Annotated in this window: 210 protein-coding genes and 1 riboswitch (1 of these 211 running past the window's edge); of the genes, 115 read left to right on the forward strand and 95 right to left on the reverse strand. The window is 49.5% G+C overall.

Translation table 11 applies throughout. The features are described from left to right. The first annotated feature begins 26 nt into the window (after positions 1–26). Both METBU_RS0101365 and wecB read left to right on the forward strand, forming a co-directional pair. Positions 27–3,503 (forward strand): SbcC/MukB-like Walker B domain-containing protein, encoded by a 3,477-nt coding sequence (locus METBU_RS0101365; RefSeq protein WP_017838914.1) that lies wholly within the window; start codon positions 27–29, stop codon positions 3,501–3,503. 54 nt (positions 3,504–3,557) lie between these two features. Next, entirely contained in the window at positions 3,558–4,697 is a 1,140-nt protein-coding gene (wecB, locus tag METBU_RS0101370; protein ID WP_017838915.1) for a non-hydrolyzing UDP-N-acetylglucosamine 2-epimerase, read from the forward strand. A gap of 228 nt (positions 4,698–4,925) precedes the next feature. Here the strand turns inward: wecB and METBU_RS28540 are convergent, their stop codons facing one another. From METBU_RS28540 to METBU_RS0101380, 3 genes are all read right to left on the reverse strand, one after another. Next, complete coding sequence (locus METBU_RS28540) at positions 4,926–5,075, reverse strand: hypothetical protein (RefSeq protein WP_208976554.1); 150 nt, start codon at positions 5,073–5,075, stop codon at positions 4,926–4,928. Between the two features lie 114 nt (positions 5,076–5,189). Further along, positions 5,190–6,740 carry a flagellar hook-length control protein FliK gene (gene fliK, locus METBU_RS0101375; protein ID WP_017838916.1) on the reverse strand — a complete coding sequence of 517 codons (1,551 nt, stop codon included), beginning with the start codon at positions 6,738–6,740 and terminating at the stop codon, positions 5,190–5,192. Next, positions 6,692–7,903: an alpha/beta fold hydrolase gene (locus tag METBU_RS0101380; protein ID WP_017838917.1), complete on the reverse strand. Its 1,212-nt coding sequence runs from the start codon at positions 7,901–7,903 to the stop codon at positions 6,692–6,694. Before METBU_RS0101380 ends, fliK begins: the two co-directional genes overlap by 49 nt. Before the next feature lie 652 nt (positions 7,904–8,555). On the opposite strand from METBU_RS0101380, the gene METBU_RS0101385 reads away from it, so the two are divergent. Together METBU_RS0101385 and METBU_RS0101390 are read left to right on the forward strand one after the other, a co-directional pair. After that, positions 8,556–9,293, forward strand: coding sequence for a protein-L-isoaspartate(D-aspartate) O-methyltransferase (locus METBU_RS0101385; RefSeq protein WP_017838918.1), 738 nt, complete (start codon positions 8,556–8,558; stop codon positions 9,291–9,293). Positions 9,294–9,296: 3 nt separating this feature from the next. Next, complete coding sequence (locus tag METBU_RS0101390; protein WP_017838919.1) at positions 9,297–11,741, forward strand: spermine/spermidine synthase domain-containing protein; 2,445 nt, start codon at positions 9,297–9,299, stop codon at positions 11,739–11,741. A 1-nt stretch (position 11,742) separates the two neighbouring features. Here METBU_RS0101390 and METBU_RS0101395 read toward each other — a convergent pair whose 3' ends face one another. Both METBU_RS0101395 and METBU_RS0101400 read right to left on the reverse strand, forming a co-directional pair. Next, positions 11,743–12,801: a PA0069 family radical SAM protein gene (locus METBU_RS0101395; RefSeq protein WP_017838920.1), complete on the reverse strand. Its 1,059-nt coding sequence runs from the start codon at positions 12,799–12,801 to the stop codon at positions 11,743–11,745. Positions 12,802–12,873: 72 nt separating this feature from the next. Then, positions 12,874–13,293 carry a hypothetical protein gene (locus METBU_RS0101400; RefSeq protein ID WP_014148200.1) on the reverse strand — a complete coding sequence of 140 codons (420 nt, stop codon included), beginning with the start codon at positions 13,291–13,293 and terminating at the stop codon, positions 12,874–12,876. Positions 13,294–13,720: 427 nt separating this feature from the next. On the opposite strand from METBU_RS0101400, the gene METBU_RS0101405 reads away from it, so the two are divergent. Continuing rightward, positions 13,721–15,238, forward strand: coding sequence for a sodium-dependent transporter (locus tag METBU_RS0101405; RefSeq protein ID WP_014148201.1), 1,518 nt, complete (start codon positions 13,721–13,723; stop codon positions 15,236–15,238). Positions 15,239–15,307: 69 nt separating this feature from the next. On the opposite strand, the gene grxC is transcribed toward METBU_RS0101405, so the two are convergent. The 5 genes from grxC to putA all read right to left on the reverse strand — a co-directional run bounded on the left by grxC (position 15,308) and on the right by putA (position 20,774). Beyond that, the gene (gene grxC, locus METBU_RS0101410; RefSeq protein WP_017838921.1) at positions 15,308–15,565 is read right to left on the reverse strand and encodes a glutaredoxin 3; all 258 of its coding nucleotides are present in this window, start codon (positions 15,563–15,565) and stop codon (positions 15,308–15,310) included. Positions 15,566–15,598: 33 nt separating this feature from the next. Next, positions 15,599–16,249, reverse strand: coding sequence for a class II aldolase/adducin family protein (locus METBU_RS0101415; RefSeq protein ID WP_017838922.1), 651 nt, complete (start codon positions 16,247–16,249; stop codon positions 15,599–15,601). A 129-nt stretch (positions 16,250–16,378) separates the two neighbouring features. After that, entirely contained in the window at positions 16,379–16,843 is a 465-nt protein-coding gene (bfr, locus tag METBU_RS0101420) for a bacterioferritin (RefSeq protein WP_017838923.1), read from the reverse strand. A gap of 355 nt (positions 16,844–17,198) precedes the next feature. Then, a complete protein-coding gene (locus METBU_RS25630) occupies positions 17,199–17,396 on the reverse strand; it encodes a (2Fe-2S)-binding protein (RefSeq protein ID WP_014148205.1) in 198 nt (65 codons plus the stop codon). Positions 17,397–17,663: 267 nt separating this feature from the next. Further along, positions 17,664–20,774: a bifunctional proline dehydrogenase/L-glutamate gamma-semialdehyde dehydrogenase PutA gene (putA, locus tag METBU_RS0101430; RefSeq protein WP_017838925.1), complete on the reverse strand. Its 3,111-nt coding sequence runs from the start codon at positions 20,772–20,774 to the stop codon at positions 17,664–17,666. A gap of 160 nt (positions 20,775–20,934) precedes the next feature. Between putA and METBU_RS0101435 the strand changes: the two genes are divergently transcribed. After that, complete coding sequence (locus METBU_RS0101435) at positions 20,935–21,900, forward strand: alpha/beta hydrolase (RefSeq protein ID WP_328285798.1); 966 nt, start codon at positions 20,935–20,937, stop codon at positions 21,898–21,900. A gap of 566 nt (positions 21,901–22,466) precedes the next feature. Here METBU_RS0101435 and METBU_RS23065 read toward each other — a convergent pair. The 7 genes from METBU_RS23065 to METBU_RS0101475 all read right to left on the reverse strand — a co-directional run bounded on the left by METBU_RS23065 (position 22,467) and on the right by METBU_RS0101475 (position 30,529). Next, entirely contained in the window at positions 22,467–23,789 is a 1,323-nt protein-coding gene (locus METBU_RS23065; RefSeq protein ID WP_017838927.1) for an erythromycin esterase family protein, read from the reverse strand. A gap of 1 nt (position 23,790) precedes the next feature. Beyond that, positions 23,791–24,366, reverse strand: a complete 576-nt coding sequence (locus tag METBU_RS0101445) for a hypothetical protein (RefSeq protein ID WP_014148209.1) — start codon at positions 24,364–24,366, stop codon at positions 23,791–23,793. A 243-nt stretch (positions 24,367–24,609) separates the two neighbouring features. Then, entirely contained in the window at positions 24,610–24,879 is a 270-nt protein-coding gene (locus METBU_RS0101450) for a hypothetical protein (protein WP_017838928.1), read from the reverse strand. Between the two features lie 588 nt (positions 24,880–25,467). After that, complete coding sequence (gene mtaB / locus METBU_RS0101455; RefSeq protein WP_017838929.1) at positions 25,468–26,754, reverse strand: tRNA (N(6)-L-threonylcarbamoyladenosine(37)-C(2))-methylthiotransferase MtaB; 1,287 nt, start codon at positions 26,752–26,754, stop codon at positions 25,468–25,470. Continuing rightward, a complete protein-coding gene (locus METBU_RS0101460) occupies positions 26,754–27,983 on the reverse strand; it encodes a nucleoside recognition domain-containing protein (RefSeq protein ID WP_017838930.1) in 1,230 nt (409 codons plus the stop codon). The genes mtaB and METBU_RS0101460 overlap by 1 nt, the downstream gene beginning before the upstream one ends. 601 nt (positions 27,984–28,584) lie before the next feature. After that, positions 28,585–29,133, reverse strand: a complete 549-nt coding sequence (locus METBU_RS0101470; RefSeq protein ID WP_017838932.1) for a response regulator transcription factor — start codon at positions 29,131–29,133, stop codon at positions 28,585–28,587. Beyond that, on the reverse strand, positions 29,111–30,529 hold the full coding sequence (locus tag METBU_RS0101475; RefSeq protein ID WP_017838933.1) for an ATP-binding protein: 1,419 nt from the start codon (positions 30,527–30,529) through the stop codon (positions 29,111–29,113). The genes METBU_RS0101470 and METBU_RS0101475 overlap by 23 nt, the downstream gene beginning before the upstream one ends. Positions 30,530–31,868: 1,339 nt before the next feature. Here METBU_RS0101475 and METBU_RS0101480 point away from each other — a divergent pair. Beyond that, positions 31,869–32,453: a PilZ domain-containing protein gene (locus tag METBU_RS0101480; protein ID WP_017838934.1), complete on the forward strand. Its 585-nt coding sequence runs from the start codon at positions 31,869–31,871 to the stop codon at positions 32,451–32,453. Between the two features lie 34 nt (positions 32,454–32,487). On the opposite strand, the gene METBU_RS0101485 is transcribed toward METBU_RS0101480, so the two are convergent. The 3 genes from METBU_RS0101485 to METBU_RS0101495 all read right to left on the reverse strand — a co-directional run bounded on the left by METBU_RS0101485 (position 32,488) and on the right by METBU_RS0101495 (position 34,876). Beyond that, positions 32,488–33,162 (reverse strand): response regulator, encoded by a 675-nt coding sequence (locus METBU_RS0101485; protein WP_017838935.1) that lies wholly within the window; start codon positions 33,160–33,162, stop codon positions 32,488–32,490. 78 nt (positions 33,163–33,240) lie between these two features. Further along, positions 33,241–33,741 (reverse strand): hypothetical protein, encoded by a 501-nt coding sequence (locus METBU_RS27885; protein ID WP_017838936.1) that lies wholly within the window; start codon positions 33,739–33,741, stop codon positions 33,241–33,243. Positions 33,742–34,489: 748 nt separating this feature from the next. Then, on the reverse strand, positions 34,490–34,876 hold the full coding sequence (locus METBU_RS0101495; protein WP_017838937.1) for a 4a-hydroxytetrahydrobiopterin dehydratase: 387 nt from the start codon (positions 34,874–34,876) through the stop codon (positions 34,490–34,492). A gap of 170 nt (positions 34,877–35,046) precedes the next feature. Here METBU_RS0101495 and METBU_RS27890 point away from each other — a divergent pair, with 170 nt between their 5' ends. Then, positions 35,047–35,211: a hypothetical protein gene (locus tag METBU_RS27890; RefSeq protein ID WP_175421644.1), complete on the forward strand. Its 165-nt coding sequence runs from the start codon at positions 35,047–35,049 to the stop codon at positions 35,209–35,211. Here METBU_RS27890 and METBU_RS0101500 read toward each other — a convergent pair. Further along, complete coding sequence (locus tag METBU_RS0101500; protein WP_017838938.1) at positions 35,192–35,698, reverse strand: hypothetical protein; 507 nt, start codon at positions 35,696–35,698, stop codon at positions 35,192–35,194. The two genes, METBU_RS27890 and METBU_RS0101500, sit on opposite strands and share 20 nt — an antisense overlap. A 163-nt stretch (positions 35,699–35,861) precedes the next feature. Between METBU_RS0101500 and ppsA the strand changes: the two genes are divergently transcribed. Continuing rightward, positions 35,862–38,273 carry a phosphoenolpyruvate synthase gene (gene ppsA, locus METBU_RS0101510; protein WP_017838940.1) on the forward strand — a complete coding sequence of 804 codons (2,412 nt, stop codon included), beginning with the start codon at positions 35,862–35,864 and terminating at the stop codon, positions 38,271–38,273. A 208-nt stretch (positions 38,274–38,481) separates the two neighbouring features. Here ppsA and METBU_RS0101515 read toward each other — a convergent pair whose 3' ends face one another. The 6 genes from METBU_RS0101515 to METBU_RS0101540 all read right to left on the reverse strand — a co-directional run bounded on the left by METBU_RS0101515 (position 38,482) and on the right by METBU_RS0101540 (position 43,377). Further along, positions 38,482–39,960, reverse strand: a complete 1,479-nt coding sequence (locus METBU_RS0101515; RefSeq protein ID WP_017838941.1) for a protein adenylyltransferase SelO — start codon at positions 39,958–39,960, stop codon at positions 38,482–38,484. Between the two features lie 952 nt (positions 39,961–40,912). Next, positions 40,913–41,887: a peptidylprolyl isomerase gene (locus tag METBU_RS0101520; RefSeq protein ID WP_017838942.1), complete on the reverse strand. Its 975-nt coding sequence runs from the start codon at positions 41,885–41,887 to the stop codon at positions 40,913–40,915. A 20-nt stretch (positions 41,888–41,907) separates the two neighbouring features. Next, positions 41,908–42,180 carry a BolA family protein gene (locus tag METBU_RS0101525; protein WP_017838943.1) on the reverse strand — a complete coding sequence of 91 codons (273 nt, stop codon included), beginning with the start codon at positions 42,178–42,180 and terminating at the stop codon, positions 41,908–41,910. Next, entirely contained in the window at positions 42,177–42,479 is a 303-nt protein-coding gene (locus tag METBU_RS0101530) for a YciI family protein (protein ID WP_017838944.1), read from the reverse strand. The genes METBU_RS0101525 and METBU_RS0101530 overlap by 4 nt, the downstream gene beginning before the upstream one ends. A gap of 3 nt (positions 42,480–42,482) precedes the next feature. Next, positions 42,483–43,019, reverse strand: coding sequence for a septation protein A (locus METBU_RS0101535; protein WP_017838945.1), 537 nt, complete (start codon positions 43,017–43,019; stop codon positions 42,483–42,485). A gap of 19 nt (positions 43,020–43,038) precedes the next feature. Next, a complete protein-coding gene (locus METBU_RS0101540; protein ID WP_017838946.1) occupies positions 43,039–43,377 on the reverse strand; it encodes a hypothetical protein in 339 nt (112 codons plus the stop codon). Between the two features lie 114 nt (positions 43,378–43,491). Here METBU_RS0101540 and METBU_RS0101545 point away from each other — a divergent pair, with 114 nt between their 5' ends. Genes METBU_RS0101545 through METBU_RS0101575 form a run of 7 tightly spaced genes read left to right on the forward strand, consistent with a single transcriptional unit; the run spans position 43,492 to position 47,592 of the window. After that, positions 43,492–43,797, forward strand: a complete 306-nt coding sequence (locus METBU_RS0101545; RefSeq protein ID WP_014148322.1) for a DUF1244 domain-containing protein — start codon at positions 43,492–43,494, stop codon at positions 43,795–43,797. Next, entirely contained in the window at positions 43,790–44,527 is a 738-nt protein-coding gene (locus tag METBU_RS0101550) for a class I SAM-dependent methyltransferase (protein ID WP_017838947.1), read from the forward strand. Before METBU_RS0101545 ends, METBU_RS0101550 begins: the two co-directional genes overlap by 8 nt. Positions 44,528–44,545: 18 nt before the next feature. Then, positions 44,546–45,802 carry a glutamate-5-semialdehyde dehydrogenase gene (locus tag METBU_RS0101555; protein ID WP_017838948.1) on the forward strand — a complete coding sequence of 419 codons (1,257 nt, stop codon included), beginning with the start codon at positions 44,546–44,548 and terminating at the stop codon, positions 45,800–45,802. Beyond that, positions 45,803–46,417 carry a nicotinate-nucleotide adenylyltransferase gene (gene nadD / locus METBU_RS0101560; protein WP_017838949.1) on the forward strand — a complete coding sequence of 205 codons (615 nt, stop codon included), beginning with the start codon at positions 45,803–45,805 and terminating at the stop codon, positions 46,415–46,417. Between the two features lie 33 nt (positions 46,418–46,450). Next, on the forward strand, positions 46,451–46,807 hold the full coding sequence (rsfS, locus tag METBU_RS0101565) for a ribosome silencing factor (RefSeq protein WP_014148326.1): 357 nt from the start codon (positions 46,451–46,453) through the stop codon (positions 46,805–46,807). Between the two features lie 30 nt (positions 46,808–46,837). Further along, on the forward strand, positions 46,838–47,335 hold the full coding sequence (locus METBU_RS0101570) for an aminoacyl-tRNA deacylase (protein ID WP_017838950.1): 498 nt from the start codon (positions 46,838–46,840) through the stop codon (positions 47,333–47,335). A gap of 41 nt (positions 47,336–47,376) precedes the next feature. After that, positions 47,377–47,592: a GDCCVxC domain-containing (seleno)protein gene (locus tag METBU_RS0101575; protein ID WP_017838951.1), complete on the forward strand. Its 216-nt coding sequence runs from the start codon at positions 47,377–47,379 to the stop codon at positions 47,590–47,592. A gap of 61 nt (positions 47,593–47,653) precedes the next feature. Here METBU_RS0101575 and vapC read toward each other — a convergent pair whose 3' ends face one another. After that, positions 47,654–48,043, reverse strand: a complete 390-nt coding sequence (gene vapC, locus METBU_RS0101580; protein WP_017838952.1) for a type II toxin-antitoxin system VapC family toxin — start codon at positions 48,041–48,043, stop codon at positions 47,654–47,656. Next, entirely contained in the window at positions 48,040–48,234 is a 195-nt protein-coding gene (locus METBU_RS0101585; protein ID WP_014148330.1) for a type II toxin-antitoxin system VapB family antitoxin, read from the reverse strand. Before METBU_RS0101585 ends, vapC begins: the two co-directional genes overlap by 4 nt. A gap of 90 nt (positions 48,235–48,324) precedes the next feature. On the opposite strand from METBU_RS0101585, the gene METBU_RS0101590 reads away from it, so the two are divergent. The 5 genes from METBU_RS0101590 (at position 48,325) to arsA (ending at position 52,793) form a co-directional block, all read left to right on the forward strand. Further along, complete coding sequence (locus METBU_RS0101590; protein ID WP_026129967.1) at positions 48,325–48,675, forward strand: metalloregulator ArsR/SmtB family transcription factor; 351 nt, start codon at positions 48,325–48,327, stop codon at positions 48,673–48,675. A gap of 67 nt (positions 48,676–48,742) precedes the next feature. Further along, a complete protein-coding gene (locus METBU_RS0101595) occupies positions 48,743–49,222 on the forward strand; it encodes an arsenate reductase ArsC (protein WP_017838954.1) in 480 nt (159 codons plus the stop codon). An 18-nt stretch (positions 49,223–49,240) separates the two neighbouring features. Continuing rightward, positions 49,241–50,431, forward strand: a complete 1,191-nt coding sequence (gene arsB, locus METBU_RS0101600; RefSeq protein WP_014148333.1) for an ACR3 family arsenite efflux transporter — start codon at positions 49,241–49,243, stop codon at positions 50,429–50,431. A 235-nt stretch (positions 50,432–50,666) separates the two neighbouring features. Continuing rightward, on the forward strand, positions 50,667–51,029 hold the full coding sequence (gene arsD, locus METBU_RS0101605; protein WP_017838955.1) for an arsenite efflux transporter metallochaperone ArsD: 363 nt from the start codon (positions 50,667–50,669) through the stop codon (positions 51,027–51,029). Between the two features lie 9 nt (positions 51,030–51,038). Further along, the gene (gene arsA / locus METBU_RS0101610) at positions 51,039–52,793 is read left to right on the forward strand and encodes an arsenical pump-driving ATPase (RefSeq protein WP_017838956.1); all 1,755 of its coding nucleotides are present in this window, start codon (positions 51,039–51,041) and stop codon (positions 52,791–52,793) included. Between the two features lie 44 nt (positions 52,794–52,837). Here arsA and METBU_RS0101615 read toward each other — a convergent pair whose 3' ends face one another. The 4 genes from METBU_RS0101615 to METBU_RS0101630 form a co-directional block, all read right to left on the reverse strand. After that, positions 52,838–53,914, reverse strand: a complete 1,077-nt coding sequence (locus tag METBU_RS0101615) for an AI-2E family transporter (RefSeq protein ID WP_017838957.1) — start codon at positions 53,912–53,914, stop codon at positions 52,838–52,840. Positions 53,915–54,110: 196 nt separating this feature from the next. Then, positions 54,111–55,235: a S1C family serine protease gene (locus tag METBU_RS0101620; protein WP_017838958.1), complete on the reverse strand. Its 1,125-nt coding sequence runs from the start codon at positions 55,233–55,235 to the stop codon at positions 54,111–54,113. A gap of 310 nt (positions 55,236–55,545) precedes the next feature. Then, on the reverse strand, positions 55,546–56,319 hold the full coding sequence (locus METBU_RS0101625) for a hypothetical protein (protein WP_014148338.1): 774 nt from the start codon (positions 56,317–56,319) through the stop codon (positions 55,546–55,548). A gap of 458 nt (positions 56,320–56,777) precedes the next feature. Continuing rightward, a complete protein-coding gene (locus tag METBU_RS0101630) occupies positions 56,778–58,685 on the reverse strand; it encodes a pyruvate kinase (protein ID WP_017838959.1) in 1,908 nt (635 codons plus the stop codon). Positions 58,686–58,867: 182 nt separating this feature from the next. Between METBU_RS0101630 and METBU_RS0101640 the strand changes: the two genes are divergently transcribed. From METBU_RS0101640 to phoU, 5 genes are all read left to right on the forward strand, one after another. After that, positions 58,868–59,914 carry a PstS family phosphate ABC transporter substrate-binding protein gene (locus METBU_RS0101640; RefSeq protein ID WP_017838961.1) on the forward strand — a complete coding sequence of 349 codons (1,047 nt, stop codon included), beginning with the start codon at positions 58,868–58,870 and terminating at the stop codon, positions 59,912–59,914. Positions 59,915–60,350: 436 nt separating this feature from the next. Beyond that, entirely contained in the window at positions 60,351–61,733 is a 1,383-nt protein-coding gene (gene pstC, locus METBU_RS0101645; protein WP_017838962.1) for a phosphate ABC transporter permease subunit PstC, read from the forward strand. Between the two features lie 22 nt (positions 61,734–61,755). Beyond that, entirely contained in the window at positions 61,756–63,021 is a 1,266-nt protein-coding gene (gene pstA / locus METBU_RS0101650; RefSeq protein ID WP_235726367.1) for a phosphate ABC transporter permease PstA, read from the forward strand. A 174-nt stretch (positions 63,022–63,195) separates the two neighbouring features. Further along, positions 63,196–64,041 (forward strand): phosphate ABC transporter ATP-binding protein PstB, encoded by an 846-nt coding sequence (gene pstB, locus METBU_RS0101655; RefSeq protein WP_040575408.1) that lies wholly within the window; start codon positions 63,196–63,198, stop codon positions 64,039–64,041. A 42-nt stretch (positions 64,042–64,083) separates the two neighbouring features. Continuing rightward, positions 64,084–64,761, forward strand: coding sequence for a phosphate signaling complex protein PhoU (gene phoU / locus METBU_RS0101660; protein WP_017838965.1), 678 nt, complete (start codon positions 64,084–64,086; stop codon positions 64,759–64,761). A 617-nt stretch (positions 64,762–65,378) separates the two neighbouring features. On the opposite strand, the gene METBU_RS0101670 is transcribed toward phoU, so the two are convergent. Beyond that, positions 65,379–65,636 (reverse strand): hypothetical protein, encoded by a 258-nt coding sequence (locus METBU_RS0101670; RefSeq protein ID WP_014148346.1) that lies wholly within the window; start codon positions 65,634–65,636, stop codon positions 65,379–65,381. 293 nt (positions 65,637–65,929) lie between these two features. Next, positions 65,930–66,823 (reverse strand): hypothetical protein, encoded by an 894-nt coding sequence (locus METBU_RS0101675; RefSeq protein WP_017838967.1) that lies wholly within the window; start codon positions 66,821–66,823, stop codon positions 65,930–65,932. Between the two features lie 776 nt (positions 66,824–67,599). Between METBU_RS0101675 and METBU_RS0101685 the strand changes: the two genes are divergently transcribed. Both METBU_RS0101685 and METBU_RS25670 read left to right on the forward strand, forming a co-directional pair. Further along, positions 67,600–69,150: a fused MFS/spermidine synthase gene (locus METBU_RS0101685; RefSeq protein ID WP_017838969.1), complete on the forward strand. Its 1,551-nt coding sequence runs from the start codon at positions 67,600–67,602 to the stop codon at positions 69,148–69,150. 494 nt (positions 69,151–69,644) lie between these two features. Then, complete coding sequence (locus METBU_RS25670) at positions 69,645–70,094, forward strand: methyltransferase family protein (protein WP_083877592.1); 450 nt, start codon at positions 69,645–69,647, stop codon at positions 70,092–70,094. 52 nt (positions 70,095–70,146) lie between these two features. Here the strand turns inward: METBU_RS25670 and METBU_RS27895 are convergent, their stop codons facing one another. The 5 genes from METBU_RS27895 to METBU_RS0101710 all read right to left on the reverse strand — a co-directional run bounded on the left by METBU_RS27895 (position 70,147) and on the right by METBU_RS0101710 (position 75,668). Continuing rightward, positions 70,147–70,395 (reverse strand): hypothetical protein, encoded by a 249-nt coding sequence (locus METBU_RS27895; RefSeq protein WP_175421687.1) that lies wholly within the window; start codon positions 70,393–70,395, stop codon positions 70,147–70,149. A 379-nt stretch (positions 70,396–70,774) separates the two neighbouring features. After that, complete coding sequence (locus METBU_RS0101695) at positions 70,775–71,185, reverse strand: BLUF domain-containing protein (protein ID WP_017838971.1); 411 nt, start codon at positions 71,183–71,185, stop codon at positions 70,775–70,777. A 638-nt stretch (positions 71,186–71,823) separates the two neighbouring features. Then, a complete protein-coding gene (gene glcF, locus METBU_RS0101700) occupies positions 71,824–73,092 on the reverse strand; it encodes a glycolate oxidase subunit GlcF (RefSeq protein ID WP_017838972.1) in 1,269 nt (422 codons plus the stop codon). A 3-nt stretch (positions 73,093–73,095) separates the two neighbouring features. After that, complete coding sequence (gene glcE, locus METBU_RS0101705; RefSeq protein WP_017838973.1) at positions 73,096–74,166, reverse strand: glycolate oxidase subunit GlcE; 1,071 nt, start codon at positions 74,164–74,166, stop codon at positions 73,096–73,098. 2 nt (positions 74,167–74,168) lie between these two features. Continuing rightward, positions 74,169–75,668 (reverse strand): FAD-linked oxidase C-terminal domain-containing protein, encoded by a 1,500-nt coding sequence (locus tag METBU_RS0101710; protein ID WP_235726368.1) that lies wholly within the window; start codon positions 75,666–75,668, stop codon positions 74,169–74,171. A gap of 332 nt (positions 75,669–76,000) precedes the next feature. Here METBU_RS0101710 and METBU_RS0101715 point away from each other — a divergent pair, with 332 nt between their 5' ends. The 4 genes from METBU_RS0101715 to METBU_RS0101735 all read left to right on the forward strand — a co-directional run bounded on the left by METBU_RS0101715 (position 76,001) and on the right by METBU_RS0101735 (position 82,058). Continuing rightward, positions 76,001–76,387: a cupin domain-containing protein gene (locus tag METBU_RS0101715; protein ID WP_017838975.1), complete on the forward strand. Its 387-nt coding sequence runs from the start codon at positions 76,001–76,003 to the stop codon at positions 76,385–76,387. Positions 76,388–76,745: 358 nt separating this feature from the next. Beyond that, a complete protein-coding gene (locus METBU_RS25680) occupies positions 76,746–77,630 on the forward strand; it encodes a phosphate-starvation-inducible PsiE family protein (RefSeq protein WP_017838976.1) in 885 nt (294 codons plus the stop codon). 748 nt (positions 77,631–78,378) lie between these two features. Beyond that, the gene (locus tag METBU_RS0101725; protein WP_026129972.1) at positions 78,379–79,191 is read left to right on the forward strand and encodes an OmpA family protein; all 813 of its coding nucleotides are present in this window, start codon (positions 78,379–78,381) and stop codon (positions 79,189–79,191) included. A 239-nt stretch (positions 79,192–79,430) separates the two neighbouring features. Beyond that, positions 79,431–82,058: an MMPL family transporter gene (locus METBU_RS0101735; RefSeq protein WP_017838979.1), complete on the forward strand. Its 2,628-nt coding sequence runs from the start codon at positions 79,431–79,433 to the stop codon at positions 82,056–82,058. A 152-nt stretch (positions 82,059–82,210) separates the two neighbouring features. On the opposite strand, the gene METBU_RS0101740 is transcribed toward METBU_RS0101735, so the two are convergent. The 3 genes from METBU_RS0101740 to METBU_RS0101750 form a co-directional block, all read right to left on the reverse strand. Continuing rightward, a complete protein-coding gene (locus tag METBU_RS0101740) occupies positions 82,211–84,139 on the reverse strand; it encodes a DUF389 domain-containing protein (RefSeq protein WP_017838980.1) in 1,929 nt (642 codons plus the stop codon). Between the two features lie 129 nt (positions 84,140–84,268). After that, positions 84,269–85,024: a mechanosensitive ion channel family protein gene (locus METBU_RS0101745; protein ID WP_208976555.1), complete on the reverse strand. Its 756-nt coding sequence runs from the start codon at positions 85,022–85,024 to the stop codon at positions 84,269–84,271. 69 nt (positions 85,025–85,093) lie between these two features. After that, positions 85,094–86,296, reverse strand: coding sequence for a hypothetical protein (locus METBU_RS0101750; RefSeq protein WP_017838982.1), 1,203 nt, complete (start codon positions 86,294–86,296; stop codon positions 85,094–85,096). A 505-nt stretch (positions 86,297–86,801) separates the two neighbouring features. Here METBU_RS0101750 and METBU_RS0101755 point away from each other — a divergent pair. The 15 genes from METBU_RS0101755 to METBU_RS0101825 all read left to right on the forward strand — a co-directional run bounded on the left by METBU_RS0101755 (position 86,802) and on the right by METBU_RS0101825 (position 104,751). Next, entirely contained in the window at positions 86,802–87,089 is a 288-nt protein-coding gene (locus METBU_RS0101755; RefSeq protein ID WP_017838983.1) for a sll1863 family stress response protein, read from the forward strand. A gap of 239 nt (positions 87,090–87,328) precedes the next feature. Then, the gene (locus METBU_RS23075) at positions 87,329–89,467 is read left to right on the forward strand and encodes a VTT domain-containing protein (RefSeq protein WP_017838984.1); all 2,139 of its coding nucleotides are present in this window, start codon (positions 87,329–87,331) and stop codon (positions 89,465–89,467) included. Further along, positions 89,464–90,150, forward strand: coding sequence for an endonuclease/exonuclease/phosphatase family protein (locus tag METBU_RS0101765; protein ID WP_017838985.1), 687 nt, complete (start codon positions 89,464–89,466; stop codon positions 90,148–90,150). Before METBU_RS23075 ends, METBU_RS0101765 begins: the two co-directional genes overlap by 4 nt. A 125-nt stretch (positions 90,151–90,275) precedes the next feature. Further along, positions 90,276–91,676 carry a mechanosensitive ion channel domain-containing protein gene (locus METBU_RS0101770; RefSeq protein WP_017838986.1) on the forward strand — a complete coding sequence of 467 codons (1,401 nt, stop codon included), beginning with the start codon at positions 90,276–90,278 and terminating at the stop codon, positions 91,674–91,676. A gap of 183 nt (positions 91,677–91,859) precedes the next feature. Next, positions 91,860–94,544, forward strand: coding sequence for an MGH1-like glycoside hydrolase domain-containing protein (locus tag METBU_RS0101775; protein ID WP_017838987.1), 2,685 nt, complete (start codon positions 91,860–91,862; stop codon positions 94,542–94,544). Positions 94,545–94,557: 13 nt separating this feature from the next. Continuing rightward, on the forward strand, positions 94,558–96,021 hold the full coding sequence (locus tag METBU_RS0101780) for an alpha-amylase family glycosyl hydrolase (RefSeq protein ID WP_017838988.1): 1,464 nt from the start codon (positions 94,558–94,560) through the stop codon (positions 96,019–96,021). Between the two features lie 10 nt (positions 96,022–96,031). Continuing rightward, on the forward strand, positions 96,032–96,577 hold the full coding sequence (locus METBU_RS0101785) for a gluconokinase (protein ID WP_017838989.1): 546 nt from the start codon (positions 96,032–96,034) through the stop codon (positions 96,575–96,577). After that, a complete protein-coding gene (locus tag METBU_RS0101790) occupies positions 96,567–97,412 on the forward strand; it encodes an SMP-30/gluconolactonase/LRE family protein (protein ID WP_017838990.1) in 846 nt (281 codons plus the stop codon). The genes METBU_RS0101785 and METBU_RS0101790 overlap by 11 nt, the downstream gene beginning before the upstream one ends. Positions 97,413–97,645: 233 nt before the next feature. Then, complete coding sequence (locus METBU_RS0101795) at positions 97,646–97,918, forward strand: BrnT family toxin (RefSeq protein WP_017838991.1); 273 nt, start codon at positions 97,646–97,648, stop codon at positions 97,916–97,918. Position 97,919: 1 nt separating this feature from the next. Continuing rightward, the gene (locus METBU_RS0101800) at positions 97,920–98,222 is read left to right on the forward strand and encodes a CopG family antitoxin (protein ID WP_014148174.1); all 303 of its coding nucleotides are present in this window, start codon (positions 97,920–97,922) and stop codon (positions 98,220–98,222) included. A gap of 161 nt (positions 98,223–98,383) precedes the next feature. Further along, positions 98,384–98,665 carry a type II toxin-antitoxin system RelE/ParE family toxin gene (locus tag METBU_RS0101805; RefSeq protein WP_017838992.1) on the forward strand — a complete coding sequence of 94 codons (282 nt, stop codon included), beginning with the start codon at positions 98,384–98,386 and terminating at the stop codon, positions 98,663–98,665. A 447-nt stretch (positions 98,666–99,112) separates the two neighbouring features. Further along, entirely contained in the window at positions 99,113–100,366 is a 1,254-nt protein-coding gene (locus tag METBU_RS0101810; RefSeq protein WP_017838993.1) for an ATPase domain-containing protein, read from the forward strand. Then, positions 100,366–100,716, forward strand: a complete 351-nt coding sequence (locus METBU_RS23080; RefSeq protein ID WP_017838994.1) for a circadian clock KaiB family protein — start codon at positions 100,366–100,368, stop codon at positions 100,714–100,716. The genes METBU_RS0101810 and METBU_RS23080 overlap by 1 nt, the downstream gene beginning before the upstream one ends. Before the next feature lie 130 nt (positions 100,717–100,846). Then, positions 100,847–103,627: a bifunctional diguanylate cyclase/phosphodiesterase gene (locus tag METBU_RS0101820; RefSeq protein WP_017838995.1), complete on the forward strand. Its 2,781-nt coding sequence runs from the start codon at positions 100,847–100,849 to the stop codon at positions 103,625–103,627. Positions 103,628–103,935: 308 nt separating this feature from the next. Further along, positions 103,936–104,751 (forward strand): glucose 1-dehydrogenase, encoded by an 816-nt coding sequence (locus tag METBU_RS0101825; protein WP_017838996.1) that lies wholly within the window; start codon positions 103,936–103,938, stop codon positions 104,749–104,751. A 169-nt stretch (positions 104,752–104,920) separates the two neighbouring features. Here METBU_RS0101825 and METBU_RS0101830 read toward each other — a convergent pair whose 3' ends face one another. Then, on the reverse strand, positions 104,921–105,814 hold the full coding sequence (locus METBU_RS0101830) for a hypothetical protein (protein WP_017838997.1): 894 nt from the start codon (positions 105,812–105,814) through the stop codon (positions 104,921–104,923). Positions 105,815–106,287: 473 nt separating this feature from the next. Here METBU_RS0101830 and METBU_RS0101840 point away from each other — a divergent pair, with 473 nt between their 5' ends. Then, positions 106,288–106,974 (forward strand): response regulator transcription factor, encoded by a 687-nt coding sequence (locus METBU_RS0101840; RefSeq protein WP_014148181.1) that lies wholly within the window; start codon positions 106,288–106,290, stop codon positions 106,972–106,974. After that, positions 106,967–108,364 (forward strand): ATP-binding protein, encoded by a 1,398-nt coding sequence (locus METBU_RS0101845; protein ID WP_017838999.1) that lies wholly within the window; start codon positions 106,967–106,969, stop codon positions 108,362–108,364. Before METBU_RS0101840 ends, METBU_RS0101845 begins: the two co-directional genes overlap by 8 nt. 162 nt (positions 108,365–108,526) lie before the next feature. On the opposite strand, the gene METBU_RS0101850 is transcribed toward METBU_RS0101845, so the two are convergent. From METBU_RS0101850 to METBU_RS25685, 9 genes are all read right to left on the reverse strand, one after another. After that, on the reverse strand, positions 108,527–109,732 hold the full coding sequence (locus METBU_RS0101850; RefSeq protein WP_017839000.1) for a DUF21 domain-containing protein: 1,206 nt from the start codon (positions 109,730–109,732) through the stop codon (positions 108,527–108,529). Between the two features lie 11 nt (positions 109,733–109,743). Beyond that, on the reverse strand, positions 109,744–111,066 hold the full coding sequence (locus METBU_RS0101855) for a ferredoxin reductase family protein (protein WP_017839001.1): 1,323 nt from the start codon (positions 111,064–111,066) through the stop codon (positions 109,744–109,746). A gap of 310 nt (positions 111,067–111,376) precedes the next feature. Continuing rightward, positions 111,377–112,279 carry an XdhC family protein gene (locus METBU_RS0101860; RefSeq protein WP_017839002.1) on the reverse strand — a complete coding sequence of 301 codons (903 nt, stop codon included), beginning with the start codon at positions 112,277–112,279 and terminating at the stop codon, positions 111,377–111,379. A gap of 55 nt (positions 112,280–112,334) precedes the next feature. After that, a complete protein-coding gene (locus tag METBU_RS0101865) occupies positions 112,335–112,817 on the reverse strand; it encodes a hypothetical protein (protein ID WP_017839003.1) in 483 nt (160 codons plus the stop codon). Positions 112,818–112,900: 83 nt separating this feature from the next. Next, a complete protein-coding gene (locus METBU_RS0101870) occupies positions 112,901–113,230 on the reverse strand; it encodes a hypothetical protein (protein WP_017839004.1) in 330 nt (109 codons plus the stop codon). Beyond that, a complete protein-coding gene (locus tag METBU_RS0101875) occupies positions 113,227–115,482 on the reverse strand; it encodes a molybdopterin cofactor-binding domain-containing protein (protein WP_017839005.1) in 2,256 nt (751 codons plus the stop codon). The genes METBU_RS0101870 and METBU_RS0101875 overlap by 4 nt, the downstream gene beginning before the upstream one ends. Further along, a complete protein-coding gene (locus METBU_RS0101880) occupies positions 115,472–116,878 on the reverse strand; it encodes a 2Fe-2S iron-sulfur cluster-binding protein (RefSeq protein WP_017839006.1) in 1,407 nt (468 codons plus the stop codon). The genes METBU_RS0101875 and METBU_RS0101880 overlap by 11 nt, the downstream gene beginning before the upstream one ends. Next, positions 116,875–118,524 carry an adenine deaminase gene (ade, locus tag METBU_RS0101885; protein WP_040575416.1) on the reverse strand — a complete coding sequence of 550 codons (1,650 nt, stop codon included), beginning with the start codon at positions 118,522–118,524 and terminating at the stop codon, positions 116,875–116,877. Before ade ends, METBU_RS0101880 begins: the two co-directional genes overlap by 4 nt. A gap of 33 nt (positions 118,525–118,557) precedes the next feature. Beyond that, the gene (locus METBU_RS25685) at positions 118,558–120,987 is read right to left on the reverse strand and encodes a mechanosensitive ion channel domain-containing protein (RefSeq protein ID WP_017839008.1); all 2,430 of its coding nucleotides are present in this window, start codon (positions 120,985–120,987) and stop codon (positions 118,558–118,560) included. Positions 120,988–121,478: 491 nt separating this feature from the next. Between METBU_RS25685 and METBU_RS0101900 the strand changes: the two genes are divergently transcribed. After that, positions 121,479–122,012: a septal ring lytic transglycosylase RlpA family protein gene (locus METBU_RS0101900; protein ID WP_138767178.1), complete on the forward strand. Its 534-nt coding sequence runs from the start codon at positions 121,479–121,481 to the stop codon at positions 122,010–122,012. A 199-nt stretch (positions 122,013–122,211) separates the two neighbouring features. On the opposite strand, the gene METBU_RS0101905 is transcribed toward METBU_RS0101900, so the two are convergent. Next, on the reverse strand, positions 122,212–123,486 hold the full coding sequence (locus tag METBU_RS0101905) for a sensor histidine kinase (protein ID WP_017839011.1): 1,275 nt from the start codon (positions 123,484–123,486) through the stop codon (positions 122,212–122,214). A 198-nt stretch (positions 123,487–123,684) separates the two neighbouring features. Between METBU_RS0101905 and METBU_RS0101915 the strand changes: the two genes are divergently transcribed. The 7 genes from METBU_RS0101915 to METBU_RS28895 all read left to right on the forward strand — a co-directional run bounded on the left by METBU_RS0101915 (position 123,685) and on the right by METBU_RS28895 (position 132,235). Next, entirely contained in the window at positions 123,685–125,322 is a 1,638-nt protein-coding gene (locus tag METBU_RS0101915; protein WP_017839013.1) for an ASKHA domain-containing protein, read from the forward strand. A gap of 12 nt (positions 125,323–125,334) precedes the next feature. After that, a complete protein-coding gene (locus METBU_RS0101920; RefSeq protein WP_014147926.1) occupies positions 125,335–126,000 on the forward strand; it encodes a cobalamin B12-binding domain-containing protein in 666 nt (221 codons plus the stop codon). Then, positions 125,997–127,025, forward strand: a complete 1,029-nt coding sequence (locus tag METBU_RS0101925) for a uroporphyrinogen decarboxylase family protein (RefSeq protein WP_017839014.1) — start codon at positions 125,997–125,999, stop codon at positions 127,023–127,025. The genes METBU_RS0101920 and METBU_RS0101925 overlap by 4 nt, the downstream gene beginning before the upstream one ends. Next, complete coding sequence (locus tag METBU_RS0101930) at positions 127,022–127,645, forward strand: DUF1638 domain-containing protein (RefSeq protein WP_017839015.1); 624 nt, start codon at positions 127,022–127,024, stop codon at positions 127,643–127,645. Before METBU_RS0101925 ends, METBU_RS0101930 begins: the two co-directional genes overlap by 4 nt. A 9-nt stretch (positions 127,646–127,654) precedes the next feature. Continuing rightward, positions 127,655–129,643, forward strand: a complete 1,989-nt coding sequence (locus METBU_RS0101935) for a sensor histidine kinase (protein ID WP_208976556.1) — start codon at positions 127,655–127,657, stop codon at positions 129,641–129,643. After that, positions 129,633–131,759: an EAL domain-containing response regulator gene (locus METBU_RS0101940; protein WP_017839017.1), complete on the forward strand. Its 2,127-nt coding sequence runs from the start codon at positions 129,633–129,635 to the stop codon at positions 131,757–131,759. The genes METBU_RS0101935 and METBU_RS0101940 overlap by 11 nt, the downstream gene beginning before the upstream one ends. 353 nt (positions 131,760–132,112) lie before the next feature. After that, positions 132,113–132,235, forward strand: coding sequence for a hypothetical protein (locus METBU_RS28895; RefSeq protein ID WP_017839019.1), 123 nt, complete (start codon positions 132,113–132,115; stop codon positions 132,233–132,235). A gap of 54 nt (positions 132,236–132,289) precedes the next feature. Here the strand turns inward: METBU_RS28895 and bioA are convergent, their stop codons facing one another. Then, complete coding sequence (gene bioA, locus METBU_RS0101955; RefSeq protein WP_026129975.1) at positions 132,290–133,567, reverse strand: adenosylmethionine--8-amino-7-oxononanoate transaminase; 1,278 nt, start codon at positions 133,565–133,567, stop codon at positions 132,290–132,292. 182 nt (positions 133,568–133,749) lie between these two features. Continuing rightward, entirely contained in the window at positions 133,750–135,231 is a 1,482-nt protein-coding gene (locus METBU_RS0101960) for a DegQ family serine endoprotease (RefSeq protein ID WP_017839021.1), read from the reverse strand. A gap of 878 nt (positions 135,232–136,109) precedes the next feature. On the opposite strand from METBU_RS0101960, the gene METBU_RS0101965 reads away from it, so the two are divergent. From METBU_RS0101965 to METBU_RS0101985, 5 genes are all read left to right on the forward strand, one after another. After that, positions 136,110–136,556: a YeeE/YedE family protein gene (locus METBU_RS0101965; protein WP_083877594.1), complete on the forward strand. Its 447-nt coding sequence runs from the start codon at positions 136,110–136,112 to the stop codon at positions 136,554–136,556. Further along, positions 136,553–136,996: a YeeE/YedE family protein gene (locus tag METBU_RS0101970; RefSeq protein ID WP_017839023.1), complete on the forward strand. Its 444-nt coding sequence runs from the start codon at positions 136,553–136,555 to the stop codon at positions 136,994–136,996. The genes METBU_RS0101965 and METBU_RS0101970 overlap by 4 nt, the downstream gene beginning before the upstream one ends. Beyond that, on the forward strand, positions 136,989–138,278 hold the full coding sequence (gene soxC, locus METBU_RS0101975) for a sulfite dehydrogenase (protein ID WP_017839024.1): 1,290 nt from the start codon (positions 136,989–136,991) through the stop codon (positions 138,276–138,278). The genes METBU_RS0101970 and soxC overlap by 8 nt, the downstream gene beginning before the upstream one ends. After that, entirely contained in the window at positions 138,265–138,795 is a 531-nt protein-coding gene (locus METBU_RS0101980; RefSeq protein ID WP_235726369.1) for a c-type cytochrome, read from the forward strand. Before soxC ends, METBU_RS0101980 begins: the two co-directional genes overlap by 14 nt. 106 nt (positions 138,796–138,901) lie before the next feature. Then, positions 138,902–139,708, forward strand: coding sequence for a response regulator (locus tag METBU_RS0101985; RefSeq protein WP_017839026.1), 807 nt, complete (start codon positions 138,902–138,904; stop codon positions 139,706–139,708). Between the two features lie 99 nt (positions 139,709–139,807). On the opposite strand, the gene fae is transcribed toward METBU_RS0101985, so the two are convergent. Continuing rightward, the gene (gene fae / locus METBU_RS0101990) at positions 139,808–140,356 is read right to left on the reverse strand and encodes a formaldehyde-activating enzyme (protein ID WP_017839027.1); all 549 of its coding nucleotides are present in this window, start codon (positions 140,354–140,356) and stop codon (positions 139,808–139,810) included. Between the two features lie 80 nt (positions 140,357–140,436). Between fae and METBU_RS0101995 the strand changes: the two genes are divergently transcribed. Continuing rightward, on the forward strand, positions 140,437–141,297 hold the full coding sequence (locus METBU_RS0101995) for a radical SAM protein (RefSeq protein ID WP_026129977.1): 861 nt from the start codon (positions 140,437–140,439) through the stop codon (positions 141,295–141,297). A 195-nt stretch (positions 141,298–141,492) separates the two neighbouring features. On the opposite strand, the gene METBU_RS0102000 is transcribed toward METBU_RS0101995, so the two are convergent. After that, positions 141,493–141,744 (reverse strand): hypothetical protein, encoded by a 252-nt coding sequence (locus METBU_RS0102000; protein WP_017839029.1) that lies wholly within the window; start codon positions 141,742–141,744, stop codon positions 141,493–141,495. A gap of 328 nt (positions 141,745–142,072) precedes the next feature. Here METBU_RS0102000 and tilS point away from each other — a divergent pair, with 328 nt between their 5' ends. From tilS to METBU_RS0102045, 9 genes are all read left to right on the forward strand, one after another. Beyond that, entirely contained in the window at positions 142,073–143,434 is a 1,362-nt protein-coding gene (gene tilS, locus METBU_RS0102005; protein ID WP_017839030.1) for a tRNA lysidine(34) synthetase TilS, read from the forward strand. Positions 143,435–143,494: 60 nt separating this feature from the next. After that, entirely contained in the window at positions 143,495–145,129 is a 1,635-nt protein-coding gene (locus METBU_RS0102010) for a CTP synthase (protein WP_017839031.1), read from the forward strand. Next, the gene (kdsA, locus tag METBU_RS0102015; protein ID WP_017839032.1) at positions 145,126–145,959 is read left to right on the forward strand and encodes a 3-deoxy-8-phosphooctulonate synthase; all 834 of its coding nucleotides are present in this window, start codon (positions 145,126–145,128) and stop codon (positions 145,957–145,959) included. The genes METBU_RS0102010 and kdsA overlap by 4 nt, the downstream gene beginning before the upstream one ends. A 10-nt stretch (positions 145,960–145,969) precedes the next feature. Next, positions 145,970–147,250: a phosphopyruvate hydratase gene (eno, locus tag METBU_RS0102020; RefSeq protein ID WP_017839033.1), complete on the forward strand. Its 1,281-nt coding sequence runs from the start codon at positions 145,970–145,972 to the stop codon at positions 147,248–147,250. Between the two features lie 54 nt (positions 147,251–147,304). Continuing rightward, positions 147,305–147,583, forward strand: a complete 279-nt coding sequence (gene ftsB / locus METBU_RS0102025) for a cell division protein FtsB (RefSeq protein ID WP_014147946.1) — start codon at positions 147,305–147,307, stop codon at positions 147,581–147,583. A 205-nt stretch (positions 147,584–147,788) separates the two neighbouring features. Continuing rightward, a complete protein-coding gene (ispD, locus tag METBU_RS0102030) occupies positions 147,789–148,484 on the forward strand; it encodes a 2-C-methyl-D-erythritol 4-phosphate cytidylyltransferase (protein ID WP_026129978.1) in 696 nt (231 codons plus the stop codon). After that, positions 148,481–148,954 carry a 2-C-methyl-D-erythritol 2,4-cyclodiphosphate synthase gene (gene ispF / locus METBU_RS0102035; RefSeq protein WP_017839036.1) on the forward strand — a complete coding sequence of 158 codons (474 nt, stop codon included), beginning with the start codon at positions 148,481–148,483 and terminating at the stop codon, positions 148,952–148,954. The genes ispD and ispF overlap by 4 nt, the downstream gene beginning before the upstream one ends. 417 nt (positions 148,955–149,371) lie before the next feature. Then, positions 149,372–150,394, forward strand: a complete 1,023-nt coding sequence (gene truD / locus METBU_RS0102040) for a tRNA pseudouridine(13) synthase TruD (protein WP_026129980.1) — start codon at positions 149,372–149,374, stop codon at positions 150,392–150,394. Positions 150,395–150,397: 3 nt separating this feature from the next. Beyond that, positions 150,398–151,192, forward strand: coding sequence for an undecaprenyl-diphosphate phosphatase (locus METBU_RS0102045; RefSeq protein WP_017839038.1), 795 nt, complete (start codon positions 150,398–150,400; stop codon positions 151,190–151,192). Here METBU_RS0102045 and METBU_RS0102050 read toward each other — a convergent pair. Continuing rightward, positions 151,151–151,717: a Smr/MutS family protein gene (locus METBU_RS0102050; protein WP_017839039.1), complete on the reverse strand. Its 567-nt coding sequence runs from the start codon at positions 151,715–151,717 to the stop codon at positions 151,151–151,153. The two genes, METBU_RS0102045 and METBU_RS0102050, sit on opposite strands and share 42 nt — an antisense overlap. A gap of 74 nt (positions 151,718–151,791) precedes the next feature. Here METBU_RS0102050 and surE point away from each other — a divergent pair, with 74 nt between their 5' ends. From surE to METBU_RS0102075, 5 genes are all read left to right on the forward strand, one after another. Continuing rightward, positions 151,792–152,532, forward strand: coding sequence for a 5'/3'-nucleotidase SurE (gene surE / locus METBU_RS0102055; protein WP_017839040.1), 741 nt, complete (start codon positions 151,792–151,794; stop codon positions 152,530–152,532). Between the two features lie 16 nt (positions 152,533–152,548). Next, entirely contained in the window at positions 152,549–153,208 is a 660-nt protein-coding gene (locus METBU_RS0102060; protein ID WP_026129981.1) for a protein-L-isoaspartate(D-aspartate) O-methyltransferase, read from the forward strand. A gap of 2 nt (positions 153,209–153,210) precedes the next feature. Beyond that, positions 153,211–153,795, forward strand: coding sequence for a YqaA family protein (locus METBU_RS0102065; RefSeq protein WP_017839042.1), 585 nt, complete (start codon positions 153,211–153,213; stop codon positions 153,793–153,795). Positions 153,796–153,861: 66 nt separating this feature from the next. Then, positions 153,862–154,608, forward strand: coding sequence for a ribose-5-phosphate isomerase RpiA (gene rpiA, locus METBU_RS0102070; protein ID WP_017839043.1), 747 nt, complete (start codon positions 153,862–153,864; stop codon positions 154,606–154,608). Positions 154,609–154,941: 333 nt separating this feature from the next. Next, positions 154,942–155,250 carry a (2Fe-2S) ferredoxin domain-containing protein gene (locus METBU_RS0102075; RefSeq protein WP_017839044.1) on the forward strand — a complete coding sequence of 103 codons (309 nt, stop codon included), beginning with the start codon at positions 154,942–154,944 and terminating at the stop codon, positions 155,248–155,250. Between the two features lie 90 nt (positions 155,251–155,340). Here METBU_RS0102075 and METBU_RS28545 read toward each other — a convergent pair whose 3' ends face one another. After that, complete coding sequence (locus METBU_RS28545; RefSeq protein WP_017839045.1) at positions 155,341–155,514, reverse strand: hypothetical protein; 174 nt, start codon at positions 155,512–155,514, stop codon at positions 155,341–155,343. Positions 155,515–155,692: 178 nt separating this feature from the next. Continuing rightward, a complete protein-coding gene (locus METBU_RS0102085) occupies positions 155,693–157,015 on the reverse strand; it encodes a DEAD/DEAH box helicase (RefSeq protein WP_017839046.1) in 1,323 nt (440 codons plus the stop codon). A 267-nt stretch (positions 157,016–157,282) separates the two neighbouring features. Here METBU_RS0102085 and METBU_RS0102090 point away from each other — a divergent pair, with 267 nt between their 5' ends. The 3 genes from METBU_RS0102090 to METBU_RS0102100 all read left to right on the forward strand — a co-directional run bounded on the left by METBU_RS0102090 (position 157,283) and on the right by METBU_RS0102100 (position 159,304). Then, complete coding sequence (locus tag METBU_RS0102090) at positions 157,283–158,179, forward strand: hypothetical protein (protein WP_017839047.1); 897 nt, start codon at positions 157,283–157,285, stop codon at positions 158,177–158,179. Beyond that, positions 158,166–158,852 (forward strand): rhomboid family intramembrane serine protease, encoded by a 687-nt coding sequence (locus METBU_RS0102095; protein WP_026129983.1) that lies wholly within the window; start codon positions 158,166–158,168, stop codon positions 158,850–158,852. Before METBU_RS0102090 ends, METBU_RS0102095 begins: the two co-directional genes overlap by 14 nt. 125 nt (positions 158,853–158,977) lie before the next feature. Then, a complete protein-coding gene (locus METBU_RS0102100; protein ID WP_017839049.1) occupies positions 158,978–159,304 on the forward strand; it encodes a hypothetical protein in 327 nt (108 codons plus the stop codon). Positions 159,305–159,732: 428 nt separating this feature from the next. On the opposite strand, the gene uvrA is transcribed toward METBU_RS0102100, so the two are convergent. Further along, complete coding sequence (gene uvrA, locus METBU_RS0102105) at positions 159,733–162,549, reverse strand: excinuclease ABC subunit UvrA (protein ID WP_017839050.1); 2,817 nt, start codon at positions 162,547–162,549, stop codon at positions 159,733–159,735. 173 nt (positions 162,550–162,722) lie between these two features. On the opposite strand from uvrA, the gene METBU_RS0102110 reads away from it, so the two are divergent. From METBU_RS0102110 to METBU_RS0102165, 12 genes are all read left to right on the forward strand, one after another. Continuing rightward, positions 162,723–163,481 carry a DUF2231 domain-containing protein gene (locus METBU_RS0102110; RefSeq protein ID WP_017839051.1) on the forward strand — a complete coding sequence of 253 codons (759 nt, stop codon included), beginning with the start codon at positions 162,723–162,725 and terminating at the stop codon, positions 163,479–163,481. A 756-nt stretch (positions 163,482–164,237) separates the two neighbouring features. Beyond that, positions 164,238–164,864, forward strand: a complete 627-nt coding sequence (locus METBU_RS0102115; protein ID WP_017839052.1) for a phosphoribosylanthranilate isomerase — start codon at positions 164,238–164,240, stop codon at positions 164,862–164,864. Positions 164,865–164,868: 4 nt separating this feature from the next. Then, positions 164,869–166,071 carry a tryptophan synthase subunit beta gene (trpB, locus tag METBU_RS0102120; protein ID WP_017839053.1) on the forward strand — a complete coding sequence of 401 codons (1,203 nt, stop codon included), beginning with the start codon at positions 164,869–164,871 and terminating at the stop codon, positions 166,069–166,071. Next, complete coding sequence (trpA, locus tag METBU_RS0102125; protein ID WP_017839054.1) at positions 166,068–166,871, forward strand: tryptophan synthase subunit alpha; 804 nt, start codon at positions 166,068–166,070, stop codon at positions 166,869–166,871. Before trpB ends, trpA begins: the two co-directional genes overlap by 4 nt. Positions 166,872–166,907: 36 nt before the next feature. After that, on the forward strand, positions 166,908–167,846 hold the full coding sequence (accD, locus tag METBU_RS0102130) for an acetyl-CoA carboxylase, carboxyltransferase subunit beta (RefSeq protein ID WP_017839055.1): 939 nt from the start codon (positions 166,908–166,910) through the stop codon (positions 167,844–167,846). 206 nt (positions 167,847–168,052) lie between these two features. After that, on the forward strand, positions 168,053–169,321 hold the full coding sequence (gene folC / locus METBU_RS0102135) for a bifunctional tetrahydrofolate synthase/dihydrofolate synthase (protein ID WP_017839056.1): 1,269 nt from the start codon (positions 168,053–168,055) through the stop codon (positions 169,319–169,321). Between the two features lie 9 nt (positions 169,322–169,330). Continuing rightward, positions 169,331–170,341 (forward strand): SPOR domain-containing protein, encoded by a 1,011-nt coding sequence (locus METBU_RS0102140; RefSeq protein ID WP_017839057.1) that lies wholly within the window; start codon positions 169,331–169,333, stop codon positions 170,339–170,341. Then, positions 170,338–170,853 carry a CvpA family protein gene (locus METBU_RS0102145; RefSeq protein WP_040575265.1) on the forward strand — a complete coding sequence of 172 codons (516 nt, stop codon included), beginning with the start codon at positions 170,338–170,340 and terminating at the stop codon, positions 170,851–170,853. The genes METBU_RS0102140 and METBU_RS0102145 overlap by 4 nt, the downstream gene beginning before the upstream one ends. 21 nt (positions 170,854–170,874) lie before the next feature. Further along, a complete protein-coding gene (gene purF / locus METBU_RS0102150; RefSeq protein WP_017839059.1) occupies positions 170,875–172,383 on the forward strand; it encodes an amidophosphoribosyltransferase in 1,509 nt (502 codons plus the stop codon). Between the two features lie 56 nt (positions 172,384–172,439). Continuing rightward, positions 172,440–173,630 (forward strand): O-succinylhomoserine sulfhydrylase, encoded by a 1,191-nt coding sequence (locus tag METBU_RS0102155; protein WP_017839060.1) that lies wholly within the window; start codon positions 172,440–172,442, stop codon positions 173,628–173,630. A 619-nt stretch (positions 173,631–174,249) separates the two neighbouring features. Further along, complete coding sequence (locus METBU_RS0102160) at positions 174,250–174,810, forward strand: SRPBCC family protein (RefSeq protein ID WP_017839061.1); 561 nt, start codon at positions 174,250–174,252, stop codon at positions 174,808–174,810. 11 nt (positions 174,811–174,821) lie between these two features. Further along, complete coding sequence (locus METBU_RS0102165; RefSeq protein WP_026129984.1) at positions 174,822–175,784, forward strand: cytochrome D1 domain-containing protein; 963 nt, start codon at positions 174,822–174,824, stop codon at positions 175,782–175,784. A gap of 974 nt (positions 175,785–176,758) precedes the next feature. Here the strand turns inward: METBU_RS0102165 and METBU_RS0102175 are convergent. From METBU_RS0102175 to METBU_RS0102200, 6 genes are all read right to left on the reverse strand, one after another. Continuing rightward, positions 176,759–178,396 carry a cation:proton antiporter gene (locus METBU_RS0102175; RefSeq protein ID WP_017839064.1) on the reverse strand — a complete coding sequence of 546 codons (1,638 nt, stop codon included), beginning with the start codon at positions 178,394–178,396 and terminating at the stop codon, positions 176,759–176,761. Positions 178,397–178,496: 100 nt separating this feature from the next. After that, positions 178,497–178,583, reverse strand: a riboswitch (Fluoride riboswitch). 718 nt (positions 178,584–179,301) lie between these two features. After that, complete coding sequence (gene sufT / locus METBU_RS0102180; RefSeq protein ID WP_017839065.1) at positions 179,302–179,850, reverse strand: putative Fe-S cluster assembly protein SufT; 549 nt, start codon at positions 179,848–179,850, stop codon at positions 179,302–179,304. Continuing rightward, a complete protein-coding gene (locus METBU_RS0102185) occupies positions 179,843–180,592 on the reverse strand; it encodes an SDR family NAD(P)-dependent oxidoreductase (RefSeq protein ID WP_017839066.1) in 750 nt (249 codons plus the stop codon). The genes sufT and METBU_RS0102185 overlap by 8 nt, the downstream gene beginning before the upstream one ends. Next, positions 180,583–181,263 carry an HAD family hydrolase gene (locus METBU_RS0102190; protein ID WP_017839067.1) on the reverse strand — a complete coding sequence of 227 codons (681 nt, stop codon included), beginning with the start codon at positions 181,261–181,263 and terminating at the stop codon, positions 180,583–180,585. The genes METBU_RS0102185 and METBU_RS0102190 overlap by 10 nt, the downstream gene beginning before the upstream one ends. Before the next feature lie 2 nt (positions 181,264–181,265). After that, complete coding sequence (gene ubiG / locus METBU_RS0102195) at positions 181,266–181,973, reverse strand: bifunctional 2-polyprenyl-6-hydroxyphenol methylase/3-demethylubiquinol 3-O-methyltransferase UbiG (RefSeq protein ID WP_017839068.1); 708 nt, start codon at positions 181,971–181,973, stop codon at positions 181,266–181,268. A gap of 80 nt (positions 181,974–182,053) precedes the next feature. Beyond that, positions 182,054–183,364 (reverse strand): TRZ/ATZ family hydrolase, encoded by a 1,311-nt coding sequence (locus METBU_RS0102200; RefSeq protein WP_017839069.1) that lies wholly within the window; start codon positions 183,362–183,364, stop codon positions 182,054–182,056. A 112-nt stretch (positions 183,365–183,476) separates the two neighbouring features. On the opposite strand from METBU_RS0102200, the gene mtnA reads away from it, so the two are divergent. From mtnA to METBU_RS0102235, 6 genes are all read left to right on the forward strand, one after another. After that, on the forward strand, positions 183,477–184,511 hold the full coding sequence (gene mtnA, locus METBU_RS0102205) for an S-methyl-5-thioribose-1-phosphate isomerase (protein ID WP_017839070.1): 1,035 nt from the start codon (positions 183,477–183,479) through the stop codon (positions 184,509–184,511). Then, entirely contained in the window at positions 184,508–185,239 is a 732-nt protein-coding gene (cysZ, locus tag METBU_RS0102210; protein WP_017839071.1) for a sulfate transporter CysZ, read from the forward strand. The genes mtnA and cysZ overlap by 4 nt, the downstream gene beginning before the upstream one ends. A 571-nt stretch (positions 185,240–185,810) precedes the next feature. After that, positions 185,811–186,536: a glutathione S-transferase family protein gene (locus METBU_RS0102220; RefSeq protein WP_017839072.1), complete on the forward strand. Its 726-nt coding sequence runs from the start codon at positions 185,811–185,813 to the stop codon at positions 186,534–186,536. A gap of 760 nt (positions 186,537–187,296) precedes the next feature. Next, the gene (locus METBU_RS0102225) at positions 187,297–187,527 is read left to right on the forward strand and encodes a DUF433 domain-containing protein (RefSeq protein WP_017839073.1); all 231 of its coding nucleotides are present in this window, start codon (positions 187,297–187,299) and stop codon (positions 187,525–187,527) included. After that, entirely contained in the window at positions 187,524–187,910 is a 387-nt protein-coding gene (locus METBU_RS0102230; RefSeq protein ID WP_017839074.1) for a DUF5615 family PIN-like protein, read from the forward strand. The genes METBU_RS0102225 and METBU_RS0102230 overlap by 4 nt, the downstream gene beginning before the upstream one ends. A gap of 566 nt (positions 187,911–188,476) precedes the next feature. Beyond that, entirely contained in the window at positions 188,477–188,833 is a 357-nt protein-coding gene (locus METBU_RS0102235; protein WP_017839075.1) for a type II toxin-antitoxin system PemK/MazF family toxin, read from the forward strand. 117 nt (positions 188,834–188,950) lie between these two features. Here the strand turns inward: METBU_RS0102235 and METBU_RS0102240 are convergent, their stop codons facing one another. From METBU_RS0102240 to METBU_RS0102260, 4 genes are all read right to left on the reverse strand, one after another. Then, positions 188,951–189,919: an MBL fold metallo-hydrolase gene (locus METBU_RS0102240; RefSeq protein ID WP_017839076.1), complete on the reverse strand. Its 969-nt coding sequence runs from the start codon at positions 189,917–189,919 to the stop codon at positions 188,951–188,953. A gap of 193 nt (positions 189,920–190,112) precedes the next feature. Continuing rightward, complete coding sequence (locus METBU_RS0102250; RefSeq protein WP_138767176.1) at positions 190,113–191,003, reverse strand: alpha/beta hydrolase family protein; 891 nt, start codon at positions 191,001–191,003, stop codon at positions 190,113–190,115. Between the two features lie 43 nt (positions 191,004–191,046). Continuing rightward, complete coding sequence (locus tag METBU_RS23090) at positions 191,047–191,667, reverse strand: hypothetical protein (RefSeq protein WP_017839079.1); 621 nt, start codon at positions 191,665–191,667, stop codon at positions 191,047–191,049. Between the two features lie 22 nt (positions 191,668–191,689). Beyond that, positions 191,690–192,016, reverse strand: a complete 327-nt coding sequence (locus tag METBU_RS0102260; RefSeq protein ID WP_017839080.1) for an EthD family reductase — start codon at positions 192,014–192,016, stop codon at positions 191,690–191,692. Positions 192,017–192,133: 117 nt separating this feature from the next. Between METBU_RS0102260 and METBU_RS0102265 the strand changes: the two genes are divergently transcribed. From METBU_RS0102265 to METBU_RS23095, 3 genes are all read left to right on the forward strand, one after another. Next, positions 192,134–193,009 (forward strand): LysR family transcriptional regulator, encoded by an 876-nt coding sequence (locus METBU_RS0102265; protein WP_017839081.1) that lies wholly within the window; start codon positions 192,134–192,136, stop codon positions 193,007–193,009. A 54-nt stretch (positions 193,010–193,063) separates the two neighbouring features. Then, the gene (gene def / locus METBU_RS0102270; protein WP_017839082.1) at positions 193,064–193,615 is read left to right on the forward strand and encodes a peptide deformylase; all 552 of its coding nucleotides are present in this window, start codon (positions 193,064–193,066) and stop codon (positions 193,613–193,615) included. 663 nt (positions 193,616–194,278) lie between these two features. Next, entirely contained in the window at positions 194,279–194,881 is a 603-nt protein-coding gene (locus tag METBU_RS23095; RefSeq protein ID WP_017839083.1) for a DUF1353 domain-containing protein, read from the forward strand. Positions 194,882–194,994: 113 nt separating this feature from the next. On the opposite strand, the gene METBU_RS0102280 is transcribed toward METBU_RS23095, so the two are convergent. From METBU_RS0102280 to METBU_RS0102300, 5 genes are all read right to left on the reverse strand, one after another. After that, positions 194,995–196,281, reverse strand: coding sequence for a hypothetical protein (locus METBU_RS0102280; protein WP_040575424.1), 1,287 nt, complete (start codon positions 196,279–196,281; stop codon positions 194,995–194,997). Between the two features lie 758 nt (positions 196,282–197,039). Continuing rightward, positions 197,040–197,762 (reverse strand): monofunctional biosynthetic peptidoglycan transglycosylase, encoded by a 723-nt coding sequence (gene mtgA / locus METBU_RS0102285; RefSeq protein ID WP_017839085.1) that lies wholly within the window; start codon positions 197,760–197,762, stop codon positions 197,040–197,042. A 79-nt stretch (positions 197,763–197,841) separates the two neighbouring features. After that, the gene (locus METBU_RS27180) at positions 197,842–198,441 is read right to left on the reverse strand and encodes a c-type cytochrome (protein WP_017839086.1); all 600 of its coding nucleotides are present in this window, start codon (positions 198,439–198,441) and stop codon (positions 197,842–197,844) included. A gap of 501 nt (positions 198,442–198,942) precedes the next feature. Further along, positions 198,943–199,569 carry a class I SAM-dependent DNA methyltransferase gene (locus tag METBU_RS0102295; protein ID WP_017839087.1) on the reverse strand — a complete coding sequence of 209 codons (627 nt, stop codon included), beginning with the start codon at positions 199,567–199,569 and terminating at the stop codon, positions 198,943–198,945. Positions 199,570–199,729: 160 nt separating this feature from the next. Beyond that, the gene (locus METBU_RS0102300; protein ID WP_051056230.1) at positions 199,730–200,407 is read right to left on the reverse strand and encodes a DsbA family protein; all 678 of its coding nucleotides are present in this window, start codon (positions 200,405–200,407) and stop codon (positions 199,730–199,732) included. 339 nt (positions 200,408–200,746) lie between these two features. Between METBU_RS0102300 and METBU_RS0102305 the strand changes: the two genes are divergently transcribed. Next, entirely contained in the window at positions 200,747–201,559 is an 813-nt protein-coding gene (locus METBU_RS0102305; RefSeq protein WP_017839089.1) for a L,D-transpeptidase family protein, read from the forward strand. Between the two features lie 842 nt (positions 201,560–202,401). On the opposite strand, the gene METBU_RS23100 is transcribed toward METBU_RS0102305, so the two are convergent. After that, complete coding sequence (locus METBU_RS23100; protein ID WP_017839090.1) at positions 202,402–203,580, reverse strand: D-alanyl-D-alanine carboxypeptidase/D-alanyl-D-alanine-endopeptidase; 1,179 nt, start codon at positions 203,578–203,580, stop codon at positions 202,402–202,404. A 405-nt stretch (positions 203,581–203,985) separates the two neighbouring features. On the opposite strand from METBU_RS23100, the gene METBU_RS0102315 reads away from it, so the two are divergent. Then, positions 203,986–205,365: an L-serine ammonia-lyase gene (locus tag METBU_RS0102315; RefSeq protein WP_017839091.1), complete on the forward strand. Its 1,380-nt coding sequence runs from the start codon at positions 203,986–203,988 to the stop codon at positions 205,363–205,365. Between the two features lie 103 nt (positions 205,366–205,468). Here METBU_RS0102315 and METBU_RS0102320 read toward each other — a convergent pair whose 3' ends face one another. Then, positions 205,469–206,305: an outer membrane protein assembly factor BamD gene (locus tag METBU_RS0102320; protein ID WP_017839092.1), complete on the reverse strand. Its 837-nt coding sequence runs from the start codon at positions 206,303–206,305 to the stop codon at positions 205,469–205,471. A gap of 134 nt (positions 206,306–206,439) precedes the next feature. Here METBU_RS0102320 and rluD point away from each other — a divergent pair, with 134 nt between their 5' ends. Genes rluD through METBU_RS0102335 form a run of 3 tightly spaced genes read left to right on the forward strand, consistent with a single transcriptional unit; the run spans position 206,440 to position 208,937 of the window. Then, positions 206,440–207,384 (forward strand): 23S rRNA pseudouridine(1911/1915/1917) synthase RluD, encoded by a 945-nt coding sequence (gene rluD, locus METBU_RS0102325; protein WP_017839093.1) that lies wholly within the window; start codon positions 206,440–206,442, stop codon positions 207,382–207,384. After that, positions 207,371–208,105: a peptidoglycan editing factor PgeF gene (gene pgeF, locus METBU_RS0102330; protein ID WP_017839094.1), complete on the forward strand. Its 735-nt coding sequence runs from the start codon at positions 207,371–207,373 to the stop codon at positions 208,103–208,105. The genes rluD and pgeF overlap by 14 nt, the downstream gene beginning before the upstream one ends. Positions 208,106–208,112: 7 nt before the next feature. Beyond that, complete coding sequence (locus METBU_RS0102335; protein WP_017839095.1) at positions 208,113–208,937, forward strand: ZIP family metal transporter; 825 nt, start codon at positions 208,113–208,115, stop codon at positions 208,935–208,937. A gap of 238 nt (positions 208,938–209,175) precedes the next feature. Here the strand turns inward: METBU_RS0102335 and METBU_RS0102340 are convergent, their stop codons facing one another. Continuing rightward, a complete protein-coding gene (locus tag METBU_RS0102340) occupies positions 209,176–210,810 on the reverse strand; it encodes an alpha-D-glucose phosphate-specific phosphoglucomutase (protein ID WP_017839096.1) in 1,635 nt (544 codons plus the stop codon). A gap of 13 nt (positions 210,811–210,823) precedes the next feature. Here METBU_RS0102340 and METBU_RS0102345 point away from each other — a divergent pair, with 13 nt between their 5' ends. Both METBU_RS0102345 and METBU_RS0102350 read left to right on the forward strand, forming a co-directional pair. Continuing rightward, entirely contained in the window at positions 210,824–211,426 is a 603-nt protein-coding gene (locus METBU_RS0102345; RefSeq protein WP_138767174.1) for a L,D-transpeptidase family protein, read from the forward strand. 98 nt (positions 211,427–211,524) lie between these two features. Next, positions 211,525–211,803 carry an Lpp/OprI family alanine-zipper lipoprotein gene (locus tag METBU_RS0102350; protein WP_017839098.1) on the forward strand — a complete coding sequence of 93 codons (279 nt, stop codon included), beginning with the start codon at positions 211,525–211,527 and terminating at the stop codon, positions 211,801–211,803. Positions 211,804–212,308: 505 nt separating this feature from the next. Here the strand turns inward: METBU_RS0102350 and METBU_RS0102355 are convergent. Both METBU_RS0102355 and rdgC read right to left on the reverse strand, forming a co-directional pair. Next, positions 212,309–213,298: a L,D-transpeptidase family protein gene (locus METBU_RS0102355; protein ID WP_017839099.1), complete on the reverse strand. Its 990-nt coding sequence runs from the start codon at positions 213,296–213,298 to the stop codon at positions 212,309–212,311. Then, on the reverse strand, positions 213,295–214,203 hold the full coding sequence (rdgC, locus tag METBU_RS0102360; RefSeq protein WP_017839100.1) for a recombination-associated protein RdgC: 909 nt from the start codon (positions 214,201–214,203) through the stop codon (positions 213,295–213,297). Before rdgC ends, METBU_RS0102355 begins: the two co-directional genes overlap by 4 nt. A gap of 164 nt (positions 214,204–214,367) precedes the next feature. On the opposite strand from rdgC, the gene METBU_RS0102365 reads away from it, so the two are divergent. The 3 genes from METBU_RS0102365 to yjgA all read left to right on the forward strand — a co-directional run bounded on the left by METBU_RS0102365 (position 214,368) and on the right by yjgA (position 215,890). Beyond that, positions 214,368–214,892, forward strand: a complete 525-nt coding sequence (locus METBU_RS0102365) for a DNA-deoxyinosine glycosylase (RefSeq protein ID WP_017839101.1) — start codon at positions 214,368–214,370, stop codon at positions 214,890–214,892. 256 nt (positions 214,893–215,148) lie between these two features. Next, on the forward strand, positions 215,149–215,337 hold the full coding sequence (locus METBU_RS0102370; RefSeq protein ID WP_017839102.1) for a hypothetical protein: 189 nt from the start codon (positions 215,149–215,151) through the stop codon (positions 215,335–215,337). Between the two features lies 1 nt (position 215,338). Continuing rightward, complete coding sequence (gene yjgA, locus METBU_RS0102375) at positions 215,339–215,890, forward strand: ribosome biogenesis factor YjgA (RefSeq protein WP_017839103.1); 552 nt, start codon at positions 215,339–215,341, stop codon at positions 215,888–215,890. Between the two features lie 34 nt (positions 215,891–215,924). Here yjgA and dinB read toward each other — a convergent pair whose 3' ends face one another. The 10 genes from dinB to METBU_RS0102425 form a co-directional block, all read right to left on the reverse strand. Further along, positions 215,925–217,004, reverse strand: coding sequence for a DNA polymerase IV (gene dinB / locus METBU_RS0102380; RefSeq protein WP_017839104.1), 1,080 nt, complete (start codon positions 217,002–217,004; stop codon positions 215,925–215,927). A gap of 21 nt (positions 217,005–217,025) precedes the next feature. Continuing rightward, the gene (locus tag METBU_RS0102385; RefSeq protein ID WP_017839105.1) at positions 217,026–217,334 is read right to left on the reverse strand and encodes a DUF4389 domain-containing protein; all 309 of its coding nucleotides are present in this window, start codon (positions 217,332–217,334) and stop codon (positions 217,026–217,028) included. Positions 217,335–217,342: 8 nt separating this feature from the next. Continuing rightward, positions 217,343–218,383, reverse strand: coding sequence for a DUF2333 family protein (locus METBU_RS0102390; protein WP_017839106.1), 1,041 nt, complete (start codon positions 218,381–218,383; stop codon positions 217,343–217,345). A 451-nt stretch (positions 218,384–218,834) separates the two neighbouring features. After that, positions 218,835–219,743 (reverse strand): tyrosine recombinase XerC, encoded by a 909-nt coding sequence (gene xerC, locus METBU_RS0102395; RefSeq protein ID WP_017839107.1) that lies wholly within the window; start codon positions 219,741–219,743, stop codon positions 218,835–218,837. Continuing rightward, entirely contained in the window at positions 219,736–220,431 is a 696-nt protein-coding gene (locus tag METBU_RS0102400; protein ID WP_017839108.1) for a DUF484 family protein, read from the reverse strand. The genes xerC and METBU_RS0102400 overlap by 8 nt, the downstream gene beginning before the upstream one ends. Further along, on the reverse strand, positions 220,428–221,255 hold the full coding sequence (dapF, locus tag METBU_RS0102405; RefSeq protein ID WP_017839109.1) for a diaminopimelate epimerase: 828 nt from the start codon (positions 221,253–221,255) through the stop codon (positions 220,428–220,430). Before dapF ends, METBU_RS0102400 begins: the two co-directional genes overlap by 4 nt. Before the next feature lie 16 nt (positions 221,256–221,271). Next, positions 221,272–222,531 (reverse strand): diaminopimelate decarboxylase, encoded by a 1,260-nt coding sequence (gene lysA, locus METBU_RS0102410; RefSeq protein ID WP_017839110.1) that lies wholly within the window; start codon positions 222,529–222,531, stop codon positions 221,272–221,274. A gap of 3 nt (positions 222,532–222,534) precedes the next feature. Next, positions 222,535–222,687 carry an LPS translocon maturation chaperone LptM gene (lptM, locus tag METBU_RS25730; RefSeq protein WP_017839111.1) on the reverse strand — a complete coding sequence of 51 codons (153 nt, stop codon included), beginning with the start codon at positions 222,685–222,687 and terminating at the stop codon, positions 222,535–222,537. Then, positions 222,684–224,069 (reverse strand): TRAP transporter large permease, encoded by a 1,386-nt coding sequence (locus METBU_RS0102420; RefSeq protein ID WP_017839112.1) that lies wholly within the window; start codon positions 224,067–224,069, stop codon positions 222,684–222,686. Before METBU_RS0102420 ends, lptM begins: the two co-directional genes overlap by 4 nt. Next, positions 224,070–224,624 carry a TRAP transporter small permease subunit gene (locus METBU_RS0102425; protein ID WP_017839113.1) on the reverse strand — a complete coding sequence of 185 codons (555 nt, stop codon included), beginning with the start codon at positions 224,622–224,624 and terminating at the stop codon, positions 224,070–224,072. Positions 224,625–225,769: 1,145 nt separating this feature from the next. Here METBU_RS0102425 and METBU_RS0102435 point away from each other — a divergent pair. The 4 genes from METBU_RS0102435 to METBU_RS0102450 all read left to right on the forward strand — a co-directional run bounded on the left by METBU_RS0102435 (position 225,770) and on the right by METBU_RS0102450 (position 228,766). Continuing rightward, a complete protein-coding gene (locus tag METBU_RS0102435) occupies positions 225,770–226,849 on the forward strand; it encodes a lytic transglycosylase domain-containing protein (RefSeq protein WP_017839115.1) in 1,080 nt (359 codons plus the stop codon). Positions 226,850–227,268: 419 nt separating this feature from the next. Next, a complete protein-coding gene (locus METBU_RS0102440; protein ID WP_017839116.1) occupies positions 227,269–227,982 on the forward strand; it encodes a DUF5765 domain-containing protein in 714 nt (237 codons plus the stop codon). A gap of 48 nt (positions 227,983–228,030) precedes the next feature. Beyond that, positions 228,031–228,465 carry a HEPN domain-containing protein gene (locus tag METBU_RS0102445; protein ID WP_017839117.1) on the forward strand — a complete coding sequence of 145 codons (435 nt, stop codon included), beginning with the start codon at positions 228,031–228,033 and terminating at the stop codon, positions 228,463–228,465. Then, positions 228,452–228,766: a nucleotidyltransferase family protein gene (locus tag METBU_RS0102450; protein WP_017839118.1), complete on the forward strand. Its 315-nt coding sequence runs from the start codon at positions 228,452–228,454 to the stop codon at positions 228,764–228,766. Before METBU_RS0102445 ends, METBU_RS0102450 begins: the two co-directional genes overlap by 14 nt. A gap of 478 nt (positions 228,767–229,244) precedes the next feature. On the opposite strand, the gene METBU_RS0102455 is transcribed toward METBU_RS0102450, so the two are convergent. From METBU_RS0102455 to METBU_RS0102465, 3 genes are all read right to left on the reverse strand, one after another. Then, the gene (locus METBU_RS0102455; protein ID WP_017839119.1) at positions 229,245–230,297 is read right to left on the reverse strand and encodes a M23 family metallopeptidase; all 1,053 of its coding nucleotides are present in this window, start codon (positions 230,295–230,297) and stop codon (positions 229,245–229,247) included. Between the two features lie 104 nt (positions 230,298–230,401). Then, the gene (locus tag METBU_RS0102460; RefSeq protein WP_017839120.1) at positions 230,402–230,584 is read right to left on the reverse strand and encodes a hypothetical protein; all 183 of its coding nucleotides are present in this window, start codon (positions 230,582–230,584) and stop codon (positions 230,402–230,404) included. Positions 230,585–230,661: 77 nt separating this feature from the next. After that, a protein-coding gene (locus tag METBU_RS0102465) for a hypothetical protein (RefSeq protein WP_017839121.1) crosses the window boundary here: on the reverse strand, positions 230,662–230,686 show its final stretch. 2,309 nt of this gene lie beyond the right edge of the window; only the last 25 of its 2,334 coding nucleotides appear in the window; its start codon lies beyond the right edge, outside the window — the gene reads right to left on this strand; the stop codon is at positions 230,662–230,664.

Genomic DNA, 230,686 nt, shown 5'->3' on the forward strand with positions numbered 1-230,686 from the left:
CATTTGCCGGTCCCAGTCTTTCGTTAATGAAAATACTCAAAATAAAATTTAGAAATATCAATTCGTTGGAAGGCGATAATCAGGTCGATTTCAGGGAGGCGCCATTCAGCGATTCCGGTTTATTCGCGATCACAGGGCCGAACGGGTCGGGTAAATCCAGTATTCTCGATGCCATCACCTTAGGTCTCTACGGGGAGACTTTTCGTTTCGATCGGCCGGCTGTGCATGTCATGACCAAACGCACGGCGGAAAGCTTTTCCGAAGTCGATTTTGCGGTCGGCGACAACCTGTACCGCGCAACTTGGAAAGTACAACGCGAACGGCAAGATCCGAACGGCCGTTTGCAATCGCCGCAAATGCTATTGATAAAAATCGAAGACGACCGCGAACAATTGCTGGCCGAAACGCCCAATGCGGTATGTCAAAAAATCGCAGAAATCACCGGCATGAATTTCCGCAATTTCACCCGCTCTATCATGCTCGCGCAAGGCGACTTTGCAGCGTTTTTGAATGCGTTGGATAACGAGCGCCTGGATATACTCGAAAAAATCATCAGTAGCGACATCTACGCCGATTACAAAAACGCAGTAATCGCCAAAGCCGATGAAGAACAAGCGTTACTGGCTTCGCTCAAACAAGACATCGATGCATTGGATATGCTCGAGCCGGCCAAACAAGAGGCCTTCGAACACGACTTGGCGGATTTCAAAGATCAAATAAGCGAGTTTCGCGGACAGCGCGACGAACTCAAGCAGCAGCAAGTTTGGTTGCAAAATATCGAAACGCTGGAAAAACGGATTATCGCGTTAACCCAACAGCAAGAAAAAGCGCAGACCCAAGCCGAACAAACCCAGCAACAATTAACCCGAATTGCCGAAAATCCGGAAGCCCTGTTTTTTAAAGAGGCCGCGGACGAACTCGAGGCGCTTGAAAAAGAAATCGAACAAGGCAAGCAAACCTTAAATGCTTACCGGAGCGAACTCAAGCGACTGCAGGACAAACTGGCGCTATCGGGCGTAGCTCCCGAATCGCTTGGTGCCGCGCCGACTAAATCGATTGAAGACCAGCAGCGGGCCATAGAAACGCAAAAAGCCAGGATTTCGCAGCACACGCAAGAAAAGCATCTGGAAACCGATGTCACGCGAGGACTGGAAATCCAACGCGAACAAAAGCAGAGTGTTCTGGCTACGGTCGATGAATGGCTGGAACTGAACGCGCGCGATGAAAATTTGCTCGAAAACTTTCCCGAAACGGCAAAATTAAAAAAATTACGAGCCGAACTGGCGTCTTTGACCGAACAACATAAGCGTTCCGCCAAATCGGTACAAGCGACCGGCGCCTCGCTTAGCGGTCATCAGGCTAGAATTCAGAAATCCCAAAAAACCATCGGACGTCTTAAGCTTAAGCTGCAAATCAATGAGCAAAAACTCGAAGGCGTGGCGCTGGGTAGGGATGCGGCTGAAATCGACGAGCTTTTAAAAGATCAAAAAGAGCGTTTGGCCGACTTTCAGTCTCTCTACAACCTAAGCCGCGAACATGCGCGCCTAACCGGCGGACGTTTTAGTTTCTTCGGCTTCGGCAAGGCGAAGGAAGAAAAAACGCTGGACGACTTACAAGCTGAATTGGCGCAGTACAAAGACGATATCATGCGCGAAGACAATATCAGACTGACGCTCGAAAAAGCGGTAGCGAACGAGACGATACTTGCCAGATTGGCGGACGAGCGAGTCCATCTTGAAGACGGCAAGCCTTGTCCGTTATGCGGCGCGCTGAATCACCCGTATGTCATTCGGCCGCCGAAGATCGGCGACTCCAAACGCGCATTGGCCGACCAGCGCGCAAAAATCCAAGCCTTGGTCGCGGCGTCCGAGCGTATCGAACAAGAAGCCAAATTGACCGAGAAACGGCTTGAAGGCAGCAAGGCCAAACGTCAACGCATCGAGTTACTCCGCTCGCAATGGTTGACCTTGTGTAATCGGCTGAATGCGGTCAACGACGATATGGAAATCAACAATTCGCGGGCGATCAAGCGCTTTTTGAAGACTGAAACGATCGAATTGAAAAACATCACCAAGCTGGCGCAAGAATACCGCGTGCAAGCCAAGCGTATCGATAAAATCAAAGAATTGATGGTCCGGCACGAAGCGATGATCGGCCGCTTACAGGAAAATACTAAGCAACTCGATCAAGAGTGGCAAAGCCGTCCTCAAGAACTGAAAGAACTGGAACAAACCCTCGAAAAATGCCGCAAGGACGAGCAGGAATTAACTGCGAAGGTGTTGCATCAATTGGACTTGGTCGGCGAAAAAATGCCCGGCAAAGGAAAGGAAGATGCCTTTTACGATCGCTTGAATCAACGCCGTCAGGAATATCAAACCTATCAATTGCGCCGCAAGGGGCTGACCGATGAAATCGCCGCGATTACCGAAAAGATCGATGTCAGCAATCGAAAAATTGCGCAACTATCCGAAAAAATTGCCGCCGCCGGCACGCAACTGCAGCAAGAAGAAACCGCCGGCTTGCATCTGGCATTGATCGAAAAACAAAAACTAATTGCAGACAAGGAAAAACTGATCGGCCAACAGACCGCCGAAGCGGCGCGAATGCGCGAAGTTTTCCGGGAAAGGCTCGTCGGCACAAAATACGAGTCCTGGCGAGTTGATGAAGTCATCGAATTGCTGCATTTGATAGCGCGCGGAACGGAACTTGAGCAGCGCATGTCGGTATTGCAAAGCGAATTGGCTGATCTTGCAACCCGGCTTGAAAATACCCAGGCCGAAATAGCGGCCGAACAAGCGTTGGCATTGACCACCCAGACCGTCGAAGATATCGTCCTTCGCATACGAGGTATCGACGAAAAAATCGACATTAGCCGACAAGAAGCCGCCCGCTTGGAAGCGATGCTTGGCAAAAATCTGGCGATGCGGCAACAATTCGACGTATTGTCGACTAAACTGACTGCACAGCAAGAAATCGTCGACGAATGCTTGCTGGAAGTCAAACGCATCGACGAAGAAAACGGCGCCGTATTCCGTCGGCGCGTACAAATTAAAATGGCCGATAAATTATTGGCCCAGGCCAATCAAGTACTCGAAAAAATCAGCGGCCGCTATTATTTACGGCAAATGCCGAGCGAGCATGGCTTGGCGCTCGAAATCGAAGATACGTATCAAAACAACATTCGACGACTGCCGAAATCTTTGTCCGGCGGCGAAAGTTTTGTCGTGAGCTTAGCCTTGGCGCTGGGACTTTCCGAACTGGCCGGTAACGGGCGTTCGGTCGACTCGCTATTTCTCGACGAAGGCTTCGGTACCTTGGATGCCGAAACCCTGTATGTCGTGATCTCGACCCTGGAAAGTTTGCAGAAGCACGGTAAAAAGGTCGGCGTGATCTCGCATGTCGAAGCGGTGCAAAAGCGCATCAAAGCCCAATTGCAAATGGTCAAAAAACCGAATGGCATGAGTATTTTGAAAAGCGTACCCGATCAAGAAGTCGCCTTTTAAAACAAAAATGCGTGTTCTCAATCAATTACCGCTAACCCATCACATAAACATTTTATGACCAAAAAGATCCTGACCGTTTTCGGTACCCGGCCGGAAGCGATTAAAATGGCGCCCGTCGTATTGGCTCTACAACAAGCCGAAGGTCTTGAATCCCTCGTATGCGTAACCGCCCAGCATCGGCAGATGCTCGACCAAGTGCTCAACTTGTTTGACATTAAACCCGATTACGATTTGGACCTGATGGCGCCGAATCAAGACCTTTTCGACATCACCTCGAAAGTGCTGTTAGGCTTACGCGACGTATTACGCGAAGCGCAGCCGGACATCGTGCTGGTACACGGCGACACCACCACCTGTTTCGCCGCGGGACTTGCCGCGTTCTACCAAAACATCAAACTGGGCCACGTCGAAGCGGGGCTGAGAACCGGCAACCTTAGGGCGCCGTTTCCCGAAGAAGCGAATCGGACTTTGGTCGGACGCATAACCGATTATCACTTCGCGCCGACGCAATCCTCGAAAAACAACCTACTCGCTGAAGGCGTTACAGAGCAAAACATCGTCGTGACCGGCAATACCGTTATCGACGCATTATTGATCGTCCGGGACAAAGTCATCGGCGAACCGGATAGCGTATGGCAGGAAAAATTCGGCAAAACATTGTTTAAGACCATTTGCGATTCCAGCCGAAAACTCATTCTGATTACCGGACACCGACGCGAAAATTTCGGCCAAGGCTTCATCGACCTTTGCAATGCGATCAAAGAACTGGCACAAAAACATCCGGATTGGGACTTGATCTATCCCGTTCATCTAAATCCGAACGTGCAGAAACCCGTCTACGAAATTCTCGACCGACTCGATAATGTGTACCTGATCGCTCCGCTTGACTACGAACCGTTCGTCTGGATTATGAACCAAAGCGATTTGATTCTGACCGATTCCGGCGGCATTCAAGAAGAAGGCCCCTCGCTGGGTAAGCCAGTATTGGTGATGCGCGAAGTGACCGAAAGACCCGAAGCGGTCGATGCCGGCACCGTGTTATTGGTCGGCACCGATAAAGAAAAAATCGTCAGCGGCGTCGAAAAGGTACTACTGGACAGCGATGTCTACGCGCGTATGTCCAAAGCCCATAACCCCTACGGCGACGGCCATGCTTGCGAAAAAATCATTCAAACATTACTTAAAGCCTCTTAAACTTAGATGGCTCCCTAAGGTATTGAAAGTTAACTATTATTTCTGGTTCTCACGGTCCTCCGTTCATCGTTATACATAAGTCAAAAATTACCCTTTTGCAATTTTAGCCAATGAGACCTCGATACCATTTATTGTCACTTAATACACTCGGCTATCCCTCACCTAACGTTCATGAAAGCCCGGCAATCACCCCGGCAAATGAAAGTACGAGACGTGGGGAGGGCGCGGTCACTCGCCCGACAGGACGCCGTGAATACGTCCATGTAGGCTCGATGCCAGCTCCATGCTGGCAAAGCCTTTATGAGCGCCATGGATGGCGTGAATGTCGATTTTGCAGGAGCGAAAATCGACCGGACACCCAGGCTCCTCCTCAGGCACTGCCGAAATTTGAAGTGCGAAAGGTATAAACCATTAAATTCTTCTTATTCTTCATGATGAAATGTATTTTCGAGGATGGTTGATAGCTAGCTAATCCAAACCACTTTTTTGTGGTCATGCCTTTTCGTTAATCAAGCCCATCTCGATCGTTGGGGCTGTTTCCTTTCTGGGCGGCGTGCCGTCCAAAGCATCGATAAAGCCGGGATTGAGTCCTTCGGCTTCGAATTGTTTTTTTAAATGTTCGATATTTTGTTTGATAAGGCCGGTTATTGTCTCTTGTTCGCTCCAAAAATGCGCATTGATTTTGTCGTCCAAATAAGACAATTTGCAGTGCAGCGTTCCTAAATTTGGCGGCGTTATCGTAAGATATACCGACCATTTGGTTTGTTCGTCCTGTTCGGAACCGTTACGTTTATCGCGCTCGATTTCTATTTTGACCGATTGCGCCTTGCTTTCGCCGAGAAACGGTATTTCCAGAAGCCAGACTTGTTTCGGCGAGTCGTCCTTGGGTAATGATGCGAGTTGATCCAGAGTCAACTTGGCGACACTGTTTTCGGTTTTTTGCAGCAAATATTTGAGTTGTTCCAGTTCCGACACGCTAAGCGGTTTTTCCGGCAGGGGTGTCGTTTCCGGTTTGAGAATCTGTATCAATTTGAGCAATAAGCCTTTGAAATCCGATTTGAGGAGTTCCGGTTGCTGCTTGGTCAATTCGAGCAATCGGGCTTCGAGGAACAAACCGGAACGTTCGACCGCCGTTTTGAGTTGTTTACCGTCGGTCAACTGTTCCGGCGTTCGGAGGTTTTGCAGGATTTCTTGAGCCAACTGTTTCAATGTTTCGGAAACGGTTTTATTGGCATGAAGAGACGGCAGGTCGGCAATGAGTTGATTGAGTAGTACGGTTGGCGTTTCGTGTCTCGGTAAAATGTCACGGACAATTGTCGGAATGTCACGGTGCACTATCGGTAAGGTTTCGATTTCGTGACCAAGGGTAGTCGGAATATTTCGGAGAGTTGCCGGTACGATTTTAATTTCCCGGGTTTGTCCGTGTCGGGCGATCTCCAAGATAACGTTTTGTCCAGGCTTCAGATTTTGAAAGGAATTTTTGTCGGCCGTTAACTCGAATGTTTGCCGAGACGTGCCCGCAGTTGATTTATCCGGCAAAATCGAGAATTGAATTTTATCCGGGCCTACCGATACGACTTTAGCCTGTATCGTTTCATTGGACGGTGGCGGTAAGCGGATAAACGAGGTCTTGTCGGGCGTGGCGGTATCGAACTTGTTTGCGGGAACCGTCGCTTGTTCCGTTAGGGTAACCGGAGCGTTTTTGGTCTGTGACGGATTGGAATCTATTTTAAATTCGAGCGTCGGTATCAGTCGGGTAACGATGAGTTTTAAGGGTTGGCCTTTTTCCAATGGTAAAGGCTGGTTGCTTTGAACCTCTACGATATGATCGTTTATTTTTAAAGTGATGCCGGTTTGTTTGTCGTCGATTCGAATCACTGCAGCATCGAGCGCTTGGCCGATTTTTGGTGTCAGCGGCTGATCTTTTACCTTGGCTAATCCGGTAAACGTTTGAGTATTGACCGGTAATTTGATGTCCACCGCGACGGCCTCAATTAGTATTCGTTCGGTTGTTTGTGTTCCGCAATCAGCGATTCGAGCCATCGATCAATTTTATCTAAGACTTCTCGGCGCAATCTCGGTTCGGAAAACAGTTGTTCATGATGGCTTTTTCCGATGAGCGGCATGACTTCATTTAGCGGATGTTTTTCGAGCGTCACGGCAGCGAAGTCGATGTTGCCCCACGCTGCGGTAATCGGGTCGTATTCGGAATAAATCAACAAATAGGGCGTGTCGAAATCGGCCATGTTTCGTCTGAATCGGATGATTTCTTTTTGCACGCCTTGCACATAACGCAGTATCGATCGATGCATGATGTAGCGATCGTGTTTATGGCGTAAACGTTCAACTTCCCAATCGCTGAGATAGGCAGCGACCCAGTCCGGGTTACTGGGTGAAAATATATTTCGCATGCCGGGCAATGATAAAAATTCAATGATACTGTTTTGCAACGGGACGGTCAGTAAAGCCGTGAATTGATTGAACAGCATCAGCGGGAACGCTTCGTCATGCGGATGAAGGAAATGCTCCTGGGTGTGGTAGGTAAAGCGGATCAAAGGATTCTGAAACCAACCGCGCCAGCCCGGTACTTCGGTCACCGCGAACGCGGGGCCTGTGAAAATGATGCCGTCGACCGTATCTTGCAGTTTGGCTTCGAGTAAGTAAGAAGCGCTGACCAATGATCCGAGGCTATGCGATAGAATGACCAGCGGCTTGTCGTCTCCCGCACTTTTGTCACAGCGTTGTCTCAGGTGCCGGATTGCCAAATGTAGATCCGCGCGCATCGCATCGAGGTTTCTAAGTTGGGCTTGCTCCAAAAACGCCGAGCCGACGTCGAACTCATCGGCACCGGCTTTGAGGCTTTCATGCGCGTCCAAATAGACCGGATTGCTCAAACCATGTGCGGTCATATCGATGCCGGCGACCAGGTGGCTTTGTGCGAAATGCCGGGCGATTTCAGCATAGCGGCCTGTATGTTCGTTCATGCCGTGTACGATCAAAATACAAGCTTGGATGTCGTCGGCCGATTGCGAGAGTTCCCGGATTTGCATATGACGCCGTGATTCGCCGTTTTCCACCGGCAAAAAAATCGACTCTCCCCAAATCGGGTAAGGTTCCGTTGCGACTTGCGAATGCGAGCAGCCGCTCCCGATAAGCGGCAGGGCTAAACAGCACGAAAAAGCGATCAGTTTGAATAAGTTTGTCATGAAGTAAACAGTGCTACTCAATTAAAATTTTAGCAATAATTTTTTAAACCTAGAAAAAGCAATTCACCATGAAGATCATGAAGAATAAGAAGTTAATTCAATTACTTATTATACGTTTGTATCGAACTTTCGCTCACCAAAAAGGTTAGCGAGAATGTTTAGGTAATTTCTTGAAATCCTTCATAAACTTCATGTGCTTCATGGTTAAACTGCCTAATCTAGATTAAAAGATTTATACAAATTACGATTAACGAAGGTTTCAATTCACAATAAACCGAACTTTTAACGCTGACAAGTTTCGTAAATGAATGAGTGCGGCATGACTTATGCCGCACTACGAGACTGTTCTACAATAACGTACATGAAGGCCTGGTCATCGCCCCGGCAAATGAAAGTTCTCTGGTGGGGAGGGTACGGTCACTCGCCCGACAGGACGCCGTGAATACGTCCCTGTAGGCTCGACGGCAGCTATCCCTGCCGCCGACGCCCGTCGGTCGAGCAACCGCACCCTCTCCGGAACCGGCATTTTTGTTGCTGAGCTTTTTCATATCGAAAAATTAGATAATGAATCCAAATTTACGATCTTTCACAGTAACTAAGCCTAGATCTTTTCGGCGAATACTGAAATGATGGGTGGGGAGGGGGTAAAACAATGAATAAACAATTCCGATTATTAATTTTCGCAATCATGTTGTTTGGTGTTGCCAATTATGCAATGGCCGGCGAGACGGCCTATGAACGGCAACGCAATAGATTGATCGATATGATTCAGGCGGATGTCAGGTCGACGAGCTATTTTCTCGGTAAAGACGCATTAGACGAGAAAGTTTTGCAGGCATTGCGTAAAGTGCCCCGTCATGAATTCGTGCCGGAGGCGCAGCGGCCCAATGCCTATTTAAACAGGCCCTTGCCGATCGGGCACGGGCAAACAATCTCTCAGCCTTATATCGTGGCGATCATGACCGATTTGCTGGAGCTTGATGAAAATAGCCGCGTATTGGAAATCGGTACCGGTTCGGCTTACCAGGCGGCTGTTTTGGCAGAAGTGGCCGGTAGCGTGTATACGATAGAAATTATCGAGGCTTTGGCGGATCAGGCCGCGCGCGATCTTAAACGTCTAGGCTACGATAAAGTGCAATCGCGCGCGGGCGACGGATATTACGGTTGGGAAGAGGCCGCGCCGTTCGATGCGATCATGGTGACCGCAGCCGCCAGTCATATTCCTCCGCCGCTGATCAAACAATTGAAACCGGGCGGGCGCATGATCATTCCGGTCGGCGGCCGTTTTACTGTACAGCATCTCGTGCTGGTGAACAAGGACCAAGAAAACCGCATTACGAGCCGCCAGTTATTGCCGGTTAGATTTGTGCCTTTAACGGGAGATCGTTAAGCCATGACAAGAAGACCGGCTTTTCCTTTGTTATTGGCGATAGCTGCCACTTCGTCCGGTTCGCTGGCCTATGAAGTGCTGTTGATGCGCTTGTTTTCGATCATACAATGGCATCATTTTGCCTATTTGATCATCAGTTTGGCCTTGCTCGGTTATGGCGTGAGTGGGGTATTTTTGGCATTCAATCGGGAGCGTTTGATCGGTGTCTACGGGCTGGCCGTCACGATCAATCTGCTGTTATTCGGTATTGCCGCGCCTGCTTGTTTTCTAATCGCGCAACAAATTCCGTTTAACCCGGCCGAACTGTTATGGGCGCCAGAACAGCTTGGCTATTTAAGCGGTCTGTATTTATTACTGGCATTGCCGTTTTTTTTCGCCGCGAATGTGATTGGCTTGTCTTTTTTCCGCTATCGCCGCGATGTTTCGTCGATTTATGCGGCCGATTTATGCGGAGCGGGCATCGGCAGCTTGAGCATCATTGTCTTGTTGTTCGTCTTATTCCCGGAAAAAATATTGCCGGCCATCGGCGGTTTGAGCATTGTCGCCAGCTTGCTAGTGCAGAGTTTGTTCTTCCGGCGCTGGCGGGCCGGGGTGAGGTTCACCGTCGGTGCGGCAACCGTGGCCGCGGTTTTCGTATTGACCCTGCAGGACTGGACTCTAAGCATCTCGCCTTATAAAGGCTTGAGCCAACAATTGAGAATTCCGGGAACTGAAGTCGTCGAAAATTATTCCAGCCCGCTGGGTCTCTTGAGCGTCATCGAAAGCACGCAAATGCCGCTACGCCATGCGCCCGGCTTGAGTCTGAATGCCGACGCCGAGCCGCCCGAGCAGTTGGGCGTTTTCACCGATGCCGACAATTTGTCGGCGATTTCGCGTTATGACGGTAATTCGAATAATCTGGCGTATTTGGATCAAAGCACATCGGCCTTGCCTTATCATTTGCAAGCCCAAGAAAAAGTGTTGATTTTGGGGGCGGGAACCGGCAGCGATGTGTTACAGGCACTTTATCACAAGATACCGGCTATCGATGCGGTCGAGCTGAATCCTCAAACGATCGCTTTAGTCAAGGATAAGCATGCCGATTTCGCCGGCCATATTTACAGCGATCCTCGGGTCCGGTTGCATACCGCCGAAGCGCGCGGTTTTGTCGCGACTTCGCGTGATCGCTATGACTTGATCAATCTTTCACTGCTCGACGCGTTTGGCGCTTCGTCTGCCGGACTTTACGCGTTGGCGGAAACCTATCTGTATACCGAGGAAGCGCTTAAGGCTTATTTGGAACATTTGACGCCGGGCGGTTATGTGAGCATGACGCGCTGGGTCAAGATGCCGCCGCGCGATACGCTTAAATTACTCGCGACCGCCAGTGCTGCCTTAAAAACGTTGGGCAGCGAGAACCCTGAACAAAACATCGTGTTGATTCGCAGTTGGCAAACCGCGACGATGCTGATCAAAAACGGGGCGTTTTCTGAAGCGGAGCTCGCCGCTTTACGGCGATTTTGCGATGAACGAGGCTTCGATACCGATTATTATCCGGGCGTTGCACAGTCTGAAGTCAATCGCTTCAATATTTTACAGGAGCCGTATTATTATCAAGCGGCAACGGCATTGCTAGGCGAGGAGCGCGAAGCGTTTATCGCCGATTACAAATTCAATATCAAACCTGCCACCGACGATCGGCCGTATTTTTTCCATTTTTTCAAATGGCGAACCTTACCTGAAATCTGGTCGCTGCTGGGCCAAGGCGGCATGTCCCTATTGGAAAGCGGCTATTTATTGTTGATTGCCGGTTTGGTGCAGGCGGTCGGTGTCAGCTTTTTGTTGATCATCGTGCCGCTTTGGTTTTGGAAACGAAAACTGGGTATCGAAGCCGGCTCGGCGTTGCATTGGCGTATCTTCTTTTATTTTTCATGTCTCGGCTTGGCTTTTTTGTTCGTGGAAATTGCGTTCATCCAAAAATTTATCCTAATTCTGCACCATCCGCTGTATGCCATTACCGTCGTGGTCAGTACTTTTCTGTTGAGTGCGGGTATTGGTAGCCGTTTTTCCAAAAAACTGTCCGACAAGAACAACCGGTTATGGATTACCATGCCGATTGCCGCGATAGTTCTGTTGAGCGCAGTATATATCTTGGAATTTCAATATATTACCGGCTTTTTATTGCAACGTAGCGAATTCAGTAAGGTACTCGGTTCGATAGCCTTGATCGCACCGCTAGGATTTTTCATGGGCATGCCGTTTCCGATGGGCATGGCTAGCCTTGGGCGTAGCGTTCCGGCATTGATTCCTTGGGCTTGGGGCGTAAACGGCTGTGCTTCGGTTATAAGTGCGATATTGGCGGCGCTGATAGCGACCGAATTCGGCTTTACCGTCTTGGTGTTTTCGGCATTGTGGCTCTATGCCTTGGCAGCCTTCAGTTTTCCTGCCGCTGAGAACAGAGTTCGTTGATTCAGAATAAATCCATTTGAATCGGGCCGGATTTAAAACGGGAACAATCGAGTGCCGGCATGCCGGTATCGAGTCCGAGCCGGCGCGTAGCAATACGAAAGCGTTGCGCTATCAGATCGGCATAGACGCCCTCTCCGCGTAGCCGGGTACCGAAACGCGGATCATTAGCGCGCCCGCTTCGGCAGTCTCGAATACGATTGAGTACATGCTTGGCTTGATTTGGAACGTGCGTATTCAGCCATTCTTCGAATAATTCCGATACTTCAAGCGGTAGCCGGATCAGGATATATTCGGCGGATTGCGCACCGGTTTCGGATGCTGCTTTGAGAATGCTTTCCAGTTCCGAATCGGTGAGTACCGGAATCACCGGGGCGACCATGACATTGACCGGTATTTTATTCTCATGCAGTCGTGCAATGGTTTGCAGTCGGCGCTGCGGCGAGCTTGCGCGAGGTTCCAGTGTTCGGGAAAGTTCGGGCTTTAATGTGGTGAGCGAAAGATTAACCTGAACTAAATTGCTTTCGGCCATCGGCGCCAATAAATCAATGTCGCGTTCAACCATGGCTGATTTGGTCGTAATCGTGCAGGGATGGCGAAATTCGCTCAGTACTTCGAGTATTTCCCGGGTGATACGGTATCGGCGTTCGATGGGTTGATAGGGGTCGGTGTTGGCGCCTAGTGCAATCGGCGTACAGCGGTATTTGCGGCTTTGAAGTGCTTTGCGCAGTAATTCTGCGGCTTCGGGTTTTGCCGTGAGTTTGGTTTCGAAATCCAGTCCAGGCGACAAGCCTAAATAAGCATGAGTCGGGTGTGCGAAACAGTAAATGCAGCCGTGTTCGCAGCCTCGATACGGGTTGAGCGATTGTTCGAAGGGGATGTCGGGCGACTGGTTCCGGCTGATGATCGTTCGTGCATTTTCCAGAGAAACTTCGGTGCGTAGCGGGGTTTCGTCGTCGAAATAATCCCAGCCGTCGTCAAACGCCTCACGGCTTTCTAGGTTATAACGGCCGTTAGGGTTACCGGTCGCGCCTCGGCCTTTATGCGGAGGGTTGGAAATCATTAATCGAGTTGGGCTTTAGTTTGAAATCGCGGCCATGCCGGCCGCGACTTGAAAACGATCTTGAGATCGGTTTTACATTTTATGGCCTTTCATCATTTTATGCATTTTCATCATTTGCATGTGATGTTGTTCCATTAGTTTTAATTGTTCGTCTTTGAGCGCTTGTTGTTTCGCAGGGTCTTTCTCGGCCAGAATTTTATTCGTTAGCGCATGCAGTTTCAGTTGGTATTCTTGTTTCATTTTTAAATGCTCTCGCATTTTTTCATGATCCATACCGCCCATGTCACCCATGCCGCCCATTCCTCCCATTTTTCCCTCACCCTTGCCTTGCATCTTTCCTTGGCCCATATCTCCCATTTTCCCTTTGCCGCCCATGTCATGATCCATTTTCATTTCATGTTTCGGTTTTGCAGGAGTGTCTTCCGCTGCAACGGATACTTGGGTTAATGCGGATAATGCAATGATTGAAGCTAAACTGATTATTTTTTTCATCGGGATTTTCCTCGGTTTTGTGATTATTTTTGGTGTTCACATTCAAAACTGGAAACATTCCTCGAACAAAGCATAGCCAATTCTAAAATGCGCCAAGTTTAAATGGAACGCTGATAAATCCTGACATAAAAGTCCGCGAATCGCTAGCGATAATAATGCCCGTGTTAAGAACTGTCCGGTTTAATCATTTACGCGCATCGTTAGTCGGGGGATTAAAAATGCTAAACTCGTAATCGAGAGAGTGATTCGATCGTTAATTTATACCTTTCGCACTTCAAATTTCGGCAGTGCTTGAGGAGGCACCGGGGTGGGCGACAAAGGCTTTGCCAGGATGGAGCTGGCATAGAGCCTACAGGAATGTATTCACGGCGTCCTTTGACGGACACCCCGGTGCCGAATTTTGATCTACGGGGTATAGGAGGCAATCATGGCGCGTGAAAGGTGGAACTCGCAGCTTGGTTTTTTGATGGCTGCGGTCGGCTCGGCGATCGGATTGGGTAATATCTGGCGGTTTAGTTATCTGGCTTACCAGCACGGTGGCGGGGCTTTCCTGATTCCTTATTTGACGGCGTTACTAACGGCCGGCATTCCGCTGTTGATACTGGAAAACGGCATCGGTCATGAACGCGTCGGTTCCGCGCCGCTGGCTTATCATAAAATAAGCCCACGCTGGGAATGGCTCGGTTGGTGGTCGGTGATTTTCGTCATGTTCGGCATCGAATTATACTATTCGGCGATTATCTCGTGGTGTTTGAATTACTTCGCACTGTCGTTTAATCTGGCTTGGGGAGACGATCCTAACGCCTATTTTTTCAAGCATTTTTTACGAGTAAGCGATAGTCCTTTTCGATTAGGCGAAATTCGAACGCCTATCTTATTCGGTCTTATCCTTACATGGCTCGCGATTTGGTTAGTGGTCTATCGCGGTATCCAAAAAGGCATCGAACTGGCCAATAAAATCATGATGCCTGTTTTGTTGTTACTGACCGTTGTCTTAGTGGCTTGGTCTCTTCAATTGGATGGGGCGTGGCACGGCATTCAAGTGTATATCACGCCGGATTTTGCCAAGCTCAACGATCCGCAAGTCTGGATCGATGCCTACAGCCAGATTTTTTTCACGCTGAGCCTCGGTTTCGGAATCATGATCGCTTATGCCAGTTATTTGCCGGACAAAACCGACATCACTCGAAATGCGGTTTTGATTGCATTGATCAATAGCGCGTATTCGTTGCTGACCGGTTTCGGCGTGTTCGCTGTGTTAGGCTTCATGGCGCAAAGTGAAGGCAAGGAAATTGCCGATGTTGTGACGCAAAGCATCGGTTTGGCGTTTGTCGCTTATCCGAAAGCCATCGGTCTAATGCCGGGCGGTAATCTGTTCGGTGCGTTATTTTTCTTGAGTTTGACAGTCGCCGGATTATCATCGGCGGTATCGATCGTCGAGGCTTTCGTTTCGGCGGTGATCGATAAATTCAACTTCGATCGTAAGTTGCTGGTGACCTTCGTTAGCGTATTCGGTTGTCTCGGCGGCATCGTCTTCACGACGCAAAGCGGTTTACTTTGGCTGGATATCGTCGACCGATTTATCACGCATTACGGATTGGTGACAGTAGGTATTTTGGAATGCATCGTGATCGGTTGGGCGTTCGATTTGTTCAAGCTGCGTCAGCATATCAACCGGATATCCAGTTTGAAATTAGGAATGGGCTGGATATTGTTAATCAAAGTATTCGTTCCGTTGATGCTCGGCATCATCTTTTTCGGCGACATTTACAACGAACTGCAAAGGCCCTACGGCGGTTACAGTTGGGCGGCCTTAATTCTGATCGGAAGGGATTGGTTGATTCTGACTTTGATTGCGGCCTTTATCGTTGCAGGCAGACCTTGGCGAAGCGATCGCCCAAGTAAACCGGGGCGATCGGTCAAGAGCAAAATAGATGTTTCATAGCCACGCCTTGGTCATCGAAGCTATTGCCGCTCAAATCGATGAAAAGTGAAATTTTTGGCTGGTACTTGTTTATGAGGCCGCCAGCAACGAGTCCAATCGGCTTTGTTGCTCCAGCGCATACAAATCGTCGAAACCGCCGACATGGAAATCGCCGATATAGATTTGCGGCACCGTTCTGCGCTTGGTTTTAAGCACCATTTCCTGTCGCAAGCCGGGTTCGGCATCGACATTGATTTCACTGTAAACAGCGCCCTTTTTATCGAGCAGGCGCTTGGCCATTGTGCAGTAAGGGCAGAAAGTAGAGGTATAAATAATGATATTCGACATAATATTAATAGTTTCTAATATAGCCTAGATATTCTACTGTTTATCGATCATGTCTTCAATGCGTAATGCATCGCCCAGCGCTTTTATCAACAGCCATGCCGCGTGTTCGATCGAATCGCCGAAGGCGACGATGCCGTCTTGGTGGCCGAGCATACTGAATACCGGCCTATCGTCGAGTCGTCCGGATTGAAAGAGCTCGGCAACGGCTCGAGCCATTTGCGGAGTTCCGTAAGCGGCATCGGCCGGCGTATGGGGGAGGGCGAGTTCGGCGGTTTTTTGCCAAATTTCGGGGCTATGAATATGAATGACCGAACGAATCGAGACGTCTTGACTATAAACGCAGGCATGAGTAATCGCTTCCGAAGACGGCTTGGTCAAACCTTTAGATTGTAGAAAATAGCGCTCGATATCGATATTCGACACTTCGCAGTAATGCTCGCGGCTCAATTCTTCGATGTGACCGGTTTGCGTTCCGCTGATAATAAACTTATTGCTATTGAGGTCAGGCTTCAAGCTGATGTTGCCGTATCCGAGCCCACCGTAACGTGCGGGATCTTTGCCAATCAAGCCAAGCTTGAATAAGATCGAACGCCATGCGTTGAGCGAGCTTAAGGAAATCGCTTGATCGATAGGCCGGTTTTGATGATCGAAGCGGAATTTAATGACGCCTTCTTGTTCTTGCATATAAATGAGGGCGGGCTTAACTAGGGAAGGCCTGGTGCAGAGTCGACTCAGTAGCCAATATAGAGTCCTGGACTGAAAAAACAGAAATCGTTTGAATGCAAAGGCGCTGCCGAAACAGCGCCGGTAGCGTTACATTTGAGATTGCAAATAATTTTGCAGGCCGATTTTTCCGATCAATTCCAATTGCGTTTCCAACCAATCGATATGATCTTCCTCGCTGTCGAGAATATGCTCAAAAATTTCTCTGGAGACAAAGTCTTGTACCGTTTCGCAATAAGCGATCGCTTCTCTGAGTACCGGAACCGCTTGTTGTTCGAGTTTTAAATCGCAAGCCAGCATTTCCTCCGGGTTTTCACCGACCAATAATTTACCGAGGTTTTGAAGATTCGGAAGGCCTTCGAGAAACAGTATTCTTTCGATCACTAGATCGGCGTGCTTCATTTCATCGATCGATTCGTGATATTCCTTCTCGTTGAGTTTGGCAAAACCCCAGTTTTTATACATCCTGGCATGCAAAAAATATTGATTGATTGCGGTTAGTTCGTTTTCCAAAACTTGGTTGAGGTATTCGATGACTTTTGTGTCTCCTTTCATGGCGGCTCCGATAATGATAATGAGATGGTTGATGTTCGGAAAAGAGTAGCGCGATTGGCTCAAGGCTTCAAGGAAATTAAGGGGCAAGCATAAAATGACTTCCCTGAATGGTTCCCTTACTCTGCATCACTGCCATTAAGTTAAGCTGTCATAAAAATAAGTAATTCTTGCATTTAGGCTCTAATGTACCTTAAAAGCTTGCCATCCATGGCACTGGATTCCGCCAGTCCATGGCGGAATGACGGTTACCCTTAACTTAATGGCACTGGCGCAGAGCCTGGGAACGATGAAAGCAAAAAACGGGCAAACCGATGGAGGTCAAGCATCGGTTTGCCCGGTAACAGCAAGTAATCGATCAGGCGAAAGCAGCTTGCGGCATCAACTGTTGTTCGGCATGGCTTTCGTCGAGAATTTGTTTGACGTGGCGGCTGCATTTGCCGCATACACTGCCGACGCCTAGACACTGATTCAGGTGTTTGCGTGAACAGTGGCCGTTTTCAATAGCGGATTTGATTTGCTTATCGGTAACCGCCTTACAGACACAAACATACATAAGTCATGCTCCAATAAATGTTGGTTATGTAAATAATAACAATTCTCATTAGAATGTAAAGCGGTTTTTTTGGATTTGAGTAATTGATCGCAAATCGAAGGTTAGGGGAAAGGTTAAAGGTTAAAGGTTAAAGGTTAAAGGTTAAAGGTTAAAGGTTAAAGGTTAAAGGTTAAAGGTTAAAGGTGAAAGAGGAAAGAGGAAAGAGGAAAGAGGAAAGAGGAAAGAGGAAAGAGGAAAGGTGTAAGGTGTAAGGTGGCTATTTGGTGTTTAGCGTAAGTCTTGGTTCAGTAGACTGGCATTGCCGCCGATTGCGGCGGTATTGATTGTGACGGTTTGTTCGACTGAAAAGCGTTTTAGATAATCGGGTCCGCCGGCTTTCGGGCCGGTTCCGGACAGGCCCATGCCTCCGAAGGGTTGTACGCCTACCGTCGCGCCGATCATGTTGCGGTTGATATAGAGATTACCGACTTTGGCTTGTTGTTGAATCTTGCGTGCCGTTGCGTTGATTCGGCTGTGAATGCCCAGCGTCAAGCCGTAACCGGTGGCATTGATGTCGTCGATTACTTGCTCAAGGGTATTGCTAGAATAGCGGACGATGTGCAGTATCGGGCCGAACACTTCTTCGGTCAGTTGCGCAAGCGAGTCGATTTCGATCAATGTTGGGGGAAAATAAGTCCCATCCGGCAATTCGTGCGGTAACGGCGATTGAAATAAAATGCCGGCATGTTGACGCATGGCTTCAACATGCGTATTTAATTTGTCTAAGGCCTTTCGGTCGATGACCGGGCCGATATCGGTTGCATAATGGCCCGGATCGCCGATCGTCAACTGCTGCATCGCGCCGATCAGAAGTTCGATGACTTTATCGGCGGTTTCGTGGGGCAAGAATAATACACGCAAGGCCGAGCATCGCTGGCCGGCGCTGTTGAAAGCGGATTGCACCGCATCCAGTACCAGTTGTTCCTTATGTGCCGACGTGTCGGCGATCATCGCATTTTGACCGCCGGTCTCGGCGATCAACGGCACGATATCGGCGTGTTCGGCGAGCTGTCGATTGATCGAACGCGCCGTTTCGGTAGAACCGGTAAACGCGACGCCGGCAATACGCGGATCCCGAAGTAACAGGGGCCCTATTTCAGAACCGATGCCCGGCACGAAATTCAATACCGGGCCCGGAATGCCGGCTTGATGCAGAAGTTTGACGCATGCTGCCGCGGTGAGCGAAGTCGCTTCGGCCGGTTTAGCCACGACCGTATTGCCGGCCGCTAGCGCCGCTGCGATTTGGCCGGTAAAAATGGCAATCGGAAAATTCCACGGGCTGATGCATAAAAATACGCCGCGGCCGTAATAAGCCAAAAAATTATCCTCGCCGCATGGCCCGGGTAAAGCCATCGGTCGGTCGAACAACTCAAGGGTGCGTGCGGCATAGTAGCGGCAAAAATCGACCGCTTCTCTGACGTCGGCCAAAGCGTCTTTGATTGTTCTGCTGCCTTCGCTGACGCATAAAGAGACCAGTTCGGTACGGTTATACTCCAACAAATCGGCAGCATTGTTAAGATAGCGCGCTCGTTTTTGCACGTTAGTCGAACGCCATGCATCAAAAGCCTCTGAAGCTGTGTCGAGAGCGTCGGCAACGGTATCGGCACCGCAAAATGCAACGGTACCGACTTTATGCGAATGATTGGCGGGATTTACGATAACCCGTTCGCTACCCGACAGACATTTTCCGTTAATCAACGGGCCGGCATGATGAGAGAGGCCGGATAATTCGTCGAGACTTTTTTGCAACGAGTACAACTGTTCGGTATCGGCCAGATTGAAGCCTTCCGAATTGCGCCTTTCCTTACCGAATAGATCGACCGGCAGCGGTACGCTGGTTTTCTCGAAATCATTGAGTCCAAGCCAGAAAGTGACTGGATTTTGCACGATGCGTTCAATGTCGATATCGGGGTTTTCGATTTGATTGACGAAAGAGGTATTCGCGCCGTTTTCCAGCAAACGCCTAACCAGATAAGGCAATAGTTCTTGATAATGGCCGATCGGCGCATAAATCCGGCACGGAATAGACCAATTCGGGTGCGTCGCCAAATTTTGATAAAGCGCTTCGCCCATGCCGTGCAGGCGCTGAAATTCGTAATCTTTACGATTGCCAGCCATTTGCCTGATCGCGGCGACGGTATGGGCATTATGTGTCGCGAATTGTGGATAAAATATGTCGGGTTCTATCAATAATCGCGTTGCGCAAGCCAGATAAGAAATGTCGGTCGCCGATTTTCGCGTGAACACAGGATAAGCGGAGAGTCCTAATTCCTGAGCGCGTTTAATTTCTGTGTCCCAGTACGCGCCTTTGACTAATCGGACCGGAATCTTCTTATGCTCTGTTTTGGCCAGAGCCGAAAGCCAAGCGATGACATGCGGAGCCCGTTTTTGATAGGCTTGTACCGCAAGGCCTAGTCCAGGCCATCCTTTTAAACTCGGATGAGTGAAGACCGCCTCGAAAATCGTCAGCGATAGACTCAAGCGTTCCGATTCTTCGGCATCGATCGTCAATGTTAATCCGCCTTGCCGCGCGTATTGAGCCAACGTGAGTAGTTTTGCAGTCAATTCCGGGGTAGCCCGTTGGTGTTGCAACGCTTCATAGCGGGGACAAAGTGCCGATAGTTTGACCGAAACGCCCGGTTTTTCGAACAACGATTCACCGTCGGATTCTTGAGACAGTTGCCGGATCGCATCGAGATAGGCCGAGAAATAACGCTCCGCGTCCGAGACGGTGACCGCCGCTTCGCCGAGCATATCGAAGGAATAACGGTATTCGGGATACTTTTGGCTGGCATGCAGCGCCTCGAAAATCGTTTCAGCCATGACGAATTGCGAGCCTAAAAAATGCATTGCTTTTTGCAACGCCAGACGGATGACAGGTTGACCTAAACGCCCGAGCAAATACTCGAATACTTGTGCCTCGTCAGCCTTGATATAGCGTTCGAATAAACCGGTCACTAGTAAAGCGCCGGTCGATAAGTTAACCAGCATCGAGTCGCTATGATGGAGATGCGTTTGCCAATCGGCCGAAGATAATTTATCGGCGAGAAAACGGTCTTGTGTCGCGCTATCCGGTATGCGTAATAGGGCTTCGGCAATGCTCATCAATACCACGCCTTCTTCGCTATTGAGCCGGTATTCATGCATAAAGGCATCGACAACGGATTGCTTGTCTTTATCGGCCCGGATCTGTTCAACCAGTATACGAGCCAGCGCTTCGGCTTCGGCGGGATTATAATCGGTCAAGCCAACCATTAATTCGATTACGCTAGCAGTTTCATCGTTCAAGTAGGCTTGATCGATAGCTTTGCGCAAGGTTGATAAAGAAAGACTAACCATAGAAAGTTTACGTTATTGTGCGAACGAATTAACTATTTTAAGAAAAAGATCTGCCGATAACATATTAAGTTGAATCCTTGGTATTTTTTATACTCCAAAAAATGTTTGTCCACAAATAACTGTTGTATTGATGATTAGATTTTCGAGAATTTTGTTTGTTGTGCTTTTAAGTTGGCTCGTCGGGTGCGCGCCGGCCGTTTATAAGCCAGGTCAACCCGTCATAGAAGCGCTATTGCTGGAAGATCGCTATATCACACCGGACGGCTCCTGGTTGCCGGTCAGAAAATGGCTGCCGGAACCGGGCCAAACGAAGGCTGTATTGATCGCTTTACACGGTTTCAACGATTACAGCCGCTTTTTCGAGGAGCCTGGGGCATTTCTAAAACAAAAAGGAATCGCCAGTTATGCCTACGATCAACGCGGTTTCGGTCAAAGCCCGCGTCGGGGCTTGTGGAGCGGTATCGATGCGTATACTGAGGATCTGGATTTGTTTGTCAGACTGATAAAAAGCAAGCATCCGGGGCTGCCGGTTTATCTTTTGGGCGAAAGCATGGGAGGAGCCGTCATCATCGCGGCTATGTCCCGCGAGAAGGCGACGCCGGTTAGTGGTTTAATTTTATCGGCGCCTGCCGTTTGGTCTCGCGAAACGATGCCGTGGTATCAACGCAGTTTGTTGTGGTTTATGTCCCACACGATGCCCTGGATGACGTTGACCGGGCGGGGTTTGAAAATACAAGCCTCGGATAATATTGAAATGCTTCGGGAGTTGGGTAAAGATCCGCTGGTGATTAAGGAAACTCGCGTCGAAACGATTCATGGGTTAACCGATCTGATGGATTCGGCATTCAATAATGCTCAGAATATTCATGTCGATACTTTGATGCTGTATGGTGAAAAGGACGAAGTCATACCAAAGCAGCCGACGCTGCGTTTTTTGCGGGATTTTCTCGACACCGAAGGCGCCGATAGAACCGTTGCTTTCTACGAGAACGGCTATCACATGCTGTTGCGCGATTTGCAAGCTAAAGTGATTTGGCGGGATATCGCTGCATGGGTCAAGGCATCGCACAAGCCTTTGCCATCAGGAGCCGATCAGCGCGATTGGCGAATGTTGGCGAAAAGATAAACCTAGAAAAAGTATTTTGCCATGAAGATCATGAAGAAAAAAACGGTAAATCAATGATTTATTTTGCCTACGCAAATTATTTTTGCTCTCCAAATGCTTATGAAGGACTGGCAGTAGCTCTCACTGCCATTAAGTTAAGGATTTTTCCGTTCGCCCTGAGTCTGTCGAAGGGTGAATGGAAAAATCCTGGGTCGATAAGTTAAGTCGTCCATGGTTCGACAGGCTCACCATGAACGGCTTAACTTAATGGCAATGGGCAGTAGCCCTGCAAATGAAAGTACGAGGGGTGGGTGAGAGTGCGGTCACTCGCCCGACAGGGCGCCGTGAATACGTCCATGTAGGTTCGACGGCGGCTCCCTGCCGCCGACGCCTGTCGGTCGAGCAACCACACTCTCTTCGGAGCCGGCATTTTCTCTGCTGAGCTTCGTATATCGAAAAATTAGAAAAGGAGTCCGAATCTGTGAGCTTTCGCAGTAAAAGGTTGTTAAAATTTTAGAGTAGGCCGTTAAAAGACTTCATGAACTTCATGGTTAAACTGCCGAATTTAGGTTTATACGCCCGGGGAACTATCGAACCGGCGTCAATTCCCGAGTGTTTTTGATGAAAACAAAACTGTCGTAACGCCGCGCGACGCGCGATCCGACATACTGGCCGTAGTCCCGTCTTGGATCGTAAATCACCCCGATCGCACGGTTTCCAATCAGTTGACCGAGCGCTTCGTGGCGCCGTTCTTCGTCGCCGAACATCAAATAAAACGCTTCCGGTTCGAGCCTTGCCAAGACTTCCTCGATGCTGCCTGGCTGCGCTTTGGGTATGGTCATGATCGACATCGGCGCGCCCCAATTAGCCCCGGCATTTACCTTGCCTTGATCGGTTCCGAAACCCACGATATATACCTGCTCCGCGCCGAGCGATTGCCGGCTCAATTGACCGATATTCAAGGTTTCTCGCAGAATCATCGTGGTTTTGCTGGCATCGCCGACATGCGTGTTGTGCGCCCAAACGATGCCTTTTGCTTCGGGACCATGACGTTCGAGCAAGCCCTCGACCGATACCCACATGTGTTTGGCACGGCTATTCCAGGCATCGGGTCCTTCGCGGATCGCCAAGCGGAAAAAATCCTCGGCATTCTTGATGACCAGGGCTTTTTGCCTGGCTCGAAAACGGATTTTAGGGTCGTTATCAGCGGCTTCGGGCTTTAGATCTTGAATGATTTTAAGGACTTCTGCCAACTCTTTTTCGCATGAAAAACCGCCTCGCGCCGTGGCTCTCGCGTACATCCATTCATCACGGTCGTACTCCTTGAAACAGTTCAGCCGGCGTTCGATTTCGGGAAGCTGCTCGGGAAAATACGCGCCGGTTAGTGCTAGTAGGTCGTCTATCGCTTCCCATTGCCCGTAGACATCCATGCCGAACAAGCCGATTTTATCCGATTCCGGACGGGTTTTGTTGAATTCGCGAAGCCATTCGGCCAAGGCCTCAATGTCCCGGTTCGCCCACATCCATTGCGGCCAGCGGGCGAAGGTTTTGAGCACATCGACAGCCGTCGTGCCCGGCTTGGATCGGCCTTTGACATAGTCGTTGAGTCGATAGAGCGAAGGCCAATCGCCTTCGACGGCAATGAATGAAAAGCCTTTTTCGGTAATCAAGCGCTTGGAAATTTCGCTGCGCCAATGGTAGAACTCATGCGTACCGTGCGTCGATTCGCCGAGTAAGACCAATTTTTTATCGCCGGCGGTTTCGATTAAACGGTTGAGGTCCGAATTTTGCTTGAGAGTAATGGCTTTCGGCGCTAAATAAGCCGACAAAGACTCGGATTCGGCATGCGCGAGCGTTACGCAGAACAATAAAAAGACCGGAAAAAACAAAAAATGCGTGATGATTTTCATATTATCTAAGAGATTTGAGATGCCGAATGAAAGCAAGTCGGAATCGGTTTATCGATAAGAATAACGATGATTTCTTAAGGGCTTGAACCCAATTTTTCGGTAATAGTTTCTCAAATTTTTGTTTCAAATTGACGATTTGGCCAACGATGCGTTGATGCATCGCGCTTGCCTTGATTGAATCGATAATCCGCATTAAAAATTCATAGGATATCTTGAACCAAACAAATGTTAAGAGCTTGGCTTTGGCAATGCGAAAAAGCCAGAAAGTAAATGCAGCAATTGGAATTTTACCGATATAAAGGGTAATGCCAAAAGCTAGACTACCTTTGGCAAGCAAGCCGATTGCGATAAAGCCGAGTAGCTCGACCTGAATGAATAAAAACAGAAAAACGCACAGAAGCGCGTAGCGATTCAAGTCGACAACCGAGGATTCTATTCGTTGCAAAACCTTCAGGCTATGGACAAACCTAAAAACCGGAATAGCAATCGTATCCCAGATCAGCTCTTCCAGTAGAATATAAATAAAAACCCAAAAGCCTAAGAATAAATTGCTGATTTTCTTTATAAGTTTTGCCATAGAAAAGCCGGTGTGCAAAAGTAATCAAGCGTTGGGTGAAAAAATTAGAAAAGCGTATGTTTTTTGGCTTCCCACTTAAAACGGGATAAAAGTACTAAGGATTAACCGTTCGCCCTGAGCTTGTCGTAGGGTGGATGGTTAATCCGCCTATGGTTCGACAGGGCTCTCCTGAGCGCAGCCGAAGGGCTCACCACAAACGGATTAACTTTAAACTGTCCCGCGTTAAGTGAGTAGCCGATTTTTTTAAACAGTGCAAGCCGAGACGATTTCGCCTTTGTTGTTCAATATCAGTTTTAAACGGCCATAGCAAGATTTTTGATCGCATTGGCATCCTGAACCTTCCATGATGCTTTCAAGGAATGTGACATAAATCAACAATTCGCCGGGTTGCCGGTCCAAAACCTCATACTGTATCGATTCGTTTATAATCCACCCGTTTTGGCTGCAAAAATCAGTCAAGACATGGGTGTTTTCCAAAAATTTTTTTATCGGGTCGTCTTTCGTATTAATCATCGCTGCCGCTCCCAGTGATTCGTTGTCGATTAAGATAAACAACCGGAACGACTAAAGCAATTGACTGAATGGAATAAAGTCGAATCGGGTTTCAAGTATTGTTGACTCCTATCCGGTCGAAGAAACGGGCTGTTTCCAGAAGGTGCGAAAGGTATATACCCATCGCACTTCAAATTTCGGCATTGACGCGTGGAGGTGCCGGGGTGTTCGGCAAAGGCTTTGACAGCAGGGATGCTGTCACAGAGCCTACATGGACGTATTCACGGCGTCCTTTGACGGACACCCCGGCGCCGAAATTTGACCAGCAAAGGGTATAAATGCTTTTTTACTGTGAAAGTTCGTAAATTTGGATTCATTATCTAATTTTTCGATATACAAATCTCTGTTCTGGCAATGCCGGTTCCGGAGAGGGTGCGGTTGCTCGATCGACAGGCGTTGGCGGCAGGATAGCCGCCATCGAGCCTACATGGACGTATTCACGGCGTCCTGTCGGGCGAGTGACCGCGCCCTCCCCACGTCTCGTACTTTCATTTGCCGGGGTGATTGCCGGGCTTTCATGAACGTTAGGTTTAACGCTGAAGAAATTTCCTAAACCAGTGTCGCAACTAAATGATTGTTATCGGTCGCCATTAGCTTGGCATCGATAATTCGGTTTTCTATCGCTTCTGGTTCGTCGACCTCACAGCCGACGCGCAGATAATTCGGCGTATAACCGAAAATCCGATGTTTACCGTTGTCGAGGGGCTCGGTTTGGCTTTCCCAGAGCACCGGCGTTGTTCGCCCGATGTTTTCCGATTGAAATTGCCGCTTCATTGTTTCGGTCAATTCATGTAGCTCTCGACTGCGTTGTTTCTTGACCGCTTCCGGGATTTGATTCGGTAGCGTAGAGGCTTTCGTACCTTCGCGTCGCGAATAGGCGAAAATATGAATATGCCCGAAACCGGTGTTTTCGATGAAATCGAAGCTTTCATGCCATTCTTGCTCGGTTTCGCCCGGGAAACCGACGATGATGTCGGTCGTGATGTTGAAGTGCGGAACCGCGGTTCTCAAGCCGGTCACGATTTCATTGAACTCTTCGGTTTTGCAGCGTCTGGCCATGCGTCGCAGCACCGAATCCGAACCGCTTTGCAACGGCAGATGCAGATGCGGCATCAGGCGAGGATTATCGAAAAGCTCGACAAAATCGTTCGGCAACTCCCAAGGCTCCAGAGAACCCAGCCTAAGTCTCGGAATTTCGGTATCGCTAAGAATCGCTTTGATCAAGTCGGACAGACTTTGATCGGAATCGGAGCCGTAACCGCCGAGATGCACGCCGGTGATGACGGCTTCATTGATGCCTTGACTATAAAGCGTATTGATTTCGTCGACGATTTCTCGTATCGGTCGGCTTTTTTCCTCGCCACGAGCAACCGTCACGATACAAAACGTGCAACGGTAACGGCAGCCGTCTTGCACTTTGATAAACGCACGTTGACGGCCGCGGCTGAATAATGAGACTTCGCCGGGTTCGGTCGACATGGCCGGCATGCTGTCCATGTTCAGTTCGGTCAGGGTTTTGGCGACCAGACTTTCTTTGTCTTGATTTCCGATGACGAGATCGACGCCCATCAACTGCTCGGCTTCTTCGCGGTTGAGTGTGGCGTAACAGCCGCTGACGACCAGTTTGGCAGCCGGATTGGCCCTGTGTATGCGCCGAATTAATTGACGCGATTTACGTGCCGCATCTTGCGTGACCGCGCATGAATTGATCACGATCAGATTCGCGTTCTCGGCCTGGCGCGTGATTTGATGGCCTTTTTGTTGAAAGGCCTGGGCCCAAGTTTCGAGCTCGGCTTCATTGAGACGGCAGCCCAATGTTTTAAGATGTACGTACATTATCCAAAAAACCAATAGGTAATGAGTATGGCAGCTAAGATGCCGAAAAAGTCGGCTATTATCCCACAAGCAGCCGCATGGCGAATATTTTTGATGCCGACCGCGCCGAAATATACGGCTAAAACATAAAAGGTCGTTTCGGTGCTGCCCTGTACGATAGAAGCCAGACGCCCCGCGAATGAGTCGGCGCCGAGCGTTTGCATCGTATCGATCATCATCGCCCGCGCGCCGCTGCCGCTGAACGGTTTGATCAACGCGGTCGGCAATGCGTCGATGAAACGGTCGTCCCAAGACAGCATTTTGACCAGTGCTCTAACCCCTTCAGCCACCAAATCCAACGCGCCGCTCGCGCGAAACACGCCAATGCCGACCAGCATCGCGACCAGGTATGGAATAATGCCGATTGCGGTCTGAAAGCCTTCCTTCGCGCCTTCGATGAAGGCTTCATAAGCGTCGATGCGTCGATAAACGGCGCCGCTGATAAACACAACGACCAACGTGAACAGAATGATGTTGCTGATAAGTGCGGACTGTTCGAGCATTTGTTCCTTAGGTAGCCGGTAAAAATATCCGACCACGATAGCAATCATTAAACTGAAACCGCCCAGATATAATGCAACGACTCGATCGAACAAGTTGATTTTCTGAGCCGCCGCGACAGCAATCAAGCCTGCCACGGTTGAAAAATAAGTGGCAATCAGTATAGGAATGAAGACATCGGTCGGATTAGCGGCACCCAATTGCGCTCGGTACGTGAAAATCGTCACCGGAAACAAAGTGACCGCCGAAGTGTTAATGACTAGGAACAAAATTTGTGCGTTACTCGCGCTATTCGGGTTAGGATTCAAGGTCTGCAGTTCCTTCATTGCCTTGATGCCGAGCGGTGTAGCGGCATTGTCGAGACCGAGCATGTTCGCGGCGATATTCATGACCATTGCGCCCAAAGCCGGATGGTTTTTCGGAACTTCGGGCATCAGGCGCGTGAAAAGCGGCGTCAAGCCGCGCGTTAAGAGAAGTATGAAGCCGCTACGTTCGCCGATGCGCATGATACCGAGCCATAAGCTCAAAACGCCGGTCAAACCTAACGATATTTCAAAAGCTGTTTTAGAAAGCGCGAACATCGAAGACATGATGCGCTCGAAAACCTGATGGTCGCCCAAAACGATCAGTTTGATGACGGCCGTCATGAAGGCGCTCAAAAAAAAGAAAATCCAGATGATGTTCAGCATGATCGGCGATGGAGTTATCGCGAGGTCCGGAGGACATGACAATTGTCGAAGTATAGCATGTACCGGCTAGCGATGAAGCGAAGGGTGCGTTCAACCAGCAATTCCCAATTGGGGGATCAAAAAGGCTATGTTCGCGTTAATAGTTGATACTTTTGAACTTAAAGCCAACATGAAACTCAAGGATACAACTCTGAATAACTTTCCTTTTTTCAATATGACGCTAATGGTTGAAAGGAGGGTACGGTTGCTCGATTGACAGGTGTCGGCGGTAGGGAAAGCCGCCGTCAAGCCTACACGGACGTATTCACGGCGTCCTGTCAAGCGAGTAATCGTACCCTCTTCCACGCTCAGTGTATTGGAAAGCAATCATTGACTAGTTCCTAAATGGTTTATTTAGTAGGAAGGAAAACCGTTTCAACTGCTAACGCGAACATAGCCATCAAAAAGGGTTTGGGGTGTGCTTGGCGTGAATGCAGATTTTGCATGGAGCAAAAATCTGCCCTGCTGCCGGCTTATTCGCCAAGCGCACCCCGCACCCTTTTTTTATCCTCAAATTGGAAATTGTTGGCGAAAGAGGTGGCTTAGGAATAAAGTGGCGATATTAATCTCTAACGGGCCGCTTATCGAGTTTACGTTGTAAAGTTCTGCGGTGCATGTTTAATGCGCGCGCCGCGGCCGATATATTGCCGTCATGTTGCATCAGCACTTTTTGCAGATGCTCCCATTCCAATCGTTTGACCGACAACGGATTTTCATTGATGCTGACCGAGGCGTCGCCTTCGTTTTTATTCAGTGCGGCGACGATTTCATCGGCATTGGCCGGTTTCGTCAAATAATGGATCGCGCCTAGCTTGATCGCTTCGACCGCCGTGGCGATACTGGCGAAACCGGTTAACATAACGATCCGTGTGTTATCGTCGAGCGACATTAGCTTCTTGACCAATTCCAGCCCCGACTGATGGCCGATGCGTAAGTCAATCACAGCATATTCCGGCTCGAATTGTTCGGCGAGCTTGATACCGTTTTCGACGTTGTTAGCGACTAGGACTTCGAATGAACGTTTTTCCAACGCACCTTGTAACACCTTGCAAAAAGTTTCGTCGTCGTCGACTAAAAGTAATCGGGGATTATCCGGTTCCTGTAATGTCATTTGCTTCCTCCAAAGCGATTAAAGGCAGGGTAATCTCCACACAGGCCCCACCTGATTCTAAATTAGTAAATTCTATTTTGCCGCCTAATCGGCGAATGGTGCTGCAAGTTAAAAAAAGCCCCACACCTAAGCCGGATTTATTGCTAATGACCGGTTGTTTACCGATCAGTTCCAAAATTTCTGAACGCACGCCGGGGCCGAAGTCGCGAATTTTTATGTGGGCCTGCTCTAAATCCCAAGAAGCATGAAATTCGATACCGAGATCGTCTTGAGTCGCTTCGGCGGCATTGTTCAGTATGTTGATCAATGAATGAGTCAATGTTCGTTCGGCAATGATGCCGGCATTCATCGGTACCAAAGGGTTGATAAACAAATTGAGTTTGGTTTCGGGTCTGTGCGTGCGCCATTGGCTGAGTACTTCATCGATATATTCGGTCAACGGCATGATTTTACCGGATTCCGCCCGCATTTCACCTGCGCTGGCCGACATGACAGACAACGCTTGTTTGCAACGATTGATCTGCTGAGTCATGATCTGAGCTTTTTCATGCAGATCTGGGTAACGGTGCTCGGGGTATTCGTTTTCCAATTCATGGGCGACGATCGCGATGGTTGCCAGCGGTGTGCTGATGTCGTGAGCGGCACTTGCCGCTAGTGTGCCAAGCGAGACAACCCGCTCATCCCGCAAGGCGTTTTCACGTGCTTCGGCGAGCGATCGTTCCTGAGTCCTAAGTGTTTTTGCCAATTCCACGACAAAAAAAGCGACTAAGCCGGCGCTAAATACAAAACCGAACCACATGCCGAAAATATGCAGATTGAAATAATGTTTATCGCCTATTTCGTGCATTTGGCGCAGCATTTCGAAATGATCCATGTCCGAATGCGGCGAGGCAGTAGTCATTTTTTCGATCATCATCAACTCGGGGGTTGTGGTCGGTATATGAGGTTCTATGGCCGGCAAGGGGATGTTGTAAGTGATCAATACCGTATAAGTCGATGTGGTTAGAATCACCATATACCATGCATAAGACGGTGGCAGCATGATCGCAGTAATGATCAACGGCAACAAAAACACCCAGATAATCGGATTGGAGGCGCCGCCCGTCATATAGAGGAGTGCTGCGATGCCCAAGACGTCGATGACCAGATGAGAAAAAATTTCCAGTTCGGTTACCGGATCGTCGGTTTTCAAGCGCATCCAAGTATAGAGATTGACCGATGCAATCGAAAGCACGACCAGCCAAAGCTGCTCCTGAGGCAGAACGATGTTTAGTCCGTGCACGGATATTAGGATGAGCACCGATTGACTGGCAATCATCAGATTTCTCAAGATGAATAGCCATTTCAGATTTTGTTTTGTCGATAACTCGGTTTTTGGTAGTAAGTCTGAAAACATGAAATACTTTATTGGTTAAGTTAAATTTCCGGGGCTAAATAGAGTTTAAATTAAAAAAATGCCCAGGACGGAAAACATTTGAATTTGAAATTAAAGGCATGGTGAGCAATTAACGCTTTGTAAACTTTCAGCCCCTCTTTGAAGAAGAGGGCTAGAGGTTTTTAAATATACCTTTCGTACTTCAAATTTCGGCAGTGCCTAAGGAGGCGCCAGGGTGCTCGGCAAAGGCTTTGCCAGCATGGATGCTGGCATAGAGCCTACATGGATGTATTCACGGCGTCCTTTGACGGGCCCCCGGTGCCGAATTTTGATCTACGATGAGTATAAATCCCCCGCAATCCCCATTTTTCAAGGTGGAAGAATACTTAACTTAACCTGATTAGCAAGATGCTTCAGCTTGCTGAAGCCAATTGTCCGAGCAGAGGCCAGTCGTAGCCACTTCTGCGGGACGGGTTATTTAACCCGTCCCCAACGTTTCGGTTTGCCCTAAACATTTCGGCTAACTTCGGCCAAAGTCAAAACGTTTAGGACGGGGTTGCAAACCCCGTCCTGCTAGGGATATGCTGGTTTTTGGGCTTTAGCTGAAGAAACTTGCTAATCAGGTAACTTAATGGTAATGACCCTCACCTCCCGAGAACTTTCATCATCCGGGGTGGTTGATTGCCAGGCCTTCATGAACGTTAGGGGAAGCCAAAGCGACAATTTTTTTGGATGCAGGGAATTGAGGAGTTTCAAATCTATTCGATCGGATAGCCGTTAAATTAAGATAGTCGAAAGCTTATATTACTCCCTTTTGATTAAAAAACCGTCTAAGAATAAAAGGTTTGGGTTGTGCCTATCAAGGACCGCGGTGTATACCTTTCGCGCTTCAAATTTCGGTAGTGTCTGAGGAGGCGCTGGGGTGTCCGACAAGGGCTTTGCCAGCATGGAACTGGCATAGAGCCTACATGGACGTATTCAGGGCGTCCTTTGACGGATACCCCTGTGCCGATTTTGATCTACGATAAGTATAGCTGTCTCAAGAATCGTAAAATACGGCATAAATTCTTATTCAACCGGTAATATTTGGTCTATCTTTATTGATAAGTAATTAAACAGCGCAAATCAATACCTGCCCCCAAGCTATCTATAACTTTCGCACTTCAAATTTCGGCAGTGCCCGAGGAGGCGCAGGGTGTCCGACAAAGGCTTTGCCAGCATGGCGCTGGCATAGAGCCTACATCGACGTATTCACAGCGTCCTTTGGCGGACACCCCGGTGCCGAATTTTGATTTACGATGGGTATACATGCGCTGAATAGTTACAATGATAAATATTTAATTGGCAAGGTTATATACCAATGTTTCGAGAACGAAAAGAATATAGAAAAAACCTTACTTCCTCAGGAAAATTGCATTTAGCAGGTGAAACATTGGACTTTATTAGTCACGATGTTTCGGTGAATGGGATCTTGATCGAAATCGTGCCGGGTAGGTTGTTGTCTAGCTTTAGCGATTTTGAATCGTTTATAAATGAAAATAGTGCGGCTGAAATTTTTGTTAAAGATTTAATGCTAACCGGTGAAGTTGAAATTATTTGGATAAAAGAAAAGGATGGCAATGTCTTGATGGGGTTGGAGTTCAAACATGTTATTTACAATGCCGACCGCTTATGGTTGAAGCGTCAGTATTATCGTAAAAAACAGTCTTTTGCCGGTTTTTTGATGATTAAAAACAAGCGGGTTGAATTTGAAGGAAAAAACATTTCGGTAGACGGCTTGATGATCTATGTAAAAGATCCCGATAAAGATTTGTTGCAGCATACGGTGGTCAGTTTATATTCTGAACCTTTACAAATGAAAGGGATGGCTAAGATTTGCTGGATACAACACGAGCAAGAGCAAAATGGTGCCTTAATAGGCTTGCGTTATTTAAGCGGTGAATGATATTTTCGGAAATAAATTTAGGGTGCTTTTCAATTTATTCATCAGACCAGTTTTCCAGCAAGTAACCTAGGCCTCGAATCGTTCGGATATTGTTCCCGAAGGGTTTGATACGCTTGCGTAGCCTGTGTATATATACTTCGATGGCATTGTCGGTTAATTCGTCTTCACTTGTCGATAAACGTTGAGCAATTTTATCTTTGCTAACCACATATCCCGCTTGAAGCATTAGTGTTTCAAGCACATCGTATTCCCGCTGCAGTAAATTCAAGGGTTGATCGTCAACTAGAATTTGATGTTGAAGTGTGTCCAGCGTTAGTCGACCGATAACAATATGTTGATTGAAGTCGCAATAACTGCGGCGAATCAATGCATGAATACGTGATTCCAGTTCTCGACAATCAAACGGTTTAACCATGTAATCGTCCGCGCCACGTTTAAGTTCGTTGATTCGATCGCTCATTGCGTCACGAGCCGTCAAAATTAGGACGGGAACTGCATTTTTTCGTTGCCTTAGTTTCCATAAAACTTCACTTCCGTCCATGTCGGGTAAACCTAGATCCAGGATTACCAAGTCGAAATCTTGAGCGAGCAAAAGACCTTGCGCGTAAGCGCCGGTTTGGGCGCAGCTGACATCATAGCCCGATTGTGTGAGCGTATATGTTAAGCCGTCAGCCAAGACGGCATCGTCTTCTACTATTAGGATTTTCATGTTTTTAAATTAACTTGTGTTTATAGTCCCATTTAAGACCCCTGCAATACGGGGGCTTAAGATTTGAGTCTTCGTTAATTATACCCATCGTAGATCAAAATTCGGCACCGGGATGTCAGCCAAAGGACGCCGTGAATATGTCCATGTAGGCTCTATGCCAGCTCCATGCTGGCAAAGCCTTTGTCGGACACCCCAGCGCCTCCCTCGGGCACTGCCGAAGTTTGAAGTGCGAAAGGTATAACGAATGACCGATGAGGCGAAATAGACGTGCAGCGCCATGAGTTCTGTATTATTGTTGGCGCGGGCTAGAACAGTTGCTTGGCTTAAGCTGCTGGCGGGCGGTTGAGAAAAATTTATCGGTGCGATAAGACAGCTTATATTGGTTCCACAGGCTTCCGGCTCCATCCATACCGAGCAACCGGTTATCGTGGCCAAGCGTCTTGATATTAAACGTTGCCCGGTTCTGCTTTTAATGTGTCCCAATAAAATCAAATCAGATTGGCCGGCAAGTGAAAATCGCACCAGTTCGTCCATTCGGCCGGTTCTTTCCATGGTTTGGAAAATAATGCCGATTGACATATTCAGTCCTTAGGAATCGAGAGTTCTAATGAATATTATTGCGAAAACCTTTCACCAATCTTGCGTGAGATCGACCGAGGGCAAATAAATCGTTCGTCATTGTATACCTTTCGCACTTCAAATTTCGGCAGTGCTTAAGGAGGTGCCGGGGAGCTAGGTCGATTTTGCTCCTGCAAAATCGACATTCACGGCATTCATGGCGCTCGCAAAGGCTTTGCCAGCATGGAGCTGGCATAGAGTATCTACATGGACCTATTCACGGCGTCCTTTGGCGGACACCCCGGTGCCGAATTTTGATCTACGAGGGTATAAAACGGAATGCTTGGATTTGAGTCGCTGAAAGCGGGATGTGGTGTTTGGGTTTGCTGGATGAGGCAAGGAGGGTGTCGGCGGCGGCAGGGAAAGCCGCCGTCAAGTCTACACGGACGTATTCACGGCGTTCTGCCATGCGAGTTACCGAACCCTCAACAAAGCCCATAGTTCCAGGGCGTTATTTATCACGAATTCCTAAATATACCTATCGCACTTCAAATTTCGGCATTAGCGTATGGAGGCGTCGGGGTGTTCGGCAAAGGCTTTGGCAGCATGGATGCTGTCATAGAGCCTACATGGACATATTCACGGCGTCCTTTGACGGGGCACCCCGACGCCGAAATTTGACTAGCAAAGGGTATAACCTATAATCGCGAAATCCTAAGAATATTCCACACACTTTTTGATCCCCAAATTGGAGAATGACAGATATGGCTTAGTCGTACTTGATATATTTAAATCGAGGATCATCCGGGGTGCCTTCCAGCGAGGACTCTTCGTCCAATCCCGGTTGCCACATCACGACGTCCTCAATTTTCTGCGCCAATTCAAAATCTTTATTCGTTATGCCTTTTGCGGCATGATTGACCAATTTGACGATCACGAAAGCATAAGATACAGTCATGTCGGGATGATGGAAGGCTGCTTCGGCCAAGTGGCCTACGGTATTGACGACCATTAATGTCGATTTCCAGCCACTGGTTTTGTACTTGCGTCGAATCCAGCCTTTTTCGAGATACCAATTCGGCAATTCCGCTTTTAGTCTAGCTTCGACCTCTTCATCGGAATAGGTTTCTTCGTGTTTGCGTTCTCTCCAGCTCATGATGACCTCTTTAAATTAATCGTAATAATGGTAGTGAAAGGCGTTATTGTTCCAGCAATTCCCAGTTTGAGCAGTTTCACCGATTTTAGGGTGTGGGGTATGCCTGTCGAGGAACGCCGTAAACCCATCCATGGGGGCTTGGCAGCAGCTAAGCGCCAAGGATGGCGTGAATGCAGATTTTGCAGGAGCAAAAATCTGCAAGCGCCAAGGATGGTGTGAATGCAGATTTTGCAGGAGCAAAAATCTGCCCCTGCTGCCGAAATCCTCGCCAAGCATACTCCACACCCTTTTTGATCTCCAAATTGGGAATTGCTGTTATTGTTCATCTTGTTTGACGCATTCTAACAATGAATATTGAATGATGAATAGCGTAATCGCCACGGGGAATAGCAAAAAATGTTCAATAAGAAACAAACAGGCAACTGAAAAAGCCATTGTTACCATAGACAGTAAGCGCTTGCGTTCGGCTATCTTTAACATGACCTTCAGCGTTTCATGATCTATGTTTTTCCGCTGTCCGACAAAAAGTATTACCGTTATCAGTGAAATGAAAGCCAGAAAATATGGGAAATAAATGAACATCGGCGCATCGGGTTCGAAAAATCGATGCCAATAAGTAAACCATACGAATAAGGTGCTCGATGCAAAAAAATCATGCCAGTTGAGATAGCTTGGTTTATCGATCAATACGCCGATTCCGCTAAGTACCATTACCGTACCCATGATCGGAATGACAAACGGCGACAATAGATAAGCAACCAGCGGATGATTGTTATCGGCAAGGTAGCCCAGTGATAGGCAGGATAGGATGAAAATAGGCATAAATGAGCACATGCTTCCTAAGAAAAGTGACGTCATAGAGGATTGTATCTCAAAGACGGTATTCGCCAATGATTGTATTGCTTGGGTGTTAATCATGCGTGAAGATTGATGATCAAAGGGCTACAATGATTTAGACTGTTGAGTAAAAACCGGAGGAACGCACATGCCAGAAAAATTCAAGTACATCCGTTGGTTTGAGGAACTAACGATCGACGATATTCCCTTGGTTGGCGGAAAAAATGCCTCGCTGGGCGAAATGTACCTCGAACTAGCCGCCGAAGGCATCCGCGTGCCGAACGGCTTCGCGATTACTGCGGAAGGTTACCGGCACATGCTCGATAAAGCGGATGCCTGGGAAGCCTTACATGAGGCGCTCGATACCTTGAATCCGGACGATGTGAATGACTTGGCTAAGCGAGCCAGAAAAGCGCGAGATATCGTTTACGCGGCGCCGCTATCCGAAGACTTGGAGCATGAAATTCTGATTGCTTTCGATCAACTGCAGCGACAATACGATGAGGAATTGACCGTTGCGGTTAGAAGTTCGGCGACGGCCGAGGATTTGCCGACCGCGAGCTTTGCGGGTCAGCAGGACACCTATCTGAACGTGCATAGCGGACAGGCTCTGCTCGATGCGTGTAAACGCTGTTTCGCGAGCCTGTTCACCGATCGGGCGATTCATTATCGGATCGATCAAGGTTTCGATCATTTCAAGGTGTCGTTATCGATCGGCGTGATGAAAATGGTCCGCTCGGATTTGGCATCGAGCGGCGTAATGTTCTCGATCGATACCGAATCGGGCTTCAAAGATGCGGTATTCATTACCGGTGCTTACGGCCTCGGTGAAAATGTCGTGCAGGGTTCGGTCGACCCGGACGAGTTTTATGTGCATAAGCCTACCTTCGAGCAAGGTCATCGTTGTGTGTTGCGACGGTCGCTGGGCGCGAAAAAAATTAAGATGGTCTATAGCGAAGGCCGTACGCGCGAGCAAACTTGTAATGTCGTGACGTCAGCCGAGGAGCGTTCGCAATTTTGCTTGAGCGACGACGAGGTGCTGACTTTGGCCGATTACGCGATCAAGATCGAGAAGCACTACAGCGCGAAGGCTGGCATGCCCAGGCCAATGGATATCGAGTGGGCGAAGGACGGGCTGGACGGACAACTCTATATCGTACAGGCACGGCCCGAAACAGTCGCATCGCAGTTGAGCGGGACGACGCTCGAACAATACGAACTGAAACAAAAGGCCGAGGCGATTGTGACAGGACGAGCGGTCGGCAGCAAGATCGCGGTCGGTACCGCGCATGTGATCAAAAATGTCAGCCAATTGAATACCTTCAAACCCGGCGAAGTGTTGATTACCGACATGACCACACCGGATTGGGAACCGGTCATGAAAACGGCCGCAGCGATCGTGACCAATCGAGGTGGGCGCACCTGTCATGCCGCAATCATCGCTCGCGAGCTGGGTGTTCCGGCCGTGATCGGCTGCGACAATGCGACCGAAACGATTAAAACCGGTACGACTGTCACGGTATCCTGCGCCGAAGGCGATGCCGGCAAGGTTTATGACGGCGAGTTGAGTTTCGATGTCAATAAGACCGATCTTTCCGGATTGAAGCGACCGAAAACTAAAATTATGCTGAATTTGGGCAATCCGGAATTGGCATTCAAACTCAGCTTTTTGCCGAATGACGGCGTCGGATTGGCGCGGATGGAATTCATCATTACCGAGTTTATCAAGGCTCATCCGATGGCGTTGATTCATCCTGAACGCATACAAGATGCCGAAGAAAAAGCAAAGATTAAACGCTTGACCCGCTATTATGCGCAGCCGGAGGATTTTTTCATCGAGCGTCTTGCGGAGGGAGTCGGTACGATCGCTGCAGCGTTTTATCCGAAGCCGGTCGTGGTCAGAATGTCCGACTTCAAGACTAACGAATATGCAACCTTGCTCGGCGGTCGCGGGTTCGAGCGCGACGAGGCGAATCCGATGATCGGTTTCAGAGGCGCTTCGCGTTATGTGCATCCCGATTATAAGGAAGGCTTCGCACTCGAATGCCGAGCGATGAAGCGGGTTCGCGAAGACATGGGTTTGACCAACGTGATTCTTATGATTCCGTTTTGCCGCCGGGAGCAAGAGGCGGTGCGCGTTTTGGATTATATGGCCGAGCTCGGTTTGAAAAGAGGGGAGAACGGACTCGAAATTTATGTGATGTGCGAAATTCCGAATAATGTGATTCGTATCGATGCGTTTTCGAAACTGTTCGACGGTTTTTCGATCGGTTCGAACGATTTGACACAATTGACGCTCGGCGTCGATAGGGATTCCGAAATACTTGCCGAAGATTTCGATGAGCGCGATCCGGGCGTTAAAGAAATGATTCGTATGGCTGTGGAAGGCGCGCGCCGTAACGGCAAGCATTCCGGCTTGTGCGGGCAGGCGCCGTCCGATTATCCGGAAATGGCCGAATACCTAGTCGAAATCGGCATCGATTCGATGAGTTTGAATCCGGATACGGTGTTGCAGACAACTCAGCGGATTTTGAAAATGGAAGAACAATTAAAAGGGTGATAATCCTGAGCAGCCGGAGCCCATCGATACCCTTTGCGAGTCAAATTTGGTAGTTTAACCAAGCAGAAAATGAAGTTCATGAATTAACTCAAGAGGTTGCCTGAGTATCCTTGTTAACCTCTCGGGTAAGCGAGAGTTTTACACAAATGAGTAACGAGTTATTGAATTAACTTGTTACTCTTCAAAGTGAAATGAATTTTTAGGATAATCAAGTCCCGCAAAACGTTTGATAAACACGTTCGTCGGGTTGAGGCGGTTCTTGATAGTGCCGGCAACCGGGTTGTTCGGTAAATGGTTTGTTGAGTACGGCGAGCAATGCTTCAAACTTTGAAAAGTCCTCGTCTTGAACCGCCGCGCTCAATGCTTGTTCAGCCTTGTGGTTACGCGGAATATAAGCCGGATTGACTCGACGCATGGCTTCGGCTCGTTGTGCCGGAGACTCCGTTTCTTGATCGAGACGGGTTTGCCAGCGCTCTAACCAATTGTCAAAGTCCGGCGTTTGTGGCAGATAATCATTCAGGGTCGGTTCTGTAGCGGGTCCCTCGGCGATATGGCTCAGTGCTCGAAAAACATTGGTGTAGTCGGCTTTATGTTGTTGCAGCAATTGAAGCAAGGAATCGATCAATTGTTTATCATCCTGTTGCTCGATTGCTAAGCCTAGTTTGCGACGCATGCCCGTCAGCCAAAAAGTGTCGAAAATATCTGAAAAACGATTGATGATTTCAACGGCGATAGCGATTGCCGAGTCTTGCTCGTCATGCAGTAGCGGTAATAAGGTTTCCGCGAACCTTGCTAAATTCCATTGGGCAATTCGTGGTTGATTGCCGAAAGCATAACGGCCAAAGTCGTCGATCGAGCTGAATACGGTGTCCGGATTGTACTGATCCATGAATGCGCATGGGCCGTAGTCGATCGTTTCGCCCGAAATCGTCATATTATCGGTGTTCATGACGCCATGGATAAAGCCGACATGCATCCAACGCGCAATCAGCGACGCTTGCCGTTCTTGAACGGTTGTCAGCAATGCCGAATAGGGATTCGGTGCGGATTTCAAATCCGGGTAATGACGGCCTATTGCGTAGTCGGCTAAAAGCTTGACGGCTTCCCTGTCTTCTCGCATGGCAAAATATTGAAATGTGCCGATGCGAATATGGCTTGAAGCAACGCGCGTTAATACGGCGCCGGGTAGCGGCGTTTCTCGGAATACCGGTTCGCCGCTCGTTACGGCGGCCAGAGCGCGTGTCGTAGGAATGCCGAGTGCATGCATCGCGTCACTAATCAAATATTCGCGAAGAACAGGCCCTAATGCGGCTCGTCCGTCGCCGCGACGCGAGAAGGGCGTTTGTCCCGAGCCTTTTAGTTGAATATCCCAGCGCCTTCCGGCGCGATCAATAACTTCCCCGAGTAAAATCGCCCGGCCGTCTCCCAATTGAGGTACGAAGTTTCCGAATTGATGCCCGGCATAAGCCATGGCGAGCGGTTCCGCGCCTTCAGGAACGAGATTGCCGGAAAAGAGTGCAGCTGCGGTTTTGTTATCTAGTTCATCCAAGTCCAAGCCCAACTGATCCGCTAAGTTTCTGTTCAGTTTGATCAAGCGAGGATCTTGTACCGGCGTAGGATTTAATCGCGTACCGAAACGTTCGGGTAGGCGTGCGTAGGTGTTATCGAAGTTAAATGACGGCATCATGATTCTATTGGCTTTCAGCAAAGTGTTTGAGTTGGGCTATCTAAAAATAGCGTCCTAAATAAAAAGATAACTTGGACGGTATAATAGTTTAAAAGTTTACTAAAATACTAGGGAATTAGCCAAAAGATATGATTGGATTTAACTTCTAAATTGATCCTGATTAGCAAGATGCTTCAGCTTGCCGAAGCTAAGTGTCCGAGCAGGGGCAAGTCGTAATCGCAAAAACTAAAATATGCTGTTACCCAAGCTCCAGCTTGGGTAACCTGTAGCTTCCCGACAATCAAGAAAGATTGAACGAGCGAGTCCAGCAATTCCCAGTTTGAGCAGTTTCGCCGATTTTAGGGTGTGGGGTATGCCTGTCGAGGAACGCCGTAAACCCATCCATGGGGGCTTGGCGGCAGATCCCTGCTGCCGACATCCTCGCCAAGCATACCCCACACCCTCACAAGCGCCAACTTAAGGAAGGAACGCGTCATTCCGCCAGGGATTGGCGGAATCCAGGGCCAAGGATGGCAATGCGTAGCACCGCATCCATGCAACATGGATATCGACAACCCATACCAATATGACGAATAAAGCCATAAACGCACCATAGAATAGGCACTAAGTTGGCGCTTATGCCCCACACCCTTTTTGATCTCCAAATTGGGAATTGCTGGAGCGAGTCGGGGTTGATTGAGAATGTGCGGAGGTTGTGTTGGTCTCAGGAAGCTGGAGCTTCCGGGGTGTCTTTCCCAAGCTTGGGAAAAAGTGTGATGTGGGTTGACCGTTTTTAGCTTGACGCGAATGGCTTGCGAACCCCGTCCTGCTAAAAATATGCTGATCTTTAGGCTTTAGCTGAAGAAAGTTGTTAATCAGGAAATTGGTTAAGGCGGGATAAACAAAAAGCGGTGTATCCGCCGCGGGCGGGCGGATACTTGTTGTATAGCTGTATTATCTAAAGGAGTAACCTTTATTGAGCTGCCGGCGCTTCTAACGATTCCGTAGGTTTTTCGCTTGTGGGTTGGTCGGCGGCTGGCGATTCTTCAGTTGGGGCAGCTTCTGTTCCGGCATCAGGTGCTGGTGTTTCACCGATTTGTGGGGCCGCAGGTGCTTCGATTGGAATCAGGATTTCGACTTGAGCGCCGGCACGCAGGTTTTCCATCATCGTTTGAACTTTTTGACGTTGCAAGTAAGGCGTTATTTGCTCTTTAACTTCTTCTAGCGCCGGCATGGTTTGTTGGCGTGAATCTTCTCTCAAGATAACGTGCCAGCCGAATTGGGTTTCAACCGGTTCGCTTGTGTATTTGCCGTTTTCAAGCGCGATGACTGCTTCGGAGAATGGCGTTACCATTTGACTTGGTGCAAACCAGCCTAGGTCTCCGCCTTCCGGGCCTGAAGGTCCGGTAGAAGTCTTTTTAGCCAGTTCGTCGAATTTTGCGCCTTTATCGAGTTGTGCGATAATTTTTTTCGCTTCATCCTCGGTTTTTACCAAAATATGGCGAGCTTTGTATTCCATGTTGTTTTCGCCGCCGACATTTTTTTCGTATTCGGCTTTAATTTCCTCATCGGTCACCGGATTCGATTTTAGATAGTTTTGTAAGGCGGCCTGCGAAAGCAAGGATTTTCTAACGACGTCCATTCTTTGAATAAACTCGGGCGATTTGTCGAGTTGTTTTTGCAGTGCTTCTTGGACCAGCAATTCCCGTTGAACTAATTCCTCGATTAACTTATCTTTCGGAAAAGATTGGCCTTGGGTGCGTTCGGCAATGTCACTTTCAAGCTCTTGCAATGCGGTTTTGCTGATATAGACGCCGTTGACCGAAGCGACTGCATCGGCTTTATCGACTTTGGGCGCCATGGGCGCTGTCGTTGAGGACTGTTGGTTGTCGCAACCGGCTACAAGCGAAGCGCCGATTAAAAAGAATGGAACGAGTTTATTGGTCATTTAGGTTTCCTTTGTAAGTTTCACGGGTTGGTGTATTCGCTGGGGCTCATCGCATTTATGCCTAAGGCATGAATTTGTTGTTTCATCATATCGCCCAACGCTTTATAAATAAGTTGGTGGCGTTGCACCAAGGTCTTACCTTCAAAAGCCTCGGATACGATCGTGACATGGTAATGGCCGCCGCCGCTTTGGGCGCCGATATGGCCGGCATGGGCCGCGCTATTATCTATGATTTCAATTTGCTCGGGCTTGAGTGAGTCGTTGAGCAGTTTTCTAATTACTTCGGTAGTCATTGAGGTAATACCTTTTTAAATGGTTTAACGGTAACCTTTGCGTAAACGCCGGCTTCCAGGTAGGGGTCGGCATCGGCCCATTGCTTGGCTTCTTCAAGATCGGAGAATTCGGCGACGACCAGGCTGCCGGTAAAACCGGCATCTCCCGGATCGTCACAGTCTACGGCGGGATGGGGGCCGGCTAAAATTAATCGGCCTTGGTCTTGGAGTTCTTGTAGCCTGGCAAGATGAGCCGGTCTGGTCGATTTTCTTTTGTCCAAGCTGTTATCGGTATCAGTGCTGATAATTGCATAGAGCACGGTTTATTCCTCGGTATCCGGCATATGTTTATAGAGATAAAGCATTTGTAATACGATAAAAACAACCATCAAACCGGGTACGCCGAAGGTTTTGAAATTAACCCAGTCGTCGGTGTTGAAGTTGTACATCACATAAAGATTGATAAAACCGACGCTGATAAAAAACAAGGCCCACATTAGATTAAGCCGTCGCCAGATCGGCGATGGCAATGTGATATTGGCGGACATGATGCGTTCGATAAACGGCTTTTCGCCGAAGAACTGGCTAGCCAGAAAAGCAAGGCCGAACAGCCATTCGACAATACTCAATTTCCACTTGATGAATTGCTCGTCTTGCAAATAAATTGTTGCGCCGCCCATGACCAGAATTAGCCCCAGTGTGACCCATTGCATCGTTTCGACTTTTCGATATTTAAACCAAGTGAAGGCGACTTGAAGAATGGTTGCGACAATGACTACAGCCGTGGCTATATAGATATCGTAAAGTTTAAACGCGATAAAAAATAAAATGATAGGGAAAAATTCAAAAAGTTGCTTCATGTCGATTCAATTGATGGGTTTATACGTAAAAATCAATACCGGCTACCAATTGAGCGCGCTGATCTTGCATCGGCTGGTTGAGGGTTGTGGTGTAAGCATTGACGGCATTTAATAATCGTGTGTTGATGGGGTTTTCGCTTCTGTCGGTATTAAGCATGGCGATGTCGGATAATCCGGCATTGTCTAATAGCTGTTCTACTTCCTCGGGCGTTTGAGTTGCCTTTGCCGAATGTTGTAAGGGCTTATCGGAGTTTACGCGCTTATTTTCAGGTTGATTTTGGACAGTATCCTGCTGTCCTGCGTTTTGCGGGTTTAATTTAAGCGCGGAAGTGTTAAGCGAAGTTACATGTATTTCCATGTCAAGGCATAATGCAATGGAAAATTGAGTGCTATTGTAGAATTAATCCGCTTGATTGTACATGCTTGGCAATGGCTTTCTGGTAGAATAATTCAGTTTTAAAGAGGTGTTATCGTGGATAAGCAGATTCAAACCGAACTCGAAGCGGCCGCCTTTAGGCGCCTAGTCGAGCATTTACAAAGCCATCCGGAAGTTCAGAATATCGATTTGATGATTCTGGCCGATTTTTGTCGTAATTGCCTGGCGAAATGGTATTCGGGGGCCGCGAAAGATAAGGGGGTCGAGATTGATTATGATCAAGCCCGGGAAATTATTTACGGCATGCCTTATGCCGATTGGAAGACGCGCCATCAAACCGAAGCGACGCCCGAACAGTTAGCGGCCTACGAGCTCAAGCAAAAAGGAAAAAAACATGAGTAATGGTAGTTCTTATGATGCAATGTTTTCCGGAATCATCGGGCGTGATTACGACATGTTGCAGCGCATGAGTCCATTATCGGCTGAAATGAGCAAAATAGTCGGTCGTGCAGTCAAGCATTATGCCGATAAAGCCGGGCGGCCTTTGAATGTTGTAGAGTTAGGCGGTGGTACTGGCATCACGACGCTGGCTATCTTGTCGTCCAACGACGATATGATAGTCACAAGCATCGATAGCGAGCCGACGATGCAGAATCAAGCTAAGGAAAACCTAAAGCAATGGGTCGATAATGGACGCCTATTTTTCAAACTTGACGATGCCTACAGTGCATTAACGAAAATGGCTGACAACAGCGCGGATGTTTTGGCAACGGCATACACCGTTCATAATTTCGAACACAGTTATCGCGAGCGCGTCATCGAACAAATTTTTCGAGTTTTAAAGCCGGGCGGACAATTCATCAATGGCGATCGTTATGCTTTGGACGATATTTTCGAGCATACCCGTACCGTTCAAGAAGAAATCAGCGGTTTTTTCGAGGTATTGATCGGTGAAAATAAACCGGACTTGCTTGAACAATGGATCATTCATTTATTTAACGACGAATCGGAAAATCACGTCATGCGCGAAGGCATTTCGCTAAAGCAGTTGGAGGAAGCCGGTTTTGTCGATATTGCCTTAAATCAGCGAATGAAAGTCAATGCTTTGGTTACCGCCGTTAAACCTATTTAACACGAGCTTTTTTCAATAATGAATATCACTGATTATATGCAGTCACTCGGCCGCGAGGCCAGAAAAGCCGGCAGAGTTTTGAGCCGTACCGAAACCGGAATAAAAAATGCGGCCTTGCTGGCTATCGCCGAAGAACTCGAAAATAACCGGGAATATTTGATTCAACAAAACGGCAAAGACGTTCAATCGGGTATCGACAATGGGCTCGACGCGGCCTTGTTGGACCGATTGGAATTGAAAGACAAAGGCATTGCTGGGATGGTTGAAGGATTGCAACAAGTTGCAGCTCTACCCGATCCGGTCGGCGAAATCAACGATATGACCTATCGGCCCTCCGGCATTCAGGTCGGTCAGATGCGCGTCCCGTTGGGCGTGATCGGCATTATTTACGAGTCGCGTCCTAATGTCACGGTCGACGCGGCCGCACTCTGCTTGAAATCCGGCAATGCCTGTATTCTTCGTGGCGGGTCGGAGGCGATCCATTCGAACAAGGCAATCGCCGAATGCATTGGCAAAGGTTTGGAACGGGCCGGCTTGCCTGCTACGGCTGTACAGGTGATCGAAACGACCGACCGTGCGGCGGTTGGCGAATTGATTACGATGTCGGATTTCGTCGATGTGATCGTGCCGCGCGGCGGTAAAGGCTTGATCGAGCGCATATCGAAAGAAGCGACGATTCCGGTTATCAAACACCTGGACGGCATTTGTCATGTCTATATCGACAGTGAAGCCGATCTCGACAAAGCTGTTTCGATCGCGGTCAATGCGAAGACGCACCGCTACGGTGTTTGTAATGCGATGGAAACACTGTTGGTGCACGAAAGCTTGGCTTCACAAATTTTGCCCGGCCTGTCGGCGAAGTATCGGGAGAAAGGCGTCGAATTGCGCGGCTGTCTTAAAACCTGTTCATTGATACCGAATTGCCAGCGGGCCGTTGAGGAAGACTGGCAAACCGAATATCTCGCGCCGATTCTGTCGATCAAAGTGGTTGCCGGTTTCGATGAAGCTGTCGAGCATATCAATCGATACGGGTCCGCGCATACCGATGCGATTGTGACCGAAAACTACACGCTAGCCAGACGCTTTTTGCGGGAAGTCGATTCGAGCTCGGTCATGGTCAATGCGTCGACGCGTTTTGCCGACGGATTCGAATACGGCCTCGGCGCCGAAATCGGTATCAGTACCGACAAGTTGCACGCGCGGGGGCCGGTCGGTTTAAGCGGCTTGACTAGCTTGAAATACATCGTGCTCGGCGATGGCCACGTTCGGCAATAAATGATCGGTATTTACGGAGGCACGTTCGACCCGATTCATTTCGGTCATTTGCGGACCGCGCTCGAAGTCAAAGAAATTTTCGCGCTGGACGAAATTCGCCTGATCCCTTGCTTTATTCCGCCTCACCGCGATAGCCCCTCGGCACCCGCTTCGATGCGGTTAAGGATGCTGGAATTGGCGCTGGAAGATCGTACGAATATGACGGTCGATACGCGCGAGATCGACCGGGGCGGTCCTTCCTATATGGTTGAGACATTAATATCTTTGCGTGCCGAGATCGGCGAACGGCCTTTATTGCTATTTATCGGCGCCGATGCCTTTACGGGTCTTACCGCTTGGTATCAATGGCAACGCTTGTTTGAATTCGCGCATGTTGTCGTGATGACACGGCCGGGTTTTAATGCGCAGACAATTGACGAGTTTTTGACCAACCGTTTGACCGAAGATCGCCAAGTCTTGAATGAATATTCGGCAGGGTATTTATTTTTTCAGTCGGTTACCCGTCTCGAAATTTCCGCAACCGCCATTCGGCAAATCATAGCTAAACATCGGGATCCGGGTTTTTTATTGCCCGAGTCCGTCATACAATACATCCGGCAACATAAACTTTATTAGCGCTAATTCGGCGCGAATTTGATAGGAATTTGAATGCAAACAGAAGCGTTATTGAAAATAGTCCAGGACGTTTTGGACGAAAGGAAGGGTCATAATATCACCGTGTTGGACGTCCGGGGTAAGACCAGCGTGACCGATTACATGATACTGGCAACCGGCACATCCGATCGACATATCAATGCCATGGCCGATTATGTTTCGGAAAAAGTCAAGGAAAACGGGCAGAAACCATTAGGGCAAGAAGGCGGTATCGGAGCGGATTGGGTATTGCTGGATTTGGGCGACGTGATCGTTCATTTGATGACCGATCAAGCGCGTGCGTTTTATCAATTGGAAAAATTGTGGTCGGTCGAACAGAAAGCCGAAGCGCTGGAGGCTCTGCAAGACTGATTTATTTGTTGCCATTATTAGGAGTCACTGATGACCGATCAATTGAAATCTCCTGTCTCACGTTTATTCGACGAGATGGGAATTAAATACGAATGGATCGAAATCCCTCTCGACCCTGATAAAAAGCCGGTTCGGTCACTCGAAGAGGTCTTGGCAGTCATCAGTCGCGATCCTGAGCAAATTGTACGCAGTTTATTGTTTCGAACAGGGTCCGGCGATTTTGTTTTGTTGGCGGTCGCCGGCGGCGGCCGCGTCGATTGGGGCGTGCTGCGCAAACAGTTAAGCGAACGCCGTTTGGCAATGGCGGAACCGGAAGAGGTCTTGCAAGCAACCGGTTTTCCGATTGGCGCGGTACCGCCTATTGCTTTACCCGATTCGATTCGCATACTCGTCGATGAAGGCGTTTTTAATTACGCACGGGTTGTTATTGGCAGCGGCATATTGGGATATGCTTTAGATATCAATGCCGACGATTTGCGCCGGGTCATGTCGAGCGCCGCTGTCGGGAAATTTGTAAAAGCTTCCTAAAAATTAGCCGTATCTGTTATTGGTAGTCAAAAGGAGATTCAATGAGCGCCGTCATTTTCGAATCGACGATTACCTGCCCAAACTGCGGACATGCCGAAACGGAAACGATGTCGACCGATGCCTGTTGGTACTTTTACGAATGCAAGACCTGCGGAACCCTGCTCAAACCGAAACCCGGCGATTGCTGCGTGTTTTGCTCTTACGGTTCGGTCAAATGCCCGCCGATTCAGCAACAGGGCTCGTGTTGCGGCGGGTAGTCCAGAATTGACTGACTAAGCGCCAGGATTGGTTTGTCTTGAAAATTTCAAGCTTCATCAGTCAAGCCGCTATCAAGCCGAGATATTTCACAAAAGGTTCGAAATCACGGTCGATGTAAAGAAGAGGAAGTCGGTACTCGATACAATAAGTCGCAATGATGACATCATTCGTTTTTCTGATAGTGATGCCTCTTTTGCGTAAAGTTCGAAAGTTTTGCGCGCATTTTTCGACCATGCCGCTATTGAATATGGAGTATTGATCGATCGAGGCCAATCTTTCTTTGGCTATCTGATAGTCCTTATCGCTTTTGAAACCTTGCAGTATTTCCAGAAAAATCAGGTCGGCAATCGCAACTGTGCCCTCGATTAGCGCGGCATCCAGTGCGTCGGTTTGAGCATTGATGTTGCCGTTGAAATAATCTATCCAGACACTGGTATCGACCAATATCATTTTCCACCTCGCATCTCGTCCAGATTCCCCTCCCATTTGAGTCGGCCTCTCAATTTGCGAATAGCTTGTTGGTTGCTGCGCTGAACGATCAGTTTAAGACCTTGCTCCACGACTTCTCTTTTGGTTGTCAGACCGCTTGCCTTGAGGGCTTCGGTCATGAGTTCATCGTCGATTACTATATTGGTTCTCATGGGATTGCAATGTGTGTAAAAGCAGATAATTTACACATTTAGAAGCTCGATTGATACAATATGCGTTTTTTCATATATACTATGTTCACTATGCTGACACCGGTCCAATTTTTCAAATGCCTTGCCGACGACACCCGTCTGCGCTGCGTGACCTTGCTGCACCTTGAAGGCAAACTCTGCGTCTGCGAATTGACGGCGGCCTTGGCTCTGTCGCAGCCGAAAATCTCGCGGCATTTAGCCTTGTTGCGTCAATCCGGTTTGTTGCTCGACAGCCGCGAAGGGCAGTGGGTGTTTTACCGTATCAACCCGGATTTGCCGGGCTGGGCCTATCCGCTGCTCGACGACGCGTTGAAAGCGGTTCAATCGGGCGTATCCTTCGGAAACGATCTGGATCGCCTGCGGCAGATGGGCTGCCGTCCGGAAATGGCGTTTTGCGACTAAAAATTTTGATTTAAATATATGCTTATTCGAATAACAAATTATTAATAACTACCATTTAGGATCAAACATGCTAAACATTCTGATTGTCTGTACCGGTAATTCCTGCCGCAGCGTCATGGGCGAAGCCCTGTTCAATCATCACGGCCAGGGCCGCATCCAAGCCTTTTCGGCCGGCAGTCATCCGATAGGACGGATCAACCAGGGCGCGCTGGCGACTTTGAAGCGTCACGGCTTGCCGACCGAAGGCTATCAAAGCCAGTCCTGGGAGGATTTCGAGCATCAGCCGATGGATATCGTGATCACGGTCTGCGACAGCGCACACGGCGAAACCTGTCCGGTTTATCTGACCAAGGCAGTACGGGCGCATTGGGGGGTGTCCGATCCGGGCCATGTCGAAGGCAGCGAGGAAGAGAAAATTGCCGCGTTCGAGCAAACCTTCGCGACGCTGGAGTTGCGCGTCAAGACCATGCTTGAGCTGCCGTTGGAAGCGATGCCGCGCGACGAATTGACCCGTAAACTCAACGAAATCGGCCAGTTGTCGGCTTGAGAGCCGTGAGGAGGCATTATGACCGAAAAAACACATGATATAGGCTTTTTCGAACGTTACCTGACATTGTGGGTGGCGCTGTGCATCGTCGTCGGCATTCTGCTCGGCGTGTTCGCACCGGAGTTTGCGAAGACACTCGACGGTATGAGTATCGATGTGAATGGCGCGCCGGTCGTGTCGATACCGATCGCGGTGTGTCTGTTCTTCATGATGTATCCGATAATGGTCAAGATCGACTTCGCCGAAGTCGTCAAGGCCGGCAAAAGCATCAAGCCCGTGTCGCTGACCTTGTTCGTCAACTGGGCGATCAAGCCGTTCACGATGTACGCCATCGCCACGTTATTTCTGGGCGGTGTGTTTTACGAACTGATCGGCGCCGATGCGGTCGATCTGGTCAAGATGCCCTTCGGCCTGGATTTGCCGGTCGGCAGCGAATACGGTTCCGGTACCGTCGTGTTGCAAGACGGCATCAAGATGCTCGAAGTGCCGCTCTGGCGCAGCTATCTGGCCGGTTGCATTCTATTGGGCGTCGCGCCCTGCACGGCGATGGTGCTGGTTTGGGGATATCTGGCGCGCGGCAATGCCGGTCACACGCTGGTCATGGTCGCGATCAACTCGTTAGTGATGCTGTTCTTGTTCGGCCTGATCGGCGGCTTTTTGCTCGGCGTCGGCGAGTTGCCGGTGCCTTGGGAAGCTCTGTTGCTGTCGATTGGCATTTACGTCGCGCTGCCGCTGTTCGCCGGCTATTATTCGCGCAAATGGATTATCGCAAGTAAGGGACCGATTTGGTTCGAAAAGAAATTCTTGCATCTGTTGACGCCGGTTACGATCGGAGCGTTACTGTTGACGCTGGTCTTGCTGTTTTCGTTCAAAGGCGACGTGATTACCGCGAATCCGTTGACGATTCTATGGATTGCGATACCGTTGACGATTCAGACTCTATTGATTTTTGCGATCACCTATCTGGGCGCGAAATTGTGGGGTTTCAGTTATGAAAACGCCGCGCCTTCTGCGCTGATCGGCGCGTCGAATCATTTCGAAGTCGCGATCGCAACCGCCGTGATGCTGTTCGGTTTATCGTCCGGCGCGGCGCTCGCCACCGTCGTCGGCGTTTTGATCGAAGTACCGTTGATGCTGGCCTTGGTCGGTTTCTGCAAAAAAACGAAAGGTTGGTTTTCCGAAGAGACAGTCAAGCAATCAAGTCGGTAAGGCGGGTTTTATTTATACCTATCGCACTTCAAATTTCGGCATTAGCGTATGGAGGCGTCTGGGTGTTCGGCAAAGGCTTTGGCAGCATGGATGCTGTCCTAGAGCCTACATGGACGTATTCACGGCGTCCTTTGACGGGCACCCCGACGCCGAAATTTGACTAGCAAAGGGTATAGTCGTCTGTAAATCCGTCATAGTTTAATAAATTTTTTCAATTTCAAAAGGGTGAATAACTATGAAAAACATCGAAATATTCGACCCGGCGTTGTGCTGCAGCTCCGGCGTGTGCGGCGCCGATGTGGACGAAGCATTGGTGACATTCTCGGCCGATGTGGATTGGCTGAAACAACAGGGCGGAAACATTGTCCGCTACAACCTGTCTCAGCAGCCGATGGCGTTTGTCGACAACAAGGTCGTCAATGGTTTCCTGGAACGTTCCGGCGAGCAAGGGCTGCCGCTGGTGTTGGTCGACGGCGAAATCGCGCTGGCCGGACGCTATCCTTCCCGGGAGGAATTAGGGCGCTGGTGCGCCATCGAGATTGTGCCTACCGAAAGCAAGGCCGCCGCTTCCGCTTGCTGCAAACCGGGTTCCTGTTGATTGCCGATCATGAATTTTTTACAGCAGCTTCCAAAGTTTTTATTCTTCACGGGCAAAGGCGGCGTCGGTAAAACTTCCTTGTCTTGTGCCACGGCGGTGCATCTGGCCGATGCCGGTAAGAAGGTATTGCTGGTCAGTACCGATCCCGCGTCGAATGTCGGTCAGGTTTTCGGCACCGCTATCGGCCACCGCATCGCGCCGATTTCTGAGGTCGGTAATCTCGAAGCACTGGAAATCGATCCGGTGCAGGCGGCCGCGCTGTACCGCGAGCGCATCGTCGGTCCGATACGCGGAAAATTGCCGGAATCGGCGGTCAACAGCATCGAAGAGCAATTGTCCGGCGCCTGCACGACCGAAATCGCCGCTTTCGACGAATTCACCGCTTTACTGACCGATGCCGAACTGATCAAACGTTACGATCATATCGTCTTCGATACCGCGCCGACCGGACACACGATTCGCCTGCTGCAATTACCCGGTGCTTGGGGCAACTTCATCGAAAGCAATCCCGAAGGCGCTTCCTGCCTGGGGCCATTGGCCGGGCTCGAAAAACAGCAGCAACGCTATCAACAGGCAGTCGCGGCCCTCTCGGATCCGTCGCGCACGCGCTTGGTTCTGGTGGCCCGCGCTCAGTCCTCTACTTTACAGGAAGTGGCGCGAACCAGCGGCGAGTTGGCCGACACCGGTCTGAGCAATCAATATCTGGTAATCAACGGCTGCATGCCCGAATCCGAAATCTCCGATCCTTTGGCCGAGGCGATCTTTCAGCGCGAAAGCCGAGCGCTCAAATCCCTGCCTGAGCCATTGCGTGAATTGAAGACCGATTACACCCGCTTGTTGCCTTGCAATTTGGTCGGCCTGAATGCATTGCGTTCGTTGTTGAATGAGGGTCATCAGACCGCCGAGGCGACCGACGGCAATTATCAATTACCCGACCTGCCTTCGTTGCAGGCGATGATCGACGAGATGGCTCAACCGGGTCACGGCTTGATCATGCTGATGGGCAAAGGCGGCGTCGGCAAAACCACGCTGTCCGCCGCGATCGCGATAGCTCTGGCCGAGCGCGGTTATCGGGTGCTTCTAACGACGACCGATCCGGCTGCACATTTGACCGAAACCCTGGCCGGCGAGATAGACAATTTGACGGTTAGCCGCATCGATCCGCAAGCGGAAACGGAACGCTATCGTCAACATATCCTGGAGACCAAAGGCAAAAAACTCGACACTCAGGGTCGAGCGCTGCTCGAAGAGGATTTGCGTTCGCCGTGCACCGAGGAGATCGCGGTATTTCAAGCCTTCTCGGGTGCCATCCGCGAGGCCTCGGCGCATTTCGTCGTGATGGATACCGCGCCGACCGGGCATACCCTGCTATTGCTGGATGCGACCGGATCGTATCATCGTGAAATCGCCCGGCACATGGAAGGCAAGTCGTTGCAGTTCACGACGCCGATGATGCGTCTTCAAGATCCCGAACAAACCAAGGTGTTGATCGCGACATTGGCCGAAACGACCCCGGTACTCGAAGCGGCGAACCTGCAGGAGGATCTGCGCCGGGCCGGCATCGAGCCCTGGGCCTGGATCGTCAACAGCAGCTTGGTAGCGGCCCGGCCTACCTCGGCTTTGCTGCGGCAACGCGCAAACGAAGAGCAACAGCAATTGGCCTTGATACGGCAAGACCATGCCGAGCGACTGGCCATCGTGCCCGTGCAAATGCGGGAGCCGGTCGGCGTGGAGCGTCTGCGAGCCCTGTTGTCATCAAAATAATAATGGATCAGGCAAAGGAAAATTAAAAAAGTATTGACAAGCGATTAACTATTGATATTTGGTTCTTCGCTTTGTTGTTCCAGCCAGGCTCTCCATACCGCCAATAATACCGCTAGGATGATTGGGCCTAAAAATAACCCGACCGCTCCGAAAGAAGCCAAGCCGCCGAGAACGCCGAAAAAGACGACTAAAAAAGGAACGCGGCCCGCACCGCTGATAATAATCGGACGGACAACGTTGTCGATAGTACTGACCACTAACGAACCCCATAGAAGTACACCTATTCCATCCGAGACCCGGTCGATAAAAATTAATGTGGTGCCGATTGGTATCCAAACCAAAGCGGCCCCCACCATCGGTACCAAAGCCAGTAAGGCAGTAATTGCGCCGAAGAGGGCAGGGGCCTGAACATCAGCGATATAAAAGCCCAAACCGGCTAAAAGTCCTTGACTCAATGCGGTAAGAACCAAGCCGTAAACGACGGCGCTAGTGGTATTGGCGATAGCGTGTAGGTAAATATCTTGATGTTTGCCGAGAAATTGCACCAAACCTTTATGGAGTTGCTCCATAACATCTTCACCATCTCTAAAACAAAAAAATAGCGTGACAGTTACGATCCCGATTTTCATGATGTAATAACCGAGTCCCCCCATGATTTTACCCAGATAACCTAGCGATTGCCTTGCCAAGTCGGTTATCTGTGCGGTAAGGCTAGCCCGGTCGCTAATCAGTCGATCTAGCCAATCTTGCAAATAATTGCCTAGCCAGGGAATGCGTTTGATAGGTTCAGGTAATTCGTAAGGGCCTTGCAATAAATTAAATGCCAATGCCTGATAGGCGATTTTAATTTCTTCTTGTAGGAGTGTGGCAAGTCCGAATACTGCCAGGATAATGATCATGGCAATGATGCCGGTCATGATCGACGCGCTGAGATTGCCGTTATCTTTTAATGAAGTGCGCAGCCGCCGATAAGCCGGCCAAGTCGCATAGGCAATGATGAAAGCCCAAGTTAGCGATAATAAAAATTCGCTCAATACCCAATAGCCCAAGAGTAATAATCCGGCCAATAAAATACCGGGAATTAAATAGCGTAAAGGCGAATTAGCCGCAAAATAATTCATCTGCGCTCGATAAAAGATGTCATGAAATAATCGTTCATCATATCATCGTTATTGCAAAATGCCTGATTTCGGTGAATGGGGAGGAATTACTAATCATTTTTCAATGAAAGTATATTTCAAGCGTTAAATTTACGTACTACTCCCTTTTTTTTCTTAAGTGGTTTTTTAATCAAAAGGGAGTAGAACATTATCTCGCTTATTGTAGCCTTAGCTGTGTCTCGAAGGTTTTCCCGTTTCGCCATACTAAGATTTTAATTGCATCGCCGGCGCTGTACTTATCCAACATATCCAATAAGGTTTCCATGTCTCGGACCGATTTATTTTCTACAGAGAGGATAATATCTCCGGGGATGATGTTGCCGGCATCATCGATGGAACTGCCTTTCAGTCCGGCCTTGTCGGCTGGAAACCCCTGCTTGACTTCCAAAATCAACAAGCCTGTCACCCCGAGATTTTGCGTGATCATCGCGCTGATACGGTTGTCGGAACCGATACCGATGACCGGTCTGATATAGCGCCCTTTGTCTATCAGCATCGGCACGATTCTATTAATAGTGTCGACCGGCACGGCAAAACCAATGCCGGCGCTGGCGCCGGATGGACTAAAAATGGCGGTATTGATACCGATCAATCGGCCTGCGCTATCGAGTAAGGGCCCGCCGGAATTGCCGGGATTGACGGCAGCGTCGGTTTGAATCAAGTCATCGTAGGTTTGGCCTGGACCGGGCGCTATCGAACGGTTGAGAGCCGAGATAACGCCGGTAGTCAGTGTATGATCCAAACCGAACGGATTGCCGATTGCAAAGACCGATTGCCCGACCTTGAGCTCCTTGCTGGAACCGATAGGGATAGGCGTAGTTTTGTCGAAAGGGACCAAAATACGGAGGACGGCGAGATCGTGCTCGGGGCTCGTTCCGACCAACGAAGCGCGAAGGTTGCGTTGGTCTTGAAGGCGGACCCAAGCTTCCGAGGCGCCGGCCAATACATGATGATTGGTCACGATAAATCCGCGTTCATCCCAAAAAAAACCGCTGCCGCTGCCTCTGGGGACGCGTGTAACATCTCGCGTCCAGGGGTTGACGCGTCTGCCGATCGTGCTGATATTGACGACCGAGGGACTGGCTTGCTCAAAAATCGATATCGTGGTTAATTCCGTTTCGGTGAGGGTGCCGCGCGGCGTGACGGCTCGCGGCTCAGCGCTTTTCGGGCTGAACAGCGTTGGATAATGCTGCAAAATATAGACAGCGGCAAAAAGAATGATCGCGCCGAATACGGCCAGACGGATCAGTCTCAATAATTGAATGAATAAAGTGGATGGCATGGTGTATTGGCGGGGCATTTGCTATTAAAGTTATGGCAAACTTTATCAGGAATTACGTAAAAGGGTTAAAGCTATTGCATCTGAACGTTGCTATGCCGGCATGTACTCATTGTTAGCATTGAACATAAATTATTCGAGCAATCTAGCCCGTCAAAGGACGCCGTGAATGTCGATTTTGCAGGAGCAAAAATCGACCTAGCACCCCGGTGCCTTCTTAGGCACTGCCAAAATTTGAAGTGCGAAAGGTATAACTTCTACCATGAAGAAAACAACACCTCGCTAAGTATAAAAACGTTCACGATATTCGGGATCAAAACGCATAAATCATTCGCCAAGATCCAAGCCAATTGGTTTCTTTGCGATTGGCTTGGCTTAAGCCTACGCCGAATTGTAATGTTGCGTGATTGGTGATATCCCAATGAATTTGCGGCATCAACAAATAAGTCCAGTCGGACTTTTCGCGAAACTCATTATTCATTTCAATGCCAAAAGTTAAATCCTGGGAATAATCATAAAACCAAGTCGTGTTGAATAAGCCCACGAAATGCCCGTCGCGCTCCATATCGTCGCGCCTCATTCCGATCATATTAAAATTGCTGATCTCGGAATTAAAGCGATAACCGGCCAAATACAGTGCATCGATGGAATATTTTTCGGTATCGCGGTCGTGATAACCGATCATTTGCCAGCCGTGTATGAAGTGATCGTTAAAACCGGTGCCGATCGTGCCTTGCAGACCTAGTTTGTATTCGCTTAACCTTAAATTGTCGAAAGGCAGTTCAAATTCGATGGCAAAGTCGTCGAATAACCCGAATTCGAATTCCGGCGCCCATTCGGTATTGCCAGTACGTAGCGAGTGCTCGGCTAGCACGTTAACTTCAGCATCGCCTTGCCTGACTCCGAGCGGTCGCACCATATCGAAGACCATCGGTTCGGGAATATGGGGGGCGCCGCTACTGAGCGCGGCATCGCCTTCTTCGGTTCTCATCGTTTCGGCACTGGCCGTTTGGATAGTATGTAAGCAGGCGAGGGCGGTTAGCAGAATGATATTGAATGGCGAAGCCGGTGAGTTGGTTGAATGCATGGTTTCTCCTGAACGCAAAACGGAATCCTGTAAAACAAATAGGTTTGAAATTTCTCTTTAAAAAATTTTAGACAATAAACGATTAAACTTACATCTTGCTTGCAAGATTATCATTCCAGCAATTCTCTGTGAAAGCATTGTTATCGTGTTTACTCTTTTCATACTGAAAAATCATGCGACTTCATGGAAGGTGTGGGGTGAGTCTGCATCATAGGCGTTAACTTAAGAAAATAACGCGTCCCATGCCGATATGACGAATAATGCACCATAGAGTAAGCACTAAATTGGCGCTTATGGGGTGTGCCTGTTGAGGAACGCCTTAAAATCAAGCGGCGCTTTTGACGGCGTTCTTGCTGTCAAAAGCTTCCACCGTCTCCCTCTGTGCCTCCGATAAACCGGCTCACTTCTGTGTTGGTCATTGATCATTCAATGGCGGCATAAACCCGTCGGAATTCCGATTACCAGTGTAACGCCCTAAGTATGGGGAATTTTTTCCGTTGATGTTCTTGCATTCTTATCATGACATTAATCAGGGCCTGCAGTGCATCGAGAATATAGGGACCTTTGTTCAACATCACGCATTCGGCACGAACCGCCATCGCTGCATCGGTAAATTCGGGGCGCGATTTAGCGCCTTTTTTGGCAATGGTTTCCAAGACCTGTGTCGCCCAAATAACCGGTACGTGAGCGGCTTCGCAAAGCCATAGCAATTCTTCTTGGATTTCGGCGAGCCGAGCGCTACCCAATTCCACAGCCAAATCGCCTCGAGCGATCATGATGCCGAGACTGTGCCGGCCTATCGTGCCGAGAATGATCTCGGGCAGATTTCTAACGGCTCGGTTGGTTTCTATCTTGGCGATGATCGGTAAATCGGTCGCGCCGCGTTGCGCCAATTCTTCGATCAAACATTCCATATCGGCAAGAGATTCGACAAACGAAAAGCCGATCATGTCGGCGTGCGTACAGGCAAAGTTGAGATCCTCTCTGTCTTTATCGCTTAAAGCGGGTAAGTCGAGTTCGGTTTCGGGAAAATTAATGCCTTTATCGCTTCGTATCGTGACGCCATTGCTGCGAGCGTGAGTGATTTTAAGCAAAACGCCTGCCTCGGTTAGCTTGTCAACCACGGCACCCACTTTACCGTCGTCTATCCAAACCGCTTGGGTGGGTTGGAGTTTGCTAATGGCTGAAGACAATGTACAGCCGATTTGAGCCGGTTTTATCGGTACGCCACTTTCGTCGTACTGTGCCGGTGCACCGTCGATGCCGTGATCGGTCAGCAATAAAAAGTCGTCCTTGAAAACCTTGATCAATTTCGGAGCGCCGGAAAACTCGCCTAAACGATAAACAACCTCGGGAATGTTTTCGTTTTCGGCAATAGGCGGCATCCAAGTAAGATCGCATCCTGAGGGTAAAAAAGCCGGCTGGCCGCAACAAGCCAACCATGCTTGTTCGGATATCGGCTTCTCAATCGTTAGCATACGTTGTTTGCCGCGCGCATCGACGAAACCGAGGCGGTGGCCTGCGGCCAAGACCTTAAATAATTCCGTTGGGATGGCGACTCGAAACAGCGTGTCTTCGCCTTCGAGTAACGGTTCCGAGCATGCCGCATCGAACAATACGATTCGTCCAGGTTCGACGACGTTACCGTAAGCGTCCCGCTTGACCTTGATGTGATGGATCGCGGGACCGAGCTCAATAGGTCCGGTTCTTATTTTGTGTCCGGCTAAGTCCATCAAGATACGGCAATCCCTCCCAATTTCGACTTCGGCGCGGCGGATGTTTCTGATCATGGAATGCCAGATAATGGGTTCGTCGTGGGCGCAATTGATCCGTGCGCAAGTCATGCCCTTCGAAAGCAGCGCCTTGATTAATTTGTAATCCCATGCCGCTTCGCTTGCAAGCGTGACCATGACATGGGCTTTGCTGTTTTCGAAATGCGAACCGAACAATTCGACCGTGTGTTGATCGAGTAGTTGCTGACCTCGATTGAAGCCGAGTTCGCTGGGGTTTTTACCGATTGCTTGATAGCCGGGGTCGAGCGCTCTATGCAATAAATCTATGACCGTATCCAGTGTCGACATGACGGACGACTCGGCGCGGCCCAATGAGGATAGCCCCGCTTGGGCGAGCCGTTCCTGTAAATGGCGCAGATCGAATTGCCGAAGCGCCAGGTAGTGAGCCAAGTTCGACGCGCTTTTCGTCAAAACGCCGGACCGGTAATACTGCGTGTAATTTTGTAAGCGCTTCTCGGCATTGAGGCCGACTTTATGCCGGATTTCCGCTATGTCTTGGAGCAATTGGGACAAAATTTCACGATAGGGGTCGTTATCGAACGGGAAGGAATGATCTTTAGCGGTCGTAGTCATGATTAAGCATCAAAAAAATGTTGCGGCGAGACGGTGTTCGATTTTAGCCGTGCTTTTTGACAACTTGATGAACCTTCGGGCTATCGTTGAATCGGCCAAGTATTCAATCATCTGTCATGTTGTTGTCATATTGAGGCATTAAAGTTTCTCGTATATCCATTTCATCATTATTTCCGAATATCATGAATAAACAACTTCTCGTATTTGCCGCGTTAGCCTTAATGACCGCTCATTTCACAGCTTCGGCTAGGAACGTGCGCGACAATATTGTTATTGTCGGTTCTTCGACCGTTTATCCTTTTACCACCGTGGTCGCCGAGCAGTTCGGCAGAATGACTCGATTCAGGGCGCCGATCGTCGAGGCGACCGGTTCCGGCGGCGGTTTGAAGCTGTTCTGTGCGGGCGTTGGTGTAAGACATCCCGATATCGCCAATTCTTCACGCAGAATCAAGAGTTCTGAATTCGCGGATTGCCAAAAGAATGGGGTGAGCAGCATCGTCGAAGTCAAGGTCGGTTATGACGGTATCACAATTGCTCGTTCCAACAGAGGAAAAGCGTTTGATTTAACGTTGAAGCAGTTGTTTTTAGCATTGGCGAAGGAAATTCCCGATCCGGATGGTTCCGAAAAAACCGTTCCCAATCCTTATACTAATTGGCGGCAAATCGATCCTTCATTACCTGATTCCGCTATCGAAGTCATGGGGCCGCCGCCGACTTCCGGCACGCGCGATGCGTTTGTGGAATTAGCGATGGAGGGCGGTTGCCAAGCCTTTCCATTCATCAAAGCTTTGAAAGACAGTAATGAAAGCGCCTATAGAACGATGTGTCATTCGATACGAGAGGATGGCGCGTACGTTGAAGCCGGTGAAAACGATAACTTAATCGTGCAAAAGCTGGATACCAATCCGAATGCTCTGGGGATATTCGGTTTCAGTTTCCTGGACCAGAACACCGACAGGCTTTTCGGGTTGAAAATCGATGGTGTCGAACCTGATTTCGATGAAATCGCTTCCGGTGCATATCCGGTTTCCAGGTCGATGTATATTTATGTAAAAAAAGCGCATGTTCCGATGATACCGGGGTTAAAAGAGTTTCTGGAGGAATTTACCAGTGAAAAAGCCTGGGGCGAGGAAGGTTATCTTACAGATAAAGGCTTGATTCCAATGCCGGTAGATGAGCGTAAGCGATTTGCCGATGATGTCCGGAATTTGAAGGAATTGGAGATGTGAAGGGAAAGGTGAAAGGTGAAAGGTGAAAGGTGAAAGGTGAAAGGTGAAAGGTGAAAGGTGAAAGGTGAAAGGTGAAAGGTGAAAGGTGAAAGGTGAAAGGTGAAAGGTGAAAGGTGAAAGGTGAATCGGGGCTTGACAGCTACTCGAAATGCTGAATCATTTCACTATTCACTATTCACTATTCACTATTCACTATTCACTATTCACTATTCACTATTCACTATTCACTATTCACTATTCACTATTCACTATTCACTATTCACTATTCACTATTCACTATTCACCGCTTACCGCTTACCGCTTACCGCTTACCGCTTACCGCTTACCGCTTACCGCTTACTGCTTACCGCTTACCGCTTACTGCTTACTGCTTACTGCTTACTGCTTACTGCTAACTAAATCTTAACCAACGACGGTAACTGATTTTTCAAAAGACATGCAAACCCCTTATTTATTGTTTACTTTGCTGATTATAAGCATCCTCGCTTATTTTATCGGCAAGATGCGGTCGGCGACCGTTGTTGAAGGTGCGCTCCGGGAATTGCATTCCTTGCCTGCGTATTACGGATATTACACTGCGCTTTGGGGATTGATACCGGGTTTGTTCATTATATTGACCTGGTTGTCGTTCGAACCCGCATGGTTGTCTTATCAAACCGTTGCGGCACTACCGGAGGAAATCCAAAGTCTGCCGAGCAGCAAGCTGAATCTTCAACTCAACAAAATCAAAAATTTTGCCGCAGGCATGCAGGTTGCCATACAGGTCGATCCAATCATCGCCGAAGCCGCCGAACGCTATAACCAACTCCGAAAAATTAGTAGAACCACGTTGACCCTCGTGGTTTTAATCTGCTCCCTGGCCGGTATTTGGTTGGCGCATAAAAAAATCAGCAAGGATTACCGGGCCCGTAACGTTGTCGAAAAGATCATGACCGGGCTCATGATATTAGCTTCGACGATCGCAATATTCACGACCGTCGGCATCGTCGCATCGGTAGTATTCGAATCGTTATTATTTTTCAGGCAAGTGCCGTTTTTCGATTTTTTGTTCGGTTTGGAATGGAGTCCTCAGACGGCCTTACGCGCAGATCAAATCGGATCTTCCGGCGCATTTGGCGCGGTCCCGTTATTTGCGGGCACTTTGCTGATTTCGTCCATCGCCTTGATTGTCGCGGTGCCGATCGGCTTAATGTCAGCCATCTATCTCTCGGAATTTGCCGGTTCGAAACTTCGTGCTACGGCCAAGCCGACGCTGGAAATTCTCGCGGGTATCCCGACTGTCGTTTATGGCTTTTTTGCCGCGTTGACAGTTGCGCCATTTATTCGCGAAACCGGCGAATCATGGGGTTGGGTCGTGTCATCGGAAAGCGCTTTGGCTGCAGGCTTGGTGATGGGCATCATGATTATTCCGTTCGTATCTTCGTTATCCGACGACGTCATCAATGCCGTGCCGCAGTCTTTGCGCGATGCGGCCTATGCCTTGGGCGCCACGCAAGCCGAAACGATCAAACAAGTGATTTTACCGGCTGCGTTGCCGGGTATTGTCGGCAGTATTTTGTTGGCGGCTTCAAGGGCCATCGGCGAAACGATGATCGTAGTCATGGCGGCGGGATTGGCTGCCAACTTGACGGCCAATCCGCTGGAAGCGGTCACGACGGTGACGGTGCAAATCGTGACCTTATTGGTTGGGGATCAAGAGTTCGATAGCCCGAAAACACTGGCTGCGTTCGCGCTGGGTTTGATGTTGTTTGTCGTGACCTTGGCTTTGAATGTGATTGCATTGCATATCGTTAGAAAATACCGGGAGCAATATGAATAATCGGACTGATTCATTATCGACAATGGAAAAAGTTCGCAAAGGCATTGCGAAAAGGCGTTCAGCCGAACGTCGATTCCGTTTTTATGGATTGACCGGCATCGTTTTAGGCTTGGTCTTTGTGTTGATTCTGTTTATCAGTATCATCGGCAAAGGATATAGCGCATTTCAACAAACTCAGATCGCGCTGGATATCGAGTTTTTAGAATCCGTGATCGATCCGGATCAAACGCGCGATAATAAGGTGATATCGAGAGCCGATTACAATTCCCTGATAAGAAAGTCATTGAGTAAGGCCTTTCCCGAAGTTAAAGGGCGCCGCCAAATACGCGATCTGAACCGGATGATCAGTACCGGCGCGATGTTTCAATTGCGCGACCGGGTACTGGAAGACCCCAGTGTGATAGGCCAAAGCGAAAGGATATGGCTCCTGGCCAGCGACGATTACGACATGTTGATGAAAGGTCATATCGATGGCACTGTTCCGGAAAGCGAGCGCCGTTTGAAAGATCATCAAGTAGCTTGGGTCGACCAATTGCTTGAACAGGGCCGAATCAAGAAGCGCTTCAACACCTTCTTTTTCACTTCAGGAGATTCTCGGGCTCCCGAGATGGCCGGTATACGCGGAGCCTTGATGGGTTCCATGTACACATTATTCGTCACGCTGGTGCTGTCGTTTCCGATCGGCGCCGCGACAGCTGTGTATCTGGAAGAGTTTGCGCCAACTAATAAATGGACCGATTTGATCGAAGTCAATATCAATAATCTCGCGGCGGTGCCGTCGATCGTATTCGGATTATTAGGCCTTGCGATGTTCATCAATTTTTTCGGTTTGCCTCGTAGCGCGCCGTTGGTCGGCGGACTGGTGCTGACCCTGATGACCTTGCCGACTATCATCATTGCAGGACGCGCCGCGCTAAAATCGGTGCCTCCGTCGATTCGCGAAGCGGCGCTTGGCATGGGCGCGTCAAAATTACAAACGGTCTTTCACCATGTTTTGCCGTTGGCGCTGCCGGGCATGTTGACCGGTACCATCATCGGCATGGCTCAGGCGCTCGGCGAAACCGCACCGCTATTGATGATAGGAATGGTTGCTTTCATCGTCGATATACCGAAAGGCATTTTCGACTCGGCGACGGTGCTGCCGGTGCAAATTTATCTTTGGGCGGATAGTCCCGAAAGGGCTTTCGTCGAGCGCACTTCGGCGGCGATCATGGTTTTGTTGGCGTTTTTGATTTCTATGAATGCAATTGCGGTGTTTTTACGCAAGCGATTCGAGCGGCGTTGGTGAACATTTATCAATGCGGATATTTTCGCCAAACACACTCCGCACCCTCAATTTCCCGAGAACTTTCATCATCCGGAGATTGCCAGGTCTTCATGAACGTTAGGTGCTTTTTCGATCGGATAGAAGTTAAACATTATGAATACTGTAACTCAATTAAAACCGAAATCGGTTTCCCGCATGAAAACACTCATAAGTAAAAATATCTCTGTTAAGCCATTGAATCTACAAGGTGAAATGGGTGCGACAGTCGGGTCGATACATGCCGACAATCCAAGGATAACTTGCCGTAATGTCAATGTGTTTTATGGAGAGAACCATGCGATACAAGATATCAATCTGGATATCGGCACGAATGAAGTCATTTCGTTAATCGGCCCATCCGGTTGCGGCAAATCGACTTTTTTACGTTGTTTGAACCGAATGAACGACACAGTCGAAAGTTGCCGGGTGAACGGCGAAATCAAGATCGATAATGTCGATGTTTATTCCAAGCACATGGATGTCGTTCCGCTTCGCGCGCAAGTCGGCATGGTGTTTCAAAAACCCAATCCATTCCCGAAATCGATCTACGACAATATCGCTTACGGCCCGAAAATCCATGGGCTGGCTTCGACAAAGGCCGAATTGGATCAAATCGTCGAGTCCTCGTTGCGCAAGGCCGGCCTCTGGGACGAAGTCAAAGACCGGCTCCACCAGCCCGGTACCGGATTATCGGGCGGACAACAACAGCGTTTGTGCATCGCTCGGACTTTGTCGGTCGAGCCTGAAGTTATTTTGATGGACGAGCCCTGTTCGGCATTGGACCCGATTGCGACCGCGAAAATCGAACAATTGATCGACGAACTGCGACAGCGTTATACGATTGCGATCGTGACTCATTCGATGCAACAGGCCGCACGGGTATCGCAGCGTACGGCTTATTTTCATCTCGGTAAATTGATCGAGGTCGGTAAGACCAGCGATGTATTTACCAATCCTTTGCACGAATTGACACAGGATTACATTACCGGAAGATTCGGATAAGCCAACCGAAGCGGCTAATTATTTAAACCAAGATCATAATTTATGAAAGAACATACGGTTCATCTGTTCGACGGCGAACTCAGCCATTTACATTATCTGGTACTGGAAATGGCCGGCTTGGTCATCGATCAATTGGATACGGTCATGACGTCGCTCGATGAAGGCGAGGTCTCTATCGCCGAAAAAGTGGTGGCACGGGATCGGGAAGTTAACGAATATGAGCTAAAAATCGACGCCGAGGTTCTGTCGATTCTTGCTAAACGCAGTCCGGTTGCTAATGACCTGCGCAAAGTGATTTCCATTTCGAAAATCGTTGTGGACTTGGAAAGGATCGGCGACGAGACGGTTAGAATAGCGAAATTGATCATCGACATGTTCGACCCGCAAACCAGCGATCCGAATCCTCAGTTACTCAGGGACATCGTCAGGATGGGCACAATGGCGCGCGGCATGCTCAGAAAAGCGACCGACGCTTTCGATACCGGTAATCTGGATGATGCTTACGTGCTTATCAGGGGAGACTGGGATTGCGGACAAGAATTTCAAGACGGTATTCGCCGGCAACTGACCTTCGTGCTTCAGGATGCCCGCTTGATCGGTAGAGCTCTGGATATCCTGCAAATCATGAAAGCGCTCGAGCGCTGTGGCAATCATTGTATCAATATCGCCGAATTCATGATTTTCATGGTTGAAGGTAAGGATATTAGGCACCGGCATTGAATAAACCTAACGTTCATGAAAGCCCGGCAATCACCCCGGCAAATGAAAGTACGAGACGTGGGGAGGGCGCGGTCACTCGCCCGACAGGACGCCGTTAATACGTCCATGTAGGCTCGATGGCGGCTACCCTGCCGCCAACGCCTGTCGATCGAGCAACCGCACCCTCTCCGGAACCGGCATTGCCAGAACAGAGATTTGTATATCGAAAAATTAGATAATGAATCCAAATTTACGAACTTTCACAGTAACGTTCATGAAGACCTGGTCATCGCATCGGCAAATGAAAGTTCTCTGGTGGCGGAGGGTGCGGTCACTCGCCCGACAGGACGCCGTGAATACGTCCATGTAGGCTCGACGGCGGCTGTCCCTGCCGCCGACGCCTGTCGATCGAGCAACCGCACCCTCTTCGGAACCGGCTTAACCAGGCCGGTGAAAGTGTTGTAGCCCCTTCATGCTTCGACTTTACTCAGCACGAACGGTCTACAACACATGCCAACTGCTCTTTTTTGGATGAAGGTTTAAAAGGACGTGGATTTCTGCCTTAACGGCAAGCGATTCAGTTGGCAAAAAACTCACAAAGTTTCCGGGCACCTTCCGATTAGCATCAGTCCGGAGCATCAACCATGTTGCACTAACGTTCTCACTTTTTGTTCGACTGTAGCCCACGAAATCAAAATCGGCTTGCGAAAAACCGTAATCGTCAAAATATCTTCCTGCAGCATATAGTCGGCTTCTATGCCGAAGCCTTTTATGATGCCTTGTTCAATATCGCCTAAAAATTGTAAGCCGTAATTTTCAGCGGCTTGTTTTGCTTTGTGAATCAGATCTTCCGGCTTTTCGATGATTTTTAACTGTATCGATTTAGGTTTTTTCATGTTTTTATAATTTCGTTTGAAAGTCGAAAACAGAACGAGTTGCTCGGTATTATAAAGGCGAAAAAATAAAACGGAACCGGTTAATTGATTCTGAAAACGCAATAAGCGTTATGAATGGCATTTATTTATACCCATCGCAGATCAAAATTCGGCACCAGGGTGTCCGTCAAAGGACGCCGTGAATACATCCCTGTAGACTCTATGCCAGCTCCATGCTGGCAAAGCCTTTGCCGCACACCCTGGCGCCTCTTCAGGCACTGCCGAAATTTGAAGTGCGAAAGGTATACTGGGATTCATAAATGGTTTCTTAAAAAAGTTTCGATATGTCGGCTTAATTCGGCATTGTCGTCTTCAACAAATTCATAACGCGCGCGTACAATCGGTTTGTCGATAGCGATCAAGGCCGATAAGTCGTATGGCGTGGCCGAAACGACGAGTTCTATATCGGCGGCATTCAAGGTTTGTTGCAATGCCTTTAATTGCGAAGGATGATAACCGACTGCCGGCAGCACCTTGCCGATATGCGGATATTGTCGGTAAACATCATTTAACCGTTCGGATGCAAATTCTCTCGGATCGACGATCTCGGCGTAGTCGATGCCGGCAAAAACGGTATTGCCGAGCGACAAATGGGGTTCGTATTCTTCCCGCTCTTCGATCGTGCAATCGGCACGATCGAGGTCGGCCATGCTGGTAAAACGTTGCACGGCTTGTTTTTCGAGGTCGCCGTAAGGCATCGGATGGCGGATTACTGCGGTTTTAAGGCCGTGGGCTTTCAATAATTTCGAAAGCCATTGCGTGACTTGCGACTTGCCGCAACCGGTGCTCACCGCGCAGCAAGCGATGACCGGGACCGAAGCTTGCAATTGCGTGTGTTTGGGGCCGAGCAGGGTAAAATCGGCTCCGCCGGCCAGCGCGATCAATGCTTGATGCATCACTTGTCTGTGTGGGACATCGCTGTAGGCAAAAATTGCTTGGTCGATGTGTTGTTCTCGGCATAGGTCTGCCAATTCGATTTCATCGACGATAGGGATGCCTTCGGGATAAAATGGGCCGGATAACGCAGGCGGATAGCGTTTTCCTGCGATATCCGGGATTTGTGCGGCGGTAAATGCAACAATTTCATTGCCGGGATCGTTGCGGTAGACGACATTGAAATTATGAAAATCTCGCCCAGCGGCACCCATGATGAGGATTTTTTTGCGAACTGTTTTGTGAGACAGCTTAATTCATTTTGGTAGAAGGTAATTCACTCCAGCAATTCCCAGTTTGGAGATCAAAAAGGGTGTGGGGTATGCCTGTCGAGGAACGCCGTAAACCCATCCATGGGGGCTTGGCGGCAGCTCGAACGCCAAGGATGGCGTGAATGCAGATTTTGCATTACGCCAAGGATGGCGTGTAGTAGGGCAATGCAGGAGCAATTGCCGAGGAGCAAAAATCTGCAAGCGCTAAGGATGGCGTGAATGCAGATTTTGCATTACGCCAAGGATGGCGTGTAGTAGGGCAATGCAGGAGCAATTGCCGAGGAGCAAAAATCTGCAAGCGCCAAGGATGGCGTGAATGCAGATTTTGCAGGAGCAAAAATCTGCCCTGCTGCCGACATCCTCGCCAAGCATACCCCACACCCTTTTTGATCTCCAAATTGGGAATTGCTGAATTCACGCGAGATAGAGGATTTATATCATTTTCGAAGCCAAACCCTCTAGAATGAATTAAAACTCGGCAGCCTTCTGACCAATTTCGATCTCCGAAAGGCTATGGATACCTTTCGCACTTCAAATTTCGGCAATGTTCGAGGAGGCGTCGGAGTGTTCGACAAAGGCTTTGCCAGCATGGAGCTGGCATAGAACCTACATGGACGTATTCACGGCGTCCTTTGACGGGCACCCCGGCGCCGAATTTTGATCTGCGATGAGTATAACGCGAACATAGCACTCTAATTTTGGGCCTACCAGGAAAATTTATGACTTTGAAAAACGCTTCTTACCGTCAGCGCATTGGATTGTTCGTGACGGTGTTCTTGACCGGTGCATCGGTAATGGTGATCGAGCTACTAGGCACTCGTATGATAGCGCCTTTTTATGGGGCCAGTCTTTATGTCTGGTCTTCGTTGATTTCGGTGACGATGATAGCCTTGGCGTTCGGTTATTTCACCGGTGGACGCTTAGCCGATTCCTCCAAGCCGGTTGGTCTGGCAGTCGTGATCGCTTTGGCGGCCTTTTTGACTTTATTGATTCCATGGATGACACGGCCGATTTTATTGATGACGGATCCTCTCGGTTTGCGAGGTGGCGCTTTTGTCAGCTCGTTTATCTTATTTGCACCGGCATTGACCTTGCTTGGTATGGTCGGCCCGTTCGCGATAAAACTGGCTACCTTGCAATTAAATTCCGTCGGCTCGAGTTCGGGAAGCATTTATGCGATGAGTACCTTGGGGAGTGTCATCGGAACTTTGATTTTGGGCTTTTTTTTATTCCCGTTGGTCGGGTCGCGTGAAATCTTGATTGTCTTAGGTTTGCTTTTAATGGGTTTGGCTCTGGTGATTGCCTTGATCGAACGAAGGACTTTAGGTTTCCGCTATACCGTCGCGCCGTGTTTGGCGTTGGCTACGCTGGGTTTGATTTTGTTGCCTGGCATCATCGGCTCTGGGAAGACGTATGACGGCAATGGTAAATTTAAAATCGTTTCCGAACATGAGAGCCTATACGGTTGGGTGCGGGTAATCGATCAACCCGGTAATGATTTGCGTATGCTGACTTCGGACGCGTCGACGATCGGTGCAGCAAGCATTTCAACTGGTAAAAACTTGCTGATCTATCAAGAAATCGTTGGCTTGATTCCTGCTTTACGCCCATCCATGCAAAGGGCTCTGATCGTGGGTTTGGGGGCTGGGCATATGGCTAATGTTTTACGGGAGCGTTTCGGTCTTGTCGTCGATACGCTCGAGATCGATCCTGCCGTTGCCAATGCCGCGGTCGTGCATTTCGGATATGAGTCGAACGGTCGCGATATTGTCGGCGATGCACGCTATGAAATAAGGCATTTGACCGGGCCTTATGACTTAATTATTCATGACTGTTTTACCGGCGGTTCGGAGCCTTCGCATTTACTGACGCTTGAAACGTTGATGCAATTGAAAGGTTTATTGGACGAACAGGGTATTTTGGCACTGAATTTCGTTTCCTTTACTCAGGGTAATAACGAGGCGCTGTCGTCTGTTGCAAAAACACTCGATCAGGTTTTTTCTCGGCAAACCGTGTTCTTTTCGCAACCCAGCGAAAATTTCAATGATTTTATTTTTCTTGCGTCCGATGCTGCTATCGAAAGCGATTCGCCGCAATTAAAACCAAGCGAGCGGCTATGGCTTAAACAGCGGCGCTATCAAGTGCCGCAGGATCAAGGTATCGTCTTGACCGATAATTTCAACCCGCTGGAACAGATGCAGGTTTACAAGGCGGAGCATTATCGTAATGTCGTTGTCGGCTGGTTTGGTGCGGATTTATTGCTACGTTGATGGATTATATCGAGACGACGAAAAGAAAGCGGGGACGATTATCATCGTAGGAACATCATGAGAGCTATTGCAACAAATCGCGGATTTGGTAAATGGTAGCGTTATCGCAACCGTACCTGCGCTCAAACAAAGCGATGGGTTTCCGCTTCGCTGCTACCCATCCTACGGCGCTGGTTTAATCCTGCCCTCAGGCTCAAGCGGCCTCCCAATGAACTCGGTACAGCTTAAAGTATTTCCTGGCTAAAATTCATTTAAATTAATCATACAAGGCTTTGCCAGCAAAGCCTTTGTCGAACACCCCGGCGCTTCCTTAAGCAATGCCGAAATTTGAAGTACCAAAGTTATAAATACTCCGATTCCTTCAGATGCACTGCCGAGAGATTTGAGTGCGATGGTAGATATTGGAACATTAACCTTATTTATGTGTCAGACAAATGGTCAAAACATATTTGACCGTACGATCCGCATCTAATGTTCTCTAGTTTTTTTACCATATGTTCATCCAAGCGCTGTTTGCCTTTTTAGCATTGCCGGGTATCGTTGCTTTCGCCGTTCCGGTGACTTGGCTTTGGCTAAGCGATCACACTAGTCTTGTTCAGCCCTTAGGAATTGCGCCTTTATTCACGGGATCTTTGGCTTTGTTTTGGTGCGTGCGTGATTTCTATGTCTCGGGCAAGGGCACTCTCGCTCCTTGGGCGCCGCCAACTCGCCTGGTGAATGTCGGTCTTTATCGCTACACGCGAAATCCAATGTATATTTCAGTTATGCTGATTCTTCTGGGATGGGTGTTGTGTTTTGGTGCACCCGGACAGTTTGTTTATACCGTTATCCTGTCTGTCGGTTTTTATCTTCGGGTTGTACTGGGCGAGGAGCCGTTACTGGCGCGAAAGTATGGAGAGGAATGGGCTCATTATTCAAGCCGCGTTCCTCGCTGGTTTTACTGAAAACCGAACGATAACGCAGGCGGCCGGCTCGGCAAAGTATACCTTTCGCACTTCAAATTTCGGCAGTGCCCGAGGTGGTGCCGGGGTGTCCGGCAAAGGCTTTGCCAGCATGGGGCTGGCTAGAGTCTACATGGACGTATTCGCGGCGTCCTTTATTCAAATTCTTTTGTATGTTTTCCAGTCGCGAAATGCCTTTTTTAATAGGAGCGGCGAGGTTTTTCTCTAGCAGTATATTGAGCATAATAACGACAAGCGCTATAAATGCTATCAGTATGCCGAGAAAAATATAAGCGATTTGCAAAACCTGAGATCGTACGTAAGTATTCAGTCCCCCTCTTTGAAAAAGAGGGGCTAGGGGAGATTTTTTAAATAAATCCCCCTCAATCCCCTTTTTTCAAAGGGGGAGGCCAACAATACGCCTGAATTGCGGTAATTTGCCAACGGGGTCTGAATACTTACGATCGTACTTCTACCGATAATGTATTAAAAACGTCATGGTTTTGCAGAGAGAAAGTAAAGATTAGGCTCGCTATAAAGAAAAAAACACCGCATAAAAGACATGGATAGTTAATCGAGATTTCAATATGGCAGATTTTGGCATAGTAGTGGATTAGATTAAGTTACTTAGAAAGGTCGGCCGGGTTTTGGAGCTTGGATTGAAGATATTCTGATGGTTCCTATTAAAGTGTCGCGCTTAATTCACACAACATTGCATGAGCAGTGGCGCCACTCATCTTGAAAGGATCAAATTCCAAATTGTTTGAAAAACGCAACAATAATGCTTGGTTTTCTTTGGTTAAACCTAGATATCCCATATGCCAATTATCAAAATCGCGGGCTATTATCTCGCGGTATTCCAACAAGGTTGTATCGAAATGGCGTTTATCTTCAAGAATATGACGGTACAATTCATTGACAGCTGTACGCGAGCCTTCCAATGATTGCAAAAAATTATAACCATTGAAACACAACATGCCAGTAATGCCTTTTTGGGCATTGGTTTTGCGGGCAACTTCTAAAATTTGCTCGACATCGCTTGGTCCGAAACCTTTTCTTGCTCTGCTGGCGTATATCAGTCTGACTAAATACATTGCATACCTCGAGTTCATTGCTGGAGAAATCAACTGAATCGATTAATATAGTAATTGATTACCCAGTAAAAAGTAATCTGATTAACAAGAAGCTTCGGCTTGTCGAGGCTAATATCTTGACGGGGTCCAATCGAAGCAGCTGCAGCTTTAACATATGTATCAGCAATAAGATATATATCAATAGCATCAGGTTGGCGGGAGCAGGGGGGATTTTTGATCCGGCGAAAAATTGGCACGAAGCAGTTATCCTAATAAAAAGCATTTCCTGATTAGCAAGATGCTTCAGCTTGCCGAAGCCAAGTGTCCGAGCAGTGACCAGTCGTAGCCACTTCTGCGGGACGGGTTATTTAACCCGTCCCCAACGTTTCGGTTTGCCCTAAAAATTTCGGCTGACTTCGGCCAAAGTCAAAACGTTTAGGACGGGGTTGCAAGCCCCGTCCTGCTAGGGATATGCTGGTTTTTGGGCTTTAGCTGAAGAAAACTTGCTAATCAGGAAGTATTTTGTCCACGAAACACACGAAAATATTCAATTGCTTATAATTTTCAAGCCGATCACCCAATGGATGATTCAAGAGCTTGATATACCCCCTATGATGACTTTAGTGTATTTCGTGATTTTCGTGGACGCATTGCCGAATTTAGGGATACCGATCTCCTGTTTCTCCGCACAAAACCCGATCCAGGATTTCGATCCAATGCCGCACCGGCAGTTGGGTTCCGTTTTGCAAATGCATCTGACAGCCGATGTTCGCGGTGACGACGATAGCCGGATCGTCCCGGGTCAATGCGGCGATTTTTCTGTCGCGTAGCTGCCGGGCGATGTGCGGTTGCACTATCGAATAGGTGCCGGCCGAGCCGCAGCAGAGATGAGCTTCGGCAATGCGGGTCAAACGAAAGCCGGCCGTTTTCAGAATGTTTTCGACGACGCCGTCGAGCCGCTGTCCGTGTTGCAGCGTGCAAGGTGCGTGAAACGCGATGGCTTCGGCCTCGGGCACCGGTCTGTTTTCCAGTAGGCGAGTCAGTTCGGGCAGTTCCGCGGCGACGATCTCGCCGATGTCTTTGGCCAGTTCCGAAACGCGTGCAGCCTTTTCGGCATATGCCGGATCGTGCCTCAGCAGATGGCCGTAATCCTTGACCGTAACGCCGCAGCCGCTCGCCGTGACGACAATCGCTTCGATCGGCTTATCGGGATCTGCAATGTAGCGCCACCAGGCATCGATCAGACGGCGCATCGCATCCAGTCCTTCGGGTTGTGCGTCGAGATGATAGGCGAGAGCGCCGCAGCAGCCGGCTTGTTGCGCTTCGACGAGCGTTATGCCGAGTTTGTCCAGCACGCGTTTTGCAGCGTGGTTGATGTCGGGATTCAACGCGGGTTGCACGCAACCCTGCAGTATTAGGATTCTGCGCGAATGATTGGCCGGCGGCGAGTTTTGCCGAATTTTCGGCTGGGTCGGCACCATTCTTTGCAATCGTTTGGGCAGCAAGGGCCGGGTCAATCTGGCCGATTTCAATAAAAACGCAAACAATCCTCGATTCGGCAGCACCTTACGCAACGTAAAACGGAGCATCCGCTCGATCGGTGAGCGCATTATCGTTTGTTCGACTTCATTGCGGCCGATATCGAGCAAGCGCGCGTAGTCCACGCCTGAAGGACAGGTGCTTTCGCAGGCGCGGCAAGTTAGGCAGCGGTCCAGGTGCAGTTGCGTCTTCCGCGTGACTTGACTGCCTTCGAGAAGCTGTTTGATCAGATAAATCCTGCCGCGCGGGCTGTCGAGTTCGTTTCCCGAAAGCTGGTAGGTCGGGCAGGTCGCAAGACAGAAGCCGCAATGGACGCAGCTACGCAGTATCGTTTCGGCTTCGCGGCCTTGCGGCGTATTTTGAAATCGTTCGTCGAGTCGGGTCTGCATCGTTCAAAACTCCGGATACAGGCGCCGCGGATTGAAAATGCCAACCGGGTCGAATTGACGTTTCAGGCGTTGATGAATTTTCAACAGGGCCGGCTGCAGCGGATGAAAGGCCGGAATGCTCGGGTCGTTGCCGCGGAACAGCGTCGCATGTCCGCCGGCCTTTTCGGCTTGTGCGCGAACCGCTGTCGCATCATAGTCTTTGGCCGCCGCAAACCAGCGTAGCGCGCCGCCCCATTCGATCGCTTGTTCGCAGGTGATCGAAAACGGCGGGGCAGTGGGCTTGACTGATAAACGCCAGAGCCTTTTGTTGTCGCGAAAAAAGGGATGCGTCTGATTTTTGATCGATTCCCAAAAGCTCAGATTGTCGCCGAATTCGTCGCCGCCCAGCTTGACGTGCGCGGCATCAACGGCGGACTCGATGCCGGAGAGCCGGATATAAAGACGCCGGTCGATATGGCAGGTTGCCGAGACCGGCAGCGTTTGTCCGGCGCAGCGCCGCATCGTTTCCAGTGCCTGCTCGACCGGCAGTTCGAAACAGAGCGTTCGTTCGGTTTCCGGTTTCGGTAGCACTTTGAGCGAGACTTCGAGCAGCACGCCCAACGTGCCCATCGCGCCGGTCATCAGGCGCGAGACGTCGTAGCCGGCGACGTTCTTCATGACCCGTCCGCCGAAATTCAAAATTCGGCCCTGGCCGTCGAGCAGTTTGATGCCGAGCACGAAATCTCTGGCCGCTCCGTTATAGGCGCGCCTGGGCCCCGAAAGCCCGGAAGCGATACAGCCGCCCAGCGTCGCCGTTTCGTTGAAACCGGGCGGTTCGAAGGCCAGCATCTGGCCGTGTTCGCTCAATAGGCTTTCCAGTTCGTTCAACGGCGTTCCGGCTCGGACACTGACGACCAGTTCCGTCGGATCGTAATCGACGATGCCGCGATACGGTCCGGTTTCCAGCTTCGAATCGTGCAGTCCTTTAGGATTGCCGTAAAAGTCTTTGCTGCCGCCGCCGCGAATGCAAAGCGCCTGTTTGTTCTCGTTCGCTTTGACGACGCATTCTGTGAGGTGTTCGACTATCGCTTCCATGTTCAGAATCTCGGTAAATCCGGAAACTGTTCGTCGCCGCGATGGACATGCATCGCGCCGAATTCGGCGCAGCGGTGTAGTGACGGAATAGCCTTGCCGGGATTTAGCAGCGAATCCGGATCGAATGCGGCTTTGACGGCATGAAACAGGTCGCGCTCGGCGTCGCCGAATTGCAGGCACATTTGATTCAATTTTTCGATGCCGACGCCGTGTTCGCCGGTCAAGGAACCGCCGGCCTCGATGCATATTTCGAGGATTCGCGCGCCGAAGGCTTCGGCCTTTTCAAGTTCGCCGCTCCGGTTTGCGTCGTATAGAATCAACGGGTGCAAATTGCCGTCGCCGGCATGAAACACATTCATGCAGCGCAGTCCGAATTCGGAAGACAAGTCTTCGATGCGGCGCAGAACCTCGGCGAGATGCTTGCGCGGAATTGTGCCGTCCATGCAGTAATAATCGGGTGAGACCCGGCCGGCCGCCGGAAAGGCGGCCTTGCGCCCGGCCCAAAAACGCCGGCGTTCGGCCTCACCGCGCGCGGTATCGATGCGGACCGCGCCGCTTTCGCGCATGATGCCCCGTATTTTCTCGATTTCTTCGGCAACCGCTTCGTTCGAGCCGTCGGATTCGCATAATACGATCGCTGCGGCATCGGGATCGTAGCCTGCATGAATAAAGGCTTCGACGGCCGCTATCGTCATCTTGTCCATCATTTCCAGACCGGCCGGCACGATGCCTGCCCGGATAATGTTCGCGACCGCCGCGCCGGCCTTTTCGATGTCGTCGAATGCGGCCATTACTAATTGCGCCGCTTCGGGTATCGGCAGCAGTTTCACGGTGATTTCGGTGATGATGCCTAGCATACCCTCGCTGCCTGACATTAGAGCCAGTAAATCGAAGCCGGGACTGTCGAGCGCTTCCGAGCCGATTTCGAGCACATCGCCCTCGATAGTCAACACTCGCAGTTTCAGGATATTGTGCACGGTCAGTCCGTATTTCAGGCAATGGACGCCGCCGGAATTTTCGGCGACGTTGCCGCCGATCGTGCAAGCAATTTGCGATGACGGGTCGGGCGCGTAATACAATCCGTAGGCTTCGGCTGCTTCGCTGATCGCAAGATTCCGCACGCCGGGTTGCACGCGCGCGGTACAGGCCACGGGGTCGATTTCGAGAATCTCGTTCAGCTTGGCGAGGGACAGCAATACGCCGTCGGCATGCGGCAGCGCGCCGCCGGAAAGTCCGGTGCCGGCCCCGCGCGCGACGACCGGAATTTTTTCCGCTTCGCAGATTTTCAGAATTTCGATGATCTCGGCTTCGTTGCCCGGCAAAACCGCGATCATCGGCAGTTGCCGGTAAGCCGACAGTCCGTCGCATTCGTAAGGTTTGAGGTCTTCGGTCTCGTACAGCACCGATTCGGTCGGCAGAATGCTTTGGAAGGATTCGACTAAATTGGCGTGACGCATCTTGAAATGATTCGAAAGTGAATACGTGGGGAAATCGCTTAACATAACAGAAAATTCGTTTTTCCCTAAGGTGTGTTGTATATATACTCCAGCAATTCCCAGTTTGAGCAGTTTCGCCGATTTTAGGGAGTGGGGTATGCCTGTCGAGGAACGCCGTAAACCCATCCATGGGGGCTTGGCGGCAGCTCGAACGCCAAGGATGGCGTGAATGCAGATTTTGCAGGAGCAAAAATCTGCAAGCGCCAAGCATACCCCACACCCTTTTTGATCTCCAAATTGGGAATTGCGGACTAATTGGTATAGAAAACAGGGTGATGCATAATTCCCCCGTTCTTGATTAATTCGATTAAATCTTCACGCAATGCCTGGAAAAATCAATGCAAGCATCGATCAAAAAACTAAACCTCGAAGATGAATTTTACACTCCGGAGCAGTGTTTCATTATCGAGCAGTCCAATAGCGGCGACGATCCGGACGTGTCCATTGCAAGGGCCCGCGTCGAGCCAGGCGTTACGACACGCTGGCATCGCCTTGTCGGAACCGTCGAGCGTTATGTCATCATACAAGGCTTAGGACGGGTTGAAGTCGGAAGTTTACCGCCGCAAGAAGTTGCGCCCGGCGATATCGTGTTGATTCCTCCAGAGTGCCGTCAACGGATTGCCAATATCGGATCGGAAGATTTGATTTTTCTTGCGATCTGCACCCCACGTTTTTCGGATGCTGTTTACCTAGATATCGAAGATCATTCGAAGGGATTAGCATAGATGTAAAGCTACTCCTTGCCAGGTGATTTTGGAGTTTATCTCAAGCTCCTCAAGTTCTACTCGGAAACGACACTCGCATTATCTTTGCTTGTCAGCGCCCAATCTCAGCTAGTCAAAAAGTGCAGGGAACGATTCAATTTCATTGTCGAAAGCTATAATTGAGGTATTCTATTTTTAGAGGTTCATTAGGTTTTATAATCGGCCGCTTAGATTTTAAAAAACCGTTCTAAGTATCGAGCCGGAAATCACGCATCTCGTAAATTTAGCTTGCTGACTCGATGAAAGCAATTAGGGTAACCAAACCATTAGGTTAGCAATTAATCGCTCAATAATAATTATAAATTTTGGAGGGGTAAACATGTTAGTCCGTATGCTTTATATCAGTTCGGCGACTAGTTCGATGAGTGATGAGGATATGTTGAACATGCTTGAGAAGTGCCGAATAAATAATGCTGCTCGCAATATTACCGGCATGTTGTTGTACTGCCAGGATACCTTCGTTCAAGTTTTGGAAGGCGAAGATAAGGATGTAGACGCGCTTTACAACTGTATTAAAAAAGATCCGCGTCATAGCGGGGTCAACATCCTTGAACGTAAAGTTGTTGATAAAAGACAGTTTCCCGATTGGAGCATGGGATTTAAAAAAATTACCGATGCGGACTTATCGAATGTGGAAGGACTTAATTCATTTTTTGAGCATGATGCCGGGTCGGATTATTTCATACACGAGCAAAACATCGTTTCGCTGCTAATGCAGCATTTTAGAAAAAAATATCAAGCTCAAATGGCTCACGCCGAATTGCCCACGGAAGATGTGAATCCTCTGATTGGAAGTTTGCATAAAACAATCATTAAAGCCGTCAATGTTTTAGCCGTTTTAATGGTAGCGGTGATCCTATTCGGGGTTTGGGATGTCGTTGTCGTTATTTTCGATAAATTATTTACTCCGCCTTATCTAATGCTGACAGTCAGCGATATCTTGGCAACTTTCGGATCGTTCATGATGGTTTTGATTGCCATCGAAATTTTTATCAATATTACGCTGTACCTACGTACCGATGTCATTCCGATAAGGTTAGTACTTGCAACCGCAGTTATGGCGGTTGCTCGGAAAATTATCATCTTCGATTATAAAGCGATCGATCCGCAGTATGTCTATGCATCAGGCGTTGTTTTACTGGCTTTAGGCGTTACTTATTGGATTGTTGGAAAGTATCACTCGGAAGAAGATAAAACGATTTAGGTTTTGGTCGTAAATAATCCCCTACTTGGAAGGGTTCGGTTGCTCGGTTGGCAGGTGTCGGCGGCAGGGAAAGCCGCCGTCTGGCTCAAGATTGTCGTTCCTCCTCGGTCCCACCGCTCCAGCGTGGGAATGCATGCCGATTTTGTATCGGTAGCTAAGGTATGGGTTCCCACAGAGGACCGCTCGTCGTTATGCACACGTATATGTATACCTATCTAGCAAAAAGCAGCGACCGAGCGTTAGATTGCCGTGTCATCCGGAAAGGCTATTGGTGTTTGAGCGTTAGCGGCTTCGATAATCGCGACGAAGGCGTCGCTTCCACAGTGCTTGTAACTTTTTGATAGGGGAGGTGAGTTTAAACTTTCCACCCCTACCGTGCATGGGGTTCTCCCGCGCACGGCTCTCCAGTCGGTGGTTTCCTCATCGGGATAAACTGGTGAGTAAGGTGATCCAAATGGCAATAAATCGTCTTGTTCAGCTTGAATTTATCCTTGAGTTTTAGACTTGCCGGGAAATACGGTATTTTCAGAACAAGGTTAAGATAAACAACTCCTCGAAATGCACGGCCTGGAAATTGACAATTAAAGAAAGAGAAAATGGAGTAATGTGTAGGAGACGCTACGGGCGATCACGAAGAACCGATTGCAGACTGATGAACACCTCGTAAAATGTCATTTATTTTAAACTACCGTATTTTGGTTTAGAACGATCATTCGCTTTTAACTCACCTTGAGAGAATCTGTATTTTATGAATAAAAAATGCTTAATACTGGCTTTTAGTTCCGTGCTTTTATCGGCTTGTGTGACCGATCCTTACTCCGGACAATCTCGGATGAGCAAGACCGCGATGGGAACCGGCATTGGCGCGGCGGTAGGCGCCGGCGCCGGTACGCTATTCGGCGGTAATGACTGGAAAAATGCAGGTCTGGGGGCATTGGCCGGAGGCGCGGTCGGTGCTGCGGTCGGTCTGTATATGGATAATCAAGAACAAGAGATGCGCGAATCCTTGCAGGGTACCGGCATCGAAATACAAAGAAGTTCGGAAAATACACTCAACCTGACGATGCCGAGCAGCATTACGTTCGGCTTCGACTCCGCGCAATTGACGCCCCAGGCGATGTCCGCGCTGGATTCCGTTGCTAATGTTTTGAATCATTATCCTGAATCCAACATCACTGTTACCGGACATACCGACGATATAGGCAGCGAAAATTATAATTTAAAGCTGTCCGATCAACGGGCCGGCGGTGTTTCGAATTATTTGGTTCAGCGCGGAGTCAATTATGCTCGGATCACACAGCAAGGGATGGGGAAATCGATGCCGAAAGTCCCCAATACTAGCGAAGAGAATCGAGCTCAAAACCGGCGTGTCGAATTGGCCATCGTCGCTACTCAAAGCTCTGCACCTCAAGGAGCTAATCCTCAGCAGCAACCTCAAGGGGGTATGCAGCAACAGAATTATCCTCAGCAACCACAGGGAGGTTACCCGCAACAGGGCTATCCTCAACAATATCCGCAACAACCCGGTTATCCGCAGCAGCAATATAATTATCCACGATGAATTCTTGGTCGATTCATAGGATACAAGATAGAAACGAGTTATAGACTTCGCGTGTCGAATAGGTCGTGACGCTCCGGCGTCACGCGTCTTTCGGGTTTTCGCAGGGAGTGGATGCGAAGCCAAAAAAATCACTTAATTTCATATCAAGTTATTCGTGGAAAATTTGTTCAATCGCATCTATTCGACAAGTTCGTTGAACTATTGCAAACTGAGCAAAAAAGCGTCGCAATGGGTGATTTATGAAGAAATTATCTGAAATATTCGGCAGATTGTTTGCCGGGTTGGAAACCTTTTTGATTCAATTTCCGAAAACGGTCATCGTATTGCTGTTGATCGCTTGCGGATTCAGTTTGCACTACGCCGTCCACAATCTGGGCATAAATACCGACACGACCGAAATATTGTCGAAAGAGTTGCCGTTTTTACAGGATCGGACCCGTTTTCTGGAAACCTTTCCGCAGGACGAAGAGGCTATTCTCGTCGTGGTCGATGCCGAGACGCCGGAAAGGGCCGCGCAGGCGGTTGCGTACTTGGGAGGGCGTTTTAGGCGGGAAACCGAAGGAGTCGAGTCGGTTTATGCACCGGGAGAGGGTGCGTTTTTCGACCATCATGGCTTGCTTTATCTAGATCTCGAAACGCTCAATGAATTGGCGGCGAATTTGATCGAAGCGCAACCCTTTATCGGTGCCTTATCGAGCGATAACACGCTGAAAAGCTTCTTGGAGATTATAGGACTGGCCTTGATCGCCGAGGACCGCGGGTTGCCGGTCGATTTGAATCCCTTATTGGAAAATGCCGGTCATGTGACCGAGGCATTGCTCGATGACCGCGATATCCGTCTGTCATGGCAACAATTGATGTTGAGCGATGAGCAGGACTTATTGAGCACGAAACGCTTCATTTTGTTGAAGCCCGTGCTCGATTACAGTGAGTTGATTCCGAGTGAAAAAGCCTTGCAGAGCGTTCGAGCGATTGTCGAGGAAGCGAAATCTGCGCTTCCCGATGTGTCGATACGCTTGACCGGCGAGGTTGTATTGGAACATGACGAATTGGAAAGCGTTCAGCGCAGTGCGCAAATCGCTTCGTTTTTTTCGATGATTCTGGTGTGTACGGCCTTGTTTATCGGCTTACGCTCGGTGAAATTGGTGTTGATTACCTTTACCGTGCTGTTGATGGGTTTGGTGTTGACCGCAGGATTCGCCACCTTGGCGGTCGGACACTTGAATCTGATTTCGGTATCGTTCGCGGTGCTTTATATCGGTATCGGCGCCGATTATACGATACAGCTCAGTTTGCGTTATCAAGAGTTTTTGCAACTACACGTTCCGCAACAACAAGCGCTGATTCAAGCCGTGCGAAAAGTCGGACCGTCGATCATGCTTTGCGCCGTGACGACCGCAGTCGGTTTTTTTTCTTTCGTTCCGACCGCCTACACCGGGGTTTCCGAGCTCGGCGTGATTGCCGGCGGAGGTATGTTTATTGCTTTAGTCGTGTCGGTAACGGTATTGCCGGCATTGTTACAGCTGTTTCCGCTCAAGCCTGGCGTTAATCTGTCTCAAAGCACCTTTCCGGATTGGGTTTACGAGATTCCGATGCGGCATCATATGCGGATTAAATGGATGGCGCTCGCTTTAACGCTCGCCGGTTTAGGCTTATTGACGCAAGTGCGATTCGATTTCAATCCCTTGAACTTGCGCGATCCGAAAAGCGAATCCGTGGCGACTTTTTTGGAGTTGCTTGAAACCAAACAGACCTCGCCGATGACCTTGACGATACTGGCGGACAATGAATTGGAAGCGCTCGACAAGGCGCGGCAATTGAGCCGCTTGCCATCGGTCGAATCGGCTCTGACGATCTTCGATTTCGTTCCGGAGGATCAAGACATCAAGCTCGATACGATTCACGAGCTGGCCTTGCTGATGGGTTTTCGTTTCGCTACGTTTCCGCCGTTGCAACAAGACAGTGTCGACAATCATTTGACGGCGTTGACGCAATTTAAAAATCGAATCGAACAGCATTTACAGGATCATCCCGATAGCGAGTTGATTGGCAATTTATTGAGGCTACGCCACGCTTTGGAGAGTTTTTTGCTTCAATTGCAATCGAAATCCTTGCCCGAACAAGAAAGCATGTTGAACCGCTTGCAAAGCAATCTGCTGGGCACCTTGCCGGATACGATGAATCTGCTATTGCAAGTCCTCGATGCCGATATCGTGACGCTTGATAACTTGCCGAAGGATTTATCCGAACGTTGGCTCAGCAAGGACGGCATTTTCCGTATTCAAGTCTTTCCGAGTAAAAACCTTGGCGACCACGAAAATCTGAAGCAATTCGTTGCCGAAGTGAGGGGAATTGCGCCGAATGCCACCGATTTGCCGGTGATTTATATCGAGTCGGGTAATGCGGTAGTCAAGGCCTTTCAACAAGCCTTGGTCGGCGCGCTTGTTGCTATTACGTTCGTTTTGTTGCTGGTCAATCGCAGTATTAAAGATACATTTCTAATTTTGTTGCCGTTGTTGATGACCGCGATATTGACTGCCGCCTCGACAGTCGTGATGGATAACCCTTTTAATTTCGCGAATATCATCGTGATTCCGTTGTTGTTCGGGCTTGGCGTCGACAGCGGTATTTACATCATGAACCGGTTGCGAAGTATGCCGGACGAACAGCGGAGTGTCTTGCAAACCAGTACGGCACGGGGCGTTATTTTCAGCAGTCTGACGACCTTGTGTAGTTTAGTCAGCATGGCATTTACGCCGCATCTGGGCTTGGCCAGTATGGGTTTGCTGCTATCGATCGGTTTGCTATTGATGATTGTCTGTACGACCTTGGTCTTGCCGGCTTGTGCTCATAAGAGAGCGAATTGAAGCGTTAAATGGACAGGGGTCGAGGTCAATTTTTTGTGGACGGGTTTACAAAACCCGTCCGGCGGTGATGTATTTTTTGTGCTCAAGATTGTTGGTCTATACCTTGTTCCCGGACTTGAGAACAAGGCAAATGAGCGTCTTGGTTTTTCCGGCTATTGCAAAATACTAAATGACGCATCCAATAACACGGGGCGTTCGATTTGCTTGCTGATGTAATCGCGAAGCGCGGCGACATCTTCCGATACCAACGGGTCGGAACTGTGCAGCTTCACCGACAAGCGCACTTTTTTGCCAATCGACACAACCTCGACATCGTCGACTTCTATCGTTTTATCGTTCACCTTATAGGTTTTCGCATTGATTGCGTTGGTAATGCGGCTGTGGACCGCGGTGTTGACGAAAGAATGATAGAGCGGCACGCTGACTAAGAATAATAGCAACAGCGATAAACCGAGTCCCCGGTTGACTCGAAATATCGTCGAATAACCTAAAAATAGAAAGGTAATTGCGGCGGCGAGCGCAATGCCGGCAAAGTTGGTCAAAAATAACAAGCCGGTGCCGCTAATGATATTCCAGTCCCACCAGGCAATGCCGATGCCCATCGAACACAGCGGTGGTACTAAAGCGACCGCGATAGCGACACCCGGCAGCGTTCTGAGCAGGGTCGCCTTGGCATGCGTATAGGCGGCAGCGCTGCCCGAGATGATCGCAACGCCTAAATCCAGCAGGCTTGGTTGCGAGCGGGCACGGATTTCGGGGGTTAATTGTTCGTAAGGAATCAGTAGCGCGGTAATGATCGACACGAACAGACCCAAGGCGATGCCGATGCCGAACACCGTCATGCCGCTTCTGAGTAATTTGCTGTCGTTGCGTAAAATGCCCATCGATAGCGACACGATCGGACCCATAAGCGGCGCCAACACCATCGCGCCGACGACGACCGGGCTACTGTTAAGATACAGGCCGAAGGTTGCCAGCATGCTGCTCAAGATCATTAGGCTAATATAAGGCCCGGATAGCTTGGCGTTGTCGCGTAGCATCAAAAACAACTCCTTGAAATCGGACTCGATCGCGGTCGAGAAGAAAGGCATTCTCTTTTTTAAGCGGTTAACATGCTCTGCGCTATGTCTGAGCGGTTTAATTTTGGCCGTGTCCTTCGCGTCGTCATGAATGACTTTATGCACGGCTTTGTAGCGTTCGCCGACGTTGATCGCAATGCCTTGAGGAATGGTTTTCAACGAGATACGTTCGGCTTTGCGCTGCCGGCTGTCGATCGCATACGAAAAGCTATTGGGGCTGGATAATTCCAACGTGGCGCTCTTGATATAACCGACCGCTTTCGGTAAATGACTGACCGCGCGAAGCTTGCAATAAATCGCGATCATCAAGAAATTGAGAAACTCCATGACCGATGAAGGCGCCAAAAAAATTGCCGATAATTTGCCGTCTTGTGATGATATAGATTCGTTGATGAGATTCGCGGCGAGCGTTTCGATATCGTTTTCAATGACCAACACACCGGTGACGGCGGTCTCGATATGCTGGCCTTTTTCGGTCGTGACCGTCAATTCGAAGGGTTTGAGTTTGGATAGATTGGGAATACTGGCAATAAATTCGTTTACTTGCTCCCGTAACGGTTTTTTTTCATAAGTATGCTGGCGCATCGTGATGAAAGGCGCTTCACCGATCAAAACCGTCCAGATGACCGCTTCGTCGTTACACAGCAATAAATCCACAGGATATGCTAAGGCAGGGTCTAACGCACGCGGAACCGCATCCTCGATTTGTTCGGCAATGTTGAACAATCGGCAAATAATCGACTTATCCTTGGCCGGCAATAAGCCGACACTGAATTGATAGCGATGGGCTTCGCGTAATAATTGGGACAGTTCGCTGTTGGTCAAGAGACTCACGACATGTGTTCGGCCTCCCAGGAAGGCTGCAGGATCGTTCATAAACTCGTCGAGCAATACCGGTTCCAATTCTCCGCCGTAATGAATTGCGGCTTCCAAGGCGCTGCGGAGCCGAACCGAGTTTTCGGGCTGCTGATGAATCAATAAGGTTTTTTCCGTTGGCGTCATGATACCTCCCCAATTGTTATTATGAGTGTCCGGTTGATTCTAACATGTAGAAAATAAATGGCAGCCAATTCGTTTTTCCGTTGCGCGGAGAGCTGTCTAAGAGAAAAGAGTCCTAGCTAACCCTTCAAATTAATGGATGTCTTTATTCTTCGGAAGTGCCGGCACTACGGCAAAAATAATACCAAGGTTTTTTAAACCGGCCTTGGCTCTGATAGTCATATCGGTGATAAATTGAAACTGCTGGTAGGGTTCGATCGGATAAGCCCTGATACGGTAATGCGTGCCCCAGGGCTGATCCTTGACGACCACGGCAATGGGTATCTCGAAATTCAAATAAGGGCTGGTCAATGCGACATCGTGCAGTAATTGTTTCACCCGAGCCCCGTCATGATCCGGGTGCAGATAAAAATTGGCCACGCATTGCAGAGCCGGCGTCCCGTTATTGGCATTCAGAATCGGTTCGGTCCATAGTTTGATGTGCGGAATATAAGCGGCGGTATCGTCCGGCGTGACGATTTGTACGGCGCGCATACCGATATGCTTGACTTCGCCGTATATGCCGTTAATTTCAATCCAGTCGCCGTTATGATAGGGTCTTTCGCCGACCGCGACGATGCCGGCTATCAGGCTACTGACAAAGTCTTTGAAGGCAAAGCCTAAGGCAATGCCGAGCGTTCCCAGTAACGGTATCAAATTCTGCAGCGAAGGCTCGATGATGCGAGGGACGATCAAAATAAACGCTGTCAAGATCAAAATTAACCGTAATAGAGGTATCATCGCTAATATGAACAGCCGGGAGGCGCCATGAAGACGGTTGGCAGTCCATGTAAACAATTTTTGTATCGCTTGAATGAGCAGAAGAGCGCCGAAAATAATTAAAAGCACCTCCAGGAAGTTTCCTAAGTGGGGCTCGATGAAAATGTCTGAAAGCTTGTCTTTACCCATGACCGTCCTTTAGAAATCGTCCAATAGAAAGTTTTGCGCGTTTAAATATTGCCGGCTGGCAAGATAGCCCATTGGCGTAATTTGCCAGTCTTCATGATGCAGACCGACGACACCTAAGGACGTCAAGCGCAATAATAAGTCCATGATTTGATAGTCGGAAAAGGGCAAAACTTCAGCTAAAGCGGAAACCGGCAAACCGTTGTGAATCAGTAAGGCATGCAGGATCAGTGCAATATTTTCATCATTCGCGTCCGGTATGATAGCGCCTTCGGTGAATTGACCGACCCAAATCGTAAGTTCTGATGTCGATTTTTCAAGTGATTCTTTGTTCGGTTCATCTCTCAAGCTTTCGCGCCAAAATTGTCTAGCGATTTCGGCATTGCCCTGGCAGCGCATAGCCAATTGCTCCAAGTCTTTGCTAGCGCCATTATTTTCTTCTTGCGAGTCGGGTAAGACGGCTTTTCCGGTTTTGGCGTTGAGAAATATCGGCTGTTTGTTGTGTGCGGAATCCGCTAATTGCGAGAATAGGATTGAGAGTCGTTCGCCGTCGAAAGCTCGAAGCGTCAATGCATTGCTGCTCGGAATGAAACAAACTCGGCGTAGGTAAGCCCAAGACCAGCTATCGCAACCGATAAGGCCGGTTCCTAAATCGCCGTTCAACGCCAGCGCTAAAAAACGTCGTATCAGTGCCAATCCTTCGGCGTGGCGCAAAAAACATTTGTCCAAATTCGGCAAGACCCAACAGGTCTGTGAATCGGGCCAGTGATTTAGCCAAGATTGGTCGTTGTCGAGTATCTGTTCTTGTTTGGGTTTTGCAATCAGTCGAGCACTATGCCGGCCGGTCCAGCGGGCAAGAATTTCGCCATTGCCCATAAAGGGATGGCCCACGATGAATTTAACCGGACTATCGTTTGGTTGGTTTTGTATCCAATCATCCAGTGCGCAATCGAGAGCATCGACGGCCGCATGCCAATCAATCTCGGGAACCAACTCGTCCAAGCGTGCCCTTGAAAAAGTCTGTAATGCCTCTTCGGATTTTATTTGCTCCGATGAATGGTCGGTATTGGTAAAAAGGCGCTTGAACATTCGCCATTTTTGCCGCGCAACATCCGCACTTAACACAATGGGACACTCAAAATCGCTAATCGGTATGTATTCCCATAATGCAATCGCTTCGGGCTTTTCAGCTTTTTCGCTTGGTTGGCTATTCATGATAGGCAAGGCCCGTTCCTCTTATTGCTTTATGAATGGGATAGTGCAGCTGTTCGAAGTATAACGAAATTAAAATAAGTTTGACCGGTTCTGGCGAAAATTCATTCTAAGCCTCGTCAGCATAAACCTAAAAGAGCATGAGTGCCTCAAACTACCGTTCGCCCTGAGCCCTTCGGCTACGCTCAGGAGAGCCATGTCGAAGGGTGAAGGGTAGTTTGAGGCTTCACCCTGCTGGTGAAAGTGTTGTAGACCGTACATGCTTCGACTTGGCTCAGCACGAACGGTCTACAACACATGCCTACTGCTCTTTTTAGGATAAAGGCTTACCCCAAGATAGAAAATACCGGATACTAATTTTAAGCACAAGCAAAGCGCTATTAGATTGCTTCCGGTGTGGGAGTTCAGTATATTGCACGAAGGTTCCCGTGAATCGTTTTACAGGAACCATTAGCTGAAAAATCTCTTTTAGTTCACTACTCAATACGACAACAGTGGGAGTAAGATCATGAGCGAAAAAGATGCGTATGTAGAAAAAATGAAAGCCAAACTCGACGAATGGAATGCCGAGATTGACAAGCTACAGGCCAAGGCGAAGCAGGCCGAAGCCGATGCTGAGATTCAATACAAGCAAGAAATTAGCGATTTAAAAGAGAAGCGTGATGAAGCTTCGGCAAAACTCGAGGAGCTCAAAGCAGCCGGAGAGGGTGCCTGGCAAGACCTCAAAGGCGGTTTGGATAGCGCGTGGGATTCGATGAGTCAATCGTTCAAATCGGCTGCTTCAAAATTCAAATAAGAATTTCAAACTCATAAAAAAGCCTCAATTACAATCAACCCGGCCGGGCTAGAATTTGAAAACTTAAATTCAGCCCGGCCCACTTCAAGACTTTCTTCCTTGTTTTAGTATCATCTCGACTACCTAAATTTTCATAGCACGCTTGTCGTTTATTGGCGATTGCTTGCCAGGTGGTTTAACATTCATGGAATTGTAGAGGCGATTGAATATTTAAACCGAAAGCAAGAAGGCCAAAGCGCGTGGAAAATATTTTCCGAAACGAAAACTGTTGGCGAATTGAAAAAGCGCATCGGGCCGCTTTTGTCATAGACGGCGAAAATTATTTCCGGGCTTTGTATGAAGCATTTCAGAACGCTCGCCGGTCGATCATGATCGTCGGTTGGGATGTGCATAGCCAATTGCGCTTGATTCGAAACGGCGAAACCGCCGAATGCCCTGAAGAGCTTGGAAAACTGCTCGATTTTTTGGCTAAACGGAATCCGGGTCTGCAAATTTATGTGCTGAGTTGGGATTTTGCGATGATCTATGCGATGGAGCGCGAGTTTTTTCCCCGCTACAAATTGCTATGGAGTACCCGCAAGCAAGTCCGTTTTTGTCTGGACGGGGAACATCCGGTTGGCGCGTCCCAGCATATGAAAATGGTCGTCATCGACGACGCGGTCGCCTTTGCGGGCGGTTTGGACTTGAGCAAATGGCGTTGGGATACTTCGGAGCATTTACCGGACGATAAACGCCGGATCGATCCCGACGGCGAAGCCTATCCGCCGTTTCACGACATACAGATGATTGTCGACGGCCCGGCGGCGCAAGCACTCGGCGAATTGGCCGGCGAACGCTGGCGAAGAGCTTACGGAGAAGCGCCGTTGATCGACGAACGGATCGAGATCGTCGATCCCTGGCCGGAAAGCGTTACAGCGGACTTCAACGATGTTGACGTCGCGATCGCGCGCACCTGGCCCGCATATCGCGATTACGGCGAAGTGCGCGAGGTCGAACGGCTCTATCTGGATACGATTGCCGCGGCGCGGAAATTCATCTATATCGAAAACCAGTATTTGAGTTCCTTTCGAATCGGCGAGGCATTGACGGCGCGTTTACAAGAAACGGACGGGCCTGAAGTGATCATCGTGCAGCCGAAAAAAACCGGCGGTTGGCTCGAACAGCATACGATGGATGTGTTGCGGGGGCGGATCTTGTTCAAATTACGCGAGGCCGACCGCCATCGGCGCCTGCATGTGTATTATCCGAGAATTTCCGTCGATCCGGAGGTGGATTTGATGGTGCATGCAAAGGCGATGGTGATCGACGATTGTTTTGTTCGCGTCGGTTCATCGAACCTGAGTAATCGCTCGCTCGGTTTCGATTCGGAATGCGATTTGGCGATCGCGGCGGAGGAAGGCTCTCCGGAATCGAAAGCGATATCGGCGTTTCGTAATGGTTTGCTGGCCGAACATCTCGGCACGGAAATCGAGCAGGTAGCGAAAGCGTATAGTGAAACAGGAACACTGGCCGGCGCGATCGAATCGTTGAGCAAGGGCGAGCGTCGGCTCTTGGCGTTAGACGGCAAAATTCCCGATGAAGTCGATCAATGGGTGCCCGAATCCGAATTATTGGACCCTGAGCAGCCGTTAGAGCCGGACGAGTTGTTCGAATATCTTGTCGACCCGAAACAACAACTCCCCGTTTTCAGGCATATGTTGAAAAACGTGTTGTTGATCGCTATTTTTCTGGTGGTTGCGGCATTATGGCGCTGGGCCGACTTGGGCGAATATTCGGTTTTCGACACAATCGAAGCTGCCTCTTTGTGGTTGCAACAACAGCACTACACATTTCTTTTGCTTCCGTTTCTTTACATCGCGGGCGGTTTGTGTTTTTTTCCGGTTACAGTGCTGCTGATAGCCACGGTGCTTTTATTCGGGCCCTGGCAAGGCTTTTTGTATGCGTTGATCGGCGCCGAATTGAGCGCGGTGAGCATGTTCTTGATCGGACGAAGGCTCGGGCGCGATAAAGTGAGCCGATTGAGCGGCGATTTATTGAACAGTCTGACTCGGAAATTCTCCGAATCCGGGCTGAAATCGGTCATATTCTTTCGTATTTTCCCGGTGGCTTCGTTTTCAATCGTCAATTTGATCGCCGGCGTTTCCAAAATACGCCTATACGACTTTGCGCTCGGAACGATGATCGGTTTGCTGCCTGCCTTATCCGTTTTGGTCATTGTGGCTTACGGCATTACCGTGGCGATACGCGATTCGGGATCGAGTTATTTCGTCGGATTAATGATTGCAATCGCTTTATCCGGTGTTGCTTTGTCCTTTTTTCTGGGGCGTCTGCGAAAAAAATACGGAAAAGGGGCGAGCGGCGGAAGCGGGAGCATATGAAGCTAAGAGTCGCGACTTACAACATTCACAGTTGCATCGGCCGGGACGGTGCCAGAAATACGACCCGTATCGCTCAAGTGTTGAAAGAAATCGATGCGGACTTGATCGCATTGCAGGAAGTGGAGACATTGATCGCTCATCCCGAAAGCGTGCTGGCGGAACTCGAACAAGCCGCGGTGGCGAACGCGATCAGCGGGTTCACTTATTTGGCGAAGCATGGACATTTCGGTAACGTGTTGCTGTCTCGCATTCCTGTTCGCGCAGTGAAGCATATCGATATCAGCGTGCCCGGTAGAGAACCGCGCGGCTTGATCGATGCGAAGCTGACGCTCGACAATAAGAACCTGACGATACTGGCGACTCACCTGGGTTTATCCCCGGGAGAACGGCGACGGCAAGTTCGAGGCGTGTTGTCGACATTGGCAAGCAGCACCGCCGATGTCAATATCGTGCTGGGCGACTTTAACGAATGGTTGTTATGGGGACGTTCGATGCGCTGGTTGAAGCGCCGCTTCGACAATATGCCGGCATTGGCGACATTTCCGGCTCATCGTCCGCTACTGAGTCTGGATAGAATTTGGGTCGATCCGGCGGAACGCATGATTTCAATTAAAGTTCATGAATCGGAACTAAGCGCAGTCGCTTCCGATCATTTACCATTGATAGCCGAGATTGAACTCTAAATTCCCGGCAATTTTGGGTTTGATAAGTTCTGAGCCTGAGTGATATGAATTTCGGGCCGACTTACATCGCTGACGGACTAAAACAATGAAACATAAGACTGAGCTAGGGTCGAAAGGTAAATAAAATGAAAACATTAATGAAACAGATGCTCGTAACTATCGTTTGGCTACTCTGCTTTCTATCCGAAATTCATATCGCTCAAGCTCAGGATTTATCGAAATTATTGACCGGCAATGATGCTAATGAAAGTGCTCCTGCACCGGGTCAAGTCATTACGGTAACGCACTTGAAACAAAATGATAAAAAAATAGAAAAACGTTTGCTGCAGATTTTCTCAGAGCTGGATAATTTAAAGGACATAAAAGTATCCGTTAGTAATGGTGTTGTAATCTTAGAAGGAGAAATTATTTCAAAAGCAGCGGAAACAAGAGCTATTCAATTTGCCCAACAAATCGAAAGCGTTGTCGAAGTTGAGAACCGGTTAGTTATTGATCAAAGTATCACAAAACGTTTTCCGGAGACGATCAATAAAATATCGACGTTCGGCAAGCAGTTGATCGCCGGACTTCCCTTGATTCTAATGGCGTCTCTAATTTTTTTAGTATTTTGGGCATTGGGCGGTTGGCTTTCTCAACGCACAGCACTTTTTCGTCGTATTAGCGTTAACAATTTCATTGCCGAATTATTGGGAAAGATCACCCACTTTGTTTTTATACTAATAGGCATTGTCCTAGCGCTAAACCTATTGGATTCTGTCGCATTATTGACCACAATTCTCGGTGCGGCCGGTATTTTCGGTTTGGCCGTTGGTTTTGCTATACGAGATACAGTCGAAAATTTTATCGTAAGTATCTTGTTGAGCATTCGAAATCCTTTTGAAATCAATGATTTTATTGATATTGAAGGCCGGCAAGGCAATGTCGCTCGTCTGACGTCACGAGCTACTATATTAATTTCACCGGATGGCAATCATATCCGTATTCCGAACTCCACGGTATTCAAAGCCACGATAACCAACTTTACACGAAACCCTGTGAGACAATTCCAATTCGATATCGGTGTAGGTACCGCCCACGATTTGTCAAGAGCTCAGGCTGTAGCGTTGGCCATGCTCAAAACGATACCCGGTATTTTACAGGAGCCAAAACCTTTAGCCATTATTCATGAGTTAGTTGGTTCCAATGTAGTGATGCGTATTTTCGCTTGGGTAAACCAAACACAACATGATTTTTTAAAAGTGCGTAGCGAGGCGATTAAATCCGTGAAGCAGGTTTTCGACGAATCATTAATCACGATGCCGAATCCGATTTACGATCTTAGAATGACTCATAACCAAGAATCGTCCCAGGAAACAAATCAACAGCAAGTTGAGACAGCTTTAAAAACAGACCTTCAAAACATCGACAATCAAACTGAGGAAGTCCATGATATGACAGTCGACCGCACTGTCGAAAATCAGATTTCAAAGGAAAATATAGAAGGTAAAGTTGAAAATCTTTTGGATCCGAATACACCTTCAGAGTAATAAATCTGAAAAGAGCAGTGTAACTATTCGGCCACTCCCTTCTTTTGTCGGCAATGATTTGTCGTTTGCATAGGGGAGTGAGAGAGCCGGTCTTACCCTCGTATTCGAGTAAAGAAATGATTTTGTGACTTAGACTCAACGCTGTAAAGCGTTCCTGACACATAAAAATTCGGAGAGACGACCATGGCAAAAAAAGACACGCTCGAAAAATCCGCTGGCAAGGCTTGGTCGAAATGGGGGCCTTATCTCAGCGAACGGCAGTGGGGAACGGTGCGTGAAGATTACAGCGACAATGGCGACGCCTGGAATTATTTTCCGCATTCGCAATCGACATCGCGCGCCTATCGTTGGGGCGAGGACGGCTTGGGCGGCATCAGCGACGATAGTCAGCAGCTTTGTTTCGCGCTGGCGCTTTGGAACGGCCGAGACCCGGTACTGAAAGAGCGTCTGTTCGGTTTGACCGGACCGCAAGGCAATCATGCCGAGGACGTCAAGGAATATTATTACTATCTCGATGCGACGCCGAACCATAGCTATCTGAAATATCTTTATAAATATCCGCAGGCCGCATTTCCCTACAAAGACCTGGTCGAGACGAACGCCGGACGCTCCAAACTCGAATCCGAATATGAATTGATCGATACCGGTATTTTCGAAGAAGATCGTTATTTCGATGTCTTCGTCGAATATGCAAAGGCGGATCCCGAGGATATTCTAATCCGCATCGGCATCGTGAATCGCGGGCCGGACGACGCATCGCTCCGGGTGCTGCCGACGCTGTGGTTTCGCAACACTTGGGCGGGGTCGAATTGGACGGCCAAGCCGCAACTGAACCGGGGCGAAAGCGGAAACGGCGCGAGTGCGGTGTCGGCGAGTCATGCGGAATTAGGCGATTACCAATTGATTGCCGAAGGCGCGCCGGAGTGGTTGTTCGTCGACAATGAAAGCAATAACCGCTTATTGTTCGGTGGCGAAAACCATAGCCCTTATGTCAAGGACGGCATCAACGACTCTATCGTGCTAGGCAAGCAGGATGCCGTGAATCCGGAAGAATTCGGCACGAAAGCCGCGGCCGATTACGCGCTGACCGTTCGGCCTGGCGAAACGAAAACCGTCAAACTGCGCCTGCGGAAAGCGGACGGCGAAGCGAAAACGGCTTTCGAGGACTTCGACGCCATCTTCGAGCAAAGAACCCAAGAAGCGGATGAATTTTATCAGAAGTTGATCGGCGAACTACCGGGCCCGCAAGGGCTTGTGTTGCGGCAGGCTCTGGCGGGCATGATATGGACCAAGCAATATTACGAATTCGATGTCGGCCGTTGGCTCGACGAGCATCACGGTAAGGCTACCCGCAACGGCGATTGGGGGCACATGCGCAATCACGACATCATTTCGATGCCGGACAAGTGGGAATATCCGTGGTATGCGGTTTGGGACTCGGCTTTTCATACCTTGGCGCTGGTATTGGTCGATCCCGATTTCGCGAAGGGGCAGCTCAGCTTGTTTCTTGACGAACGTTATCTACACCCGAACGGTCAGATTCCGGCTTACGAATGGAATTTCAGCGACGTCAATCCGCCGGTACATGCCTGGGCCGTGCGCATGGTCTATCGTATCGATCGCGAGCGCCGGGGCGAGGGCGATATCGACTTTTTGAAGAACGCCTTTGTCGGTTTGGAGCGCAATTTTCATTGGTGGGAAACGCGCAAGGGCCCCGACGGCGATGTTTATCAAGGCGGCTTCTTGGGTTTGGACAATATCGGCGTATTCGACCGTAGCGAACATCTGCCGACCGGCGGCCATATCGAACAGTCGGACGGCACCGCCTGGATGGCGCTCTATGCGCAGAACATGATTCAGATCGGCCTGGAGTTGAGCAAGCACGATCCCGGCTATCAACAAAAGGTTATTGCTTATCTCGATCACTTTTTGGGAATCGCCGCGGCGATGCATGATATCGGCTGCGAACACCGGGATATGTGGGATGACGAAGACGGCTTTTTTTATGATGTGCTGCGTTTCCCGGACGGCAGCTCGACACGTTTAAAAGTACGCTCACTAGTCGGCTTGTTGCCGTTATGTGCGGTGACGGTGATCGAAGCCGATACCTTGGCGCAATTGCCTGAGCTCGCGGCTCGCTATGAAAAACTGGTTCAGCGTAAGGAGCATCTGGCCGAGAACATTTCATGTCCGATGACGCCAGGCATCGAGAATCGCCGCTTGCTGGCGATCTTGGATGAAGAGAAATTAAGGCGCGTGCTGACCCGCCTGCTCGACGAACAAGAGTTTCTAAGCCCTTACGGCATCCGCTCGTTGTCCAAATATCATCAAGATCATCCCTATCAGTTTCATTGGGAGGGTCAAACCCATACGGTCGCTTACATACCGGGCGAGTCCGAAACCTATATGTTCGGCGGCAATTCGAACTGGCGAGGTCCGGTGTGGCTGCCGGCCAATTTATTGATCGTTCAGGCCTTATTGACGATGCACACCTATTACGGCGACGATTTTAAGATGGAATGCCCGACCGGTTCAGGCAACCGGCTCAATCTGTTTCAAATCGCCAAGGAAATTTCATGTCGGCTGATGGATATATTTATGCCCGATCAAAACGGTAGACGGCCGGTCTTCGGTGGCGCCGAAAAGTTTCAGAGCGATCCTCATTTTCGTGATCATCTGTTGTTCTATGAGTATTTTCACGGTGACGACGGTTCGGGTCTGGGGGCCAGTCATCAAACCGGCTGGACCGGAACCCTGGCGACGCTGTTGACGATATTCGGTTCGCTCGATCATGAGGATTTGCTCAAAGGCGGCATGCAGGGAGTCGTCGAAGCATTGGCGGGAATGGACGAAAACACAACTCAGTAAGCGAGGTGACAAAATGAAGGTTTCACATTATCCATCGCTTTATCAAATCAATACACGTGTTCGGCATCGGCGGTTTTGCCTCGATCGGGGTGGGGCCGCCGGCATCGACGACTGGCCGGATGGCGAATGGCAAGGCATTGCCGAACAAGGTTTCGATTGGCTATGGTTGCTGGGCGTTTGGCAAACCGGTCAAGCCGGAGCGCAAGTTTCCCGAAGTCATGAGCCGTGGCAGCAAGGCTTTCAGGCCAGTCTGGCCGACTTGTCCGAAGACGACATCTGCGGCTCTTGCTTCGCGGTAACTAGCTATCGAACGGCGGAGTATCTCGGCGGAGATAAAGCCCTCGCCGGTGTGCGCAAAAAACTGAACGAGCAAGGGTTGAAGCTGATGCTCGATTTCGTGCCGAATCACACGGCATTGGACCATCCCTGGGTTCGGGAACACCCGGAATTTTATATTCAAGGCTCGAATGAAGATCTCGAGCGCGAACCGCAAAATTATATCGAGCTCGAAAGTAAGCAGGGTAAACAAGTCTTTGCTTACGGCCGCGATCCTTATTTCGACGGCTGGCCCGATACGCTGCAACTTGACTACAGCAATCCGAAAGTACAGGAGTCGATGATCGCCGAATTGCTTGCCGTTGCCGAATGCTGCGACGGCGTGCGCTGCGACATGGCGATGTTGATTTTACCGGAAGTGTTCGATAGAACCTGGGGAAAATCGATAGAGCCGTTTTGGCCGAAGGCGATCGCGGCGGTACGCGAGCGTTTTCCGGATTTCGTGTTATTGGCCGAAGTCTATTGGGATCTCGAATGGACGCTGCAGCAACAAGGCTTCGATTTTACTTACGACAAACGGCTTTACGACCGGCTTAGAGACCGGGTAGCCTGCCCGGTGCGCGAACATTTGGTCGCGGGTCTCGATTTTCAGAGCAAACTGGCACGTTTTCTCGAAAACCACGACGAACCGCGCGCCGCGCATACGTTTCCGCCGGAGGTTCACGAAGCCGCGGCGATCGTCACTTTTCTTTCGCCGGGCTTACGTTTTTTTCATGACGATCAATTGACCGGTAACAGCGTACATATTCCGATTCATCTGTGCCGTGGGCCCGAGGAGACCGCCGATCAACGCTTGAGCGAGTTTTACAGCGGTTTATTGCAGACTTTGCAAAGACCGGTGTTTAGAAGCGGCGAATGGGCATTGGCGGACTGCCGTCCGGCCGAAGACGGCAACGAATCCTGGCGGAATTTCATCGGTTATCGATGGCGATCGGTCGATGAAACGGTCTGGGTCGCCGTCAACTATGCCGCTCAGCCGGGCCAGTGCCGTCTTGAAGGAGCGCAGATACCGAAAAACGAAAATAACACGCAAGTCCTGTTGAGTTCGCAGCCGCAGAAGCCGGGCGTCGAAATGAACGAAGAGGGCATTCGGTTCGACTTTCCGGCGTGGGGCTATCGTGTTTTTACGTTGCCGGACTGACGAGTCAAATATGAACTCGTCGAACGATAGCCGGCACCGCGCCGCGCGCGTCGTAATCATCGGCGGCGTTTCCGGTTGCGGAAAATCGACGGTCGGCAGGGCGCTGGCCGAATATTTAGGTTGGTCCTTCATTGAAGGCGATGCGTTTCATTCCGAAGCGAATATAGAAAAAATGCGGCGCGGCGAGGCGCTGGACGATAACGACCGACGACCCTGGCTGGAAAGCTTGCACAACGAAATCATCTATCATCTCGATCGGGGTATTTCGGCGGTGATGGCTTGTTCGGCATTGAAGGCAAGTTACCGCGACATATTGTGCGGGGACGAAGTTAACGTGAGCTTTGTCTTCTTGAGTTGTAGCCGGGAAAGTCTGCATCGACGTTTGACGACACGGCAAGGCCATTTCCTGGGCGCCGAATTGCTCGATAGCCAGCTCGCGACCTTTGAATCGTCTCACGACATTCTTTTAATCGACAGCGAACAAGCCGTCGAAACGCTGGTTGAATCGATCGCGGATTGGCTGGCTTATTCTGGGAGCGAATGCGATGAAACATGACACCGAAATACTGCTGACCGGTTTGGCCTTTCCTGAAGCGCCGCGTTGGCGCGGCGATCGGCTTTGGTTTACCGATCAGCATGCGCGGCGTGTGATGACCGTGAAAACCGACGGACAGGCCGAGTGTATACTCGAAACCGACGATCTGCCGGGCGGACTGACTTGGCTGCCTGACGGAACGCCTTTGGTCGTTGCGATGACCGAGCGTGCCGTCTATAAGCTCGAAGACCGAGCCTGGACGCGATATGCCGATTTGTCCGCATTGGCACCGTTTCATTGCAACGACATGATCGCGACAGCCGGCGGCCGCGCTTATGTCGGCAACTTCGGTTACGATTTGCACGGCGGCGCGCCGCAAGCCAAGACTCATTTGATAGCGGTCGAAACGGACGGCAGTTGCCGGATCGCCGCCGAAGGCTTGCTGTTTCCGAACGGTTGCGTGATCACGCCGGACGGCGCGACATTGATCGTTGCCGAAACTTTCGCAGCGCGCTTGACCTCATTCACGATCGGCGAGGACGGCTTGTTACGAGACGCCCGAACTTGGGCCGATTTAAGCGAGTCAACGCCGGACGGTATTTGTCTCGACGACGAAGGCGCGATCTGGGTTGCCAGTCCCGGAACCGGCGAAGTGATCCGGGTCGAACAGGGTGGCAAAATATTGACCCGTATCAACCCGTTGGGCGTCCCTTATGCTTGCATGTTGGGCGGTCCCGGGCGCCGGACTTTGTTTATCACGACTTCCGAAACGGACGATCCCGATAATGCCAACAGTCTGAAATCGGGGCGCATCGAAATGGTCGAAGTCGATGTGCCGGGTGCGGGTTGGCCTTGATTTTCCATTAATCCATTACCTGAGTTCAGATTAACAAACCCATTCAGTATCAGACATGGCTTCCAGAAGACCTATGCAGGACTTCCGCTACGCTTCAACGGGTTACTTGGTAATTACGTGGCCTGTATGCGCCTTCAGGCCCAGAATGTCCTGATCTTTGGTTGTAGAAACTTGCTAATCAGGTAACTTGTTAGCAAGATGACAATAGGCACATGCCCTGCTAGACTCATCCCATGAAGCAGATTAACTGGAATGCGGAAAAGAACCAGCAGTTGATGGGCGAGCGCGGAGTTTCCTTCGAAGATGTCCTGTTCGCTCTTCAATCCGGTGGTTTACTTGATGATGGGCCTCATCCCAGCAGGGACAAGTACCCGAATCAGAGGCTGTTTGTGGTTCGAATTGATGATTATGCCTGGCTGGTGCCGTATGTTGAGAATGATAAAGAATTGTTTCTCAAGACGATTATTCCCAGTCGCAAGGCTACCAAGAAATTTCTAGGGGATTAGTATGGACAAGATTAAATTAGATCCAGAAGAACAAGAGCTGCTTGATGCATATGAGTCTGGGGACTTTAGGTCAGATCTGGATGTTGCTCGTCGGGAGTATCTCACCCAGGCAGCGGAAGAAACACTCAAGAAAGATAAACGGATCAATATCCGTATCTCCAGCCGTGATCTGGAGGCACTTCAGCGCAGAGCGTTAGAAGAAGGTCTTTCATACCAGTCTTTGGTGTCTAGTGTCCTGCACAAGTATGTCTCCGGCGGACTTAAGGACATCACTGCGAACAAGTCAGACCAGCGGACGCGCTAATGCGCGCCGCTGTCTTCTGCATCATGCTTTACAGGGGAGCTAAGATGCGCCTCTTGATACCTATGTCGTTTCTCTTCGCCGCATGAAGCGAAACAGGATTTTTCGGCAGGCCGTTTCAGCAAGGACAATATTGATCAGCATATCGCCGAGTCATTTGTGGAATGACTTATAGCTTTATTTCTACCGAGAGTTACAAAAAACGCGCTCGGCGTTTTGCAAAGCAACACCCTGAATTAAAAGAGCAATACCGAAAAACCTTGCAATTACTGTCTCAAACCCCTTTTCATCCGGCGCTTCGTTTACATGCTCTAAAAGAAAAATTAGCCGATTTGCATTCGGTATCTATTAATCTCAGCTATCGGATAACCATTGAAATGATCATTTCCGAAAAAGAGATCATTTTGGTTAATGTCGGTAGTCATGATGAGGTATATCAAGGTTGATCGGTTTACCGGCTTCCTTTTTTTCATAGCGATGGGTCTGGGTAACGAATGCTACATATTCTATGTGGTCTAGCGCACATACTCAGTAGCGATCAGTAGGATACCATTCGCCTTGTTTATGTTTGAAAGCTATACCCTTTGCCAGTCAAATTTCGGCGTCGGGGTGCCCGTCAAAGGACGCCGTGAATACGTCCATGTAGGCTCTATGACAGCATCCATGCTGCCAAAGCCTTTGCCGAACACCCCGACGCCTCCATACGCTAATGCCGAAATTTGAAGTGCGATAGGTATATTTTATCGACTGTTTTTGAAATCGGTTTCTGCTTACCAACTTAAGCCTATTTGCTCATGTAGACTAAGCCATTCCTGAAAGGCACGTACCTCATTCAGTTCTGTCTTGCGTCGGTAACAATCGGAGCTGAAACAGAGTATTTCTTGGAAGAATTAATGAAACCGACAGCATCCCACCTCGTGAAATCGCAAACCAAAGCGTCAAGCGGAATCGCCGGTTTCGATAACATCACCGGCGGAGGTTTACCGCTTGGACGCACAACGCTGCTGGTTGGCGGACCTGGCTCCGGCAAAACCATCTTCGCGCTCCAATTTTTGGTGCATGGCGCGCAGGATTGCGACGAACCGGGTATCTTTGTGGCTTTTGAGGAGACTTCACCGCGCATCATCGCCAATGCCGAAAGTTTCGGCTGGAAGCTCGATGAGTTGCAGGAGAAAAGCCTGTATTTCATGGATGCCCAGCCTTCGCCGGACCTGGTCCAGTCCGGCGATTTCGACCTGGGCGGCATGTTGGCGGCATTGGAAAGTCAGATCAAGGAAATGGGCGCACGGCGCATCTTGTTCGATGCGCTAGATATTTTGTTGCTGCTGCTACCCGATCAGACGGCCATCAGGCGGGAGATCTACCGCTTACATGAATGGTTATCGGTACACGAAATGACCGGCCTGATCACCTTGAAGGCCGACGGCGATCAGACCAGTAGCATCAGCCAGCAGCCATTCGGCTTCATGCACTTCATGGTGGACTGCGCGGTGATACTCAGTCACAACGTTGAGTTCGGGGTGTCGCAACGCAGTCTTCGGGTGCAGAAATATCGCGGCTCCAGCTTCGACGAAAACGAGTCGCCTTTCCTGATCGACTGGTCCAAGGGCGAGGGCACCACACTGGTCTGCACCAGTCTGCTCGACGAGATGTCCGACCAGGTGGAGAGCAGCTCGCAGTTGCAGATATCGGCGCTTGTGGACACCTGGATCCACCTCAGCTATCTGGTACAGGCCGGGGAACGCAACCGGGGTTTATCCATCGTCAAGTCGCGCGGTATGGCGCATTCGAACCAGGTACGCGAGTTAATTCTCAGCGATGCCGGGGTGACCCTGGCCGACACCTATACCGCAGGTGGCGAGGTGCTAATGGGAACCTTACGCTGGGAAAAGGAACGCGCCGAGCGTGTTGTACACGAGGCCGCCGAAGCCGCTGCAAAACTAAAGCGCGTGAAACTGGAAGCCGAGGAGGCCGATCTTGAGGTGCGCTTGAAATCGCTACAGGCCGAACTGTCGGCTAAACAGATCGAAAAAGACTTGCTGGTCCGCGACACCCTCAGTCACGAGGGCGAGATTTCGGAAAGCCGTACCCGGATACAAGAATTGCGCGGAGCTGATGGCGAAACCATGGCAGGGGAGAATCCATAATGACCCAACACCAGATCTTCGATTTCCGGCTCTATGTCGCAGGCGACGCGCTCAACTCCGCGCAGGCACTGGCCAATCTTACCAATCTTTGCCGGATCCACCTTCCGGATCGGCACCGGGTCGAAGTGGTGGATGTGTATCTGGAGCCGAAACGGGCGCTGGCGGACGGCATTTTCATGACACCGACCCTGGTTAAGCTCACTCCCTCGCCTACCAGAAAAATCGTCGGCAGCCTTAACCTGATGCACCCCTTGTTACTGAGTTTGGGACTGGCAATCCAGGGTAAACGCATTAAAACAGCATATAAAATCAAACGGTTACAATGCGTAGTGTTTTCAGTAATTTCATAGCGGCAGCCTTTATTGCCACAAAACAAAAAGCTAACAAATAAAATGTTATGCAAGCTTAGGTTGAATAGTCATAACATATTGATATGGCATTTATTTTAATGCGTTTACCCTGACTGGCAATCCCTGCCTCATGAACAGCGGGTCTCCAGCCGAGGGCGCCAATGAAGAAATTGTCGCCTTGATCGAATCGCTACACCGCACCGGCCAACGTCTGGAGGAACTGACCGCGGGCGAAGTGGATACGGTGTCGGACAGCAGCGGCCGGACCTTCTTGTTACAAAGTGCCCAGGAACACTTGCGACTCAGCGAGGCCGCCAAGCAGGCAGCCATCCTCAATGCACTGCCGGCGAATATCGCTTTGCTCAATGCCCAAGGCATTATCATCTCGGTAAATCAGGCCTGGCAACGATTTGCCGGCGAGAATGCCTTCCCGTACACCGGCTTCGGCATCGGCCTCAATTATCTGCAAATTTGCGACAGTGCCCAAGGTGAAGGTGCGTCAGAGGCTCATCAGGCGGCTGAGGCCATTCGTTCGATATTAACTGGCAGCATAACAAGCTTCTCGCTGGAATATCCCTGCCATTCGCCCACGGAACAACGCTGGTTTCTGATGACGGTAACCCCGATGGACGACAATCGTTCCAAGGGTGCCGTGGTCATGCATATGGATGTGACGGCACAACGGCAGACCAAGGAAGATCTGCGCGCGAGCGAATTGCGCTTTCGCCAGATGGCGGAAAACATCGGTGACGTCTTCTTTTTACTGGATGCCGTTGACAGCCGCATGCTGTACGTCAGCCCGGCTTATGAAGTAATCTGGGGGCACAGCTGCGAAAGTCTGTATAAAAATCCGCAATCATGGATGGAAACCGTTCACCCGGACGACCAGGCAGCGACTTACAAGACCTATCGGAAATCACTGATGGCAGTCGATGCCAATTTTCAGTTCCGAATTGTGCGCCATGACGGCTCGATTCGCTGGATCGAAGTGAAAAGCTATCCGGTCCGCGACGACGATGGTTCGCTGGTTCGTATCGCCGGCCTTGCCAAGGACATTACCGAGTACAAGGCAGCCGAAGCCAAAATCGCTTACCTGAACCGGGTATATGCCATGTTGAGCGACATCAACGCTCTGATCGTGCGCGAACATGACCGCGACAACCTGTTCAAGGAAGCCTGCCGGATTGCGGTCGAAGCAGGCGGCTTCCGCATGTCCTTGATTGTCATCATGGATCGGGGTTTGAAGCGGTTTATCCCGATTGCTTCGGCAGGTGGCGACGAGGCTCTACTGGTAGCCATCAAAGGTATCTTATCATCGAGCGAGAAGGTGCAAAAAAGCATGGTGGTTCGGGCGATACAGGAAAAGACGGCCGTCGTCTCCAACGACTCACAAAACGACCCCAAGGTGCTGTTAGGCGGGAAGTACGCCGAATTCAGCGTCCGCTCGATGGCAATCTTGCCCTTGATTGTTGCCGATGAAGTGGTCGGCGTATTCGCGCTTTACGCCAGCGAGATAGGGTTCTTCCGTGAAGAAGAGATGGCGCTGTTGACGGAACTGGCCGGCGACATCGCCTTCGCCATCGATCACATCGCCAAGCGGGAACGGCTGGATTATCTAGCCTACTACGACGAACTCACTGGGCTGGCGAACCGCAGGCTGTTTCTTGAGCGGGTGGCGCAGTACATGAGTAGCGCGATCGGCGGCGAGCACAAACTGGCCGTGTTGCTGATCGATCTTGAGCGCTTCAAGAACATCAACAACAGTCTGGGCCAGTTGGGCGGCGATGCGCTGTTGAAGCAGGTGGCGGAGTGGCTGACCGCTAACGCCGGAGAGGCCAGCCTGATCGCGCGGATGGGTGCGGACCACTTTGCGGTGGTGTTGCCGAAAGTCACGCAGGATGTCGATGTCGTCCGGCTGATCGAGAAAACCCTGGCAACCTTTCAGGAGCATCAATTCCACTTGCATGACGCTGTATTCCGGATTGCCATCAAGATTGGCGCGACCTTATTCCCGGACGACGGCGCCAGTGCCGATACCTTGGTCAGGAACGCTGAGGCCGCGCTCAAAAAAGCCAAGACCAGCGGCTTTCCCTACTTGTTTTACACGCAGAAAATGACCGAAGCCATGGCACATAAGCTGTCGCTGGAGAATCAGCTGCGCCAGGCGCTAGATAACGAAGAATTCGTGCTGCATTACCAACCCAAGGTGAATCTGGCCAGCGGCAAGCTGACCAGTGCCGAGGCGCTGATCCGCTGGAACGATCCGCGCACCGGCCTGGTGCCGCCGGCCCGGTTTATCCCTATCCTGGAAGAAACCGGATTGATCAATGATGTCGGCCGCTGGGCGCTCCACAAAGCTATCGACGACTATCTGCGCTGGCACAACGCGGGGCTGGCCGCCGTGCGCGTTGCGGTCAACGTCTCGCCGCTGCAACTGCGCGATCGCGGGTTTTCCGGTCAAATCCTGCAGGCTATCGACATTCACGAACAGGCGCCTTTTGGACTGGAACTGGAAATCACCGAAAGCCTGATCATGGCCGATGTCAAACACAGTATCGCCAGCCTGCAAACCATACGCGCCATGGGCATCAGCATCGCCATCGATGATTTCGGCACCGGCTTTTCGTCGCTCAGCTACCTGTCCAAATTGCCGGTGGATACCCTGAAGATAGACCGCTCGTTCGTGATCGAGATGACCGAATCAAGCGAGGGACTATTGCTGGTATCCACCATTATCAATCTGGCGCATTCGCTGAAGCTCAAGGTTGTGGCGGAAGGTGTGGAAACCGAAGAACAAGCGAGTATGCTCCGGCGGTTGCACTGCGACGAAATGCAAGGCTATTTATTCAGTAAACCTGTGCCTGGCGAGATTTTCGAAACCCGATTCCTGTCGCCGCTGCTGTTAAAGTAATTCCTGATTAGCAAGATGCTTCAGCTTGCTAATCAGATTTTGTTTTATGCATGTGGGAGCGCCGACTTCGGTACGATAAGGAATAGGCATGAAATAATTTGGATAATATCACCCTCTTCCTTTGGGAGAGGGAATAAAAAAGCCAAAGTTATTTCGTGCCTACTCCTAAGCGGAGCCGGAAGCGCTTATCTGCCCGCACCGTTCGCGGCCGGGTGGCGGCTCCCACAAACTGCCCGCCCCGCGCCGACGTGCTGGGTTCGGGTTGGCCTTGATTTTCCATTAAACCATAAAAAAGAGGAGAGACAATTATGCCGCTTATTATCGAGAAATCATTGGCCGGGCAGCGTGCTCTAGTGACCGGAAGTAGCTCCGGCATTGGCGCGGCGATTGCCGCCGCATTGGCCGAAGCGGGCGCGCGCGTGGCGATCAATTATATGTCCGATGCCGAGGGGGCGGGGGAGATAGTGGATCAAATACAAGCCTTGGGCGGCGAAGCGATTGCGGTTCAGGCCGATGTCAGCCAAGAGGATCAAGTGATTGCGATGTTTCAACAGGTCATCGGGACTTGGGGCAGTCTCGATATTTTGGTCAACAATGCGGGCATACAGCTTGATGCGCCGTTTGTCGAGATGACCTTGAAACAATGGGAAACCGTGATGGCGGTCAATCTGACCGGGCAGTTTTTGTGCGCCCGAGAAGCGGTCAAGGAGTTTCTTCGCCGAGGCGTGGTGCCGGAATTGTCCTGTTCGGCCGGCAAGATTATTTGCAATTCCTCGGTGCATGACATCATTCCTTGGGCCGGACACGTCAATTATTCCGCCTCTAAGGGCGGCCTGTTGATGTTCATGAAGAGTCTGGCTCAGGAAGTCGCTCATGACAAGATTAGGGTCAATGCGGTGTCGCCGGGCGCGATCAAAACACCGATCAATCGTAGCGCCTGGGAAACCCCCGAGGCGGAAGCCGATTTACTGAAACTGATTCCGTACGAACGCGTCGGGGAACCGGCCGATATTGCCCGTGCCGTGGTTTGGCTCGCATCCGATGCTTCCGATTACGTAGTCGGCACAACGCTGTATATCGATGGCGGCATGACGCTCTATCCGGGCTTTCGCGAAGGCGGGTAAATTTATCGCGCAGAGGCGCAGAGTTTTCAGTTTAATGATTGCAGGTATGTTAATTGCAGCGGGTGCGCCCCATACGCATCAAGCTAAGCAAAGATCCCCGCTGCTAAATCGCTACCGACCTCTTCCGGCGTTTGAGTTAAAAGGGGGGTAAATAAGGACTCCGTCGAAATTAATAACTGGGATTACTAAATAAGCCATCCGCACCGTCCGCGCGCCCCGGTTTTCCTCCTGGCGTGAAAACATCGAACAGCATTCTAATGCCGATCTGACCGGTGAATTCGAGACGCCCGGTTTTATTGCGTCCCTCGTCCAATTCAGGCTGCAATCCGAAGGTAACATCGAGATTCAAATAATCACTCGGCAGCCAACGGATACCGAATTGCGATGCATACTTCGGTTCGTTCAAAACCAAAGGGTCGCCGGCAAAGACTTCACCGATCAAACGAGCTTCCGGATGAAAGGCTTCCAAATCGAAACCGATGCCCCAGTAAGGCGTGATGCGCTGCGGCCCGCCCCGCTCTCTATCCATGCGGGCTCCATAATTCGTGTGCAGCATCAATTTATCGTCATTGAAGCGCCAAGTCGACATGCCGATGATGTAATAATTGCTACCGACATCGTGCATATCGCCGCGCCCGGTATCGAATGTCGCTCCGGCACCGAACGCGAACCCCGGCATAATGCTGTCGATTTCCGCTTTATTGAATAATATTTTGGTTTGAAAGGCGGGGTTGGAATAGGTCAATTCGTCATTGCTATCCCGGCCAACGCCTACACCGGCAATCAGCTCCAACCATTGGTTGACCGACGTGCCTATCATGACATTGTATGCCGGAAAAGGAGACCAATCGCCGCCGACATGACCGGCTTCAAGCCAAGTTTCGGCTTCGACTTGTCCTTCATCGACAATGCGTGCATCGTCGGTTACAAAAGGCCGAACGGCTTTCGATTCGGTTGCGAGCATACTCAATACGGCAGCGATAAGGATTGAAATATTTCGTCGAGTGCCGTTGTTGGCGTTTGAAGTATTTTGGATTATTTCGATTGCATGTATCTGTTTCATGATGGCCTCCATTGCTATGAATTCAAGATAAAAGTGATATGTGTAAAATTACTTGACCGACTATCCGCTAATAATCGGTCGTTTGAAAAGCACTTGAAGATTGACGAATGCGTTCGATGTCGCTGCGATTGAGCGATCGATTTAATGCGGGGTGTAAAATGATGGAAGTCATGATTTTCTCCAAAAGCATGCGTCAATTCGCACGCGCGGGAGAACGCCTCGATTTATGAGGAGATTCTGACAGCGGGCAAAGGAAGCAAGCTCAGTGGTTTGAGTTGGTGTTTGAAATATCGACTATGGCTTTCCATTGAAGATTCTTTGAATTGAACTTGCGTTATGGTAGCAATCCACTGCCGTGCCAATCCTGAATTTTTCTTCAGAATTACCCTCTACTAAATGGCTCAAGGTAAACTGATAATCGGTTTTTGAAAGCAAGCTGAGCGGATCAAAAGCGCCAAAATGACGGTTATCGAATGAGTATTTTATTGGTTGAAGACGATAGAAAAGCGTCCGGTCTTTTAATACGGGGCCTGACCGAAGAAGGTTTTGCAGTCGATCCGGCATACTCGGTCGAGGAAGCCGAACAGTGCCTGCGCATACAGGAGTATCGCTTGATTATTTTAGATTGGTTTTTGCCGGGCAAGCAGGGTGTTGCTTGGTGTGAAGAACTCCGGCAACAAGGCGTGCGAGTGCCGATTTTGATGCTCACCGCCCGAGATGCCTTGCAAGACCGGGTCGAAGGGCTCGACGCCGGTGCCGACGATTACTTGACTAAACCGTTTGCGTTCGAGGAACTGTTGGCGAGAACCCGCGCCTTATTGCGCCGTTCGGACATTGGTCAACAGACAAGTCTTGAGGTGGCCGACCTCATATTGGATACACAAACGCGCCGGGTAACCAGGGGCCAGTTGATTATCAATTTGACCCAAAAGGAATACGCCATTCTGGAAATGTTAATGCGTCGCGTAGATAGGGTAGTAAGCCGAAACGAACTTGCGGAATCGCTATGGAGCAACGACCATATTGGCCTGAATAATCTGATCGACGCTCATATTCGCAATTTGCGCCGGAAAATCGATCGCCCGGGCGTTACGCAACTCATCCATACGGTTCGCGGCCGAGGATTCCGACTGATAACAAGCGGTGCCGACGATGCTTAAATTTAGAACGCGGCTCATCTTGAGTCACCTGGCCGTTATTGTTGTCATCCTGACAAGCGTTGGTTTTGCCGCTTACTGGATGCTTTCCCGAGCGGTGTATAACCAACTCGATGCGGCTTTGTTGGTCGTCGCGGAAACGGAAGCAGCGGTGTTGTCGTCGAGTCCGTACCGAGCCATCAAGCTTAACGATACCTTGTCGGGTTCCGATAGGCTCTCTTTTGCTCGTATCGACCGATTGATACAGGTTGTAGATAGCGAGGGCAAGGTACTGGCCCAGAGTGCCAACTTAGGGAATACGCAACTACCGGTACCGGCCAACCTATCGGCAATGTTCGCGAATAGTGAAACTGTCTTTGAAACGCTGTTCTCGTTCGGCGACGAACCGGTGCGCATGGTGTCGATGCCGATCGATCGGCTGGATACGCCCGTAATCGTACAAGTGGCCGGATCGTTGGACGATGTTCACAATGTATTAAATGTCGCCAGCTTGCTTTTCGTGATGATGACGCTCGGTTTACTCACTGCAGTAGCCGGTGTCGGGTTGTCGTTGACCCGCAAGGCGTTTCAAGCGATTGAAAATATCGTTCAGCGAGCGCAGCACATCAATGAAGCTAATTTAAACGAGCGCTTGCCGCATCCGGGAAGTCGAGATGAAATCGGAAACCTAGTAGACACACTGAATGAAATGCTCGATCGTATCGAGCGTAGCTTTGAAGTGCAGCGCCGATTCACGGCCGATGCCTCTCACGAGCTGCGTTCGCCGTTATCGCGATTGCGCACGGAGCTTGAAATCAGTCTGCGCCGTTCCCGCGATCCGTCGGAATATCATGAAACCTTGCAATCTTGTATGGATGAAGTCGAACGATTGACCTTGATTGTCGAGGAGTTGCTCGTTCTTGCTCGCATGGATGCCGGTCTGGAGCGTGGCTCGACAGAAACGGTTTCTCTGAATGCGATCGTCGAAGCGACAGTCAAGCGCATGCAATCGATGGCCGGCAAACGCGATGTGCAAATTATCGCCGAGCCGATGCCGCAGGTCGTCACCAATATGGCTTATGGATCGGTCGATCTGATTCTGACCAACTTACTGGATAACGCCGTGAAATTTTCTCCGCCCGGCGGCCGCGTTTCGGTTCGTTTGGCCGTTACAGAAAACAAGGCGGCGCTTAGCGTTTGCGATAACGGGCCAGGTATTGATCAGGATGAGCAGCAACGAATCTTTGAGCGATTTTATCGTGGTTCGGTTGCTTCAACGAGGCATGTTGCCGGAGCGGGTCTAGGTTTGGCGCTTTCGCAAGCCATTGCATGCGGTCATGGAGGCTATATCGAAATGACAAATAATGATGAAGGCGGATCTGTTTTTATTTTCAAATTTCCGTTGGTTCGCTAATGAGGCTTTGAAAATATTGGCGAATACAGCATAAAAATTTATTCACCATGAAGAACATGAAGGCAATGAAGAAAAAGACTATAAAATCAATAGTCTAATTCTTCATATCACTTGATCGGTAAATGAGTTCTCTGCGCCCCTGCGTCTCTGTGCGAGTAATTTTTAAGTCTTCAACGGCGGGGCAGGTTGGGCGATTTTGCGCAATAAACGTCCGAGTAAATCCGAGCCGGTAATGATGCGGCGTTGATTATCTTCCCAAACCAAGATCAAATCCTCGTCGATGACGTCGTCGCCCGGTTTTTCAGAGCGAACGGTAAGGCGGTGCAGTACTTGGCCGAGCGGTCGAGTCGAATCGAACACGACTAGCGGGTGATGGCAGAGCGATTGCGGATCGAATGGCGTAGCTCCGAATAAAGCTCTGCGTAAGAAGGTTGGTGCGCTCAGTATTCTACGAGGCTCGCCGCGGTCGTCGACCAGCACGACCCATTTTTTACCGGAGGCGGCAACTTTTTGTAAAAATGGGTCGTCGGCATTGCGTTGTAATGTTGGGAACACCGGGCGGCCGTCACGAAACGGTAAGTTAATCACGCTGCGCGGGTCGAGCGGTTCGCCTTCCTGGCTGACCGGTATGTCATCGAGTTTCAGAAAATTGATCGCGCCGGTGGCTTCGACTTGGCTGATTTCGGTGTCGATTTCCCGCGCGTGAAGCTCAAGTAGTTGATGCACCTCATGTTCCCTCAACCAAGGGATGCCTTCCTGGCCGATCCAGGCATCAAGAAGTTTGCCCGATGGCCAAGCCAGCGGCCACAGTAAGACTTGATAAAAGCGTAATAAAGGCGTCAGGAAACCCGCTACGCGTAGCGCATGACGCGAAAAATATGCTTGAGGAACGATTTCGCCGAATAGTGTGATCACGACGGTCGAGAAGAAAAAAGCCGATAAACCGAACAATACCGAATCGGCCAATAGGGTTAACAAGACATTGACCGAGACGTTACCCCACAAAATAGCGGTCAGGGTAAAGTTGGAATTCCGGCGTAACGCCAAAACCCGGCGGGCATTTCGGTCGCCTTTTTCGGCGGCGGTTTCGAGATGCAAACGGCTCAAGCTGAATATCGCCAGATTCAGTCCCGATAATGACGCCGATTGCGAAAGGCAAATGACGATGCCGGTCCAAATAAATAGTGGGCTTAACGGCCATGCGTCGGCGAATGCAATAGCGTCGAGCGTCTCTTGCCAACCGTATAAAACGACTTGCCATGCTTCGGGATCAAGAGCGTCGGTTCGTAAGCCCGCCAAGACAAATGTGATAATTGCCAGCAGGATGGCGGTCAGGGTCCCGGAATGGCGGGCTTTAATATGTAGCATCGGCGATTCCTTTAGACGAGGTTGAAACGTTCCGAATAAACCCGGTTGAGTGCGGCTCCCCGGGCGATCAAAATCGGTTCGACACTGTCCATCATCGGCGGCGGGCCGCACAGAAAATATTCGATCGACTCGTTATCATCGGGTAGATAACGGGCGAGTAAATCCTCATCGACGTAGCCGGTCTCGCCGCTCCAATCTTCCGGTGGATTTGTAATGACGTACACCAAGGTCAACGGCAATTGGGCAGCCATCTCATCTAACTCTTCTCGAAAGAGGATGGCTTCGGCATCCGAACAGGCATAAATCAGCCATAAAGGAGAATGAGCGCCCAGCTCGCGGTAGGTTCTCAACATGCTGATAATCGGCGTGATGCCGACGCCGCCGGCAATGAATACAGTAGCGCGCGAGCGGGTCGCATCGTGAAAGAATACGCCGTAAGGGCCTTCCAGCCAAGCGCGGGTGCCCGGTTTAACTTCACTTAGTCCGCTGGTGAAGTCGCCGAGCGCCTTGGCGGTAATCTCCAATCGTTCCGGATGGGCTGCGCTCGAGCAAATCGAAAAAGGGTGTTGTTGGAGCGAAAACGGTGAATCGCCTAGCGTCAACCAGGTAAATTGTCCGGGCCGGAATTTCATTCCAACGTGGCCTTCGGCCTCGAACACCAAGGTCGTGGCTTGATCGGTTTCAGCTTTGGCTTCAATGACGCGCCACGGCTGCCGGAGCATTCTTAGGGGGCGCAGAAGGCGGGACTCGATAATCAATAGTAGCGACAATCCGATCAGGCACGCCAAGACCGCTTTTTTCCAATCCTGAGCGAAATAGTTGTTGACCAGCAGTGCGTGCCCGAGTCCGCCAACAATGATCAGCAGTGGCAAGATTCCGTGAATGAGGCGCCATAGCTCGTAGGGCAACCGGAATTTCGTTCGCCACAGAGAGCTTGTGACTAAGAATAGGGCGGCGGCGACGACGAAACCTAAAGCCGCGGCGCGTAAAAAATTGACTCGAGGGTCGATATAAAGAAGCAGATAGCCCGGATCTGCGATGAACATCGCTGCCGGATGTGATAGCACTAATAAGAGGGCGAAGATGCCGAGTTGGCGATGGAATTGCAGGATATTGTCCATACCGGCGCCTTGAGCAAACCAGCGTTGGCGTCCTGAAATAACGGATTGCATTGCCAGAGCGCCGAGCGCGAGAGCGCCGAGCAGTGCACCGAATTCAGCCGCGAATGGACGTGCCGGCGGCGCTTGAAAGCCGATCGCTAGTATCAGCGGAAGAAGCACTATGCCCAAATAGACGACGATCCACGTCAGCGCTTGTCGGAAACCGTATTTCATTTGTGTGTCCTCATGGATAATCGACAAATAACGGCGTCAACCATCGGCTTTTATACCTTTTGCACTTCAAATTTCGGCATTAGCCTCAGGAGTTGTTGGAGCTTGTTCGGCTCGACGGCGCCTATCAGTCTAACGACCGCACTCTCTTGGTTTTGTGTACTTTAACAGTAATTCGGTAGTTAAACCATAAACCTAAATTTGGCAGATTAACCATGAAGTACATGAAGTGCATAAAGGATTTCAAGAAAATACCTAAATATTCTCGCTAATCTATTCGATGAGCGAAATTTTTATGCAAACCATCAGCAAGTCATTCGGGTGTGGAATTCGCACTATTGCTAATCTGTATCAACTCTGCCGCGATACTGACTGCGATCTCCTCGGGCGTATGGCTATGGATCGGCAAGCCCATGGGACCTCGAATGCGTTGCAGTTCATCGGCCGACAGTGTTTCGGCAAGCTTGGCTTTGATTTGGGCGATTTTTTTGCGGCTACCCAATACGCCCAGATAGTCGACTTTTTTGCCGGCCAAGCGCTCGGCTATTTTCTGGTCGGCATAATGACTATGCGTCATGATCAAGACATAGATCTGGCTGCCTTCCGGTATCGCGGTGCCGATTTCGCGGTACGGCAGAGTCAACTTTTGCCGAGCATACACATTGCGCGTTAGGGTGTCGAGATTTTCGCGTTCGTCGATCACGGTGATGTCGAAATCGAGCGTCGCCAGGATTCTCGACAAGGCCAGACCGACATGACCGCCGCCGATGATATAAGCCTGTTTGGACCAACCGACGGATTCCTTATACCACCAATCGTTGTCGCCCTGCCGGGTAAACCGGCACGACTCAGGCAAGGTCTGCGCGTCATCGAATGCGATACCGGCCGGCGACAGTGTCAACACGCCTTGCGGATTATCCGCCAAGCTTCGGAATAAGGCGGACTGATCTTGCCGGCAAGTATACAGCAGAACGGTTTGTTCGCCGCCGCAGATCATGCCGGATGCTTCGCCGTCTCTTGTCGGATGATGCTGCAAGCGTCTCAGCCTCGGCTCTAAACCATCCTCTTGCAAGGCCGAACGGGCTTCTTTGAGCAAGGCGCTTTCAAGCGCACCGCCGCCGATCGTGCCGAAGCATTCGCCATGCGACGTCACCGCCATTTTCGCCCCTGGCTTGCCGGGCGAACTGCCATGACTTTCGACGACGATCATGAGCATGACGGACCGATACCGTGTTAGCCGGTCCGCAAGCCAGTGCCATAAAGATTCCGATTTAGCCAAAGAATGCCTCACTCATCGCGTAATAGACCGCCATCATAGCCGAAAAAATCGCGCTGCTGATGAAACGCCAGCGCAGCGGAATATGATTTTGAATCAGGTAATTGGCTGTTAGCGCCAGCGGCACGATGCGCAGAAATGAGGCCAAACCGATGTTCAGCAAGTGCCAGTGCAGTTCGGCAAAGCGGCCCGAAACACAATAGATCAATGCGATATGCCGCGCTATCCAGAGCGGATTGAAAAACGCCTGGGCCAGCAGGGCGCGTAGAATACGGTTGCGAAGATCGCTCCCTCCGAAACGACGCGCCAGCCAACTGAAATAGGCGGGAATTTCGATCGCATACAACGTCCCGCCGACCAGCATCATACCAAGCAATCGCGGCCATTGAAATTCGCCGGTCAAAAGCGCCGCCCAGCTATCGCCCGCAGCATAAATCAACGCGCCGGACACACCGTTACGCAACGTCAACAACGCCATTATCCTAAATCCGGTAGTTTAACCATGATGCACATGACGTTCATAAAGTCTTTCAACGGCTTGCTTTAAAATAGTGAATAACCTCACTGTGAAAGTTCGTAGATTGAGACTCTTTTATCTAATTTTTTGATATGCAAAAGCTCAGCAACGAAATTGCCGGTTCCGAAGAGGGTGCGGTTGCTCGATCGACAGGCGTCGGCGGCAGGGAAAGCCGCCGTCGAGCCTACAAGGACGTATTCACGGCGTCCTGTCGGGCGAGTGACCGCACCCTCATCTCCCCGAGAACTTTCATCAACCGGGGTGATTGCCAGGTCTTCATGAACATTAGAAGAGCAAAAATGATTTGCATAGGCATAATAAGCCATTAAATGATCTTCGTATTCTTCATGGTGAAATGTTTTTTCTTGGATCATGACTCAGCATACAAGGCCAGCAACACTTTTTCCGGCGTCATCGGCGCGGTGAACTCCGGTTCAAAGGCCGGATTGAAAGCCTGTATCGCCTTGATCAGCGCGAAATACACGCCGATGCCGTACATGAACGGTGGCTCCCCGACCGCTTTCGAATGCAGAATCGCGGCCGGATTGTCCTTGGCCACAAATTCGACGTTGATTTCCGGTGCGAAATGAATATCGGGAATCTTATAGGCGGTCAGCGTATCGTTCAGTAAACGGCCCTGGCTATCATGACGGATATCTTCGATCGTCATCCAGCCCAAGCCCTGCATCAGACCGCCCTCGACCTGGCCGAGATCGACCTCAGGCGCGAGACTCTTGCCGCCGTCATGCACGATAGCGACTTCATCGATGCGATAAATTCCGCGCAAGCAATCGACCGTCACTTCGACGGCGGCGCAGCCGTAAACATGATAGGCGAAAGGCCGGCCCTGTTCCTTGCTTCTGTCGAAATAGACGCCGGGCGTCGCATAATGCGCATGCGCCGACAACGCCGTCCGGGACAGATAGGCTTCGGAAATCAATTGATTCCAGCCGATTGCGGTCGGCTGGCCGTTGAAATATACGCGTTCTTGTTCGATGACGATTTTATCCGCTTTGGCCTCGATATCGAGCAGTCCGGCCGCGACTCGCTTCAAACCCTGCAGAATCTGCCGGCAAGCCAGTAAAGTCGCCTGACCGTTGAGATCGGCGCCGACGCTGGCCGCGGTCGGCGACATATTCGCGATGCGCGAGGTATTCGTGCTTTCGACCTTGACGCGCTCCCGATCTATCGAAAAGGTCGACGCGACGATGTTTCCGATTTTTTGCTTGACGCCTTGGCCCATTTCGACCGCGCCGCAACTGACGCCGACCGAACCATCGGCGTAAATATGCACCAGCGCGCCGGCTTGATTCAGAAAGGTTGCGGTAAACGAAATCCCGAAGCAGATCGGCATTAACGCCAAGGCTTTTTTCTCGAGTCGATGGCTCGCGTTGAAATCGTTTATCGCCTGTTGCCGCCGAGACAACGCAAGATTTTCCTGCAAGCGCTCCCAACAGAGGCCGGCCCGGCATTCTATCGCGGGCATGCCGTAAGGAAACGCTTGTCCTTCTTGCATTAAATTGAGGCGCTGAATTTCGGCTGCATCGATTTGCAATGCCGCCGCGGCTTTGAAAATCGCGGCTTCCAGCACGAACATCGCCTGCGGCCCGCCGAAGCCCCGGAATGCGGTGTTCGGCGGCAGATTTGTGCGGCAACTGACCGCAGACGCGCGCACGTTCGGAATGAAATAACTATTGCAAGCATGAAACAGCGTGCGCTCCAAGATAGCCAGCGAAAGATCGGCGACCGCACCGGCATTCTGGTAAAAATTGACGTCATAAGCCAAGATTTTGCCGCTGCGGTCCAAGCCGATCTTGAAGTCGGCATCGTAAGGGTGACGCTTGCCGGTCCAACGCATGTCGTCGCTTCGGCTCAATCGTATTTTGACGGGCCGTTGCAGACGGCTGGCCGCCAATGCCGCGATTGCGGCCCAGGCCGTCGCCTGTTCTTCCTTGCCGCCGAAACCGCCGCCGAGACGCAGCACATCGACTTCGACCTGCGTCATCGTCAGTTTCAACACGCGCGCGATGACCCGCTGCACCATGCCCGGCGACTGCGTGGCCGATACGACTCTTAAACCGCCGTTTTCCAGCGGATAAACGAGCGCGGTTTGAGTTTCCAGGTAGACATGCTCTTGCGCGCCCGATTGCGTCTTGCCTTCAACGATCACATCGCATGTTTGCCAGGCTTGCTCGATATCGCCGAGCGAAAAAATGCGCGGCGGCGCGATGTGCAGGCCTTGCCGGTGCGCCTCTCGGGCATCGAATACGGCGGGCAGTTCTCGATAGTCGACTTTGATGCGGGCGGCCGCGTGCCGGGCTTCGTGTTCGGATTCGGCAACGACCAAGGCGATCGGCTGGCCTTGATACATCACGGTTTGTTCGGCAAACAGTACCTCCTCGGTCTCGACATTGCCGATGTTGTTGTCGCCCGGTATATCGGCTGCGGTCATTATCGCGGCGACTCCCGAGCACGCCAAAGCCTCGCTGAAATCGATGCTTGCGATCAGGCCGTGAGCGATTGTCGACACGACAGGAAAGGCATGCAGCAAACCGGCCGGCGGCGCGATATCGTCGACGAAAGTCGAGCGCCCTTGGGCATGCAGTTCGAGATCATTAGCGTGCATGTAATTGCTCCCAGCGAATCGCTTCCGGAAATAGCTTCATGAAATGCGCGAAGATCAACTGTCTCAACAACAAACGTTTGTAATCGGCGGAACCGCGCAAGTCGGAAATCGGCGCGATTTCTTGCCGGGCGATATCGGCCGCGGCAGTTACGGTCTCCGGAGTTATCGGTCGGCCTTGCAAATAGTCGCAGGCCTTCTCGAAATAAAACGGCACCGGCGCGACGCCGCCGGCCGATAAACAGGCGCTGACGATGCGTCCGTCGGTATGCTCGATGCCGAGCGCCGAATTTACGGCGGCGATATCGAGATGCCGACGCATGCCGACCTTCTCGTAACTGAAACTCTGTGCCGCGGCTCGATTAAAACGGATGGCCTGCAAGCGTTCGCCGCTTTGCAAATCGACTTGTTTATAGCCTTGAAAAAAATCTTTGAGCGAAACGGTGCGGCATGCGTCATGCGAAACCAGCAGCAGACGGGCATTCAAGGCCAGAAAAAACACAGCTAGATCGGCAATCGGCGAGGCATTGACCAGATTGCCGCCGACCGTCGCGCGCGCACGGACCGGCGCCGAGCAAATCAATTCAAAGTCTTGCGTGACCGACGGAAACAATTGCCGAAACAACTTGGAGGTTTGAAGTTGTTCTATCGATGCCGCGGCATTTACGATGCAATCGTCAGCATCAAAACGAACACTGTCGGCGCTATCGGGCAAAAATGCCAATGGCCGGATGTGCAGCGAATGCGGTCTGGCCACCCATAAATCAGTGCCGCCGCCGACCAGTAACGCGTCCGGCGACGGCTCGACCGCATCGCGCGGCGCAAGGGCCGCGAGTTTCGCGGCAATCTCCGAAAAATAAGCCGGCAGAATTTGCCAGCGGACCAAATCGTCGATTCTGCATTCCGGCGGCGAGACGGACAGGTCGAATTGTCGGCAGAGCCGTGCTATCGCGCGTTTGATGCCGGCGTAACCGGTGCAGCGGCATAGATTACCGGCAAGCGCATCGATCGCGGCCTGTTCATCGGAAGTTTCGGCATTCAGAAAAAAACCGGTCAAGGCCATTACCAGGCCGGGCGTGCAGAAGCCGCATTGAATCGCGCCGCAATCGACCAAGGCGCGTTGAACCGGATTCAAGGATTCGGCGTTCAGGCCCTCCACCGTTACGACATGACAAGCGTCGATCGCGCCCAACGGTAACAAGCAGGCATTGACGGCCTGATAGCGTAAGCGGCCTCCGCGAATTTTTCCGAGCAACACTTGGCAGGCGCCGCAGTCTCCTTCCCGGCAGACGTCCTTGGTGCCGGTTAGACCTTGGCGCTGACGAATCAAATCCAGCACGACCCTTGCCGGGTCGGCATGATCGTCGATCGCTTTTCGATTCAAGATAAAACGAGTCATTGCGGAGTCACCGTCAGTGGCGTAAAGGAAAATGTTCGGCCGTCGAACAAACCCCGGTCGCTCAATTTCAATTCTGGAATGACCAGCAGAGCCATGAACGATAAGGTCATGAACGGCGCGCGCAGAGGCGAACCCAGTCGCTTGGCCAGTGCGTCCAAATCGGCATAGCGCGCCGCGACGCTGTCGCCGTCGGCGTCACTCATCAAGCCGGCGATCGGCAGTGGCAATAATTCGACACGCTCCCGGTCCGCTACGGCAATGCCGCCTCGCGCCGCGATTACCGCATTGACAGCTAGGCAAATGGCCTCGCTATCGGCGCCGACCGCGATGACGTTATGCGAATCGTGGGCTACGCTCGACGCCAATGCGCCTCGTTGCAATCCGAAGCCTTCGATGAAGGCCAGCGCCGGGCGGGCGGCTTCGTAACGATTGACAACGGTTAGTAATAACCGGTCGGATTCGATGTCGGGCACGATCTGTCCATGCACGATTTTAGGCGTGCGCAACACGGCTTGCGTGAACAATTCGCCGTCGAACGCTTTGATGACGCGGATTTGCTCGCCGCTCGCCGGCGCTTCGAGATCGGATGCGCTAATCGGTGCGGCGGCGAAGCGATTGACGGGGTTTGTTGCGTGATGCGTTAACAGGCTCTTGCCGTGCTCGGCAACTTTTTGGCCTCCAACCCAAGTGCCGAGTACGCTAAAGTCGGCCAGATTTTCGACCAGCACCGCATCCATGCGTTCGCCGACGCGCAGACGTCCGACCGGCAAATTATAATGATCGACCGGATTCCAACAGGCACAGCGCAAGACATCGAAAACGCTGTGACCGTGCGCGACGGCCCGGGCAACCAAGACATTGATATGACCTGCGACCAAGTCATCCGGGTGCTTGTCGTCGCTGCACAACATCACGCGCTCGGGAGCTTCGTCGATCAATGGATGCAATGCCTCGAAATTGCGCGCCGCCGAACCTTCCCGAATCAAGATGTGCATCCCGACCGCGAGTTTTTCGCGGGCTTCATCGAGCGTGCTGCATTCATGATCGGTCGAAATGCCGGCTGCCGCATAGCGCTTGACGTCTTCGCCGCTCAGGCCAGGCGCATGACCGTCGATCGGGTAGCCGAAACGCTTGGCCAATGCCAATTTTGCCGTAATATCAGGATCATCATGCAAAACCCCGGGATAATTCATCACTTCAGATAGATAACCTGCCTGCCGGTTTTCGAACAACCAGGCCAATTGTTCGCTGTCGAGGCGCGCGCCGGCCGTTTCGAACGGCGTTGCCGGCACGCATGAGGGCGCTCCGAACAATATCGGCATCGGCGTCAATGCGGCGCTGTCGCACATGAAGCGAATCCCGTCCAGGCCGAGCACATTGGCAATTTCATGCGGGTCGGATACCGCAGCGACGGTACCGTGCCGGCACGCGATTCGGGCAAATTCGTCCGGCGTCAACATCGAGCTTTCGATATGCACATGCGCATCGATAAAACCCGGCAACAGATAAGGTTTGTCCGGGTCTTCATCGCCCAATTCGATGATCGAGGCGATCGTTTCGTTATCCCAACCGATTTCGGACAAGACTATCCGCCGTTCGAGTATTTGAACAACATTCGCGATGATGCTTCCTTGATTTAGACTCACGTTCTTGGCCAATGGGTTTTCCTGGAGGCTTGATTAACCAATTTCAGATAATTTAGGCTCCGAAACTGTCTTATTATGTACATACAGCGACTGAGTCGGGTAGGCGAATTCAATGCCTTCCTGTTGGAACTGTTGGTAAATGTCCAGATTGATGGCTTGCTGCGCATCCATGTATACACCGTAGTCAGGGCTGAGCACATAATAGACGATTTCGAAATCGAGAGAGAACTCACCGTATTGAAAAAAATGAGCGCGATCGAAGCGAGTTTTATCTCGCTTCTCGACGATTGCTTTGAGCATTGCCGGAATGGCTTGCAGCTTTTCATAGGGCGTATCATAGACCACGCCAAGTTTGAATACCACGCGCCGCTCTTGCATGCGTTTGTAGTTGCGGATACGGGTGTCGAGCAGTTCGCCATTGGCGCAAATGATCTGCTCGCCGGTGAGGCTGCGCAACCGGGTGGTTTTGACGCCGATATGTTCTATGGTGCCGAAAAAGTCGCCGAAATTAACGAAATCTCCGATTACGAAGGGTTTGTCGAGCACGATAGACAGCGATGCGAATAAATCGCTGAGGATGCGTTGCAGCGCCAAAGCGATCGCGATACCGCCGATACCGAGACCGGCAACCAACGCGGTGATATCGATGCCGATGTTTTGCAGGATCAGTAGCAGTGCAACTGCCCATAACAACACCTGGCTAATGAAATTAAGGATTGCCAAAGCGCCCATGCTCGCGCCGTCGCGCTTGGTTTTGCGCGACAAAATACGGAAAATCCAGGCCCGTATAAAACCGCTCAGCCAAATCGCGATCTGCAGTGCGATGACGACTTTTGTGATTTTGGCGATCGTTGTGTCTGTGGCGGGGTCAAGCGTTAGCGATAATGATGCGAAAAAGACAGCGACGACCAGAAAAAAAATAAGATTGGCGCGTTTGACCGTGCTCAGAATTTCATTTGCTTGGGAGAAATGTTTGCGTTCGGCGGCATGCCTCAATCCGCGTATCAGAAACCAACGCAAAACGAATAATAAAATAAAGGTCACCGACGCGATGGCAAAGGCGTAAAACCAATCCAATAGCGAATTATGATTGATCTCCATGTTGATTAAACTTTTGATCCGATCGCTAAGGTTGTATTGCGAGGTTCTGGCATTAATATCTTCGATTAAGTATTGGTGAAGCCGGCGGCTTTCATCCATGGCACCGTTTAATTCGGTCAACGTGCCGATGATACTTTGTATGTGTTCGCTTTGACGGGATTCCCAAATGGGCTTGTCCGGTATCGTTTTGCTGCCGACTGCATTCAGTCGGCTTTGCCAGTCGCTGAGCCAAAGCTTGATGGTGGCTTGTTCTTGTTCGATTTGTGTAATGGCTGAGTTAGAATGCGATCGCCAATTCGGTAATTCCTGTTGTTCGACCGATTCATTGAATAAGTCATGGCGCTTTTGCCATATCTCCTTTCTTTCCGAAATTAATTTTAGTTCGCGTTGCGCGGCATCGGTTTTCGATTTAAGTGCTTCTAGCTCCAGACGGCGCGCTTCTGTTTCTTCAATGGCGTGTATATCTTCGAAAGAAGCCGCTTCCAGACGCTTCCTGGCTTGATCTAATAGGCTTTGTGCCTTTGATTGCTGATCGTTGAGTCGAGACAAATCGCGGTTCAGTTCGAATTGATGTTTGCGAATGCTCTCGTTTTTTTGGGTCAATTCCGAACTGTTGAAGCCGGCGTGTTGCTGTAAATAGTCGTTTTGACGACGTAATAGATCAAGATGGGTGTCGTAGACTGAAAACGTTTTTTCTTCGTTTTTCAGTTCCAGTTCGCGAAGCGTTTGTTGTTGTTCGGCGAGAGCATGTTCCAATTCCGCCGCTTTCAGCAGCAAGGGCTCGATTGCGCCATTTTGATTTTGTATTTGAGTCAGTTTGTCTTGTGTTTGTTTAAATGCCAGTTGCGTTTGCGCCAAGCCTTCTTTAGCGAAATCGACTTTGGCGCGAACTACTTTAACCCGGGCCGACTCTATGGCGAGTTGTTCTCGTGCGCGGTCCAAATCCAAAACTGAAAAAGGTTTTTCAGGCTCAGGCTCTTTCTCTAGTCGGGCAATTTCTTGTAAGTCGGCGGTTTTTTGTGCATCTAATTCCTGACTTCGATTGAGTTCGATGATTTGTGCCGTAAAGGTTGCCGCTGTTTGTTCCAGCAGTGCGAGTTGCTTTTGTAATAGTTCGGAATCTTGGTCCGATGCTTTTTGCAAACGCCGGTTGATTTCAGTTCTTTCATTTTCCAAGGCTTTACGACGTTCCGTAATGGCTTCGATGGTTTGGTCGAGCGTGGCGTATTCGGTGCTATTCTCGGGTTCCGTAGCTTGTTGTGCGTCTTGAGACCAGGCTACATTAAACGGTGCCATCAAGAAAAATAGCAATAGCCATAGACTTGGATTTCGGGTCAGTGAAATTGCTTCGTTGATGTTCATGTTTATTCCTCGAATTTATTAGTAGGCCGTTTTCGTAGCGTACTCGGTCATAAGTCGTGTTTACCAAAATGTCGCGGCATTGCAATCATCCCGGTTGTCAGCAATCAAAGTGTGTAAATTGGTGAAGGTGGAAACTTCGATTAACCGAGTTGACGCCAATTTTTACTGGTATCTACGTCCCGGGTATTAGCGAGAGAGTATGATTAATTGGAAACTTAAATTTGATGGATGAGCGGCAGCTGCATTTGAAGTGTCGTGAAATCAATGAAAAATGATTATAAGCTCCCCTTTTGGAACTGGGAGTATCTAATATTTAAGACTTCACTGCAAATCGCGGCCGATCAGAATACCGGTGGTGGCAATTTCTTTTTTGGGGTTTTGGCGAAAATATCCTGGCGCTCGTATCAATTCGCCAGTTGTTCTTCAGCAGACGTTAAGTTTAATGAGCTATTTTAAGAATGTTTGTCAATATATTGAATTTTAAGTATCTTATGGCTTTTCAGTTGTTGCATAAAAAATCGTATCATTTGCTCGTTAGACGTAATTTCGGGTTCGCTGTCGTTTTGGCGATTTCTGCTTTGATGTTATTCGGTTGTTCAGTCAAACAACCGGTGCCGGAAGATGGCTTCGATAGAGCAATCGAATTCAAGAGAGATGCGCCTTATAACAGGCCTTACCAAGTGAATGGCAAACGCTACTATCCCTTAGTCAATCCCAATGGATATAAAGAAAGAGGCATTGCTTCTTGGTATGGCGCCGAATCCGGCAATCGGACTGCGATGGGCGTCAAGTTTAATCCCGATGGCTTAAGCGCCGCGCATAAAACGCTTCCTTTACCTTCCAGAGTCAAAGTGACTAACTTGCAAAATGGCCGGTCGATTATTTTGGTCGTGAACGATCGCGGCCCCTTCGCCAAAAATCGTTTGATCGATCTATCGAAAGGCGCGGCTAAAGCGATAGGCGTTAAAGGACTTGTCGAAGTGGAAGTGGAGTATATCGGCGAGTATGCCGGTAGCAATAGATAGTCGATGCCGACGCGAAAGTATACCTTTCGCACTTCAAATTTCGGCAGTGTCTAAGGAGGCACCGGGGTGTGCGGCCCCTCACCTAACGCTAGGTGAGGGGCCAGCATGGAGCTGGCATAGAGCCTACAGGGACGTTTCACGGCGTCCTTTGACGGGCAACCCCTGCGCCGAATTATGATCTACGAGGGGTATAAATCATTCAGTCATACGTTTGATGAATAGGCAACCAAATCTTAAAACTGGCGCCCTCTCCGATTTGGCTCGAAACATCGATTCTGCCATGATGAGCTCGGACAATATTATTTGCGGTCGATAAGCCCAGGCCGATACCTTTGCCAATAGGGCGCGTCGTGAAAAACGGTTCAAATAATCGATGCATATGGTTCGGATTAATCCCGGGGCCGTCGTCTGCAATTTCCACCCATATTTGTTTGTCGTCGATACCGGTTCGTATGATGATTTCGCCGGATTCGCCGACGGCTTGCCAGGCATTAGTCAGCAAACTTAAAAAAACTTGATTCATGAGTTGAGGAATGCATTCGATCTCGGGCGTGTCTCCATATTCTTTGCGAATACGGCATTGGATATTTTGGCTGCAGACGAACACCTTTAAAGTCGTATCCAAGCTCTGCTTGATATCGTATTGTTGCCAGTTTTGGCCGTTGTCATCGGTGAATTGATTGAAGGCACGTACGATATTTCGTACTCGGGTTAAACCTTCTTTGGATTCGCTAATCAGATCGGCTATATCCTCGCGCAAAAAATTCCAGTCTTTTTGCTGCTTCAAGGCTTGTAATTTTTCGATACAGTCCGGTTGGGGCCGGCATTTGGAAAGTTGATTATCGTATTGGTCGATCAAGTCGAATATTTCGAGGGCATATTCTTGAAAGGAATTGAGGTTGGAAAAAATAAACCCCAACGGATTATTGATTTCGTGTGCAATGCCGGCCGCTAATTGACCGATCGCGGCGAGTTTTTCCGATTGCATCAGTTCGGATTGAATCAATTGATGTTCCTGCATGCGTTTTTGCAGTTCCGTCTCGAGATGGATATTTTGATTTTGTAAGCGTTCGCGCGCTTTTTTAAGTTCTATTTGTAAGTTGACCCTGACCGATAATATCGATAAGTTGCAGGGTTTATAGAGATAATCCGCCGCACCCAACGAAAAACCGAATGTTTCGTCTAGTTCGGAGGTCAACGCCGTCACGAAAATGACAGGAATGTCTTGCGTCTTCGGATTACTCTTCAACGCTTTAATGACTTCGTAACCATCCATGCCGGGCATCATAATGTCCAACAGTATGAGGTCTAGGGATGTATTATTCGCTATTTCCAAGGCTTTAGCGCCCGATGTTGCGACCAATACCGCATAATCCGTCATCAAACATTGTCCGAAAACCGAAAGGTTGACGCTTTCGTCATCGACTATCAGAATGCTGGGGCGCTTATTAATGCTCGTGGTATCGTTTGACATCAAGACCTCAAAATTTATTTATCATCATCGTAGATCAAAATTCGGCATCGGCGTCCTATCGGGCGAGTGACCGAACTCTTCGCCACGCTGCGTACTTTCATCTGCCGGGGCGATCGATTGCCAGACCTTCATGAATATTACTATAGTAATATGAGTTCCACCCTCCAAGATAGTGCCCGAATTGCGGCTAAAAGACCGATGCCAAAAAATTTAGAATCCATCGAAGAAAAAAAATATTATCGGTTGCGCGTCAGCACGGATGATTGCGGTTTAGAGCTTTACCTGTCCGATTCGTTATCGGTTCGAGAAGCGCTAGATCATACCGAAATTCGGGTTCGTGCGGCCTGTGGAGGACTAGGTACATGCGGCGCTTGTTTGATACAAGTCATTTCCGGCCGGTTCAATCCTCCGACACCGGCAGAGCGGCAAAAATTATTGCCGGATCAATTGGTTCAGGGATATCGACTCGCCTGTCAATTAAGGACTCTGAGTGACGGTGAAGCCTACCTTGCCCATCCTGCTCCGCCGTCGCAATGGAGAAGTCCGGATCGATGCGAGTGGCCTACGGTCGAGTTTTCAAAAGATATCGACGAGGTTCGGCAGCCGTATGGGATTGCGGTCGATTTAGGAACGACTCATATTCGTTTGTCTATTTGGAATCGTCATACCGCTCGGCTCATCGGTTGCCGGGTAGGTATCAATCCTCAAGTGGCTCATGGTGCCGATGTCTTGACTCGTTTGGATTCCCGGCGATTGGACGTTCATGCCTCGCGGGACTTGATGATCGAAGGGCGTAAGGCTATCTTGGACGGCATTCGAGATATTTTAAGCCGAGATTTTGGGGAAGTCGTTCACGTCCTTGACGAAACCGGAAAGATTATTATCGTCGGAAACACCGTCATGTTGATGTTGATTGGCGGCGGTAACGATAGCGATGATCTGTATCGGCTTGAAAATTGGCATATTCCTGTCGAGTGTCGAATCGATGATATTGCCGCTTGGCGCCATGATTGGCGTATGCCCCATGCGGATATTTCGATCGCTCAGCCATTGGCCGGTTTTGTCGGGTCGGATTTATTGGCCGATCTTTTGGCTTCAGGTATAACCGAGCAACCCGTTCCGATGCTGTTGGCGGATTTGGGAACCAATACTGAAATTGCTCTGTGGGACGGCACTGCGGCATGGGTGACATCGGTACCGGGCGGTCCGGCGTTTGAAGGCGTCGGGATGCGCAATGGTATGGCGGCTGAAACGGGTGCCGTTTATCGGGTTCGCGATGACGGCGATCGTTGGCTGATTGCTACGATTGGCGATCAGCCGATTCGAGGATATTGTGCCAGTGGCTTCATCGATGCGATTGCAGTGATGTTGGACAAACAAATTCTCAAGCCCTCCGGTCGCTTTACCCAATCATTGCAACCGAGCGGTACGGGTTATCGGCTTGATGTCGACAATGCTAGGTCGGCGATTTTTGGTAGTGATGTCGATATTTTTCAACGAGCCAAGGCTTCGACCGCCGCAGCCATGATGCAATTACTCGGATTTGCCGATTTGAAACCAAGCGATTTACAGGCTGTTTGGATTTGCGGCAGTTTGGGGCAGCATCTGGATTTACACAATGCGATTCGTGTCGGTTTGTTGCCCCGTTTACCGGTCGACAGATTCAAACGTTTTGCGAATGCGAGTCTGGCCGGGTGCGAGCAGTTGTTGCTGGACCGAAATGCAAATACTCGTTTAAATACGATCATAAGTAAGACAAAATCGATCAATTTAGGCGGGATAAGTAGCTATGAAGAAAGTTTTATCGAGCATTTGCGCTTGCAGCCGATGGCATAAGGGGGCCGAAATATGTTGAGTCGTTATGTGCAGGCATACAACGAAGCGGTTTTCGAAACCGATAAACAGGCGGCCTTGGCCGTGGTCGACGGGGCTCTACAGGACGGTTATAGCCCGGAAGATATTGTGTTCAATTTGGTCATCCCTGCCGTGGAAGCCATGATGGCGCGCATCGAACAGGACCCCGATTCCAATTTGGCGCAACATTTCATGACGGCACAAATCGCCTCGGAAGTGACCGAGCGAATGCTGGAAAAATTCGCTAGCCCGCCGGAAGCGATAGGCAAAGTGGTGATCGGCGCCGCCTATGGCGATTTACACTCGCTCGGTAAACGTATCGTGATCGGGTGTCTTAAATCGCTGATGGTGGATGTCATCGATCTAGGTATTAATATCCGCGCCGAACAATTTGTCGACAGGGCTGTTGAAAACGGCGCGCAAGTCATCGCGATCTCAGCCATGATGGTGCATACCGCGACCGGCGAGAACGGCAGTATCAAGGTTCGAGCCTTATTAAAGGAGCGAGGCTTGGAAGACAAAATAAAATTGGCGGTTGGCGGCGCGCCTTACCGATTCGATCCGGAGTTATACAAAAAAGTGGGGGGCGACGCATGGGCTCCCGACGGCGTGACGGCGGCAAAAGTTATTATCCAATTGATCAAAGAGGTGAACGCATGACACCTTTAGAAATTTTAGCGGCGGCTATAAACGGCGATCCGGCACCGCGTATTCCGATCTTTTGCAATTTGCTCGATCAAGGCGCGCGCGAACTCAATATGCACTCGCAAGATTATTTTGCTCGAGGAGAATGCGTGGCCGAAGCGCAATTGCGAATGTTAAAGCGCTTCGGTCATGACAATGCGTGGAGTTTGCATTATGTCGGCAAGGAAGCCGAATTGTTGGGCTGCCAAAAAATATTATTTGCCGATGACGGCGTGCCTAATGTGGAAGATTTCGTGATCAAGAATTGGGACGATATCGCCAAATTCGAAGTCCCAACCGATATTACTCAACATCAAGCGTGGCAGGCCATTGACGATTGTTTATCGATTTTACGTGCCGAAATAGGGCAGACGCATGCCATTTGCGCTTACGTGACGGCCTCGACGACCTTGCCGGCCCTATTGATGGGCATGGATAACTGGATGGAGCTGTTTTTGACCGGGCCTGTCGATCTGCGCGACGAATTGTTGCGCAAATGCGTTGATTTTTTTCATCAGCACATTAACGCGCTGCGTGCGGCCGGAGCGAATGTTCTGATTTACTCGACGCCGTTCGGTTCGCCCTATTTGGTCGGTAATAAAATCATTGAACAAATCGTGTTGCCCTGGATGAAACTCGATTTGCAGCCGGGCGGCGTAGATGATGTCGTCTATTACTGCGGTATGGCGCCATTTAACGGCGTCATCGATTTGGTGTTTGACCAACTGGGCATCACCTCGCATTACATCAGTCCATTGGCTGACTTGGCCGAAGCCAAGCGCTTGATCAATACCCGCGGCTTGACTTGTGGTGTGATAGACGACATCAAAATGATTCATTGGACTGAGGCGGAAACCAAAGCCGAAGTTAAACGCATCGTCGAGATAGGCAAGCAGGGCGGACATTTTTTATTCGGTAATGGCGTTATGCCTCTGGCAGTGCCGGAGGTCAATATCAAGGCGATGATAACGGCTGCCTTTGAGTACGGGCAGTTGACATGAAAAAATTTGTCCTGCATCAGGAGCATACAGAGCCCTTGACGATGGTCGGTTGCGGTATTTTGCGCAAAGAAGTCGACTATTTGATCCGGACTCATGGCTGGAATGTGCAAACGCATTTTTTGGATTCGGCCCTGCACAATTACCTGAATCGTTTATCGAAAGAACTTAACGAAGCCTTGCAAGAGCATGAGGCGAAAGGCGAAAAAACCTTTGTTTTTTACGGGAGTTGCCATCCGTTGATGGACAATTATTTGGACGAGCATCGCACTTGCCGTACCCGGGGGCAAAATTGCATCGTTATGTTATTGGGTTATGAGCGTTTCATGCAGGAGCTTGAAAAGGGTGCGTACTTTCTGGTCGAGGATTGGGCGTTGACCTGGCAACCGATGATCACGGCATGTTTCGGTAACAATATTACTGTCGTACGCGAAATTTTTCACAGTAGCCATAAATTCATGCTTGCACTCAAAACCCCATGCAGCGTCGATTTTTCCGAAGCCGCTCAAACGGCGGCCGATTTTGTGGATTTGCCTTTACAGTGGCTCGAAGTGGATCTTGAACACTTAAAGCAAGTGTTGTTCGAAGCTATTAAGCAGCGATTAGATCAAGCAACGACTTGAACGGGCATGATGAATTCAAACGAACATGATTTGCAAATGCGTATAGAGCACTTGGAACACCGTGTCCGTAAGCTATCCGAAGAAAAGGCCAATCTGCATCTTGTCCTGCATATGGTGGAATTGCTCAATCCGATTGCCGGTATCGATTATTTCTTAGATAGTATGATCGCGGCTCTTTGCGGTAGTTTAGGCGGTACCAATACGGAGATTTATTATCTGGACGAAGGCGAGATTCACTATGTCAACTTATTCGGCGAAAAACGGATTGTCGGTGAGATTGAAGATTCGTTGGTGGCGGAGGTCTTTGCCACTCGCCATTTTGTCGAACAAAATACCGATTTGAACCATACCTTGCTCAAGGATAATGTAGCGGCGGTGGCTTGTACTTGGGTGATGCCCTTAACTATCGGCGACCAAATTTTGGGTGTTGTCAAAATGTCCGATTTGCTTGGGTCGGCACAGATGCGCAATTATTTGGCACCGTTTTTTTCTCATATTGCGCTGATTCTGAACAATAAAATCCAAACCCGTAAAGCGGAAGCCGCTAATCGCGCTAAAAGCAGTTTTTTAGCGACGATGTCGCACGAAATCCGCACACCGTTAAATGGGATTTTAGGTATGGCTCAATTATTGGCCAAGCAAGAATGTAGCGATGCCAAGCGTATGGAGTGTGTGCGTACGATTTTGACCTCCGGCAACAATTTGCTTGCTTTGCTCAATGATATTTTAGATTTGTCTAAAATCGAGGCGAATCGCTTGGAGTTAAATTTATTAGCCGTTCAACCACAAAGGATCTTAGACGAAATCATGACGCTTTTTTCCGGTGCCGCCCAGCAAAAAGGCCTGAGAATTCATGCGGCCTGGGTAGATGGCGAGGTAAAGGCTTATCAAGTTGACTCGCTCAGAGTTAAGCAAATGTTATCCAATCTGGTCAGTAATGCGATTAAGTTTACCGATCGCGGTTCTGTCCGGATTGAGGCACGTTCAATCCTTGATGAGTCGGGGAATTGCTTGTTGGAGTTTTCGGTCAGCGATACCGGTATCGGTATTCCAAAGGACAAGCAGCGCGAGTTATTTAAACCGTTTACCCAGGTCGATAGCAGTTCGAATCGACGCTATGTGGGTACTGGGCTAGGTTTGTCGCTGGTGTCGCGTTTTGCCGAGTTGATGCAAGGCAAAGCAGGGTTTGAGAGCGATGAAGGGCAAGGTTCGCGTTTTTGGTTTCGGATACCTACCCGAGTCGATAATGAGATCGACAACACCGCTTTACCATCCAATATCGATGAATCATCCCAATTATCGAATCTAAATCTTAAGTTAAAACGCGTATTATTGATCGCTAGCGATTCCGTGCATGGTGCTAATTTGTCGGCACAACTTAAGGCTCGATCTATCGACGCGTTTAGCATTGATCTTGACGATCAAATTCCGGACGTTATCGACAAGGATCTAGGATTTGATGCAATCATTATTGAGTCAAGTTTGGAAAATAGATCTCTTAGCCGCCTTGCGAGAAAGATTCGTGACTTGGAGTCGGCTAATCGTCTTCCTCGCGCATTCATCATCGGTATTAGCGATAAACAGCATAGCGATGAGTTGGACACGGAATTTGAGCAGGATATCGATGAGTTGCTCGTTCGGCCTTTTACGATAGAGCATTTAGTGAACGTTATCGAAAGCCATATTCGTTTATCTGCGGCTCTGCAACAAAAGACAGTCATTTGTAATGAGGAAGAACGCTTGTTTTTCAAGAATTGTGAGGGTATCACCGAGATTCTCGATGATCTCGAACGCCAGTTGGAAAAAAATATGTTCACGGCTGTTGAGCAGTTTAACATGCTGCAAGCAAAAGTGGACGGTAGTTCGATCGCTTCGCATTTTGTCGCGCTTGGTAAACTAATCAATGATATGAATTTTGAGGAGGCTCATTTACAGCTAAAGTTATTGCGCGAGCGATTCTCCGAGACCGAGACGAAGGAAACGCATTGTGGGCATTGAGCGCCAGAAAATCCTGATAATCGACGATACGCCGGCCAATATTACGTTGTTGGGGATGGCATTAAAGGATCACTACGAGATCCAGATCGCGACTAGCGGTAAAAAAGGCTTGGAGCTGGCTAGCGAGACTCCGCCCGATTTGGTTTTGCTCGATATCATGATGCCCGATCTCGATGGCTATGAAACCTGCCGGTTATTCAAGGCCGATGAAAGGTTGCGGCATATACCGATTATTTTCGTGACTGCGTTGAGCGAAATCGAAGCTGAAATTCAAGGTTTATCGCTGGGTGCGGCAGATTATTTGGTCAAACCGTTTAATCTCCAGATTGCTCAGCTTAGGGTGCGCAATTTATTGGAAACCGAACGAATGCGGCAGGCGTTGCGTCAGACGGAAGAAGATCAACGTCTTGCCGCGACCGTCTTTGCCTATAGTCATGACGGCATCGTGATTACCGATGTTGAAAACCGTATTATCAATGTCAATAACGCCTTTAGCCGTATTACCGGTTATGGACTTGACGAAATCAAAGGCCAAAACCCAAGCATACTCAAATCGGGGCGGCAGGATACCGAATTCTACCAAAACATGTGGCAAGCCTTGTTATCGGAAGGTCACTGGAGCGGCGAAATTTGGAATCGCAACAAGCAGGGTGAGATTTACGCGGCTTTGACGTCTATTGCTGTGGTCAGGGACGATCAAGACAGCATTCATCATTTCATCGGTTCATTTATCGACATTACTCCGATCAAAGAACATCAGCACGCATTGGAACGTATCGCGCATTTCGATCCCTTGACCGGGGTTCCGAACCGCTTTTTATTATCGGATCGATTGGAACAAGCCATTGTTCATACGCGGCGGTCGCGAAAATTAATGGCGGTGTGTTATCTGGATCTGGATGAATTTAAACCGATCAATGATCGATTCGGTCATCAAGTCGGCGATCAATTATTGATAGAAATTACCCGTCGCATCAAGGCTTGTTTACGCGAAGGCGATACGTTGGCACGCATAGGCGGCGATGAGTTTGTATTATTATTGTTGGATATCAATGACAGAGGCGAATGTAAGACGATATTACGAAGAATTCTCAAAGCTGTTTCGGCAAAAATGTTGTTGGCGAATCAATATGTGTCGGTATCATTGAGCTTGGGTTTTACTCTGTATCCGGATGATTTTTCCGATACTGAAACACTGATTCGACATGCCGATCAAGCGATGTATCAAGCCAAGCAACAAGGTAAGAATCGATTTCAACGTTTCGACATGCTTCAAGAAAAACATGCATACGAGCAAGGGAAGCAACTTGCCCGTATCGAATGCGCATTGGCCAATAATGAATTTGTGTTGTATTTTCAGCCGAAGATCAATCTTCGCGATGGCGCTATTCTGGGAGTCGAGGCCTTGATTCGCTGGCAACATCCCGCGCGTGGTTTACTGAGCCCCTCCATGTTTTTGCCGATGATTCAAGGCAGTCAGCTTGAGATTAATATCGGCGATTGGGTGTTATCGACTGCCTTGAGTCGGTGGAATCAATGGAAAAAAGCAGGGGTCGATATTGCCATTAGTATTAATATTGCCGCTGGAGCATTGCTGCACCCTGACTTTGTTGAGAATTTATCCGCTAAATGTGCCGAATATCCGGATTTGCAGTCAGGCTGTCTTGAGTTGGAAATACTGGAGACCGGAGCATTGGATGATGACGAACGCGCGATTAAGGTAATGAAGGCTTGCCAAGCTTTGGGTGTCGTATTTGCGCTCGACGATTTCGGAACAGGCTATTCGTCGTTGAGTTATCTGAAATCCTTACCGGCAAAAACGTTAAAAATCGACCGGTCGTTTGTATTGGGTATGCTGGAAAATGAAGGAGATTTAGCGATCGTTAAAGGGATTATTGATCTAGCCTCGATATTCAAAATGCAAGTCATCTCGGAAGGCGTCGAAACAGTCGCGCACTTATTGAAATTACTTGAGCTAGGTTGTGAAAATGGTCAAGGGTATGCAATTGCAAAACCGATGCCAGAGGAGGATTTGCTCAATTGGTTAAAAGAATGGCAGTTGGAGCAAAAGAATTATCTTAAAAAAGCATTTCACCATGAAGAGCATGAAGATTAAGAAGTTATACCTATCGCACTTCAAATTTCGGCATTAGCGTATGAAGGCGTCGGGGTGTTCGGCAAAGGCTTTGCCAGCATGGACGTATTCACGGCGTCCTTTGACGGACACCCCGGCACCGAAGTTTGACCAGCAAAGGGTATATAAAACTTTCGCTTACTCAAGAAGTTGGCAGCGATGTTTAGATAATTTCTTGAATGTTTCAAGAAATTCATGTGCTTCATGGTTAAATTGCAGCAATTCCCAGTTTGAGCAGTTTCGCCGATTTTAGGGTGTGGGGTATGCCTGTCGAGGAACGCCGTAAACCCATCCATGGGGGCTTGGCGGCAGCTCGAACGCCAAGGATGGCCTGAATGCAGATTTTGCAGGAGCAAAAATCTGCAAGCGCCAAGGATGGCGTGAATGCAGATTTTGCAGGAGCAAAAATCTGCCCTGCCGCCGACATCCTCGCCAAGCATACCCCACACCCTTTTTGATCTCCAAATTGGGAATTGCTGGTTAAATTGCCGAATTTAGGCTTATTGAATCGATTACTGTAAGGTTTGAAAAACCGCCTCGGTTAATTTTTGCAGTTGATGTTCATCGATTATATAAGGCGGCATAGTATAGATTAAACGCCCGAAAGGCCTTAACCAAACGCCTTGTTTAACCAAGCGGTCTTGAATTTCGGAAAGGCACACAGGGTTTTTCATTTCAACGACACCGATAGCGCCGAGCACTCTGACATCGTCGACGCTAGCCAGGTTGCGGCACGGTTCCAAGCCCTTTTTTAGCCCGGCTTCTATGGCCGTGACCTGGCTTTGCCAATCCGAGTCGAGTAATAAGTCGATGCTTGCTGATGCGATGCTGCAGGCCAGCGGATTTCCCATGAATGTCGGCCCGTGCATGAAGCAGCCGGCCGGTCCTTCCGAAATCGATTCGGCGACTTTGTCGGTCGTTAATGTTGCGGCTAGCGTCAGGTAACCGCCGGTTAAGGCCTTGCCGAGACACAAAATATCCGGAGAAATGCCGGCATGTTCGCAAGCGAACAGTTTGCCGGTACGACCGAAGCCGGTCGCAATTTCGTCGGCGATCAGCAAGACATCATATTTTTTGCACAAGGCGCTTACCGATTTCAGATAGTCGGGATGATAAAACCACATGCCCCCCGCGCCTTGTACGATTGGTTCGAGAATGACCGCCGCGCAGGAGTCGCCGTGCTTCGATAGAATGGATTCCAACGAATCGATATCGGACGGATTCCAAGATTCGCCGAAACGGCAAGCGGGCCGCTGCGCGAAATGGTGCTGAGGCAATACGGGATTGAATAAATGATGCATGCCGGTAACCGGGTCGCAGACCGACATCGCGCCGAAGGTATCGCCGTGATAACCGCCCCGAAGCGCCACGAATCGGTTTTTTTCGGGTTTGCCGAGCGCTTGCCAATATTGAATGGCCATCTTCAATGCGACTTCGACGCTGACCGATCCGGAGTCGCTCAAAAACACCGAACTCAAGCCCTCGGGGGTGATTTTCAATAGACGCTCGACCAATTCGATTGCCGGCGTATGCGTAATGCCGCCGAACATCACATGGGCCATCGATTGTAATTGTTCCGTGGCCGCTTGATTGAGCTTGGGGTGATTGTAACCGTGTATTGCCGACCACCAAGACGACATTCCGTCGATCAATTCGCGGCCATCGGCCAGTTTAAGCATGACGCCGGAGGCGCTGGCGACATGATAAACCGGTGTCGGTGCTGTCATTGACGTGTAGGGATGCCAGATATGGTCGCGGTCGAGTTGCAGTAGTGTGTTGAGTTGAGTCATTGATCTGAATAAGGTAGAGGGGTGTTATGATTCTAAATTAGTCGCGTAGGTCGGGTTAGCGCTAGCGTAACCCGACCTACGCGGCGGCTGCCGACATCCTCGCTAGGCAAACCCCCCGCACCTTTTCATTCAAGGATGCAATCCATGTGTGATTCAGCGCATGACTGCCAAAGCGTTTACGTTTAGCGCCATTGCAAGACGACATAGCGAGACATGCCGCGATCGCTGATCAGTAACAAGACCTGTTTATTCCCTTTGCTTTGGTTGACGGCACGGTTGAATTCATCGGCCGAGTTAACCGGTTTACGGTCGACTTGCAGGATTAAGGTGCCGCGGCGAATGCCTGCCATTGCAGCAATGGAGCCCGGATTGACTTCGGTGACGATGACGCCTTGGCCGGGGGTTGCATTGAATTGCCTTGCTAAATCTCGGGTCACGGTCTGCACGGTCAAGCCTAATTCTTCGGTGCTTTGGGCGGGCGCTTGCGCGGCCGCAATTTGTTGATCGCCGAGTTTTTCGATTTTTATATCGATTGTTCGCGATTTTCCATCGCGCAGGATCGTGACTTGGGCGCTTTTGCCGGGCGGTGTCAATGCGACGCGGTTTCTGAAATCGCCGATATCGTTGACCGGCCGGCCTTGGTATTCGGTTACGATGTCGCCGGCTTTGAGTCCGGCCTTCGCCGCCGGCGAATCATCGGTGACCTGTGCGATTAAAATGCCTTGATGGTTTTTTAAATTGAAGGATTCGGCCAAATCCGGCGTCAACGGCTGAATCACGACGCCTAAATAGCCGCGCGTGACTTCGCCTCGTTCGATCAATTGGTCGGCGATCGATTTTGCCAGATTGATCGGGATCGCGAAACCAACGCCCATGTGACCGCCGCTCCGACTGAAAATCGCGGTATTGATGCCGACTGCTTCACCATCCAGGTTGACGAGCGGGCCACCGGAATTACCGGGATTGATCGCGGCATCGGTTTGAATGAAGTCTTCATAATCGCTGATGCCGAGGCTGGTTCTGCCCTTGGCGCTTACGACCCCGACGGTCAACGTATGGCTCAAGCCGAACGGATTGCCGATAGCCACGACCCATTCGCCGACTTCTAGTTTTGTTGAGTCGCCTAGCGGCAGGGCCGGCAAGTTTCCGGCCTTGATTTCAATGACGGCAATATCCGATTTAGGATCGGTGCCGGTAATCTTGGCGTCGAATTCCCGCCCGTCTTGGAATGTCACGCGAATTTTGTCGGCATTCGCAACGACATGGTTGTTCGTGATGATATAGGAGGTTTCGCTCAACAAGCCTCGCTTCGACGCAAAAACGAAGCCGGAACCTTGGCCTATCGCGGGCGGCCGTTGTTGCGGGGTAGGGGCCGGTCCCGGGCGTCTTGGCGTGCCGGGAAATTCGTCACCGAAAAAACGCCGGAAAAAATCATCGCCGAAAGGCCATTCGTCTCCGAACGGAGTAGCAAAGGGTGTTTGCGCGACGCCTTCACGAGAGCTTTCCACCTGGATGAAGACAACCGAGGGAGAAGCTTGCCGTGCGACCGATGCAAACGCTTTACTGGTTTCGCGAAGATTTTCGATACCGCCCGTTTGCGCGAATGAGAGAGGGGAAAATGTGACAATTAACAGTAGTAACGGTAAAAAATATTTTTTATTCATAAATTTAACCTTCTTTTCTGTTGCTTATGGCGCGTAAGGAAATTTGTAAAAGTTTAAACCTAAAAAGAGCATTTGAGTGCTTCAACTACCGTTCGCCCTGAGCCCTTCGGCTACGCTCAGGAGAGCCCTGTCGAAGCGGTGAAGGGTAGTTTGAGACTTCACCAATGCGGTGAAAGTGTTGTAGACCGTTCATGCTTCGACTTGGCTCAGTACGAACGGTCTACAACACATGCCAACGTAATTATTCACACCCCCTATCGTTCCTACGCTCCGGCGTGGGAATGAAGACCGAGACGCTCTAGCGTCTCGTACCGCTGGAGCGATACTCAGGCGTTCCCACGCCGGAGCGTGGGAACGATAATTTTCGGGGGACTGAATAATTACATGCCAACTGTTCATTTTGGGTTATATCTATCGCACTTCAAATTTCGGCATTAGCGTATGGAGGCGTCGGGGTGTTCGGCAAAGGCTTTGGCAGCATGGATGCTGTCATAGAGCCTACATGTACGTATTCATTGCGTCCTTTGACGGGCACCCCGACGCCGAAATTTGACTAGCAAAGGGTATAAAAGATTCTTTGGCCAATATGTTTTTGCCTTGTTGACTGAATCCTCGAGCGTTAATATTAGCGGGTAGCTTTTAAGGCTTTTCTCAAAAAACAATAAAATGCACTTTACCTACGTGTGTATATACCTATCGCACTTCAAATTTCGGCATTAGCGTATGGAGGCGTCGGGGTGTTCGGCAAAGGCTTTGGCAGCATGGATGCTGTCATAGAGCCTACATGGACGTATTCACTGCGTCCTTTGACGGGCACCCCGACGCCGAAATTTGACTAGTAAAGGGTATATAAGGATTATTTTTTAAATTTCAAAATTATTCAGGAATTCTTTGTGGAAAATTTTACACCGTTCTCGGCTTTTCTCGGCGGAACATTGATCGGTTTGGCCGCCACCTTGCTGTTATGGCTAAATGGTCGCATGGCCGGGGTTAGCGGCATCATGCATCGTTTACTCAATTCCCCGAAGTCGGAGTGGCTTTGGCGGTTCAATTTTTTAATCGGCCTGGTATTAGGCGCTTTACTGTTTAATTGGTTCAATCCCGGGTTTTTCACGCCGCGTTCCGACTATCCTTATTGGCTGTTGGCCGTGGGCGGTTTTCTAGTCGGTTTCGGTACTCGCATGGGTAGCGGATGCACAAGCGGTCATGGAATTTGCGGTATCGCCAACGGATCGTTGCGCTCGATAACGGCGACTTTGATTTTCATGATCAGCGGTGTCGTCACGGTCTATTGTATCAGGCATATTGTGGGAGTCGGGGCATGAAGCACTGTTTAGCGGCTTTATTGAGCGGTACGCTGTTCGGGTTCGGTTTATCGTTGTCGCAAATGACCGACCCGAACAAGGTTTTGGGTTTTCTCGATGTCGCAGGAAGCTGGGACCCGAGTTTGGCCTTCGTGATGATGGGGGCTTTGGCCGTTTCCGTCATTGCGTTTCGTTTCATCTTAAAACGTCCGAAACCGATATGGGCTGAGGAATTTCATGTCGCTCGGAAGAAGTCTTTGGACAAACCGCTTTTGTTCGGGGCGATGATTTTCGGAATCGGTTGGGGGATGAGCGGTTATTGCCCGGGGCCAGCTGTTGCGGGTTTGGGCTTGGGCAACCCCGAAGCGTTCGTGATGGTTGCATCGATTTATTTGGGATTTATCGCGCAAGGTATTTGGGCCCGGAAGTGTTTTAAAAAATCCGTAACGGTCGATGCCTAAGCAATCGCTAAATGCCGTTCAATCCAGTACCGAATTTGAAGTTGCGGGCGGCGGTTTGCTCGATCGGCGCTTGTTTTTAAAGCAAGGTATGATTTTTACCGCCGCAACTTGGGGTGCGCTTAGTTCGCAGACCGCAACGGCCGAACTCGATCGTGAATCGTGGACGAAACAACCGGGCAAGCCTTTTTCTAATTACGGGTCGCCATCCGACTATGAAAAAAAGGTGATTCGTTGGATTATGGCCAACGACGATGCTCCGGGTAATGGCGTATCGTGGACCCCGCTGCATGAACTCGAGGGTATTGTTACGCCAAGCGGCTTGCATTTCGAGCGCCATCACAACGGTGTGCCGGCAATCGATCCTGAGCGGCATCGCTTGTTGATACATGGTTTAGTCAAACGTCCTTTGACGTTTTCGGTATCGGATATATTGCAATATCCGATGCAATCCCGTTTATGTTTCATTGAATGCGGCGGCAATAGCAATGCCGGTTGGCGGAGCGAGCCGATACAAACTCAAGTCGGTTATTTTCATGGCATGGCATCCTGCAGCGAATGGACCGGCGTGCCGTTGAGCGTTGTCTTGCAGGAGGCCGGCATTAAAGGCCGTGCAAAATGGATCATCGCCGAAGGGGGCGATGCGTCGATGATGAATATCAGTTTGCCGCTCGACAAAGCGCTCGACGATTGTTTGCTGGCCTTATATCAAAACGGCGAGCGACTTCGGGCCGAGAACGGTTATCCGTTGCGGCTGTTGGTTCCGGGTTGGGAAGGAGTGCTCAATGTCAAATGGCTCAAGCGATTACACCTTGCGGCTAAACCTGTCATGGCTCGTAACGAAACCGCTAAATACACCGAATTGTTGCCTTCGGGTAAGGCGAGGCAATTTAGCTTCGTGATGGAGCCGAAGTCGGTGATTACCCATCCATCGTTCGGGCACCGGCTCGACCGGCACGGTTTGTACCAGATTAGCGGCTTGGCGTGGAGCGGTCGCGGTAAAATCGCGAAAGTTGAAGTATCCGCCGATGGCGGTAAGAGTTGGGCCGAGGCCGAGTTACAAGAGCCGGTATTGCCGAAGTGTTTCACGCGATTCCGGATACCTTGGAGATGGCAGGGTCAGGATGTCGTGCTCAAAAGCCGTGCGTTCGACGAAGCCGGCGCGGTTCAGCCGGAGCGTGCCGAATTGATCGCAAGGCGCGGCCGGCATGGTTATTTTCATTATAATGCTATTGTGAGTTGGGCCATCACGGAAGCGGGTGAGATTAGCCATGTCTATCTTTAAGAGTCTGCTATGCTTTAGCCTCGGCTCGGCTAATATGGTTGTAGCCGATGAGCTGATTGGTCCCGGATTAGGTCTTCAAGCGCCGCCGGAAATGTTGAAACAATGGAACAGAGATGTTTTTCCCGATGGAACGGGTTTGCCCTTAGGGAGAGGTACCGTTCGCGAAGGTGAGACCGTTTACCGGGCGCATTGCATCGGTTGTCATGGTTCCGAAGGGCGTGGGGGCAGCGCCGAGGAGTTGGCCGGCGCCGAGCATTCTTTGATCGACGATCCGCCGGATAAAACGATCGGTACTTATTGGCCGTATGCGACGACTCTTTTCGATTTTACGCGACGCTCCATGCCGTTATCGAATCCTGGGTCGCTGACCGATGATCAAGTCTATGCGGTAACCGCCTATTTGCTTTATCTCAATCGTATTATCGGCCCGGACGACGAAATGAACGCACAATTGTTGCCGGCTGTCGTCATGCCGAATCAGGACGGGTTTATTGATAATTATCGGCGGGACGATTAAGGCGCTCGGAGTCGTTGATTTTAAGTAATGGTCGGCGATTGGGATTTTCAGTTGAATTAATTTTTGAGTGCGATCGTTTTCGCTTTTCTAATCTATCGATTAAATCATGTATAAATTAACTATTTCGGACTTGTCTATTGTCCTGATTGAGCCTTCGGTTCCACAATTGAAACTCATTGTGAAGCATTTGCAGGAAGAAGGAGTCAAGTATATCAATGGCGTTTCTTCGGGTGAGGAGGCATTGGAGGCTATCAGTAATTATCAACCGGACTTGCTGATTAGCAGTATGTACTTACCCGATACCACGGCGACCGAGTTGTTTACCCGAATTAAGGAATCGGACGATTTTCAGGATATGCAGTGCATGCTGATTTCCAGCGAAACCAGTCGAGCGGCGCTGGAGCCGATACGTCAAGCCGGCGTTGTGGCAATTTTACCCAAACCGTTCGATCATGCCGATTTGAAAAGGGCATTACGCGCTTCGGTCGAGTTTGTCGATCCGGAGGAACTGGAATTAGACTCTTATGATATCGAGACTGTCAGGGTTTTGTTGGTCGATGACAGTGCGCCGGCACGAAAGCATATTACCAAAGTGCTCAACAATATGGGGATACAGTGCGTAACGTTGGCAAACGACGGGACGGACGCATTGGCGATATTCGCCGAGTCGCCGGATGCCTTCGACTTGATCGTGACGGATTACAATATGCCGGAAATGGACGGTCAGGAATTGATCGAGGCGATACGTGCCAATAGGGAAAATAGCTCGATTCCGATATTAATGGTAACCAGTGAGTCGAACCAAGCAACGCTCAATAAAATTCAACAGGCCGGAGTTTCCGCGATTTGTGATAAGCCGTTCGAACCGAAAAATATAAAGGAATTGGTTTATCGCTTGTTGGAGGAAATCTAGTTTATTTTGTAGCGGTTTCAGTCGCGAATATCACGACTGAAACCGCCAAACTAAAAATCAAGTTTTTAAAGCTGATGTCGGGGGCAATCCTCGAACCATTTAAATTTTTCCGTCAAGGCCCATCTGGAAATATTTGTGAGTGATTTTTTCTTGATTTTCCAGAAGCCAATCGATATCAGGCGTATTGGTCATGGCCTTATGGATGGCTTGTGCCATCGCTTTTCGATGAATGTCGAACAGGATTTGGTGGTCGAGGTTGTCGTCGGTTGCGACGCTTGGGTTAAGCCATACCGAGCAGATGATTCCCAAATCGTTCGCTTTTTCTTTCGGAATATCGCCCGCGCGAACTGCATCAAGTACACCGTTAGCGATAGCGGCTTGAACGGTACCCATTAATATATTGGTGTAGCGGCTATTGTTAACAGTGACCTTGCTCACCATCAGTGTGACAGGGCGGACTTGAATGTCGGTATTCAAAATCGCGAAAACCCGGCTATGGCCTTTGACTTGGTCTCCTGTCAGAGTGGCGAGGGCCGTGCCGACCGGTCCGTCCAGTTCGCCGATGACGATTTCCGGTTCGGCCGCGGTTCCCGGAGGACCGCCCGCTACCAATGCCTCACCGGTACGCATGATAATTCTTTCGCTCATAATAATCTCCTCGATAAAAGTGTTACAGGGAAAGGTTTCGAGCGGCTAGAATAGCATATTTGACTTTTAATCTTAAGGCCGTGACGAACTCAGTACAATTGACAACGACGGATCATAGTAGGGATTCTGTCGGATTAACTTATATTTATCCTGTTCTATCAAGGCGTTCCGGAGGCTTGTCGATCGGTGTCAATTTTAATATCAACAATGCTTGCAACTGGCGATGTATTTATTGTCAAGTTCCCGATTTAACGTTGGGTGCTGCGCCGCCGATTGACTTTCCATTATTGGAAAAAGAATTGAGACGGTTTTTGAGTGATGTATTGCATGGCGATTTTTTTGACCGGTTTCAAGTCGGTCCTCCTAATCGAGTAATCAAAGATATTGCGATTTCGGGAAACGGCGAGCCGACCAGCGCTAAGGATTTCGATAAGGCGGTTGATTTGATCGGCCGTGTTGCCACTGAAATGGGGGTGCTGTCGAATAGCGGTTTTGTTTTGATTAGTAATGGTAGTTTAATGCATCAACCGAAGGTTCAGGACGGACTTCGATCATTGCATCGTTATGGGGGGGAGGTTTGGTTCAAGTTCGATAGCGCGACCGATACAGGGCGCAATTTTATTAATAACGCAGCGCAAACGATGGCGTCGGCATTAAGAAATCTAAAGATTTCGGCAGCCATCTGTCAGACTAAAATTCAAACTTGTCTAGTTGATTATTCCGGTCAGGGATTGACTGACGTGGAAAAAAACGCGTATTTGCAATTTTTAACAAGAATCAAGAACGATGGTGTGGCGATTGATAAAATTATGCTTTATACCATTGCGCGCCCGTCGATGCAGCCGGAAGCGGCTAAAATGAGGTCGTTGTCGCCGGAAGTTATGCGGCATTTTGCTGACGAGATCAGAGCGCTTGGTTTTGAGGTTCGGGTGGATTGTTAGCTGCTTTATTTCGGGTTGATGGCTTAGGGTGAATTGTTAGCAGGGAGTGGTGAATGGAGCCGGGTTGAGAGACGGGCAGATATCGGGCGTTATCGGATAATATAGCGCACCGGAAATCCAGCGATACGACCGAAGAAGGCTGTAAACTCAGCTTTTATTTCTCGGTTGAAAACCGTTTTTAGTCTCAAATCGTGCTTAAGCCTTGATGTCTAATAGACTTCCTATCGTTTTTTTCTCGGTTTCGAGAATTTTAACGGCTGCGGATGTTTCAAATTCCGCTTCTTTTAAGCTGAGTACCGGCTTAATAATGTCTCGAGGCTCAAATTCAGAACTGCCTACTTCATCGTTTTTTATCGGCAATGCAGCAATTTTGTGAGCCGCTTCGGCTGATTTATGTTGTGCGCCGTTGATGAGATTCAATGCGCTGTTTGTTGGTGAAATGTCCATAGCCAAACCCTCGTAAAATAAGTGTGCTTAGTGGAATTATAGAAACTAATTTCAGTCTTTTAAATTCAATTGCATGTTTCTTTATTGCTATGCTCTCATGGAGCAGGCTAGCTCTTTTATGTTGTTTTGTCCGAGCGTTATTTCACATTTCATTAAAATCAACTTATACCTTTCGCACTTCAATTTGAAGTGCGAAAGGTATGCAAGACTCTGCACCTTAATTTCATAGTCCGTTCCATTGGCGATGATAACTATCCTGGGTAATTTAGGTGCTGAGCCTTTGATTGGCTCCTCGGCATCCAAATTTGGTTAACAATTGGTAAATTAAATGCTTCAATTAGAGTCGCGAGTCGTTGAATTAAGCCTGCAAAAATTAAAATCACCGCAACAAGTTTATATTGCCTATAGCGGCGGAGTAGATTCGCATGTGTTGTTGCATCTGTGTGCTCCAATGTCTTCGCTACAAAAAAAAATTACCGCTGTTCATGTGCATCACGGTTTGCAAGCAGTAGCCGATGTTTGGCCGATTCATTGCCGGTCGATTGCTGAGCAATTGGGTGTCGATTTTATCGATATTTATGTCGATGCGCGAAGCGCCGGTCGTGAAAGCCCCGAGGAGGCTGCCAGGAATGCGCGGTATGATGCCCTAAAGGCCTTGCTTTCGAAAAACGATGTTTTGATGGTGGCTCAGCACCGAGAAGATCAATTGGAAACCGTTTTATTGCAATTGTTTCGAGGGGCGGGTTTGCAAGGGCTTTCAGGCATGCCTGAAATAATGGCCTTTGGCAAAGGGGTGCTATTGAGGCCCTTATTGAATACACCAAAACAAATCATCGACCAATACGCCCGACAGCATGATCTCAATTTTATTGAAGATCCCAGTAATCAAGGCATTGACTTCGATCGTAATTTTTTACGCAATGAAATTGTTCCTTTACTCAAGCAGCGTTGGCCGTCCATTGATAAAACAGTCTCTCGTTCAGCGGTTCATTGCGCGGAAGCATCTGAGCTATTGAGTAAATTAGCTTGCGATCAATTCAAACAAGTCTATCAAACAAAGGATGCAACACTATCGATATCGGCTTTGGTAAGGTTTGACGTGGCGGAGCAGGCATTGGTTATTCGGCAATGGTTCGCGAGTTTGGGGTTAAAAATGCCCTCCCGTGCTTTTGTGTTGCGCATTTTATCCATGATTCAGTCGCCATTTGGTGACCTGCGGTTGCAGAATCAAAAGCATACGATACGCCGTTTTCGGAATAGCTTGTTTTGTGTGCCGCAGCAAACCGTTGAATTACCGGAGCAAGGCGTTATATGGTCGAATAGCGAGGCTCCCCTTGACTTGCCTGACGGTACGGAACTGAAAATTGCTTATGCCCCCTCCGGAATTGATCAATCGGTTTGGTTTAGGTCGCATATCGACGTTAGGTTTCGTAGCGGCGGGGAAAAAATTGGTTTGCCGAATCGAGAAGGGCGGCATCGATTGAAAAATCTTTATCAGGAAGCAGGTATTCCGCCTTGGGAAAGACCTTATATCCCATTGATTTATTTAGACGGGCGCTTGGCGGCAATTGCCGATCTTTGGATCGGTTCCGAATTTTATTGCGAAAACAAGCCGGGTTGCATTCGGTTAATTCGGTCGCAAAAAAATAAAAACCGGAAAGGCCATGACGAATGTGTCTTAGTCGATTAAAATAGTCGAATTTTAATCTTGGCTATTTCAAAGCCGTCTCCCGAAAGTTTTATTCCTTACATGACCAAATTTATTTTCATTACCGGTGGTGTCGTTTCCTCTTTGGGTAAAGGCATTGCCGCGTCGTCGTTGGCCGCAATTCTTGAAGCGCGCGGGCTGAAAGTGACGATGACTAAGTTGGACCCCTATATCAACGTCGATCCCGGAACGATGAGTCCCTTTCAACATGGCGAGGTATTCGTCACCGAGGATGGGGCTGAAACGGATCTCGACTTGGGTCATTACGAGCGGTTTATCAAAACCACAATGACCAAGAAGAACAATTTCACGACCGGCCAAATTTATGAAAATGTATTGCGCAAAGAACGCAAAGGCGATTATTTAGGCGCGACCGTTCAAGTCATTCCGCACATCACCGATGAAATCAAACGTCGAATCGAACTCAGTGCCGAAGGCATGGATGTCGCGATTATCGAAGTAGGCGGCACGGTCGGCGACATCGAATCGCTGCCTTTTCTCGAGGCGATTCGGCAAATGTATGTTGAATTGGGTAGGGATCGAGCGCTTTTCATTCATTTGACGCTAGTTCCTTATATCAAGTCGGCCGGCGAAATCAAAACTAAACCGACCCAGCATTCGGTTAAAGAACTTAGGACAATCGGTATTCAACCGGATATCTTGATTTGTCGTTCCGAGCAACCGATTCCGGCAATCGAGCGTCGTAAAATTGCGTTGTTTACGAATGTTGCCGAAAGAGCCGTTATTTCCGCGATCGATGCCGATTCTATTTACCGTATTCCTTTGCTGCTTCATGAGCAAGGCTTGGACGATATTGTTGTCGAAAAACTTCGTTTGGATGTCCCTAAAGCCGATTTGACAGAATGGGAAAATGTGATCGAGGGCCTGATGCATCCGGTCAATGAGGTATCGATTGCGATCGTCGGTAAATATGTCGATCATTCCGATGCTTATAAATCATTGCATGAAGCATTGATTCATGCCGGTATTAAAACCCGAAATAAGGTACGGATTGAATATATCGATTCGGAAGCGATCGAGGAAGAGGGGGTTTCTGCTCTGAAACCCGTCGATGCGATTCTGGTTCCAGGCGGTTTTGGCGAGCGGGGGGTTGAAGGTAAGATTGCGACAGCAAGGTATGCTCGGGAAAATAAGATACCTTATTTAGGGATTTGTTTGGGCATGCAGGTGGCGGTTATCGAGTTTGCACGTAATGTCGCGAAACTGGAAGGCGCGCACAGTACCGAGTTTTTACCCGATTCGCCGCATCCGGTGATAGGCTTGATTACCGAATGGATGGACGCGGAAGGACAGGTGGAAGTTCGTAGCGCTAATTCCGATTTGGGCGGCACGATGCGTTTGGGCGGGCAAAAATGCCGTTTGCAAATTGACTCGCTGGCATACGAGCTTTATCAGAAGGAAGTCATTAGAGAGCGGCATCGGCACCGTTACGAGTTTAATAATAAATATTTTGAAAGGCTTGAGCAAAACGGCATGCGTTTCTCAGGCAAATCGATCGACGGGCGCCTGGTCGAAGTCATCGAAATTCCGGGTCACCCCTGGTTTTTGGCTTGCCAATTTCATCCGGAATTTAATTCGGCTCCGCGTAAAGGGCATCCGTTATTTTCCGGTTTTGTTGCCGCAGCCGCTCTTCATAAAAAGGAAACCGATAAATGAAATTATGCAATTTTGAAGTAGGGCTCGATAAGCCGTTGTTTTTGATCGCCGGTCCCTGTGTGATCGAAAGTGAGGAACTGGCTATGGAAACTGCGGGTTTCCTGAAAGAAATTACGGCTGAATTGGGTATTCCGTTCATCTATAAGTCGTCTTTCGATAAAGCGAATCGTTCATCGCTGGAAAGTTTTCGAGGCCTCGGTTTCGAACGAGGGTTGGCCATTCTGCAAAAGGTCAAGCAACAAATCGGTGTTCCGGTGTTGACTGATGTTCACGAAGACACTCCGCTAAAAGAAGTCGCCGAAGTAGTCGATGTCGTGCAGACGCCTGCGTTTTTGTGCAGGCAGACTAATTTTATTCAAAGCGTGGCCGAATTAGGTATACCGGTCAATATTAAAAAAGGTCAGTTCTTGGCGCCCTGGGACATGGCCAATGTCGCAAACAAAGCCAAAGCGACCGGCAATCAACAGATCATGGTCTGCGAACGAGGTGTCTCGTTCGGTTACAACAACCTGGTTTCTGACATGCGCTCGCTGGCCGTTATGCGCGATACCGGTTGTCCGGTCGTGTTCGATGCGACGCATTCGGTGCAATTGCCGGGCGGGCAAGGTTCTTGTTCCGGCGGGCAACGCGAATTCGTTCCGGTTCTGGCGAGAGCTGCGGTAGCGGTCGGTATTGCAGGACTGTTTATGGAAACGCACCCGAATCCGGCCGAGGCGCTTAGCGATGGCCCTAATTCTTGGCCTATGCATCGCATCAAAGAATTACTTGAAATTTTAATCACCCTGGATCGGGCTGTGAAAGCAAACAGTTTGATCGAAACAACTTTATAAGGAACCCTATATGGCTGAAATAGTAGATATTCGTGCAAGAGAAATTTTAGATTCACGCGGTAACCCGACGATCGAGGCCGAAGTCGTTCTCGCATCGGGCCTTATTGGCTGCGCGATGGTGCCTTCCGGTGCATCGACCGGTGAGCGTGAAGCAATCGAATTGCGCGACGGCGATAAATCGCGTTATTTGGGTAAAGGTGTTTTGAAGGCGGTCGACAACGTCAACACCGAAATTCGCTCCGCGATTATCGGTATGGATGCCGGCGATCAATCCGCGATCGACCGAAAAATGATCGAGCTGGACGGCACTGAAAACAAAGGCCGTCTGGGCGCGAACGCGATTCTGTCAGTTTCGATGGCGGCCGCGCATGCCGAAGCAAAAGACGCGGGACTGCCTTTGTACAACTATATGAATACCAGCGGCGAATTCATCATGCCGGTGCCGATGATGAACATCATCAACGGCGGTTCGCACGCCGACAACAGCGTCGATTTGCAAGAATTCATGATTCTGCCGGTCGGCGCCCCGAACTTCCGCGAAGCGATCCGTTACGGTGCAGAAGTATTCCACAACCTCGCGAAAGTACTGAAAGGTAAAGGCCTGGCTACCACAGTCGGTGACGAAGGCGGTTTTGCACCGAATCTGTCCTCGAACGAAGAAGCGATCGAAGTGATTCTCGAAGCGATCGAAAAAGCCGGCTACAAAGCCGGTCAAGACATCTATCTGGGTATGGATGCGGCCAGCTCCGAATACTACAAAGACGGCAAGTATGTCTTGTCTGCGGAAAACCGTAGCTTCACGTCGGAAGAAATGACCGATTTCTTCGTCGAATGGGTCAAAAAATATCCGATCATCTCGATCGAAGACGGCCTGGATCAAAACGATTGGGCCGGCTGGAAAATCCATACCGAGAAGCTGGGCGGCATGATCCAATTGGTCGGCGACGATCTGTTCGTGACCAATCCGAAAACTTTGAAAGAAGGCATCGAAAAAGGTATCGCGAATTCGATTCTGATTAAGGTCAATCAAATCGGTACGCTGACCGAAACGCTCGATGCGATCCATACCGCGCACGCGGCGGGCTATACCGCGGTCGTCTCGCATCGCTCGGGCGAAACCGAGGACACCACGATTGCCGACCTAGTCGTCGCAACCGGTACCGGTCAGATTAAGACCGGTTCATTGAGTCGTTCCGACCGTGTCGCGAAATACAACCGTCTGATGAAGATCGAGCACGAGCTGGGCAGCAAGGCGATTTACGCAGGCCGCAGCGCATTTAAAATGCTCTGATCTGTCTGAAAAGGGGCGGCACTGTCGCCGCCCTGATTCAGGATGAGCCGTTCAATGAATAATTTCAAGATTCTCGTCGCGGTGCTGATTGCGATCATCGTGCATCTGCAATATCGCCTTTGGTTCGGCGATGGAGGCATTGTTCAAATCAATCACTATCAAAGCCGGTTGGATGAATTGGCCTTGCAGGTACAGGAAAAAAAGGAACGTAATGCGGCCCTTTATGGCGAGGTTCTCGATTTGAGGAAAGGTCAAGAGGCCATCGAGGAAAGAGCGCGGTATGAATTAGGGATGATCAGGGAAGACGAGACGTTTTTTCAGGTGTTGGAATAGTTGCCTGAAAGGCATAGCATACAGGCAGGAAGGCTAGGTTGAACAGCGTGAAACCCAGCTGTTCAGCACATGGAACACCGGGTTTCACTGACGCTCAACTCGGCCTACGGCGCTTCGAATTTTGGCGAGGAGTGCAATAGCTTCAGCTATTGCCGTGTTCCGCTTTTTACGCCTGTCCAGGTCATTTAAAACACATTCCTTATCGATGACAAATACCCAATCCATTTGGGCGGTTGTGCCTGCGGCCGGTGTCGGCAAACGCATGCAGGCCGATCGTCCCAAGCAATATCTCCCGTTATTGGGCAAGACCGTCTTGGAGCACACGCTGACGCGTTTGCTGCAGGCCGATGTCTTTGCCGCCGTTTCTGTGGCGATTTCGGTCGAAGACCCCTATTGGCCGGAACTAACGATTTCGCAAGACGTCCGGGTGTTCACCGCGCCGGGCGGCAAGGAACGCGCCGATTCGGTGTTGTCGGCGCTGCGCGCAATCGAGGATCGTGCACGGGAAAACCACTGGGTGCTGGTTCATGACGCGGCCAGACCCTGCATTACCGCCGCCGATATCCGCTTATTGATCGACACGTTACAAAACGACGAGGTCGGTGGCATCCTTGCGCTGTCGTCGCACGACACACTGAAGAATGTCGATGGCGATTCGATCTTGGGAACTCTCGACAGAACGCATATTTGGCGCGCGTTGACGCCGCAGATGTTTCGTTACGGCCGGTTGAAACAGGCGCTCGAGGCGTCGGTCGGAAATCCGGCGGTGACCGACGAAGCCAGCGCGCTCGAATTGCTCGGTTTTCAACCCAAGATCGTCGAAGGACGTCCCGACAATATCAAGATTACTCGACCTGAAGACTTACCCTTAGCGCAATTTTATATGGAGCAACAACAATGATCAGAATCGGTCAAGGTTACGATGTGCATCGTTTCAAGGAAGGCGGCGACGTCATTCTGGGCGGCGTGAAGATTCCATACGAGAAAGGCCTCGACGCGCATTCGGACGGCGATGTCGTGCTGCATGCCTTGTCCGATGCGCTATTAGGAGCAGCCGCGTTAGGCGATATCGGCAAGCATTTTCCCGATACCGATCCAAGTTTCAAAGGAGCCGATAGCCGCGTATTGCTTCGTCATGTTTATCGGATCGTGCAAAATAAAGGCTATTTTCTCGTCAATGCCGATATCACGATTATTGCCCAAGCGCCGAAAATGGCGCCGCATATCGAGGCAATGTGCCGTAATATAGCCGAAGATTTGAATGTCGAACTCGACTGCATCAATGTCAAGGCGACCACGACCGAAAAACTCGGTTTCGAAGGTCGTGGAGAAGGTATTGCCGTCCAGGTGGCCGTATTGATCGAAAGGTAGAGTAACGCTGATGGAGCTGGATTGAGGATGATAGATTGTTATCTGAAGACCAGATGATTGTCGCAATTACCTTGGATATACCCATCGTGCTGCCTTTATATTCAAAAATTGCCAGCATGGAGCTGGCATAGAGCCTACAGGGACGTATTCACGGCGTCCTTTGACGGGCACCCCGGTGCCGAATTTTGATCTACGAGGAGTATACGTGGATGTGGTGCTAAGCATTTCCATCCGTGGCCCTGGATTCCGTCAATCCCTGGCGGAATGACGAGCTCCTTCCTTTAAGTTGGCGCTTATGACCTGGTGCCTCCTAAGGCACTGCCGAAATTTGAATAGCGATAGGTGTATATCAGCAAGAACCAGCTTGATCGACACCATCCAAGTCTCAATAGTTAAACCAACTGATTCTTCCTAGCCTTGAAAAACATTGAAATACCACAGTGGCCCCATGCCTACGGAGGCCCATCCGGAACCGGAAAGATCCGGACAGAGCCTGAGGACTTTATCGTCAATGAAGTGCTGTCGTTCGAGCCCTCGGGCGAAGGCGAGCATGTTTTTCTGCTCATCGAGAAAAAAGGCGAAAATACCGAGTTTGTGGCGAGACAACTGGCTCGTTTTGCCGGCGTTAGGCAGCGCGATATCGGATATGCCGGCTTGAAGGATCGTCATGCCGTCACGACGCAATGGTTCAGTGTGTGGTTACCGGGCAAAGAAGCACCGCAATGGTCCGATTTCGAATCGGAAACGATTACAGTTCATCGGTCAATACGTCATGCTCGTAAATTGAAACGCGGCATATTATCCGGTAATCGTTTCGAGCTATTGATCAGAGATTGGCAAGGTGACGAAAAGCGTCTTGAAGATCAGTTGAGTCGGATCAAGACCTGCGGTGTACCGAATTATTTCGGCGAGCAACGCTTCGGAAATCTTGGGCAGAATGTCAATAAAGCTCTGTCTCTATTCGAAGGAGCCAAGGTTAAGCGTGAACAGCGCGGTATTTACCTATCGGCGGCACGGTCGTTTTTGTTTAATCATATTTTGGCCGAGAGAATTAGACTCGATAATTGGAATCAACCGATCGATGGCGATGTGTTCATTGTTGAAGGATCCCGAGGTTTTTTTAAAGTCGACCAAATCGATCCGACCATTTCTAAGCGGATCGACGCGTGCGAAATTCACCCGAGCGCAGTCCTTTGCGGGCAGGGGGCTTCCGAAGCAACAGGTGAGGCCTGGGCTATCGAATCAGCCGTGATCGAACGTTTCGATTTTATGGTTCGCGGTTTGTTCGACTGCGGCCTGGAAGGCGCACGCAGGGCGCTTAGAATGAGTTTGACCGATTTAGAGTGGCGCTTTATCTCGCGGGGCCGATTGCAACTAAAATTCACCTTACCGGCGGGTAGCTATGCGACCGCTTTACTTCGAGAAATAATAGAGAGTTAAATAATGGATATTATTCAAGCCATCTCGTTGGCCTTGCTGCAGGGGCTGACTGAATTCTTACCGATTTCGAGTTCCGCACATTTGATTTTGTTGCCGGTTATCTTGGGTTGGGAGGATCAGGGGCTCGCATTCGATGTCGCGGTGCATGTCGGAACCTTAACGGCTGTTGTGGCCTATTACCGCAAAGACTTATTGACGATTATTGCGGCATGGTTCGGTTCGTTCACCGGCAAAGGGGCTTCGGACGATTCCCGTTTGGCCTGGTATGTAGTGTTGGGCACGATTCCGGTTGGTCTTGCGGGCTTATCGATGCCTCACTCGCTTGAAGAGTCATTGAGATCGCCTTTGGTGATTGCGACTTCGACCATCGTTTTCGCGATGTTGTTGTGGGTTTCGGAAAAGTTCGCTAAAGAGCGCCGGACTGTCGTGACTTTATTCGATGCTTTGCTGGTCGGCGTGTTTCAAGCGATTGCATTGATTCCCGGTACCTCCCGTGCGGGTATCACGATCACAGCCGGCTTGTTTTCGGGATTACAGCGCGAGCAAGCCGCGCGATTTTCGTTTCTATTGTCGATTCCGGTCATTGCCTTGGCCGGTATGCTAAAGGCCTTTGAATTATTCAAGTCCGATATCGAAGTCATGTGGGACTTCATGGCGATCGGAGCAGCGATCTCCTGTGTCGTTGCTTACTTGACAATCGGTTGGTTTTTGAAATTGCTGAATCGTATCGGCATGATTCCTTTCGTTTGGTATCGTTTAGCGCTCGGCATCGTTTTGTTCGTCGTATTTATCCGTTAAGCGCAGCAGAACAAAAACCGCCCCCGTGCCGCCTTCTCTTTGCGGCGCGGAACAAAAGGCTTGTACATCCCGGTGTTGACGAAGCCATACATTGAGACTGTTTTTCAGAATCGGTAGGTTATCCGGTGAGCGATAGCCCTTGCCATGCACGATGCAGACACAACGGTAACCTTCCTCCACACAACTATGCAGAAAGCGTAATAATTGCTTTTTCGCCTCGTGGCTACTCAGTCCGTGTAAATCGATTTCGGCATCGAGTCCGTAATGACCTTTGCGCATTTTTCGCAAGACATTTTTTTGTAGTCCGGGGCTTAAAAAGCCCATGCTATCCTCTAAACTGAGCTGTTCCGTTACCGAGATCGATTCGTCAAGCGCTTGTGTATGTTCAACTGAACGTTTAGCGGGTATGGGTTTCGGTTTTGGAGAAGTCTTCAAATGCAGTTTATCGGTAGCGACCGATATCACCTTGCCGACGGTATGACGAAACAGATCTCGATCTTCCTGTGTTAGGCTTTTTTTTCTCACGTTAGCTGATTTAAATACGATAAGTTGTTAATATTAGGGATTTTATAAACTATTTGCGCACGGGGCGACTTAAAATGCATATTTTGTTGAGCAATGATGACGGCTATCTGGCGGAAGGCCTGAATGCATTGGCGGATGCATTAAGCGGTCATGCCGAAATTTCGGTTGTGGCGCCGGATCGAAACCGCAGCGCAGCCAGTAATTCACTGACTCTGGAAAGACCGCTCAGAGCTTACCAAACCGCTAACGGTTTTATTAGAGTAGACGGCACGCCGACCGATTGCGTTCATTTGGCGATCACCGGCTTGTTGGCGCAAGAGCCTGATATGGTATTTGCCGGAATTAATCACGGTTCCAATTTGGGCGATGACGTACTCTATTCCGGTACCGTGGCGGCGGCGACCGAAGGCCGGTTTTTAGGTTTGCCGGCTGTGGCGATTTCGTTGGTCGGTAATAATCCGAGGTATTTCGATACGGCAGCGCAAGTTGCGGTTATATTACTACAAAGATTGATAGAAGAGCCTTTACCTCAAGATAGTATTTTGAATGTAAATGTACCCGATATTCCTTTTAGCGAGCTTAAGGGGTTTCAGGCAACGCGTTTGGGGCAACGCCATAAGGCCGAGCCGGTAGTCAAAGGCGTCGATCCGCGGGAAAGAACTATTTACTGGGTAGGGCCGCCAGGGTCGGAGCAAGATGCGGGACCCGGAACCGATTTTTATGCAATTAAAACGGGTTATGTTTCCGTTAGTCCCTTGCAGGTCGATTTGACACGCTATGAGCGTATAGGCGCTTTGGAAAAATGGTTGCCTTAGGAGAAATATAGTAATGATGATGCTTAATGTGAAAGGAATAGGCATGACTTCCATGCGAACCCGGGAGCGCATGGTGGGGCGTTTGAAGGAACAAGGGATCACCAATCATAAAATTCTCGATGCGATGCGTAATACGCCGCGTCATTTGTTCGTCGATGAGGCGCTCGCTAGCCGGGCTTACGAAGATACCGCTTTGCCGATCGGTTATAACCAGACGATATCGCAGCCTTATATCGTCGCTAAAATGACCGAATTGCTTCTGGCATCAGGACCGCTTGCCAAGGTCCTGGAGATCGGTACCGGTTGCGGTTATCAGACGGCGGTGTTGTCGCAATTGGTCGATTATGTTTATACAGTCGAACGGATTCAGCCGTTGCAAAAGAAAGCCAAAAATTTGGTATGGAGTTTGAAACATAAAAACATCAGCTATTTGCACAGCGATGGCGGCTGGGGATGGCCGGAACATGCTCCATACGATGGGATTTTGGTAACTGCGGCTCCGCCCGAAATTCCCGAAATGCTGCTGCGGCAATTGGCTATCGGCGGCGTGATGGTGATTCCTATTGGCCATTCCGGTGGACAGGAGCTACAACGGGTTATTCGAAACGCATCAGGATTCGAAGTCGAAATCCTGGAGTCGGTCAATTTCGTACCGTTTTTATCGGGTAGGGAATAAGTATGTTTCAAGCGCTATACGATAAGACTCTATCGTGGTCCCGGCATAAGCATGCCTTGAAGTATCTTTGTGCTTTGAGCTTTGCCGAATCGTCTTTTTTTCCGATTCCGCCCGATGTTATGTTGGCGCCGATGGCACTCGGTCGTCCTCAACAAGCTTTTCGATTTGCGCTATGGACCACGGTTTTTTCGGTCTTGGGAGGCATCTTAGGTTATGCGATCGGTTTTTTTCTGTTCGACCAATTCGAGCCTTGGTTAACAACCACGCATTATTGGGAGGGCTTTCTATTAGCTCGGCAATGGTTTACCGATTGGGGGTTTTGGGCGGTCTTGGTGGCCGGTTTTTCGCCGATCCCTTATAAAGTTTTCACGATAGCCGCCGGCGTGATGAGCATGGTGTTTTTACCGTTTGTGCTGGCATCGACGGTGGGTCGTGGCGCGCGTTTTTTTCTGGTGTCGTTACTGATCGCGGCGGGTGGCGAAAAACTCGAAGCGAAATTACGCGAATATATGGATCGTCTGGGTTGGGCTTTGGTTGCACTGGTGGTTATCGGAGGAGTGGCTTATAAGTTGATGGAGGGCGGTTAATAGTTGTAATCACTCTTCACTTATATCGAAACTTGATTTACGAAAGAAGTCTTTCTAGGAGTCGCAATGAATGATAAAGAATTGGTGGCAGTCCATGCCGCAAAGCTGGTTAAAGACGGGATGCGTGTCGGACTCGGAACCGGTTCCACGGCCGACTGTTTTATTAAAGAGTTGTCTCGCCTCCATAAAGATGAAGGTCTAAACGTGATCGTAATTTCGAGTTCGGTTGTCAGCGCGATTAAGGCTCGTGAAATGGGGTTACCCCTACAGTCGATTGAGCAAACCGAGCGAATCGATCTTTATGTCGATGGCGCCGATGAAGTTACCCTCGATAAGACGCTGCTCAAAGGCCGGGGCTACGATTTAGTACGAGAAAAATTGTTGGCGAAGGCGGCCGACCGGTTCGTCGTTCTGATCGATAAAAGCAAGTTGGTCGGCCGAATCGGCGAGCGATTTCCTGTTCCAGTCGAGGTTATGCCGTTTGCCTGGCGAATGGTTAAAGATAATTTGGTAAAACTGGGCGGTAGGCCGACACTACGACGGACTGCAAATGATGACGGCTTGGTGGTAACATCTTACGGAAGCTTGGTGCTCGATACCGTTTTCGATGCCACGATCGATATCGATGATCTCGACGATGCGCTCAACGCCCTGCCTGGCGTTATCGAGCATGGTATATTTCGGGGCTTGGCAAGTTCGGTATTGGTAGGCGCTGATGGCGCCATCCAAGAATTGGGTCCTGAAACTAGGCCCGATTCGCAAGATATCGATAGTCGGGATTTTGTCGATGACGGCTCTGCAGATGGCGATTGAAGTATACCCATCGCACTTCAAATTTCGGCATTGACGCATGGAGGTGCCGGGGTGTTCGGTCGATTTTTGCTCCTGCAAAATCGACATTCACGCCATCCATGGCGCTTGCAAAGGCTTTGACAGCAGGGATGCTGTCACAGAGCCTACATGGACGTATTCACGGCGTCCTTTGACGGACACCCCGGCGCCGAAATTTGATCAGCAAAGGGTATAAAGTTGGTTTTCGTTTCCATCGCTCCAACTGCTAATGCATATTTCGCCTCGGCAGCCAAAGTATGGGTTCCCACGGAGGACCGTGGGAACCAGAAATTAGACAATTTTTAAGTTAGTGAGATGAATTACTATAAACACCATGTTTTTTTCTGTACCAATCAGCGCGAGAACGGCGCGGCCTGCTGCCAGGATCATGATGCTCAGTTTTTTCGAGATTATGCGAAAACGCAATTGAAAAAGCTAAAAATGAGCGGGTCCGGTAAATGCCGCATCAACAATGCCGGTTGCCTGGATCGTTGCAAGGAAGGGCCGGTAATGGTCGTCTATCCCGATGCTATTTGGTATCGTTATGAAAATCAAGCCGATATCGATGAGATTATCGAGGAGCATTTGCAGAATGGGAGAGTTGTCGAACGCTTGAAAGTTTGAGATTAACCTAAACTCGATATATCCATCGCAGGTCAAAATTCGGCGCCGAGGTGTCCGTCAAAGGACGCCGTGAATACATCCCTGTAGGCTCTATGCCAGCTCCATGCTGGCAAAGCCTTTGCAAGCGCCATGGATGGCGTGAATGTCGATTTTGCAGGAGCAAAAATCGACCGAACACCCCGGCGCCTCCTCAGGCACTGCCGAAATTTGAAACGCGAAAGGTATAGTCAGCACACTAAGGATTTCGTAATGAATATCGAGCAACCGAACCCTTCCTAAAATAGCGAAGTTATTTACGACCAAACCCTAAAATCATGAAATACACGAAAGTAATCATACGGTTACAAAAGTCACTTGTACCACCCATTAGGTGAGCAACTTGGAGAGTATAACCAATTGAATATTTTCGTGATTTTCGTGGACAAAATGCTTTTTATTAAGATTAACCGTTGGTTTTCAGTTCGCTTGGCTTGCGTCTTTTACCGATGGTTTTCCGGTCACGATGACGATCTTTGATTTTGGACTCTTTCTTCTTCGGTTCCGCTTTTTTGTTTTTACTACTGGCGGCTTTTCCTGAGGCCTTGAGCTTTTTGGGGCCTTTATAGCGGCCTTCCAATTCCTTGATCGTGCGCCGGGTCAGTCGCTGTTGTAGATAGCGTTCGATGCCCGCCAAGACGTTCCATTCGGTAGAGTTGATCAATGCGATTGCAAGTCCCGGCCGGCCGGCTCGTCCGGTACGGCCGATTCTGTGCAGATAGTCATTACCGTTACGGGCTAAGTCGAAATTAATGACCAGGTCCACGCCTTCGATATCGAGACCGCGCGCGGCAACGTCGGTTGCGACCAATATGTCGATGGTTCCGTCTCGGAAAACCCCCATGGTTTTGTTGCGTTCGCTTTGGTCCATGTCGCCATGCAGCGAGCCTACGCGCAGTTTTTGCCCTCTCAATGGGCCGCGCAATTGATCGGTATGGATTTTGGTGTTGGTGAAGACCAAGGCTTTTTCGTATGTTTCGTGGCTTAGCAGCCAGATCAATAATTTTTTCTTATGTTCGAAATCGTCGGCCAGCAACATTTGCTGCTCGATGTCTTCGTGTTCCGCCTGTATGCCATCGAGATAGACTTTTTTCGGCTCCTTAAGCAGTGCGAGGGCAATGCCTTTGATCGTCGGATTAAGTGTCGCGGAAAATAGAAGGGTTTGGCGTTCCGGGTTGCAAACGCTTGCAATTTTCAGTAAATCGTTTTTGAAGCCCATGTCGAGCATACGGTCGGCTTCATCGAGAATGAGTAGGTCGAGTCGGCTGAAATCGGCGGAACCCTCCTCGATGACTTCGATTAGGCGACCTGGTGTTGCGATGATGATGGCGGTACTTTTAGCAAATAAAGCGGATTGCTTCTTGAAGTCTTCGCCGCCGATAATCAAGCCGGACTTGATCGGGGTGAATTCAGCCAGTTGTCGACATTGTTTATGTGTCTGTTTGGCTAGTTCCCGTGTCGGCGCTAGTATCAAGACTTTTGCCGCGCTGTCCTCGGGGCAGTTTTGCAGTAGATGCTGCAAGGCGGGTATCAGAAAGGCCGCAGTTTTGCCGCTCCCGGTTTTTGCGCAAACCCAAAGATCTTTGGATTCGTTGGCCAGAGGTATGACGGCAGCCTGTACTTCGGTTGGGTGACCGAACCCCATGGCTTGCGTGGCTTGTTTGATGCGCGAATCAAGCTCGAATTGGCTGAACGTTAAAGAGGACGTTGGTTCCGGTTGTGTTTCCATAAAGCCTTGAATGAGTGGGCTGAGCCGGCAGTTTTCCGATTTAACAGAAGCGCCGTAAAGATAAATCCGGCAATGTTACGTTTTGTTTAAAATATAAGCAACTTCGAATAAAAGTTATAAGTGTCGATAAGATCTGAATGAAGCGTCATTGATTTTATCTTTCTCGGCATGCTGATATGCTAAGCAGCAAAGTCGCCGGGTATGGAATTTCAAATTCAATATACCGGCTTTATCTTTAAGATTGGGTTTTAAGGAGGATGGGTATTTATGAGGGCTTTAGCGAATTTTGTGATGCAGGGACCGTATCAGGCCTTGGTCGCTGCTTGTATATTGGGCGCTTTATCCCAATTTGTTTTGCCGTTGGCGCTGTTTTGTTGCGGCATCATCGCATTATGCGTATTGTCGCGTTCGGATAGCTATTGGCTGATTGTTTTGATCGGTACGGCTTTGGTGGTTTATGTCAGCAGTCTTTTTGTCGAAAGTAGGCCGGGCCTCGATACGCCTGTAGTTTTGTTTTTGTTGGTGCCGTTGGCGGCTTCGGCGAAAGTATTGCGTGTTACCCAATCGCAAAGTTTGGCGATAATGGTCGCGGCGGTGTTTGCGGCTATCTTAGCGGTTTCGATACAGGTCGTATCGGGCGATGCCGCGCAATGGTGGGCTAATTGGTTGGAAGAAGCTGTTGAAGGCGTTAAAGGAGCCACTTATCAAGGCTTCGAGGCCGACGGCACTTTACGGTTGATGAATGGATTGGTGGCGATGATGTTCGGTTTTGCAGTGGCTTCGTCAATGTTGATCGGGCGTTGGATGCAGGCGACTTTATACAACCCTGGGGGATTCGCCGAGGAATTTTACCGAGTTAGATATCCCATATATGCCTTGGGTGTTTTGGGTGTCGTGTTGATCGTGACTGCGTTATTCAGCGAAGCCGTACTTTATGATTTGTTATTGGTTTTTACGATGCCGTTTTTCTTCCATGGTATGGCGGTCTTGCATTGTACGGTTGACGTTTCCGAACGTAGCAAAAATTATTTGCTGCCGCCGTATTTATTATTGTTTGTTATGCCTCAGTATGCGATCGTCGGCATGGCTTTTCTCGGCATGGCCGATATTTTTTTGAATTTTAGAAAGGCTGTCTATAGACGGAAAGATCATGATTCCAATTAGAGATACCGCACCGTGTAATTCAAGGCCGATTGTTTCGTGGAGTTTAATGGTTTTATGTATCGTGATCTTTATTGCGATGGAAATTATTCCCGATCAATCGAAATACCGTTTAACTTATTTGTTCGGCATGGTGCCGTTGCGTTATTCAAGCCCTGGTTGGGCTGCTCATTTCGGTTTGCCGCCCGATTATTATTTATCGTTTTTGACCAGTCTTTTTTTGCATGGAGGTTGGTTGCATTTAGTCACTAACATGTTATTCATGTGGATTTTTGCCGATAATGTCGAAGACCTGATGGGCAGGGGGCGCTTTTTGATTTTTTATGTGGTTTGCGGATTATCGGCTCAAGCCTTGCAGTTTTATTTCGATCCCTATTTAACGATACCGGTCGTTGGCGCATCGGGAGCGATCGCAGGAGTTTTGGGGGCTTATTTTTTTCTATATCCGTTTGAGCGCGTCGTTGTTTTTATACCTATCCTATTTTTTCCATTGGTTTTTCATGTGCCGGCGATAGCTTTTTTGGGGTTTTGGATCATTATTCAGCTGCAAAAAGCCACGACATCGGTGATGTTTGATGACGTGACGGTTGATGTGGCTTGGTGGGCACATTTAGGCGGTTTTATCGCGGGGGCGATCTTATATCGGTTTTTTCTACGCAATGAGCCCGCGCAATAAAAAATGAAATTGGATCTCATTTCTGTATAATAAGCGGCTTTTAAAAGGCTTGCCTCTACACGATCAAAGGGCTGTGGTACTCGTCCTTCGAGGCTTCTTAGTTTTGTCGGGAAATTAAAATTACAATGAAAAATATTAACGTCGCATTAGTTAGGCTACTTCAGTTCGTCGTATTCGTTCTGTTTACATTCATGGTATTGATTTATTTTGGCGCGATGGTTTTATTGCCGCTGGATGCTGCCGTGTTATTGATCAAGTTGATGACCTTGTTCGGTTTAAACGGGTTGATTGCGGCTTTTATTGCGATTCCGATCGTGGCTTATTTAGGCTTGAGAGTCTATCGAATTCCGGGGCTTGTCAAAATGATCATCGATACCGGAGTCGAATTGGTCAATACCGGCAAAGCTAAAATCGATGCATTCAACGCGCTAGCCGAATCGGAAAAAGTTTAACCGCTTAGCTAAACAAAAAAGGCCGGAAAGAGCGCTCTTTCCGGCCTTTTTTGTTTTCAATCCTTATTTTGTAATATTTACCATGAAGGACTTGAAATTCTTCATGTGTTTCATGGTTAAACTGCAGAATTACTGTGAAAGTTCGTAAATTTGGATTCATTATCTAATTTTTCGATATACAAATCTCTGTTCTGGCAATGCCTGTTCCGGAGAGGGTGCGGTTGCTCGATCGACAGGCGTTGGCGGCAGGATAGCCGCCATCGAGCCTACATGGACGTATTCACGGCGTCCTGTCGGGCGAGTGACCGCGCCCTCCCCACGTCTCGTACTTTCATTTGCCGGGGTGATTGCCGGGCTTTCATGAACGTTAGAATGAAGATAGCGTATAAGATTGAGCCGCGCATAAAAATTCGAGCCAATTCGCCAAATCAGCTAAAAAATCGTTTTAAATAATGCCCGGTATGCGAGGCGTTGTTTTTACTCAATTGTTGCGGTGTACCTTCAGCGACCAGTGTGCCTCCACCATCGCCGCCCTCCGGTCCCATATCAATAATCCAATCTGCCGTTTTGATCACGTCCAGGTTATGCTCGATGACGATCACGGTGTTGCCATGATCGCGTAGTGTATGCAATACGCGCAATAATTGTTTGATATCGTGGAAATGCAGGCCAGTTGTGGGCTCGTCGAGAATATAGAGCGTTTTGCCGGTATCGCGTTTCGAGAGTTCCTTGGCCAGTTTGACGCGCTGTGCTTCGCCACCGGAAAGCGTGACGGCATTTTGTCCGAGCGTGATGTAGTTCAGTCCCACTTCGGTCAAGGTGTGCAGTTTTTTGGATAATACCGGGACGGCGCTGAAAAATTGCGCGGCATCCTCGACGGTCATATCCAATACTTCGTTGATTGCCTTGCCTTTATAGCGGATTTCCAGCGTTTCACGGTTATAACGTTTACCGCCGCAGACGTCGCAATGTACGAAAATATCCGGCAAGAAATGCATTTCGACTTTGATGACTCCATCGCCTTTGCAGGCCTCGCAGCGGCCGCCTTTGACGTTGAAGCTGAAGCGCCCCGGCGTGTAACCGCGTGATCGGGCTTCAGGCGTTGCCGCAAATAATTCCCGGATGGGCGTAAAAATTCCGGTATAAGTGGCCGGATTCGAACGGGGCGTTCGGCCTATAGGGCTTTGATTAATATCAATGACTTTATCGAAATATTCAATGCCTTCGATTTCATCGCAAGGTGCGGGCAGGGTGCCAGCTCGATTGATTGCGCGCGCAACATAGCGGTAGAGCGTATCGTTGATGAGCGTCGATTTCCCTGAGCCGGATACGCCGGTGATACAGGTAAGTAGGCCGACCGGCAGAGCGATATCGACGTTTTTCAGGTTATTGCCTTGGGCGTTGCGGATCACGATCCGCTTTTCCGGGTCGACCGGCGTCGTGCTTTTCGGAATCACAATCATTTGTTTCCCCGATAAATACTGGCCGGTCAGCGAATCGGGCGAGTCGATGATGTCTTGCGGCGATCCCTGTGCGACGATTCTACCGCCGTGAATACCGGCGCCGGGGCCGATATCGACGATATGATCGGCCGAGCGTATCGCATCTTCGTCGTGTTCTACGACGATTACGGTATTACCCAAATCCCTGAGCCGGAACAGGGTATTCAACAAGCGGTCGTTATCGCGCTGATGCAGGCCGATTGACGGTTCGTCGAGCACATACATCACGCCGACTAAGCCTGCGCCGATTTGGCTGGCCAGCCGGATACGTTGCGCTTCGCCGCCGGACAGCGTATCGGCGCTACGATCGAGGGTCAGGTAGTCCAGGCCGACATTAACCAAAAACTCTTGTCGTTCGACGATTTCCTTGATGATTTTCGCAGCTACTTCGCCTTGTTTTCCAGGTAAATCCAATTCCTCGAAAAACTGTAAAGACTTGCGTATCGGAAGGCGGGTGAGTTCGTGCAAAGGTCGTTCGTTGACGAAAACATGGCGGGCAGCCTTGTTTAGGCGGGCTCCGCCGCAGTCAGGACAAGTTTTTTGCGATAGATATTTGGCCAGTTCCTCACGGACCATCGGAGAGTCGGTTTCATGGTAACGGCGATCCATGTTCGCAATGATGCCTTCAAAGCTGTAGCGCTTGGTTTGGCCGGCGCGTGGTCCGCCTATCAGTTTGAACTCGATCGCTTCGTTGCCGCTGCCGAATAATAATGCTTTTTTGATGTTGTCCGGTAGATCCTGATAAGGGATTTCCGGATCGAAACCGTAGTGTTCGGCCAGCGAACAGATAATTTGATAATAATAAGCGTTGCGCCGGTCCCAGCCTCGGATTGCCCCGCCGGCTAGGCTGATGTTGGGATTATGCACCACCAGTTCCGGATCGAAGTGTTGACGAACACCAAGTCCATCGCAAGTTGGGCAAGCACCTTTCGGGTTGTTGAACGAAAAAATGCGCGGTTCTAATTCGCTGAGGCTGTACCCGCAGTGCGGACAGGCGTAGCGTTCGGAAAATAATAAGGTTGTGTTGTCGTCCATGGAAACGGCCAGCGCGATACCGTCTGCGATGCGAAGCGCCGTTTCGAATGACTCGGCAAGGCGCAATGCGATGTCGTTACGAATTTTGAATCGATCGACGATCACTTCGATCGTGTGTTTTTTCTTGGGGTCGAGCGCCGGCGTTTCGTCGAGATCGTATACGGCGCCGTCAATACGTGCTCTGATAAAGCCTTGCGCGCGTAAATCCTCGAGCAATTGCAGGTATTCCCCTTTACGCTGGCTGATGACGGGTGCCAATAACATCCAGCGCCCGCCTTCCGGTTGTTCGAGCAGGCTATCTACCATCTGGCTGACGGTTTGTGCGGCTAATGAAACATTATGGTCAGGGCAGCGAGGCGTGCCTGCGCGGGCATACAGCAAACGCAAGTAATCATAGATTTCGGTAATTGTGCCGACCGTCGAGCGAGGATTGTGGGAGGTCGATTTTTGTTCGATCGAAATGGCCGGGGACAGTCCCTCGATATGATCGACATCCGGTTTTTCCATCATCGACAGGAATTGCCGGGCATAGGCGGATAGCGACTCGACATAGCGCCGTTGGCCTTCGGCATAAATCGTGTCGAAAGCCAGTGACGATTTACCGGAACCTGAGAGACCGGTAATGACAATCAATGAGTCGCGGGGCAAATCCAGGTCGATGTTTTTTAGGTTATGGGTGCGCGCGCCGCGAATGCTGATGGTGTCCATTGATGAAATGTCGCTTTAGGAAACAGACCGTTAATATACGGCGAAACCGGGCCGATTTCAAAACTCGGTAGGATGAAGTCTTACAAGTCTGCTTTATCGCTTTCTAGCAGTTTGCAATTCCGACGATTTCGAGTACATTGTGTTTATTCGAAACTTAACATAGCGTAATTGATGTGAATCACTTTTATTCTTTTCAAATTCATGGCGGCGCCGATCATGGCGGCGGAGTCGCCGATTCTGTCGGGCATTTTTTAGGATTTCTGGAAAGCCTTGCTGCACAAGAGCCTTCGGACATATTTGCGAATATATTTCCGGGAATCGCTGAATTGGATAATATTCATCCTTTGCTAGTACATTTTCCAATCGCTTTATTGATCGGTTTTTTTATTCTCGACTTATTAGGGACTTTGATTCGTAACCCGGTTTGGCGCAGTGCCGCTTCGGCGATGCTTTATTTTGGGACGATTGGCGCAGCAGTGACTGTTTATACCGGTTTACAGGCTGCCGAAACGGTTGCTCACGGAGGTAATGTTCATGACATCATGGAAAGGCATGAGCAAATTGGTATTATGGTGTTAAGCTTATCGGCGTTGTTATCGGTTTGGCGTCTGTTGGCCGGCAGTTCGCTTAAAGGTGCGGCTAACGGTTTTTTTCTATTGCTGTCGGCGGGTCTGTCCGTGTTGGTCGTTTTGGGCGCCGATTTGGGCGGATTGATGGTCTATCGTTACGGTGTTGCGGTCGAAGGGGCGGTGGATGCTTCAGAGGCAAGCGCTCATGAGCACGGCCATTCGAACAATACCACCGAGCATAATCATGAGCTCGAGCACTCGCATACGACCGAACATAGTCATGAGGCTGATCATGAGCATTCCGCTTCACCTTCACCTGACAGCCACGAACATTCTGAGTCAGACCACAGTCATCAGCATTGAATGTTTTCTCGATGATGCTCCGATATTGACCGAAATTAATATCTACGAAATTTACTCCCTTTTGATTGAAAAAACCGTCTTAAAGAACGAGCATGAAATAACTTCGACAACTTATGGGAGGGGGTTCGGTCAGCAATTCCCAATTTGGAGATCAAAAAGGGTGTGGGGTATGCTTGGCGAGGATGTCGGCAGCAGGGCAGATTTTTGCTCCTCGGCAATTGCTGAGTTACATGGATGTAATGAATGCAGAAAATGCAGGAGCATTTTTCTGCCCTGCATTGCCCTACTACACGCCATCCTTGGCGTTCGAGCTGCCGCCAAGCCCCCATGGATGGGTTTACGGCGTTCCTCGACAGGCATACCCCACACCCTAAAATCGGCGAAACTGCTCAAACTGGGAATTGCTGGGGTTCGGTGGCTCGATTGACAGGTGTAGGCGGAAGGGACAGCCAACGTCAAGCCTACATGGAAGTTTCACGGCGTCCTTTGACGGACACCCCGGCGCCGAAATTTGACCAGCAAAGGGTATATAAAGGAGTAAGAAAGACAGGCAATAAATTTCTCGAAGTTATTTCATGTTTGTTCTTAAGTAGTCCAGGTTTTCTTTGGATTTGTTAGCCGATTTCGGTTATTTCTTGAAAATAACATTGTTATAAAAGTCTCAAACACGACCACGCGAAGTATAGCCTTAGCTTAGCGCTTTTGTTTTATGGTATTCTATTCGGCTAAATTTTTTATTAAATATCGTATCTCTTTATGCGTACTCGCGTTAAAATTTGCGGCTTTACCCGGGTCAATGACGCAGTCCGTGCGGCGCATCTAGGCGTGGATGCGATCGGGTTGGTTTTTTATCCGCCTAGCCCAAGAAATGTTGATATCGATCAGGCGCTTGCGATTGTCGAAGCATTGCCGGCCTTTACCAGTGTCGTCGGTTTATTTGTCGACGAGCAAGAACCACGTATTCGTGAAGTGTTGAGTCGGGTGTCGATCGACTGTTTGCAATTTCACGGCGACGAACCGCCGGAAGCTTGCGAACTGTACAAAAAGCCTTACATCAAGGCAATCAGTATGCGGCAGGGCGTTGATATAGCTGATTTGGCTAAACGGTATTCCGGGGCTGCCGGTCTGTTGCTCGATGCCTATCACCCGGGAGTGAAGGGCGGTTCTGGGAACCGTTTCGATTGGGATTTGATTCCGCAAGATTGCGCAAAACCGATTATTTTGGCCGGCGGGTTGGAACCCGGCAATGCCAGGCAGGCAATAGAATCGGTCGGACCCTATGCACTGGACGTCAGCAGCGGCGTAGAATCGGAAAAAGGTATTAAGGATGCCGATAAAATGGCGGCATTTATAAGAATAATTAACGAGGGTAATAGAAGTTAGTAACATGACACAGCATTATAACTTGCCGGACGAGCGCGGACATTTCGGTCCTTATGGCGGAAAATTCGTTGCCGAAACATTAATGGGGCCTATTCAAGAGTTAGAAGAGGCTTATCTGCGCTATATGCAGGATCCTGAATTTTTAACCGAACTGGATGCCGATTTGCAGCATTATGTCGGGCGCCCTTCTCCGCTTTACCATGCCGAACGCTGGAGTCGGCATTTAGGCGGTGCGCAGCTTTATTTGAAACGAGAAGACCTCAATCATACCGGCGCTCACAAAGTTAATAATACGATCGGGCAGGCGCTATTGGCTAAGCGCATGGGGAAAACCCGGATCATCGCCGAAACCGGCGCGGGTCAGCATGGCGTTGCTACAGCTACGGTCGCAGCCAGGCTGGGGCTCGAGTGCGTTGTTTACATGGGGGCGGTCGATGTCGCGCGACAGTCCTTGAATGTTTACCGAATGAAACTGCTTGGCGCAAAAGTCGTTGCGGTCGAATCGGGTTCGAAAACTCTGAAAGACGCTTTAAACGAAGCGCTCCGTGATTGGGTTACCAATGTCGACAATACATTCTACATTATCGGTACGGTCGCAGGGCCTCATCCTTATCCCGCGATGGTGCGCGACTTTCAAACCGTGATCGGCCGCGAAGCCAAAGAACAATGTTTGACCATGACCGGGCGGTTGCCCGATGCGCTGGTCGCTTGTGTCGGAGGCGGGTCGAACGCGATCGGTTTGTTTTATCCGTTTATCGATGATGCCTCGGTTAAGATGTACGGTGTCGAAGCGGCCGGAGACGGCGTCGAAACCGGACGTCATTCTGCTCCGCTTTGCGCTGGACGCCCCGGAGTTTTGCACGGCAACCGGACTTATTTAATCGAGGACGATGATGGTGAAATCATCGAAACGCATTCAATCTCGGCGGGTTTGGATTACCCCGGTGTCGGACCCGAGCATGCCTGGTTGAAAGACGCCGGACGTGCCGAATATGTCAACATCACCGATGATGAGGCCTTAAGGGGGTTTCATGATCTAACCGAAATGGAAGGCATTATTCCTGCGCTGGAATCGAGTCATGCGATTGCTTATACGACAAAACTGGCGCCGACCATGCCTAAAGATAGCATTATTATTATCAATCTTTCCGGTCGTGGCGATAAAGACATCATGACCTTGGCGCAACGCGAGGGAATAGAACTGTGAGCCGATTAGCCGCTAAATTCGAAGAGCTTTCCAAATCCGGCCGCAAGGCTTTAATTCCATTTTTGACGGCCGGCGATCCGCATCCGAATTTTACCGTACCGATGATGCATGCGATGGTGGAAGCGGGCGTTGATATTATTGAACTTGGCGTACCGTTTTCCGATCCGATGGCGGACGGACCGGTCATTCAGAAAGCCAGCGAACGCGCCTTGGCGCATAAAATGAGTTTAAGAAAAGTACTCAATGCAGTCGCCGAGTTCAGGAAAAAGGATGACCAAACGCCTGTCGTGTTAATGGGTTATTTAAATCCGATCGAGGCAATGGGTTACGAGGATTTCGCCAATGCGGCACAACGCGTCGAAATCGATGGCGTGCTGACGGTCGATTTGCCGCCCGAAGAGGCCGATTTCTGTGTTTCGTTGCTGAAAGAACGCGGCATCGATCCGATTTTTTTGTTGGCGCCTAATAGCAATGAAGAACGCATTCGTAAAATGGATGCGGCGGGTAGTGGCTATATTTACTACGTTTCACTCAAAGGTGTAACCGGCGCCGGGCACTTGAACACCGCCGATGTCGAGGAAAGGCTGAAGTTAATCCGTGCCAATACTCGATTGCCAATCGGTATCGGCTTCGGTGTCAAGGATGCCGAAACGGCGAAGACAGTGGCGAACTTAGGTGATGGTGTCGTTGTCGGTAGCGCCTTGATCAGTAAAATCGAAGCGAATTTGGATAATCCGGAGCAGGCATGCTCCGAAATAGTCGATTTACTTAAAGCCATGCGCGCCGCAATGGATGAATAAGTCGTCGATCACATGAGCGAATTCGGAGTTTAAAATATGAGTTGGTTTGAAAAACTGGTCCCTTCAACTATCAGAACAGACGGGAATAACAAGAAAAAAGGCGCAGTGCCTGAGGGGTTATGGACCAAGTGCCCGAATTGTAACGCGATTCTTTATAACAACGAATTGGAACGCAATTCCAGCGTGTGCCCTAAATGCAATCATCACATGCGGATATCGGCAAGAGTCCGCTTGGCATTATTTCTCGATGAGCAGGGTCAAGAAGAAATCGGTCAACAAATCAAACCGACCGACCCGCTTAAATTCAAGGATTCCAAACGATACAAAGACCGTATCAGCCAAGCGCAAAAACAGACTAAGGAAAGCGACGCCCTGGTAGTGATTAAGGGTAAGCTCAAGAATAAGGATATCGTGGCTGCCGCGTTCGATTTTAGTTTTATGGGCGGTTCGATGGGCTCGGTTGTCGGTGAGCGTTTTGTGCGAGGCGTTAATAAGAGCCTCGAAATCGGTGCGCCGTTCATTGTTTTTACCGCCAGCGGCGGCGCCCGCATGCAGGAGTCGTTGTTTTCATTGTTTCAAATGGCGAAAACCAGCGCGGCCTTGACACGGTTGTCGGAAGCGGGATTGCCGTTTATTTCGTGTATGACCGACCCTACGATGGGCGGTGTATCCGCGAGTTTGGCGATGCTTGGCGATATCAATGTCGCCGAGCCGAATGCCTTGATCGGTTTTGCAGGGCCTCGCGTCATCGAGCAAACCGTTCGAGAAAAATTGCCCGAAGGTTTTCAACGTAGCGAGTTTCTGCAAGAGCACGGCGCAATCGACATGATTATCGATAGGCGTGAAATGCGCGATAAAATTGCTGCTATGCTGGCGATGTTGATGGCTTCCCGGATGGAAACGAAAATAAGTCCGAATGTAGACGAGCCTATTATCTTGGCCGAAGCCGAGCCTTTGCCTGTCGTTCAGGATTGAGTGTAATTATAAATTGGCAGCAATTATAATCGGCACAATGATTCTACAGTTGCGGTTAGACCACGATAAGCACGAAAGACACAACAAAAATCGGTCCGCGATAGGGCTTAAGTTTGCAGTTATTGGATGTGGCGATCCACGACTGGCTATTACGTTGGCGCTTTCGTGCTTTTTTGTGTTTTCGTGGACCCCATAATTTTTCTGAGATGAAGCATTTTGATACGCTTGAGGGCTGGCTGAAGTGGCAGGAAGGTTTGCACCCGCAAACAATCGATCTAGGCTTAGAGCGAGTTCTGTGCGTATTTCGCGCATTACAGCAGGATTACGATAAACCGCCGACGATCACGGTAGCCGGAACCAACGGTAAAGGCTCTTGCGTGGCTTTTTTAGAATTTATTTATCGGGCTCAAGGTTATCGAGTCGGCACATATACTTCTCCGCATATTTTAAGGTATAACGAACGTATAAAAATTGACGGTAAACCGGTTAGCGACGATTTGATCTGTTCGGCTTTCGAGCGTATTGAATCGGTGCGAGACGGTGTGTCGTTGAGTTACTTTGAATTCGGTACTTTGGCCGCGCTTGATATTTTTTCCAGGGCCAATCTCGATGTGCAATTGTTGGAGGTAGGTTTGGGCGGGCGTCTTGATGCCGTCAATATTGTGGACCCCGACGTTTCTATTATTTCCAGCATCGGGATCGATCATGCGGAATGGCTCGGCGAAACGCGCGAGCTGATCGGTCGTGAAAAAGCCGGTATTTTCAGAAAGCAAGTTCCTGCGATTATCAGTGATCCTGAGCCACCCGACTCGATATCCGAATATGCAAACGAAATCGAGTCTCAGGCTTTTTTTATCGGGTGCGATTTTGCTTATCGGAAGCAGTCGAAAGGTTGGATATGGTACACACCAGATCGGCAGATCGACCGATTGCCGGAACCTAATCTCAAAGGCGAGCATCAATATCGAAATGCGGCTGCTGTGGTAATGGCCGTGACCCTAATGTCTTCACGACTGCCGATTAGTGTGGATTCGATAAGGCGGGGCATCGAATCCGTTGAGCTTACCGGACGTTTTCAATTCATTAATGACGAACTACCAGTCTTGCTTGATGTCGGGCATAATCCGCAAGCGGTTCAGACCTTGGTCGACTATCTGAGCGATAATTTCCCGGACAAACGCATTCATGCCGTTTTTGCGATGATGAAGGATAAGGATATTCCGGGCGTTATCGATATCATGAAGCCGTTGGTTCATCGATGGTATTTTGCGCCGATAAATGACAATCCGCGATGCGCTTCCGAGACGATGATGCAAGAGTATTTTGAGCAGTGCAAAATTACGGCTGTCGATTTCGGTTTTTCCGGATTGCAAGATGCATTGAATAGTGCCAAGGCTAAAGCCGGAAAAAACGATTTATTATTGGTTTTCGGCTCTTTCTTTTTAGTATCTGAATATTTGGCTGGTTTAGCTTAGAGGTTAACGATGGACCAGGAATTAAAACAAAGATTGATCGGCGCAGTTGTCATTACCGCGTTGGCCGCTATTTTTGTACCGATGCTGTTTGACGATCCCATTGAAGAAAGTGGTCAAATAGTCAACGAATTGACTTTACCCGAACCTCCTGTGGAGGCCTTTACCAAGACTGCCGAAAGTCTTCCGGAGGACAGTCGTCCGCAATCGGTGGAAGTGGCAGTTGACGAAACTGCAAAGCTTTCCGACGAGCTCGAAGGATTAACTCAAGAAGAGCTCGATTACATGGGGCCTGTCGATGACGGATCGGAGCTCAAACCTATTGATAAAACCACGTTACCGAGTTCCTTGGTCGAAGCGGAAACGGCTAAATCGTTAACAGTTGACAAAACCGCGACGAATTCGACTCCGATTGCCAAAGTACCCGAAACTAAAACAGAGGTGCCCGCTTCATTGCCGATTGCGGAACTCGTGACTTGGTACATACAGCCAGGCAGTTTTAGTAAGAGGGATAATGCATTTGCATTACGCGACAAATTGCGTTCCCAAGGTTTTCCGGCTTCGGTTGAGGAGTTCGATGTCCGTGGAGCAAAATCCTATCGGGTTTTGGTTGGGCCTGAAACCGATAAAAGCAAAGCTCAGGCGCTCAGAGTTCGATTGGATGCCGCCAATAATTTGAATAGTTTGTTATTGTCGGTCAATAAGCCCAAAGCTCTTGAACCGGCAACTGCTAAGGCGCAAGCAAGCAAATCGGCCGTTCCGCAGAGTGTACCTACTCAAAGTACCGGAATGGTTAAGTGGTATATCCAGTTAGGCAGCTTCAGTAAACAGGAAAATGCGGATTCACTTCGTGATAAGCTGCGCGCGCAAGGTTTTCCTGCCGCCGTTACCGAAGTCGATACCGTGCAAGGTAAAGCGTATCGTCTTCGTGTCGGTCCCGAACTCGATAAAAAACGGGCTGAAACGCAACTGATACAATTGGACAGCCAACACAGTCTGAAAGGTTTTCTGGTTTCCGAATGAGTTTTATAGGAGATGCGGATATGATCTGGGTCGATTATGCCATTTTGGGGTTGATCTCCATTTCTTTGGTGATCGGTTTGTTTAGAGGCTTTGTCGAAGAGGCTTTCTCACTGGTATTGTGGGTCGTCGCGATTTGGCTCGGATTAACGTTTAGTCGGGAGTTTTCCGCGCTTTTGGAGCCGGTTTTTAGCGTGCCTTCGGCACGCATTGCCGCAGCCTTTGCGGCATTGTTTTTTGCCGTGTTGATTGGAGGTGCGTTGGTCAATTTAATTTTACGAAAATTGGTCAAGCAGACCGGATTAACCGGGTCGGATCGTTTTGTCGGAATGATTTTCGGTATCGCTCGCGGATTGGTGGTCGTCACGGTGTGCATCATGTTGGCCGGTTTGACGCCGCTTCCCGAAGATGCTTGGTGGAAGGAATCGACTTTGATTCCGCCCTTTCAATCGCTTGCCGTTTGGCTACGGGAACATATCCCGTCAGACGTGATGAGCTATGTTAATTATCGTTGATTAAAATTTTAGGTTTAAAGCATGTGTGGTATTGCCGGTATTGTTGCTCATAAATACGTTAATCAAGAACTGTACGATGCGTTGACCGTATTGCAGCACAGGGGGCAAGATGCGAGCGGCATCGTGACCTGTGAAAACGGACGCTTGCATTTGCGTAAGGATAACGGCCTGGTTAGGGATGTTTTCACGACTAGTCAAATGTTGAAGCTCAAGGGTAATATGGGCATTGGTCATGTGCGCTATCCGACCGCCGGATGCACGAGCTCGGCCGAGGCGCAGCCTTTTTATGTGAATTCGCCGTTCGGCCTGACGTTGGCTCATAACGGCAATTTAACTAACACCGAAGCATTGAAACACGTTTTGTTCATCGAAGATCAACGTCATATTAATACCGACTCCGATTCCGAAGTATTGCTCAATGTTTTTGCGCATGAACTGCAGCAATTGCGTAAGTTGAAATTGACTGTGGACGATGTGTTTACCGCGGTTTCCAGAGTTCACCAGCGTGTACGCGGCGCTTACGCGGTCGTCGTAATGATAGCGGGTTTCGGCATCTTAGGCTTTCGCGACCCGCACGGCATCCGGCCTATCGTATTCGGTGAAAGAAAATCCGATAAAGGCAGTGAATTCATGATCGCTTCCGAAAGCGTCGCGTTGGATGTCTTGGGCTTTGATCTTATTCGGGATATCGAGCCCGGAGAAGCGGTGTTCATTGAGGAATCCGGTGCCTTGCATACCAAGCAATGTTCCGATTTCGTCGATCATTGCCCTTGTATGTTCGAATATGTCTATTTTGCTCGACCCGATTCGATCATCGACGATATCCAGGTTTATAAGGCCCGCTTGAGAATGGGTGAAAAACTGGCCGATAAAATTATGCGTATTTGGCCGGATCACGATATCGATGTGGTGATACCGATTCCCGATACCAGCCGAACTGCGGCATTGCAGTTGGCTAACAAACTTCATGTCAAATACCGAGAAGGTTTTATCAAAAACCGTTATATCGGTAGGACGTTCATTATGCCGGGGCAACAAAAGCGCAAAAAATCGGTTAAGCAAAAGCTCAATGCGATCGATTTGGAATTCGACGGTAAAAATGTTCTACTAATAGACGACTCTGTCGTCAGAGGAACAACTTCGGAACAAATTATACAAATGGCCCGGGAAGCCGGGGCTAAAAAAGTGTATTTTGCATCGGCAGCACCGCCGGTCAGATATCCTAATGTCTACGGTATCGACATGCCGGTAGTGGAAGAATTAATTGCGCACGGCCGTACCGAAGACGAGGTTTGCGAAGCGATCGGCGCGGATCGTTTGATTTATCAGGATTTAGAGGACTTGATCGAGGCGGTAAGACGAGGCAATAGAGATATTCAGCATTTCGATACATCGTGCTTCAGCCGCGAATATATTACCGGTGATATCGACGATGCCTATTTGGAGAATGTTCAAGCCTTGCGTAACGATGATGCTCAGGCAAAAAGAAATTCGGAAAATTTTATTATAGAAATACAGAATTCAGACTAAGCAAAGTCTATGCTGGAAACCTATAGAAACGTCTCACGAGTGAGTAAAGGAGCAACATGAAAGATACCGATTGGAACGATTATTCGCTCGAAACTCAGGCCATTAGAGCAGGGCATCGTCGCACGGGCGAAGCAGAGCATAGCATTCCTATATTTACGACATCCAGTTATGTGTTTGACAGCGCCGAAGAAGCCTCATTGAAGTTTACCGGCCAAATTCCCGGTAATATCTATTCCCGCTTTACCAATCCGACTGTCAATGCATTTCAAGAACGGCTAGCCGGGATGGAAAATGGTGAGCGTTGCCTGGCTTTTGCGTCGGGCATGGCCGCAATCATGGCGGTAGGCATGGGTTTGCTGAAATCGGGCGATCATGTGGTAGTTTCGCGCGGTGTATTCGGCAATACCGTATTAATGTTTCAAAATTATTTTGCAAAGTTCGGCGTGGACAGCGATTTTGTCGCCTTAACCGATTTGGCCGCTTGGGAAGCGGCAATCAAACCGAATACCCGTTTTTTGTTTTTGGAGACGCCATCTAATCCGTTGACTGAAATCGCCGATATTCAAGCGCTTGCCGACTTAGCGCATCGGCATGATTGCTTGCTCATTGTCGACAATTGTTTCTGTACGCCGGCACTGCAAAAACCGCTCGACCTCGGCGCCGATATTATCGTCCATTCGGCGACCAAATATATCGATGGTCATGGCCGTTGTGTCGGCGGTGCTGTTGTCGCTTCCGATGAAATCATCGAAAAAGCTATTTATCCTTATTTGCGCACAGGCGGCGCTACGATGAGTCCCTTTAATGCCTGGGCTTTTCTGTCGGGACTCGAAACGCTGGCACTGCGCATGGAAAAACATTGCGCCAATGCTTTGGATTTAGCTCGTTGGTTGGAAAAGCAACCAGGAGTAGAAAGGGTTCACTATCCGGGTCTGGAATCGCATCCGCAACATGAGTTGGCAAAGCGTCAGCAAACCGGATTCGGCGGCATCGTGAGTTTCGAATTGAAGGGCGGTAAGGAGCCGGCTTGGAATTTAATCGATTCGACGCGCATGATTTCGATTACGGCAAACCTGGGTGACGTCAAAAGCACAATCACTCATCCTGCGACCACCACACATGGCCGTCTGTCGCCTGAGGCGCGGGACGCTGCGGGAATCAAGGATGGTTTGGTGCGTATTTCGGTCGGTCTCGAAAACATCGAGGACATCAAAAAAGATTTGTCAGCAGTGAATGCTTTTGTTTAGGATTTCGTAACAAATCATTTTTCGGAGTTATGGCTTTGTAGCGGGTCACTGCTGGCTCCATAATATAGAAATTATTTATCCTTAATTCGGCATTCGGTCCAAGAAATACACTAACGTTCATGAAGGCCTAGCCATCGCCCCGGCAAATGAAAGTTCTCTGGTGGCGGAGGGTGCGGTCACTCGACCGACAGGACGCCGTGAATACGTCCATGTAGGCTCGACGGCGGCTCCCTGCCGCCGACGCCTGTCGATCGAGCAACCGCACCCTCTCTGGAACCGGTATTGCCAGCACAGAGTTTTGTATATCGAAAAATTAGATAAAGTGTCCAAATCTACGAACTTTCACAGTAAAGTATTCATGCGGTTCCATAAATCTTTTTAAGCCCTCATTGGGTGAGCGGCTTGGAACGTATAGTTAATTGAATATTTTCGTGATTTTCGTGTGTTTCGTGGACAGAATATACTTTTTATAAGTTTATGAACAAATCCTTGGTGCATGAATTCAGGAAAAATTCAGGTGTTTTTTTGCAGTATTAACCCTCGACTCGTTTTTAGCGATCGGTGTTTTGGCATATAATAGTCAGCTATCTTTTCACTTTTCCGCAATAGGAAGTCAATAATGAAAAAATTCACGCTCTTAGTTTCAGCTTTGTTTTTGTTTGCAGCCGGTGCCCATGCTCATGGCCCTGTGCGTCAGAAAGTAAAGCAGGATATCACCATTAATGCACCGGCTGATAAAGTCTGGGCATTGATTAAAAACTTCGACGATATGTCATGGTTGCCGGCAGTAGCCAGCACAACAGGTGAGGGCGGTAACAAGAAAGGCGCGACCCGCGTTTTGACGCTAAAAGACGGGGGCTCGATTACCGAAGAATTGAAAAAGCATGACGATAAAAAAATGAGTTATGCCTATAAAATCAAAGAAATGAGTGTCGAAAAAACCATTTCGCACTCCGGTCAAGATGAAGACGTACCGGTATTGCCGGTTAGCAACTACGCGGCCAGCATAGACCTCAAGGCTAAAGGCGACAAAACGCAGGTCATCTGGCAGGCTGGTTACTACCGCGCTTACATGAATAACAATCCGCCCGCTGAAATGAACGAAGAAGCGGCTAATACTGCCGTTAACGCTATTTTCAAGGAAGGCTTGGAAAACCTGAAAGCCTTAGCCGAAAAATAAGGTTGTTTTCGGTGTTATTAAGACACGTAAAAAACGCGATGGCTTTTGCCGTCGCGTTTTTTTTATCCCTTCCGCTAGCAGCAGCTCCTCGTGCTTTTATTACGAATCAACTGGGCGATAGCGTTTCGGTGATTGATACCGTATCGAATTCGGTAGTTGCAACGATTAAGGTACCCGGTAAGCCGGCCGGCGTCGCGGTATCGCCGAATGGCGATCGAGTCTATGTGACGACGCCGGAATCGGGCGAATTAGCGGTTATCGACGCTGCAAACAATCGGTTAATCGCTCAGGTACCGGCGAGCGCCGGCGCTTTAGGTATTGCGGTCGATAAAACGGGCACGACAATATTTATTGCCGACTGGTATAACAATATCGTTTCGGTCATCGATTCTCAAACTTTGAAGGTCAAGAAGACAATTCCGGTCGGGCGATCGCCCTCGGGGTTGGCCGTGAGTCCCGATAACCGTTGGCTCTATGTCGCCAATCGACTCGATAATTCGGTGTCGCAAATCGACCTTGAAACCTTGAGGATTCGCAATACCACTAAAGTTGGAGAGCACCCGTTCGGTTTGATTGTCGACAGCAAAGGCGAAAGAATCTATGTGGCCAATGTCGAGAGCGATGATATTACGGTGTTGGGACGGGATCATCTTAAGCGAATTGCGACCGTGAAAGTTAAAATGCTGCCTTATGCGGCGGCTTTGGCGCTCGATGACAGTTTATTGTTTGTAACGAATCAAGACGATGGCACGGTTTCGGTGATCGATACCGTAACGTTAACCGAGACAGCCGTGATAGAAGTTGGCGACAAGCCGGAAGGCATCGGAACGCTTCCCGGGGGGCGTTTTGTCTATGTTGCGAATTGGTTCGATGACAATGTGTCGGTCATCGATGCGTTAAATCTTGAAGTGATCGATACGATCGAAACGGGCGGCGGCAGCCGGGCCTTCGGTCAGTTTATCGTCGGCGATTGAATCAAATATTACTTTTTCCTCCATTCAAAATCCGCATTCATTCCATGGCTATCAGGCTGCCGCCAAGCCCGATAGATGGCTTGATGACAGTCTTCGACAGGCACATCCCGAACCTTCAATAAAGGCGAGCGATTTTTTAGTATGAAAGGAGTAATGCCGAGGGACTTAACCCGCTTTGGGTTATGTTTGCCATATCCGGTCATACCCCACAGCATGGTTGCGCTAATTATCCCTTGACTACGCGCTTCTCCTAACAGAGCAAGATACAAGGTTTACCTTGTCATTGATCTGCCCCGCCCACATAAATTGTCCTGATTAGCAAGATGCTTCATCTTGCCGAGGCCAAGTGTCCGAGCAGGGGCCAATCGTAGTCGCAAAAACTAAAATATACTGTTACCCAAGTTCCAGCTCTCATCGTTATACATAAGTCAAAAATTACCCTTTTGCAACCTTAACCAATGAGACCTCGATACCATTTATTGTGACTTAACACTTTCGACCTCGAGATCGCGATCAGGGGATCGCTCCCACAGAGCGTCCGCAGCTCTCTCTGTGGGAGCGGCGCCTTCGTCGCGACTATCGAAGCCAGTAACGCTCAAACACCAATAGCCTTTCCGGACAACACAACAATTTAGCGCTCGGTCGCTACTTTTTGCACAATTATACCCATCGTAGATCAAAATTCGGCACCGGGGTGCACGTCAAAGGACGCCGTGAATACATCCCTGTAGGTTCTAGGCTCTAGCTGGCAAAGCCTTTGCCGAGCATCCCGGCGCCTCCTCAGGCACTGCCGAAATTTGAAGTGCGAAAGGTATAGATAATCTATAAAGACGAGAGCTGGAGCTTGGGAAATAGCGTGATGTGGGTTGGCCGTTTTTAGCTTGACGCGCATGGCTTACGAACCCCGTCCGGATAGGGATATGCTGATCTTTGGGCCTTAGCTGAAGAAGCTTGCTAATCAGGTGGTTTGTTGATCAATTATGAGATGAGGCTAGTTCATCTTCCACGACCAAAACGGGTATCGCACTGCTTTCCAGCACGGCTTGAGAAACTGATCCAACCAATACTTCGTCCAGGGGACGATGACCGCGTTTGCCGATGACGATCTCCGCCACATCATTATCTTGAGCGGTGCGGATAATTTCTTCAGATACGGAGCCATTGGCAATGACAAATCGATAACGAATATCTGCCAGGATTCGTCTCGCCTGATGGCTGAGTTGCTCGCTTCCTTCAGGATCATCTATTCGAATGACGTGAAGCACCACCACCTCGGCATCGCTACGACGGGCTAACTCCGCCGCTTTTCTCAGCACTTGTGTCGCTAAGGCTGAGGTGTCGACGGCTGCCAGCAATACAATCCGCCGCGACACCGAAACTTTGGTAGGGTCAACCTCGCCCCGCTCCAAAAGTTTCGGTGCAAATAAAGGAGTAGACCAAGCTCCAAGCGGGGCTGTTACCAAAATCGACAGGGCTGCTAAGGCAAGAATCGTTTCGCCCCCATCTATGCCTAGAGCCAAGGGAATCGCACCGATCGCTGCCTGTACAGTTGCCTTAGCGGAATTCCCAGGGAGCAGAAATAGCCGTTCTTTCCACGTCCAGTTGCTGCCTAGAGTTGATAGATACCAGCCGATGGAACGACCGATCAAAAGACCTATTGCTAGTACAGCTAATCCAATTAGAAAGGTGTTGCCAAGCACATCAAGTTGAATACTAGCTCCCAACAGCACAAAGAGGATGATCTCAGCAACCACCCATAAACTGTCAAAGCCACTGCGTAATCGACGCGCTAATGGAGCATCTATCTCGATCATGAAAAAGCCTGTCATCATGACCGCCAGATAACCGGAAAACACGGGGAAATCTTCCGCCATAACGACCAGCAACAAGGCAAAGCCTGCAGCAACCAACGCATCCTGCACCGCATTTTGCGTCCAGTTTTGGTTGGCTAATAATGAGACCAATAGGTGAGCCGCAAACCATCCCAGCAAGACCCCTAAACTGATTTGGAGGATGATTTGAAGCGGCAGCAATTGCAATGGGGTCAGAGTTAATCCGCCCGGCAAGGATATTCCCGTCGCGGCAGTTTGAGACAAAAACGCAACCAGTAAACTAAAGACCAGCAAAAGCAAGACATCGGACAGCGCGCTTCCGGTTAATATGGCATCAGGAATACCTTTCTTAACTCCCCATCCTAGACTCTTTAAGCGCAACATCCCAGGCACAATAACGGCGGGAGATTCCGCACCAATAATGCAACCAAGTAGAAGTCCCGTGGCAAAGTCAAACTCAAGCAGCCACATTGAAGCAAACGCAATGGCGATTGCCTCACAAGCCCCGGGAAAAAAGCCCAATCGCAATGCTACGGTACCTTGCTGAGCTAGCTTTTCCCGATCAAGCCCTAACCCAGCTTTCATTAAAATTACCATGACGGCGATCACGCGTAGGGAATCTGCAGCTCCTAAAACCTCTGGTGCAATCACATTTCCTACATGGGGGCCAAGCACAACGCCGACCAACGCCATACCAACCAGTGCAGGAACTCGAAGTCGTCGGGCAATTTGCCCAACGAAAAATCCCATTAACAGAATCCAGATAATGCTCTCTAACATAACATCACGTTGCAGTTGAGTGGGTTAATCAACGTGACTTGTAGTGTGGCAGACATATTTCAGCCTATGCATGTACAGCCCTCACCTCGCGCTACAAGTCGGTAAAGTAGGAGCCATCAGCCAGATACGTTGTGATAATGCTAAAAAACGCTAAGCGGTTTCGGCGAGCTCCATCGCCATCATTTCTTTTTCGTACCATCCCTTTGTCAACAGGGGAAGATTCTGACATCTATCAAGATATTCATACATCTACCCTACAAGGCATGGAGAGTGCTTGTAATTATCCAGGCCGGTCTAGCATATTGTCAAGAAAGCCAGGGTCAGGACCTGGGGCGCCCCAGCAATTCCCAGTTTGAGCAGTTTCGCCGGTTTTAGGGTGTGGGGTATGCCTGTCGAGGAACGCCGTCAAGCCCCCATGGGTGAGTTCATGGCGATCCTCGCTAGACACATCTCATACCTTTTACTCTTAAACGGTTTTTCTATCAAGGGAGTAGGAGGAGAGCCTGAGCGTGTTCCAATAAATTTTCCGGCAACTCAAATACCACATATTGACAGCCGATGCGGGCAAGAAAAATGACCGAATAAGGAGAACGATCACGATTGCTGCAGGCTTTGATTTATCGTTTGTTGGCTGTTCCTTTTAAGCCCAGCCCGATCAACCAAAGCTCAACAATAATCAGTATTGCAATCAACTACAAATTCGCACGTCGGTCGGCGTTTATTCGACTGTCTTGGGTTAAGTCGGCGCCATAATGCGTGCTTTTCGTATCTCGGAAACTTGCATACGGGAACGATAATAATTCACGACGGCAATTGGCGTATAATCCTTCAGCGAAGGCGATTTTTTACAACCACAGAGAGCATAGTGTTGCGGATACAATGCTCTGTGGTTTTGCCAAGCGATTTTAAAACAAACCGAGTTGTACTTGGGCGACTTCGGACATCATGTGTCTCGACCAGGGCGGGTCCAGTACCACTTCAACATTGACCCGTTCGACGCCGGGCAGGGCACGTATCGCTTTTTCGACATCGCTTTGAATGACGGGGCCCATGCCGCAGCCGGGTGCGGTCAACGTCATTTGAATGTCGACTCTGTTTTTGCCTTCCCCGGTCGGTGTGACCGCGCAATTATAAACCAGTCCCAAATCAACGATGTTGACGGGGATTTCCGGGTCATAGACCGTTTTCATGACCTCCCAGCAGTTTTTCTCGACTGCGTCAGGATCCGTGTCGCGGACTAAGGTGTGGAGCTCGTGAGGCTCTTTGCCCAAGGCGTCGGCATCGGCACTGTTGATGCGTACCATGTGCCCGTAATCGGTGACAACCGTGTAGTTGTTACCGAGCGATTGGTGTATCGTGACAACGCTACCTTTGCTTAGGGTCCCGGCATTGCCGTCGGGAATAGTGACGATATTGACATCCCGCGTTAAAACGATGCTTTCTCTTTCAGCCATGATTATTCGTTGGTTGTTGCTTAAAGGTTTGCGCGTCGATGATGCGACCGGTTAGACCGATACTGTCGGCGCTGAAAAGATAGGTATAAATCTCATTTAATGAGGACATTGCCGGTAATAGGCTTTTATCCTCGGCCGGGTAGGCCCTTTTTCGAAAAGGCGAATCGATAGGGCCCGGTATCAAGGTGTTCACCCTGATTTTTCCCTCCGACTCCAGTTCCTCCGCCAGTATTTTAGACAAGCCTTCCAGCGCGATTTTCGATACGCCGTAAGACGCCGAATAGGCTTGACCGGTTCTTGCCTTGGAATCCGACGTGAACACGATAGAAGCGGAATCGCTTTTTTGCATGATCGGCAGTAGCACTCTGCATAACAGAAAGGGCGCATTCAGATTGACATTCAGCGAATGCCCCCAGTCCTTGGTTTTATGCAATGCCAAAGGCTCGAATGCGCTGAATTCGACTGCAGAATGCAGCAAACCATCCAGCGAGCCGTATTTTGCTTCAATCCGGTCGGCGAGTTCCTGGTAATCGTTTTCGTTTGCGCCGGCTAAGTCAAAAGGGTACATGATCGGTTCCGGTGCGCCGGCAGCGACGATCTTGTCGTAAACCGCTTCCAGTTTAGCGATGATTTTGTCCAGTAAAATGATCTGTGCGCCTTGTTTGGCGAGGGCCAAGGCAGCCGTACTGCCAAGGCCACCGCCCGCGCCGGTGATCAGAATGACCTTTCCTGTTAATTGCATAATGTTGACTTTATCCATGAATCGATTTGGCGGGGATGATCGATCAAGGCATCGGCGCCCCAATTCTCGGGAACATCCTCCGGCTTTAAATAGCCGTATAACGCGGCCAAGGTTTTCATGCCGACATTTTTTCCGGCCTCGATATCGTGTCTCGCATCGCCGATATAAACGCATTCGTGTGGCTTTACTTCGGCCAGTCGGCAGCCTTCCAGCATCGGTTCGGGGTGCGGTTTGCTGTTGCCGGTGCTATCGCCGCTCACGATACAGGCTGCTCGTTGCGTTAGGTCGAGTGCTTGCATCAGCGGATCGGTGTAGCGTTTAAGCTTATTGGTCACGACCCCCCATTTAAGACCTTGTGATTCGATGGCTTCGAGTAATTGCGGCATGCCGTCGAAAAAAACCGTGAATTCGGCGATATTGTCTTGATATCGGTCGAGCATTGTTTTCAGAACCGCCTGCCGAATTTCATCACGGACGGTATCGCCAATGCTGGCTTTAACCATCGCTGCGGCGCCATATGAGATATAGGGCTTAACCGATTCGTTAGGGATATTTACAAAGCCGTGTTCAAGCAAGGCGTGATTCAGGCAGGCAATTAGGTCCGGAGCGGTGTCGACAAGCGTTCCGTCGAGATCGAATAGCACGCAAGAAAGCTTAAAATCGCAGACCATAGTCAGTCGACTCGTTTGAAAGCGGCAAGATAATTAACGTCGATGTCTTTGCCGAGACTGAAACGCTTGGTTAACGGATTGTATTCGATGCCTGCCATGCTTTGTAGCTCAAGCCCGGTTTCGCGTGCCCAGCGGCTCAACTCCGAAGGTTTAATAAAGGTTTTGAAATCGTGCGTTCCTTTAGGTAGCATTCTCAATACATACTCCGCTGCAACGATGGCCAATAAATAGGCTTTCGGCTTACGGTTTAGCGTCGAGAAAAACACCGTGCCGCCGGGCTTAACCAGCTTCGCGCAGGCTCTGACGATAGATGCCGGGTCGGGTACGTGTTCGAGCATTTCCATGCAAGTGACATGGTCGAAACCTTCGGGTTGTTCATCGGCCAAGGCTTCGGCGCTAATTTTGCGGTAATGCGCGTTGATGCCGGATTCCAGTCCGTGTAGATCGGCGATATCGATCAATTCCTCGCTCAAGTCGATGCCGAGCATATCTGCGCCGTTTTTGGCCAGTCCTTCGGAAAGAATGCCGCCGCCGCAACCGACATCCACGATACGCTTGCCGTCAATTTCCGCATGCTCTTGAATAAAACGGATTCGCAGCGGATTGATGTCGTGGAGAGTTTTGAACTCGCCGCTAGTATCCCACCAGCGTTCCGCAAGCGAGCCGAATTTATTGATTTCGTGAAGATGTACGTTGTCTGTAACTGTCATGAGAGTGAACCGTTTAGGTTGAATAATTGTATACTATATTACTAGGTTATTGCTAGCGGCGGATTTGAAGTCAGTGTTAATTATTGAGACAAACGCTGACGCCATGCGTCGATTTTGAGCGTTAAATCGGCAAGGTCAAGTGTTGTGAGGCGTCGTTGTTTCAATAAGCGTTTGCCGGACACCCAAACGTCGGTAACATTGTGTCTGCTTGCCGCGTAGACGATTTGCGAGACCGGACAATATATGGGTTGGGTTTCGATGCCGCTCAAATCGATCGCTACGATATCGGCCGCTTTGCCGATAGCCAACGATCCGATTTCGTTGTCGAGGCCCAAGGCTTTGGCGCCGTTGATTGTCGCCATTTTAAGCGCGGTCATGGCCGGTATCGCTGACGCATCGTTTGCGACGGCTTTACCCAGGAGCGCGGCACTCCGCATTTCGCCGAGCATATCCAGGTCGTTATTGCTGGCGGCCCCGTCTGTACCTAGTGCGACATTGATTCCAGCATCGAGGCATTTTGCGACCGGACAAAAGCCGCTGGCCAATTTCAAGTTAGATTCCGGGCAATGCACGATATGGGCTCCGGAGCGGGCGAACAATTCGATTTCGTCGTCGTGTAATTGAGTCATGTGCACAGCGACGAAAGAGGGGTTGATCAGGCCGAGTTCATTGAGTCTTGCTATCGGGCGCGTACCGGTCTTTTCGAATGCCTCATCGACTTCATGCCGCGTTTCGTGAACATGCATGTGTACCGGAACATCGAGTTCGTCGGCAAAAGTTCTAACTTTCTGTAACGGTTCGTCCGAGACCGTGTAAGGTGCATGCGGCGCAAACGGTGTTATGATCAACGGCTCGTGGCGGAGGCGGTCGTGCAGTTCCAAGCCTTTTTCGATATAACGGTCGGCATTCTCGGCCCAGGCGGACGGAAAATCGATCAGAATCATGCCGATCCCTGCGCGTATGCCATGATGTATAGCCTGTTGCGCGGTGATTTCCGGAAAAAAATACATATCGTTAAAGCAGGTCGTGCCGCCGCGTATCATTTCGGCGATCGCCAGATCTGTGCCGTCCCGGACGAAAGCTTCGCCGACCCATTGTTGTTCGAGCGGCCAGATATGATTTTGCAGCCAGTCCATTAAATGTAAATCGTCGGCAATGCCGCGCAATAGCGTCATCGCGGCATGAGTATGGCAGTTGATTAGGCCGGGAATGAGAGCGTGACGGTCGAGATTCTCCACCGAACCGGCTTGGTATTTTTGCGAGGCTTCCGTTGTCGGCAATAGGTCGACGATACGACCTTTGTTGATAATCAACGTATGATGCTCGTAGGTTACGGATTCGGGCTCAACGGGTATAATCCAGCGCGCATTGATAGCAATATCGACTTTCATGAACGGTTTCCAAATTAAATGAATAGCCTACGAGCAGTGTATGCCGATAGTATGCAACGCAATGGCTATAAAAACCGAATTATAACTTTTTTTCCTACCTATTCGATAAACAATGACTGAACCCAAACAATTAGCGGTACAAGCCCTGCAATGGACAGGCGATTCGTTAAAAGTCCTGGATCAAAGGCTGCTTCCCGAAACTATCGCTTATGAAGACTACCGCGATGCGCTGGGAGTCGCTGAAGCCATAAAAACTATGCGTGTGCGCGGAGCGCCCGCGATCGGTATTGCGGCGGCCTACGGTGTGGCGTTGTCGGTGAAGCAGCATTGTCACGATCGTTCGGTAAATTGGTCTGATAAGGTGTTTGCCGATATCGAACGGCTGGCGGCATCGCGCCCGACTGCGGTTAATTTATTTTGGGCCTTGGACCGGATGAAAGCGCTTTTAAATTCCCAACCGGAGGATCCGGTGGCGGCAACACAAGCCTTGGCCGTAGAAATCCATCAGGACGATATTGCCGCGAATCATCGAATCGGCGAGTTAGGCGCCGACATTATCGGTGGGGCTAAAGGCGTTTTGACGCATTGTAATGCCGGAGCTTTGGCGACAGGCGGTTACGGTACGGCGCTCGGCGTGATTCGAAGCGCCTGCCGGCGAGGCTTAAATAAAGTCTTTGCGGGAGAAACTCGCCCTTGGTTACAAGGCGCCCGACTGACCGTATGGGAATTGGCTCAAGACGATATTGCGGCGACCTTGATAGCCGATTCAGCAGCAGCTTGGTTGATGAAGTCGGGTGCGGTCGATTGGATCGTCGTCGGTGCCGATCGGATTGCGGCGAACGGCGATACCGCAAACAAAATCGGCACCTATTCGTTGGCGGTATTGGCTAAACAGCATGGCGTCAAGTTAATGGTAGCGGCTCCGTTATCGACGATCGATTGGAATCTTGCCGACGGTGGCGGTATTGAAATCGAACAGCGCGAACCTAATGAATTGTTACCGGATAGTTATAATCAGGAATCCTTGGTCAGTGCTTGGAACCCGGTATTCGATGTGACGCCGGTCGAATTGATTTCGGCGATCGTGACCGAGCGCGGCGTGGTATTGAATCCATCGGAAAATGGCATGGGGAGTCTTAAATTATGAAATTTTCCAAAAAAGGCAATAATCCGGCCTGGGCAGTGAGTTGTTTTTTTCGCGGCCTGCGTTGGGCACTTAAGCCGGAATTGCGCAAATTTATCGTGATTCCGGTTTTGATTAATCTCGTGCTCTATAGCGCGGTGTTGGTACTCGGGTATTATTATGTTGCCGACCTCATAGCGCATTTTATCCCGGACTGGTTGTCATGGTTAAGCTGGGTTTTATGGCCGCTGTTTTTTCTCAGTTTTTTTATCGCCGGATTTTTCACGTTTACCATTTTGGCGAATTTGATTGCGGCGCCGTTTTACGGCGCATTGTCGGCAAAATCGGCGGAACTCATTACGGGCCGAAAGCTTGAGGCCGGCGCGCATTCCGTCAACAAAATCATCCTGGCCGAATTCAAGCGCTTCGGTTATTTGGGTAGTAGGGCATTGCCGTTGTTAATTGTGTCGATCATTCCCGGTATTAATATCGCGGCACCTTTTTTATGGGGTTTGTTCGGGGCTTGGGGTGCGGCATTGGAATACATGGCTTATCCATTGGAAAATGCCGGTTTGTTATTTTCCGAGCAACGAAAAGTACTCAAAAGCATTCGTCTCGGTTCGATGAGCTTCGGCGGCGTCACGATGGTAGGATTAACCTTACCGATAGTAAATATCATCGTCGCGCCGGCCGCCGTGATTGGGGCGACTATTTATGTATTGCAGGCTGGGGAGGGCGAGACTACGCAATGAATCAAGGAGTAGTGCTATGGATAGCGCAATATTTCCGGTATTGCGGGACAGAATGCGGTGCGATAAGACTAAATGCTTGACCCCGATCTTTCGAGCAGGCGTTGCTTAATATTAATCCGCCGTGAATAGCCCACCCGCAAGATCACCAATCAGCTTCTCAAACGGAGGCGGCTTCCGATACGGGTCTTCTGCGATCAGTGCCAGCAATTCCTGGGCTTTTGCTTTTGGCATCAAGGCCGCTGGAGGCCAACTTCTTTGCATCTTTCTGGGTTTGCTTGGTACATTAGCAGGAAAGCAGCAGGAAAGGAGGGGAGGAAGGCGGAAAGCAAGCGATACGATATAACTTGGATCTAACCTTGTTTATTCCAAAACCTGAATCCATTGGTTTTCATTGCGAAGAAACTGAATGGTAATACGGTAGGGTGTAGAGTTTAACTTCTAAGGGGCAAACAGCACATTAAAATCCGCTTACAAGATGCTTAATGCTCAAATTCGCTCTTGAGACTCCCGATCTGCGGCTGAGGTCGCTGGCGTCGACAAGCCACTTACAATCCACCGCGAGTATTACGATATGCGTACACTCTATCAATTTCCGATTTCGCATTACTGCGAAAAGGTTCGCTGGGCCTTGGACCACAAACAACTCGATTACCGGACCCGGAACCTGTTGCCGGGACTGCACGCACGAACCACGAAGAAGCTGGCTGCCGAGTCGACGGTACCGGTTCTGGTCGATTCCGGCAAGGCCATACAAGACTCGAGCGACATTATCGACTATCTCGACTCGCGTTATCCCGACACGCCGCTGACGCCGGGCGAACCGGAATTAAAGGAAGAGGCGCAATACTGGGAAAAATTCGCCGACGAACGCATCGGCGTAGCGGTTAGGGCGGTCTGCTACGACACGCTCTTAGACCATCCCGGCCTGTTGATCCCGATCTTCACCGCCAACGGTCCCTGGTACGGCCGTCCGATCATGCCAGTCATTTATCCTAAATTGCGTCTGCAAATGCGTAAACTGATGATGATCGAACCGCGCACGGTCAAACTCGCGCAGCAACGTTTAGAGAAAGCGATCGACAAAATTGACGCACACCTGAAAGGCCGCCGTTTCATGGTCGGCGACCGCTTCACGCGCGCCGACATCGCTGTGGCGTCATTCTTGGCGCCGCTGTGCAAAATCCGGAAATTCAGCGTCGAATGGCCCGCAGTCTATCCAGAGCCGCTCGAATCCCTCACGGCTTCCTGGGCCGGCAAGCTAAGCTGGGTCGAACGACTCTATCAGGATTATCGTTGAGGCGGCGAAAAAAGGGTCCGAAAAAAGATTCAAGTTTATTTAATATTCAACCTGAACCCCTTTAAAAAGCGGAGCGTAACGTAGTTTTTGCGCGTCCGAGTTGGTGGCGATGCTTGGCGCAGCAATTCCCAATTTGGAGATCAAAAAGGGTGTGGGGTATGCTTGGCGAGGATGTCGGCAGCAGGGCAGATTTTTGCTCCTCGGCAATTGCTGAGTTACATGGATGTAATGAATGCAGAAAATGCAGGAGCATTTTTCTGCCCTGCATTGCCCTACTACACGCCATCCTTGGCGTTTGAGCTGCCGCCAAGCCCCCATGGATGGGTTTACGGCGTTCCTCGACAGGCATACCCCACACCCTAAAATCGGCGAAACTGCTCAAACTGGGAATTGCTGATGTTTGGCGAATTATCCGTGCAGAGTTGCCTCCGCAATCTCCCTAACACATGACATTGTGATGCCGTGCCGCTGCTCTACTGCAAATTGGTGCTTGGCTTCTTCAAATTCAGTAAGGGTCCACTTCCGACAGGCTGCGAAAAAAGGGAGACAGAAAAGGGGTAAGTTGAACTAATAATTAAACCTGACCCCTTTTTTGGACAATCCTTTTATAAGTTGTTCTTGAAAACGGAGCTTTTTGAGAAGCCTTGTTGCGTTATCTCTGCGGCGCACAGAATCAAGGCGCTTCTATTCTCACAAATAGTTCTTGAAACTATATTCTCGCACTACTACTATGACAACGAGTTTCGATAAGGAGTAGAGCATGGGACAACTGAATCGCATCACCCAAGAACCCGATGTGATGGGTGGCAAAGCATGTATCCGTGGAATGCGCGTCACGGTCGGCATGATTGTGGGACAAATCGGTGCGGGACACAGCGTTGATGAAATTCTCGCCGATTACCCCTACCTTGAGCGCGAAGACATCATGCAGGCGCTTCGTTACGCTGCCTGGCTAGCCGAAGAACGCGAGGTCGTACTAGCCTCCGCATGAAGCTGCTCGTCGATATGAACCTGTCCCCGCGCTGGATCGGATTGTTAGTCAATGCTGGCATTGAAGCTGAGCATTGGTCAACACTGGGTGAAAAAAATGCTCCGGATTCGAAAATCATGGCTTACGCCAGCGCGAACGACTATGTGGTCCTCACACACGATTTGGACTTCAGCGCGATCCTTGCCGCTACACATGGCAAGAAGCCCAGCGTCGTGCAAATTCGTGCCGAGGATGTCAGCCCGGACGTGATCGGATTGCAGGTCATCGCTGCCTTGCGGCAAATGGCATCCGAATTGGAAAACGGCGCATTGCTTACCGTTGATCCAAATCGCACCCGAATGCGACTACTACCTTTTCAATTGAGGACAGGGGATGAAGCTTAATATCGCCAGTCACAAGAAAATCTTTTCCTTTATAAGGGAACACATCCCCTGTGTGCTTTGTGTCCATGATGATTCACCCGATGGGTTTCAAGTTAAAGTTACCTGATTAGCAAGATGCTTCAGCTTGCTGAAGCCAATTGTCCGAGCAGTGGCCAGTCGTAGCCACTTCTGCGGGACGGGTTATTTAACCCGTCCCCAACGTTTCGGTTTGCCCTAAACATTTCGGCTAACTTTGGCCAAAGTCAAAACGTTTAGGACGGGGTTGCAAACCCCGTCCTGCTAGGGATATGCTGGTTTTTGGGCTTTAGCTGAAGAAACTTGCTAATCAGGTAAAGTTATGCCTCGGTCTCAAGAGTAGCCAGATGCTTATTGGCTATGCGCGTGTCTCGACGCAAGATCAAAACCTTGATCTTCCGAACGTAAAAAACTGCACCTAACCACCGGTGATACCATAGCCTGGGAAGTTGAAGCAGATGGCCGGATATGGGGCCGCCGCATAGCGCCTTTTGGTCTTGATTGTCTGGCCGCTGTTAGCGGCACACTGTCAGAATGGAATAGTCCCGAAGATGACGAGTCCTATCGTGACTTATAGCTGTTACGATATTGTCAAAGTACCCTTTCCGTTTACTGATCGGCAATCAAGTAAAAACCGCCCAGCCTTGGTATTATCCGTCGACAAAACCTTTAATTCGCCAATCGGTCATAGCGTTATGTCCATGATTACCAGCGCGAAACATTCAGGCTGGCCTTTGGATACCCAAATTGAAAACTTAATGGCAGCCGGATTACCATCACCATTTATTATTCGTTTAAAGCTGTTCACGCTGGACAATCGTCTGATTTTGGCGAAATTAGGGCAGTTTGCTTCGGCTGATCAAATCGCAGTTGAACAGCGTCTAAAAACGCTTTTTTGTTTGTCATAGTGGGATCATCAAAAATTTGAATTCTGTTGATGCCATTTACAGACCAAAACGATCGGGTTGGTTGAATAAGCGCGTCACGCCCGCATTCCCAGGAAAGTGCTCAAGGGGTATGAATAATTACGTTAGGAACGATCGGTAGTTACTTTCCACAGCGGTCAATGGATAACTCTCCAAATCGTCGGCAAAATCGATCGGTCCCGGAAAGTGCTTGCGTATGATTGCCGAGGTTTCTTCTTCCATGCCTTCGGTTCGCCGCATGCGGTGCGATAAGACTAAATGCTTGGCCTTTGCGGCCTGTGCGATTTTGCCGATTTCCGAAGGCGGCATGTGCAGATTTCGGGCGGCTCCTGTTGCTTGTTCCGGTATCGCATGGTGGGCGATGAGTAAGTCGGAGTCTTCGGCTAGCTTAACCAAAGTTTCGTATTGGTTGCTGGAGTCGCCGGAGATGACGATGCGGCAGTCTTCTGCGTCGATTCGCCAGGCTAAAGCGGGCAAGGGGCCGTGATGCACGGAAATGGCGCTGATGTTTAAATTCGGTGCAATATTGAATGATTGTATCTTGTTTTTGGTGAAACGGACGTTGTGAGCATGTATTTTATAATTGCTCGGGCTGTCGGGGTTGATGTATTCGTTTAAGTAACGGTAGATGCCGGTTTTGCCGAACAATTGATTGATAAATTCCTTTGTCGAAGGCATGAGATCGTTGCCTGATGGGCCATAGATCGGTAAGTCAACTTTACGGCCGGTAAAATAGGAGCCTTTTACCAAGGCTGGAAAATCGCTACTGTGATCGACATGAAAATGCGTGAATAACAGGGCCTGCAAATCGTTGAAATCGGCTCCGGCTTTTTCAAAATTGAGGCTGCTACCGGGTCCGGTATCGATCATGACTAATGCTTTATCGTCGATGCGAAGCAAATAAGAACTCCCCGCACGCCGGTCGTTGATTTCAGGGCCGCCGGCACCCAACACTTGCAACTGAACTTTTGATCGAGAGGCCGCAGTTGATGAATAAGCGACCAAAACTAAGCTCGTCAGGCTAATCGCCAAGGTGAATGCTAAAGTTTGGAGTTTTGGTTGATTCATGTTCGCACTCCCGAGTGCTGGGATGATTTGGGTCCAGGTCGAGTTGGCTAAGGAATGGCCGCTAATTTATACCCAACGTAGATCAAAATTCGGCGCCTGGATTGAGACCATCCCTGGTGCTTGCGTATTTTTACTTCTCGGCAATTGCTTGAAATATTCGATGAACGTCATGTTTGATCAATCGAGTTTAAGGTTACTTTTCTTTTCGGCCCGATGAAACAAAGAAATCGATCAACGTCGCATTGATATTCGGCCATTGCGAATGCGGTTTATCGCCTTCGCAATACCAGGTTTTTATACCGTTAGCGCAATTCGTGTAAGCACTACATCCGTTATCGAGAGGCTCGGGAATCGGGTCGCATTGGTTGCATGTCGCCCACCAACCCGCCGATTCCTTTCCATAACCCGGGAACAGCTTGTCTTTCGCGCTATGCATGATCATGGCCGGAATCGGGTCGGGGCAACGGCGTTCGCGCAACTCCTCATAATTGATGCCGGCCGCGCTGGGTGCAATGGCGCTTGGAATATGTTTGGTACCGGACATGAATGCCAAGGCCATGGTGGATGTGCCTCCGTCGGAATGACCGGTGATATAGATTCTTTTATCGTCGATACACCATTTTTTTGCGATGAGCTCGGGAATGGTGCCGAGCTCGACAGCCGTGGTGGGTGATAGAGGTGGATGGTCGGCATAGGCGACAATCATACCGGCGGTTGTTGCCGCTAGTGTTAGATCGGTCGTTTTTTCGGTTTTAGCTCGATTAGAACCGGCAGGCGATAATACCAATAGCAGGGGATGAGGTACTGTGGGATCGTAATTTAAAGGTGTGCGTACGTTAAACTTAATTCCGTCTGCGGTGGATTCGCCGTGGGTGGCGCCGGCAGCTCCCTTGAGCTGTTCTGTTTGGCACTGGCCTTGAAATGATTCGGGCCGGTAAACGGCGTTGCCCATCTGAGCATAATCACTGCTCCCGGTTTCCATCAACAACATGATTAACACTAACAGAATGGGTGGCAGAAAAATCGCTGCCAACCACATGTTTCGTTTGGTCAGGTGGGGTTTTATAGTTGAGAAATCAATCATTGACGCATTCCGGATTTTAAAATTGGGTTAAATGCGCTGCAGATTAGGCTTCCGGCGTATTGCTAGGTTTGTCGTTATCCTTACTCACATACATAAATGCCAGTACCACAAAAGCCGATAAGCCGAATACGAACAGTAATGGCTTAAAATTGAAGCTGTCGGGATCTTCGAGTCCTACTGAAAAAGGGATATGCGAATCGAGTTGCTTATCGTTGTCGACGATCGTGATATGGGCCAAATAATTTCCCGCGCCGTACTGGCTAAAGTCGACAATGCCGCTAAACGATCCGGTTTTGACTTTTTGCGGTTCTTGATAAAAAATTCGGGTGCCTTCCGGCTCCTTCGTGATTTCGAATTCCACGTCGATCGTGCGCAACGCCTTGCCGCCGTAGTCAAAGACTAAATGCGTTTGACCGACTTGCGGAATAGCATTGCAATAGCCTTTGCTACCCGATAATTCAGGGGTGTAAGCGGTGAAGTGGACGCTATCGACGCCGACACGGATATTGCAGGCGTCGATTTCATCAACGGCCCCCCGATGTGCATGCGCCGGAGAAACGATAATCAAGCACGAGAGTAAAAAAGCTGCGATCAACAATTGTTCGAAAAAACGACGATAGGGTAAGATCCGTGAACGATTTATAGTTATTTTGCCTTTGTTCATCACAGTCTCCTGTTGGGGTTGGCTAAAAGTCGACAGTTTCGACTTCGGAAATTAGGAATAATGGAGCGCCGCCGCTGGAAATTTCAACGGCATGTTTAGCCGTTTCCTGCCCGCCGATTGAATTCAAACAGGCTTCTAGAGCCGGCATCGACGGAAAATAGACTTCGGCTATTCGGTAATAGGGCGCCGGCTTGCCATCGGCAGTCGAAATTATTAATGAGGCGACGAAACGAGTTTTACCAACCATTTTTTCTACGGCCATAGGTACGTGCTCTTCCGTATAACGGTGCTCGAAGATATCCGGGTCGGTCGGTTTAGGATACATGACAATTAACTTTGCCGCTTGCATAAGTTTCTCGTATAGATCTTTAATAAGCAGCGTTATGTAACAACTATTTATTGATTATGTAAAATAGCCCCTTTCTATGAAAGGATAGTTTTTCTCTATGCAATTAGGCTAGCTGTTATGGAAATGCATCAAATTCGTTACTTTTTGGCGGTTTGCGATAAAGGTACTTTCACACGCGCAGCACAAGCGGTCTATGTCTCACAGCCTTCGATGACGCAAGCGATTAAAAAACTTGAGGAAGAGATGGGCGGCGAACTTTTTGTTAGGGATAGAGGGGGATGCCACTTAACCGCGTTAGGTCGTTTGGTCGAGCCGAATCTTCGCCGAATTTTTCTTGAAGCGCAGGCCATCAAAGCCGAAGCGATACGATTTACCCGCCTGAATACTGTGCCAATTCGGGTCGGTATGATGAATACGGTCGGCTCGCAGAGTTTGAGTCCGGTGTTCGCAGATTTTCAACGCGATTTTCCTCGTATCGAGCTGGAGTTGATTGTCGATACCGAGAGTAATTTGCTTAGGCAATTGGATGCGGGGTATCTCGATCTGGTGATCAGTGCGCCGATTGCTTTGCCGGTCCGGCCCTTTCAGTCATTATTGCTATATCGGGAGCGTTACGTCGTCGCCTTCAGTAATCAGCATCGATTTAAGCAAATGCAGAACATCGATTTAAAAACTTTGCAATCCGAGCCTTATCTAGATAGGCTCAATTGCGAGTTACGCGAAAAACTTAAAAGTGTCTGTCGGGATTTGCATATCGATTTGTATGCGGCCTATCGGAGTAATAGCGAGGAATGGATTTTGAATATGGTTCGTGCCGGCATGGGGGTGGCGTTGATGCCTGAATTTTCTGTTCCGAAAGATACTGGACTTGTCGATTATCGCAACTTGATCGAGCCTGAAATCGTCCGTGATATCCATGCGATATTTCAAACGCAAGTGTCGCCAAAGCCCGAACGGCAAGCCTTGATCGCAAAATTGCAGCAAGGCTTTTAGACGACAGGACTTTTGAGTCGGCTTCTTTTGTAGGTTTTTTTAGTCGAATGAAAAATGATGAATAGTAATACGAACATCCGCGCTATCGAGCAAATCGGTGCACAGGTCCTAAGGCGAATTGCCATGCCGGTCGAACGAGTTGACGACCCGTCTGTGATCGATGTAATTGCTGCGATGCAGGCAACATTGGCAAGTACCGAGGGGGTTGGTTTGGCCGCTCCACAAATTGGCGAATCGTTTAGGATAATGATCGTTGCTTCGCGTTCCACGCCTCGATATCCTAAGGCTCCTACTATGGATCCAACTGTGATGGTCAATCCCGAATTTAATGTGTTATCGAACGAGGTCGCAAAGGATTGGGAAGGTTGTTTGAGTATTCCCGGCATTCGGGCTTTAGTACCTCGGTTTCGCAAAATTAGCGTTAGTTATCTTAACCAGCTGGGAGTCAGGCGGACACTGATTTTGGAGGATTTTGTCGCGAGGGTTTTTCAACATGAATACGACCACTTGGATGGGTTAGTTTATCTCGATCGTGTCGAAACGAATCGCGATATCGTTTCAGAACAGGAGTTTCAGAAATTGATTACCGAAAGTAGTGCGGTGTGATGGTTAAGCTTCTAAAATCCAGCCTTTGTGCCAAAGCATTTCAAATAATCCAGGAGTAGGGCGGGCATAGGCGCCAACTCAAGGAAAAACGCGTCATTCCGCCAGGGATTGGCGGAATCCAGGGCCAGGGATGGCAATGCTTAGCTTCACACACATGTAACCTGGATATCGGCAATCCATGCCGATATGTGACGAATAAAAGCCACAAATACACTATAGAATAGACACTAAGTTGTCGCTTATGAGTAGGATGGGTAGGAGCGAAGCGGAAACCCATCATGGAGCTTGTTCTACTCCTTTTTGATTGAAAAACCGTCTAAGAACAAAAGGTATGGGATGTGTCTATCGAGGATCGCCGTGAACCCATCCATGGGGGCTTGGCGGCAGCTCGAACGCCAAGGATGGCGTGTAGTAGGGCAGGGCAGAAAAATGCTCCTGCATTTTCTGCATTCATTACATCCATGTAACTCAGCAATTGCCGAAGAGCAAAAATCTGCCCTGCTGCCGACATCCTCGCCAAGCATACCCCACACCCTTTTTGATCTCCAAATTGGGAATTGCTGTTGTAGTGTTACCGTTTTTTCAAGTCATAGGAAGCCTGGTTGTTAGTGGTTAGAAAGCAGGTTGTTGTTAGCCTCAATAAAATAATTCGAAGGGGGATTTATGCTCGATTTCATTTACTGCATTGGTTGGATTGCCACTGTGCTTCTGGCAGCTTATTTGTTGTTGTATATCATCAAAATATTTATACATCTGGATGCCTTGCCAGCTATCTCTTTAGATTCAATGCCGGTCGTTAAACCGGTGCCTATACCTACAAAAAATCAAAAAACAAAACTACAAAAGTTAGTGGCTTCAATTTTTGAAGTCAGAAAATGGGTTTTAACCGAAAATTGGTATTACGAATTGTCCGATGGTTCCAAGATTGTTATACCCAAAGGCTTTGAATTCGACGGCGCTTCGATCCCGAGACTATTGTGGGCCGTGCTGAGTCCGACCGGTTTGTTGCTGATTCCCGGGTTGGTGCATGATTATGCTTATATGTATGCACAGCTTTGGCAAGTCTCATCGAATGGCGTTGTCGAGCCTTATGGGCAAGATAAGAGTCGGAAAGATTGGGATAAATTATTCAGATCGATGGGGCAGGAGATTAACGGTTTTTCGTTTGTTAATTACATTTCCTGGTTTGCGTTGTGGTTGGGCGGCTGGCTGGTATGGAGAGGACATAGAAAGGCGAATAAAACGCCGACTAAGCCCGTGTTATAAAAATGCGATGGGCAAAGTGTTACCTGATTAGCAAGATGCTTCAGCTTGTCGAAGTCAAGTGTCCAAGCAGGGGCCCAGCAATTCTCAATTTAAGCAGATAACCATAAGAGCTCTCAGTGTGGAATGGGGATATTCAAGCCATCAAGCATAAATTCCATCAAATGTTGCCAGCTATCAAAACAAAAATAGCGGGTGAGCGCCCTTAAATCGTTAAAAAACGTCTTGCGGCTGGACAATTCTTCACGCAGCAAGCGATAGCATTGATCGAACCATTGCAACAACGTATGAACCAGAAAAGCCAGAATGATCAGGCTGGCTAACAAGGCCGCGAGGTGCTTTTTACCGTGCCCGAAGTTATGCGCGAAGTTATATCCCTTGGTTTTCAATGTGTTGTTATTTTCGTTTTCGATCTTCCAGCGCGTACGACCGGCGCTGACGATATCGGCCACATTGTGCGCGCCTAATGCGTAATCCGTGGCGAACGCATTGCGGTAAACGATATGACCTTGTTCATCGATGACCTCAATTTCGCACCAATTCACCAATAGGGCATCGTCGCTGTCGCGAAACGGCACTTGCTGAGCGATGCGGTAACGCTCGGTCAGTCGTTGCTTGCCTGTCCAGCGGCGTTTTTCGATCACTTCAACCTGCCCGAGCCGCTGAAAATCCTCCACCCACTCGTAGAGGGTTTTATAGGATTCCGGTTTGCACACCAGAATGAAATGCCGACCCTGTTGCTTGAGGTATTCGCAAAAAGGCTGTTTGCAATATAAATCGTCGCCTAAAAACGTCACGTTCGCCGGCAGGTGGCCGCCTTCGCGCTCCAACCAGCGCCGCGCTGCCGCCAGTTCATAATCTTGCTTATCGCTTCCGTCTTGCGGTGCGATAAATTCGGGTGCCAACGGAATGACATCCGCTTGATGTGGCGAAACGATTACCGGGGTAACTGCGCTGTGAGCATAGTGGATAGCACCGTTCTTGAGTGTCTTCGTTGAGCAGCAGGCGCAATGAATCTTCTGCGAACAAAAATACTCCACCCCATCCAAGGCCACCAGCACGCTATCACCCAGCACTTGGAACTCTTTGAGTTTGCTTTGCGCTTCCAATGCCTGCAGCACCCATCGGTACAGTGGCCATAGGGCGTCGGGTGACACCGCATCCAGCAGATTCCGAATCTGGTTGTCACTCGGAATTTGGTAGACTCCAAACAAACTCTGTGCGTTATTCTTGCCGCGCTCTTTTTGCATCGTCCGCTGATGATCCAGAAACGAGGGTGATTGCATAAAAAACACCGAAAAGGCGCTCAGTGCTGCATCGACCATACTGTATTTCTGGTAAACACCAGTCCCACTGCGACCGTCGGGCAAGGTTTCGAAGACTTGCCTGATTCGCTCGATCAAGCGAGCTTGCGTGAATTGTTCTTTTTCTTTAAAAGGGTAAGCCATCGTCCGTGTACGGATATGAAAAAATCAGCCCAGTTTACCAGCATGGGCTAAATTGAGAACTGCTGGCAGGGGTCAGTCGTAGTCACAAAAACTAAGATATGCTGTTACCCAAGCTCTCCAGCTTGGGTAACCTGTTCAGGAAGCTGGAGCTTGGGAAAGAGCGTGATGTGGGTTGGCCGTTTTTAGCTTGGCGCGCATGGCTTGCGAACCCCGTCCTGCTAGGAATATGCTGATCTTTGGGCTTTAGCTGAAGAAACTTGCTAATCAGGAAGTGTTATGCGCTTTGCCAACTCCGAATTCTATTAATCTAGAAAAAGCATATCACCATGAAGATTATGAAGAGTAAGAAGTTAATTCAATAACTTGTCATTCGACTGTGTACGATTTTCGCTCACTCGAAAGGCTTGCTGGAATGAGGAATGTTTAGGTAATCTCTTGCAATCCTTTATTAGCTTTATACGCTTTATGGTTGAATTGCCGAATTTTGCAGCAATTCCCAATTTGGGGATCAAAAAGGGTGTGGGGTGTGTTTGGCGAGGATGTCGGCAGCAGGGCAGATTTTTGCTCCATGCAAAATCTGCATTCACGCCATCCTTGGCGTTCGAGCTGCCGCCAAGCCCCCATGGATGGGTTTACGGCGTTCCTCGACAGGCATACCCCACACCCTAAGATCGGCGAAAATGCTTAAACTGGGAATTGCTGCGAATTTTGGATTAATGTTGCCGATGTCGATAATTTAAGTTTTTCATTTGCTTCATTATCCAGGCTTTGCGCTTGAGTAAATGCGGCGTAGGTCTGTCTGCCTTGTATAAATGAGGGTTGGGTAGCGTTGCTGCTAACTGTGCAGCTTGCGAGGCACTCAATTGACTGGCGTGTATGCCGAAATAACGTTGGCTGGCCGATTCGATGCCGAAGAGACGATCGCCGAATTCCGCAATATTCAAATACACTTCTAGAATGCGGTCTTTGTGCCAGAACATTTCAATCAATCCGGTAAACCAAAATTCTAACCCTTTGCGCCAAATGCTTTTGGATGGCGTCAGAAACAGGTTTTTGGCGACTTGTTGACTAATCGTGCTGGCGCCACGGAGTTTTCCGCCTTTTAAATATTTATCGATAGCATTCTGCATTTCATCGAAATCGAAGCCGTGGTGACTAAAAAAACGTTGGTCTTCGGATGCAATGACTGCCGAGAAGGCGTAGCGTGAGATTTGTTCGTTCTTTACCCAGCGATAATCGATTGTTTTGAATGATCGATGTTGTTGAAAATATTCTGCGTGACGATATAACATGAATACCGATACGGGCACTGGTAAATGACGTAGCAAAACGACCGATAACAATGAGCTTGTTATAAAAAATAGCGCTAAATAAAGCGCCGGCCGTTTAAGCTTATTTAGGAAAGAGCGCTTGGGTTTTTGTTTGGAATATCTCAAATAAGTATCAACTCCCTTCCTAGGAATAAATATCCAGTCTCCCTCTTTTTGAATGAGGGAGGCTGTGAATACTTGCGATTTAATCGGTAGTGGTTAAACCTTTCAAGCTTGCGAAATAGGCCGAGATATTCTCCAAGTCGTCACCGGATAAGCCTTGCAGCATCGACTGCATGATAGCGTTGTTTCTTTTGCCGGATTGATAGTCTTGCATGGCCTTGACCAAGTAATTGCCGTATTGACCGGCTAATCTAGGTACATTATTTTGCGCATCTTTACCTTCCACATGGCAGCTTAGGCAAGATTGAGCGAGCTTTTTGCCGGCGACCGGATCGCCCCCGGCTGGGCTTTTGGTTTCTTTGCCCGGCGTGGATTCAATATAAGCGGCGATATTTTCGATCGTTTGATCGCTTAAGTCGTAAGTATTGGCTTTCATGGTGCCATGCGGGCGATTTTTTTCTCGATAGGCTTTTAATGCGGAGGCCACATAGTCAGCGCGTTGCCCGCCGATTTTCGGCACATAATAAGTCGGGTAGGCATTACTGTAGGCGGGGATACTGTGGCAGCCTCGACAGGTTTCAAAAGCTGCTCGACCGGCATCGACATCCGCGGCTTGAGCGTTAAGTTGCGGAAGTGAGACTGCCAGTACGCTGACCGCAAATGCTAGGTTTGATTTTTTCATGGTGATATCGATCCTAAATAATAATGAGAAGGTTACTTCGAAGTTTAAAGTCACTGGGCATATCTTACCAAACACGCGGGTAATTGATAACAGGCTATTCAGTTAGCGCAAGAGAATTATGGCTCTTCCGGATTTCCCGTAGTAGCCACAACATATATACTCATCGCAGATCAAAATTCGGCGCCGGGGTGCAGGGCAAAGGCATTAAAATAAATGCCATATCAATATGTTATGACTATTCAACCTAAGCTTGCAGAATATTTTATTTGTTAGTTTTTTATTTTGTGGCAATAAAGGCTGCCGCTATGAAATTACTGAAAATACTACGCATTATAACCATTTGATTTTATATGTAGTTTTAATGCGTTTACCCTGCGCCGGGGTGCCCGTCAAAGGACGCCGTGAATACGTCCGTGTAGGTTCTATGCTGGCAAAGCCTTTACCGCACACCCCGGCGCCTCCTCGGGCACTGCCGAAATTTGAAGCGCGAAAGGTATAGGATCAAAGGCTCCCCGCGACGATCGCTAGCCAAGGCTGCTCATGTACTGGTTTGCCTTTGGGGCGGTAATAATGGTCGAGCACGGTGAAGCCGGCTTCCTCCAGATACTGTTTACTGGTTTCGAATGTCATGAAATGACCGTAGCGTTGCCCGGACCAACCTTCCTCGTCATTGCCGCGCGGATTCGAAGAAAATAAAATGCCGCCGGGCTTTAGTGTTGCATGCAAGATTTTGAGTATGCGCGGCATCTCACGGCTTGGCACATGAAATAACGAAGCATTGGCGAAGATGCCATCGAAACGTTGCTTGGCAAGGTTTAGGTTTAGAAAATTTTGATGCAGAATCTCGCAGCCTGTAAGCCTGCGGGCCATCGCGCAAAACGCCTCGCAACCGTCCAGGCCGATCGGTCGATGTCCCATTGACTTAAAATAGTGAACATCCCGTCCCGGTCCGCAGCCCAAATCTAAAATATCCAGCGCTTTATCTTTAGGCAACGGGGCTAAAAAGGCCGCGTAATTCTGAGTCACGTCATGATCTTTGGTGCCCTGCCAAAAGGCTTCGGCGTTGTGTTGATAATGACTGAGCGTCAGTGATTCAATTTGAGCTAAGTCTTCTTCTTTGCGTTCCATCTTTCACCTGATAGTCGATGTTTGGGTAAAAAGGGAGTGCTGCATTCCCAAGAGCTAGGGAACGAGAGATATGTCTCAAGTATACCTTTCGCACTTCAAATTTCGGCAGTGCCAGCATGGAGCTGGCATAGAGCCTACATGGACGTATTCACGGCGTCCTTTAGCGGACACACCCAGGCGCCGAATTTTGATCTACGACAGGTATAACTTGCAAGATATCGGCTATTTCATCGAGCATGGATCGATGGTCGAGATAGTCGATGCGAATGGCAACAAATTCGTCAAATTCGTCATTATGCAGCAAGCGTAAGGACGGATAGCTCGACACGCCCATGTTTCGGGCTAATTGAATTTCTTGCTGTAATTCATCATCAATCGCCGGGCTCAACAAGTCTTTACCAAATATAGAGGTATCTAAGCCGATTTCGGCAGCGCATTCCAGAAGCGTGTCGGTCAGCGACGGGTTTTTGGCTCGTTCATAATAGGCCGACTGGATAGCCTTTAGCATAGGGATCTCATGATCGGGACTTTGCTTTCTGGCCGCTAATAGCGCACGACAAGCCGGATAAGTTGAGCGGATCGGCGTATTGACAGCCCAAAATTCGAAATTAAAACGGACTTCGGGTACGGTTTGTTCGATTCGGCGCCAGTTTTGTTGAATGGTTTGCCGCATAGACTCGGGCATCGGCGTGGTGGAGTCCGGAGCCAATCCGCCCAGCAAGTAAATCAAACGTAGAGATTGTGGCAAGTTTCTTTGTAAGGCGCTAAAACTCGAGCGGAATGCATAGCACCAACTGCACATGGGATCATGGATATAGTATAAACGAGGTGTCGGCATGGTTAGGCTATGTGCAATAAGATGATCCTATATTGTATACCCATCGCACTTCAAATTTCGGCATTGACGCATGGAGGTGCCGGGGTGTTCGGCAAAGGCTGTGACAGCAGGGATGCTGTCACAGATCCTACATGGACGTATTCACGGCGTCCTTTGACGGACACCCCTGCGCCGAAATTTGACCAGCAAAGGGTATAACCAGCGCTTTCAAATTGCGTCAAAACACGAATAAGCCAAGCTTACGAATCCATGTTTCGATTGAAAAAGCCTTAGACCTTGCGGACATGGGGTAGGGTGCTTAAACTAAGCAGGTTATAAATTCATTTCCAACATGATTTTATGAAATCAACTGCCAAAATCATTTTCGGCCTGTTCATGGCAGTTTTGCTCGGCGCATGCGTCGCGCCCAAGCCTGCCGCGATTTCCGACATCTCTTTCGCTACCATCGATGACGACGTGCCGCAAGCACAGCCCGGCCCGAACCTTTATTTCATACCGCCGCCGTCGTTAGATGGTCAAAGGACTGTCGAAGATGTTCTACAGGCTTACGGCCCGTATGCAACGCTCAAGCTCGCATCTTATTTCGCCAAGGCCAAGGTTTCATATCCGCCGAGTAAAGTCGCCTTTATCGCTCTGAAACAGGAAAAAAAACTGGAGCTATGGGCCAAGGACAGCGGCGAATTTCGATTTATCCGCAACTATGACATTCAAGCCGCCAGCGGCGTGGCGGGTCCTAAATTACGTCAAGGCGATGAGCAGGTGCCGGAGGGTATTTACCGTATCGAGGGGTTGAATCCGAACAGTCATTATCACTTGTCGATGAAAATCAATTACCCTAACGAATTCGATCGCTTCCATGCCTGGCAGGAGGGGCGTAGCAAGCCGGGGTCGGATATTTTCATCCATGGCAAAGCCAGCTCCATCGGTTGCCTGGCGATGGGCGATGAAGCGATAGAAGAGCTTTTCGTGTTGACCGCGAATGTGGGCGTCGACAATGTAAAGGTCGTGATTGCACCGCATGACCCCAGGGGTTATCCTCTGGTGGCCGACACCGAAAAACTACCCGGTTGGATCCTTGAACTTTATTCGAATATCTCCCGTGAAATCAACGCCGTGTCTCCGACAGTGAAGTCGTTAAAAACCGGGTTGTGATCATCAGGACCGGATCTTTCATTATTCCCAAGTTCTGCGGGGCGCTGCTTCGTAACCCTTAAGTTAAGGCTATGTTCGCGTTAATAGTTGATACTTTTGAACTTAAAGCCAACATGAAACTCAAGGATACAACTCTGAATAACTTTCCTTTTTTCAATATGACGCTAATGGTTGAAAGGAGGGTACGGTTGCTCGATTGACAGGTGTCGGCGGTAGGGAAAGCCGCCGTCAAGCCTACACGGACGTATTCACGGCGTCCTGTCAAGCGAGTAATCGTACCCTCTTCCACGCTCAGTGTATTGGAAAGCAATCATTGACTAGTTCCTAAATGGTTTTTAGTAGGAAGGAAAACCATTTCAACTGCTAACGCGAACATAGCCTAAGTTAAACCTTCGCTGAAAATCTTGGAAACGGAGCGTTAGCGAAGTGAAGATTTTTAGTCCCCGATAGCCGTAGCGCCGGGTGTTTTGCCGGAGTCTGCGCGAATAGCGCAGGCGGAGGCAAAATACAAGGCATCGCGACACGGCGTAAAGCCATTTGTGGGAGTGCTACGGAGCCGCATCGAGTATACGATGATGTGGCGTAGTGGCACGGACGCAGGGCGAATCGGGGCCGCCGAAGGCAATAATCGCCAAGTCATTTTTCGCTGCTGAAATCGGACGGACCCCATTTCAGCTTTCGCGAAAAATCTTGGCGCGCTTGCACAGAATGGGCTTCAGGCTCGAATGCGCTTCAAAAGCTTGCCATCCATGGCACTGGATTCCGCCAGTCCATGGCGGAATGACGGGCTTCCCTTGGCTTAATGGTAGTGGGACGCTACGGGGGCATCATTGGGGGGGCACTTATCTTAGAGACAGTTCTCGAGCGATACGATTTCTCAATTGATAAGGTACATTTTCATTCATCACGATGGCAAAAGGCTGCCATTCGCCGCGTTTTACCAAATAACCTGCTAACGAACTGACGCCCGTTAAGGTCCCGGTTTTCGCGTAGACGCCGGGCTCGATTTCCGGTAATAAGTGTTTCCACGGTCGGAACGCTTGCAATAGATCGGTCAACTGCTGCGGCGAAAGACGGTTATTACGAGATAAGCCGGCGCCATCCTCAAATGTAAAATTCTCCCAAGCGAACTGTCGAGATAAGGATTCTTCCATGTATCGCTGAACATCGGCGGTATTCGCCGGGCGTTGATAGGTTTCCGAACTCAGCATCAAAATTAGCTGATTAGCAACGAAATTAGTCGAATATTTCAACATCGTACGCACGATTTCGCCGAGTGTTTTGCTATTGGTGTGCGTATAAAAGACAGGTTGATTCGGTACCTTGCCGAAAACGATTTGGGGGTCGACTTCAATCCCTTGTGCCCGTAAAAAGGCAGCCATTAATTCGGCAAAATAGTTTTCCGCGTTGCTTGGATTTCGGCCGGTATTGACGCGCAACTCGCCGCTATTGATCGAGCGGCCCAGGCTTTTCGAGTATGGGGTTAGCGGTGTTTGGGGCTCGGCAGACAGAACTTTTCCGTTAATCTTTTTGATTGCTATGGTGTTGAAGTTCGCCGCCGTCGCCGTAGGCACCGCATCGTAAGGGTTGTTCGTGGTTCCGGTGCCCGGTAAAGCCAAACCTGTTTGAAAGAGAGAGTTGTCGAGACCTATGGCTTTAACTTGTTGCAGACCTTTTTGTTTCAGGCTTCGAGCAATTCGGGCGAGTTCTTCTGATACCAGATAAGGATCGCCGCTTCCTTTTATCCATAAGACTCGGGTCGGTTCATCCCAATAAAACCGAGTACGAAAACGATGCTCTTCGCCCCAGTGCATTAATGCGAGCCAGGCTGTGGCTAGTTTGGTCGTTGAGGCCGGAATTAACGGCCTGTCGGCGTGATCAGCGCGTATCGTTCGCCCGTTTGAATCCAAAACGATGAGCCCTGCGTTATTCAGTTTTGAAAAAGCGGTTAGGGCTTCATCCGCATGACTGAATGCAGGCAATATAAACAATAAACAGATCAGGTAGCTAATTCGGCGCATTTAAAATTTCCAGTAATGTTCATGAAGGTTTGGCAATCACACCGGATGATGAACCTAAAAAGAGCATTTGACAGTCTCAAGCTACCGTTCGCCCTGGGTCCATCGGCAGTGCTTAGGAGTGCGCTGTCGCGAAGGGTAGCTTGAGGCTTCACCAAGCCGGTGAAAGTGTTGTAGCCCCTTCATGTTTAGACTTGGCTCAACACGAACGGTCTACAACACATGCGAACTGTTTTTTTTTAGGTTTATGGGTAATAAAGACTATCATCTTTTCTTATGTTGTCGAAGGATCAGCGAAAGTCGTTGAAATGTACTTTTCCTTTTCAATCGCCCCCTGTCGATAGATAGAAAAAAGCGTTATATTGAAGACCTACATTGATATTCATTTGTAATCAACGCAGGTTTACCATGGCAATTAGCGCATTCGATATATTTAAAATCGGCATCGGACCGTCCAGTTCTCATACCGTTGGTCCCATGAGAGCGGCTATGCAATTCGCTTTGAAATTGGACGAAGACAAAATTATAGAGCAGGTTGAAACAATCACTGTGGCGCTTTTCGGCTCGTTAGGAGCGACCGGTAAAGGCCATGGTACCGACAAGGCGGTGATGTTAGGGCTTGAAGGCGAGTCGCCGGATTGTATTGATCCGGATGTCATTCCAGGCAGACTGGAAACGATTAGGCAAAGCGGACGTTTACAAGTCTTGTCGCGCCATTCCATTCAGTTTATCGAGAAAAAACATCTACAGTTTAACCGTAAAGTCTTGCCGTTTCATTCGAATGGACTGCGTTTCACGGCAATTGATGCATCAGGGACCGAGTTGTTGCAGAAAGATTATTATTCGGTCGGTGGCGGTTTTGTCGTTAACGGCGAACAAGCCGCGACCGATCGTTTGATCGATGACGATACGTGTTTGCCTTATCCGTTTAAGACAGCCGATGGTTTGCTTAAACTATGCAAGGAACATAAGAAGTCGATTAGCGAATTAATGCTGAATAATGAAAAAGCTTGGTTAAGCGAGGCTGAAATACGAAAAAATCTATTGACTATTTGGCATGTCATGCAGGCCTGCGTTGAAAGAGGGATTGCTCAAGAAGGCGTGTTGCCGGGCGGTATGAAAGTTAAACGTCGAGCAGCGCAAATTTATAAACAATTGATACATGAAATTCCTTCGCATGCTCCGAAATTGCCTCCCGGTAAACTCGATTGGGTCAATCTTTTTGCGTTAGCGGTGAATGAAGAAAATGCCGCGGGCGGGCGTGTCGTGACTGCGCCAACCAACGGCGCGGCAGGAATTATTCCGGCTGTACTGCACTATTATTGGAGGTTTTGCGAGGGTGCGAATGACGAAGGCGTGATTCGTTTTTTATTGACCGCCGCCGCAATCGCGATTTTATACAAGGAAAATGCCTCGATTTCCGGGGCCGAAGTCGGTTGCCAGGGAGAGGTAGGAGTCGCCTGTTCGATGGCGGCAGGCGCTTTGGCCGAAGTGTTGGGAGGGACGCCCGCTCAGGTGGAAAATGCCGCCGAAATCGGTATGGAGCATAATTTAGGCTTAACTTGCGATCCGGTCGGCGGTTTAGTGCAAGTGCCTTGCATCGAACGCAATGCGATGGGTTCGGTTAAGGCTATCAATGCCGCGCGTATTGCATTGCGAGGCGACGGTTCTCATTATGTATCGTTGGATAAAGTGATTAAAACGATGCGCGAGACCGGCGCCGATATGAAAACCAAATATAAAGAGACCGCACGCGGCGGATTGGCGGTTAATTTAATCGAATGTTAGGACGATAATTGAAAGCGCCGGGTCTTTAAATCCTTCATGCTCTTCATGGTAAAAAAATAAAGGGTCAAGCGATTAGAAACTGATGAGTTGCGTGTTTTTGAGGTCATTTGTCGAACCCAATAAAATCCCAGACTTTTCCGGCCATGGTTCTGTTTTCCCGTTCCGGTACCGGCGGTCCGTCCGGAAAATTCAGTTCATAAACGCGCGAGGCATTGTTAGCCAGTGTTTCCATGCCTAGTTTTTTATAGGCTTCAATCATAACCTCTAACGCAAACGGAACCGCTGTAGTGCGCTGGTAATTGTTCACGACTTCGGATGCGCGGTTAACCGCCGCGACATAGGCTTTACGCCTCAAATAGAACCTTGCGGCATGGACTTCGTGCATCGCCATGTTATTGCGCAGCGCGATCATGCGCTGTTGCGCGTCGGGGATATATTGACTGTCCGGGAAACGGCTGATTAATTCCTGGAAATTATTGTAGGCATCCCGAGCGCTACCCGGATCGCGTTGCGAGGTGTCGGTAGGCAAAAATCTTTCGAGAAATCCGATGTCGCGATTGTAATTGACCAACCCTTTCAAGTAATAGGCGTAATCGACGCTGGGATTGCGAGGATGAATTTTAATAAACCTCTCGGCGGCTGCAATCGCGGCTTCGGAGTCGTCATTTTTGTAATACGCATAAGCAATATTCAATTGTGCCTGAGCGGCATACTCTCCAAACGGAAAACGCGATTCGAGCGTTTCGTACATTTTGATCGCTTTTTGATAATAACCATCGTCCATCGCTTCCTTGGCTGAGGTGTGCAGCTTCTCCTCGCTCCAATCTTTATATTCGTCGGTACTAGTGCTTTCCAGGTTGAAGTTTTTTAACGTTTCGCAGCCCGGAAGTAACAGGCCTAAAGTAATAACGAGAAGGAATTTTACTAAAAATAATCGCATAGAGCTGACGACACGTTGTAATATGTACGGTTTTTTCGTTGTGGATGAACAGGTTTCGTTAAGCGCAAGATGCGTTTAACGCTAATCAAGCAACGAGTATAACTTAACGGCGAACTAATCAGAAGATATAAGTTATGACAAGATTATCGGCACAAATTCCCGAAGAGATGGCGGGTATGCGTTTGGATCAAGTGCTTGCTGAGCTATTTTCGGATTATTCCCGAAGTAAGCTACAGACTTGGCTGAAGGCCGGGCGAGTGGTGGTTAACGGCGCCCAATTAAAGGCCAAAGACAAGGTCGAAGGCGGTGAGTTCATTGAGCTCGATGCCGAAGCCGAGGTGGTTTTGGAATGCGAGGCGGAAGCGATACCGCTGGATATCGTTTATGAAGACGAATCCTTGTTGATCATCAATAAGCCGGCGGGCTTAGTCGTGCATCCGGCAGTCGGCAATTGGACGGGGACTTTGCAGAATGCATTGCTCAATCATGTGCCGAGCCTCGAAACCTTGCCGAGAGCCGGCATTGTGCATCGCATCGATAAAGAGACCAGCGGTTTGTTAATGGTTGCAAAAACGCTGCCTGCTCATAACAGCTTGGTCAAGCAGTTACAAGAGCGTTCGATAGAAAGGGAGTACTTGGCGATTACCAAGGGACGAATCATCGCCGGCGCGACGATAGACGAGCCGATCGGTCGGCATCCGACCGATCGTAAGCGCTATGCGATCAGGCAAGCCGGCAAGGATGCGGTAACCCATTATCGGGTTGTCGAACGTTTTGCTAGGCATACCCTAATTCGCGTCAAATTGGAAACCGGGCGCACGCATCAGATTCGGGTACATATGGCGCATGTACATTTTCCATTGGTTGGCGATCCGGTTTATGGCGGACGTTTTCAGTTGCCGCCGGACTGTTCCGAACAATTGGAAATAGAGCTGCGGGCATTCAAGCGTCAAGCGCTTCATGCCGAAAAACTGGGTTTGCTGCATCCTGAAACGCAAGAATACTGCGAATGGATTCAGCCTTTGCCCGACGATATGATTCGATTATTGGCCGCATTACGAGACAATGAACAGCACTAAGTATTGGCTGAAGCCCGATTGGCCTGCGCCGGCCAATGTTTTCGCCGCAACGACCCTGCGAAGCGGCGGTTTCAGCACTGGATCGTTTCAAAGCCTTAATCCCGCGATGCATGTTGGCGATAATCCCGAATTGGTGTTGAAGAATCGGCAACGGATTACCGATATGCTCGATTTGCCGAATGCACCGGTTTGGTTGAATCAAGTGCATGGTAAAACCGTAGTCGATGCGTCGCAAGTGAATACGCTGGTCGAGGCCGACGCGAGTTTTAGTCATGAGCCGGGTGTCGTTTGCACGGTATTGACCGCCGATTGTTTGCCGGTATTGCTGTGTTCTCGTGACGGACGCAGTGTCGCAGCCGTTCATGCCGGCTGGAGGGGGTTATTGGCTGGCGTGATCGTTGAATCCGTTAAGGCGATGAAAACGCTTGACCTATTGGTTTGGCTTGGGCCGGCGATAGGGCCGGATGCCTTTGAAGTCGGTGATGACGTTCGTACTGCGTTTGTTGAAAGTAACGAGCGTTATGCCGATGGATTTCGTGCAGTCGCAAAGGGTAAATGGTTGGCCGATATTTATTGTTTAGCGCGTATCAACCTGGCTCTAGCCGGTATTGAAAGCGTTTATGGCGGACAGTTTTGTACCCTGTCCGATGTCGAGCGTTTTTATTCGTTTCGGCGCGACAAGGAAACAGGCAGGATGGCAAGTTTAATTTGGAGAATATAAAACCGTTATGGATTTATTGTTTTTAATTATTATTTTTACCGCGTTGGGCGGAGTTTTAAGTGTTTTGGCCGCTTCGTTTTTTTTATGGCTGGATGATGTTCAGCGGGCTCGGGTTTTGCCTCATGGCATTAGTTTCGCGACCGGCGCATTATTGGCAGTGGCCTTTTGGGGCTTGATTCCGCATGCTTTCGAGGATGTCGATTCGGATCGTATTCAAAGTTTGTCGGCAGTGATTATGACCGGAATTTTGGGTTTTTTTATATTGGAAAAGCTGTTGGTTTGGCGACATTGCCATCATAACCGATGCGAAGCTCATGGCGAGGACGCACAAGGTCATCATCCGGCCGGTATGTTGATTTTGATAGGCGACGGTATTCATAATTTTGTAGACGGCATATTGATTGCCGCAGCATTTTTAACCGACGTCAAACTAGGAATAGTAACGAGTTTGGCGGTTGCCGCGCATGAGATTCCGCAAGAAGTCGGCGATTTCGCAATATTGTTGCAAAGCGGTTATTCCAAAGGCAAAGCGCTTTATTACAATATCCTATCGAGTCTTGCGACGGTGGTTGGCGGCATTCTTGCGTATTTCAGCTTGGAAGACTTGCATGATAGTCTTCCGTATTTTTTAGCGATGGCGGCTTCGAGTTTTATATACATCGCCGTGGCCGATTTGATTCCGACCTTACATGAAAAAACCGAGTTGAAGGTTTCAGTGCAACAAGTCGCATTGATCGCGGCTGGGGTGTTGTTGATCTGTTCGCTGCATGGATTTGCCCATGACATTGAATTGGAAAGCCTTGAGCGGAAGCACCAGGAAGGTGAAAGGTGAAAGGTGAAAGGTGAAAGGTGAAAGGTGAAAGGTGAAAGGTGAAAGGTGAAAGGTGAAAGGTGAAAGGTGAAAGGTGAAAGGTGAAAGGTGAAAGGTGAAATCGGCGCTTGACAAATAATTGAAATCCCGAATCATTTCACTATTCACTATTCACTATTCACTATTCACTATTCACTATTCACTATTCACTATTCACTATTCACTATTCACTATTCACTATTCACTATTCACCATACTTTTAGGTGATCACAGTAGGTCCGTTTCTGCCGGTTCGTTTTTTGATCTCGCAAAACTTTTCCGCCAATTCGATGAGTGGCGCTAATGCGCTTTGTGCGTCTTGATCATGTAAATTGCTGTCGGGTTCGTAACGTTCCAAATAAATTCGAAGTGTGGCGCCTACGGTGCCGGTGCCGGATAGGCGAAATACGATCCGCGAACCGTTTTCAAAACCGATTCGGATGCCTTGGTTTTTGCTGACGCTGCCGTCGACCGGGTCGGTATAAGCGAATTCATCGGCATATTGGACGATGTAATCGCCGAATGCCTTACCCGGTAAGGTCGGTAGTTGTTCGCGAAGATAAGCGACGATGCCGTCCGCAATATCGGTGGCTACGGCTTCATAATCATGGCGAGCGTAGATATCTCGCCCGAATCGTTGCCAATGCTCGGTGACAATGTCGGCAACCGATTGTCTTTTTCTGGCAATGAGATTGAGCCAAAATAATACTGCCCATAAGCCGTCTTTTTCCCGAACATGGTCTGATCCGGTGCCGAAGCTTTCTTCGCCGCATAAGGTGATTTTTCCGGCATCCAATAGGTTTCCGAAAAATTTCCAGCCGGTCGGCGTTTCGAAACAAGGCAAGTTCAGTTGCGCGGCAACCCGATCGACGGCTTGGCTGGTCGGCATTGAACGTGCGACGCCGCTGATGCCTTTTGCGTAGCCGGGAATCAAGGGTGCATTGGCCGCTAAAATAGCCAAACTATCGCTCGGCGTCACGAATATTTGCGAGCCCATGATCATATTACGGTCGCCGTCGCCATCCGAAGCCGCCCCAAACGTCGGTGCGTTCGGTCCGAACATTGCCTCGGCCAATTCTTCCGCATGAGCCAGGTTCGGGTCCGGGTGGCCGCCGCCGAAGTCTTCCAAAGGCACGGCATTGATTACAGAGCCGGGTTTTGCACCCAGCATCTCTTCCAGAATCGTTTTGGCATAGGGTCCAGTGATTGCATGCATCGCATCGAATTTAAGCGTGATATAGCCTGAGCCGATGCTCTGCTTGAGTAAATCGAAATCGAAAATGGTTTGCATCAATTCGGCGTAATCGTTGACGGGATCAAGGATGCTTATCGTAAGAGCCCCGATTTTTTGAGTGCCGATGGTGTCGAGGTCGATATCAGGAATCTCTGCAATTTTGTAGGAAGCGATTTCCTTGCTGCGTTGGTAAAATGCCTGGGTATATTTTTCTGGTGCCGGCCCTCCGTTGCTGACATTGTATTTGATGCCGAAATCTTCCTCCGGTCCTCCGGGATTGTGGCTGGCCGATAGCACCAGTCCGCCGTAGGCTTTATATTTGCGAATCAGGTTTGATGCGGCGGGGGTCGATAATAATCCGCCTTGACCGATAATCAATTCGCTAAAATCGTTTGCTGCGGCAATTTTTATGATTGTTTGAATGGCTTGTCGGTTAAAATAGCGTCCGTCACCACCTAAAACAAGTTTTTGGTCTACAATATCGTCGAGAGAGTCGAAGATTGACTGAACAAAATTTTCAAGATAGTTCGGTTGTTGAAAGGTTTTCACTTTCTTTCTTAGTCCCGACGTCCCGGGGTTTTGGTCTTCGAATGGATGAGTTTCTATTGTTTTTATTTCCATGAGTGAGCCTTTAATGCAACAAATAACACGGTTTTTAAATTACACTAAAACACAAGCTAATAGTAGTTTATTTGTGATCCGAATTGGCGTGTTTCCGATTCTTTTTTTGTTGGCGTCAAACGCCCAGGCTAGTAACGATGTTTGGTTATTGATCGATACTAATGCGCTGACGCTTGAAGTTAAGAAAGGAGAGCAGACGTTAGAACGGTTGGAAAACATTGCGATAGGCCGTAATGGCGCGGGTTTTAAGGAGGTGCGGGGCGATGATGTCACTCCTTTAGGGACTTACAAAATTAGCTGGATTAATGAAAAAAGCAGTTTTTATCGTTTTTTCGGCTTGTCTTATCCTTCCGTCGATAATGCTCATGCCGCACTTGACAAGGGGCTTATCGATCCGTTAACTTTTGAGACGATTGTCGAAGCGCACCAAAGACATGGTATTCCTCCTCAGAATACTCGCTTGGGAGGGCAAATCGGCATTCACGGCTTGGGGCGTGGCGATGAGAAAATTCATAGAACCATGAATTGGACCCATGGCTGTATTGCATTGACTAATAAGCAAATTGATCTTTTAAGTAAGTGGGTTGATAAAGAAATTACAGTGCAGATAAAATAGTTCTGGAATATTTTGAAAAAAAAGTTCAATATATTTCATCGAATGCTTTTGAAAATAATCTTAGTAACAACTCTTACAGTAAAAAAAGGAAAAATAATATGAAAAAATTAGCGAAATTATCAGTGGTTGCTCTTACAGCAAGTCTGGCTGTAGGTTGTGCGAGTACTTCCGACGTTGAAGGCCTGCAATCTCAAATCGACGATTTGAATACTAAAGTTTCAAGAGCAGCTTCTGATGCGGCTAGTGCGAAAAGCGCTGCTGCTGACGCATCTGCAAGAGCGGCGGCTGCTGAAGCTGCAGCAAATCGCGCAGCAAGCTACGCACAAGACGCCAACAGCAAGTTGGATCGTCTGTTCAAAAAATCAATGATGAAATAATTGACCTTCATCTTTTGATTTGAAAAAAGCCCGTCAGATTCGTCTGACGGGCTTTTTTTTTGGCTATGTTTGCGGTAAAAGTTGGCCTCTGGGCCCTCGATATGAAATGCCGGGGAGCGGACAGTAAGATACGCTTTGCGTGCCGTAGGAAGCTCTCCCGCTGCTTAGGAATATGCCTTCTTGTGTTGCCTTGCGCCGACATGAGGTACGCGCAGCGTACCCTACAATTCACTTTGAATTTTTAAGTGTTTCTGGTGTTGGTGGGGATTTTTAACTTTTACCGCATACACAGCCTTTTTGAGCTACTCTTGCGTTAAGAGCTGGGCTTAGGGCCTCGATATGGGCTGCCGGGTATCCCGGGTTGGCGGGGTGGGGTTTATACAGCGCAGGGCGGGTTATTTGACCCGTCCTGAGCGTTTGATTTGCTTTGGTTGCGGTTGAAACGTTTAGGACGGGCTTGCAAACCCCGTCCTGCTAAGTTTGGGAGGGATTTATGACCGAATTCTTAAGGCGCTGCCTTGGCTGAGTGCGAGTTTGTTTTAGGCTCCGGTTTTTTATAAATCAAAACGGGACGACCGCTTTTTTCTTCGAGCGCTTTTCTGAGCGCGGCGCCATTGATGACAGGATGTTGGTTGTTATTCGCACGAACAATCAATTCCAGAGCTTGTTCCAGTCGGTCTTCATAACTGGCCTTGGTTTTTTCCAGATTCGGATAAACCTGGATATAAAGCGAGTCATCGAGCCACCCGACTTTTGTCGGTTGATTGACGATATGGACATCGGTACCGACCGGGACGTTTGGAAACAATTGTTCGATATTTTCCGGCAACATCCGAATACACCCATGAGTTACGCTCATGCCGACTCCAAAAGGTTTATTGGTGCTATGGATTAGATAGCCTGGTACGCCTAGTCGCATCGCATATAGGCCCAACGGATTATCAGGGCCGGCCGGAACGACGTTAGGCAAAATATCCCCTCGCGCTGCGTGCTCTCTTTTTATGGATTCCGGCGGCGTCCAGGTCGGGTTTCGGGTTTTGGCGGTTATTCTGGTTTTGCCGAGCGGCGTTTTCCAGTCTAGTCTGCCGATGCTGATCGGATAGGTGACGACGCGGTTCTTGTTTGGCGGGTAGTAATACATACGGTATTCAGGCAAGTTAATCACGATGCCGTTTCGTGGCGCCTTAGGTAACAAGCGACTATTAGGTATCTTAACTTGGGTTCCTTCCTTGGGCAGCCAGCGGTCGACAGAGGGGTTGGCCAATAAAATTTCATTTTGACCGATGTAGAAGCGCCTTGCTATGTCTAGAAGTGTGTCTTCCTCGGCAGCAACAGTATAAAAGTGCGGTTGGGGGTGTTTATCGGTTCCTTCCAGGCGATCGCCTATTAGGCTGTCGCCGGAGTTTTTAGGAAGATCGAATTCGGCGGCGTGTATGCCGCTACTCGAAGCGAAAATTAGCGCAATAACCGCAAGTTTTGCTTTTTGAATAATCATGATTTATGCTCTCCACCAAACAATTCTATAAGACGCGGTAGGAAGGTCGAGAGTTCCAGCGACATAATCGAAAAATCGGCATCGAATTGTTCGGTCTCGTCTTGGGTTTCGATATCGGCTACCTGGTCTTGAACCAAATCTAAAAACTTTAAGCGTTTTATACTCAAGTTTTCGTCCACGATGCAAGCAATTCTATCCGCCCAATTGATGGCGAGTTTAATGACTTGCTTGCCGGTATCGAGATGGTTTTTGATTTCGGGCAAGCTTAAATCGTGACGTTTGCAGCGTACAATGCCGCCTTCATCGCCTGGCGAGCGCAATTCGCATTCGTCTTCGATCGTAATGTCGCCCGGCGTGTCTTGTGTAATCAGCCAGCGCGTCATGACTGCGACAGGTTTCTCCTGAGTAATCGGCGGCACGACCGGTAGCGAGCCCAGGCATTTTCGTAGATTGCTGATTAAATCTTCGGCTTTTTTGGCCGATGGAGAGTCGACGATCAGCCAGCCGTTTTTGGGGTCGATATAAGCATAAGTCTTACGCGAAAACGTAAAGGCTCGCGGTAGCAACTCGAAACAGATTTCTTCCTTGATCGCGGTGCGTTCTTTTTTACTGAGTTTGCGGTTTTCGCGGTCCTCGGCCTCTTGAATTTTTTCCTGGACCATTTCATTGATCACGGCGGCGGGCAAAACTTTTTCTTCCACTTTTGCGCATACCATCATGAAGCCGTTGGTGGTGTGGACCCGTTGCTCAGAGTTTCTGCCGAGCGGAGCAGTCCAGCCGAAGCTCATTTCTTGTTGGGCTGCGCAAGGGCGAAACGGCATTTGTTCGAGTTTTTCTTCGAATTCGGCCGGCGTTAAAGTAAAGTCTTCTGTAAAACGGTAAACGGATAGATTTTTAAACCACATGGGCGTTGGATCTCGTATAAAATCGATCATTATCGCAGATTAACGGGAATCCCGAAAATGACGGTTTGTTTTTTACGACTGACAAGGCTTGCATGATATACCTTTCGCACTTCAAATTTCGGCAGTTCCTTAGAAGGCACCCCGGTGCTGAATTTTGATCTACGATGAGTATAGTTGACGGTTTTCCACCGATAGCCGGGAAATCGGCGGAAGTGTTGATTTTAGGGTCAATGCCTAGTGTAGCGTCGTTGTCCAAAGGCGAATATTACGGGCATCCGCGCAACGGCTTTTGGCTAATCATGAGACAATTGTTCGGTGCCGGGCCGGAATTGGATTATCTAAAGCGCAGCCGCATTTTAATCGAACACCATCTTGCGGTGTGGGATGTCTTGCAGACCTGTTATCGTCCAGGCAGTGCAGATGCAAATATCGATGTGGATTCGATAAAAATAAACGACTTTAACCGTTTTTTTGAGCATCACCGCGATATAAAGCGAGTATTGTTTAACGGTGGCGCGGCGGAGAGCTTATATCGTAAACGCGTGTTGCCGATATTGAATAGCCGTTTCAATTATCTTGAATATCAGCGCGTACCTTCAACTAGTCCGGCCTATGCGGCGATGTCGTTGGAGCGGAAAACCATGGCTTGGAAGGCGGCGCTTGGAATTGTAGTTAACGGTCGGCAATGATTAGTGAATAGTGAATAGTGAATAGGGACGGTATCGATAAAACAGATCTGCTTACCGCTGACTGTTATACCTTTTCGCACTTCAAATTTCGGCATTAGCCTATGGAGGTGCCGGGGTGTTCGGCAAAGGCTTTGATAGCATGGATGCTATCATAGAGCCTACATGGACGTATTTACGGCGTCCTTTGACGGGCACCCCGGCACCGAAATTTGACAAGCAAAGGGTATAACTGCTATCAAAAAAAAAAGGGGTCAATATGGAAAACCTGTCAACGACAGAAAGCTTGATACTGGGGGCATTAGTGCTGCTGGTGCTATTTTGGATGGGGCCAGGTGTCAAAGCATCGCTCGAGCACAGTAAAAATGCTGAAACGGATTGGAAAGCGGTATTGTTTCCGCTGGGATTCGTTGTACTATTTGTATTATTTTTAATAGCCATGGTTTGAAATGATTGAAGAATTTCAGGAATACGAAGAATTCGACGATGAAGTCGAATACTATGCGGTAAGACCGAATAAATCCCAGATCAAACGCGATATTGCCGTATTGTTTGATCTTGGGGAGGAATTGGTCGCGTTGTCGACGGCGCAATTAAGCACGTTGGATTTGCCGGAGGAATTATACAAGGCGGTTATCGGTACGGTTGGGATGCCGCCGAAAGGTGCCAGAAAAAGACAGTTGAAATTTATATGCGGGTTGCTCAGAAAGTTAGATGTCGAGCAGATTTTAGAAAAATTGGCTCGGATTAAAAACCAGAGTGCGCATTCGACGAGGGAGCATCATAAGGTTGAGCGTTGGCGCGATCGTTTGATTGCTGAAGGGCAAGACGCCTTGACCGAATTGATTGATGAGTATCCGCAAACCGACCGGCAAGTGTTAAGGCAATTAATGCGCAGTGCGCAAAAAGAAGCGGCCGAAGCGCGGCCTCCGAAATCCTCGCGGGAACTATACCGTTATTTGAAGGAGTTGTTCGAAGACGATTCCGAACGAACGGCTTAATCAATCGTGGGGTGCTCTCCGTGGATTGTTTAAATTATTGAAATTGTTCGAATAAATCGATTTGTCGGTTGCAGCTTGGCGAGGCGAGTGATGACAAGGCGACACCCAGCAGGCGGACCTTACGCCGTTCGGTTGGCGCCGTTTTCAATAAGTCGTCCAATAGCGGTAGAGCATTTAAGTTTTCGGTGATTGCTTTCGAAAGCGTTCGGCTACGCGTGATTTGCACAAAATCGCTATATTTTATTTTTATCGTTAAGGTGTAAGCCGCCAGTTTTTTCTCTTTCGCCTTGCCGAGTGCTTTGTTCAGCAGATTCTGCAACTGTATCAATAGAGTCTCCCGGTTATCGAGATCTTCTTGAAAGGTGACTTCAACACCGATCGATTTAGTGATTCGTTGGTGATTGACCGGGCGATTATCGATGCCCCGGCAAATATGGTAATAATGCAAGCCGGCTTTACCGAAATAATCTTGCAAAGAGGCGAGGGGCATCGTTTTTAAATCGGCTCCGGTAAAAATGCCCAGGTCATGCATTCTTTTCTCGGTGGCCTTGCCGATACCGTGAAATTTTCCGATAGGTAGGGTTTCGATAAACCCGGGGCCGTTGTCGGGCGTGATTAAATACAAGCCGTCCGGTTTGTCGAGATCGGAGGCTATTTTTGCCAGGAATTTGTTATAAGAAACGCCTGCGGAAGCGGTCAGTCCGGTCTGTTGCTTGATTTTTTCCTTGATGTCTTTCGCAATGAGTGTCGCAGAGCCTTTGCAGCGATTGCATTGGCTAACGTCAAGATAGGCTTCGTCGAGCGATAAGGGTTCGAACAAATCGGTATAGTCGGCAAAGATTTTGCGGATGCTGTTCGACGCTTCTCGGTACGCTTCGAAACGCGGTTTGACGAAGATTGCATGAGGACAGAGGCGATGTGCCGTAGTCGATGGCATCGCCGAATGGATGCCGTATTGCCGGGCTTCGTAACTGCAGGTTGATACTACCCCTCGAGATCCCGGCAAACCGCCTACGATTAAAGGTTTATTGCGGTATTGCGGAAAATCGCGTTGTTCGACTGCGGCAAAAAATGCATCCATATCGATGTGGATGATTTTACGAGCGGCTTCCATGGTCGTTGACGCGAGTCAGTCTTAATGTTCTCGGTGAGACGGCAAATCCAATGTTTCGGTCTCGTTCCAGTCGGCGAAAGGGAAGGGCATTCGCTCGGTGTTGAAAGTCAAGAACAGCACGATATGATACAGATAAGCCGCCAGTTTTTTCCCAAGATCGAGAATATTCTTATTAGCCGAACCGGTCAGCAGCATAGAGGCGATTTGCAGCAATATCACCGCCCACAACAATACCCTGACCAATCCCGCGATGACCGCGAATACCAGCATAAAGGCGATTCTTTTCCAGGTGTTCGGTTTTTTGAGGTTTTCGTTGAGTTGTTCCTTCATGTGTTCTCTTATCCACGGTTTAAGATGTCACGCAAGTCCAACGCGGCGGCATTGGCGCGAGCGATATAATTAGCCATTGTCAACGAGTAGTTCGCGAATAGACCGTAGCCGCTGCCATTTAAAATTACCGGGCTCATGATGGGTTGTAACGAACTTTCTAGCGCCCGAATCATGATATCCACGGTATTCATCGCGCGTTTACTGATTAAGATGCTTCTGAAGTCATGTTCGATTGCCTTGAGTATATGCAGCAAAGCCCAAGCCGAACCGCGTGCTTCCCAAAACATGTCGTCGACCAGCAGCCAAGGCGTTTGTTCCAAAGGCTCGGTACTCAGATGCTCTTGTTTTAATTTGTCGGCTTCCGGCGTTAGCGTTTGTTGCAGGGTCATTTCCCGAATATAAGTTTTTTCGGTGCTAGCGGCCAGACGAACCGATAAATTGCCCAAACGCTTGATGACGATTTCGGTATATTGCCAAAGATTATCGGCTCGTGCATAGAATCGTGCGGCTTTTTTCCCGGCTGGTTTTTGTAGGCGCGTCATATAGTTATGGAGAGAGTCGATGCCTTTTTGATATTCCGCTTCGGTCGACGGAAGCGCCCAGGAATTGCGTTCGTAATAGAAATAAGGCTCGGCGATCGCAAGATCTGGGTCTTCGGCCGATTGCGATTGATCACGCGCGAAATGATTCCGTAGTGCGGTCGTGGCGTCGCGTAAGATGACCAAGGCCCCCAATTCCCAGTTCGGCATGTTATCCATGAATACGCCCGGAGGTGCAGCGTCGTTAGTGATATAGCCGCCGGGCTTGTGTAGTAATACTTCGGCGATATGCGCTAAGGTATTTGCGTAAACATAACCGAGTGGAATGTCGGTCGTGTCGTCGACTTTGGAGCGTTCTATCGCTTCGTCATAAACATTGAACGGATCGGGTTCCTGGCTCCACCAGGTTGCCAAAATTAGAATTACAATAAGAACCGCGGATGCGATGACACCAAGCGTCCATAGGATCCCTTTATATTGTGTGTTCTGTGGTAAATCGTTTTCAGACATTTCCGGTATCCTTCGTGTGCAGCATTTTTTTAAAATTGCTCTAAATAATAACAGGTTTTATAGCCGTTGGCTCGTTAACAAAAAGCCGAGTTAGGGTGTTCTTTTTTGCACGAGGAAGGGCCTAATCGTAAACTTACTGCGGAGCGGGTTATTTAACCCGCTCCCAACGTTTCGATTTGGGTTGATCCTGGACGAAAAGCTTCCGCTCCTGCTCACGCCCCTTAACTACATCCATGTATACCTATCGCACTTCAAATTTCGGCATTAGCGTATGGAGGCGCCGGGGTGTTCGGCAAAGGCTTTGGCAGCATGGATGCTGTCATAGAGCCTACATGGACGTATTCACGGCGTCCTTTGACGGGCACCCCGACGCCGAAATTTGACTAGCAAAGGGTATAGGTAACGTTTAGGACTGGGCTGCAAACTCCGTCCCACCTAGAAAATATCCAGTTCAAGGCGTTCTTTTTTTAGCGCGGGGATGGGCCTGATCGTAAACTTCGGCAAGATGTTGGAAATTAAGATGGGTATAGATTTGCGTCGTGCCGATTGTGCTATGGCCGAGTAATTCCTGAACGGCTCTAAGATCGCCGCTGGATTCGAGTAAATGACTGGCAAAGGAATGTCTCAGCATATGCGGGTGGATATGTTCGGCGATCCCTTTTTTTCGACACCAGTTTTCGAGTCTTTGTTGTACGCTACGTTGTGCGAGTCGGGTGCCTCTGGCCGATAAAAACAGCGCAGGCTCATCGCCGCGATTGAGGTCGGCGCGTAATGGCAACCAGTTTTTCAATGCCTCGACGGCTTTATTGCCGATCGGTAATATTCTGGATTTTCCGCCTTTTCCCGACTGTACGACTAAACTGCAATCGGCTAAATCGATATCGACTAAATCGAGCGCGGTCAATTCGCTAAGTCGCAGGCCGCAGGAATAAAATAATTCAAAAATCGCTTGATCCCTGATTTCCAGCCAAGAATCGGTATCGGCTTCGAGGAAGCCTGTTACTTGGTCGACATCGAGCACTTTGGGGAGTTTTCTATCCTGCTTGGGCGCTTTGACCGCCTGGGCCGGGTTTACTGTGGCGAGGTTTTTTTTCAGCAAATATCTGAACAAACTGCGTATCGCCGATAATTCGCGCTGCAGGCTTTTGCTACCGAGCCCTTGCCGGTGCCTCGAGGCGATATGGGTGCGGATATCGCTGGTATTTAGCGACGACCAATTCTCTATGTTGTGTTCGACACAAAAGTCGCGCAATCTCTCCAAGTCATATCTGTAGCTTTCGACGGTATGGTCGGACAAGCGCTTTTCGACTTGCAAGTAGCTTAAAAAGCTATTTAACTGAGTCAGCGCGTCTTCAGTCATGTTCCGATTGGTGAAGCAACGAAATCAAGCGTGTGGCAATAATCTCGCTCATTTGGGTCAAAAATAAATTACCCATGCTGTAATGGAAGCGGTTGTCTTCGCGGCTGCCGATCGCAACAATGCCTTCGAGTTGGGTGAACGACATGGGGATGATCGCGCAGGACTTAACCTCCGATGCCGCATCGCCGAACAGGACCTTGGCTTGCGCTAGGGTGGGACGTCCGCATTTCGGCTGGTTGTTGTTCAGTATTTGCGCGAAATGCTGAAGAGTGGGGTCGTTCGGTGCGATAAACAAATTGGCAATCGGCGTTTGCTCATGTTCGGAAATGATACGCACAGCCACAAAATCGGTTATGAAATACTCGACGAACACATGCTCGAGATTCGCGACGGCTTCGTCGAGCGTAGCGGCATCGAGCAAGGCCAAGGTCAATTTGTGCATGCGATTAAACGACGTATCGTTCTCGCGGGCAATTTCGATCAGCGCGGTTAATTGACTTTCCAATTCCTGATGCTTGACCCTGAAAATTTCCAGTTGTTTGGATATCAATGAAATCGCATCGCCGCTCGGATGCGGTATCGTCATGCTTTCCAAGAGATTAAGGTGGTCGTTGAAGAACTCGGGGTTGGCCTGCAAGTAGGCTTCAACTTGTTCTTCTGTCAGTGTGTTGAGTGCTTGTTTTTTCATAATGAGATACGTCCCTCGAAAACCGAAACGGCGGGTCCTGTCATCAATACCGGCTGTCCTCTCCCCGGCCAATTAATTGTTAATGATCCGCCGGGCAGTTCGACTTTGACTTCATGATCGAGCAAATTTTGTTCGATACCAATGATCGCGGCGGCGCAAGCGCCGCTTCCGCAGGCAAGTGTTTCCGCTGCTCCCCGCTCATAAACACGAAGCTTGATATGGCCGCGGTCGATGACTTGCATGAAACCGATATTGGCGCGCTCGGGAAAATCGGGATGGCTTTCCAGTAAAGGTCCTAATTCATTGACCGGCGCGTGCTTGATGTCGTGAACCTGAAGCACGGCATGCGGGTTACCCAGCGAAACCGCGCCGAAACCTCTTTCGATATTATTGGCGATAACGCTGTAAAACTTCGCTTCATGCTGTGTTTTTAGCGGGATTTCTTCAGGCTTGTGTTTCGGGATGCCCATGTTGACCGTGATCATGCCGTCCGCGTTGAGCTTCAGCAACAGTTGGCCGGCATTGGTATCGACGCGGATTTCGTCTTTATCGGTCAATTTTTTATCGCGGACGAATTTCGCAAAACAGCGCGCGCCGTTGCCGCATTGCGCAACCTCGCTGCCGTCAGCGTTGAAGATCCGGTATTTGAAATCGGCATCCGGACTAACCGGGATTTCGACCAATAATAATTGATCGAAGCCGATGCCGAAATGGCGGTTCGACCAGGTACGGATTTGTTCGGCCTGTAATGAAATGCTTTGATTGATAGCATCGATCACGACAAAGTCGTTACCGAGTCCGTGCATTTTGGTGAATTCGATCATGGATGTTATTTTCCGGTTAAGGCAGTAATTGTTCGCCAGCCCATAATTGCGCAAGGGTTTCCCGCTCGCGAACCAGGTGGCAATCGCTGCCATCGACCATGATTTCGGCGGCGCGCGGTCTTGAATTATAGTTGGAACTCATCGTAAAGCCATAGGCGCCGGAAGATCGTATCGCGAGCAAGTCTCCGGGCGAGAGTCTCAATTTGCGGTCCTTGCCGAGAAAATCGCCGGTTTCGCAGACCGGGCCGACGATATCCCAATGATTTTCATCCGCCGAACTTTGGCTTTGAACCGGAATGATTTCCTGCCAAGCGCTGTAGAGCGAAGGGCGGATTAAATCGTTCATCGCCGCATCGACAATCGCAAAATTTTTGTCGGCCGTGGTTTTAAGATATTCGACTTGCGTGACCAGAATGCCTGCATTGCCGGCGATGGCCCGGCCGGGCTCGAGCAGGATCTCAACATCATGATCGAGCGTCGATTGATCGAGACGATCGAGCAAGGCCTTAACATATTCGGCCGGTTCCGGCGGTTGTTCGTCACGGTAACGAATGCCGAGACCGCCGCCGAGGTCCAGATGGTGCAGGGCGATTCCCATTTTTTTTAGTTCCACGACAAGGTCGAGTATCCGGCCCAATGCGTCCAAGAAGGGCGTCGTGTCGGTCAATTGCGAACCGATATGGCAGTCGATGCCGATAACATCGATATTCGGCATGGCCGCGGCGCGTTGATACTCAAGTAAGGCTTGTTCAATCGCAATGCCGAATTTGTTTTCCTTTAAACCGGTCGAGATGTAAGGATGGGTTTTCGCATCGACGTCGGGATTGACGCGGAACGAAACCGGAGCCTTGACGCCGAGTTGGCCCGCCAGTGCATTGATTCTGTCCAACTCTCCGCCGACCTCGATATTGAAACAACGGATACCTGTCTTCAGCGCACTTAGGATTTCATCGCTGCGTTTGCCGACGCCCGAAAACACAATTTTTTTCGGATCGCCGCCTGCGGCTAAGACGCGCTCGAGTTCACCGGCCGAAACGATATCGAAACCCGATCCTAACCTGGCTAAAATATTCAGCACCGCAAGATTGGAATTGGCCTTGACCGCATAACAGATCAGATGCGGCCTATCGCCGAAGGGACGGTCGAAAGCATGCCAATGTCGTTCCAACGTGGCGCGCGAATAAATGTAGCATGGGGTTCCAAGTTTAGCGGCGATTTCCCGTACCGGACAGTCTTCTGCGAATAATTCGCCGTTTTTATAATTAAAAAAATCCATGTGTCAGTCTTCTTCGTCAGGTTCAATGTCGGCCGGTAGTTCTTTCGGGACATGGATCGGCGCCGGCCCGTCCGGCAAATAAAGCGGTCCGGTTTGTCCGCAAGCAGTGATCCATAATGCGATAAAGAAAGCGAGTAAAAGTTTGGAATAATTCATAATGCATCGTTGTATATCTGAGTAGGAAGCCAAGTGGCCAACTGCGGCCAATAAGCCAAAACGGCCAACATGATAAGCTGAATTGCGATAAAAGGCATCACGCCTTTATAGATTTGGCCTGTCGAAACCTCGGCCGGAGCCACGCCGCGCAGATAAAATAACGCGAAACCGAACGGCGGCGTCAAAAACGACGTTTGCAGGTTTAATGCAATCATGATGCCGAGCCAGACCGGGTCGATACCCATCGCCAACAGTACCGGGCCGACGATCGGCACCACGACGAAGGTGATTTCGATAAAATCCAACACGAAGCCGAGAAAAAACATCACCAGCATCACGCTGAATACGGCGCCGAATTGACCGCCCGGTAAGTCCGAGAGCAGGTTAACGATCAGTTCATCGCCCTCAAACCCACGAAATACTAACGAAAACAAGGCTGCGCCGATCAGGATTAGAAACACCATGCTCGTGGTTTGCGTGGTGCTGCGCATGACTTCCTGCAGTGTAGCTAAATTCAACTCGCATTTTGCGAAAGCCAGAATAATGGCACCGAAAGCGCCGACCGATGCCGCTTCGGTCGGCGTAGCCAGGCCGCCTATGATTGAACCGAGTACCGAGAGAATCAATATTAACGGCGGCGCCAGGCTAAACAATAGGCTCCGATAAAAGCCCGGTTCGAGCCGGGCGTTTTGTTCTGCGGCCGGCATCAAGTTCGGACGCAGCCAGGCCAGCAAGGCAATATAGACCAAATACATTGCAACTAGGCCGAGTCCGGGCAGTAGCGCACCGGCGAATAAATCGCCAACCGAAATCGATTCCGGCGCAAACACCCCCATGTCGAGCTGAGCCTGTTGATAGGCGGTGGAAATGATATCGCCGAGTAAAACCAGTACGATAGACGGCGGAATCATTTGGCCTAATGTTCCGGAGGCGCAAATCGTGCCGCAAGCCACGGCCGGATCGTAATTTTTGCGTAGCATGGTCGGCAGCGACAACAGGCCCATCGTGACCACGGTCGCGCCGACGATGCCGGTGCTAGCCGCCATCAACATGCCGACTAAAGTTACCGCGATGCCGAGGCCGCCGCGCAGGGTACCGAACAAATCGGTCATTGCTTCTAAAAGGCTTTCGGCAATACGCGACCGTTCGAGCATTACGCCCATGAACACGAAAAGCGGTACCGCGATCAGCGTTTCATTGCCGATGATGCCGTACAGACGGTTGGGCAATGCGTTTAAAAATGCGATGTCGAAATTGCCCAGCAATAAACCCAGTCCCGCGAATGCCAGCGCGGTGCCGCTCAATGCAAAGGCGACCGGAAAACCGCTTAATAGCACGACAAAAACCGCGGCAAACATCCATAGAGCCATCATATTTTCCATTTATCGAGCCTCTATTCGACGAGTTTCCACGGGAGTATGCAAGCCCAAGGCAATCATTAAATTAGCGATGAACATGGAAATACCTTGCAGGATTAAAAGGCATGCGGTCAACGGAATGGTGCTTTTGATGAGAAATACGCCGGGAAGTCCGCCGGAGTTGCTAGAGCTTTCGTAGATATTCCACGATTCGACGACATAGTGCCAACTGCTGTAAAGGATAAACCCTGAAACCGGCAACAATAAAAACAACACGCCGCAACAATCGATCCAGGCTCTGACGGTTTTGCCGCAGCGTTGGTAAAAAATATCGACCCGAACATGAGCGCCGGTTTTCAAGGTGTAAGCCGCACCCAACATAAACACCAGCGCATGCATATAGGAGACCGATTCCTGCATGGCAATCGAATTGAAATTAAACGCATAACGAAGCAAAACGATCGTAAACGTCACCACGACCATGATCAACGTTAGCCAGGATACGGTCGTCCCGATCCATTCGTTAAGCGAGTCGATTATATCGGCAAGGCGGCGACAGAACTGAACAGTCGAAGGCATATATGCTGAGGTCCGGGCGTAAAAAATGAGAAAGTTGGTAATTATACCTAATACTTTGTTCGGGGTGAGTGATTCAACCCGTCCAAGGGCGATTCGAGGGCTTCGACATATCCTTTATCCTAACGTTCATGAAGGCCTGGCCATCGACGCCTGTCGGTCGAGCAACCGCACCCTCTCCGGAACCGGCATTTGCTCTGTCGAGCGCCGTATATCGAAAAATTAGATAAAGGGTCTATATCTACGAACTTTCACAGTAAAAAGAGCAGTTGACATGTGTTGTAGACCGTTCGTGCTGAGCTAAGTCGAAGCATGAAGGGTCTACAACACTTTCACCGTCTTGGTGAAGCCTCAAACTACCGTTCACCCTTCGACGGGGCTCTCCTGAGCGCAGCCGAAGGGCTCAGGGCGAACGGTAGTTTGAGGCTATCAAACTGTTCTTTTTAGGTTTATTGTCTTTAACACCCTCGAATCTCCCTCGCCTAACGCTCACTGCCATTAAGTTAAGGGAAGCCCGTCATTCCGCCATGGACTGGCGGAATCCAGTGCCATGGATGGCAAGCTTTTGAGGCAAAGTAGATCCTGGATACAAGCATTACTTAATTCTGTGCTGGCTTAACTTAATGGCAGTGTCGCCTAAAACGCTAGGTGATCCGCGAAGGGTACGCTGTGCGTACCATGGTAGCTCCGCGATGTTCATGTGCTAACCGAACCGCCAGGGCACGGCTTTGGTACGCACAGCGTACCCTACAATTTATCTGAAACGATGGGCGCGCAGGGCGAAAGAACCATTTAGGGCGGTTTTTTTGTGCGTGTTTCTTGGTTCGAAGTTTGGCAATCATTGCCGGCATGATTATTGACTCCGAAGGGATATACGGATTCCCTACGGCACTGCTGCGATATTTTGTGTGGAATCATAAGTAATTGAAATAAAAATATAAAATATCATGACGGAAGGGTAGTCTTGTATCCCTTTATATTGATTCTGATCCTCCAAAAAATAAATATTAAAGATTGCCATTAAAAGAGTAGAAATTTAAATTCCCGCCTACTATCCTTAAACAAAACTTAACGCTCTCGTTACGGTTCCTTGAATGATTCGTGAAGAATCTTTTGTCTTTTAAAAAAACAGTTTTTGGTGATTGGTTATGCAGCGACAAACTCTTGTCATTTCATTATTATCCGCGGCAATGGCATTGCTTCCGGCTTGCAGCAGTTCTCCTTCACGGCATGTTGAAATTAAACCGACGACTCCGCCAAGAGTTTCTACCGGCTCTCAGTGGACCTATAAACCGGCTATAGCCGCTAAGTTCGCGCAAAAAGAGCAGGGCGTATTTCCTAGGCCGCCAACATTGGAACCGGCAGTCGATTTTTGGCGTAAGACTTATGGGGTATGGCATCGTTCGGAAGTCGCTTTTCATGATGATCGCTATATGGGCGTTATCTATGAAGTGATGAGGTTACCGGGCAATGTCGGCGAAGGTTTGACTAACCAACAAAAAGCGATGGTCGAACAGCGCAAAGCATTTTGGAAAAATCGCTTGAGTGACTTAGACAGGAAATTGCGAGCTAAAGCGCCGCTTGACGAATTCGATAAACAAATCGTCGCCAGAATCCAAAGTCAAGGCAATTTGCATGAGATTTTGCCGGAGGCTAGTCAAAGATTACGGTCGCAACGCGGCATAAAAGAGCGATTCAAACGCGGCCTGGAGATCAGCGGTCGGTATGATGCGCAATTTAGAAGCATTTTCCGCGAATACAATTTGCCGGAGGATTTTGCTTATTTGCCGCATGTCGAGTCGTCATTTCAAGCTTCCGCAAAATCCCACGCCGGCGCGGTCGGCATGTGGCAGTTCACAAAAGGGGCCGCTGAAACGTTTATGCCGGGTAAAAACAAACCCGATAGGCGCCATGATCCGATAGCCTCGGCTCATGGCGCGGCTCGTTATCTAAAGTATGCTTACAACAAACTCAACGATTGGCCGACTGCGGTGACTTCTTATAATCACGGTATAGGCGGAATGTCGCGGGCACAAAATCAAGTCGGCCGCAATTTCGAACAAATCGTCGAACGATACAACAGCCCGATATTCGGGTTTGCGTCGCGTAATTATTATGCACAGTTTTTAGCTGCGAGAGACATTGCGGCAAACCCCTTGGCTTACTTCCGCGAAGGCGTAAACTTTGAAGGCCCGATGGGCTCGACTCACTATCTCGCCTCGGAATAACGACTTTTCCTCAACCGATACAGCCTCTCCAGTCCTCTATAAAGTTATACCCATCGCACTTCAAATTTCGGCATTGACGCATGGAGGCGCCGGGGGGGCGGCAAAGGCTTTGACAGCAGGGATGCTGTCACAGAGCCTACATATACGTATTCACGGCGTCCTTTGACGGCCCGCCCCCCGGTGCCGAAGTTTGACCAGCAAATGCTATCAAAGGGGGACTGGAGACTTTTTCGGATCGATATTCCCTCAAGCATCATTATCGCCATTCTGCTAGAATTCCCCTATTTAAGGGCGGCGATCCATGCGTAAATGTAGACTTTATGCAATTGCCGATATTTTTTTCGGATGAAGCAACAAAGCGATCACATTCAGATATTGAATCATAAAAATCGCGTTGCCGATTAAATGGCGGAATAATTATGTGTTTTAGTGCGAATATGTCTTTAGGTCTGGGGCTGGTAGGCTTGGCAGCTTCAAGCGTGACTTTTTTAGATAAGAGCGAAACCCTACAGGTGAGATTGGCGAGAACCTACGCGATACTGCATTTTTCAATGATGGAATTCATTCAATATTTCGCCTATCCGGTTGCCGATCAATGCGGTTACGGCACGAATCTTTTTCTCAGCGAGTTATCGACATATCACATCAGTCTTCAGGCATTTGCGATTATGCCGGCATTGGCCAGCTATTCCTCGGATAAAGAAGCACTAAAAAAAGCATTTTACTTTAGCGCGACATTGAGTTCGTTATTTCTAATCTTCAATTTCCTGCCCAAGGAATGGCAATTATTCGGAATCGAGCCGAATTTTATCGGTAACAAAGTGGCTTGTCTTTATAGCGGGATTTATCACATCGGTTATGCGATACCGAGCGCCTTTGGTTTGTTGATTACCCACGGATCCCTTTTTGCGTTGGCATTGAGTGGGTTTATGTGGCCGGACAATTGGAAAATGGCTTCCTACCACTGCGTCATGGCATTGATGACCTTGCTGATGCCGCAATGGCTATTCGGCGTGTCGACCGGCGAAGCGGCGGCGATTTATTGCCTGTTCTCGATACCGATCACAATCAGCTTCTTGCCGCATTTCAAACAATTTTTTACGGTAATGCCGCAGCGTTTGCAACGGGCTTAGTAAGGGGCATGAACTAAGTTACGCAACTTTTCCGGTAAGTGTGCAGTGATGAAAATTGATTTATTAAGACAATTGGCGGCGCAAGACGGAGTCCAATATGCCTGGCTAAGACAGGGTGTGAATGATTTTGAAATGGCAGAGCTATTGTTTAAGGCTAGCAAATGGGATGGTGTTTGCTACCACGCTCAACAAGCGGTGGAAAAGTTATTAAAGTTTGTCGTCAGCGATGCGGGAGCTCAAATCCGACATATTCACTCGGTTCACGAGCTGGCAAAAGATGTAAACAAATCACTTGATACCGATTTGTTCGATGATGAGCTTATTGACCTATACAAAGAATTGAGCCAATACAACACCATAGCAAGATACCCGTCATCATGCGATGCGCCTGTGGACATTATCACCAAAAAGCAAGCACTGTCGGCCTTGGATGCTTTTAACCGGTCGGTGAGGATACTGGAGCGGCTTTATGCAAAGGACTAATCTTGTCCAAAAAGCTAGAATCCGAAAGAAGCTGGGCGTCGTGGCTTATCTCAAACAAGCTTTTAAAGATTTTTCCTGTCCGGTTTATTTGTTCGGTTCGTATGCAACAGAACAATTTCACGGCAACTCGGATGTGGATATTTTAGTAATATCGCCCAAAGAGTCGATTCAAATAAATTACCGCAAAGCGTGCGATAAAATGTCGGAATTAGGACTTGGTTATGACATTTTAGTAACCGATTCATTAGAGCAATTGGATCGGAGCATCGTGGATTCCCTTTACAAAATAAATGTAACTTAGGAACGAGTATCCTCGTTCCCGTGCTCCTGCGTGGGAATGCATACCGGTCTTATCAAGGCTAAAGTATAAATTCCCACTGCGGATCGAGGTCGCCGGAAAAACGACATACTCATTCCTGATTAGCAATATGCTTCAGCTTGCCGAAACCAAGTGTCCAAGCAGGGGCCAGTCGTAGTCGCAAAAACTAAAATATGCTGTTACCCAAGCTCCAGCTTGGGCAACCTGTTCAGGAAGCTCTAGCTTCCCGACAATCAAGAAAAATTGAACGAGCGAGTCGCGGGGTTGATTGAGAGTGAGCGGAGGTTGTGTCGGTCTCAGGAAGCTGAGCTTCCGGGGTGTTTTTCCCAAGCTGGAGCCTGGGAAAGAGCGTGATGTGGGTGGCCGTTTTTAGCTTGACGCGCATGGCTTACGAACCCCGTCTTGCTAAGGGTTATGCTGATCTTTGGGCTTTAGCTGAAGAAACTTGCTAATCAGGTACTCATTTCATCGAATCCGCCCCGACAGCCCCGCCTTGAGTCGCTGTAACGCCTCTTAACCAAATACCGGCAACCGGATTTTTGGGTACGCCAGAGGCGGACAGAAAGACGAACGGCACCGAAGTCAACGCCATATCGCTATTGATTTGCACGGCAAAATGTAAATGAGGGCCGGTGGTGAATCCGGTATTGCCGGAATAAGCGATCAATTGACCCGCTTCGACGCGCAAGCCCGGATATACCTGCGTTTTTTCTAGTTCCAAGTGCGCGTAAACAGCCATTGAACCGTCATCGTGTAAAATGCGTATTCGGTTGGCCTTCTGGCCATAAGCCGGCTTGACGCCGCCTTCGAAAAAATCGCGCTCGACATCCATCACGACTCCGGATCTGGCCGCATGAATCGGCGTGCCGACCGGCATCGCGATATCGACTGCATAACGGTTTTCCGGGTCGGTGTGGCTGAATTCGCCCTCGAAACCTTGAGTAATTTGAAACGACTCGCCGGCAGCGAAAGGCGGGAGATAGGCATGCTTGGGTAGATAGTCCGTTAGCGGCGGCCCTATTGCATAACGATAGTTCACAGTAAAACGAAAACCGGCTTGCGGTTGTGCTTCGCTAATTTCGAGCAGCGTTTTCGATAGCCCTGGAGACACGATAAAGCGATGCGGCAACGCCGGATTGGCCAAAGCATTCTCGTGCTCGACAAAAGCGACTTCCACTTGCACCGGGCCGCCGTAATCGTTACGGATGGCATAGGTCGGGTGACGCTTGTCGCCCCCTTGTATCAACCAGACCTTTTGCCTCTGCTCGACTTTCAATTGCCGGATCGTAACCGGTAATTCTGTGTCGGGCGCCTTGTCGGTATAGTGCCAAATGCCTCTTTCGTCCTGATATTGATAAAGTTTTTTAGCGGCAACGTTAAATGAAAACAGAACCCATATAATGCCGACCAGAGCCGGTGCGTGCCGTAAGGCAAAAGGCGATTTATTGCCGCCTTCCCGATAGTCAAATAAAGCAAGACGAAAGGGTGATGAAAAATGACGAGAACTCTTCATGCTTTGATTCCTAGTTTCAACGCTCCAGCGCTTATTGCTCTCTCCCAAACTCTTGTTTGGGAGTGTCTACCGTCAAGCTCCGCTTGACGAACAATAAGCAGAGCTTAAAGGTAGGCATTCCCAAGTAGAACTTGGGAACGAGACAATGGCCGTTTTTGCATGACCTTTTTAAACGCCGTGCGCAGAAGCTTTACATTGTCCTCATCGGCGAATAATTTCCGGCGTTTTTCGGTCACCACGGTAAACAAATAGCTGCCCGCGTTGATATAAACACGGCGATAACGCATGGCGAAACTCCGAATACAGTGAAGTTTGGCAATTTTGCGTAGGTCGGGTTAGTGTCAGCGTAACCCGACCTACATTGCTAACAATTAGTATTTGATCTTGAT

Source organism: Methylotuvimicrobium buryatense 5G (assembly GCF_000341735.1).
Taxonomy (GTDB): Bacteria; Pseudomonadota; Gammaproteobacteria; order Methylococcales; family Methylomonadaceae; genus Methylotuvimicrobium; species Methylotuvimicrobium buryatense.

Excerpts from the sequence above, each read along its gene's own strand:
- METBU_RS0101365 (WP_017838914.1), top strand. The coding sequence starts at position 27 with ATGAAAATACTCAAAATAAAATTTAGAAATATCAATTCGTTGGAAGGC.
- wecB (WP_017838915.1), top strand. The coding sequence starts at position 3,558 with ATGACCAAAAAGATCCTGACCGTTTTCGGTACCCGGCCGGAAGCGATT.
- fliK (WP_017838916.1), bottom strand. The coding sequence starts at position 6,740 with ATGGCTCGAATCGCTGATTGCGGAACACAAACAACCGAACGAATACTA.
- METBU_RS0101380 (WP_017838917.1), bottom strand. The coding sequence starts at position 7,903 with ATGACAAACTTATTCAAACTGATCGCTTTTTCGTGCTGTTTAGCCCTG.
- METBU_RS0101385 (WP_017838918.1), top strand. The coding sequence starts at position 8,556 with ATGAATAAACAATTCCGATTATTAATTTTCGCAATCATGTTGTTTGGT.
- METBU_RS0101390 (WP_017838919.1), top strand. The coding sequence starts at position 9,297 with ATGACAAGAAGACCGGCTTTTCCTTTGTTATTGGCGATAGCTGCCACT.
- METBU_RS0101395 (WP_017838920.1), bottom strand. The coding sequence starts at position 12,801 with ATGATTTCCAACCCTCCGCATAAAGGCCGAGGCGCGACCGGTAACCCT.
- METBU_RS0101400 (WP_014148200.1), bottom strand. The coding sequence starts at position 13,293 with ATGAAAAAAATAATCAGTTTAGCTTCAATCATTGCATTATCCGCATTA.
- METBU_RS0101405 (WP_014148201.1), top strand. The coding sequence starts at position 13,721 with ATGGCGCGTGAAAGGTGGAACTCGCAGCTTGGTTTTTTGATGGCTGCG.
- grxC (WP_017838921.1), bottom strand. The coding sequence starts at position 15,565 with ATGTCGAATATCATTATTTATACCTCTACTTTCTGCCCTTACTGCACA.
- METBU_RS0101415 (WP_017838922.1), bottom strand. The coding sequence starts at position 16,249 with ATGCAAGAACAAGAAGGCGTCATTAAATTCCGCTTCGATCATCAAAAC.
- bfr (WP_017838923.1), bottom strand. The coding sequence starts at position 16,843 with ATGAAAGGAGACACAAAAGTCATCGAATACCTCAACCAAGTTTTGGAA.
- METBU_RS25630 (WP_014148205.1), bottom strand. The coding sequence starts at position 17,396 with ATGTATGTTTGTGTCTGTAAGGCGGTTACCGATAAGCAAATCAAATCC.
- putA (WP_017838925.1), bottom strand. The coding sequence starts at position 20,774 with ATGGTTAGTCTTTCTTTATCAACCTTGCGCAAAGCTATCGATCAAGCC.
- METBU_RS23065 (WP_017838927.1), bottom strand. The coding sequence starts at position 23,789 with ATGAAAATCATCACGCATTTTTTGTTTTTTCCGGTCTTTTTATTGTTC.
- METBU_RS0101445 (WP_014148209.1), bottom strand. The coding sequence starts at position 24,366 with ATGGCAAAACTTATAAAGAAAATCAGCAATTTATTCTTAGGCTTTTGG.
- METBU_RS0101450 (WP_017838928.1), bottom strand. The coding sequence starts at position 24,879 with ATGATTAATACGAAAGACGACCCGATAAAAAAATTTTTGGAAAACACC.
- mtaB (WP_017838929.1), bottom strand. The coding sequence starts at position 26,754 with ATGTACGTACATCTTAAAACATTGGGCTGCCGTCTCAATGAAGCCGAG.
- METBU_RS0101460 (WP_017838930.1), bottom strand. The coding sequence starts at position 27,983 with ATGCTGAACATCATCTGGATTTTCTTTTTTTTGAGCGCCTTCATGACG.
- METBU_RS0101470 (WP_017838932.1), bottom strand. The coding sequence starts at position 29,133 with ATGACATTACAGGAACCGGATAATCCCCGATTACTTTTAGTCGACGAC.
- METBU_RS0101475 (WP_017838933.1), bottom strand. The coding sequence starts at position 30,529 with ATGTTTTCAGACTTACTACCAAAAACCGAGTTATCGACAAAACAAAAT.
- METBU_RS0101480 (WP_017838934.1), top strand. The coding sequence starts at position 31,869 with ATGTTTCGAGAACGAAAAGAATATAGAAAAAACCTTACTTCCTCAGGA.
- METBU_RS0101485 (WP_017838935.1), bottom strand. The coding sequence starts at position 33,162 with ATGAAAATCCTAATAGTAGAAGACGATGCCGTCTTGGCTGACGGCTTA.
- METBU_RS27885 (WP_017838936.1), bottom strand. The coding sequence starts at position 33,741 with ATGTCAATCGGCATTATTTTCCAAACCATGGAAAGAACCGGCCGAATG.
- METBU_RS0101495 (WP_017838937.1), bottom strand. The coding sequence starts at position 34,876 with ATGAGCTGGAGAGAACGCAAACACGAAGAAACCTATTCCGATGAAGAG.
- METBU_RS27890 (WP_175421644.1), top strand. The coding sequence starts at position 35,047 with ATGCAGATTTTGCAGGAGCAAAAATCTGCAAGCGCCAAGGATGGTGTG.
- METBU_RS0101500 (WP_017838938.1), bottom strand. The coding sequence starts at position 35,698 with ATGCCTATTTTCATCCTATCCTGCCTATCACTGGGCTACCTTGCCGAT.
- ppsA (WP_017838940.1), top strand. The coding sequence starts at position 35,862 with ATGCCAGAAAAATTCAAGTACATCCGTTGGTTTGAGGAACTAACGATC.
- METBU_RS0101515 (WP_017838941.1), bottom strand. The coding sequence starts at position 39,960 with ATGATGCCGTCATTTAACTTCGATAACACCTACGCACGCCTACCCGAA.
- METBU_RS0101520 (WP_017838942.1), bottom strand. The coding sequence starts at position 41,887 with ATGACCAATAAACTCGTTCCATTCTTTTTAATCGGCGCTTCGCTTGTA.
- METBU_RS0101525 (WP_017838943.1), bottom strand. The coding sequence starts at position 42,180 with ATGACTACCGAAGTAATTAGAAAACTGCTCAACGACTCACTCAAGCCC.
- METBU_RS0101535 (WP_017838945.1), bottom strand. The coding sequence starts at position 43,019 with ATGAAGCAACTTTTTGAATTTTTCCCTATCATTTTATTTTTTATCGCG.
- METBU_RS0101540 (WP_017838946.1), bottom strand. The coding sequence starts at position 43,377 with ATGGAAATACATGTAACTTCGCTTAACACTTCCGCGCTTAAATTAAAC.
- METBU_RS0101550 (WP_017838947.1), top strand. The coding sequence starts at position 43,790 with ATGAGTAATGGTAGTTCTTATGATGCAATGTTTTCCGGAATCATCGGG.
- METBU_RS0101555 (WP_017838948.1), top strand. The coding sequence starts at position 44,546 with ATGAATATCACTGATTATATGCAGTCACTCGGCCGCGAGGCCAGAAAA.
- nadD (WP_017838949.1), top strand. The coding sequence starts at position 45,803 with ATGATCGGTATTTACGGAGGCACGTTCGACCCGATTCATTTCGGTCAT.
- rsfS (WP_014148326.1), top strand. The coding sequence starts at position 46,451 with ATGCAAACAGAAGCGTTATTGAAAATAGTCCAGGACGTTTTGGACGAA.
- METBU_RS0101570 (WP_017838950.1), top strand. The coding sequence starts at position 46,838 with ATGACCGATCAATTGAAATCTCCTGTCTCACGTTTATTCGACGAGATG.
- METBU_RS0101575 (WP_017838951.1), top strand. The coding sequence starts at position 47,377 with ATGAGCGCCGTCATTTTCGAATCGACGATTACCTGCCCAAACTGCGGA.
- vapC (WP_017838952.1), bottom strand. The coding sequence starts at position 48,043 with ATGATATTGGTCGATACCAGTGTCTGGATAGATTATTTCAACGGCAAC.
- METBU_RS0101585 (WP_014148330.1), bottom strand. The coding sequence starts at position 48,234 with ATGAGAACCAATATAGTAATCGACGATGAACTCATGACCGAAGCCCTC.
- METBU_RS0101590 (WP_026129967.1), top strand. The coding sequence starts at position 48,325 with ATGCTGACACCGGTCCAATTTTTCAAATGCCTTGCCGACGACACCCGT.
- METBU_RS0101595 (WP_017838954.1), top strand. The coding sequence starts at position 48,743 with ATGCTAAACATTCTGATTGTCTGTACCGGTAATTCCTGCCGCAGCGTC.
- arsB (WP_014148333.1), top strand. The coding sequence starts at position 49,241 with ATGACCGAAAAAACACATGATATAGGCTTTTTCGAACGTTACCTGACA.
- arsD (WP_017838955.1), top strand. The coding sequence starts at position 50,667 with ATGAAAAACATCGAAATATTCGACCCGGCGTTGTGCTGCAGCTCCGGC.
- arsA (WP_017838956.1), top strand. The coding sequence starts at position 51,039 with ATGAATTTTTTACAGCAGCTTCCAAAGTTTTTATTCTTCACGGGCAAA.
- METBU_RS0101615 (WP_017838957.1), bottom strand. The coding sequence starts at position 53,914 with ATGAATTATTTTGCGGCTAATTCGCCTTTACGCTATTTAATTCCCGGT.
- METBU_RS0101620 (WP_017838958.1), bottom strand. The coding sequence starts at position 55,235 with ATGCCATCCACTTTATTCATTCAATTATTGAGACTGATCCGTCTGGCC.
- METBU_RS0101625 (WP_014148338.1), bottom strand. The coding sequence starts at position 56,319 with ATGCATTCAACCAACTCACCGGCTTCGCCATTCAATATCATTCTGCTA.
- METBU_RS0101630 (WP_017838959.1), bottom strand. The coding sequence starts at position 58,685 with ATGACTACGACCGCTAAAGATCATTCCTTCCCGTTCGATAACGACCCC.
- METBU_RS0101640 (WP_017838961.1), top strand. The coding sequence starts at position 58,868 with ATGAATAAACAACTTCTCGTATTTGCCGCGTTAGCCTTAATGACCGCT.
- pstC (WP_017838962.1), top strand. The coding sequence starts at position 60,351 with ATGCAAACCCCTTATTTATTGTTTACTTTGCTGATTATAAGCATCCTC.
- pstA (WP_235726367.1), top strand. The coding sequence starts at position 61,756 with ATGGAAAAAGTTCGCAAAGGCATTGCGAAAAGGCGTTCAGCCGAACGT.
- pstB (WP_040575408.1), top strand. The coding sequence starts at position 63,196 with ATGAAAACACTCATAAGTAAAAATATCTCTGTTAAGCCATTGAATCTA.
- phoU (WP_017838965.1), top strand. The coding sequence starts at position 64,084 with ATGAAAGAACATACGGTTCATCTGTTCGACGGCGAACTCAGCCATTTA.
- METBU_RS0101670 (WP_014148346.1), bottom strand. The coding sequence starts at position 65,636 with ATGAAAAAACCTAAATCGATACAGTTAAAAATCATCGAAAAGCCGGAA.
- METBU_RS0101675 (WP_017838967.1), bottom strand. The coding sequence starts at position 66,823 with ATGGGTGCCGCTGGGCGAGATTTTCATAATTTCAATGTCGTCTACCGC.
- METBU_RS0101685 (WP_017838969.1), top strand. The coding sequence starts at position 67,600 with ATGACTTTGAAAAACGCTTCTTACCGTCAGCGCATTGGATTGTTCGTG.
- METBU_RS25670 (WP_083877592.1), top strand. The coding sequence starts at position 69,645 with ATGTTCATCCAAGCGCTGTTTGCCTTTTTAGCATTGCCGGGTATCGTT.
- METBU_RS0101695 (WP_017838971.1), bottom strand. The coding sequence starts at position 71,185 with ATGTATTTAGTCAGACTGATATACGCCAGCAGAGCAAGAAAAGGTTTC.
- glcF (WP_017838972.1), bottom strand. The coding sequence starts at position 73,092 with ATGCAGACCCGACTCGACGAACGATTTCAAAATACGCCGCAAGGCCGC.
- glcE (WP_017838973.1), bottom strand. The coding sequence starts at position 74,166 with ATGGAAGCGATAGTCGAACACCTCACAGAATGCGTCGTCAAAGCGAAC.
- METBU_RS0101710 (WP_235726368.1), bottom strand. The coding sequence starts at position 75,668 with ATGTTAAGCGATTTCCCCACGTATTCACTTTCGAATCATTTCAAGATG.
- METBU_RS0101715 (WP_017838975.1), top strand. The coding sequence starts at position 76,001 with ATGCAAGCATCGATCAAAAAACTAAACCTCGAAGATGAATTTTACACT.
- METBU_RS25680 (WP_017838976.1), top strand. The coding sequence starts at position 76,746 with ATGTTAGTCCGTATGCTTTATATCAGTTCGGCGACTAGTTCGATGAGT.
- METBU_RS0101725 (WP_026129972.1), top strand. The coding sequence starts at position 78,379 with ATGAATAAAAAATGCTTAATACTGGCTTTTAGTTCCGTGCTTTTATCG.
- METBU_RS0101735 (WP_017838979.1), top strand. The coding sequence starts at position 79,431 with ATGAAGAAATTATCTGAAATATTCGGCAGATTGTTTGCCGGGTTGGAA.
- METBU_RS0101740 (WP_017838980.1), bottom strand. The coding sequence starts at position 84,139 with ATGACGCCAACGGAAAAAACCTTATTGATTCATCAGCAGCCCGAAAAC.
- METBU_RS0101750 (WP_017838982.1), bottom strand. The coding sequence starts at position 86,296 with ATGAATAGCCAACCAAGCGAAAAAGCTGAAAAGCCCGAAGCGATTGCA.
- METBU_RS0101755 (WP_017838983.1), top strand. The coding sequence starts at position 86,802 with ATGAGCGAAAAAGATGCGTATGTAGAAAAAATGAAAGCCAAACTCGAC.
- METBU_RS0101765 (WP_017838985.1), top strand. The coding sequence starts at position 89,464 with ATGAAGCTAAGAGTCGCGACTTACAACATTCACAGTTGCATCGGCCGG.
- METBU_RS0101770 (WP_017838986.1), top strand. The coding sequence starts at position 90,276 with ATGAAAACATTAATGAAACAGATGCTCGTAACTATCGTTTGGCTACTC.
- METBU_RS0101775 (WP_017838987.1), top strand. The coding sequence starts at position 91,860 with ATGGCAAAAAAAGACACGCTCGAAAAATCCGCTGGCAAGGCTTGGTCG.
- METBU_RS0101780 (WP_017838988.1), top strand. The coding sequence starts at position 94,558 with ATGAAGGTTTCACATTATCCATCGCTTTATCAAATCAATACACGTGTT.
- METBU_RS0101785 (WP_017838989.1), top strand. The coding sequence starts at position 96,032 with ATGAACTCGTCGAACGATAGCCGGCACCGCGCCGCGCGCGTCGTAATC.
- METBU_RS0101790 (WP_017838990.1), top strand. The coding sequence starts at position 96,567 with ATGAAACATGACACCGAAATACTGCTGACCGGTTTGGCCTTTCCTGAA.
- METBU_RS0101795 (WP_017838991.1), top strand. The coding sequence starts at position 97,646 with ATGAAGCAGATTAACTGGAATGCGGAAAAGAACCAGCAGTTGATGGGC.
- METBU_RS0101800 (WP_014148174.1), top strand. The coding sequence starts at position 97,920 with ATGGACAAGATTAAATTAGATCCAGAAGAACAAGAGCTGCTTGATGCA.
- METBU_RS0101805 (WP_017838992.1), top strand. The coding sequence starts at position 98,384 with ATGACTTATAGCTTTATTTCTACCGAGAGTTACAAAAAACGCGCTCGG.
- METBU_RS0101810 (WP_017838993.1), top strand. The coding sequence starts at position 99,113 with ATGAAACCGACAGCATCCCACCTCGTGAAATCGCAAACCAAAGCGTCA.
- METBU_RS23080 (WP_017838994.1), top strand. The coding sequence starts at position 100,366 with ATGACCCAACACCAGATCTTCGATTTCCGGCTCTATGTCGCAGGCGAC.
- METBU_RS0101820 (WP_017838995.1), top strand. The coding sequence starts at position 100,847 with ATGAACAGCGGGTCTCCAGCCGAGGGCGCCAATGAAGAAATTGTCGCC.
- METBU_RS0101825 (WP_017838996.1), top strand. The coding sequence starts at position 103,936 with ATGCCGCTTATTATCGAGAAATCATTGGCCGGGCAGCGTGCTCTAGTG.
- METBU_RS0101830 (WP_017838997.1), bottom strand. The coding sequence starts at position 105,814 with ATGAAACAGATACATGCAATCGAAATAATCCAAAATACTTCAAACGCC.
- METBU_RS0101840 (WP_014148181.1), top strand. The coding sequence starts at position 106,288 with ATGAGTATTTTATTGGTTGAAGACGATAGAAAAGCGTCCGGTCTTTTA.
- METBU_RS0101845 (WP_017838999.1), top strand. The coding sequence starts at position 106,967 with ATGCTTAAATTTAGAACGCGGCTCATCTTGAGTCACCTGGCCGTTATT.
- METBU_RS0101850 (WP_017839000.1), bottom strand. The coding sequence starts at position 109,732 with ATGCTACATATTAAAGCCCGCCATTCCGGGACCCTGACCGCCATCCTG.
- METBU_RS0101855 (WP_017839001.1), bottom strand. The coding sequence starts at position 111,066 with ATGAAATACGGTTTCCGACAAGCGCTGACGTGGATCGTCGTCTATTTG.
- METBU_RS0101860 (WP_017839002.1), bottom strand. The coding sequence starts at position 112,279 with ATGCTCATGATCGTCGTCGAAAGTCATGGCAGTTCGCCCGGCAAGCCA.
- METBU_RS0101865 (WP_017839003.1), bottom strand. The coding sequence starts at position 112,817 with ATGGCGTTGTTGACGTTGCGTAACGGTGTGTCCGGCGCGTTGATTTAT.
- METBU_RS0101870 (WP_017839004.1), bottom strand. The coding sequence starts at position 113,230 with ATGATCCAAGAAAAAACATTTCACCATGAAGAATACGAAGATCATTTA.
- METBU_RS0101875 (WP_017839005.1), bottom strand. The coding sequence starts at position 115,482 with ATGCACGCTAATGATCTCGAACTGCATGCCCAAGGGCGCTCGACTTTC.
- METBU_RS0101880 (WP_017839006.1), bottom strand. The coding sequence starts at position 116,878 with ATGACTCGTTTTATCTTGAATCGAAAAGCGATCGACGATCATGCCGAC.
- METBU_RS25685 (WP_017839008.1), bottom strand. The coding sequence starts at position 120,987 with ATGAACATCAACGAAGCAATTTCACTGACCCGAAATCCAAGTCTATGG.
- METBU_RS0101900 (WP_138767178.1), top strand. The coding sequence starts at position 121,479 with ATGGCTTTTCAGTTGTTGCATAAAAAATCGTATCATTTGCTCGTTAGA.
- METBU_RS0101905 (WP_017839011.1), bottom strand. The coding sequence starts at position 123,486 with ATGTCAAACGATACCACGAGCATTAATAAGCGCCCCAGCATTCTGATA.
- METBU_RS0101915 (WP_017839013.1), top strand. The coding sequence starts at position 123,685 with ATGCCAAAAAATTTAGAATCCATCGAAGAAAAAAAATATTATCGGTTG.
- METBU_RS0101920 (WP_014147926.1), top strand. The coding sequence starts at position 125,335 with ATGTTGAGTCGTTATGTGCAGGCATACAACGAAGCGGTTTTCGAAACC.
- METBU_RS0101925 (WP_017839014.1), top strand. The coding sequence starts at position 125,997 with ATGACACCTTTAGAAATTTTAGCGGCGGCTATAAACGGCGATCCGGCA.
- METBU_RS0101930 (WP_017839015.1), top strand. The coding sequence starts at position 127,022 with ATGAAAAAATTTGTCCTGCATCAGGAGCATACAGAGCCCTTGACGATG.
- METBU_RS0101935 (WP_208976556.1), top strand. The coding sequence starts at position 127,655 with ATGAATTCAAACGAACATGATTTGCAAATGCGTATAGAGCACTTGGAA.
- METBU_RS28895 (WP_017839019.1), top strand. The coding sequence starts at position 132,113 with ATGCAGATTTTGCAGGAGCAAAAATCTGCAAGCGCCAAGGATGGCGTG.
- bioA (WP_026129975.1), bottom strand. The coding sequence starts at position 133,567 with ATGACTCAACTCAACACACTACTGCAACTCGACCGCGACCATATCTGG.
- METBU_RS0101960 (WP_017839021.1), bottom strand. The coding sequence starts at position 135,231 with ATGAATAAAAAATATTTTTTACCGTTACTACTGTTAATTGTCACATTT.
- METBU_RS0101970 (WP_017839023.1), top strand. The coding sequence starts at position 136,553 with ATGAAGCACTGTTTAGCGGCTTTATTGAGCGGTACGCTGTTCGGGTTC.
- soxC (WP_017839024.1), top strand. The coding sequence starts at position 136,989 with ATGCCTAAGCAATCGCTAAATGCCGTTCAATCCAGTACCGAATTTGAA.
- METBU_RS0101980 (WP_235726369.1), top strand. The coding sequence starts at position 138,265 with ATGTCTATCTTTAAGAGTCTGCTATGCTTTAGCCTCGGCTCGGCTAAT.
- METBU_RS0101985 (WP_017839026.1), top strand. The coding sequence starts at position 138,902 with ATGTATAAATTAACTATTTCGGACTTGTCTATTGTCCTGATTGAGCCT.
- fae (WP_017839027.1), bottom strand. The coding sequence starts at position 140,356 with ATGAGCGAAAGAATTATCATGCGTACCGGTGAGGCATTGGTAGCGGGC.
- METBU_RS0102000 (WP_017839029.1), bottom strand. The coding sequence starts at position 141,744 with ATGGACATTTCACCAACAAACAGCGCATTGAATCTCATCAACGGCGCA.
- tilS (WP_017839030.1), top strand. The coding sequence starts at position 142,073 with ATGCTTCAATTAGAGTCGCGAGTCGTTGAATTAAGCCTGCAAAAATTA.
- METBU_RS0102010 (WP_017839031.1), top strand. The coding sequence starts at position 143,495 with ATGACCAAATTTATTTTCATTACCGGTGGTGTCGTTTCCTCTTTGGGT.
- kdsA (WP_017839032.1), top strand. The coding sequence starts at position 145,126 with ATGAAATTATGCAATTTTGAAGTAGGGCTCGATAAGCCGTTGTTTTTG.
- eno (WP_017839033.1), top strand. The coding sequence starts at position 145,970 with ATGGCTGAAATAGTAGATATTCGTGCAAGAGAAATTTTAGATTCACGC.
- ftsB (WP_014147946.1), top strand. The coding sequence starts at position 147,305 with ATGAATAATTTCAAGATTCTCGTCGCGGTGCTGATTGCGATCATCGTG.
- ispD (WP_026129978.1), top strand. The coding sequence starts at position 147,789 with ATGACAAATACCCAATCCATTTGGGCGGTTGTGCCTGCGGCCGGTGTC.
- ispF (WP_017839036.1), top strand. The coding sequence starts at position 148,481 with ATGATCAGAATCGGTCAAGGTTACGATGTGCATCGTTTCAAGGAAGGC.
- METBU_RS0102045 (WP_017839038.1), top strand. The coding sequence starts at position 150,398 with ATGGATATTATTCAAGCCATCTCGTTGGCCTTGCTGCAGGGGCTGACT.
- surE (WP_017839040.1), top strand. The coding sequence starts at position 151,792 with ATGCATATTTTGTTGAGCAATGATGACGGCTATCTGGCGGAAGGCCTG.
- METBU_RS0102060 (WP_026129981.1), top strand. The coding sequence starts at position 152,549 with ATGATGCTTAATGTGAAAGGAATAGGCATGACTTCCATGCGAACCCGG.
- METBU_RS0102065 (WP_017839042.1), top strand. The coding sequence starts at position 153,211 with ATGTTTCAAGCGCTATACGATAAGACTCTATCGTGGTCCCGGCATAAG.
- rpiA (WP_017839043.1), top strand. The coding sequence starts at position 153,862 with ATGAATGATAAAGAATTGGTGGCAGTCCATGCCGCAAAGCTGGTTAAA.
- METBU_RS0102075 (WP_017839044.1), top strand. The coding sequence starts at position 154,942 with ATGAATTACTATAAACACCATGTTTTTTTCTGTACCAATCAGCGCGAG.
- METBU_RS0102085 (WP_017839046.1), bottom strand. The coding sequence starts at position 157,015 with ATGGAAACACAACCGGAACCAACGTCCTCTTTAACGTTCAGCCAATTC.
- METBU_RS0102090 (WP_017839047.1), top strand. The coding sequence starts at position 157,283 with ATGAGGGCTTTAGCGAATTTTGTGATGCAGGGACCGTATCAGGCCTTG.
- METBU_RS0102095 (WP_026129983.1), top strand. The coding sequence starts at position 158,166 with ATGATTCCAATTAGAGATACCGCACCGTGTAATTCAAGGCCGATTGTT.
- METBU_RS0102100 (WP_017839049.1), top strand. The coding sequence starts at position 158,978 with ATGAAAAATATTAACGTCGCATTAGTTAGGCTACTTCAGTTCGTCGTA.
- uvrA (WP_017839050.1), bottom strand. The coding sequence starts at position 162,549 with ATGGACACCATCAGCATTCGCGGCGCGCGCACCCATAACCTAAAAAAC.
- METBU_RS0102115 (WP_017839052.1), top strand. The coding sequence starts at position 164,238 with ATGCGTACTCGCGTTAAAATTTGCGGCTTTACCCGGGTCAATGACGCA.
- trpB (WP_017839053.1), top strand. The coding sequence starts at position 164,869 with ATGACACAGCATTATAACTTGCCGGACGAGCGCGGACATTTCGGTCCT.
- accD (WP_017839055.1), top strand. The coding sequence starts at position 166,908 with ATGAGTTGGTTTGAAAAACTGGTCCCTTCAACTATCAGAACAGACGGG.
- folC (WP_017839056.1), top strand. The coding sequence starts at position 168,053 with ATGAAGCATTTTGATACGCTTGAGGGCTGGCTGAAGTGGCAGGAAGGT.
- METBU_RS0102140 (WP_017839057.1), top strand. The coding sequence starts at position 169,331 with ATGGACCAGGAATTAAAACAAAGATTGATCGGCGCAGTTGTCATTACC.
- METBU_RS0102145 (WP_040575265.1), top strand. The coding sequence starts at position 170,338 with ATGAGTTTTATAGGAGATGCGGATATGATCTGGGTCGATTATGCCATT.
- purF (WP_017839059.1), top strand. The coding sequence starts at position 170,875 with ATGTGTGGTATTGCCGGTATTGTTGCTCATAAATACGTTAATCAAGAA.
- METBU_RS0102155 (WP_017839060.1), top strand. The coding sequence starts at position 172,440 with ATGAAAGATACCGATTGGAACGATTATTCGCTCGAAACTCAGGCCATT.
- METBU_RS0102160 (WP_017839061.1), top strand. The coding sequence starts at position 174,250 with ATGAAAAAATTCACGCTCTTAGTTTCAGCTTTGTTTTTGTTTGCAGCC.
- METBU_RS0102175 (WP_017839064.1), bottom strand. The coding sequence starts at position 178,396 with ATGTTAGAGAGCATTATCTGGATTCTGTTAATGGGATTTTTCGTTGGG.
- sufT (WP_017839065.1), bottom strand. The coding sequence starts at position 179,850 with ATGGCTGAAAGAGAAAGCATCGTTTTAACGCGGGATGTCAATATCGTC.
- METBU_RS0102185 (WP_017839066.1), bottom strand. The coding sequence starts at position 180,592 with ATGCAATTAACAGGAAAGGTCATTCTGATCACCGGCGCGGGCGGTGGC.
- METBU_RS0102190 (WP_017839067.1), bottom strand. The coding sequence starts at position 181,263 with ATGGTCTGCGATTTTAAGCTTTCTTGCGTGCTATTCGATCTCGACGGA.
- ubiG (WP_017839068.1), bottom strand. The coding sequence starts at position 181,973 with ATGACAGTTACAGACAACGTACATCTTCACGAAATCAATAAATTCGGC.
- METBU_RS0102200 (WP_017839069.1), bottom strand. The coding sequence starts at position 183,364 with ATGAAAGTCGATATTGCTATCAATGCGCGCTGGATTATACCCGTTGAG.
- mtnA (WP_017839070.1), top strand. The coding sequence starts at position 183,477 with ATGACTGAACCCAAACAATTAGCGGTACAAGCCCTGCAATGGACAGGC.
- cysZ (WP_017839071.1), top strand. The coding sequence starts at position 184,508 with ATGAAATTTTCCAAAAAAGGCAATAATCCGGCCTGGGCAGTGAGTTGT.
- METBU_RS0102220 (WP_017839072.1), top strand. The coding sequence starts at position 185,811 with ATGCGTACACTCTATCAATTTCCGATTTCGCATTACTGCGAAAAGGTT.
- METBU_RS0102225 (WP_017839073.1), top strand. The coding sequence starts at position 187,297 with ATGGGACAACTGAATCGCATCACCCAAGAACCCGATGTGATGGGTGGC.
- METBU_RS0102230 (WP_017839074.1), top strand. The coding sequence starts at position 187,524 with ATGAAGCTGCTCGTCGATATGAACCTGTCCCCGCGCTGGATCGGATTG.
- METBU_RS0102235 (WP_017839075.1), top strand. The coding sequence starts at position 188,477 with ATGACGAGTCCTATCGTGACTTATAGCTGTTACGATATTGTCAAAGTA.
- METBU_RS0102240 (WP_017839076.1), bottom strand. The coding sequence starts at position 189,919 with ATGAATCAACCAAAACTCCAAACTTTAGCATTCACCTTGGCGATTAGC.
- METBU_RS0102250 (WP_138767176.1), bottom strand. The coding sequence starts at position 191,003 with ATGATTGATTTCTCAACTATAAAACCCCACCTGACCAAACGAAACATG.
- METBU_RS23090 (WP_017839079.1), bottom strand. The coding sequence starts at position 191,667 with ATGAACAAAGGCAAAATAACTATAAATCGTTCACGGATCTTACCCTAT.
- METBU_RS0102260 (WP_017839080.1), bottom strand. The coding sequence starts at position 192,016 with ATGCAAGCGGCAAAGTTAATTGTCATGTATCCTAAACCGACCGACCCG.
- METBU_RS0102265 (WP_017839081.1), top strand. The coding sequence starts at position 192,134 with ATGGAAATGCATCAAATTCGTTACTTTTTGGCGGTTTGCGATAAAGGT.
- def (WP_017839082.1), top strand. The coding sequence starts at position 193,064 with ATGATGAATAGTAATACGAACATCCGCGCTATCGAGCAAATCGGTGCA.
- METBU_RS23095 (WP_017839083.1), top strand. The coding sequence starts at position 194,279 with ATGCTCGATTTCATTTACTGCATTGGTTGGATTGCCACTGTGCTTCTG.
- METBU_RS27180 (WP_017839086.1), bottom strand. The coding sequence starts at position 198,441 with ATGAAAAAATCAAACCTAGCATTTGCGGTCAGCGTACTGGCAGTCTCA.
- METBU_RS0102295 (WP_017839087.1), bottom strand. The coding sequence starts at position 199,569 with ATGGAACGCAAAGAAGAAGACTTAGCTCAAATTGAATCACTGACGCTC.
- METBU_RS0102300 (WP_051056230.1), bottom strand. The coding sequence starts at position 200,407 with ATGCCGACACCTCGTTTATACTATATCCATGATCCCATGTGCAGTTGG.
- METBU_RS0102305 (WP_017839089.1), top strand. The coding sequence starts at position 200,747 with ATGAAATCAACTGCCAAAATCATTTTCGGCCTGTTCATGGCAGTTTTG.
- METBU_RS23100 (WP_017839090.1), bottom strand. The coding sequence starts at position 203,580 with ATGCGCCGAATTAGCTACCTGATCTGTTTATTGTTTATATTGCCTGCA.
- METBU_RS0102315 (WP_017839091.1), top strand. The coding sequence starts at position 203,986 with ATGGCAATTAGCGCATTCGATATATTTAAAATCGGCATCGGACCGTCC.
- METBU_RS0102320 (WP_017839092.1), bottom strand. The coding sequence starts at position 206,305 with ATGCGATTATTTTTAGTAAAATTCCTTCTCGTTATTACTTTAGGCCTG.
- rluD (WP_017839093.1), top strand. The coding sequence starts at position 206,440 with ATGACAAGATTATCGGCACAAATTCCCGAAGAGATGGCGGGTATGCGT.
- pgeF (WP_017839094.1), top strand. The coding sequence starts at position 207,371 with ATGAACAGCACTAAGTATTGGCTGAAGCCCGATTGGCCTGCGCCGGCC.
- METBU_RS0102335 (WP_017839095.1), top strand. The coding sequence starts at position 208,113 with ATGGATTTATTGTTTTTAATTATTATTTTTACCGCGTTGGGCGGAGTT.
- METBU_RS0102340 (WP_017839096.1), bottom strand. The coding sequence starts at position 210,810 with ATGGAAATAAAAACAATAGAAACTCATCCATTCGAAGACCAAAACCCC.
- METBU_RS0102345 (WP_138767174.1), top strand. The coding sequence starts at position 210,824 with ATGCAACAAATAACACGGTTTTTAAATTACACTAAAACACAAGCTAAT.
- METBU_RS0102350 (WP_017839098.1), top strand. The coding sequence starts at position 211,525 with ATGAAAAAATTAGCGAAATTATCAGTGGTTGCTCTTACAGCAAGTCTG.
- METBU_RS0102355 (WP_017839099.1), bottom strand. The coding sequence starts at position 213,298 with ATGATTATTCAAAAAGCAAAACTTGCGGTTATTGCGCTAATTTTCGCT.
- rdgC (WP_017839100.1), bottom strand. The coding sequence starts at position 214,203 with ATGTGGTTTAAAAATCTATCCGTTTACCGTTTTACAGAAGACTTTACT.
- METBU_RS0102365 (WP_017839101.1), top strand. The coding sequence starts at position 214,368 with ATGAGTATAGTTGACGGTTTTCCACCGATAGCCGGGAAATCGGCGGAA.
- METBU_RS0102370 (WP_017839102.1), top strand. The coding sequence starts at position 215,149 with ATGGAAAACCTGTCAACGACAGAAAGCTTGATACTGGGGGCATTAGTG.
- yjgA (WP_017839103.1), top strand. The coding sequence starts at position 215,339 with ATGATTGAAGAATTTCAGGAATACGAAGAATTCGACGATGAAGTCGAA.
- dinB (WP_017839104.1), bottom strand. The coding sequence starts at position 217,004 with ATGGAAGCCGCTCGTAAAATCATCCACATCGATATGGATGCATTTTTT.
- METBU_RS0102385 (WP_017839105.1), bottom strand. The coding sequence starts at position 217,334 with ATGAAGGAACAACTCAACGAAAACCTCAAAAAACCGAACACCTGGAAA.
- METBU_RS0102390 (WP_017839106.1), bottom strand. The coding sequence starts at position 218,383 with ATGTCTGAAAACGATTTACCACAGAACACACAATATAAAGGGATCCTA.
- xerC (WP_017839107.1), bottom strand. The coding sequence starts at position 219,743 with ATGACTGAAGACGCGCTGACTCAGTTAAATAGCTTTTTAAGCTACTTG.
- METBU_RS0102400 (WP_017839108.1), bottom strand. The coding sequence starts at position 220,431 with ATGAAAAAACAAGCACTCAACACACTGACAGAAGAACAAGTTGAAGCC.
- dapF (WP_017839109.1), bottom strand. The coding sequence starts at position 221,255 with ATGATCGAATTCACCAAAATGCACGGACTCGGTAACGACTTTGTCGTG.
- lysA (WP_017839110.1), bottom strand. The coding sequence starts at position 222,531 with ATGGATTTTTTTAATTATAAAAACGGCGAATTATTCGCAGAAGACTGT.
- lptM (WP_017839111.1), bottom strand. The coding sequence starts at position 222,687 with ATGAATTATTCCAAACTTTTACTCGCTTTCTTTATCGCATTATGGATC.
- METBU_RS0102420 (WP_017839112.1), bottom strand. The coding sequence starts at position 224,069 with ATGGAAAATATGATGGCTCTATGGATGTTTGCCGCGGTTTTTGTCGTG.
- METBU_RS0102425 (WP_017839113.1), bottom strand. The coding sequence starts at position 224,624 with ATGCCTTCGACTGTTCAGTTCTGTCGCCGCCTTGCCGATATAATCGAC.
- METBU_RS0102435 (WP_017839115.1), top strand. The coding sequence starts at position 225,770 with ATGCAGCGACAAACTCTTGTCATTTCATTATTATCCGCGGCAATGGCA.
- METBU_RS0102440 (WP_017839116.1), top strand. The coding sequence starts at position 227,269 with ATGTGTTTTAGTGCGAATATGTCTTTAGGTCTGGGGCTGGTAGGCTTG.
- METBU_RS0102445 (WP_017839117.1), top strand. The coding sequence starts at position 228,031 with ATGAAAATTGATTTATTAAGACAATTGGCGGCGCAAGACGGAGTCCAA.
- METBU_RS0102450 (WP_017839118.1), top strand. The coding sequence starts at position 228,452 with ATGCAAAGGACTAATCTTGTCCAAAAAGCTAGAATCCGAAAGAAGCTG.
- METBU_RS0102455 (WP_017839119.1), bottom strand. The coding sequence starts at position 230,297 with ATGAAGAGTTCTCGTCATTTTTCATCACCCTTTCGTCTTGCTTTATTT.
- METBU_RS0102460 (WP_017839120.1), bottom strand. The coding sequence starts at position 230,584 with ATGCGTTATCGCCGTGTTTATATCAACGCGGGCAGCTATTTGTTTACC.